Genomic DNA, 186,815 nt, shown 5'->3' with positions numbered 1-186,815 from the left:
TTACGTCCAATGGACTTATGTAAAATCAATGTAATGTGAGTGCCCACACAAATTGCATGATAACTAATTGTTAAAGAACAACTTCTTAAAAAGAAGTCAGAAGTTAAATCTCATTCGTTTAACTTCGTTGCTGTAGGCCTTGCCCGAAGCGAGATGCGCATTCTACGCACCTGAGTGTTAATGTCAACATTTTATTTAAAGAATTTTCATTTTTTTCAAAAGAAAGTTTTTAAACGTTATGTTCAAGGTTTCACTATCAATACGGATAACTAAACCACTTAAAACTCGCTTCTCAGGTCTCCCTTAAGAAGTGGAGCGCATTTTAGGGATTTATCTCAAACGATCAAGTCTTTTTTTCGATCTTTTGTTTGTTCGATTAAAAATTGAACTTTATAACTAAGTTTTGTACTAATACATAGTTAACATAACTATTTTCTGTATAAATGATCAGGAGATATACAATGTTTTTTCACTTATATTGATTTTCTAAAAACAATAATATCTGCATGAATTTAGCAATATTTGCTGATTTAGAAAGATATCGAGACGTAACAATGAACAAATTAATTGTTTTGTTGTTAGTTTGCGGTTTAAGTACCGGTGCATTTGCAAAGGATTTTGCTCAATATAAACAAGAACGTTTAATCACTAAATTATTAAAACAACAAGTTAACCAACAAATATCATTAAAAAATAGTATTAGTTCTATTTTAACGATTTATCCAGAACAAGTTGATGTGGTACTAAAGGTAGCTTTAGATGAATATCCCTCTAAATATAAAGATATCATGTTAGGTGCAATGGAAGCCGAGCCTGTTTTAGCATGTGAAGTGATAGAAATTGTGCTAAATGCTAATGTAGCAAACGCCAGTGAAGTCGTATCTATTGCTGTACAAGCCGAACCTGCATACGCACAAGAAATTGTCAATGTAGCGGCTTTAAATAGTCCTGCTGATATAGAGAATATTGTTAGAGTTGCAATATTAACTGAACCTGTTGTTTCACAAGCAGTAGTAACGAATACAGCTAACTCTTTTCCTGATCAAGTGTTGTCGGTATTACTAGGTGCGATTAAAGCAGTGCCTGAAAAGGTTAGTACCTTTGTTAAACACACCATTGCACTCTTTCCAACTGATAGTGAAGCAATAGTGACACATGCTGTTAATTCGAGCGATAAAAAACATGCAAGTAAAATTGTTGATAGTGCTATTCAAGCTGGGTTGAACGAACAAGATGCCATTAATGCAGCTATTGCCGGTGGAGCAAAAGCGGAAAGGTTCGCTCAAAATAAATAACGATTATCTTAGATAATAAAAAACCAGCAAAATTGCTGGTTTTTTTAACTGTAATTTATTTCACATGTTATTGAATAAAATGTTTTGTCACATTATCCAATTTTTTCATGTTTTCAAAAAAATCGTCTCGCCCTGAATTTTCTGCAGAAAAAATCTGTTTAAACAAGTTAGCAAATTGCTTGTCTTGCTTTTCTAAAAGGCTGTCGCTTTGATGTTGTAATAGTTGTAGTTGTTTCACAAAGTCAAGTAAAGGTCTTAATGCTTTATCCTGACTAGGAGATTCGCCTGGTTCGGAGTTGGCCACTTCGTTATATGTTTGGGTCACTCTTGTGGTCTTACTTTGATATAGCTCCATCGAGAATTCTGATATTTGGCTCGTATCAAAGCCTAAATTGACTGCATGATTAAACGCTTTTTCTATGTCGCCTTTGAAGAAGTCTTTCTGCAAGGCATTCACATCTTTAATTAACTCAGCAATTGCTTTTTGTTCATCTTCGCTAATATCACCTTCAATGGTATAACTAAAATTACTCGCACGATATGCTGAATTTGAAGATGCAAACATCTCACCTTGTTCATTATCACGAAGGTATTTTTCGTTTTGCGCAACTTGCTGGATATCACTAAAGGAAATACTGACTTTATCGCCATCGAGCGTTGTGATCATAATATCACTCGTTCTTGAAGATGCCGCATAAAGCTCAGTAGTCATTGATGAAACTGAATTTTTGTTATTTAACGCGTTATCATCAGATTCTGTTGTGGTGTTTTCGCCTGGAAAATAGGACTGTTCTAAGTCATCTATCCCTTGAAATATAAGATCTCGACTTTTATCAATTCCGTCTGTTAATTCATCATCAAGCACGGCTAATTCTTCTAATTCACCCATTGCTTGTTCAAACCCTTGAGTCACACCACTTCGTGCTTGAGCAAACATATTTCCTAATTCTTCATCAGAACTACCTTCTTCTTTCGCTAAACGAATTCTTCCACCAATAAAGTTCAAGACATTTTCCGCGACTTTTGTAAAATCAAAGAGAGATTTGTTTTTCTCTTCTATTTCTTCAACGTCTTCGTCTGTTATGACTTGGCGGCTATTTGAAGAAAATTGCAGAGATATTGAGTGCTGAACCACTTTCATCGCTAACTTGCCATTTCCAGTTAATGCAACATTATCTAAAATTTCTTGGCGGTATGCTTCCAAAGGGTTAGATCTTTGCTGCTCATGACTTTTATGCACATGATTTCTATGAGGTATTTTCGACTCAACTACATTATCTACTTTGTTCATCATCATAATCTCAGGAAAGAGTTGTGTTTTGTTATCGGCAAAAAAAGAAAAAACTTAATGAAAGTTACTCACTTGCTATATTTATACTAGACAAAATTTTGATGAACGCTAAACTCTGCGCTCTTTATTCACCGTACTGTTAATAACAAACCTAAGGTAATTTCATGTTTAGTCATATAGATCCAAACAATTACGAAAATCAATTGCATAAAAAGCAAGAAGATATGACAAAATTATTCAGTGAATTCAACTTTCAAGGGTTTGATATATTTACTTCTGAGCCGATAAATTATCGTCAAAGAGCAGAATTTAGAGTATGGCATGATGGTGATGACTTGTACTACATCATGTTTGATCAAGTGACGAAAAAGAAATTTAAAGTAGAGAGTTTTCCTGTTGCCTGTACTTTGATCAACAAATTGATGTCAGCTTTATTAACGATAGTTCGTGACAAGCCAATGTTAAGAGAGCGACTATTTCAAGTAGACTTTTTAGCGACATTAAGCGGCGAAGCGGTTATTAGTTTACTTTATCATAAGCAATTAAGTGATGAATGGCAGCAACAAGCACTCTGGTTAAGATCACAATTAGCAAATATTTGTCCGATAAATATTATCGGTAGAGCAAAAAAGCAAAAAATCATTATCGAACAAGATTTTGTCACTGAGAAGCTAAATGTTGCAGGGCAAGAGTTGATTTATCAACAAGTTGAGAATAGCTTTACCCAACCCAATGCTAAAGTAAATGAAAAAATGTTAGCGTGGGCTCAAGAGGCAACTAAAGATAAAGGTGGCGATTTAGTTGAGTTATATTGTGGCAACGGTAATTTTAGCATCGCCCTTGCGGCAAATTTTGATCGAGTAATTGGCACTGAAATATCTAAAACGTCGGTCAAGTCAGCACAAATTAATATTGCTCAAAATAACATCTCAAATATTGATATTATTAGAATGTCGAGTGAAGAATTTAGCCAAGCAATGAATGGCGAAAGAAAATTTCGTCGTTTAGAAGGCTTTGATTTAACAAGCTACAACTACGACAGTGTTTTGGTGGATCCACCAAGAGCGGGCTTAGACCCAGACAGTATTGAGTTAGTCAGTCGATTCAACCACGTTATTTATATTTCATGTAATCCAGAAACATTAAAAGACAATTTAACCGAATTAGTTAAAACGCATAAAATAGAAAAAATGGCGTTATTTGATCAGTTTCCTTACACACATCATATTGAAACAGGTGTGATCTTAACAAAACGATAAAGCAACATTGTTATTGAACATCAAAAAACAAATCACTTAAGGTTTAGGCGTTTCAATCCGTTGCGCGAGTTCCATCGCACCTCGTGCAATAAAACGTAATTGTTGAATGGTGCGATAAGCGAGTTGTTCTCTGTCTTTTTTATCGGCATCTAATGCATCAGAACCTGCACTAAAAACAATAGTAACAGCCGCATTTGCTTGTAACGCCGCCACTTCAGCATCTAATTTGTTAGCTTGCTGCAAATAATCACAAAGTTCTAAAGTAAAATAACTGATTTCTCGGTTAACCGCGGCACGAAATGCCGGTGATGTACCTGAGCGTTCGCGTAAAAGTAAACGAAAAATATTACCGTTACTCTCGATAAATTCCATGAAAATACGCACAGAAATTTGTATGACTGAACCCCCTTTTTCAATACGTTGGCGTGCTTGGCGCATTAATTGGCGCAGTGTTAATCCTGCTTCATCTACTAAAGTAAGACCTAGCTCGTCCATATCTGAAAAATGACGATAAAATGATGTCGGCGCTAATCCGGCTTCTTTCGCGACCTCTCGTAAACTCAAACTAGAAAAACTACGGTCAGCACTTAACTGGCCTAATGCGGCATCAATTAATTGTCGACGTGTTTTTTCTTTTTGCTGCGCTCGAATTCCGCTCATGACTCTACCTTGGCTTATTTTTACCTTTAATATGATACTGAAATTAAAGCGTATTACTAGCAATTAAACGTTGGTTAAAAACGATGAATTATTCAAACTTCATTAAAGAGTCGAATTAATACTTGACTCATCTGGTATGACAACTAAAATAGCGTACACGTGTACACTGAAAGTTTTATGTAAAAATTATCCGGAATATTCATGAAAAAACCTAAACTCATTTGGTTGAATGTCGCTGTTTTCGTCATCACCTTCTTATTTGCAGCAATAGCTGTACCTTATAGAGCTATTACCCACGGTTTTGATAGCGCAGAAATAATTATGGCATTGTTGTGCTTCATCTACTGCGGCATGTCAATTACAGCTGGCTATCATCGTTTATGGTCTCATAAAACTTATCAAGCACATTGGTCATTACGTATTATCTACGCCTTAGGTGGTGCTTTTGCATTACAAAACAGTATATTGCATTGGTCTTCTGATCATCGAGTTCACCATAAACATGTAGATAACAATGATGTTGACCCGTATTCAGCAAAAAGAGGATTCTGGTATTCGCATATTGGTTGGATGTTAAGAGAATACCAAGCCCATAGATACACCAATTACGAAAATGTCCGAGATTTACAAAAAGATCCAATTGTTATGTGGCAGCATAAGCACTATTTATTACTCACTATATCTCTTAATTTTGGTATTCCGCTGCTGTTTGGTTTATGGCACGGCGATGTGATCAGCAGTTTATTATTAGTCGGTTTTTTACGGTTAGTATTAAGTCACCATACAACTTTTTTTATCAACTCTCTTGCTCATATTTGGGGTAAACAAACGTACACTGAAAAAAATACCGCACGTGATAACGGATTTTTAGCTTTTCTTACCTTTGGCGAGGGCTATCATAACTTTCATCATATCTTTGAAAACGATTACCGTAACGGCATTCGTTGGTGGCAATTTGACCCGACAAAATGGTTAATTAAAAGCTGTGAATATGTTGGCTTAACCTATAAGTTACGTAAAAGTCCTGAAGATAAGATTGAGAAAGCTCGGTTATCTATGATACTTAAACGTAGTCAACAAAAGCTTAGTGAACATCCTGACGCAGAACAGTTGCTTGAACGTTTGCAGCATGAGTACGATGCATTAATTAATAAACTTAATGCTTACTATGATATTAAAAAAACCTTAATCGCAAACAAGCGTGACAAACTCATTGCAGATGTTGAATGCTCGGAACTTGTCGCACAATATAAAGAATTAAAACAACGATTAATTGATCAACAACAAAGTTGGCAATTTTTTATCGAAAAACTCGCTTAAAAAACAATTTATTAGTTACCTAATCCCCATTTCCTGCTAAAATTTTTATATCCGTAGGAACTGGGGTTACAGTCTTGACTAAGCAAACATCTTCAACAAGTAAAAAAAGTAAAAAACAATCATTCGATTTTGATGCAATCATTATAGGTACCGGCCCAGGCGGCGAAGGTACGGCGATGGAGCTTTCAAAAAGAAATAAGAAAGTCGCAATTGTTGAACGTTACAAAGATGTTGGTGGCGGTTGTACACATTGGGGCACTATTCCTTCAAAAGCCTTACGCCAAAGTGTAAGACGACTAATTGAATACAATTCAAATCCATTATTTCGTCAACATGAGAAAGCCAAACATTTAACCTTTCCTGACATTTTACAACATGCTGCCGCAGTGATCAGAAAACAAGTACAATTGCGCAGTGGTTTCTACGATAGAAATAGGGTGGAACACATAGTAGGTGAAGCGTCATTTATTGATAAAAACACCTTACAAATACTCAAAAGTGATGGCTCGGTTGAACAAATAACTGCGGCACAAATTGTTATCGCCACCGGTTCACGTCCTTACCGTCCTGATGATATTAATTTTAAGCATTCTCGTGTTTACGACTCAGATACCATTTTAACTCTCACTCATGACCCTCGTTCTATTATTATTTATGGTGCTGGTGTTATTGGTAGTGAATATGCATCAATCTTTAGAGGCCTAGGCGTTAAAGTAGACTTAATTAATACGCGTGATCGTTTACTTTCATTTTTAGATGATGAAATGTCTGATTCTTTAAGTTATCACCTCTGGAACAATGGTGTTGTTATCCGCCATGGTGAACAAATTAAACGTGTTGAAGAAACAGAAGAAGCCGTGGTAGTTCATTTAGAATCGGGTAAAAAAATGCGTGCAGATTGTATGCTTTTTGCCAATGGTAGAACTGGCAATACCGCGGATTTAAAAGTTGAAAACGCCGGCTTAAAAGCTGATGGTAGAGGACAGCTGAAAGTTAACGATCACTATCAAACGGAAGTTGAAAATATTTATGCTGTGGGCGATGTTATTGGTTACCCAAGTTTAGCTAGTGCAGCTTACGATCAAGGTCGATTAGCGGCTGATGCGATGATAGATCAACAAAGTACAGCAAAATTAATTGCTGATATCCCAACAGGTATTTACACCATCCCAGAAATTAGCTCCGTTGGTAAAACAGAGCAAGAATTAACCGAAGCCAAAATTCCTTACGAAGTTGGCCGAGCACAGTTTAAACACCTTGCTCGAGCGCAAATAGCGAATAGCTTAGTAGGTTCATTGAAAATATTGTTTCATCGAGATACCAAAGAAATTTTAGGTATTCATTGTTTTGGTGAAAATGCCGCTGAAATCATTCACATTGGTCAGGCAATTATGCAACAAAAAGGTGAAGGCAATACCATTGAGTACTTTGTTAATACTACCTTTAACTATCCAACCATGGCTGAAGCCTTTAGGGTAGCTGCATTAAATGGACTTAACCGTTTATTTTAATTGAACGGTAAGCTATTAAAATTGGAAAACATTAAGGAAAACTCATGAAATTGATTACTTTTGCGTTATTAGGTTTAATGAGTTTTCTTTTGCTTACTGTTCAAGCTAAAGCCAATAAAAATAGTAGTGAACCTCAATTTACAGTGTATTTGGTAAGACATGCAGAAAAAGTATTAACGCAAAAAAATCCTCCTTTAACGCCTTGTGGAATTAAGCGTGCAGAGCAACTTTCAGTGATGCTTGAACAAGCAAACATAGCAACGATATACAGCACTGAATTTGTTAGAACAGAACAAACGGCTGCTCCACTAGCTCAAAAACTGAATATTCCAGTGCAAAGTTATTCACCAAAAGACTTAGCCGGTTTTGCTAAGCAGGTGAAACAAGAGAAAAAAAACACCGTGATTGTTGGCCATAGTAATACCACGCCACAGTTAACTTCATTTATTGCCAACACCTTAGTAAATGAAATAACAGAACAAGAATACCAAATGTTATATCAAGTACAATTTACCGGTGACAAAGCTCAATTAACGCTATTAAAACAACCATTAAGCTGCGAACAAGATTAATTAAAACAAGATAATCCCATCCATAAATAGTTTTGCTCAATAAGTAAAAGTTTTATTGATTAACCGGTACTTTTACTCGGCCGGCTTTTATTAATTTAATATTGGTGATTTTAAATGGTTTGCCCCATTGCTGAATTGTCATCATATTTTCCATTTTTTCACCCTGAATATTCACCACCGCACCATCTTGTTTAAAAGCTTTGTCTAAATTTAACGGTAGGAGTTTATCACCACTATGTGTGATCAAGCCGTAAAAACCGCCTTCAACATTCACATATTTTATTTTTGCCTGCTGCCATTTTGAAGTTTCATATTTCACATCACCGGTGTTTTCATCCTTCATTAATGTATCTTCACTTTTTTCAATCACGGCTTGAGTGGTGTTTTCAAGAGACTTTTCAGTTGATTGTTTTTGAGTTGCTTGGCTACAGCCCATGAAAAATAAAGCTAATAAAACCAGACTTACTGTTATTTTCATCATAATACCTTCCTTTCGAATACTGCTTATTACTTCGTTTATTTATCATTATTAAGCGACGATTGCTTGCCTAAGTGTACACGTCATTTAACTGACTCACATAAAAAAGGAGCCTATAAGCTCCTTTAATAAATTTATGTTTGAATTTTTTACTTATGGTAAGGCTTACTTTGTTCGTGTACCGCTTTGATAAAGTGCCCTGCATGCTCTGGATTAACATCAGGATGAATACCATGTCCTAAATTAAAGACATGGCCTGTACCGCCTTCTCCGAAGCCTTTAAGAATAGTAGCCACTTCTTCTTCAATACGCGCTTTCGGTGCATATAACATGGAAGGATCCATATTCCCTTGCAAGGCAACTTTATCGCCAATACGCGCTTTGGCATCAGCAATATTAATCGTCCAATCAAGACCAACGCCATCACAGCCTGTTGCGGCAATGCTTTCTAACCACATACCACCATTTTTAGTAAACAAAGTTACGGGCACTTTTCTGCCATCATTTTCACGGGTTAAACCGTCAACGATTTTCGCCATATATTGCAATGAAAAATCTTTATAATCACGTGGTGACAAAACGCCACCCCATGTATCAAATACCATTACAGACTGAGCACCCGCGGCTATTTGAGCATTCAAATAAGAAATCACTGAATCTGCTAATTTATCTAATAGTAAATGTAGCGTTTGAGGCTCTGCAAACATCATTTTTTTAATTTTCGTGAATGCTTTAGAACTACCGCCTTCAATCATATATGTCGCTAACGTCCATGGGCTACCTGAAAAACCAATTAATGGCACTTGCCCTTTTAATTCTTTACGAATTGAGCGAACAGCATTCATCACATATTGTAATTCACCTTCAGGATCTGGATGGCCAATTTTATCTACGTCAGCTTTACAGGTTATAGGACGCTCAAACTTAGGCCCTTCACCCGTTTCAAAATATAAACCTAATCCCATCGCATCAGGAATCGTTAAAATATCACTAAATAAAATAGCGGCATCTAATGGAAAGCGACGAAGTGGCTGAATAGTTACTTCGGTGGCAAGCTCAGTATTACGGCACAACGCCATAAAATCACCTGCATCTTTACGCACTTCTTTATATTCAGGTAAATAACGACCTGCTTGTCTCATCATCCATACAGGAGTGTAATCTACAGGCTGACGCAATAATGCGCGTAAATAAGTATCGTTTTTTAATTCAGTCATGAATGGTTTCCATTAAATCAAGTGCGCGCATTCTACCATTGTGAATTTTTTTGATCTATGTTCTAAATCAAAACATCTAAAATAACGCGTTAACAATTAGAAATTAATCAAATAACTTCTTTACCAATCATGAACTTAGTTTTAACAAAAATATAACGTTTGTTTTTTGACCAGAAATACGAACAAACTCGTGGTATAAATGCTCTAATAAAGTTGTTGCAAGCGCAAAATCCGTTTGCTATAAATTGTCCCGCGCTAACGGAAAAGAATAATAATAAAAAGATAAAACTAAGAAGAAGCTAGTAAAACTAGACCACACAGCGAGCATTTCAAGCCTTACTTTTGTAAGGCTTTTTTATTGCCTGAATTATAAAAAGTGCGCTATTAATTCAACGTTACAATTCACCAGAAATAACGATTAATAAACAAAAAATAAAACTTTAAACATTTTATTTTAAATTAATTTGAACTTATTCAGAAAACGCTGCTCTTACTATGCAGAAGTGTTATCTCCCATAGTATTTCATGTTTTTATAATGCATTTGTTTGAATTCAAGCAAATGCTTTTTTTTGTCCAAAATTTAACAAAACTTTCCCATAAAAAAACTCGTATTTTCAAGCATTGATAACGGCTAAAAATACGAGCTTATTTTTACGCGTTAACGTTTAACTTAGTGTTAACGTTTAACTTAGTGTTAACGTTTAACTTAGTGTTAACGTTTAACTTAGTGTTAACGTTTATTTTTCGAAGTAAAATTTATGACGCTTATTATCATAATTTCCTTCTTCGTTCATGGTTTCGCTGTTATATAACCGACCGTTCACCATGGTATATATCACGCGATCTGATAAGCGAATATCTTGGGTAATATCACCATCAACCACAATAATGTCAGCTAATTTACCCACTTTAAGTGAACCAATTTGGCTATCTAAGCCTAAGGTTTTAGCCGGATTAATGGTAGAGGTTCCTAATGCTTGCAGCGGTGTCATACCGCCTTGTGCCATCATCCACATTTCCCAGTGCATGGCTAAGCCTTCACGTTGTCCATGACCACCTGCGTTAATCGTTACCCCTAAGTCTTGTAACTCAGTAGCAACCGTGGCGACATTGATATGGTTATAATGATGATGCGGCGCTTTTGGACGACGCATTGAACGAGGGTCTAAAATTTCACTCGGTACATATTTACTTAAACGTGGATGCTTCCATACATCTGTTGTGTCATACCAGTAATTTTCGCCAGCAATGCCACCAAACGCTACTCCCATAGTCGGGGTATAAGCCATTGCCGATTGCGACCATAGTTGCTTAACATCATCATATATTGCGGCCGTAGGAATAGAGTGTTCTAACGTAGTATGGCCATCAATAAGCATGGTTAAGTCATGTTGCAGTAATGAACCGCCTTCTGGCACCACCATCATTTCTGCTTCACGTGCCGCTTGTATAAATTGTTGACGTTGATTTCTACGTGGTTGGTTGTAACTTTTAACGCTAAATGCGCCTACTTTCTTTAAACGTTCGACATGAAATTTAGCGTCATCTAGTTTATCAACATGTGCGGTATAACCTGCGACCGTTGCACCATATAAAATAGTACCGGTTGAAAACAAACGTGGCGCAACAATTTGACCCGTTTTTTGCATTTCACTTGCCGCGAAAAATTCAGTGGTATCATTAGATGGATCATGAATCGTTGTCACTCCTAAGGCTAATCCAGCATAATTTTCCCAGTTTTGCTCTGGAATAATTTCGCTACTGCCTTGCGAGCCATGTGCATGAGCATCGATAATACCAGGCATGATAGATTTACCCGTAATATCTACTATGTTGGCATTGCTTGGAATATCGACATTACCTTTCGTGCCTATTGCAGAAATTTTATTGCCGTTAACCACTACAACGCCATTTTCGATAATATTTTCGCCTTCCATAGTGATCACTTTTCCACCAACAAACGCCACTACACCGGCTGGTTTATCAGCTTTTTTCTTAAACCCTAAGTGAGTAACCACAGGCTCAGACTGTTGCTTTTCAGATTCAGCTTTTGCGTTAAAATCAAATAAACCATCAACAGAGGCTTGATATAAGTCAGCACCTAAGCTCCAATACAACTCATCAGAGTTACCATTCCAGTTTATGCCCTCGCCAGCTCTCACTGAAAGTTGCACAACAGGTAAATTTTTAGCGCTTGGACCAGTATCAATCACATCACCACGTTCAATAAACGGCGTAACAAATACTTTAAAGCGCTCAGCAAATGCTAAGTGTTTTCCGTCTGGAGATACTTGGTACTCTGTGGCAAATTTACCTTGATATAAAGCTTGTTCTTTTTTATCGGTTAAATTCACTTTTACTAGTTGTGTATTTTTACCTTGTTTGATCAAGTAAATATGATCGTTATTCGCACCGAAATGTGGTTTAACACCAGATTCAGTAATTAAACGTGCTTCGCCGCCTTTTGTTGATACCGTATATACGCCGGAATTTAATCCCCATTTAGGATCTAAAATAGCGCCACCGGATACTTTACGATATACCACAGTTTTACCGTCTGGCGAAAAACTAGGTTCAACATATTTTCCTGGTTCATCCGTGATCACTTTGCCTTTACCACCACGCGTTGATATCACACGCAATGAGCCAAGTTTATTATCATCCCAAGTAGCAAACACTACGTTTCTACCATCACGAGAAAAGCTCGGATTTAATTCAAAATGCTCTTTCTGTCTTGTTAAACGTTTTGCTTTACCTGTTGTTTTGCCATTGGCAATACTCTGAATATAAATGTGACCTAACGACTCAAAAACCACTTTTCTGCCGTCAGGAGAAACCTCAACATCGCGCAACATTTTTATATCAACATTATCTTGGTCAATGTCTTGCTGAAAACGTAAATTAGTTTGAATTTTCTTTGCCGTTTTCACATGAAAAGGGATCACAGCACTTTTACCGGTGTTAATATTCAACTTATTGATATGACCACCTGCCCAAAACACCATACCGTCGCTTTCAGGTAACCATGCCATGTTGGGATAAACTCCGTGAATTGCCCAAGTTTCTTGCATATCGCGGTCTAAACCGGTGAAAATTTTTCGCTCTTCACCACTTTTTAAATCATATAAATATAAATTGGACTGAAAATCGTCACGGCTAACATAGGCAAGATATTTACCATCGGGTGATGGTACCGGACGAATCGCGCCACCTTTACCCGAAATAATGACATCAATCTCGCCAGTCGCTAACTCAAGACGTTTAATTTTATAAATGCCTTTTTCAGAGTCTTTACTGTAATGAAACGTTTTGCCTGGTGTTGCATCTTGAGAAAAATAGACATATTTTCCATCATGAGAAAAAGCCGGCTCACCTAAATCTTTTTGCTCATTCGGCCGTTTAGTTAACATTACGCCACTGCCGCCGGTTTTATGGTAAAGCCATACTTCGCCCGCTCCTAACGATCGCGAACCGGTATAATGCTTTCGACCCACAAGGTAATTACCATCAGGTGACCAAGCAGGGCTATTTAATAAACGAAAGGTTTCTGAGCTAACGGCTTTGCCTTCACTACCATCCGCTTTCATTATCCATAAGTTATCGCCACCGTCTTCATCGGAAGTAAAAGCAATGTGTTTGCCATCTGGACTAAAACGAGGTTGCATCTGCCAAGCAATATCCGTCATTAATGCTTTAGCTTCTCCGCCGGTGATCGGCATTGTATAAATATCGCCTAATAAATCAAAAACGATATTTTTACCATCGGGACTAATATCTACATTCATCCACGTACCTTGGGTGACGTCAATATTAGCGGTTTTAAAAACACCTTGTGGATCATTTACTGACCATTTTTCTGACTTGTTTTCGTCTTCAAAAAAAGCAGAACTTGACGATGAAAACGCTAAAGCCATTGATATAGCAATGCTTTTAATGGGTGTTGTTTTTATATTAAAAAAATGAGGCATGCTTGTTGTACCTAATAGTTTGAAAAATAATGTCATTAAACGTTGTGATAGTTATGTTTAAGGTATGCAATTATCGTTATTATTTTATCTATTCAATAATTGTATACAATTTTGATTATGATAATAAAACACACTTTTAACAGAGAATAAAGTGTGTTTCGATAAATAACTTTTTTTCGGGGGTAGATGGAGATTTATCTAAAGAAGATAAAGCAATAATCGGTAAAACTTAACCAATCAATCATAGTTTATAATGCTTAAATTGCGGAAATTAGATTATTTTTGGTAACCCCAACGCGGCATAATTTTTTGTTCAACATTCAGGTGATCTAATATTCTGCCAACCATAAAATCAATTAAATCATTGATAGATTCAGGGTTGTGATAAAAACCGGGTGCAGCTGGCATAATAGTCACGCCCATTTGCGATAAACTCAGCATATTTTGTAAATGAATAGTCGAAAAAGGCGTTTCACGAGGCACTAAAATGAGCTGTCCTCTTTCTTTAATCACCACATCGGCCGCGCGTTCTATTAAATTATCACTCATCCCTTGACTGATCGCCGCTAAGGTACCTGTAGAGCATGGACACACCACCATTTTTTTGGGTGCCGCAGATCCCGAAGCAACCGGTGAAAACCATTGTTCTTTGCCAAAAAAGGTAATTTGACCGTCTTTTGCTTTAAATTTATCCGTTAATACTTTACTGGCGGCATCTGGCGAGCTCGGTAGCTTCAAGCCCACCTCTGTATCAAACACCACACGCGCAGCACTTGAGCAAAGAATATATAGTTGAAATTCAGCCGCCACTAAGCACTCGATTAACCGTAATGCATATAAAGAGCCTGAAGCTCCTGTTATCGCAATCGTTATTTTTTCTTTAAAATCATTCATGCTCAATTCCTACTTTAACTTGCTAATCCAGTTAGTAATTTATCGTGAATACCACCAAAACCGCCATTGCTCATCACCACAATGGTATCACCTGCTTGAGAGTCACGGATGATTTGCTCAATAAATTCATCAAAATTATCGCTTACATAACAAGGTTGCTGACAATCGGCAATTAATGCTTCAACCGACCATTGCACTTTATCTCCTTGAAAAACATAGACAGCATCCGCTTCATTTAAAGACGACGCGAGCGTATCTTTATGAACGCCAGATTTCATGGTGTTTGAACGTGGCTCTAATACAGCAATGATTCGACGAACTTCTTCAGCATTTGCTGAGCTTTGCTCGATATTCTTTACACCAACATTTGCGCGTAAGCCTGCTAAGGTTTTCCGAATGGCGGTAGGATGATGCGCAAAATCATCAAAAACACGAATTCCCTTCACCTCACCTCGTAATTCTAATCGTCGTTTTGTGTTAACAAATTCGGCAAGGGCATCAATAGCAACATGAGCAGGAACGCCGGCGTTACGTGCCGCAGCGATAGCCATTAAACCGTTATCAACATTAAAGTCACCAATTAAAGACCATTTAACTGTACCTTGTACTTCACCTTTAAAGCGAACGATAAATTCACTGCCATCAGCAATTAATTTTTCAGCATGCCAACCTTGAGCTAAATTTTCTTGCGTTAAGTTATTTTGCTCCGTACTCACTTCAACAGGTGTCCAGCATCCTTGTGCTAACGTGTCAGTAACCGCTTGCTCACTTTGTGGGTAAATCACCAAACCATTGCTTGGCACCATTCTGATTAAATGATGAAATTGTCGTTGGATATCACTCAGATCATTAAAAATATCCGCGTGATCAAATTCCATATTATTGATCACTAACGTACGTGGCCGGTAATGAACAAACTTAGAGCGTTTATCAAAAAACGCCGTGTCGTACTCGTCCGCTTCAATCACGAAAAACGGAGCATCCCCTAATCGTGCCGAAAAATCAAAGTTTTGAGGAACACCACCAATTAAAAAGCCTGGCTTCATGTGTGCATATTCTAAGATCCAAGTAAGCATTGAACTTGTGGTTGTTTTGCCATGCGTGCCAGAAACTGCTAACACCCAACGGTCTTTTAAGACATTTTCAAGCAACCATTGTGGTCCAGAAATATAAGGAATATTTCGGTCTAACACATGTTCAACCATCACATTGCCACGCGCCATGGCATTGCCAACTATCACTAAATCTGGCTCATCATCTAAATGCTCAACTAAGTAGCCTTGCTTTAATTCAATGCCTAATTGCTCTAGTTGGGTACTCATTGGTGGGTACACATTCGCATCACAACCAGAAACACGATGCCCTAATTGTTTTGCAATGGCAGCAATTCCGCCCATAAATGTGCCACAAATACCTAAAATATGAAGATGCATAACTTTCCTAAAACACTTTTTCGCTCAATTTCTTGGTACAAAAATTAAGGATGTACCTTTATCTCGCTAATATACCCAAATCACATTGAAAAAACACAATTGTTGCCATAAGTTAATCATTTAAAATGCTAAAATCAGCTTTTGCGTGAATTCTTCCCTGTTTTTTAAGCATTCATTTATGCTAGGTTATTCATTCAACGCTTTACTGTAAGGAAACTTGTGACTTCTCCCATTGTACAATCGCTTCATATTTATCCGATAAAATCTACCGCAGAAATCGCGTTATCAAAAAGTTGGATTGATGACTTTGGTCTTAGTTTTGATCGACGTTTTGTTGTCACTGATCTTAACGGGCAATTTATCACGGCACGCACTCAACCTAAACTGTGTTTAATCCAAAGTTATTTAACTCCTAAAGGATTAGTATTAACCGCACCTAACATGCCAGAGCTAGAAGTTACCTTCGCGAACTTTAGCGAACAATATCATGTTGTTACTGTATGGAAAGATGATATTAATGCTTTATATTGCCATCAACATTATGACAAATGGTTTAGTCAATATTTGAATTTGCCCTGCCAATTACATTTTTTTGCTGATAAATCATCTCGCAAAGTTAACAATAGTGACAAGCAAGTTGGCTTTGCCGATGGCTATCCTTTGCTATTGATTTCACAAGCGTCGTTAAATGATTTGAATAACCGATTAACCACGCGCTATGGCGATAACGCTAGTGTCTCTATGACACAATTTAGACCCAATATTGTCGTTAACGACACAATGGCCTTTGCCGAAGATGGCTGGCAACGCATTCGTATTGGTGACATTGAATTTGAGGTAGTTAAACCTTGTAGCCGCTGTGTTTTCACTACTATAGATCCAAACAATGCTGAAAAACACCCAAACCAAGAGCCTTTATCAACCCTTAAGTCTTATCGTCAGGTTGCAAAAGGCGATGTTATGTTTGGGCAAAATATCATTCCCTTAAGTAAAGGACAAATCAAGCAAGGCGATAACGTCACCATATTAAGTCACCAAGCTCCACTTCACTTTATTCCGAATCAGAAAATATACAGTGAAGAGAGTAAAGAAGACAATAAGCCAGAAAATAAACAAGAGAATAAACAAGTGAACGAAACCGCAATTTCAGAAACTATCATCCCTAAGAAAGTGAATATAAGTTTTGATTCTTGGAATAAAAATCATAAGGGAAACACCCAAGAGCCTATTTTAGATCAAGGGGAAGCAGCAGGATTAATTTTGCCCTACTCATGCCGCGGTGGCATGTGTGGCCGTTGCAAAATAAAGTTAAATGCCGGTACAGTTAAACAACTGGCGGATGATGGCTTAACCGATGACGAAAAAGCGCAAGGCTATATCTTAGCGTGTAGCAGTATTCCGCAGTCTGATTTAGTCGTCAGCTCAAATTAATCATTTAGTTAATCTTTAAGCTGAAAATAAAAGTGGCATCTTCATGTTAAAGTTAAATTGTGATTTAGGTGAATTAACCGGCGTCGAAAATAATGACGCGTTAATTATGCCATTGATAGATCAAGCCAATATTGCGTGTGGTGGACATGCTGGCGATTATCAAAGTATGGTCACTACTGTAAAGCTAGCCAAAAAATATCGTGTCATGATTGGCGCTCATCCGAGTTATCCAGATCGAGAAAACTTTGGTCGTCTGTCGATGGCAATTGAAGCAGCCGAATTGCAATCGAGTTTAACACAGCAAATCAATAACCTAAGTGAAATATGTAACCAACACAATACCCAATTAAGTTATATAAAGCCCCATGGCGCTTTATATAATGACATGATGCAAAAGTTCTCTATCTTTGAAACCGTCTGTCATACTCTTTCACAAAGTGCAGAAAAACTCCCTTTAATGATCCAAGCTTTACCCGATACTAAGCATTATCAAAAAATAGCTAAGAAATATGGTATTTCTCTAATATTTGAAGCGTTTGCCGATAGAGCTTATCAAGCCAATGGCTTATTAGTACCACGTTCACAAGCCGGCGCAGTTTTGCATCATCAATATTCAGTGATTGCTCAAATAACACAATTGATAAAACATCAACAGTTAACCAGTATAGATGGCAGAAAACTAAACTTACATGTCGATAGCTTATGCGTGCACGGTGACAATGACGCGGCACTTGCCCTAATTAGTGCGCTAAGAAACTTGCTCAATGAATAATATTATTATTCACCCTAGTAGTGAAAATAGTGTGTTGATCACGTGGCCAGAAAAAATTTGTCCTAATCAACATCAGCAAATTTTAAAAACTTTATCCCTGTTAAACACTGAATTGAATAACGTTAGCGACCCTGTCGTATTTGAGTCAATTGCTAGCTACAACTCGATCATGATTTATTATTACTTTAATAAAATCAGTTTTCAGCAATTAAAAAAACGCATTAGCGATTGTATTGAACTTGTTATCAATACCAACAAAGCAGTACAAGAAAAATCTTTAACTATTGAAATACCGGTTTATTATGGTGAAGAGGCAGGGTGGGATTTATCTAACGTCGCTAAACAGTGTCAACTTTCCTTAAAGGAAATTATCACACTACACAGTCAACAAGTATATCGATCTTACGCATTAGGTTTCACGCCCGGTTTTTGCTATTTGGGAACCTTAAATGAACAACTCGTGTTACCCAGAAAAGCAACGCCAAGGTTACAAGTCCCTAAAGGTGCAGTCGCCATTGCCGAACAACAAACAGCGGTTTACCCTAATTCAAGTCCCGGTGGCTGGCATATTATTGGCCAAACGCCTGTAGATCTTTATCAACAAAACAAGGAGGCATTTACTCCTTTAATTCAAGTTGGCCAACAGGTGAAATTTACCGAAATTGATAAAGCAACCTACCTTGAGTTAGCAGGAAAACCTCCTTTTACTGAGGAAAAGCATTAATGCCATCACTCACTATTAGTCGATTAAAGGGCAATGCTACTTTTCAAGATTTAGGGAGAAATACTGCCCAACATCTTGGCTTTAGTGGCAGTGGCGCAGCAGATGAATATAGTTATTTATTAGCGAATATGCTTATTGGCAATACATTAACTAAAGATAAATCACTCAATAACATGCCCTCTTCAACAGCTTTAGAAATAACATTAGGGCAATGTTCTTTAGTCGCTAATGCCAGCTGTCAATTAGTGATTACCGGCGCTGATTGCCAAGCGCAGGTTTCACTCAAAAATGGCGAGCAGTTTGTCGTTAAAAACAATCAAGTTTTTACTTTATCGCAAGGTGATGAGCTGCATTTAGGATTACCGAAAACACAACTGCATAGTTACCTAGCGATTAAAGGAGGCTTTTATGCTAAAAAATGGCTTAACAGTGTTTCTCAAACAGGCAATGAGCAATCGTTAGGCTTTACCGAAGCATCATTAAAAGCAGGTAGTGAGCTTTCTTTTCAGCCTCATGAAACGACCTGCAGTGAAAGTTTACTAACAAAAAGCCTTCTCAATGATAATTTTCATCAATTAGAGCAACTTACCTTACGCTTTTTGCCAAGCCAGCTTTGGCACTTGTTAAATACAGATGTTACCCAACAATTTCTTGCGCAAGATTATGTCATTACACCTGTGAGTAATCGTATGGGTTATCGTTTAACTGGTGATGCACTTAAGTTAGATAACGTTGCAACCACTCTGTCAAAACCGATAAATTATGGCACCATACAATTACCACATGATGGACAGCCCATAGTATTAATGAAAGAACGACAAACCATTGGTGGCTATCCAACGTTAGGCACAGTAATACAAACCGATTTATTTCGATTAAGTCAAAAACGCCCAGGTGAAAAAGTCAGATTTATGCCGGCTACTTTATCGCAAGCCCAAGCTCAGTTACATGCTTTTCACTTGAAGTTTCAACAGTCAAAATAACGTTTTTAATAAAATTTACCGGCAAGAAAAACAACAGGGATGACCATTACATAAAATAAAACGTGAATTGTTGATAATCAGCGATTAGAATAGCCGCGTTTTCCACAGCATTCTGCAATAGGTTCTTTTGTGTTATTAATGATCGACAACTATGACTCGTTCACTTTTAATTTAGTGCATTATTTTCGAGCGCTCGGACAACAGGTTGAAGTACACCGTAATGATAAAATTACTTTAGATGCTATTGAAAAATTAGCGCCTAAAATGATTGTAATTTCACCGGGTCCTGGGGATCCTGATCATGCCGGCATTTCGTTACAAATCATCCAAAAGTTTGCTGGCGATATACCTATTTTAGGTGTTTGTTTAGGCCATCAATGTATTGCACAACACTTTGGCGCTAAAATAAAAAAAGCTCGAAAAGTTATGCATGGTAAAATCAGCCAAATTGTTCATAATGGACAAGGTTTATTTACCAAGTTAGATAATCCATTAACCGTTACCCGTTATCATTCTTTAATTGTCGATCAGCAACATTTTCCAAATGAGTTAACCATTACCGCTTGGACTGAAAATAAGCATAAAGAAATAGACGAAATAATGGCGATAGAGCATAAAAAACTTGCCATAGCGAGTGTTCAGTTTCATCCAGAATCAGTATTAACTGAACAAGGCAGCCAATTATTAAAAAATTTTATTTGTCGGTATGCTAATGTAATATCAAGATAATTAATGAATAAGTTTTTTTTGCCGATACTTTCTATGACGTTAACTTTTACTAACCATTCTTAAGAGCCAATGCAAATATTTGACGATAACGACACAGTTTCACCAATTTATCACCGTGCAATTTGTCTCACACTTGGGAAAGAGTTTGCAGAGAATAAAGATAATCCTACTTCAGTCATTGCCAAGCAAAACAGTGAGCAAGAAAATCGTCGTCGAGAACTTTTAGACGTTGAAGAACAAGCAAATGAAGCGCGTATTATTAAAGAACACGGCAAGTCACATTTTAAAACGCAAATGATGGCAAAGTTTTTCGCTCAAGTAACCGCAAAAGTGAATAACGAATTTGATAATAAAGAAAACCTTTACGCAAATATTCTGCACATTGAAGATGCCGCTCCAGATATTATGGAAATTTTATCGGTAAGAGCTGCCTCAATAAAACGTATTTCTCCTTTAGTAAAATCGCTTCCGTGGCTCGCAGACGAATTAATAACCTTAGTTAACAAACCACAATATCGTAAACGTGCTGATGTGCAAGTGAACGATCCTAATCTTGCGTTAACCTATGTCGGGCTTGAAAATTTAAAGTTAGTGATGCCAACGTTTATGTTAAAACATTGGCTACCGCCCAGCACAGCGCCCTTTGCGTTAATGAAAAGAAAATTATGGAATGACGCTTTATCTATCGCTTTAGCTTCACAAAAATTAGCTGAACAACAAGAGATAGATCCATTCACTGCGTTTTCTGCTGGAATGCTCAGTAACATAGGTTTATTAGCCGTCACTCGTTGCTTTATGCAAACTTACAATGATTTATATAAGCAAGAGCTAAAGGCAGCCTACGATGCTCGTGATAAACGTTTACATGATGTGTTAGTTGAATTTGAAATATCGCCGCAGCTTTTACTTGATCAATTGATCACAAGAAATACTCAAATTGCCGCCGACTTAGTTGAATTAATGCGTTTTGATCGCTTAGCGATTACCGAACCTTTATTTGATTTAGCCTATACTGCAGATTTTGACAAAATGTCACCTGTTGCCCAAATTGTAGTAAAAGCCAAAGCCTATGTAGCCTTTAGAAGTTTAGCGAAGGAAGGCTTAATTGAAAATGATGAAGCAAAAGCGCTACTCAGTGCAGCCAATGTCACGACAAAAGAAGTCGCAATTTTAAAGAAAGCAGATATTGATCACATAAAACTCAACTTTAAATAGGTTTTACTCATAATATTTACAATTTATTTTTGAGTATTTATGAATTTTCGAAAAGTCGCTATTATTGTTCAAGCAAGCTGCTTTCCTACGTGATGGAATAAATTAATCGCAATTCTTAATAAATTATAGTTATGCACTATAATTGAATAAAACCCTCCAACCCCTTATTTTACAAGGGCTTTGAGCAATTTCAAGCAAGACAAGTCTAATTTTATCTGTCATAATGCGCTGCAAATAATCAGCTACAATAATATTTCATTCAGCATTATATACAGCAAAATGAACGTGATGATTAACATACATAGATAAACGGCTAACAATAAAAGTAACGTCCGTTTAAAATAAGAGGAGTAGACAATGAGCAACCAAAATACGGTAAACCGTGAACTATTTGATGAAGTAATGGTACCAAACTATTCACCTTCGGCAGTGATTCCTGTGCGCGGTGAAGGTTCACGTGTTTGGGATCAGGAAGGTCGTGAATATATCGATTTTGCTGGTGGTATTGCCGTTAATTGTTTAGGCCATTGTCACCCTGCTTTAGTTAACGCGTTAAAAGATCAAGCGGACAAAATTTGGCATCTATCAAACGTAATGACAAACGAGCCGGCATTACGTTTAGCAAAAAATATTACCGATAACACCTTTGCTGATAAAGTTTATTTTGCTAACTCTGGTGCTGAATCAAACGAAGCGGCATTAAAGCTTGCTCGTCGTTGGGCACTTGATGTTCATGGTGCTGATAAAACACAAATCATCGCTTTCAAACAAGGTTTCCACGGCCGTACATTCTTTACCGTTACGGTAGGTGGCCAAGCAGCTTATTCCGATGGTTTTGGTCCTAAGCCAGGCGATATCTTTCATGCTGAGTACAATAATTTAGAAAGCGTTAAAGCGCTTATCTCAGATAAAACATGTGCAGTTGTAATGGAACCATTACAAGGTGAAGGCGGTATTGTTTCACCAACAGATGAATTTGTTCAAGGTGTACGTGAATTATGTAACGAACACAATGCTTTATTAGTATTTGATGAAGTACAAACAGGTGTTGGCCGTACCGGTGATTTATACGCCTATATGGGGTTAGGTATTACACCTGATATTTTAACCACAGCTAAAGCATTAGGCGGCGGCTTCCCTATCGGTGCAATGATCACAACAACTGAAATTGCTAAACACTTAAAAATTGGCACTCATGGCAGCACCTACGGTGGTAATCCATTAGCTTGTGCGGTTGCAGAAGCAGCCTTTAATACCGTCAATGACCCACAAGTATTAAATGGCGTGAAAGAAAAAGCCAAACTTTACGTAGATGGCTTAAATGCGATTAACGCTAAATATAATGTATTTAGCGAAATTCGTGGTAAAGGCTTATTAATTGGTGCGGTATTAAACGAACAATATCAGGGTAAAGCGAAAGACTTCTTAAATGCCGCTATGTCGGAAGGATTAATGACTTTAGTAGCGGGTGCAAGCATTGTTCGCTTCGCTCCATCTCTGGTTATTCCAAATAAAGATATCGCTGAAGGTTTAGCTCGATTTGAGCAAGCCGTTGCAAAAATTGTTAACGCCTAGTTTTCAATAAGTAGTATTCCTGTAACGCTCAAGTGAAATGATTCTTGAGCGTCATTTATCATCATTGAGATACTTTTTATGGTTATTATACGCCCTATTCAACTTAGCGATTACGATGCTTTACACCGTATTGCAATAGAATCAGGACACGGTTTTACATCACTACCGGTCAATGAAGAATTATTAACACAACGCATTCAACGTGCAGAAGAATCTTTCAATAAAGACGTAAAAGCGCCTGGCAATGAGGGCTACCTTTTCGTCATGGAAGATACAGAAACCGGTGAAGTTGTCGGTACCAGTGGTATTGAAGCGGCAGTAGGATTAGATGATGCATTTTACCATTATCATTTAGGTAAAGTCGTACATAGCTCTCGCGAATTAAATATTTATAACACGGTAGAAACTCTCTCTTTATGTAATGACTATACGGGCGCCTCTGAAATTTGCACCTTGTTCTTGTCGCAGAGTCATCGTAAAAATAATAATGGTCGATTCTTATCTCGAATGCGATTTTTATTTATTGCCGAGCATTTAGCACGCTTTTCACAAACCGTGATTGCTGAAATGCGCGGCGTGTCAGACGAAAACGGCCGTTCACCTTTTTGGAATTGGCTTGAAGAACATTTCTTCTCCATGGACTTTCCTACAGCGGATTACTTGACCGGAATAGGAAAAAAAGTGTTCATCGCAGAATTAATGCCAAAACATCCTATTTACGTCAATTTACTCAGTAAAGACGCGCAACAAGTGATCAACAAAGTTCATGAAAAAACAGTACCTGCATTACGTTTATTAGAGGCTGAAGGTTTTTGTCGACGAGGATATGTTGATATTTTTGACGGTGGACCAACCGTTGAAGCAAACGTTAATTCGATAAAATCAGTGAGTGAAAGTCATAAGTGCCAAGTACTTATCGGCGAAGTTAACTCTGATGATAATTACATTATTTGTAACACAGAAGTTGCTAATTTCAGGGCGGTTCAAGCGTCATTATTACTGAGAGAAACGGCAAATCAAGCCGTTATTAGCTTAGCAACAGCAAATGCGCTTAATGTCACCGAAGGTGATTGGATTCGCTTAATAAAAAATTAAATAATTAACTCTTTTATTTATCAATATAAACATAGATTTATAACATTATTTAAGAGTAATGAGGAAAAGAATATGACGCACCCTATACAATTTATTAATAACGAATGGCTCAATGGTCAAGGCGATGAGGTTTCATCGGTAAACCCAGCAAAAAACGAGGTTATTTGGCAAGGTAAAAGCGCGACTGCTGAACAAGTTGATGCCGCCGTAAAAAGTGCTCGTACTGCATTTGAAATCTGGTCACAAACTCCCGTAGAAGAAAGAATCGCTTTAACTGAAAAGTTTGCTGAATTGTTAGCTGAAAATAAAGAAAGCTTAGCTAAAACTATTGCATTAGAAACTGGTAAGCCTTTATGGGAAACCCGTACCGAAGTGGGCGCTATGGTAGGCAAAATTGCCATTTCAATTAAAGCGTATAATGAGCGAACTGGCACTGTTGAAAATCCTATGCCGGGTGCGAAAGCTTTTATTCGACATAAACCACATGGCGTAGTTGCCGTATTCGGCCCATACAATTTCCCAGGTCATTTACCAAATGGTCACATTGTCCCTGCTTTAATTGCCGGTAACACACTCGTATTCAAGCCTAGTGAATTAACGCCGTTAGTTGCGCAAGAAACGTTAAAATTGTGGCAGCAAGCTGGCTTACCTGCCGGTGTAATTAATATGGTGCAAGGTGAAGTTGCCACAGGTAAAGCGCTTGCTAATCATCAACAAATTGATGGCTTATTTTTTACCGGTAGTTCAACCACAGGTAAATTTTTGCACGAACAATTTGGTGGGCAACCGGGTAAAATTCTCGCCTTAGAAATGGGTGGCAATAACCCATTAATCGTTAAAGGTGTTACTGATATTGATACGGTTGTTCACGACATTATTCAATCTGCTTTTATTACCACAGGGCAGCGTTGTACATGCGCTAGACGATTATTTATTGAAGCAGGCGAACAAGGTGATGCTATTTTAGCGAAACTTGTTGCTTCCACTCAGGCGATTAAAATTGGATATTTTGATGACGAAGAGCAACCATTTATTGGCTCGATGATTTCAGAAAAAGCAGCATTAGGTTTAGTACATGCACAAAAGCAATTAATTGAGCTTGGTGGTAAAGCATTATTAGCGCTGGAGCATAAAGAAGCAGGCACAGGTTTTGTTTCTCCTGGTATTATTGACGTTACTAACATTGCTGAAATGCCTGATGAAGAACATTTTGGGCCATTGTTAAAAGTTTATCGTTATACGGATTTTGATCAAGCGATTGATGAAGGTAACAACACCTCATTTGGATTATCAGCAGGTTTGTTAGCTGATGATGAAGCAGATTATCAACATTTCTTTAAACGCATTAGAGCCGGCATTGTTAATTGGAATAAACCAATAACAGGTGCTAGCAGTGCAGCACCATTTGGTGGTATTGGTGATAGTGGTAACCATAGAGCAAGTGCTTATTATGCCGCAGATTATTGTGCATACCCTGTTGCTTCCGTTGAAGCTGACAAAATGGTGATGCCTGCCACGTTATCGCCAGGTTTAACCATCAAATAATATGTATAAGCTAAGAAAACTTAAGGTAGCTGGTATTAAACCCAGCTTCTTTAAAAGCATAGATCAAATATAACCATTGCTTGCAGTGGTTAGTCCTCGTTGTTTCTCATTAAGTAAATAGCTCGCACTCATCATTGCTTGAAATAAACTCAATAAATTATTTATTTTTTTGTCGTAGGAACAATCAATGAAAACTCAAGTAATCGAACTTTTTAAAAACATTTGGCAAAACTACCTTGAAGTTACGCCATCAGCTGAGAAAATCCATCAACTACTTGGTACTGGTAGCGATTTAATCAATGATCACGTTGCTTATCGTACCTTTAATATTGAAAAAGTGGGTATCGCCAAACTGGCACAACACTTAATTGCATTAGGTTATAAAGAATGTGGTGAATATCATTTTGAAGCGAAAAAGCTTTACGCCAAACATTTTGAACATAGTGATAGCACTTTACCTAAAGTATTTATCAGCGAATTATTAGTAGAAGAATTTTCGCCAGAAGTACAAAAGATTATTCATCATTTAGTCGACTCGCTTGATGAATCGGTAATAGCTGATCCAAGCTTTTTATTTTCAGGTAAAAAGTGGCCATTAAGTTACGTTGACTATCAAACTTTACTTGCTGAAAGCGAATATGCAGCATGGCTTGCTGCATGGGGTTATCGCGCTAATCACTTTACTGTTAGCATTAACCATTTAGCGAATTATGACCACCTTGAAGACATTAATATTACCTTAAAATCTGCGGGGTTCACCTTAAACAGCACTGGCGGCGAGATAAAAGGAAATAGCGAAGTTAAGTTAGAACAATCTTCAACGATTGCCGACAAAGCCACGGTTGAATTTTCAGATGAAACTGTTGCTATACCTTCATGTTTCTATGAGTTTGCTAAACGATATCCGGCAGAAAATGGTGAGTTATACTCAGGTTTTGTTGCCGCTTCTGCAGACAAAATATTTGAAAGTACTAACGTAGCAGCTTAATCATTTACGCAATATATCGCAGTAGTTTCCCGTTAACAGAATACGTATTGCCTGTTAACGGGCTTATTCCACGTTGCACGCATGAAGGATATTGAAAATAAATCTACCTGTTCATTCACTCTAAATACTACTCTCTATTGTTTTAAGGTGTTTTTCGCTATATCGGTTATCGAAACCTCATGCGTGGCTCTATCTAAAACTTTCAACATATTTTGAGATTTTTTACCGTGTTGTTCTACGAAGGCTAAAATATTCTCACCATTACAATTGATATGTTTCGCAATAAATTGAAGCGACTTACCTGACGCTTTAATTTGATTCGCCATTGCTGCACGATTTCCTGAAGCTGCAGTTAAGCACAAATCTGTCGCTATCGATTGATCTGCTGCCACTAAGTCTGATGCTTTTGCTTGAACTGAAAAACCTGTAATCACTAATGCTGCTATCACAATTTTTTTAATATTCATGCTTACTCTCCTAAAATTAAAATCTTAAATATGACAAACAACCGCTGTTGTTATATTTAATAGTGACGTTAATTTTAAAAAAAGTTGTATTAAAAACGCATGTGAATGTAATAAGTCATGTCGATATGCATTGGCATTACAAGCTTTAATTCATCATTAATTACCTGCAAGCAATGATTATTTATAGCTTTTTATTTTATCTACACTAGTTATCCGAAAACGTACTTGTTTACATTCAGTCACCCTGAGAAACAATACCGGTCATTAATCGCAACGATAAATAACCATTGAAACATCAATAGCACCTCATTTTCCGCATAAAGTCTCTTCATTCAAAAACTCATTAACTCAATTGTATGCGGAAAATGGCACAATTTTTATTAGCTTGCCGCTTTAGGTGGATATCTACTGTAGTCTATCGAAAGTTCTGCCTGCTTGATTTCAGGAGAATTTTTTAATGAAAGGTAAAAACGGTATAAATCTTCTGAATCATCAGGAATTAATCGAAAAGTATTTGCTGCTATTTCAGAGATTGAACTTATCTTATAGGTTGCGGTTAATTGCTCAATATCAAAGGTTGATGTCACGACAACAATGCTTCCTTTAACAATTCCTACTTGTTGAATTGATGGGCTAAACACTTTTGTACCTTTTTCAAGAACCAAGCCGTGAACAATAAATTTTTCGCCATTAATTAATAATGTTTTTTTTGAGGTTTTATCAGTAAGTTCTTTATCCGCATTAAAGCTTTTATTTTTCAAATTCACTTTATGATTTTGTACTGATTTATCGGCTGATTTTTCTATTTCCGTACTAAGAGTTTGCTCTTCTTTTACTATAGGTTTATTGACTTCCTGACTATCTTCTCTTTGATTATTACACGCTAATAGTAAGCAACAGGTAGAAGCGAAAATAGCAGTTAATTTTAAATTCATAATTTTCTCCAGAAAATAAAAAGGCTGGTTAAATCAACCAGCCTTATTAAAACTTAGCAATTATTTATTTACGACGACGTAACATTGCTAATGGTAGTAACAATAAGCTTAACCAACCTGTTGAACCACCGCCGGTATTACCCGTTACTGGCCCGGCGTTTACAACGGTAGTGTCTTTCACATTAACTGTGACGGTTTCACTAACACTGTCAGTTCCATCATTGATAGTTGCTGTAAACTCTAATGATTGATTTCCAGTTACTTCAGGTGCGGTAAATGACATATCTGCCATATCTGCGCCAGTTATAGTAACTTCAATACCACCAGTTTGTGACCAGCTGTAAGTTAACGCATCACCATTAGGATCGCTACCTTCAACTGATAAATTAACTGCACCACCTTCATTAACCGCAATGGTATCACTGATACTTACTAGGTTTGGAGCACGGTTATCACAAGCAAAGGTATCACCTGCTACAACTGTAGAGAAAATACTATTTTGTGTATTCGTGAAGGTCATATCATCGATATACCAACCTGCATTAAATCCAGAAAATGCAGGTGGTATAAATGCGCCATCAGTTGATTGACGGAAACGTAATTGTACTTGGTTACCGTTTAGAGTTTCACCAAAACTAAGCGTTTCCCAGCCGTAATTAATACCTGAGAAAACATTACGATCAGCTAAAGCTGACGTTGTGTAATCTAACAAGGTATTTGTATAGCCATCACCTAAAAACTGACCGCCCATTTCAGTAACATCTACCCAATCACCACCGTTAACACTTATTTCAACAGCAGCACCATCCCAATCAGCTTCTAAGTTATATAAATGCCACCATTGAATAGTGAACTCACCATCAAAGCCAATATTAATAGTACGGGTTTGGTAAGCAACATCAGATTCAAAAGCGTGTGCTGAAGACGCGATCATGCCATCAGTTTGACCAGCATCCCACCAATTGACACCAAAGGTATCTTTTGCGAACGCGCCACCAACCATGACTGTTTCAGTAAAGTCATGCAATGTCGCTAATGTATCAAACGAATTAACTTGAGTTGAATTAGTAAATTCAATTTCTTCAAAATCAATGTTTACAATCATGCCCAAGTTATAATCATTCGCTAGAGCGCCATCTTCAAGATCAGGGAAAGTCACTTTAAGCTCTAAATCATCACCAGTTCCGGCATCATTCAAAGTAAACTCAATTGGTGCGCTTGTTGCTGAGTCTAAAATAGCAACATCACCAAATGTGACAACACCATCATTAGCAAAAGTCACATCATGACCACTCACTACTTCAATAACACCTGTCACACCAGATAAAGCCTTGCTACCAGTATTACGTACTGTAAATGAAGCCGTCCCAGTTTCGCCTTTATCTAAAATACCATCTAATGAACAGTAACCTGTCATCATACCTTCATAATCTAGGTTTAAGCTATGAGAGGTAACATTGAAAACAGATAAATCAGTTTCAAATGATTCAACAACACCCGTATTATCAACTGAAGAACGATCTGGTGAAATAGCTCCAATACCCATACCACGCTTAGCAAATGCAGCTAAAATTAATTTATAATCGGCTACGTCATTTGCATAGGCTGCCGCTAAGATAGCATCACGTGCTTCAGTATAAGTAGGCGCCATAGGCGTCATCTTATAACCGGCAACTAAGTAATCCTTCATTAAGTTCTTAGCTTCAACAAAACTATGGCTATCGTCATTAGCTAAAGCAACAAAAGCATCCCAAAGTGTCGCTGCCCAAACTTCACCAGCAGCATGTGGAGAAGCCACATTTGTTCCTGGTAAACCAACATCAGCACCCATGCCTGACTCAATATGTCTAAATGACAATGGATTGATTTCCATGTTAGTAGAATAAGGAGCACGACGAATGCCTGAAGTAAATGGTGCTACATAAGACGTCGATGAATAAGCGCCATCGTAGTTTTCGTTACCTAGAACGGCTGTATCTTTTTCTTCAGATAGCAATAATAACGCGTGGAAATCACCCCAGCCTTCACCCATTGCACGACCCTGGAAGTTACTTAAACCAGAACTATTACCTACTAAACGGTTACTGATATAGTGACCCCATTCGTGTGCAACAATGCCGTTATCCCAAGTACTTGCTTTAAACGTACGAGTTAAGTCATTTTTGAACATTGAAATTGAAACAGTTTCATTTGCATCAAGTAACTCATAGAAAGCAGCACCTTCGCTAAAGTTAATCCCCATACTTGGAATAGTTACAGTATCATCAGCGCCGCCCATAGGTGCAGGAGTACCGTCATCTGTATTATTGGCAATTAATACTGCGATTGCTCCAACGTCTTGAGCGTTTTTAACTTTCTGAGTAAAGTTACAAGCTCCGCGATCAATAATCGCAATTTTACCCGCAATTTCAGCGCCATTTACCGCTGCTTCACAACCATCTCTAATTGGATCCGTACCATCTTCAATACGAACCAGATCGCCTGACACTTCAAATACATCCGGGCCAAAGCTGGCAAATTGGATAATATCCAACACACCTAACTCAGGATGTGATGACACAGTAACACCAAAATCAACGCCATTAACGGCTTGAGTTGTTTCCCATAGGTACATTTGCATGCGCGGTGAACTACCATCAGCAGGCGTACTCATATTGGCATTATCAAAACCAGAATTATCTTGAACTTCAGCTCTTAACGCATCACCTTCTTCACCGCCACGACCATAGTTATCGTTTTGAGCATTACCTGAAGCTTCGTCAAAACCATGGTCGTAATAATCATCATGAAGGTAATTATTTAAGTAAAATAAATTTACAATCGCGGCTTTTCTGTTATCTAATGAATATTCAGCTTGTTCTTTGTCATAACTATAATCAAACGTGAAATCACTGGTCGTTTCAGCAGTATAATCACCATTAGTTAAACCATCTGGTGCGATAGCATCAACATAGGCAGAAACGTTATTACCTTGCGTTGTAGTGGCATCATCAGCTAACCAAGCATCTCCTGTACTAATAGGGCCAGAACTTAAACTGACCATCGGCGCCATTAGGTACTCAGCACTTAAATATGCATTGTATTCAGCACCTTCAGCTTGGGGAATATTGTTGCCATGAGGGCTATCCCAAGGACGACCACCTTCTTCAGCGTATACACGATAATTAAAGTCTTCAGCATGACTGGTTAAATTTTTCTTGAATAAAATTTCGCCAGTTTTAGCAGAAACAATATAGCTATAATAATCAGCTTCAACGGTATCAACATTACCCGTTTTAAGTTCTACATAATGTGCAGGAATTAAATTTCCTTTCAATTCAAAGAATACTTTTTTAGCTCTTGGTGATCCTATTAATTGTTTACCGTTTGCTAAGTTATCAGCAGTAAATTTCTCATAACTTCCTATTGTTTCCTGCTTAACTAATTTTATTGTTTTAGCATCACCACCCATTTCAGCAAAAGCAGCATTTACTGCGTTTGATGAATCGCCAAATGCATTAGGTAGGTCTTTAATTACTGAAGATACATGCTGACTTGCACTATCTGCGAGGTAACCAGAAGAAGCAACTAAATTAAACTGTGGATCCATCATGACATTAAATTCACGATTAAAAACTTCTATGCCAGCAACTTCTTGCTTGTATTTCGCAATTTTAGCACCGCGACCTGTATCATGTTGATTAGCTAGAAACGTTTGAACCACCGAGTTTTTTACTGATGATTGACCGATTAATTTATTGAGGTAGAAGTCTGCAGCAACCGCTAATTGTTGTTCTGCAGCAATAGCGCCTAAATCAGGCTTGCTTTGATTTACCTGAGCCCATTGAAACGTTGCTTTTCCTAATTGAGCATCAAATTGATTTTGCATGCCGCTTACTGTTGCTACATTTGAACGATTTGCTTGTTTTTTCGTAAGCACATTATCAAAAGATTTATACATTGGCATATTATGAGTGTCAGCAGCAACAGCATTAAGCGCCACTGAACTAATAGCTGCACCAACAAAAGTGGCAACTATCGATTTATTAAAATTCATACAAGTCCCTATTATCATTATTAGATTAGAATAAAATTTATTATTAGATGATATTTGCTCAATTTATTTTGAGCATTACTTAAATATACACATTTATGTAAAGAAAATACAAACGATAACAGAGATAAAGTTTACATGGCATTAACAACTGTCACGTTTTGTTAACAGTTATATTTATTAATTATGATAGACGTGATTTACCAACTAAATAAGAATAAAAAAGGCATGGTGTTTATCCATGCCTTTATAAAAAATAATTGAGTGTACAGTGGATATTAGCAACTAAAAATGCACAACAGCGCCAACAAACGCTCCTTTAAATTCAAGATCTGAATATAAATTACTTAAATCTTCTAGCGCTAACTTAACTGATCGATAACCTAACGTTATATTGACATCAATGGCAAGGTTATCAACTAGCTCATAACTTAAACCTGCTTGGTAATCATAAAGCGTATGATCATCAATTGACAAAAAGTTACCCTCAGCAAATATATTGAACCCCGTAAAAGGTAAACCAACAATCGTTGAAGCATAAAGCATAGGCACAATTTCATCGGTTTTGATTATCCCTTCTGGCGTATAAGTGCCGTCTGGTGATGGGCAAATATCGCCTTGAGGCGTTTCAGGACAGTCATCTTCATTATCAACAGAAATTGTTGGTCCGGTAACGGTAACATCGCCATTAAAATCTCGGCCGGTTAAACCTATATCAAATGAAAAAAGCCCGTTATCAAATAATTCATAATATAAAGTGTAATCAACATAACTAACATTAAAACCCGCATCAACCACGCTACCTTCAATAAAAGTATTATCATCAAAGGTTATTTCTCTATCAAGAGTAGTGTTACCTTGAGTTTCGAGAGAAGTTTTCGCAATTTTAGCATTGGGAATAAAAGGAATTGGATGCTCAACGGCAATAAAGTAGCTTCCTTGTTGTTTGTCTGACAAATTAAAATTAACTTGATTATTGCTCTCACCAAAAATACCCGTTGCTTCAGTATCCCAAACTTGTCCACCAATATATAAACCAGCAAGTGTATCTGCTTGTGCAATACCACTTAATAAAGTGAACACACTGGCGGTAAGTAAAGCTTTTTTCATTTGTTTATCCTTGACTTAATAAGTCGTTTAAATCGATTAATGCGGCATTAGCGCGTGAAATATAATTAGCCATGACTAAAGAATGGTTGGCAAGTAAACCGAAACCACTACCATTTAATACTATTGGACTCCAAATGGCTTCTTGGCTGGCTTCAAGTTCTCTGATAATTTGCTGAACACTGACTTTGGCATTTTTCTTGGCCAACACATCATTAAAGTCTATTTCAATGGCACGCAAAAAGTGTAACAGCGCCCAACATGCCCCGCGAGCCTCATAAAACTCATTGTCTATTTTCCACCAACTCGTTTTCAGCTGCAGATTTGCCGAGGAATACGTTGATTGCTGAGCAACATTATCGCCAGCTAAATCTACGTTCAATTGTTCTCTGCCAACACTTGCACTTAACCTTTGCGAATAACTTCCTAAGCGTTTAGTTACTTCCTGTAACCAATCTCTTAAATTATCTGCACGCGCATAAAACTGCGCTGATTGGCTGTTCACATCAGTGAGTGCTTTACGATAAGCATATAAAGCATCAACCGCTTTTTGATATTCACTTTCTGCGCTTGGCATTGCCCAGGAAGTATGATCAATATTGAATTGCGGTTGTGCAACTTTTAAATGTGAATTTTCAAGAGACTGCGATTGTGAACGACTAAATTCTTGTCGCATTACAAGTGCCATATCTCGTACCATTTCTAGGGCGCCAAACTCCCATGAAGGAATATTATCTAGAAATACTGAAGGTGGTAATGCATCATTTGCTAAATATCCGCCGGGTTTATTTAATAAGGTTTCACTGACTAAAATCAGCGCTGTCGTTGTGGTATATCCAACAACAGGTGTCACATTTTCCGCTGTTGCGGCTTTGGTGACTTCACTGTGAATATCAAATTCATCAGGTTCAAATCCCCAATAAACACCTAATAAATATAATGCTAAGAAGATACCGATAACTACTGAGCTAACGGACTTCATGGTAAAATTCGTCTTCATAATATGCTCCTAATGATGGTGATGATGAGCTGTTTCTTTTTGCTTTTTACGTTTAATGCTTTGTACAGGTAATGAAATACTGATGTCTCTTTTATTTGAAAATTGTAGCGTTAACTCAACATTATCATTCACTTTTAATGGCTCTGCTAAATTAAATATCATTAAATGATAACCAGATGGCTGAAGAACCACTTGATCGTTAGCGGCAATAGTTAGAGCTTCTCGCTGTTGCATACGCATCATTTCACCGCTCATCACATGTTCATGAATTTCAATACGGTCACTTACTTTACTGGTTGCGCCAATGAGTACTATATCTTCATTAGTTGTATTTTTTATTTCCATATAGGCAGAAGAAACATTTGTGCCTGGTATAGTTGCGCGAATATAGCCTTGTTCGATAGTCACGTCAGCCGCAAAAGCCGTAAAACTAAATAGTAAACTACCAATTAAGGAAAGCAGTGACGTGCGTTTTTTTATTTGATAAGTTAATTTTTTCATTCGGTGCTATACATCCATATTTATCCATATTATTGTTACCTTGGTATTGTAACTAAGCTAAAAACAAATGGATAACTTAATTCTCTCAGAAATAGAAAATAATGTTTTAACGATCACTTTAAATCGTTTTGATAAAAAAAATGCTTTGAATACAGTGATGTATCAAACATTATGCGAAACCTTTAATCATGCAGAAACAAACGCCTCTGTTCATTGCGTGTTGATACAAGGTAACGAGCACTGTTTTTGTGCTGGTAATGACCTTGCCGATTTTCTTGAGCATGCCGACAGCCAAGAAGAACTAGCCGCATTTGCTTTTGTTAAGACATTAGCTAAATTTACCAAGCCAATTGTCGCAGCAGTCGCAGGCCCAGCCGTAGGTATTGGTACAACCATGTTATTACATTGCGATATGGTATTTACAACAGAAGACGCAAAATTTAAATTGCCCTTCTCTCAACTGGGTTTATGCCCAGAAGCAGCATCCAGTGTGTTATTACCTTTTCGCATTGGCCACAATAAAGCCTTTGAACTATTAGTTTTAGGTAACTTATTTACTGGTCAACAAGCGCAAAATTACGGTATTGCAAATGCCATTTGTCCTGCAGATGAACTATTGTCAACAGCCAAAGCAACCGCTAATAACATTGCTAGCTTACCTGCTGATGCAACACAAACAAGTAGAGCTTTAATGAAAGAAGCAATGCAAATCAAAGTATTATCAGCTATTGAAAAAGAAGGTGTCGAATTTGCCCGATTAGTAAAAACAGATACCTGTAAAAAAATTCTTGCATCTTTCTTCAATTAATTGTTTTCAACTCGCGTATTTCAAAACATTAGCAATCATTGGCTAACATTTAAAATAGAAGCAAGCTAGGCTGGCTTCTATTTTTTAGTTTGCTTAACTCGTTAATTTTTTCAGTTTCTTTTTCAACTTTTTAACTTTGCTTTTCAAATCGTCATCTTCACTGGTATTGATCATAGACAATGTATCTTTGGCTTTCGTAAAGTTTTTATTTTGAATATATAACTGCGTTAATCGGTATTCTATCCAAGGTTTATATGCTTTCTCTGCCAAAGGCAATGCTTGCGATAATGCACGAATACCTAACTCAATTTCTTCACCAGATTCCGCAGAAGTTTTACCTTGTTGATATAAGGCTCTGCTTTTATCTTTATCGTTTGACGCATATTTAATCGCTAAATTTAAATCGTCTCGTGCTTTACCCCAAGCTTTATTCTTCATATAAGATGTTGCACGGGTAAAATATAATGATGCGCTTTCAGGAAATTTTTCAAGCCCCTTTTGTAATGTTTGTTCAGCGAGTGCTGCTTTTTCTGTTTGCCAGTAAACATTGGCTAATTGTTCTATACCTTGTTCGGCGTCAACTTTTTTCAACTGATTTGCATACGTTAAGGCTTTTTCGGTATCTCCGCCTGCAATACTCGGCGCGGCCAAATGAAAACCTATTAACGTATTAAGTGCGTCAATGTGATCAGGTTGCAAAGCAATTGTTTTTTCCATGGCTTCAAGAAAGACCTCGGCATATCCAAGTTTTGAAAAAATACTCGCTTTTTGCGCCATAATCACAGCGCTTAAACCAAGATAATAATTCACCTCAACATTTTCTCTGTGATCATCACGCAGCGCTTCGAAATGTTCAAATGCCTCTTCACTTTCACCATTATCCAACATTATGCGGCCAGCCAATACTTGCCCTTGCACACTTGCTTTGTCTTTTTTCGAAAGCTGTGTAAATACTTGTTCCGCAGCAACAGGGTCGCCAGCTTCTAAAGCGTCATTAACAACGGAGAAATCAGCATAACTGGCAAAGCTTAATGTCATGGCAAAACTAAGGGCAATTATTTTTCTATTCATTTTACTTCCTGTATTTATTATTCTTTAAATATGATGGTTTATTGATATTGCACTGATTTCTTATCTCTAGCAATTAACCAAATAATTCCTGCAATTAAGAAAATGGGCCAAAAAACACCTATCATCAACATCGCAAACCCACCTAAAATTAACATAGCGATAAAAATCAAAGAGCCAAAAACACTCAAGACAATAGCTAATGCTAATAAGACTAAGATCACTACCACTACAGCTGAGATACTAATTGCTTTTAAAGGTTCAATTAACTCATTGTCCATATAGACATCGATATCTAACATTTCGATAAAGCTAGTACCTAAAACATAGGTTAAAAATAGGGTCGCGAATATTGCTAAAATTAACGATTTAAAAAATGACATACTCGCTCCTTAATAAACAAAATAAAAAAAGATGTGTTACTTTTACTTGCGGGTTGGCAACAGCATAGCTGCAACTATATATGCAACACCTGTTACAACAGGAAAAGAAAACAACGCGACTACTGCCGCAATTCTTACCCCTAATCGCGGTAATTCATAATGATTGGCTATACCACCACAAACACCTGATAATTTTTTATGTATTACATCTTTTGTTAATGTTTTATGTACTGAATAATGACGTTCATAACTCATGATCAACTTCCTCATTTCTATTGGTAAACCATGCTGTTGCATGTTTGTAAATTGAGATAACTCCAGCAGCGACAAACATAATAATTGCTGGAGCTATACACATGGCGATAACTCCGAACCAAGTTAAGATTGCCATGTTAAACCTCCATAGCAATTAGCCATTCACAACTTGTTTTTTCATTTCTGCAAGCTCTTTTTCAATAGTTTCATCAGCTTCTAATGCATTAATTTGACTGGTTAAATCTTGATTACTAGTCATATCATAAGCTTCTACTTGCGCTTCAACTTCATCAATTTTCTGTTGGTAACGTTCAAACTTATTGATAGCTTCTTCAATGTTATAAACCGCAGCTTTTTCTCTCACTTTTAAACGTACTTGTGCTGATTGTTGACGCAGTATATAAGCATCTTGACGACGTTTCGCTTCAGCCAGTTTATCTTGTAGATTTTGGCCATCATTCTGTACTGATGCTAAAAACTCTTCTAATTCAGTCAATTCAGTTAATAAAGCCTCTATTTGCGTTTGACATTTATGCTTTTCAACTAAAGCTGATTTAGCTAGATCGTCACGTCCTTTAGCAAGTGCGGTTTCTGCTTTGTTTTGCCAATTCGCAACATTTTTTTCCGCACTTTTAATTTGACGAGATAAGGTTTTTTTCTCAGCAATATGTTTTGCTGCGGTAGAGCGAACTTCTACTAATGTTTCTTCCATTTCCTGAATAATCAATTTGATCATTTTTTCAGGATCTTCTGCCTTATCTAACATACTATTTAAATTAGCATTAACGATATCTGTAAAACGTGAAAACATACCCATAATAAAACCCCTACTCTTCTTCTGTTGTGGTGTTAACGTTAACCATACTTGTTGTATGAGTTAACTGACTTTTGTTTACTAATTGCTTATTCGTAATTTTTACTGCTGCAATATCACGATTAATGATTGGTAAAGCGTTTAAAACTATTTTATTTAATTCAACGTTAATAGTGTGTTGTAACTGTTGAGTTAAACGTTCATTTACTTGTTGGCTTTGTTTAACAATTACTTGCTGTAATGAATCTTCAATACGACTATTATTTGCAGATGCACTGGCATTTGTTCCTAACCCTAGAACGATTGTTATCATGACAAAGACTCGGTTAATGGTTTTCATCAAATTCTCCTTTTAAGCTCAGTTCAGTTGAAAACAAATTAATCTTTACGACTACAATGTCTATATCAACCTTTGTGCCAATAGATATAAAACCTTTAATAACAAATGATTACGATAAAATTTAATAATAAACACAACGCAAGACATAATATGTCACACTAATATTTGGCTGAATAAACCTATTGATTGGTTAAATTAACCACTTAAAATAAACAGCCTAATAATCTAAAAAACGAGTCTTGGTATCATGCATAAAATTTATAAACGTTTAAAAAAATCCCCATGAAACTAGATATAGTTAACAATTGATCATTGATAGCATAAGCATATAAACGCTTACTAAGTGAGTACTAAACAATAAGAGGTTCGTGAAGAGGTGTTGGTAGAAAATTAGTTACTTAACTAATACGATAATTGCTGAATAAATAACAGGTTACTTACCCTTACAATACCGTTGATGAATCCAAGGTATTAACGTTTAAAAAGTAAAACCATGCTTACTTTTTAAACGTGTTTCCTTCAAACGCACTGACAAGCATTGAACAAGCTAATATTGTGACAGCCGGTAACATCATTAAAGTAGATATGGTTAATAAGTTAATCATTAGCACTTCCCGTACATAGTTATTAATAATAAAGACGCACTAACTACTACAAAGGTTGTGCCAATGAGTGACAAAAAACATAACCAATTGAAAAATAAGTAAATTTAATTTTTACAAAATAAAACTATTTACATTGTTTATTAATGTTGAAGTGTAAGTTGGTGTAATTCACCACTATCTAGTAAAAAATGTATAATTTTTTCTTTATTAGCGCTGACATTATTCCCAAAATCGGGAAAGAGTATCCCGAAATCAAGACAACTGATGGTAAACAATAGAAAGATTAGCTACCCACTTTCGCAAAAGCTTCTCTTAATATTTGACTATTAGCACCTTCTCTTCCCGAGTTTTCACTTAAATAACGACGAAATTGTTTCGCGCCAGGTAAACCGTTACACATTCCCAACATATGACGAACCACATGCCAAGAACGCCCACCCGTGGCAACATATTCGTCAATGTACTCACACATTTCATCGATAATTTCTTGGCGAGTTTTAATAACGGTATTATCTCCCCACAATTGGTTGTCTGCTTCGGTTAACATATAAGGATTTTGATATATTTCACGGCCTATCATGACGCCATCAATATGCTGTAAATGTTCGCGACTTTCTTCATACGTTTTTATGCCGCCATTTATCGAAATCTCTAATTTTGGGAAGTCTTTTTTAATTTGATATACACGACCGTAATCTAAAGGAGGCACTTCTCTGTTTTGTTTAGGGCTTAAGCCACTTAACCAAGCTTTGCGGGCATGAATAATAAAATGCTCACAACCTGCGGGTTTTACCGTATCAATAAAAGTATGCAAAAATTCGTAGCTGTCTTGATCATCAACCCCAATACGAGATTTAACCGTAATAGGAATATTCACCGCATTAGTCATACTACTTACACAATCAGCAACTAGCGTAGGCTCCGCCATTAAACATGCGCCGAACATCCCATTTTGTACTCTGTCTGACGGGCAACCAACGTTAATATTGATTTCATCATAACCTTTCTGTTCGGCTAGTTTTGCGCACTCAGTCATCGCTTTAACATCACTACCACCAAGCTGTAATACCACAGGGTGTTCAGGTTCGTTAAACGCTAAATAATCCCACTTACCAAAAAGTATCGCGCCGGTAGTCACCATTTCGGTATATAACACCGTACGTTTAGACATCACGCGATAAAAATATCGACAATGACGATCAGTCCAATCCAACATGGGCGCAACGCTAAGCTTATGGTCGTACATATATTACTATCTCTTAGTTTTCAAAGGTGTTGAATAGAACAATAAACCTACAGAGTAAAAATCTAGCCATTCATTGATTCAGCAACCCCATAAATGGCGGCGCATTATACAATAATGAATGAACATTCACCAAACAAGAGACAGAGAAAACAAAAGAGCAATTAATTTTTACCAAAAGGAGTGGCGCGTGTTGGGTGCTATTCCCTATAATTCATGAAGTATAATCCATGGATTTCAACTCATAAGTAACTGTTTAGGTGTTGAAGATTTAAGGTATCATGATTTAAGGCGAGAAGGAGCAAGCCAATTATTTGAACAAGGATACACTATTGAAGAAGTAGCTCAAATTACAGGTCGCAGAAATCTTAATGTTTTATGGCTGGTTTATACTTAATTATTTCCGAATAAATTGCATGATAAATACAAATGAATAGAGGATCAAATATGTTTATAATGTTAAAGTTATTAAAACTAATTAGCTCTTTATTAAAATAAGTTCAATATTAAATTGAGATACGTTCAGGTATCATTTCCTTTGGTATATCTAAAGCTTTCCAATCAATTACCCCCTCTTTATTATTATAAATACCTATATGTTCTTGTACTCTGCCATATAATCCAAAACCTAAATAATCATGAATTTTAAAGGACATGAAACCTGAAAAATCGAAGTGAGAATCAAATGATTTCGGTTTGATAGCCAAATTAATTCCTCCCCTGTGAGCTACGCTAGGATAAACAAATCCATCTACGGCACCCTTTTTCTCTTTAGCAGGAAGATCAAAAATTAAATTAGAAAGAGCACATGTAAAAAAATAATCTTTTTGATTGTTATTTGGCAATGAAAACATTTCAGCACAAAATGCATCAATTAGATAAATTTTTGATTGTTCATTAGGAAGGAAATCTTTAAAAATTTTTTCTACATACATATTAGGTTGACCGAGCAAAGATCTTTCATAACGTCTTATATGATCAACTTCACCAAGTACTGCAATTTCAAAAGAGGAACCTTGCTTCAATTGAGCAACGCCTACTTGGACTATATCTCCAATTTCAGGTTTTAATTCAGAAAGAACTGTATCTAAATTATTAGAACCATAAAAAACTGTATTATCTGGCGAATTACATCGACCAAATTCAGTTATTTTTTCTTCAGGACAATAAGAGAAATCTGATTTATTTTTTAAAAGCTGGCCATCACTAATAATGCGACCTCGATATAAAGTTAAACCTGGGGAAGGAGTTCTATTTAAAAAAACCATGCCGTAAATTAGGGCTTTTACTATATCTTGAACTTCTTCATAAGAAGATCTAGAGATTCTTCCACCTTTAATCTGTTCAATCATAGATAAAGCATTACGTAGACTTTTTAAATCTTCTATTAAATCTATTTTCTTTTGATCTTGTTCCGATACGTTATCCATTAATATCCCTTTTTTAATTAATATCATTCCGTTTAAAAATTATAAATCAAACTGTTTAACTAATTTATATGACTATTTAATATTAATTACTAGTGGTAAAAAAATATAGATATTTAAAAATTACTTTACCCCCGTATTACTAGGCGGGGGTCGCTTCGCTTAAAAGAAAGTTCCAAATGCTTCAATGGTTATTTTGTAAAGTAAAATGGCGGTTTCCCACTGCGTGTGACCCTCCGCAATTTTCATTGACTAAATAACTCATTGCACATATTTGTTTATCATCAAATTAAGTATATCCCTCTATGTTGCTACGCAACGGGAATACTCAAATTGAAGATATAACGAACTATAAAAATAGAAAAAATATTCTATTTGCTATGGGTGTTGTAAATTAAATATATTAAGCTCTAATTAGATGGCCAAATTAACTATGCCACTACAGCAGCCCTATTTAAAGACATCTAGCCATTCTTTAAAAGTTGAGTAAATATTGCAATAACTTTTCAAAACTTTGTGTGCCTGGATGAATCCAATCAAAATGTCCTGTGCCTTCTACTATTTCAAACGGTAAACCCGAATTTCTGGCTTGGGTTGTGTCAACAATAGGATCGATTTCACCGACAAATAAGTATGCTTTATCGACTATTTGATTCAATTTTGGATTTGCTAATGCGTATTGTTCAGGAACATCATCAGGGGAACCATTCATAAAGCTAATAGCTAGAGAATTACAGCCTCCGCTTTCGCTTGCATATGTAACCAATTGGGTAATCGCAGCTAACCCGATAGCTTTAGAGTCACTATCAAAGTTTGAGGCCGCTAACAAAGCCAAATGTCCACCAGCTGAATGACCAAGTACAACTTGTTTTCGTTCAGAGTAATAAGTATCTTCGACAGTAGAAATAAATGCTAATGCCTGCTCAATGTCATTGTAGGTACCAGGCCAACCGCCACCTTGATCACCCGTAGCTCGGTATTCAACAGACCAAACATGAAAACCATTTAATGCTAATGCCGTTGAAATGGGATAACTTTGGTTAATACGGTATGCATTTGACCAACAACCGCCATGAATAAAGATTAATACAGGTAAATCATTGTCTGATTCATTATCTGTTGGAGACCAACGCTCAACATATTGTAGTTCGGAGTCACCATAGAACAACTTCTCTGTAGAAGGTTCATAAGCAAGCGATATGACATCAGAAAAAGATACGGGCTGTTCAGCTTGTGAATAAAAGTTAGTATGTTCGACAGCTGATGGTTGAGCGTTGTTTATCTCATTTGTAGATAGCTTACTTCCACAACCTAAAAATAATAAAGAAAGAAATAGTACAATAACAAATTTCATATTGGTTACCTAAGGTGATATTTTTCGCTGTAAACCTAGCCTAACTCTTTATAAAGTATTTAGCCCTATTTTAAGCATAAAATAATTTTAAAGGACTATGCACTTCCTTTTTCCATGAATCAATTTTGACACATTCAACGATGATGCATTCAACCAGCCCTTTTCATCGCAGTATTTATCAGAGACGTTCTCAGATCATTTATTTTTTGATCATATTTAACCTAAGTAAAGCAGTTTATATAATACAAAAAAATTCATGTTAAAATATTCCCCCCTCCTTGGTATGACATTACTTTTAAGCTACTTTAATAGTAGTTGTTTATTAAATTTATAGGGATATGGACATTTTGAAATTTATTGCTAGTTTTATCTCACTTTTTATTTTTTTTGCTCATGCAGATAAAATAAGAGTAGGTGCTGACGCTTGGGCTGATGTAACAGAACATGATGGCAGTGGTATTTATTTCAAAGTGTTGAAAGAAATATATGGTGCTGAAAATATTGAGATAAACATAGAAAGTTATCATCGCGGTCTCAAGTCTTTCAACGATCAAAAGTTAGACATATTAGTAGGTATATTTAGAGAAGATGTTAAACATGCCATTTTACCTAAATGGTACATAGATACAGACGACCCTATCATTGTTTTTTATCGCGCTGAAGATGAAAAAACAGCACATATCAATAATCTATCCAATTTAACTAACTCGTGGGTTAGAGGTTTCCACTTTGAACGTTTTATCTCTGAAACTCCCAACCCATATCTAGTAAATTCTGCTCAAGAAGGCTTTACCTTATTAGCCAATAAACGTATTGATACCTTTATTGATTATCTTAGTAACGTTCCTTTATCGCTTGCTCGAAAATTTAAGCATTTTGAGTTATTACCCTCTAGACATCTGTATGTTGCATTTCAAAAAAATCAATATGGTCAAAAATTAGCAAATACTTATGATAAGAAAATGTCTGAATTGCGTAGCTCTGGAAAACTTAAAACATTATATGCAGGGTTATACGAAAAATCAGAACTTGATTCCTTCCAAGAAAACAAAGAAAAAATGATAATTTTAACCGATGAAGTCAATTTACTTAGAGGTCAAAAAAGTCAAATACAGAAAGTTAATCAAACGCTTAGCAATAATATCAATTTACTCTTTGATCAGCTAAATGAGTACGATTTTGAATTTAAAATGGTACATGATTACTCAAATATAGAGCAAAGCGCAAATCAAGATAACCTATGCTATTGCGACATGCTTAAAACGGAAGAACGTGAAAAACACTTCCAGTTTAGTGATCCTTTTGCCATATATTTAGGCTTGCAGTTATACTCAAAAACACCCTTACCAACAAATACCAATAATCAAGTTAATCTTCGTCAACTTTTCGTAGATAATCCAGAACATAAAATAGGGCTGGTTTTAGGGCGAAGTTTCGGAGAAAAAATAGATCAACAATTAGCCGATTTAAAACGCAAACAAGTGATAGAAATCCCTGCAAAATTAAACAGTATTCTTGCCATTTTCAATCATGACCGTTTTGACTATTTAATTGAATATCCACAATATGTGAATCTTCATTGGCCAAATATTAGTAATCAAAAGCTTTATTCATACACTATTGAAGGAGGTAAGCCTTATTCGGTTGGTTATATGATGTGTACAAAAACTAAAACTAACGACATATTTATCAATCGCTTTAATCAAAGTATTGAAAATTTAGGAAGAAGTGGCACTTTATTTAACGTACTTTCCAGTGAAATAAACCAGGATAAACGCGCTGAGTTCAAACGCTACTTTCGTGAAATATTTTCATATGAAGAGCCTTATCATTAAATTTTTAACGCTCATAAAATCAGAAACTATATTGATATTATTGACTATGTTAGACTAAAGAAAATCGACAAAATTTAGAATCATGAACGAAGACAAACTACTCGAAAAAGCAAAAAATTATTGTCTTAAACGCGGGGTAAGATTTACCACAACGAGAGAGCAGGTATTTAAGCTGTTATCTCAACATACCAATGCTATAGGTGCTTATGATTTACTCGATGAGTTAAAAATTACCGATCCTTCTGCTAAACCCGCCACTATATATCGAGCATTAGATTTTTTAAGTCAGCAAGGCTTTGTTCATAAAATAGAGTCAATTAATGCCTTTGTAATGTGCCATCATTTTGGTGATTGTAATCACCCCGTACAATTACTCATTTGCGATGATTGTGGCCATGTTGAAGAAATTCAATCGAATGATTTTGATATCGCTTTAAAAGAAATGGCGACGCAAAAAGGCTTTACTATCAGTCATCAAATAATAGAAGCTCACGGTGCTTGTCAAACCTGCCAAGCCTCCCTCTAAACTCTTAGTCTTATTTTTTATACCATTCATCGCAGTTATTGAACATGTACTCTAAACACAATTTTAAAAAAATGATATAAAGAAACGTTCCTCAAATTATACAATATAAAAAACCTTACTAGGAAAAATATGAAAGCCTCAATAAAACTAGCTTTATTGTGCTTAGCAGTTGCCGCTTCGGGTAATGTGTTTGCTAAAAGCTCAATAAGTGATGATAAATTTCGTCAATTAGAAGAGAATCTACCAACACCGAACACTTACAGAACAGCCTCAGGTGCTCCAGGTCATCAATACTGGCAACAAAAGGTGGATTACAACATCGATATTGCGATCGATGATAAAACTCAACGACTTACTGGCTCAGAAAGTATCAAGTATACAAACAACTCTCCTGATACGTTACGTTATATATGGATTCAACTTGATCAAAATCGTCTTAAAAGAAACTCTAACACTAACTTAACTCGCACTGCGCCAAATAGTAAAACTACTTACCGTGGTATGCGTAATGTTGTTGAGTCAGATGCATTTGATGGCGGTTATAATATCACCAAAGTTACGGCTTCAAATGGAAAGCCAATGGCTCACACTATCAATAATACGATGATGCGTGTCGACTTATCTACACCACTAAAACACGGCGATACTGTTGAAATCAATATCGATTGGGATTACCAATTACACGAACAAAAAGTTCTTGGTGGTCGCTCAGGTTATGAATACTTTGAAAAAGATGACAATTATCTGTATGAAATTGCGCAATGGTTTCCTCGCGCCGCGGCATATTACGATGCAATGGGTTGGCAAAATAAGCAGTTTTTAGGTAATGGAGAATTCGCACTTGAATTCGGTGATTATGATGTTGAAATAACCGTTCCTGCTGATCATATTGTTGCAGCAACAGGTGTTTTGCAAAATTCAAAAAAAGTATTAACAAAAACACAGCGCAAACGTTTAGATAAAGCTGAAACGGCAAATAAGCCAGTCATGATTGTTACGCCCGAAGAAGCGCTAGAAAACGAAAAGTCACGTTCAAATAAAACGAAAACATGGCACTTCAAAGCAAAAAATGTACGTGATTTTGCCTTTGCATCAAGCCGTAAATTTATCTGGGATGCTCAGGGCTATAAAGCAGGTGGCACAGATACTATGGCAATGTCTTTTTACCCTAATGAAGGTAATCCATTATGGGGTCGCTACTCGACTGAAGCTGTGATCCACACAATGGAGCAATACAGTAAATATACTTTTGATTATCCGTACCCTGTGTCTATTTCAGTACATGGACCAATTGGTGGTATGGAATATCCAATGATCACCTTTAATGGCTATCGCCCTACTTTAAATGAAGAAACTGGTGAGAAAACCTATTCTCGTCGCACAAAATACGGCTTAATTGGCGTTATCATTCATGAAGTAGGACATAACTATTTCCCTATGATTGTAAACTCTGACGAGCGTCAATGGACATGGATGGATGAAGGTTTAAATACTTTTCTACAATTTTTAGCTGAACAAGCGTGGGAAGAAAACTATCCTTCACGCCGTGGTCATGCTGCAAATATTACTAGCTATATGAAAAGTGATAATCAAGTCCCAATTATGACCAACTCTGAATCAATTTTACAGTTTGGTAATAATGCATACGGTAAACCAGCAACGGCCCTTAATATCTTGCGTGAAACTATTATGGGTCGTGAGTTATTCGACTTTGCATTTAAAGAATATGCACAGCGATGGAAATTTAAACGCCCTACTCCTGCAGACTTTTTTCGCACCATGGAAGATGCATCAGCGATTGATTTAGACTGGTATTGGCGTGGTTGGTTCTACACAACTGATCATGTTGATCTTGCACTTGGCGATATACATTTATACAGACCAAATAGCCAAAATCCTGACGTTGAAGAAGCTTGGGAACGCGCATTAGAGAATGAAAAACCTACTTTCATATCTGATTTACGTAACAAAGGTCATGATTTACGTGTAAATGGCCGACCTGAGTTATTAGATTTCTATAATGAACACGATAAGTTCACCGCTACCAATGCGAAACGAAATAGCTATAACACTAGTCAGAAAAAACTGAAAGAATGGGAAAAAGAGCTGCTTGTTGACGATCGCAACTTCTATATTGTTGATTTCAAAAATAAAGGCGGGCTTGTAATGCCTATTTTATTAGATATCACTTATGCAGACGGTGAAATAGAACATGTCCGCATTCCTGCCGAAATATGGCGCAAGAATTCAGAAAAGGTATCTAAACTATTTATTCGTGATAAAGAAATTACGGCAATCGCTTTAGATCCAAATTGGGAAACAGCTGATGTAAACGTAAACAATAATTATTGGCCAGCTCGTCCAATAAAATCTCGATTCGAATTATACAAACGCAAGCAACAAGATATGATGCGCGATTATAATGTTGAACTAAAAACAGAAAAAAATGCTAAAAAAGAAGATAAGTAAAAATGTTTAAAACAACATATCAAACTTTCTTGGTTTTGATGTTAATTGGGTATGGGACATTCTCCTTTGCCCATAAATACTTTTTTGGGTTAACAGAGCTTTCTGTTAACTCAAAAAATCAAACAATAGAAATTATTCACCAATTTACAGCTCATGATCTAGAAAATGCCATTGCGGAACAAAAGCAAGAACATTTTTCTCCTGAGCACCCAAAGTACGACTTATATATAAAAAACTACTTCGATAATCACTTCCAACTCAATGTTAATCAAAAGAAAATTGAATTAACTTGGTTAGGATTAGAGCTAATTAAAGGCAAGGTTATTATCTACCAAGAGGCGCCATTTAAAAATAAATTAGCCGGAATAGTGGTAAAAAATGATTTACTCGTCGATACTTACATCAAACAAGTAAATACTGTGAATTATCAAGACTCTGTATTAAAAGGTAGTTTAACTTTTACAGAATCAAACAACGTTGCTATTATCGAAAAACAATAATTAGTATTCATTGATTTACATTTTGCTATTTAGCGTGCAAAATCAGGATACTAGTATAAAAAAAGGCTTTGAGAATCTTCATGAATGTAGAGTTTATTAACCCGTTTTTATCTTCAATGCTGAATGTCATGTCAACCATGGCACAAATGGAATTAACACCAGAAAAGCCAAAATTGAAGAAAGATGAAGTGGCTATGGGTGATGTTTCTGGCCTCATAGGCATGGTTAGCGAACAAACCAAAGGCTCATTATCCATTACTTTTGATGCCCCTCTAGCAATAGCAACCATGAAAGGAATGGTCGGCGAAGGTCCTGATGAAGTAAACGAGGAAATTACCGACTTGGTTGGTGAAATAACTAATATGGTAACCGGTGGTGCTAAACGAATGCTTAGTGAAAAAGGCATTGAATTTGATATGGCTACTCCTATGGTAGTGTCAGGCTCAAACCATACGATTAAGCATAAAGCCGATGGACCTATTGTTATTATTCCGCTGAATTCTCCTCATGGTAAAGCCTATATTGAATTTAGTTTCGATAAATAACGGTTTCTGATATACACACAAAGCCTCTTTATGAGGCTTTTTTATTGTCTGGATTTTTGCCCTAATAAAAAAGAGAAAATTTTATATGTGGTTACAAAAAGAATTGAGCTTAACAGCTCCAAGTCGGGGATTTCATTTAGTTACAGATAAAATATTAGCTAACTTACCCGAGATAAAAGCCTTAAATATTGGCATATTACACTTATTTATTAAGCATTCATCTGCTTCACTGACCATAAACGAAAATGCCGATCCAACTGTACGCAGTGATATGGAATCTCATTTTAATCATTATGTTCCTGAAAACGCACCATATTATCAGCATACCTATGAAGGGCCTGACGATATGCCTGCCCATATCAAATCAAGTATTTTAGGAAGCCATTTATCAATGCCTATCAGCCAAGGCAAATTAAATTTAGGGATCTGGCAAGGCATTTACTTAGGAGAACATAGAAATCATCCAAGCAAAAGAACCATAGTCGCCACCATTAATGGTGAGTAATGGGGACGTTATTTTACCGTTACTTGAACACGACGGCTAATATTACATAATAGCTCATAAGGAATTGTCGTTGCACACTGTGCAACTTTTTCTACCGGTAGACCTTTACCCCATAATGTCGCAATATCACCAATATTATCTTGAGCATTCTTCCCTAGATCCACAGAGATCATGTCCATAGATACTCGGCCAATCAAAGGCACAATACGACCATTTATTAAAACGGGCGTACCATTTTCCGCATGTCTTGGATAACCATCACCATAGCCAATAGCAATCACGCCAATAGTAGTATCATGCGTAGCTTGCCAAGCCCCTCCGTAACCAACCTTCTCTCCTTTAGCAATGTTTCTTATCGAAATAAGACTTGATTGCAGCGTCATCACAGGTTGTAGTGCAGGCTGATTGGCTAACCGTGGTTCTTGTATCGGAGAAACGCCATATAACATTAAACCTGGACGTATCCATTGAAAGTGACTTTCTGGCCATAAACAAATACCGGCAGAGTTAGCCATACTTTTACTATTATACAAACCGTTTGTTACTTTATTAAATAAAGCGATTTGATTGGGTGTTGATTGACTCTCAGCATTATCCGCACAACTAAGATGACTCATTAAAATAATATCAGTGTCAACGTTTTTACTTTGATTTAACTGAGTATAAAAAGTGTTTAAATCCTCAGGCGCTATCCCTAAACGATGCATCCCCGTATCGATTTTCAACCAAACTTGGATGGGTTTCGCTACATTTGCCGAGCATAATATTGAGAGTTGTTCTTGGTTATGAATAATCGTTTGCAGATCATATTCAGCAATAACATCAAGGTCGGTATGCTCAAAAAAGCCTTCGAGTAAAACAATCGGCTTTGTGATACCAGCATTTCTTAATGCTAACGCTTCATCAAGACGTGCAACGCCAAAAGCATCTGCTTGATATGTTGACGCTGACAATGCGCTGGCAATACGAGCCAAGCCATGACCATAGGCATTTGCCTTTAACACAGCTAAAACTTTACCTTGTGGTGATTTTTTTTTGATGTAACAAAAATTACTGATTAATGCTTGTAAATCAATAACTGCCGTTGCCGTTCTTAGAGTCATTTGCGTTTAATCTTCGTCTAATACGTGAGACCCAGCATAATTGTCAAAACGAGAAAATTGGCCTTGGAATGTCAAAGGTACTCTACCTATAGGACCGTTACGTTGTTTACCTATGATGATTTCTGCCATACCTTTAAACTCAGAGTCGTCGTGATAAACTTCATCACGATAAATGAACATAATTAAATCAGCATCTTGCTCTATTGAACCTGATTCACGTAAATCTGAGTTAATGGGTCTTTTATCAGAACGTTGCTCAAGGCCACGGTTTAGCTGTGAAAGTGCAATAACGGGTACTTGCAATTCTTTAGCAAGCGCTTTTAATGAACGCGAAATTTCGGCAATTTCTAAAGTACGGTTGTCTGAAAACTGAGGAGCTCTCATTAATTGCAAATAATCGATCATGATCATACTAATTCCACCATGATCACGGTGAATTCTTCGGCACCGAGAACGAACTTCAGTCGGTGTTAAGCCCGCCGCATCATCGATATACATTTTGCCTTTATCAATTAAAAGTCCCATGGTAGATGAAAGCCTTGCCCAATCTTCATCACCTAATTGACCTGTACGTATTTTCGTTTGATCAATGCGGCCTAATGACGCTAGCATCCTCATCATAATTTGCTCTGACGGCATCTCTAAACTAAAGATTACCGCAGGATACTCTTCGGTCATCGCTGCATATTCAGCTAAGTTCATTGCAAAGGTAGTTTTACCCATTGAAGGACGAGCGGCGACAATAATTAAATCTGACTTTTGAAATCCTGCCGTCATTTTATCTAAATCAGCAAAACCACTCGATACGCCAGTAACACCGCTTGAAGGTGTCGCACAGAGCTTTTCAATGCGATCTACCGTTTTTTCGAGAACAGAATTAAGGTTTTCAGGACCTTCTGATTTATTGGCTCTTTGCTCGGCAATGGCAAACACTTTGGTTTCTGCTAAATCAAGTAATTCAGCACTACTTCGTCCTTGTGTATCAAAGCCCGCTTCAGCAATTTCATTCGCGACACTGATCATTTCACGCGTTACCGCACGCTCTCGAACAATATCAGCGTAGGCAGTGATATTGGCAGCACTTGGCGTGTTTTTCATCATTTCAGCTAAATAAACAAAACCACCGGCATCTTCTAATTTTTGGTCGTTTTCTAACGCTTCCGACAAAGTAATTAAATCAACAGGTTCACCTAGTTCGATTAATGCTCCAATCGTCTCGTAAACAATACGATGTGAACGACTATAAAAATCTTGCGCGACAACTTTTTCGCCAACACGATCCCAGGCTTCATTATCAAGGAGCAACCCTCCTAAAACAGATTGTTCTGCTTCAAGAGAATGAGGCGGAACTTTTAACTCTTCAACTTGCGCATCATGAGTAAAGCTTTTTTTATCTTTTGAAAAATTGAAGGGCTTACGGTCGGCCATTTTAATACCTGTTTACCAAATCAAACTAACGGATACACCGCAATATTCTAAGGATTATGAAAGTGCTTATTATGTATTAGTAATGAAGGTTAAGTAAAGCTGGTTTGGTGAATATTGCTAAATGGTTAAACATTCAGGCTAGCCATTGTTTGCTAGTCTGAATGTTAAAATAAATTAAGTTATAAGACTATTTTTTAAAGACTTTAAGGCGGCCGCTTACGGTGCTTGCTTTTACTGACGCTTTGCCATTTCCTGTTGAAAAATACAGCTTCGAACTAGGGCCATACTTAGCGTGTTTGGCTTTATCATTGGTAATTTTATTCACTAAATCACCACCTGCATTCGATTTCATTCTAAAACTGGCCTGTACGTCATTAGTAAAACCTAAACTGATATCGCCACTAACACTCGACATTTTAATCAATCCATTGTCATTTAATGATAATTCGCCTTCAACATCACCGCTAACGGTTGAAATAAGCAATTCATCAACTTTATCCAAGTTCATGTCTATATCTCCAGACACTGTATTTACAAAAACTTCAGTCGCTTGAGTACTTGTTTTTAAATGACCGCTTACCGCTTTTAAGGAGATTCGACCCGCCGACTTTTCATCATCAATATCGCCACTAACTGATGAAAGGTTTATTTTTCCTGATAAATGTTTACTTGTGATATCGCCGCTTACTGAAGAAACTTCAATCAACTCTGACAAAGCGTCTAATTCGATATTCCCACTAACCGTTTTTACTTCAGTACTTTTAGCCAATCCTTCAACAATGACATCCGTTGAAACTCCCTGAAAGTCTAAACGTAGTTTTGTTGGAACATTAATCACTAAGTTAGAGCCTTTTTCATGCCAACTACTTTTCATATGATGCGGCATCACCACTTTGACTTTAATAAAGGCACCATCTTTTTCAAAAATAAAGCGTTCTGCTTTGTCGTCTATTTCACCCACAACAGCAACTTCATCTTTATTCCAACCGACAATTTTTACTTTTCCTCTTAGGTTTTCAACACTAATATTTGTTGCACCGTCCACAGCAAGGCTTTTATCGACTTGTTCCCCTGCGATAGTTTGTAACGAAAAGGCGGTTAACGCGATAGCACACATGTTTATAATATTTCGCATAATTTTTTCCTACTACTAGATAGTTTGCCATTGGGGGCTATATAGCTGTTTGATCAGCTCTAACTCTTGTTTTTGTGTCCAACGTAATAAGTTTAATAACTCACTATTGTTAGGATCATTTTCTAATGCTTTATCAATTGCTCCTCTGGCAGCTGAAAGCTCTTCAAGTTGCAGTTGCATTTCTGGAGACAATTTTGTTAATTCCGGTTGACCAAAACTCGTCAGCATTAATTTTTTTTGTTGTTCAAAATTTTTCTTCATCACACTCGCTACATTAATATTACTTAGCGATGGTTCCATTTGAGGAGCAAAAGAAAACCAGGTCAATAACACAGCAGCTACTACTGAAGCAGCCCAAGCTAAGTGAACACTTTTAGTTTTCGACGGGTATGTATCATTCGATAGTTGAGGTGAAACAGCTATCGCTTTTTCAATACCAAGCCAAAGATCACGCTTGGGCGACATTTCTTTAGGTAATTGTTCCACTTGTTCGTCAAGTGTTGCATCTGAAATATTCTTTCTCATACTAATGACTCACTTAATGATTCTCTTAATAAATTTCTTGCTCGATGATATTGTGACTTACTAGAGCCCACTGCCATATTTAGCATTTTGGCAATTTCTTCATGTCGATATCCTTCAACAGCAAATAACACAAAAACTAATCGCGCTCGTTCAGGCAATTGTTGAATCTTTACATCCAACGCTGAGGAAATGGTATCGTCAATTAACTCAACGCTGGCTTCTACTACCGTTTGCTCTTCAATGCTAAAAATACGTTGTAACCAATTTTTTTGTTTCCGTAAGTGCCCTAAAACAATATTTGTAGCAACACTATGTAGCCATGTCGCAAATTTGCTCTCACCACGAAAATGACTTATTTTTTGCCAAAGTTGTACAAATACTTCTTGGCAAACATCTTCAGCACTATCTTTATCAGCGAGCATACGCCAACACAACGCAAATATGCGACGGTGATAAATTTCATATAATTGATGAAAAGCTTGCTGATCACCTTGTTGAGCACGAGTGATTATTTCATTCTCATGATCAGCAACGAACAACTCTTTGGCATCGATGACTTTAGACTTATCCAAACAATGATTTCTCAAAAATATTGATAACTATTAACTTAGATGCAGTATGCAGGTTTAGGGTTTAAATAGATGTAAATATTTTTTAGTAGGTGAATTTATAAAAAATAATACCCTGCTTTTTCGTACATTCAAAATAACGCACGCATAAAAAAACCGAAAGCGATTAAACTTTCGGTTTTCGTATTTTGAGTTTAGAACTTACTCGTAAGGACGTTCTAACCACATAAGTTGAATTTTTAGATCATCTATTTCTTTCTGTGCGGCAAGTAACTGCTGCTCTATTGACGACTCTTCAGTTTTATTTTCTTCAATGACTTCTGGCATCTTAGTTTCTCCACTATGCATCATACTGCTCCCGAAAAATGTAACCACAACTGAATTATTACACAATAACTTTCACAATGAAAGAACATCGAAAGATTTATGTTGCGAAAAGAAAACAAAAGTTTCATTTCTAGCAGTGGGGAGATAGCTAAAATATTTTAAAAATCAAAAACTTACTCCATACATTGCTATATGGAGTATCGATGAAAATTCTCTAAAAAATAAATAAAATATCGTTACTTTTTATTAGATAGACTGATTAATTTTGGTAAGAAGGTGTGACTTTCTTGAGCAAGTTCGCTCTGTTCAATCAAAATATCCTCTAAAATATCTTTCGATGTTAAAGGATTTGCAAGAACTACGCGAAATACTAATGTTTTTCGTCCGCGATACTTTTGTACTTCAATACGAGTACGAGATACAAAAGATTTACCATTTTCACGTTGGCGCTTTTGAATAAATTTGGTGAGCATATCCAATAAACTATTCACTGCATCTTGACTTTCATCATCTGCTTGCGATAGAAATTCTTGAACCACTTTAGGGTTATATCGATAAGTTAGTAAACATAACTCTGGTTTTGTGATCAATTCAAAGTCAGGATGTTGTTCAATTATGCCAGCAAAATAATTAGCTTTATCAATACTTTGGTTAATTAATAGCTCATAACCAGGGCGACTGATAACGTGTAAGCTAGCATAAACTAACATTGCCATTCCTGGTCGAGAACCTTCTAAGGTATGAGAGCCTAAATCTTTTGAACCTTTACGTAAAATATATTCCGCATGATGTTCAATTGAGGCAACTGATGCCGGATTTTTAAAAACCACTAATCCCGCTCCCATAGGAACGTACATTTGTTTATGCGCATCAATAGTGACAGAATCAGCCAGTTCAATGCCTTGTAATAAAGGACGATACTTTTCTGAAAGTAACGTAGCCCCACCCCACGCTGCATCAACATGGAAATGGCAGTCATACTGTTGAGCAATTTGCGCCATTTCAGTTAACGGGTCAATGTTTCCTGTTTCAGTAGTGCCTGCAACACCAACAATACTTAGCACCCGTATATTTTTAGCGGCAAGTTCTTCACACTTATCTTTAAGTTTTTGACAATTAATTTTATTGTTTGAGTCGGTAGGTATCGCAATGACGCTGTCTTGACCTAAGCCTAAGATATCTGCTGATTTCTTTAAGGAATAATGACCACGGCTTGACACTAAAATAGCAAGGCCATCATATTGATAATGTTTGAGTGCCTGAAAGATTCCTTCTCGAGCAACACCTTTAAATTTTCCATCCGGTTTTAGTAAGTTATTACGAGCTACCCAAAGTGCAGTTATGTTAGCGACCGTGCCGCCAGAACAAAATGCACCTAACGAATGGTTGGCGCTGTGCATCCAAGTATCATAAAATTTATCATCATTTTGATACACTAAACGGTGCAACATACCTAGCACTTGACGCTCTAATGGCGTAAAAGCTTTCGAGGTTTCAATTTTAACAAGGTTTTGATTTAAGCCGACCATTAGCTTTGATAACGGGAGAATAAAGTAAGGTAAGGCTGAGGTCATATGACCAATAAAACTTGGACTGGAAGTATGAACAGATTGCGACACCAATTTATCTAATAAGTGGTGCATGTGATCAGACACAAACGTTGGTTGTTCTGGAATTTTAGAGCAATCGAAATCTTTTTCTATTTCAGACAACGCTTGTTCTTTCGCTGCGATATGATTACCAAGAAAACCCGCTAAGTTTTGTGAGATCTCTTTTTCTATACGCCCTAATGTAGAATTTGGCGCTTCTGGTATGGTAAAAATTCGATGCAAAGACTCTTGAGTTGCCTGAGCTTTTCTTTTGCTACCCGTCATACTTATTCACTGTTCACAGCTTGAACTAATGCAAGCGATAATAATGTTATAAGTGCGGCACTTTAATAAAATTTACGTCAAATGTCTTGTATTTTCATCGATGCATTTGGCTTTTATGGTAATTAAGCAACCAATGTCGCTAAATAAACAAAACCTAACTCAACGATTGCTAAACTACTTAAGGCCATCATTAATACATTTTTTTTAATATTGTAAGTCATTTTGAATCTTCCTTTAATTAAACTTACCAAGCACTATTCAAGTAACAAGCCAAAATCATAATCCATTGTTTTAACTTGGTTTTTAATTTATCCTTAGCAATCCCAAGAATAAACAGTTGAAATTTATTACTACTTTTTAGTGAAAATAACCACTAATTATTAGCATTTTTCGCAAGAAATTATTGAGTGAATTAAAGAAAGCAAAATTCATTCTTGCAAGGTTATTACAGGCATGCACAAATGTGGAAAACCAGCTGTTAAGCCGTTTATTTAATCGTTAACTGCCAACACACTTGCCCACTTAATTGATATTTAGCCTCAAACGGGGTTAAAGGTTGATTATCCTTTACTTGACTGATGATGCCAGATCTTCCAGAAATTTCAGCTGAAAACTGAAATTCTTCTAAATATAACCGCCAATTACTTCTTAAAACGATTTCTTTACCTATGGCTATAATTTCAGGAAAAACCGCACTGCCATGCCATCGTCGTTGTATATGTTTAGCTTTCGGCCAAGGATTAGGATAAAGAATATAATGTTGAGATACCGGCCACTTCGCCTGTTTAACTAATCGATAAAAATCATTTAGATCAGCGCGAACTAACATAAAATTATCAATGCCATGTGTGTTTGTTGTAGCCGTTAATTCTTCGTCATTACGCTCAATTCGGTGTGCGGATTTATCAACACCAATAACTAACGCTTGCGGATTTTGTTTCGCCAACAATCGTGTACTTTGTCCAACGCCACAACAAGAATCTAAAATCACTTCACCTTGGTGTGCTAACACTCGGCTATTAGCTAGCTCAAACGCTTCTAAAGTATGCGCCTGAAAAGGCTTTTTCGAAGGGTGTGTAAGATGTTTTTGTACTATTTCAGCTAGCTTTTCATGTATGCCTGGCTGATTAGTTACAATTGCTTTTGAGTCACCTAATGGCTTGTTGTTATCTGTCACAATATATTCTTAAATGATTAAAGTAATTAACTTCGTAAACCAATACCCTTTGTTATTAACGTCATAGCTATAACAAAAAGAGTAATAATAAAACCGGTTAGCACAGAAAAAGCAGCCACTAAACTAACATCTGAAATACCAAGAAAACCATACCTGAATGCATTTACCATATAAACAATGGGGTTGGCTTGAGAAACACCTTGCCAAAAATCAGGTAACAGCGTAATTGAATAAAACACACCACCTAAATAGGTGAGCGGCGTTAATATAAACGTAGGAATAATCGATATATCATCAAAACTACCGGCAAAAATAGCGTTAATTAAACCACCTAAGGCAAAAGTCGCTGACGTTAGCGCAACGGTCACAATAATGATCCAAATATTATGCACTTGAATTTCCGTAAATAATAATGAAATCAGCGTGACAATACAGCCCACTAGAATGCCACGGCACATGCCTCCGCCAACATAACCCGCAACAATCACCCAGTTTGGGACAGGTGCAACAAGCATTTCTTCGACATTTCGTTGCCATTTAGCACTAAAAAACGAAGAAGCAACATTGGAATAAGAGTTAGTGATCACACTCATCATGATCAAACCTGGAACAATAAACGACATATAATCAAAGCCGCCCATTTGACCAATGCGAGAACCAATTAACTCACCAAAAATCACAAAATACAAACTGATCGTGATTGCCGGCGGCACTAAGGTTTGCACCCAAATCCGCATAAAGCGGTGAACTTCTTTATGTAAGATACTCTTTAGCGCGATCATATTTCTTGCCGAGGACATATTATTGCGCTCCTTGTGTTTGTTTTTCGCTACTAGCGCCCGTACCTATGATACTGACAAATAATTCTTCAAGGCGATTACTTTTGTTACGTAAACTTAATACATTGATATTTTGCTCAGTTAACTGGCTAAATACATCATTAATTCGCTGCGATTTTTTAATATCGACCTCAATGGTATGATCATCAATAATTCGATAACAAAAATCGTTTAATTTGGGCTCTGCGCCGCCAATACTTAAATCAAGCACAATGGTTTCTACGTCTAGTTTTGCTAATAACGATTTCATATCGGTGTTTTCAACAATAATACCAGAATCAATTATCGCGATATTACGACAAAGCATTTCTGCTTCTTCTAAGTAATGCGTGGTTAATATTATGGTAATTCCTTGGCTGTTGAGCTCACGTAAAAAATCCCACATCGAGCGACGCAGCTCAATATCAACCCCGGCAGTCGGTTCGTCAAGAATGAGCATTTTAGGCTCATGCATTAATGCTCGGGCGATCATTAACCGACGTTTCATTCCACCAGATAGCATTCTGGCTGCATCATTACGCTTATCCCAAAGATCTAATTGTTTTAAATATTTTTCCGCTCTTTCATGAGCAACACTACGTTCAACGCCATAATAACCGGCTTGATTCACCAAGATTCTCATTAAAGATTCAAATTGATTAAAATTGAATTCTTGAGGAACTAAACCAATAAAACTTTTAGCGTCTTCAAGTTCGTGATCAATATCATGACCATACACCTTCACTTGACCTGCAGTTTTATTCACTAACGAGGTGATAACACCGATAGTTGTAGATTTACCTGCACCATTGGGACCTAACAACGCAAAGAAGTCCCCCTGTTTCACGGTTAAATCAATTCCTTTTAAGGCTTGAAAACCGCCTTTATATACTTTTTTCAACCCAGAAATATCTAACGCATTTTGCATATCAATAACCATTAAACCATGTGAGCCAATTAATCTTCATTTAATGGGGGGGATAATTCAAAAATTCAATGTCTTGTGCCAATATTAATCCAATTATATTTAAGGCAATAATTAATCTTTTGCGACAAAAAGCATTGCCAACATATTGTATACAATTTAAAGTGTCGTCCTTCAAAAAAGGAAAACACTATGCAACGCACAACAATAAAACTGTGGTTTGTTGGAACCGTAATGTTTACAGCATTAACCGCCTGTCAAAGCACACATACAAATAACAACGAAAATACTGCTTTAACTAATCCGTTAACACTTGAACGTATTTATAAAGATAGAGAATTTAGCTCAGAAAGCATTGGTAGAATTCGTTGGTTAGCTGATGGTAGTGGCTATACTGCCATAGAAAAATCAGCAACCACAAAAGCTGATGATAATGGCAAAGAGCAAAGTATTGGCAAAGATATTGTCGTTTATGATCCTGAAACATTGGCTCGAAAAGTATTAGTGAGTGCTGAACAATTAACGCCAGAAGGTGCAGAAAAACCGTTATCGATTGACAACTACATTTGGTCAGACGATCGTAAACAATTGCTCATCTATACGAATAGCAAAAAAGTATGGCGCTCTAACAGCCGTGGTGATTACTGGGTTTTAAATTTAGCTAATCACACTTTAAAACAATTAGGCGGTGAAAGCGTTAAAGCAAGTTCATTGATGTTTGCAAAGTTTTCTCCTGGTGCCACAAAAGTTGCTTATGTGGTAGACAATAACATTTATCTCGAAAATTTAGCCTCAACAAAAATCACTCAATTAACTCATGATGCAGGTAACGGTATCATTAACGGACTATTTGATTGGGTTTATGAAGAAGAATTTGGCATTCGTGACGGTTTCCGTTGGAGTCCTAACGGTGAAAAAATTGCTTATTGGCAGTTAGATACCAGTGGCAGTAAAGACTTTCACATGATCAACAATACCGACGAGTTATACCCAACTTTAGTGACATTTCCATACCCTAAAGTAGGCGAAACAAATGCATTAGCTAAAATTGGCGTGGTTGACTTATCCACACAAAAAACAACCTGGGCTGATCTGCCAAACAATTCACGTGAAATGTATATTCCACGCATGAACTGGTCTGGTAATAGTGAAGAAATACTTATTCAGCACCTTAACCGCAAGCAAGACAGAAATGCACTTTATTTAGCAAATGCTTCAACGGGTAAAGTGAATAAAATTTACACTGAAAAAGATGAGCATTTCTTAGATGGCATTACTGACGCGAAATGGATAAACAACGGCGATAATTTTATTTGGACCAGCGAAACGTCAGGTTGGAGACACTTTTATAGTATTTCTCGCGATGGTAAAACAAAACTAGATTTAACGCCTGGTGAGTTCGATACCGTTAGCTTGCAAGCAGTCGATGAAAAAGGCGGCTGGTTATATTACATTGCCTCTCCACAAGATATTGGTCAACGTTATTTATTCAGAAGTAAATTAGATGCATCAGTTGTTAATCAACAAATAACTCCAGAAAGCTTTGCCGGAAATAACAGTTATCAAATGTCTGATGATGGTCAATGGGCGATCCATTCTCATTCTACCTTTACGCAACCAACACAAAAACGCTTAGTAAAACTTGAAGGCCATCAAGAAAAACATATGATGATGGACAACAAACAGCTGATTGATAAACTCGCCACTTTAGCCCAACCTCAACATGAGTTTTTTCAAGTTGAAGCACAAGACGGATTAGTGCTTGATGGCTATATTATGCGCCCAGCGAACTTCGATGCGAGTAAGAAATATCCTATTATCTTCTACGTTTATGGTGAAGCGTGGGGACAAACAGTACAAGACAAATGGCGTGGCAGCTCATATTTATGGGATCAAATGTTGACGGAGCAAGGCTATATCGTTGCGTCAATCGATAATCGCGGTACTCGCGCACCAAAAGGTAGAGAGTGGCGTAAACAAGTATATGGCGCAGTTGGCGTATTATCATCACGTGATCAATCCGACGCATTAAAGGCCATGGCGCAACGTTGGAAGTATATTGATACCGACAGAGTCGGAATTTGGGGACATTCAGGTGGTGGGTCGATGACCTTAAATATGATGTTCCGTTACCCAGAACAATATCATGTTGGTATTGCATTAGCGCCAGTACCTGATCAGCGCTTATACGATACTATTTATCAAGAACGATACTCTGGTATTTTAGCGGATAATGAAGAAGGCTATAAGCAAGGCTCACCAATTACCCATGCTAAAAACTTACAAGGCAACTTATTATTAATTCATGGTACCGGTGACGATAATGTGCATTATCAAGGCTCAGAAAGATTGATCAATGAACTTGTGAAGCACAATAAGCAATTTCAATTTATGTCATACCCAAATCGTTCTCACAGTTTACGGGAAGGCAAAGGTACTACCCTTCATTTACAAGGCATGAAAACCGAATACTTTGATCGCTATTTAAAAAATAGAAAAACTCAATAACTTTTGTTTTTATATGATTGTTATCGAAAGCCTGCATTTGCAGGCTTTTTTATGGATAACCGTTTAAGCTCAGTCTGCAGTTATCGGATAGTTTCATCAACAAACAATAAATAAATGGTCAAATGTACTGAGAATTAGTTTATTTAACATCGCTTGATGAACAGGAAAAACATAATCTATTGAAAATTAGAAAGAAAATAAATGGTTTTGTTTTTGCACTGTATTTATTAAACGAAAAAATATGCAAAGAGGTAACAATGCGAGATATAAATTCCACGACAACTAAAAACTGGAAAAACACGAGTGTATGGATGCGCGGTATATTTATGATTTTATTCGGATTTATTGGCGGTTTTGCACGTTTTATCATCACACTTATCGCAATATTCCAATTTTTCTCGTTGCTATTAACAAGAAAACCAAATTCAGGATTAAAATTACTAGGTAAAAACTTAAACAATTACATCTACCAAATTAACGAGTTTTTAACCGCTAACTCAGACACTTACCCTTTCCCTTTAAGCGGTTGGCCAGAAGATAAATCTGTGTATAAATATTCCTCAAGAAGTTAAATAGACTTAAAACAAAAAAGCTCACTATTGAGTGAGCTTTTCAAAAAATATCATTAAGCACTTTTACGCAGTAAAAATATTTCAGAACAAGGCATTGTAATCGACGCATAGTGTTTCTTATGCGAGTGCAACAAAAACGAAGTTATCAAAGCTTTTAACCAGTAAAAATATTATTTACTCGCGCGTGAAACGTAGTCACCCGTACGTGTATCTACTTTTACTACTTCACCAATTTGAACAAATAATGGAACTCGAATAACCGCACCTGTAGCCAAAGTAGCTGGTTTGCCACCTGTACCAGCCGTGTCACCTTTAAGGCCAGGATCTGTTTCAGTGATTTCAATTTCAACAAAATTAGGTGGATCTACCGAAATAGGATTACCATTCCAGAAGGTAATCGTACAAAGATCTCCTTCAACTAACCATTTTGCATTATCACCAATCGCTTTTTCGTCAGCTGCCACTTGCTCAAAAGTGTCATTATTCATAAAATGCCAAAACTCGCCATCGGCATATAAATAACCAAGTTCAGAATCCATCACATCGGCGCCTTCACATGAATCGCCCGATTTAAATGTTTTTTCAAGCACTTTGCCTGAAATAAGTTTACGGATTTTTACACGGTTAAACGCTTGGCCTTTACCCGGTTTTACAATTTCGTTATCTAAAATGTTACATGGTTCGCCATCGATCATAAGTTTAAGACCGTTTTTGAACTGATTAGTACTGTAGTTCGCCATAAGAGTGTTCTCTTTTTATTAACGCAGAGAGTTAAATGTTGAAAATAGAAATGCCGCAAATAATACCTCAAATTCACGATAATTTGCACACTTCTTGGCAAAAAGAATTATCAAATGTGGTTACTGATCCAGAAAAGCTACTGGAAGCTGTCAATATATGCCCAGAAAATTACCGCGCGCACTTTAATGCCCGAAAATTATTTCCGGTTAGAGTGCCTCAACCATTTATCGCACGCATGAAAAAAGGCGATATTAATGATCCTTTGTTAAAACAAGTCATGCCATTATCTAATGAGTTTATTACTACTGACGGTTTTACTCATGATCCCTTAGAAGAGCATGACTCTGTCGCTGAAGGTTTATTACATAAATACAAGCACCGAGTATTAATGATCGTAAAAGCGGGATGTGCTATTAATTGCCGTTACTGTTTTCGTCGTCATTTTCCTTATCAAGATAACAGCCCAAACAAACAACGTTGGCAGGAAGCGTTAACTTATATTGAGCAACATCATGAAATTAATGAAGTCATTTTTAGTGGTGGCGACCCATTAATGGCCAGTGATGAACATTTAACATGGCTAATACAGAAACTTGAAAAAATTCCTCACATTACACGATTACGCATTCATACTCGTATGGCGATAGTTATCCCTCAGCGAATAACTCAAGGTTTAGTGAGGTTACTTAGTGAAACCCGCTTAAAGCCAACTGTTGTTTTTCATATCAACCATAAAAATGAAATTGATCAACAGGTAATAAAAGCGATTGAGCCACTTCGCGCCGCTCGTATTCCTTTATTGAATCAAAGCGTTTTACTTAAAACGGTAAACGATAATGCAAAAGATTTATGCCAACTAAGCGAAACATTATTTGATAACGGCATCATACCTTACTATTTACATTTATTTGATAAGGTTCAAGGTGTTGCACATTTTGATACGGATGACATCTCAGCAAAAATCATCATTAAAGAAATGATGGCAACCTTACCCGGTTTTTTAATGCCAAAAGTTGTCAGAGAAATTGCAGGTGAAGCTAACAAAACACCGTTCAATTTGGCATAATAGCGCGATTAAAAATATCAGTTAATATTTTAGGTAAGATTGAAAATTATGAGTGCTACAGTAAGTCAACAATTGGTAGAAAATGTTTCTATCATCTTAAAAAAATCATTAGCCGCCGATGCGACATTAAGTGATTTACGTGAGAAGAACCAAGCCGGTTTTGAAGCTATTTTTACAAAAGATGCTGGCTTTACTTGCTCAGCCAACACCTTTCAACCATACGTTGAAGAAGTGGCAAACGATTTAGTGTTTTGGCAAAAAACCTCAGATCAAGCGACCTTAATTGCCATGGTGAAAAAAATTGAACAGCTTTTTACTGTTTTAGGAAATTTTGAACAAAGTTATACGGCTTAAAACGACAAAATTTCACAGCTTTGATAAAAAAAGCCGAAACTATTTTCGGCTTTTAATGGCTATATTGATGACTCAAACTCAGTCGAGCAATACTGGCTTATTGTAAGAATGTTTTTTCAAACCAACCATCTAACATTCTTTTTTCATAACCTAAACTATCTTGATTATAACGAAGATTTGAGCCCATCATAAAACTCATATCTTTTAGGTTAACATCGCCTGAAGACAGCTCGTTTTTACCACTATCAACCACTTTATACGAAAACTTAATACGCGGGAAAAATATATCTTTAATAACACGGATTCTTCGCATGTTTTGATGTACATCACCGGCTAAGTCAACATCTTGAACATCAATGAATAATGTTTGTCCTTCAGGTAGCTTTTGGGCTAACGAAGTAAAGTGCTCTTCAAAGTTAGCAAAAACATGCGCTTTAAATTTTGCGCGGTGGCCATTGCCCGCATCAACATCTCGGTATTTATCAGGATTCGACCACGTCACTTCACTGGTTGCTGCTGACGATATAAAAGTTAAAAACAATGAACTTACTGCGATCAAGATCACACTCAAATTTTTCATCTTATTCTCCTTTTAATGACTTTTCTAAAGTACTAATCTAGTAGACCGAATATCTCTCTAAAAGGTCCATTTAATTGTACACCATTTAATACTCTGAAAAATATACCTTACGCAATTGGCTTGAATAATTTAATTACACTCTATTGTTCAGACTTAAATTTTCAATTTACGATTAATCATTTAAGTTTCTATTAATACCAATAATCGCCTAATACTTAATGATACTGCAGTTGATAAAATGAATTAAAAACGCATTTGTTAAATGCTGATATAAAAGTTACCTAAAGCTCTACAATGTTGACGTATTCATTATCGATAACCTGGTATTATTACCAATGCCACCCTATCAAAACGTCTCACCTTGTTTTCAGGAAATCTAGATATTGCATAATTTTCTCTTTAATTTGGAAGTTTTATTCGTTGCTTTCATAGCGATTTAATTACTTTTTGAGTGAAAAAATCTCTTGGCTAGCAGTGAAAAAACACCCTAAACCTTTAATTATCAATAGAGTGTATTTGATATAAGGTTAATTTAAACGATCTGATTTTATCTACTTATGAACTTACATTCGATTATAGGTAAACAATAAACAGCAATGCATAGCAATCCGTCCTTCAAAACACTGAACCGTTCATTTTTAACAACAAACCCATGAATACAATTCATAGCTAGATGAATTAATACCATTTTTATTCATAAAATTAATCAAGTATAAAATACCTACACCTGAACGCTAGACAAGATCACCACTCCCCCTTAGAGGAATTGTTAGCGTGAAATCAATAGGACCCTAATAGAAGTTTAATTAGAGAAATAGATTTGAGCTTTTTATACAAAATTGGATAACGGATCACCATGAAAAATATTACATTTACTATTAAGAACATGCTTCTTAATGAAAACTATCAACCTTCAGAAAGTACGCGTATTACCACCAACTTTGCTAATTTAGCCAGAGGTGAATGCCGACAACAAAACTTAAGTAACGCTTTAAAGATGATCGACAATAGCTTTAATGCGTTAGCGTATTGGGATAACCCCAAAGGCGATCGTTATCGTGTTGAACTTGAAATTATTTCAGTTGATATGGATATTGTGGGGAGTGGTCATGCTTTCCCATCAATTGAAGTATTGAAAACCAATATTGTTGATCACCAAACAAACGAACGCATTGAAGGCATTGTCGGCAATAATTTTTCATCGTATGTCCGAGATTATGATTTTAGTGTATTACTTAGTGAATATAACAAAGGGCAATCCAAGTTTAGCATTCCAGATAATTTTGGCGTGCTTCATGGAAAGCTTTTTAAACATTTTGTTTATTCAGATACTTATAAACAGCATTTTAAAAAACCACCGGTGATCTGTTTAAGTGTTTCAGATAACAAGACTTATTATAGAACTCAAAACCAACATCCTGTATTAGGCGTTGAATATCAACCTAACGAATCTTCTTTAACAGAAAAATATTTCAAAAGAATGGGCTTAGAGGTTCGTTATTTTATGCCGCTGAATAGCGTTGCGCCTTTGGCTTTCTTTTACTTCGGCGACTTACTGAATGATTACAGTAACCTTGAGTTGATAAGTACTATCAGCACGATGGAAACGTTTCAAAAAATTTACCGACCTGAAATTTATAATGCAAATGCGGTTGCAGGAAATTGCTATCAACCCAGTTTAAAAAACCAAGATCACTCAATAACTCAAATTGTGTATGACCGAGAAGAGCGTAACAAGTTGTCGATTAAACAAGGAAGATTTGCTGAAAAGCACTTCATCAAGCCATATCAAACAGTGCTTGAGCAGTGGTCTGCTCATTACGCACTTTAATTAACACTAAGGGAAAGCAGTATTTACCATGAACACACCTATTATAAACACACTATTACCTACTTCAACGGCAGGCAGTTTACCTAAGCCTTCGTGGCTTGCAAAACCAGAAACCCTTTGGTCGCCTTGGAAACTGCAAGGGGAAGAATTAATAGAAGGCAAACAAGATGCGCTACTGCTGTCATTACATGAACAACATCAAGCGGGAATCGATATTGTCAGTGACGGTGAACAAACACGCCAACACTTTGTTACTACCTTTATTGAACACCTAACTGGCGTTGATTTTGAAAATCGAAAAACCGTTAAAATTCGTGACCGATATAATGCAAGTGTGCCTACTGTGGTTGGTGCAGTTTCTCGACCCAAACCTGTTTTTGTTGAGGAGGCAAAATTTTTACGTCAACACACCAATAAACCAATTAAATGGACGTTACCGGGTCCAATGACAATGATAGATACTCTCTATGATGACCATTTTAAAAGTCGTAAAAAGCTAGCATGGGAATTTGCTAAAATACTCAATCAAGAAGCTAAAGAATTAGCGTCAGTGGGGGTTAATATTATCCAATTTGATGAACCTGCATTTAACGTGTTTTTTGATGAGGTTAATGACTGGGGCATTGCTTGTTTAGAGAGAGCCATTGAGGGGCTTAAATGTGAAACGGCTGTCCATATTTGCTATGGCTATGGCATAAAAGCCAATACAGATTGGAAAAAAACGCTGGGCGCTGAATGGCGACAATATGAAGAAATTTTGCCAAAGCTACAAAAGTCGACTATCGATAGGATTTCGCTTGAGTGTCATAATTCGCACGTTCCAATTGAACTACTTGAACTTGTTCGAGGTAAAAAAGTGATGGTTGGAGCGATTGATGTAGCAACCAATAATATTGAAACCCCAGCGGAAGTTGCCAATACGTTACGAAAAGCGCTTAAGTATGTTGATGCGGATAAACTCTACCCGTGCACCAACTGTGGCATGGCTCCATTACCTCGTCAGGTTGCCAATGGTAAATTAAATGCGTTAAGTGCTGGCGCAGAGATAATCCGAAAAGAACTATCGGCGTCGTCATAGACGCCAAAAACTAACAGACGTAAACTTATAAAAAAAGCTGCATCAACATTCTTAGCCCCGTAAATAACAATACAAGCGCAAAGATTTTTTTCAGTTTAACCGAGTCTAATTTTGCTGCCAAAAAGACTCCTAAAGGTGCAAATAATACCGTTAGTGGCACAATACAAATGAAAGCGATTAAGTTAACCAAGCCAAATGTACCCGCAGGAGCATCAACGGGTGTGCTGCCAAATGCTAACAGGGTTAGCGCCCCTGGTAAGGAAATGATTAATCCTATAGCTGCAGCTGTACCAACGGCCTTATGCGTGGGGTAATTATATAAAGTAAGCAGTGGTACAGAAATAGTGCCGCCGCCTATCCCTACCATTGAACTGAAAAAACCAATGGATGTCGCCATAACAATTTGTCCTGCTGGTACAGGCAATTGTTGATATAACGCCGATTGACCATTTTTAAATAGCATATTAAGCGCTGATAAACTGGCAATAATACCAAATAACGTAGTAAGCATAGTGCCTTCAATACGAGTCACTAACCAACTGCCAACCAATACACCGATAAGAATAAATACCGCCCAACGCTTAAGGAGGTCAAAATCAACATTTCCTTTTTGATTGTGCGAACGAATAGAACTAATAGAGGTAGGTACGATGATGGCTAGCGAGGTTGCGGTAGCAATTAGCATTGCAGAATCTGGTGAAACACCAAAGGTCTGGAAGACAAAAAATAGTACAGGGACGATTACAATACCGCCTCCTACTCCTAACAAGCCGGCTAAAATTCCTGCAAATATTCCTGTGGCAACCATCGCCAAAAAGGATGATAAATTATTTATGATAAATTCTATGATATTCATTACTACTTTTGTTTTAATCATCGACAAAGTCCGCTTGTCTCTAGTACTCAAGAATTTGCAACTCAGTTGTTCTCTCTTTTAAAAGAGTGGCAACGTCATTGTTACCTGCAAACAATTTTTGCCATACCTAATGGGAAATTATTTTCATGATTTTTCGTTACTATTTAGTTCATTATAAATACACTTAATCAATGAATAAAAATGATATAACTTCATCAATTAATGATTAGAATTCATCAATAAAAATTAAACAGGAGATTACTGGTGTTAGAAAGGATTCATTTAGAAATATTCACGGCAATTAAAGAGCATGGCACCCTAACTAAAGCGGCTAATTCGTTACACTTATCTCAATCAGCGTTAAGTCACAGTATTAAAAAACTAGAAGGGCAATTGTCTACTCAGTTATGGAAAAAAGATGGTCGAAGCTTACGTCTCACAACAGCAGGTGAACGTATACAAACACTTGCTGACAGAGTGTTGCCGCAGTTTTCACACACGGAATTATTATTAAATCAAATTTCGAAAGGAGAGATGGGAGCATTACGAATAGGCATGGAGTGTCATCCATGTTATCAATGGCTACTCAGAGTAATACAGCCTTATTTAGCGCACTGGCCTGACATTGATATGGATGTGAAGCAAGAGTTTCAGTTTGGCGCTTTAGGGGCATTACTTAGTTACGAAATAGACGTACTTATTACACCTGACCCACTTTTTGTTCCTAAAGTAGATTACATCCCCGTTTTTGAATATGAGCATAGGCTCGTCGTTTCTCAATCTCACAAACTAGCACAACTAGACTTTATCTTACCGGAGCAACTTAGCGATGAAAGTCTATTTAGCTATCCTGTAGAACCACTTAGACTTGATATTTTTAGCCAATTTCTTAACCCAGCAAAGTGTTCAGTCAAGAAACATAAATATATTGAAACAACGGAAATCATGCTACAGATGGTCGCCGCTGGCAGGGGTATTTGTGCTCTGCCCGGCTGGCTAGTAGATGAATACTCTAAATCAATGCCTATCAAAAGTATTCGCTTTGGAGAGCAAGGAATTAATAAACAAATATTCATCGGTATACGTAAAGACGAACAAAAACTTGATTATTTAAGTGATTTTATTGCCCAAGCTAAAAAAACAAAATGATCAAAAAATAACGAATTTTAATGTTTCTTAAACAAGTCATGAAGAAACGCAGTATTTAACGATTTAGACTAGATAATCTCTTACATATTCTTGCTCTCTTAATAACAAAAAAACCTGCCGAAGCAGGTTTTTATCGTTAAGCGTTAAGTAGCTAATACTATTTATGCGCCGAATAAATCATGTTAGAACAAGGTACTTCACAACGACGTCTAGTGTTTCTTAAACGAGTTGTGAAGAAACGCAGTATTTAACGATTTACAGCAGATGATCACTTACATATTCTTGCCCTCTTAATAACAAAAAAACCTGCCGAAGCAGGTTTTTATCGTTAAGCGTTAAGTAGCTAATATTATTTATGCGCCGAATAAATCATGTTAGAACAAGGCACTTCACAACGACGTTTAGTGTTTCTTAAACGAGTTGTGAAGTAACGAAGTTATCACTGATTTAGACAAGCATGAATTACATCATGCTGCCCATATACAATCTAAACAACTGATAAAGCATTAAAAAATATAAAACAAAGAATGGGATACCCCATTTTATACCCCCTATCAATTAAGGTGCTTAGTTAAATATCTGAAACTTAATGATATAACATGCTTATTAAAAGTAGGTATCTTTGTTCACCATTATTCCAGTACAGAACCTAAATTGGTTGCGAATGACTACCTTCTTAGCCACTAAGGCAGTCATTAAGGTGAATTGTAATACAAATAATTGCTTCAAGATTGAAATATTTGTCATATTCAGTAGTAAGGAAAACCCGATTCCCGCTTGAAGACAAGCACTATTGGTACTGTTAAGCAGGTAAATGTCAAAATTCCTATAAAGATAACTGACAATCTATTTTTTAATAAGCAATTTCATTGTTAGTGGCATAACGACATAGGAAATTATCGGCACGATAACCGCCACAACAATGCATACTTCTAGTAGCTTGTTAGTTGGTAGGTAAGGTTGCAACCATGCAGGTATAAAATAGACTAGCGGAACCAAGGCCAAGTAATTGATTAATGCTAATAAGTGTTTGTTTGGTACTTTCATTAATTGTTCCTCATTAGGTACCATGCAAAGCTAGTGCCTTACATGGTAGATATTTTCTAGCTCTGTGGTTGATTAGCTTGCAAAAAACTATTATATACCCAGCGGTAAGAAGTGTGCTGTCCTAAAACACCACCAAGTTCCATGCCTTTTTCACTGCGCCAATCGTCCATGACTTCTGCTAATACCGATGCCCAAGTAGCGACTTTCACGCCTGCTTGCGTCATTCGATGAATAGCTGCGTCAGCAACAGATTTATTCCAAGTACCAGAAGCATCAACAACAGCGTAAACATCATACCCTTCCGCCACGGCTGAAATTGCAGGGAACATCAAACAAACATCGGTCACAATCCCTGCCATAATTATTTTTTTACGACCCGTTGCTTCAATTGCTTTTTTGAATTCAGGGCTTTTCCACGCATTTATTTCACCAGCGCGTTCAATAATGTCGTCGCCTAATATCTCTGTAATTTCAGGCATTATTGGACCATTAGGGCCATCTGGCATACTTGCTGTTATAATTGTTGGCATACCAACAGTTTTTGCCAGAAAACATAAACCTTTGATATTTTCAGTCATCAAATGTGGATCTTGATCACGGCAACTTACTAGCAATCCTGTTTGATGATCAATCATTGCTAATACTGCATTGTCAGTTGTTAACGTTTCTGTGAATTTATTCATGTTACATATCCTCTTTTACTTGGTTAATTTATGATACTTCGCTTACAACAACGATTTCGGCATCGCTATTAGTAGATATTTCAGTTTTATAGCTGCGTATTAAGTCGCCACCTTCAACGTTAAATGTATTATTTTCGTCAGAAAATTCAGCTTTTCCTTGGCTAACATAGGCAAGTATTTCGTGATCAAACTTGATGCTTTGACCTGCTGATAACCTGACTACATCTATAAGTGTTTTACTATCAAACGTTTCACTCTGATTTTTGTGACCACCGTAAATACGAGTAACGCCATTAGCTTTTAGAGTGTAATGTTTGTAATTTGCCGGTTGACCAGTCTCATCAGGTAATACCCATAGCTGCAACATGCGATTTTTGGTGTTGTCTGGGTTAATTTCATTATGCGAGAACCCTTCACTACCCGCCCTTTGAACCTGAACTTCACCAGCTTTTAAACTTTGTCCGTGTTCTAAAGATCCTTCATGACTTACCTGACCTTTCATCATGATTGATATAACATCTATTTCTTTATGCGGATGCATATGGGTTTCACCTTTCGGATTAAACTGCGCATCAGCAAGGTATACAAAGTTACCAATGCCATCGAATGTATTAGGTGCTTTTCTACTACCAAACACACGACGATCACTCACTAAACGGTGCTCTGTTAGCCCTGCAAAACCGCTCAACGGTAAAGACTTTTTACTTAGTACATTCATACCTTTCTCCGACTATTAAAAATTGTTCATTGCTTTATGCAAACAATGATAGTCCTGAGTTACTGTTCAATAAATACCTAAAAAGTGATAAGATAATTTCATTTTTAACAACAGTGGTTGTTTCTGTGGAACATGATTTAAATGATATGATGGTTTTTTTAGCTGTTGTAGAAATGGGTAGCTTTACCCTTGCTGCTGAAAGATTGGGCATACCTAAAGCGAATGTAAGCCGTAAAGTATCACGCTTAGAGCAAAAGCTAGATATTACCTTGCTCGAACGCTCCACACGGTCTCAACATTTAACAGAAGCAGGAAAACGTTATTTAATTCATTGTAAACGTGTACATGAAGAGCTAGATCTAGCGACAGCTTGTGTTTCTGAGTTGCAGCATAGCTATAAAGGCAATTTAAAAGTTGGGGCTTCAGTTGCGACAGGGCAACACATTTTAAGACCTTCTTTGGCTAAATTTATGCTTCAATACCCGGACATAACGATACAACTTAATTTGATTAATAAGCGAATAGACTTCATTGAAGAAGGATTTGATGTGGTGATTCGTATTGGAAAGTTGCATGATTCTCTATTGATTGCTAAAAAATTAGGCACCGTTACACGAAGATTATTCGCAAGCCCTGAATATATTGCTAAACATGGAAAACCTTTAACAATCGAACTGTTAACTCAACACCAATTGCTCATAATGAATCCAGTTAATAATGATGCGAAGTTAACACTAGTTTCTACGAAAAATGAAGAGCACACGATAAACTGTAAACCACGTTTATTAGTAAATGATTTTCCAGTGCTTAAACAAACAATAATTGATGGAGTTGGTATAGGCGTGTTACCTGAATATCTAGCTCGAGACGAAGTTGCGTCAGGACAGCTAGTCATACTTTTACCTGATTGGAGCATGATGAATATAGATATTTATGCTTTATACCCTCGAAATCGAGCCAAGATACCAAAAGTTAAAGCCTTCTTGGAATTCGTAACCAAACTTTATGACGATGCATTGAAGTAAGTAACAAGACTAATTCAATGCTGAAGCAATGCGCTTGCTTATTTCTATTTTGAGTGTAACGGAGAGAGCAATTTTCGTAATAAGCTTATTCAGCCATCTTTGCATAGTAAAAACAATTACATTTTATCGTTACTTCATATGAATAATCTAATTAGTCCATTTAATACCTAGTTTAGGCTAATGGTTAACGTACATCGAATAGTAACGATTATCATAAACTTAAAGATGGGTGTTAAGCTTGGCTAGAAGAGAGATATCGTTTTGTCCGAATTAATACATAATAGCAATGTTATTAGATATTGATAAGGAGTAATAAAAAAGCCTGAACATCACTATTCAGGCTTTCGTTTAAATGGTTAGAGCTACAGTAATAGATTTAAAACCCACTACATCATGCCACCCATACCGCCCATACCACCCATGCCGCCCATATCAGGCATTGCAGGTGCTGCTGAGTCAGGAGCTGGTGCGTCTGTGATCATCGCTTCAGTTGTTAACATTAAGCCTGCTACCGATGCAGCAAATTGTAATGCCGAGCGAGTTACTTTAGTTGGGTCTAAGATACCCATATCTAACATATCGCCATAAGTGCTATTGCCAGCATTGTAACCGTAGTTACCTGTACCGCCATTACGAACTTCGTTTAATACTACAGAAGCTTCGTCACCTGAGTTAGTCGCGATTTGACGTAAAGGTGCAGACATTGCACGAATTGCTACATTAATACCGTGTGTTTGATCTTCATTATCGCCTTCAAGATCTTTAATCGCGTCAGCTGCGCGAACTAATGCAACACCACCACCGGCAACAACACCTTCTTCAACGGCTGCGCGAGTTGCATGCAATGCATCTTCAACACGTGCTTTTTTCTCTTTCATTTCAACTTCAGTAGCTGCACCAATTTTAATTACGGCAACACCGCCAGCTAATTTAGCCAGACGCTCTTGTAATTTTTCTTTGTCGTAATCTGAAGAAGACTCTTCGATTTGGCCACGAATTTGTGCAACACGCGCTTGAATGTCAGCTTCTTCACCAATGCCGTCGATAATCGTAGTATTGTCTTTAGAAATAACAACACGTTTTGCTTGACCTAAATCTTCTAACGTTGCTTTTTCTAATTCCATACCGATTTCTTCAGAAATCACAGTACCAGCCGTTAATGTTGCGATGTCTTGTAACATGGCTTTACGACGGTCACCAAAACCAGGTGCTTTAACAGCGGCAACTTTCACAATACCACGCATGTTGTTTACGACTAATGTTGCAAGTGCTTCACCTTCAACGTCTTCAGCAATAATTAATAGTGGCTTACCCGCTTTAGCAACACCTTCAAGCGTTGTTAATAGTTCACGGATATTTGATACTTTTTTATCTACTAATAAAATGAATGGGTTTTCTAATTCAACACTGCCACTTTCTTGATTGTTGATGAAATATGGTGATAAGTACCCACGGTCAAATTGCATACCTTCAACCACGTCTAATTCGTCAGTTAACGCTTGACCTTCTTCAACAGTAATAACACCTTCAGTGCCTACTTTATCCATAGCTGTTGCAATGATTTTACCAACGGTTTGATCAGAGTTAGCAGAAATAGTACCTACTTGTTCGATGGCTTTATTATCTGCACATTCTTGTGATGCACCTTTAAGCGCTTCAACAGCAGCGATTACTGCTTTGTCGATACCACGCTTAAGATCCATTGGATTCATACCCGCAGCAATTGATTTTAAGCCTTCATTAACAATTGCTTGTGCTAAAACAGTTGCCGTTGTAGTACCGTCACCGGCTTCATCATTGGCTTTAGAAGCAACTTCTTTCACCATTTGAGCGCCCATGTTTTCGAATTTATCTTCTAATTCGATTTCTTTCGCAACAGAAACACCATCTTTAGTGATCGTTGGACCACCAAATGATTTGTCTAATACTACATTACGGCCTTTAGGGCCTAAGGTTACTTTTACTGCATCAGCTAATACGTTAACGCCTTTCAGCATTTTTACGCGTGCGTCATTACCAAATAATACGTCTTTTGCCATTGTCTTAAATTCCTATATTCAAAATATTTATGAATTCTTTGCTTTAAGCTAGTTAGCTAGAGAGCAAAGAAAAAGCGCTGAGCTTACGATAGTAAGTGAGCACTTTTGTCGCTATAAAGCTTAAATAGCGACAAACTAAGTGATTAATTATTCTACGATAGCTAAAATATCTGCTTCGCTAAGAATCAATACTTCTTCACCGTCAATTTTTTCTGTTTTAACGCCGTATCCTTCATTGAAGATTACTTGATCGCCAACTTTAACGTCTAATGCACGTACTTCGCCGTTTTCTAAAATACGGCCGTTACCTACAGCTACAACTTCACCGCGCGTTGATTTTTCTGCAGCACTACCTGTTAATACAATACCGCCAGCAGACTTTGACTCTACTTCTTTACGCTTAATGATTACGCGATCATGTAATGGACGAATGCTCATTTATTTTCTCTCCGAGATGTTACTTAACTTAAAGGTTAAAATTAGGGTTATTAAAATATTGGGTTGTAAAAATACCTGTGAAAATAAGATGGGGCTTATTTAATACTTCACAAGCCCTAAATCGTATTTTTTTAATCTTTACGTTCAAACTCACCGTCTAAAGTGTGACCTTGATGTTTTTGTTCATCTAAATCATTCGTTTCATTGGTAAAAGGGTTTTGTTGATAAGATTGCGCATGAAAACCAAAACCTTGACCTGAAGCTACTGAAGCTGTTGTTATATGCTGTTGAACAGATTTGATTAATGCTTTTCGTATCTGTGGTACAAGTAAAGATAGTCCGAAAAAATCAGTGACAAAACCTGGCGTTACCAATAACACACCAGCTATCAATAATAAAAGGCCCGCCACTATTTCATCAGAAGGCATTTCACCTTGGGCCATTTTAGTTTGCACCGATTGTAATGTTGCTATGCCTTGCTGTTTGACATTTTTAGCACCTAGCCAAGCCGTAAAAATAACTATGCCAATGGTTGGCCACGCGCCTAATATGGCGCCAACATTCATCAGCACCATAATTTCAATGATAGGAACAATAATAAAAAGTAAAAATAAAACTCTAAACATAAAATTTCTCTTTCGATAGATGAAACAAATATGGGGTTGTTCAGGTCTTTTTCAAGCATGAAGCTTCAGCAGGGTCATTGCAATTTAAACTGCTTGTTGATTCAATAGCAAAAATGGCGTGTTTAGTTAGCTGTTTAGCTTAAATTAAGGAAATAACTTTCATGTATCAAATTGTGCTTTGTACTTGCCCAACGATGGGGTCTGCTAAAGAAATAGCGACACATTTAGTGCAACATAAATTGGCCGCTTGTATCAATATAGTTCCCAATGTAATGTCTATTTATCGTTGGCAAGACGTTATTGAACAAAGCGAAGAAATACAGTTATTGATAAAAACCGAGAGTGTTAAATTTGACATTGTGAGTAGTGAAATCAAACGCTTACATCCTTATGATACGCCTGAAGTTATCGCGCTGAACATCCAGCAGGGCGATACGCATTATTTAAACTGGATCAAAGAATCATTGAATTAACATTATGAATCAATTATCACGTGCCCTATTCGTGTTCGCGCTTTTATTTTTCACTCAGATGAGCTTTACAGCTGTTGCACAACAATCAATTTTTGACACTTCCTCATCTCTTTTTAGCAATGAAGATGAATTTTTAAAACCAGAACAAGCCTTTGTTTTTAATTTTGACCAAAAAGATAATCAAGTTGTTGTAACGTTCGACATTGCCGAAGGTTACTATTTATACAAAAAACAATTTAAATTCACCGCTGAAAATAGCGAAATTGCTGAAGTTAAATTGCCAATTGGTATTGACCATGAAGATGAGTTTTTTGGCAAACAACAAATATATAAAGGTGAGTTAGCTTTTACCGTACCTTTAACCTCAGTTTCGTCAAATGGACAGTTACATATTCGTTATCAAGGTTGTGCCGAGAAAGGCTTGTGTTTTCCACCGAACAGCCAAACGATCAGCTTAAGTAGCATCAATTCCAATAATTCCACGGTATTTTCTGCGCTTTCCCAATCAACAGAGAACTCGTCTAACTCGACTGTTGCTACTAACGCTGATACTGATGTCAGTGAACAACATGAGCTAGCGGCTATGTTAGCTGGCAACAATGTTTGGCTTACATTAATAGCCTTTTTTGTCGGCGGATTATTGTTGTCTTTTACGCCCTGCGTATTTCCAATGTACCCAATTTTAACGGGGATTATTGTCGGTCAAAAAGGCAAATTATCTACCAAAAAAGCTTTTAGCCTATCCTTCTTTTATGTGCAAGGTATGGCACTTACGTATACAGCATTAGGGATTGTCGTTGCCCTTGCTGGTGCAAAATTTCAAGCCATGTTTCAACACCCTTATGTATTAATAGCGTTAAGCATATTGTTCATCTTTTTAGCGCTTTCAATGTTTGGCTTATTTAACTTAGCGCTGCCAAGTAGCTGGCAAAACAAACTCAACAATATCAGCAATGGTCAAAAAGGCGGTTCATATTGGGGAGTGTTAATGATGGGCGCCATTTCAGGTTTAGTTGCCTCGCCTTGTACAACTGCGCCACTGACTGGGGCTTTGTTATACATTTCACAATCTGGCGACATCGCCTTAGGTGCTTCTGCGTTATATGCTTTGAGCCTAGGTATGGGGTTACCGTTATTAATTTTAGGCAGTTCAGGCGGGAAAATTTTACCTAAAGCAGGTAGTTGGATGAACGTCATCAAAAATATCTTTGGTTTACTGTTATTAGCCGTGCCTATTTTCTTATTAGAGCGTTTTATTCCTGCGATATTAACGCAAATATTATGGATAAATTTGTTATTAGCAAGTGCCACTTATTTTTATGTGGTAAATAAGGAAACCAAAACCAACTTTGCTTTTGGGGTGAGAAGTTTAATCATTTTCCTAATGATGTTCTATGGTGCTCAAAAAGCTTACCATTTAGTTCATCCTCAAACATCAAACACAGCCGTTGAACACTCAGAAAACACGTTTATTAAAGTTGCGTCTTTATCTGAATTGCAAGAGCAAATAAGCTTAGCAAATAGTCTCGGAAAAACCGTCATGGTTGACCTTTATGCTGACTGGTGTATTGCTTGTAAAGAGTTTGAAGAATACACCTTCCCTGATGCTGCAGTGCAACAGGCATTGTTGAACACCGTAATGATTCAAATAGATTTAACCGATATGGGCACAGATGAAAACGTCGAGTTTATGGGGCACTTTGAAGTATTTGGCTTGCCATCAATTTTATTCTTTGATTTGCAAGGAAATGAATTAACAACACAGCGTGTTACAGGCTTTATGTCTGCGGAGCCATTTGCCGCACATTTAAATGCTATTTTTTAGCCAGAAAAGTTTTTCAACTTCAAATTTACAAGTGTTAAATAATAAGGCTCAAGTTATCTTTAATCAAAGATAACTTGAGCCGTTGTTTTCCAATAACCATCCGCTATTTGATTGGCGATAAAATCAAATAGCTCCGCTTCAGGTATTGGTTTAGAAAAATAATATCCCTGAATAATATCACAATCATTCTCTGCCAAACTTCTTAGTTGAGCCCCCGTCTCCACCCCTTCGGCAACAACTTTCAAGCCCAAATTTTTAACCATAGCAATGGTCGAGATAATGATCTGATAATCAGCATGATTTTCTAACATACCAAAAATAAAACTTTTATCTATTTTAATAACATCAACCGGCATTTTTTTAATGTAAGCGAGTGATGAATACCCCGTACCAAAATCATCAATAGCAAAACTGAAACCAATGTCTTTTAATGAATCCATCATTTCAATAGCGCGATCGATATCTTTCACTAATGTTTGTTCGGTCAGCTCTAATTCAAAACATTTAGCAGGTAGGTTAAATTCCTCTAACAATGAACGTAAGAAACTAGGTAAATTAACATCGATAAATTGACCTGCTGATAAATTTATTGCAATACGAACATCTTGCAAACCTAAGCTTCTTAGCTGATGACAATGCTCAAAACAACGACGGATGATCCAATAGCCCAATTCAACCATGTGTTCAGAGTTTTCAAGAATTGGAATGAAATCATCCGGAGATATCATGCCTTTTTCAGGGTGTTTCCATCTTAACAATGCCTCAAACCCATAAAGCTTCTTACTTTTCGCGACAATTTGTGGCTGTAAACTTAAACTGAATTGACCTTTAGCTAATGCTTGACGTACCTCAGACTCCATCATGACTCGGTGTGCAACACGCTGATACATGTCTTGATGATAAATATGATATTGATCACCACCATTATCTTTAGCTTCATACATGGCAATATCAGCATGACTAACCAGTTGTTCCGCCTTAACGGTTTCATCATCACTAAAAGCGATACCGATACTGGTAGAAACATAAAAGATACTAGAATTAATTTTTATTGGCTTTTTAAAACGATCTAAAATCTCTTGGGCAACTGGTTTTGCCTCTTCAGCAGATTTAACATTATTTAAAACAATAACAAATTCATCACCACCAAAACGGCAAGCCAAATCAACATTTCGAATACTTAAACGGACGCGGTTTGCAGCTTCAATGAGTAATTTATCACCTTCTCCATGCCCATGACTGTCATTTACCTTTTTAAAGTCATCAAGATCAAGAAACAAGATAGCTACACCTTGTCTGTACCGAGAAATATTCGCCACTGCTTTTCTAATTTGATAGTTCAGCATGTTACGATTGGGTAAACCGGTCAGTAAATCATACATCGCGATATTTTCGAGCTCTTTCGTTTTTTGCTCTACCTCAATGTTAAGTTGCTCAAGTTCATAGCTTAATTCTGTAGCAGAGTCGGCAACAATATCTAACTCATCCGCTAATAATCGACGTCTTTTTAAGCGTATTTTACGAAACTGTTCAAATTCTTTTTTCGCTAAAAGAGGTAAGGCATTTGATAAGGTTAATATTCGATTAGTAAAAGGGTTAGCAACGAGATAAACCAAAATAGCGAGGGTGATAAAAATCAATGAAGTAGAAAGTAAAAATTTAAATCGATACTGTTTATATTCGTCTTTTATTGAAGTAACGTCATCAACTAAAGATAAATAAAATTGCTTATTATTGGCTTCCGCTAAAGGAATTAAATTCATCAAGTAGCTGTTACTATGAATATCAATTTGTAAACCAAGCTCTTTCACTTCATCAACTAATATATTCTTGCCAATATTATCGAAAAGACCTTGCATCAAGCCAACGTTAGACGTAGATAAAAATTCCGCATCTGATACAAAAACCTGATGATTTTTATCAAAGCTAACCACAGCTATTTCACTATTTAAGGCTTGATTAATTGAATAAATCACATCGACAAGCGACATCGTCATCACAATAACCGCTAAATCACCTTGGCTACTTAATATTGGTACTGCAATGAGTTGCTCACAAAACTTATCACAATACAATTGATGAAATGGCTCTTGTTCAGAGAGAACGTTATTTGCGGTGTTTTCAATATACTTGGTTAATTGAGTCGTTTTAAAAAGCACTTGATTATTATTATCAATAAACCAAACATGCTCAACATTATGATTAAGTTGTAATGCATCAATTTGTCGAGCTAACGCCTTGGAAAGATTAGTTAAGTTATTATTGTTATTGGTTTGTACAACATCAGTAAATGACTCAACCCATAAGCTTAATTTTTCACGTGCAATCCCTGTGTGTAATGCTAGCTGACTTTTACTTTGATCGACTTTTTCAACTTGAAACTGCTTAAACTCATTATTCAAGCGAGAAATTGACAACAGTGAAATACCAGCGCTGAGCAACAACAAAGCACTTACTACCAAAATCAATAATTTGGCAGGAACACTAACAAATATTTTTTTCATCAATTAAAACCAATACATAAACTGAACGGCCCACATACTCCACCTTCGCTGGTTATTTAACTCCTTGTTAGGAGAAATTACCGGCGTTAATCGTGACGTACCTTCAACCCAATGGTGTTCTATATCAACTCTCATATTATCTGCAAGCATGAATGAACTTCCGACCGTGATATCATTTTGATAGCCGAAATAACTGGGCACAGCCCCCCCAGTATTTTTTTCTAATTGACTACCATTTTTATCTTTTTCATCCGCATAAAACTTTTCAACTCTTGCTAATAATGACAATTGATTATTATATTGAAATCTCGATTGAACATATGCGCCTAAACCTGTAGTTCCTCTGCTATACTCCTCAAAATAAAAACCATTTTGAGTAAATTTTGATTGAGTAATTTCACCACTAAACTCCCATTTTTCTCCTTCATAAAGAAAACTACTGCTTAGCTGCTGAAAACTAAAAAGCCCATCGGCATATAGGTCAGAATTAGCTCGTTCATAATAAAAGTCAGAATCAAGTAATGAAACACCCAATTGCCAAGGTGAGAAGAGCGGCTGCCAATATAAACTCGCTTGTGCATCGAATCGCTGTTTACCTTTACCTTTAACTAAATCACCTAATAATAATTTTACATCTTCAGTTTCTAAAGAAGATGAGCCATAGCTAAAGTAAAAATCAAAGTCGCCATAATTCTCAGAGCTATAAACAACTTTGGCTGAGATACCATCACTACCCATAGCGATATCTCTAAAGCCGTCAAAATATTTTGACTGTGGTAAAATAATACTCGGACGTGCATGAGGTACATCTCGAGTACTCGAATAAAGCCAATTATTATTTTTAAATCGACCTAAATATAAATTCACTAACCATTTATCATCTTGAAAGACACCAAAATCTAATAAAGCGTAATCAATTCTTGCCCCTTCCACATAACGATTTCCACCATCTAAATAGACAGCTTGGCCTGTAATTCTAACGTAATCATTCAATTGATATGAGCCATTAATGCCAATCTCAGTTAGCTCTGCCGATAAGGCACCGTCATTATTAACAAAACTACTGCCGTCAACATCAATTAATCCTTGAGCAACAAAACCATGCACTTGCCATGCTTCATTATTGCTTTCTTGCCCGTTCACTTGGCCGATAAAAAGCATAGCAACGAATGCAAAAGCATAACGAATCCTTATCATATAATTGACGTTATATTGAAATATTAAGAACATTAACATCCACTTCCTTATTTAAATCATCAACATACCCGATAGCTCCAGGAGTACTACTAACAGCTTTAAGCATTTCTTCTTGAGATTGAACAATCGTTGGGGCAACACCTAAACCAGAAAAAGTTAACTTGTTCCAAACTCGATCAAGCTTATACGGAAAAATATTTAAAGTATTTTTTGCAAAATTTTTATGAATAGTGTGTTGACTCGGTAAAACAAAAACAGTGATAGGTGTGCTACTTGCCCAACGCGTTTGACGTATTGAATAAATTCGCCGCAATTGAGCAGGAGTTATTGATTCTATTTTTACCGAGGCATGGGTAATGACATGCATAGCCTTAATAGGCGATGCAACCACCATAAAAAATAGTATCAAACAAAAATAAAGAAAACGATTGATGACAATGTCCCTATCAATTAATCCAAAACAATCACTAGCAGTATGGTGTAATATTCAATACTGCGTTTATGCTAAGTCTCTAAAAATCCTACAAATAGAAACGAAACAACCAACTATAAGTCTAGCCAAAACTAATGAAATAACAAAACTTTATCTGAATAACTTTTACGATATTTTTTCAGGCAAAGAGATTAGACCAGTATTTTGCTGCTAAATTCGTCGAAAACACTATAATAATCGGAAAATTGATTTAATTTATATAATTTGTCATAAACAATTCCATCATAACGCTTTTTATGTGATGATATTATTTATAACGACTTTTATTAGGTGTTTCTCAGAAAATGGCAGCAAAGTTTAAAGTTTTAGTGCTAAATGGACCGAATTTAAATATGTTGGGTAAACGTGAACCTGAGATTTACGGTTCATTATCCCTTGATGACATAATAAATGATCTAACACTGCGTGCTAATGATCTTGAAATTGAACTTTCTCATTTTCAAACCAATGCTGAATCTGAATTAATAAATGAAATACATCAAGCATTTCAAGCGATTGATTTTATAATAATTAATCCTGCAGCATTAACGCATACCAGCGTTGCATTGAGAGATGCATTATTATCAGTAAATATCCCATTTATTGAAGTACATTTATCTAATGTACATGCCAGAGAAAATTTTAGAAAACATTCATATTTATCGGATGTTTCACAAGGCGTAATTTGTGGCTTAGGCCCTATTGGATATGGCTACGCATTAACGAGCGCTCATCAGTACTTAACAAAGAATTTGTCATAATTGATGTAAATAAATCAATTATAAACTTACATAATATAAACAGTTAAAAGGTAATCTCATGGATATTCGTAAAATAAAAAAATTAATTGAACTGGTTGAAGAGTCAGGAATCAATGAATTAGAAATTTCAGAAGGTGAAGAGTCTGTAAGAATTAGCCGCGGCGGTTCAGTAATGCAAGCCGCACCAATGGTTCAACAAGCGGCACCCGTTGCTGCTCCAGCTCCAGTAGCTCCAACAGCTGAGCCTGCGGCTCCAGCTGCGATATCAGGCCATGTAGTTCGCTCTCCAATGGTTGGTACTTTCTATGCATCAGCTTCACCTGACGCTCCTGCATTTGTTGAAGTTGGTCAACATGTTAATGCTGGCGATACTTTATGTATTCTAGAAGCAATGAAAATGATGAATCAAATTGAAGCGGATAAATCTGGCGTAATTAAAGAGATATTAGCCAATAACGAAGATGCTATTGAATTCGACCAACCGCTATTCATCATTGAATAAGCCCACTAAAATAAGGGTAATTCCATGTTAGATAAAGTACTTATCGCCAATAGAGGCGAAATTGCATTGAGAATACTGCGTGCTTGTAAAGAGCTAGGTATTAAAACTGTTGCGATACATTCCACAGCAGATAAAAACCTCAAGCACGTATTATTAGCAGATGAAACTATTTGTATAGGTAAAGCGCCGGCACCTGATAGTTACTTAAATATACCAGCCATTATTACAGCAGCAGAAGTTACTAACTCTGTTGCCATTCATCCTGGTTATGGTTTTTTAGCTGAAAATGCTGATTTTGCTGAGCAAGTAGAAAAATCAGGCTTTGCTTTTATCGGCCCTAAAGCAGAAAGCATCCGTATTATGGGGGATAAAGTTGCAGCAATTAAGGCCATGAAAGAAGCTGGTGTTCCTTGTGTTCCTGGTTCTGATGGACCATTAACAGACGATGATGCACTCAATATCGCTCACGGTAAGCGTATTGGTTATCCAGTAATTGTTAAAGCAGCTGGTGGCGGCGGTGGTCGAGGTATGCGTGTTGTTCGCACTGAAGAAGAATTACTCGAAGCGATCGCACTCACAAAAAGAGAAGCAGGGACAATTTTCAAAAATGATATGGTGTACATGGAGAAATTCCTTGAAAACCCACGTCATGTTGAAATTCAAATTATTGCTGATGGGCAAGGTGGCGCTATTCACTTAGGTGAGCGTGATTGTTCTATGCAACGTCGTCATCAAAAAGTAGTTGAAGAAGCTCCAGCGCCAGGTATTACACCTGAAATGCGCGCTAAGATTGGCGAAAGATGTTGTAAAGCTTGTATCGACATTAACTACCGTGGCGCAGGAACGTTTGAGTTTTTGTATGAAAACGGAGAGTTCTATTTCATTGAAATGAACACCCGTATTCAAGTGGAACATCCTGTGACTGAAATGATCACTGGCGTTGATTTAATTAAAGAGCAATTACGAGTGGCCGCTGGTCAGCCTTTATCTTATACCCAAGAAGATATAAAAATTGCAGGCCATTCAATTGAGTGTCGTATTAATGCTGAAGATCCACGAACTTTTATCCCTTCACCGGGTAAAATAACCCGCTTCCATCCTCCTGGTGGTATGGGTGTGCGTTGGGATTCTCATATTTATGCTGATTATTCAGTGCCACCACATTATGATTCGATGATCGGTAAGCTAATTACTTACGGTGATAACCGTGATGTAGCTATTGCTCGTATGCGCAATGCTTTAAATGAATTAGTCATAGATGGGATTAAAACCAACATTGCCTTACACAAAGATATTTTAAATGATCAAGGTTTTGTCAATGGCGGAGCAAATATCCATTATTTAGAAAAGAAACTTTCTGAAAACGAATAATCATTATTCTCGTCGATAAAAAGCCTGCTTATGCAGGCTTTTTTGTTTACACTACCCGTGAATTAATTACAGGTAACCACGCCATGAAAAAACTAATAACTACAATATTTATTGCTCTTATTTCCTTAAACGCCTTGGCCGATGCGCCCTTAGTGTCGATTGATAGTCATGAACAATTTTTCAATAACATCAAGCAGCATTGTGGTAAAGCATTTACAGGAACCGTTACCGTAGATAATGCCAAAAGTGATGGATTTGCTAACAAAGAATTAATTATGCATGTGAGAAGTTGTAGTGATAGCACTCTGCATATTCCGTTTCATGTTGGTGAAGATGCATCAAGAACATGGATAATTACTAAAACCGGCTCTGGTTTATCGTTAAAGCATGATCATCGCCACAAAGACGGCAGTAATGATGAATTAACTATGTATGGTGGGCATACCGTTGACGCAGGCTGGCCACAAGTACAATCTTTTCCTGCAGATCAATACTCAAAAGAAACATTTGTTCAAGGCGGTATTCCTCAATCGATAGGCAATACTTGGCAAATGTATATTTACCCTGAAAAATTTACTTATCGATTGATCAGACAAGGCAGAGAATTTCGCGTAGATTTTGATTTAACAAAACCAGTGAAAACACCTGCTGCTCCTTGGGGATATCAAGATTAATCTAAGGCACTTTACAAACGTTAGTAGAAAAATTATTAGAGCAAATTCATCCTATGTCTGAATTATTAGAAAAACCACAACCGCCCGCAGATGGAGAATGTTGCGATAGAGCCTGTACACCTTGTGTATGGGATCTTTACTATGCAGAGCGTAAAAAGTGGCGTTTACAGCAAGTTGAATTGCAAGAAAAAGCAGCCAATCAAAAAGATGACGATTAGTTTAATCTGATCATGACTAAACCAATTATAATTTCACCCTTATCGACTAAACCCGTGCCGCCTGCCGATGATGATTGTTGTGGCGGCGGTGCTTGCTCTCCTTGTGTATGGGACCAACATTATGCTGACTTAAAAAAGTGGCAACAACAAACTGAAAGCCCAGAAAACCCTGAAATCATAGTCGAATCTACTCAAAATCCATTACAAAAAATAGATACTACATACCGATAAACTGGTATTTAACTTTTCGCGCTGTTTCTCACCCAATGTGACAATTGGCATAGTAAAACTACAATAACCGAACCCCACATTAACATCGCAAAAGGTAATGCGCTGCCATCATAAAAATACGCAAGAATTGGCCCTGCCAGTGAACCAATACCAAAACGTAATGTTCCTATAACAGCCGTTGCAGTACCTGACTCTCGATTAAACTCTAACAAAATTAAGGCGTCAGTGTTTACAGCAATCATTGAAATACTGCCCATCAAAGGTAAAAGCGCCACGACCGTATAAATAAGCGAAAACTGAAAATACTGCACTACGACTAACCCGCTGGAAGCTAATATTGCAACCACTAAGCCGTAAGACTGCATAGTTCTAGAGCCCTTTCTTGTCACTAAACGAGTATTGATAAAATGGGCGGTTATTAACGTAAGTACATTAATGCCAAAGAGGAAACTGAAAGTAAATTCAGACACTTTAAAAACCGTTAAGTAAACAAAGGGAATAGCGGTAATAAACGCAAAAAAAGCTAATGAAATAACCATAGAACTTAAGAGATCTAATCGTGACTTTCTATGACCCAATACCACTTTATATCGCGCTAAAAAGTTAACGCTTCCTACCTCGACAGCTTGTTTCTTTTCAGGTAAAAAGCGATAAGCGAGAGTCAAAATGAATAGGCTATACACTCCTAATACCGTAAATATCGCCTGCCAACTATGTAGCAATAAAACACTACCGATACTTGGTGCAATCATTGGTGCAACCATCATAATCATTGAAACATAAGAAAAACCTTTCGCGGTATTATTGCCATAACGTTCTTTGATTGTCCCAGGGACAACCACTGTTGCAGCACTACTGATAAACGCTTGTGCAAATCGCAAGATTAAAAATTGTTCAATTGACGTTGTAAATGGAATAGCTAGACTCACCAAGGTAAAGCCCGAAATGCCAATCATGACTAATGTTCTTCGGCGATATTTATCTGCCAATGGTCCAAAAAATAATAACCCTAATGCATAACCTAACAAATAAATGCTGAGACTATTTTGAACAGATGACATATTGGTAGAAAGTTGCTCGGCGATAATTGGCATGGCAGGTAAATACATGTCAATCGCTAAAGGAGAAAGTGCAATGATTGAAGCTAATAAGGGCAATAAGAGCTTTAACGAGACTTGATGAGTAGTTTGATCAGAATTTGTCATTATTTTTTCGAATACTCATAAACAAGTTTACCTAACGTTGCCAAAGCATGATCGATTTTTTCACTCCATTTAATTCCAAAACTTAAACGCATATAATTTTTGTATTGTCCTGAAGGTGAAAAAATTTCTCCTGGAGCAAAACTTACTCCTTGCTCAATCGCTTTTAAGAAAATTTTACTAGTATCAACATGAGAGCGACAGCGTATCCAAAGCACGCTACCTCCTTGTGGTTTTGAAATACAAACTTCATGAGGAAAATGTTCCGCAACGAGTTCTCTCATTCGCTCAAGGTTATAACGTAAAGTTTTCCTCAGTACTTGTAAATGACGATCATATTCACCACTTAATAAATAATCCGTTAATGTCCATTGCTGAAGCATAGCGGTAGAACAAGATTGAGCACGTTTAATTCTTTTCGCCGTTTCTTCAAATTTACCGGGAATTAACCAGCCTATTCGATATCCAGGTGCAGCAGTTTTTGAAAAAGATGAACACGTCATCACTAAGCCTTTTTCAGAATATAGCTGCGCTGGCACAGGTCTATTTTCAGTAAAATAAATATCGCTATAAACATCGTCTTCAATAAGAGGAATATCACGAGACTCTAGCAACTTAACTAAGGCTTGACGTTGTTCGTTCGTCATCAAAGAGCCAAGCGGATTATTAATTGCCGTTGAAAATAAACAGGCTGATACCTTATGTTGATCGAGAACCTTAGCTAATTCGCTGACACACACGCCTTCTTCAGTACAAGTGTATACTTCCAGCGCTTTCATCCCTAAACTTTCAATCAGTTCAATTAAGCCAAAAAAACAGGGGGACTCAACAGCAATTATATCACCTCGTTTTGCCACACATTGTAAGGCGATAGATAGCGCTTCTTGAGCACCGCTCGTGATCACCATGTCTTGATGGTTCACATCAATCCCTAATTCTTGATAGCGTAACGCTAAGGTTAATCGTAATTTAGCATCACCATTGATAGGCCCATAACTCACCGCTTTTTCAGCGACTCGACTTAACACAGATCGCATTAAACGCGCTAAAGCTTTATCTGGCGGATGAGCATTTACCGGATTAGATATCCCTAATGCAACAGTATCAGGTAAATGAACGGCATCGTACACTTGTTCGATTAAACTTCGACACGAAACTTCTACTGGTTGACAGCAAGCCCATTTAGCCCGCATCGGTAATAACGTTCTCGCTTGCTTTGCTTTAAGATAATAGCCAGATTGAGGGCGAGCAGAAATACAGCCTTGTCGTTCAAGTTCAATATAAGCTTGCTTTACCGTTGGCACGCTGATATCAAATTGGCGGCTGAGCTTTCGTAAACTCGGCAGTTTATCTCCTGCTCGCAATACGCCACTTTCAACTTGACGATCGATAAAATCGATCACTTGTTGATAGAGAAATTCTGAAGATGATTTATCGAGTAATCGCATAATAACGTTATGTCCATTTACCTAATCTTTAATCGCAAAACTGTATAGGTTTCATTTCTATTTTTTTGTGTATGTTATTACATCAAATTTTCCGTAAACTGTCTATCAATCATTCATATCTCATCACTTTTATGAGATCAAAACTAAGGAGTTTATATGCGTTTAATCAAATCAAACTATTCATTGTTCAGTCAATGGTTCAGTGCAGGTTTTAAAAGTAATTTTTTTGAAAGTTTGGCCACTATTGAAGCACCATTAAACTCGGTTCGTATAGCGAAAATAGTTAAAGATCAAACTGAAAAGTGTTGTGAAAACTAACGATATTAACAGTCTTAAAAATCACACGCGTTAAGACTTTTGAATTTTTGCAACCCACTTATTTATCATTAAGTGATATTGCACTTCGGCTTGTCGATTCCTTCCTCTTCAAGCCGTTTTTTATACAAAAAAGAACCGTTAGCTTAACGGTTCATTTTTTAACGTTTTAAACAGATAGACTGAACTAATATTCACTCCCAATTGGCGAGCCCGGTGGCATTTTAATCGTTGATTTAGGCGTCATTAATTTCCCCTGCCCTAAGCTATATTCAATCTGATTTTCAAGTAATGAAAACTGTGCAGTCATGGCTTTATATTTTCTCGATTTTTTATTTTCTGCCAACCAATGTTTCAGTTGAGTTAAGCAATAAAACACTTCAGATCTCACTTCGCTCACTAAGTCATTTTGATGCCATAGCACTAATAAATGTTCCACTACTTGCTGATTAACACGCTGCTGGGTCAATACGTGCAAACCTTTTTCAGGCTTACTTTTAATCGTGGCTTTCAGTAATTTATCTAGCAGGTCTTCGATTGAGAAAATATCTTCATTTAACATTGTTTGTTGTTGTAATCGTGCTAAACGTCCCGCGTTTAATAATAAAGTAAGTGTATGTTTTGCACTAGCTTGTGCAGCAGAGACAGGATCAAAAGTTAAACCGGTATTACTGATAAAACTTTCACGATCACGATAATAACCATAAGCTTTTGGTGGAATTAACTTAATGATATGTTCAGGTAACGTTAACACCTCGGGTGAAAGCGTTTTTAGTAAAGCTTCAAATGCTGCGGTTTGCGTTTTACCATCAACAGCAGACAATTCAACGTTTTGATGTTCTTCACGCACTTGATAACGATAATCCACGCCAGCAATTAATTTAGCCGTCGCTTCAACCTGAAAACGATGAAAATTATATATTGGCACTAACACTGGCTCAATTTCAGATAGAGGTGTACCAACCGGAATACTATTGATACCAAAGTCAGCAAGCGCTTTTTCTCTTACCGCCAGCATTCTTAATAATTCTTGGCTAGCATTTTTACCATTGTCCCATAAATGTCCGGTGTTATGAGCTCCTGAATGAGGACGAGCATCAGCATCAGACACATACAACAAGCCTTTTTCTTGAGCAGATTTAATGGTATTGGCTAAAAACGTCGGCTCATCTTCTGCGGTTACATCACTATAACCATAGGCAATAACATGTTTATCCCAAACACCAATCTTATCGTCGTAAGCCTTTGATAAATCAATTTCACCATCGTTAAGCGTAATAAACGGATGTGGGTAATCCATGACTGAGGCTCGATCGTTAGTGCTAGCGGCAAAGTTATGCGCGATACCTAGTGTATGCCCAACTTCATGTGCTGATAATTGGCGAATTCGAGCTAATGCCATTTCTTTCATTGCGGAAGTGTCAGTGTTTGTCGTTTCAAAAGGAGAGGTTAAACCAAGAGCAATTAAATAATCTTGTCTTACTCTTAATGAGCCTAGAGTTACATGGCCTTTCATTATTTCACCGGTACGTGGATCAATAACCGACGAACCGTATGACCAACCTCTTGTTGCTCTATGTACCCATTGAATAACGTTGTAACGTACATCCATTGGGTCGGCATCAGCAGGTAGCATTTTCACTTGAAAAGCGTCTTTATACCCTATCGCTTCATACGCTTGATTCCACCAACGAGCACCGTCTAACAAAGCACTTTTAACCGGCTCTGGCACGCCGGCATCTAAATAATAAATAATGGGTTCAACGGCTTCGCTGACTTTCGCCGATGGATTTTTTTTCGCTAAACGATGGCGAGGGATCACGCGCTTAATTAATGGCTGATCGATAGCACTTGCATAATCAGCATACGATTGTGACCAAAAGCCACTGTACGGATGAAAAGCACGGGTTTGATAGTTATCATCTGGTAATTTAATCAATGAATGATGAAGATTCACAGTCATCGCACTATTGTCAGGCGTGACTGAACGTAAGTATTTCCCTGCACCGCTGCCTTTATAAGTCACAATTGCTTCTAATTCGGTATTGTTTGGAAATGCTTTTGTTCGTTTTGTATATAAGCCGCTGCGGCTAGTGTCTATGTTAAAATTACCTTCTTTTCGTTTTTTCAATCTATCTGAAATATTATGAATGTCTGAAAGTAAAAATGGGGTGTAATCAATTAAAACAACCGCTTTATCTTCAGAAGTAGATTCAACGTTAAAACCCCAAATAATAGAACTGGCAAACGCTTCATCAACGGCTTTTTTTTCTAAAACATTGTCACTGTTTGCTCGATAATAACTATTCTTTTGACGAAGAAATACTTTATTGCCGACTCGTTCAAATTGCACTAAACGCGTATCGCCTAATTGGCCACGATCAAGTCCAATGTCATTTGAACCAATACCATGTGGCATAGAGCTTTGAAAAAGAAATTCTTGATCAAATTTATCAATAGCTAAGTACACTTTGCCCGCGTCATCATCTAAATAAAAAGAAAAGTAGCCTTCTTGTAAGGTTTTTCCTTTTATAAAGTCACCAAAGCTCGTTGACGCGTGCAGTGAAAAAATACTACAGGTGAGTAATAAAAGAATATTTTTAAGCAATTTCATATATTTTCCTTGTCTATTGCGCGATACAGAGAAATTTTTCACCGGTAAATAGAGAAAATGGCTACTGATTAACCGGCAATTTATTGTTATAATTAAGATGAACGTCAAAATGAAAATAGTTAATTTTCAGTTATATGCTATTCAAGAGAAATAGAATTTTCACACCTGACGATTTAACGCACCCGCTTTATTTGAACAGCTAAGGTTCAATAAAGCCAAATAAATATAATATACAATTTACTCAATAACGAGTAAAAATCTTAAAATTAGGTAAAACAATGCAACGACTTGCCCCAGCTTTACGTGAAGATAATGTCTCATTAGATTTAATTTCCCTAATAAAAACCATATTAGCGGCAACAAAAGAAATTTCCTTTCGTGTAAGTCAAGCGCACTTAGGCGGATTATTAGGTTCAACCTTAGATGAAAATATTCAAGGTGAAGTGCAAAAGAAACTCGACGTTGTCGCCAATGAATTAATTAAAGACATTTTATTAGAATCAGGCTTTGTTAAAGCGATTTCGTCTGAAGAAGAAGATGATTCCGTTGCCGGTGATGAAAATGGCAAATTTTTAGTTTCGTTTGACCCACTTGATGGTAGTTCAAATATTGATATTAATTCATTGATCGGTACTATTTTCTCGATTCACGAAGCAATACCAGGCATGGCTGCTGATGATCCAGCGCAATTTAAACAAGCCGGTCACAAACAAGTTTGCGCAGGTTATGTATTATACGGCCCATCAACCATGTTAGTGATGACCACAGGTAAAGGCACGCACTTTTACGTGTTAGATAGAACCCATGGTGGTTTCTTGTTAGTTGAACGCAATGTACAAGTTCCTCAAGACACTAAAGAATTTGCCGTGAATATGTCAAATCAACGCTTTTGGCAAGCGCCTATGCAAAACTATATTAACGATTTATTGGCAGGTGATACCGGTCCGCGCGGTAAAAACTTTAACATGCGCTGGATTGCCGCTATGGTGGGTGATATTCATCGTGTTTTACAACGTGGTGGCATTTTTACTTATCCTGCTGATAGCAAAAATCCAGAGCAGCCTTATAAATTACGTTTAATGTATGAAGCCAATCCAATGAGTTACCTTATTGAACAAGCGGGTGGTTTAGCCATGACTTCTAAGGAACGTATTATGGATATTGAACCTGACAGTATTCATCAACGTGTAGAAGTGATCATGGGCTCTAAGAATGAAGTAGAAGCCTGCTTAGCTTATTACCAATAAATTATTATTCAATCAAGTTCAGCCTGTCTGCACACTGTATTACTAATTGTGCAGGCAGGTTTTATTATAATATAACCTTCAAAAAACCTAATAGCATCATGAAAAATCGTGCTTAAGGTGCCAATCAAAACACACATTTTCTCATAAAAAACTTTTTATTAATTGACATAAATCAATAAAGGTTTACAATTTTCAGAAATTACTGAAAATTCAAAAATAACTAAAACTTATTTTTGGGAGATAGCTATGATCATCACACCAATGCAACAATCACTTATTTCCCATTTTGGTGAAATGGGTTCTCGCTGGGGCTTAAATCGTACTTTAGGTCAAATGTACGCCCTTATTGTATTAACTGAGCAACCACTCAATGCCGATCAAATTAGCGATGCGCTTTTAATTTCTCGCTCTAATGTCAGCATGGGGATTAAAGAATTAAAGTCTTGGAATTTAATTAAGCTTCAACATATTCCGGGTGATCGCAAAGAATATTTTTCAGCACCTAAAGATATTTGGGAAATTGCCCGCACCTTGATTATTGAACGAAGAAAGCGTGAACTAGACCCAACACTATCAACCTTCAGAGATGCACTTTTACAAGACCCTGCCAATGAAGCAGATAAATACACCCAACAACGTGTGCAAGACATGCATGACTTAATGGAAATGGTCACGATTTGGAGCACAGAATTGCAAAACATGTCTTCTGATAAATTATCTACGCTACTTAAGCTAGGTTCAGGAGTAGGTAAAATTTTAGATGCCAAAGACAGATTTTTAAGTAAATAACGGAGTTGTACCGTCATGCTAGATATTGCTGCGGATCCAAATGAACTAAGCTTTATGCTGTCTCGCATTCAGTTTGCATTGAACATTAGTTTTCATATTCTTTTTCCCACTATCAACATCGCCCTTTGTTGGATGTTGTTATTTTTCAAAGTGCGCTTTAACCAAACACAAGATGAAACATGGCAACGTATTTATCGATTTTGGGTGCGTATTTTTGCACTTACCTTTGCTATTGGTGTGGTTACCGGTATCGCGATGTCGTTTCAATTTGGCACAAATTGGCCTGGTTATATGGAAACGGTTGGCAATGTTGCCGGCCCTCTCCTGGGTTATGAGGTATTAACGGCCTTCTTTTTAGAAGCTTCTTTTTTATCCATTATGCTATTTGGCAGTGAGCGAGTTTCGGCTCGCGTTCATACCATTGCGACTTTATTAGTTGCCATTGGTACAACGATGTCAGCCTTTTGGATTATCGCACTCGATTCCTGGATGCAAACACCTCAGGGCTATGAAATGATCGATGGCGTTGCTTATGTCACAAGCTGGACGGAGGTAATATTTAACCCTTCTATGCCTTATCGTGTCACACATATGTTACTCGCTTCAGGACTAACGGCGGCCTTTTTTGTTGCTGGAATTTCTGCCTATCGTATTTATCAAGGAGATAATAAATCTTCGGCGAAAGTCGCCCTTAAATTTGCCATGGCCGTGGCGGCGATCACCATTCCCATTCAAATTTTTGTTGGTGATTTACACGGTTTAAATACCCTAAAACATCAACCAGCAAAAATAGCGGCAATGGAAGGAGCTTGGCAAACAGAAAAAGGCTTACCTCTATTGCTATTTGCCATTCCAGATGAAAAAGCTCGTGAAAATCATGTTGAAATTGCCATACCTAATTTAGCGAGTTTGATTTTAACTCATGATATTAATGGCGAGGTTAAAGGTTTAAATGAGTTTATAGGAGAGCATCCACCTGTTGCACCGGTATTTTTCAGCTTTCGTATTATGATTGCTGTTGGACTATTAATGCTACTTGCTTCGTGGCTAGGTTGTTACTTTTTTATCTATAAAAAGCAATTCCCTACTTGGTTATTAAAAAGCACCATAGTAATGACCTTTTCAGGTTGGGTTGCCACGATTGCCGGTTGGTATGTCACTGAAATTGGTCGACAACCTTATCTGGTGAGCGGATTACTAAGAACCCGTGATGCAGTAACCGATACGCCACCCGAAAATATTATGATCACCTTAACCATATACGCCATCGTGTATGCTTTTGTGCTTTTTGCCTATATCAGCACCTTATTTGTTATGGCGCATAGAGCGATTAATTTAGAACAAAAAGAGTTAACACTGTCAGATATGCAAAACGAAAAACTACTCGAAGATCCCAATAACGCTTCAACAGGGAGTGCCTTATGATAATGCCAGAAAATGATTGGTTACCTGCGGTATTTCTGGGCCTAATGGCGCTCTCTTTTTTAGTGTATGCCATTTTAGACGGTTACGATTTAGGTGTTGGTGTGTTGTTACCCCTTGATACCAACGAGCATAATTATCAGACACAACGCGATACCATGATATATTCTATCGGGCCGTTTTGGGACGCAAATGAAACTTGGTTAGTTATGGCGATAGGACTGTTATTAATTGCGTTTCCCAGTGCCCACTCCATTATTTTACAAACGTTATATTTACCCACATCACTTATGTTAGTTGGCTTGATTTTACGCGGTATTTCTTTTGACTTTAGAACTAAAGCACCGAGTAAAAATAAGACCAAATGGGACTTCACTTTCAAAGCTGGGTCATTACTCGCCACGTTAAGCCAAGGATATATGTTGGGGCGTTATGTTACCGGTTTTGAAGATACGCTTTTTGGCTATAGTTTCTCGATGCTCGCCAGTATTTGTGTCACAGCCGGTTATTGTTTTATCGGCGCCGCTTGGTTAGTTATGCGCACCGAGGGTGAGTTGCAAATCAAAGCCGCGGCGTGGGCAAAAAAATGTAATCTATTAATGGCCATTGGTATTTTCGCGGTATGTGTCACTAACCTAACTTTTAACCAAGCGATAATGGATAAATGGTTAACCTTCCCACAAATATTAATCATGGTGCCCATTACCGTGCTATTTGCTTGTTTATTTGGCACCGTACATTTGTACTTAACGAAAGTGCCGATGAAAAATGATGTCGGTTGTTGGTATCCTTTTTTCTGTGCCACGTTAATCTTTATTTTATGTTTTATTGGCTTAGCCTATAGTTTTTATCCTTATATCGTGTGGCAAAAAATAACGATTTGGGAAGCGGCAAGTGCCCGTAATTCATTGATGTTTATCTTTGTTGGTGCCGTTATTGTGTTACCGACTATCATTGCTTACACCATTTTTTCTTATCGGGTATTTTGGGGGAAAACCACTAAGTTAAATTATTAAATGGGTTTACTGAGCTTAATTACCTCGTGAAGTTTCGTATCAGGAATAAGCAGTTTATAAATTAAACGAAAAAAGCATAAAAACACAGGGTAAATTTTTACCTTCTCGATGAGTTTTTGCTAGAATAGCGCCAAATTACGAAAGAGAGATTTACCATGCCTAATTATGTTGTCGGACACAAAATTCCTGACTCAGATTCTATTTGTTCAGCTATTGCCCTTTCATACCTAAAAACAACCTTAGGTGAAGAAACAGTACCTGCACGTTTAGGTGAACTTTCACCTGAAACATTATTTATTTTGGATAAGTTTGGTTTTGAACAGCCGGAACTAAAAATGAGCTATGCCGGTGAAAGCTTATATATAGTTGATCACTCAGAACGTACCCAAGGTCCTGATGATATTGATGACGCAACCATTTTAGGTATTATTGATCATCATAAATTAGGTGATATTACAACTTCTACGCCGTTAGAAATCTGGGTTCGCCCAGTGGGTTGTACTAACACCATTATTAAAATGATGTATGACTTTCATAACGTTGAAATTCCTAAAAACATTGCCGGTGCGATGATGTGTGCGATTTTATCTGACACGGTTGTCTTTAAATCGCCAACTTGTACTACTGCCGATATTAAATGTGTGGAAGCGTTAGCTGAAATTGCAGGTATTGAAGATCCACAAGCATTAGGCATGGAAATGTTTAAAGTGAAATCAGCTGTTGAAGGAACACCAGTTCGTGACTTAGTATTGCGTGATTTTAAAGATTTCGACATGAACGGTAAACTTGTCGGGATCGGTCAACTTGAAGTGATCGATTTAGCTATTTTTGACGACATGAAAGCAGATCTTGAAGCTGATATTGCGGCATTAAAAGCTGAAGGTAATCGTCACAGCGTTATCTTATTGTTAACTGACATCATGAAAGAAGGTTCAGAAATGTTAGTAGTAAGTGACAACGCCGATTTAACCGAAAAAGCCTATGGTAAAGCAACGGTAGATGGCAAAGTGTGGTTAGACGGGGTACTTTCACGTAAGAAGCAAGTTGTGCCACCTTTACAAGAGTCTTTGGCATAAACGCTCCTACGTTATTCTTTAACTTGAAAGAAGTATAGATAAAGCTCTGTGACAAAAAATGTTACAGAGCTTTTTATGTTCAGGATGAACGGTATGTCGTGATGCCATGGATGGCAAGGAGCGAGGATGTTCAGGCCTTTTTTAGGCATCCTGCCTTTCTAGGCATTAGTGCATCCATGCACGTCGATGTACGGTATGTCGAAATTGCTGGAGCATAATTTCGTGTATGTACAGGGTTTAAGCTTTAGACTATAAAGTCTTGTAAATTGGGGAATGTTAAAATGATTAAAATTGAAAACTCTGCTCGATTAACTTACCGATTAATGGACAAAAACGACGGTGAACTTCTCTTCCAGCTTGATCAAGATCCCGAAGTAATGAAATACATTAGTAACGGTGAAGTATCATCTCGAGAAAAAATTAACGACGTATTTATTCCCCGTATGCAGGCATATCGCGATGCGGAAAAAGGCTTCGGCTTATGGCAAGTTTCCCTAAAAGGAAGCAATGAATATATTGGCTGGGTGCTTGTCAGGCCAATGTATTTCTTTTCAGATAATCCTGAATTTGACAACCTTGAACTCGGTTGGCGATTTTTTCAATCGTCATGGGGCAAAGGCTACGCCAGTGAAGCCGCTCAACAAATCAAAGACGCTTTCGCGGGTAATAAAAATTATCGGGCTTTTAGTGCAATTGCTGACGAGGAAAATTTAGGATCAATTGGCGTGATGAAAAACATCGGTATGACATATTTAAAAACCTACCGTCATATTGACCCGTTATTTGAATGTGATGTTGCGTACTATCAAATAGCTAACAACTAGCGAGCCATCTTTTCAAGTACTAAAAAGCCAGCAAACGCTGGCTTGATTAATTAACTAAATATTACTTATCAACGTAACGGTGCCGCATGTGCCGCCGATCTAAAGATAGTATTTAAGAGCATAACATTTAAACCATCAAGATAAGCTCTTGTGGTAGGCTCTTGAGTAAAACTGATAACCATACCTTTAGCCATAGGTTGGTGAATCAAATAAGGTTTATACGCTAATTGCTTTTTATTTTCTTCCCAAAGATAGCCACTCGCTAGCACATTTTCTGGCCCACTAAACCAAGCGACATTCTTGCCCGAGGCGAGCTTTATCGGGGTATAAATGTCATTTCCGTATGCAATTGCGGCTAACTGTTGATTCACGCCAGCAGTCAACCAATGCTCTTGATCGACTTCTATATTGGCTAATACCCCCGCAACAAAATCAGGCTTTTCCTTAATATTTTCACTCGCCTTGATTAAGCTTTCTTTTGAGGTAAATAATTGTCCATCTACTTCAGACTCTTTTTCAGACTCTTTGGTAGGTTTCTTTTCATCTGATTCATCTTTGAATGCTCTTTCCCTTTTCACATCCAATAAACCAATGGTTTGATCTGCGGCAAACTTCGTGGCTTGACCAAACGTAATTAACACCCCACCACGTTTTATCCATTGCTTAATATTATCTGCGCCCGTTTCACCTAGCGCATCCATATAATTGCCAGAAGGTAAAATAAGCACGTGGTAATGCGATAAATCAGCCCTTTTAAGCATAGGCGTACGAATAGCGGTAACCGGGTAGTTAAATTGTCGTTCAATGACAAACCTTGAATTTCCTGCACTAAGCGAACTTACCGGTTCATCCCACGCCATTGCTATTTTAGGCGCTACCATTTTGACGGAATTATCACTACCAAAACTAGGTCCTTCGGTAACCCAGCTAGTATTTACTCCGGTGACAATTGCCCCAGTTTGGGTAGCAATTTTTGCTATTTCACTTGCTAAGTTTTCGTCATTAGCACGTTTTTCAATAATTAACGAACCTGCTGAAAATTGATGTTTATTGTCTAAAACAAAAGCTTTATCAGCACTTTTCACGGCGATGCCTTTTAATAAGGCTGCCGTTAAAAAACGACCGGCTGCCATATCTCCCCAATTAACAACATAACCAACAGTGGCGTCAATATTACTGACATCACCGATGAGCTGATCATCAGCGTTTACTCGTTCGGTTGCTATTGATATCGGCTTACTACAATGTTCTACATCAACATCAAACATTAATGGTAATGACCAGCCGGTTGTGTCGTATATTTCATCATGAAGTTTTCGACTACGGCGACGTTCTTGTTCTTTGATGAACTTACTGTCCATATCGACTTGTTTACTGAAGGTTGTGGTGACAAATCGCCCTTTTGGTTGGGCTGAATCGATAAAGTAAGTTCCTGCTTGGTATTTTTTCCCGCAACTTTTAAAGGCTTCTTTTGCTCGGTGTACATCAATATCATGTTGTGCCATTAATGTAGCTAGTCGATGAGTACCCGCTTTATTTAGCTGATTAGGTAAGATATAAACACGCTCTTTTTTATCTTCGCCAGCCGAAATAGCGTTCACTTGATACTGATAATAATCATTCAATAATTTTTTATGATTATCTGAGACCGCTTCAGCGGTAGAAACAGACGCAACAAAATGACGATGCACGGTATTAAAATACGTTAAAATTTCACCAGTAGCTTTTTTAAATATCTCACCTCTTGATGAAGAAACTTCATAAGTTGAAGCCGACGCACCATAAAACGTTGGCCAACTATCACCATAGCCTGGATAAAAAGCATCAAAAATTTCACGGGTGAAAAAGTCAAAACCTAAACGGTCAAAGTGTTTACCGTTATTTCTTCCTACAATCGCAATATTATCTATTTGCGTTTTGGTCATATGCGGATTAAACGGTTGAGCAGAAGGCGAAAAGTAATAACTTTGATCACCTCCCATTTCATGTAAATCAATCACCACTAAAGGACGATAATGATTGATTGTTTTAATTCTACCGGCCGTTTCAGGTTGCGTTATAGCTAACCAGTCTCTGTTCATATCAAATAGGTAATGATTAGAGCGACCACTTGGCCAAGGTTCATTGTGCTCGGCACTTAAACGATCGTCACTGTGCTCCATACCAACCGTTGAATAATAACGACTGGTAAACCGGGTACGGCCATCAGGGTTTTGCAGTGGATCGATAAATACTATGGTGTTGGCTAAAATCTTTTGATTGGTCGGTTCATCTGGGGCGGCTAATAAATGATAAGCCATCATCATTGCCGCATCTGTACTACTGATTTCATTACCATGAACACCATAACCGAGCCAAACCGAAACGGGTAATTGAGCGATTAATTTTTTAGCGGTTTGTTTATCGGTTTTTCTCGGATCAGACAACTGCTGCATTTTATTAGCAAAGCCCTCGAGATCGGCAATATTGTCAGCACTCCCAATAGCTACATATATTAGCTTTCGCCCTTCCCACGTTCGGCCATATTCAAACAGTTTTATTTTGTCTGGTTCAGCACTTTCTAATGCTTCAAAATAACGCAGCATATCATGGTGATTTGTAATACGATCACCAACCTCGTACCCCAATACTTGCTCAAAAGTAGGGATAGCATCGCGATATTGGCTACCTGGCCACATTTTGCTTGTCGCTGAGTTAGCAAACGAATTGACAGAAATAAGCAAAGTAATCAAGAGTGAGCAAATAAATGATAAATATTTGAATATCATGTGATAAACAGTCCGAAGAAAAAACAGATACCACTAACCTATCGTTAAGTTTGTCTCTTATCAACTTTAAAAATCACTAACAAGTAAAGTCGTTAAAAGTGAAAACTCATTTGCCATAAAGATTAACCAAGCAACTGGATATATAGACAGTATTAAATTACACTATGCTTATTTCACTATACTTAAATAATTCATGAAGCTTTATCTTGCTGAAAAACCCAGTTTAGGTCGTGCCATTGCTGATGCTTTACCCAAACCACATAAAAAGCAGCAGGGATTTATTGAGGTGGGAAATGGCGATGTCGTTTCATGGTGTATTGGCCATATCTTAGAACAAGCAGATCCTGACAGTTATGATGATAAGTATAAAAAGTGGCAATTAGACCACCTCCCGATTATTCCCGAAAAGTGGCAACTGAAGCCTAAATATAAAACCAAAAGTCAGCTTAGCGTCATCCGAAAGTTAGTCAAACAAGCCGAGCAAATAATTCATGCCGGAGACCCTGATCGCGAAGGGCAATTATTAATTGATGAAGTTATCGATTACCTTAACGTTGATGAGCATAAAAAAAAGCACACTCAACGCTTATTAATCAGTGACTTAAATCGTTCAGCTGTTCAACGTGCGCTAAAAAAATTGCAATCGAACAACGCGTTCATGCCTTTATCTGTTTCTGCTTTAGCCAGAAGTAGAGCCGATTGGTTATACGGTATTAATTTAACCCGAGCGTACACTATCCAAGGCGGAAAAGTAGGGTATCAGGGCGTATTATCTGTCGGTCGGGTACAAACTCCAGTTTTAGGATTAGTGGTCAACAGAGACGATGAAATTAAGCATTTTGTTGCCAAGCCTTTCTATCAAGTAACGGCAAATATTCTCACTAACAATAACGAAAACTTTGCCGCGAAATGGCAACCAAGTGATGCTTGCCAACCATATATGGACGATGAAGGTCGCGTGCTCGTCAAAAGCCTCGCAGAAAATGTTATCCAACGTATTACCAATCAACCCGCGACGGTTAGTAATGTAAAAAAAGAGCAAAAGCAGCAACAGCCCCCCTTGCCTTTTAACCTTTCCGCCTTACAAATTGCAGCTGCAAATCAATATTCAATGAATGCTAAGTTGGTGTTAGACGTTTGCCAAACGCTTTATGAAAAACATAAATTAATCACTTACCCTAGATCTGATTGCCGATATTTACCGGCAGAACAGCATCAACAAGCAACTCCAATTTTAAAACATTTATCGCAAATAGATGGCCCTTTAAGAGAAGCGGCGAATAAGGCCAATTCATCATTAAAAAGTAAGGCGTGGAATAGTAAGAAAATAACCGCTCACCACGCGATTATCCCTACAGAAAAATCATCACAAAACATTACGTTAAACAGTTTTGAAAAGAATATTTATCAATTAATAGCACGACAATACATTGCTCAATTCTATCCGGCTTATTTATATGATCATACTAAAATTGACCTTGATATAGCCGGCGGTTTATTTACCGCAAGCGCAAATATTCCAACTCAAATCGGCTGGAAGAGTTTGTATAAACAGGAAAATAAAAACTCAGATGTTGATACCGTACAATACTTACCAGAGGTAAAAAAAGGGGACGTTTTACAGTGTCAACAAGGTAATTTACTGGAAAAAATGACCCAAGCACCTAAGGCCTTCACTGATGCCACATTATTAGCGGCAATGACCGGCATCAGCCGTTTTGTAAACGATAAACAACTTAAATCAATACTAAAGGAAACCGATGGTTTAGGCACGGAAGCTACGCGAGCAAATATTATCGAGTTATTATTTAAGCGAGGGTTTTTAAAGCGACAAGGAAAATTAATTCATGCTACAGATGCTGGCAAAGGGTTAATTAATGCCTTACCTCAACAATGTACGACTCCCGATATGACCGCACAATGGGAAGCGATGCTAAATAACATCAGTGAAAAAAAATCTAATTATCAGAACTTTATGCAACCATTAACCAGCACATTAACCGAGCTAATAAATCTGGCAAGCCAACAATTACCCACGTCATTAAAAGGAATAAAATCAACGCAAAAGCCAGCCTATAAAAAGCGTCGAAGATCCTCGAAAAAAACGGCTTAGCATTTCAGTTCAATTAAAATATCGCCTGTCGGTTCCCACGTAATTTCACGCATGAAAGCAAAACCATATTTGTTATAAAACGACCTGCCTAAATGATTTTCTTTTAATACTTTAACGGTTAATGGTCCGTATTTATCTACAGCAAAATCGACAAGCGCTTTACCTAGTTTTTGTCCATGATAGTTTGGATCTACAAACAACCCACCTATTTCACAATTTTTGACACCTGAATTTTCGCCTTCAATAAGCGCAATAAAACCGACTACAACTCCGTCGACGGTGATCACTTGAGTATCCGTATTCGGAATATATATGTTAGGAATATTATCTCGTTCTTGTTCAAAAAATGAATTTGCCATAAAAGGGTGCGCAAGCCTTGACGATTTTTCCCAAACAATCAGTAATCCTTTCAGGTCATGGGTTTGATACTTTCTAATATTAATTGTCATTCTCTTCTCATTTACTTAAAGCATTTTAGTGTTAAGTATTTGCTGATGTTGATGAAAATAATATCGTTAATTTCTCTGCATAGATTGTAAAAATACGACACATTTTTTATGTTTTCTAACGTATTCATTAGAAGCTATGACTTTTCAGTTTTAATTGCTGGGGTGTTGAAAAGCTGAAACAAGTAAAAGTATAGAATGAGTGGTTATATTGAAAGCGCTAAATTCCCTAAGTTTTACTTTCAAAATCTCCATAAATATCAATAGTAATATCTCTTTTCTTGAGGTATTCATTAGGTGTTTTACCAATGATGTTTTTAATATAATTAATCAAATGAGGTTGATCACTAAAGCCAAATTCATCGACAATATCTAGCCAGTTAACCGGCTGATTTTCTAATTGATATAACCGACTTAAAACCTCTTCAAAACGATTCATTGATTGGCATTGCTTTAATGTTAACCCCGTAACCCGAGAAAAGTTACGCTCTATAGTCCGCTGCGAGCAATTAAGTTGACTTCCTATGTTTGAAACTGGGGTAGTTGATAATAGTGGAATTGCTTTTCTCACGAGTTCACTTTGTTTATCTAGCTTGCTATTTTTAACCCAGGAGAGTATTAGCTCATCCATTAATTCTATGCACAATTGCTCATTATTTTTAGACAAGTCTAATATGTTTGATTGCACAATATTGTCGTTATTGAATAGAGACATAAAATTAACTTCTTCTACTAAATCTAGTTTTGGTGTTGCTGGCTTTTTATGGAGCGAATACAGCGCCCCCACGTGAAATTTTATTCCTATAATGTGAAACGGCTTGGAGTGATCGAGTTGTAATGATTGGCTATTTGGAAAGAGCCAATGACAACCCACCCCAGAAAAAATTTGATGACTATTTTGGTAACAATAGTGTTGTTCATCTGGCGCAATGATTAAAGTAGCGGAAGGATCAGGATTTAAAATAGGATTATCAAGTGTAATATCTGAGCTTTCTTTTTCTATACACCAATAACAATTGATAAATTTAGCAACCGTTTGATCTATAGGTTGAAACTTCCACGTTCTCATTAATGGCAATCTTTGATTGAATTTATTGGTAGGTTATACGCATTTAGCCAAGTATTAAACTATTGAAACTAGTTAGGTTGATAATATGGAAACACAAAAGCTCACCGAAGTGAGCTTTTTACTGCGCGAGAAATACAACTACACGCGTTCAATTACCGTTGCAATACCTTGGCCTAAACCAATACACATAGTCGCAAGGCCAATATTTACATCTTGCCCTTCCATCAAGTTCAATAATGTTCCAGTAATACGAGAGCCAGAACAACCTAATGGGTGTCCTAATGCGATAGCACCACCGTTCAGGTTGATCATATCATCCGCTCTTTCTTCTAAACCTAAGGCGCGAATACAAGATAATGCTTGCGCAGCAAAAGCTTCATTAAACTCGGCAAGCTCAATATCAGCAAGGGTTAAGCCTGCTCGCTTCAAGGCTTTTTTCGTGGCAGGCACTGGACCAAACCCCATCGTAGAAGGATCACAACCTGCAACCCCCATACCACGGATTTTCGCACGCGGCGTTAACCCTAATTCTTTCGCTCTATCTGCTGACATCACTAACATCGCAGAAGCACCATCAGAAAGTGCAGAAGAGGTACCTGCTGTCACCGTACCGTTAACCGGATCAAATACCGGACGTAAACCCGCTAACGTTTCAACGGTTGTTTCAGGACGGATCACTTCATCATGCTCAACTAACGTTAAAGCGCCCATAGCATCATGACCTTGAGTGGCGACAATTTCATTTGCCCAACGTCCATCAAGTGTCGCTTGGTGCGCACGTTGATGTGATCGAGCAGCAAAGGCATCTTGCTGTTCACGAGTAATACCATGTTGTTTACCCAGTAATTCAGCCGTTAAGCCCATGTTTCCCGCGGCACGTGAGATGTATTTGCTTAGAGCTGGATCAAAATCTACATCGTACATCATAGGAACATGCCCCATGTGCTCAACACCACCAACAATAAATACATCGCCTTGACCAGCCATAATATTGGTTGTGGCATCATGTAATGCTTGCATCGATGAGCCACATAAACGGTTCACAGTTACTGCGCCGACAGATTTTGGAATGCTTGTTAATAATTGCGCATTACGGGCAATGTTAAACCCTTGCTCTTTAGTTTGCTTAACGTTACCCCAAATAATATCTTCAATTAATGCAGGATCTAAATTAGGATTTCTCACCAACAGTTGTTGCATTAAATGTGCAGATAACCCTTCAGCACGAACGTTACGAAAAACACCCGCTTTAGAGCGCCCCATTGGTGTACGAATACAATCGACAATTACGACTTCTTTCATGATGGTCTCCTAAGCTGTTTTAACGTCAGTGTTGAAGTAAGATTTACCTGAGGCTGCCATGTCACGCATACCATCAGTTACTTGATAAATTTCACCTAAGTGAGCAAATTTATCTGCCATTTCGATAAAGTTAGTTAAACCAACTGTTTCTAAATAACGAATTGGGCCGCCTCTAAATGGAGGGAAACCTAAACCGTAAATTAAGCCCATATCTGCTTCTGCGGCGGTATCAACAACACCTTCCTCTAAACAACGGACAACTTCATTCACCATAGGAATCATTAGGCGTGCGATGATTTCATCAGCTTCAAAAGCTTTCGTATCAACATTTAGTAAATCATAAGCTGCTTGCGCAGCAACTTTAGTCGGTTTACCACGTTTATCTTTACCGTAATCGAAAAAGCCACCACCGTTTTTCTGACCTAAACGGTTAGCATTATAAAGTGCGCTAACAGGGTCATTAGCAATTTTAGCCATACGAGTTGGGAAACCTGCCGACATCACACCAGTACAATGATCTGCGGTATCAATACCAACAACATCAAGTAGGTATGCAGGTCCCATTGGCCAACCAAATTGTTTTTCCATGACTTTATCAACGGCTGTAAAGTCAGCACCTTCAAGCACTAATTGACTGAAGCCTGCGAAATAAGGAAATAGCACTCGATTGATATAAAAACCTGGACAATCATTAACAACAATAGGTGATTTACCCATTTTAGCCGCATAAGCAACCACAGTTGCGATAGTTTCATCAGAGGTTTCTTTACCACGAATAATTTCAACTAGGGGCATTTTATTTACTGGGTTGAAAAAGTGCATACCACAAAATTTGTCTTTGCGTTTAACGCTTTGAGCAAGTAAATCGATTGAAATAGTTGAAGTGTTTGAAGTAATAATTGCATCTTCATCAACATAAGTTTCAACTTCAGCTAACACTGCCGCTTTTACTTTCGGGTTTTCAACAACCGCTTCAACCACAATATCAACGTCTTTGACGCTATCGTAACTTAACGTTGGTGTAATATTATTTAGGACTCCGGCCATTTTCTTAGCATCGATTCTGCCTCGATCAGCAAGCTTTGATAAAATACCTGCTGCTGTGGTTAAACCTAAATCAAGCGCTTGATTGTTAATGTCTTTCATGACAATCGGTGTGCCTTTATAAGCTGACTGGTAAGCAATACCGCCACCCATAATACCTGCACCTAACACAGCTGCACGTTCAACTGATTTAGTGGCTAATTTCCCAGCTTTTTTAGCTTTACCTTTCACTACTTGGTCGGCCATAAACAAACCAATTTGTGCAGTTGCGGCATCAGTTTTAGCAAGCAAGGCAAAACCTTTATTTTCAAGTGCCATTGCGCCTTCTCGACCTAAGCCAGCAGCAGCTTCAATAGTTTTCACTGTCGCCATTGGCGCAGGATAATGTTTACCCGCTTTGGCTGCTATCATCCCCTTACAGGTAGTAAATGTCATGATACTTTCAGTAGGTGATAAATTTAATGGTTCAAGTTTTGGTTGACGTTTTGCTCGCCAATCTAATTTGCCATCAATCGCTTGTTGTAACGTTGTTAACGCAGCTTCACGTAAATGCTCAGGAGCGACAACAGCATCTAATACACCGACAGCTAACGCCTGTTCTGCTTTATGAGCTTTACCAGTCGACATCCATTCAATCGCATTATCAGCACCAATTACGCGTGGCAAACGTACGGTTCCGCCAAAGCCTGGCATTAAGCCTAATTTCACTTCAGGTAAACCAATAGAACATGTGGTATCGGCAATTCGATATTCACACGCTAAACTAAATTCACAGCCGCCACCTAACGCAAAGCCATTAAGCGCAACAACCTTTGGCAGTTCAATATCTTCAAAGGCATCAAAAACATCTGAGCCTTGCTTGATCCAAGGAATAAGTTCATCTTCTGGCTTTTTAAATATTTCTAAAAACTCGGTAATATCTGCACCAACAATAAAGTTAGCTTTACCTGAGGTAATTAATACCCCTTTTGCTTCATTGCAGTTATTAATTGCTGCAATAACTGCTTTATATTCTTCAAATGTAGCCTGATCGAATTTGTTTACTGAACCTTCGGCGTCAAATTTAAATTCAACAATGCCATTTTCCAGTAACTCGGCAGAAAGGCTTTTGCCTTGAAATAACATGCCTAGTCTCCTCACTTTTCATTAACTTAAATTAGGGGTTAATCGTTGTGCTTTTAATAATAGTCGATTGAGTGTGCCTTGAAAGAAAACTAAAAGCAATAAATTTAAACAAGCGTTTTAAATATACGTATGAAAAAATACATTTGGATAAGCATTAAAATAAACACAAACAACCCAACTATCTGATTTGTTGATTAAAAAACGATGTTCAAATTAAATATGGTGAAATTTAAGTATGAATAAACAGCAATATAAATAGGTAATACGTGTTAATTACCGTAAAATATATTTTATTTTTCTCAAAATATTAATATGAATTTATCCAAAATCACTCAAAGACCTGAAAACCTGCTCCTTGCCATGGCATTTATTATGCCGCTGGTTTTTTCGGTATGGATGGCACTACTTAATAATTTTGTCATAGAAAAAGCACATTTTACTGGCAAAGAAATTGGTATTTTACAAAGTTTACGTGAAATACCCGGCTTTTTGGCTTTTACCGTTATTTATCTTTTACTGTTTGTAAAAGAGCAAAAATTGGCAATTATCTCTTTGTTTATTACCGCCTTTGGCGTCGCAGCAACAGGTTATTTTCCGAGTGTTTACGGCTTATATATTACCACGGTTATTATGTCGGTAGGATTTCACTACTTTGAAACGGTGAACCAATCCCTAACTCTGCAATGGATTAATAAAGACAATACCGCACATTTCATGGGAAAAATGTTATCAGCAAAATCAGCAGCCTCTTTATTGGCCTTTAGTAGTATTTGGCTATTAATGGAGAAATTTACTTGGTCTTATCTAGCTACCTACACTTTATTTGGCGGTATCGCGATAATATTTACCTTATTCTTAGCCATGACTTTTAAACAGTTTCCCGTTCATGTTGAACAAGATAAAAAACTGATCCTGAGAAAACGATACTGGTTATTTTACGCGTTAACATTTTTCAGTGGTGCTCGCAGACAAATATTTGTCGTGTTCGCCGGCTTTTTAATGGTTGAAAAATTTGGTTATAGTGTCGCTGATATTAGTGCTCTATTTTTAATAAACTACATTTTCAATTGGTTATTTGCCGCTCGCATTGGCAAATTAATCGGGATTATTGGTGAACGAAGAATTTTAAAATTTGAGTACATAGGTTTGATCACGCTCTTTATCGCTTATGGCTTAGTCGAAAACTCAACCGTCGCAGCAGCGCTTTATGTGATTGATCATTTATTTTTCGCATTAGCGATAGCAATAAAAACCTATTTTCAAAAAATTGCTAAGCCTGAAGATATAGCGTCCAGTGCTGGCGTGAGCTTTTCAATTAATCATATTGCCGCAGTCGTTATCCCTGCATTATTGGGTATAGTGTGGATTATTAATTCATCGTGGGTGTTTTATGTTGGCGCTGGTTTTGCCTTTTGTTCGTTATGCTTAGCGCATTTAATACCAACAAACCCAAAACAAGGTATTGAGCTCAAGTTTCAAGAAAGTTAGCTGCCAACAATAAAAAAGGTTGAGTCATATGCAATTCATATGACACAACCTTTGTGTTAAATAGTTAGAGAAAGTTAAGAGTTATTCTGTAAAAACGCCAAAAACTCATCTGCGGGCATCGGTTTAGCATAAAAGAAACCTTGAACTTCATCGCAGGCTTGAGATTTCAAATGGGCTTCCTGGTCTTTATCTTCTATCCCTTCTGCAATGACTTTTAGATCCATTTGTTTACCTAAATTAATAATGGTATCAGCAATAATTGATTGACCAGGCTTGGCAATATCAATCACAAAGGAGCGATCTACTTTTAAGCGGTCTAACGGAAGCTTTTGTAAATAACTTAATGAAGAGTAACCCGTACCAAAGTCATCTAAAGCGATACTAATGCCTTCAGCTTTCACTTGGTTTAACGCATCAATAACAATTTGAGGTTCATCCATCAAAATGTTTTCAGTAATTTCGAGCTCTAATTTACTTGGGTTGACCTGATAATGCTTAATGGCATCAATAATACTACTAACAAAGTTTTCACGTTTAAATTGAGGGATAGAAACGTTTACCGAAATACTTACATCAGAAAACGATTGTTCTTCTAAACTTTTAATTTGTTTACACGCTTGCTTGATAACCCAATCACCGATTTCAATAATAAGGCCAGAATATTCAGCTAAAGGAATAAAAACGGCAGGTGAAATAAACTGACCATCAGCAGTACGCCAACGTAATAACGCTTCCGCACCAATAACTTTGCCAGTATTTAAGTTTAATTGTGGTTGATACCAAAGTTCTAAACGATTTTCAGCAAAGTCTGTCCGCAATTGGCGGATCATTCCTAAACGCCATAACGTTTTATCTTCCATTTCTTGCTTATAGTAAACAAAGTGCTCTTGATTACTTTTCTTTGCAAGATTTAAAGCAATGTTAATTTGATTTAAAACCTTTACGCCACGTGAGCCTGCATCATTTTTATGGCATAAACCAAAACTAGCGTTTATAGGTAAGTATTGTTCGCCCGCTGAGAATGCTTTTTTGAATAAATTATTTAAGTTTTCAGGCGTAAGATGATCTGAAGGTCCGACAATTCCAAAAACATCAGCACCAACACGGGCAAATTTACAATTCCCCCCCATAGCTTTCATTCGTGCTGTTACAGCTAACAGTAATTGATTACCTAAATCTTGACCTAAACCGTCATTAATATCGCTAAAGTGATTAATATCAATTAAACCAGCAACAAGATTTTTGTCGTCACTTTGAGCAAAATCGTCGAGTAAATTAACAAACTCTAAACGATTAGGCAGTTCTGTTAGCCAATCTTTATATGCAGCGTCTCTCAATTTCTGAAAAAGGTGAACATTCTCATAACCAATCGAAATATTAGTCAGAAAAACTTCAATCAATTGCTTTTCTATATCATTGATTGGGCTATTTAATTCAATATAAATAACGGCTCTAAAACCACCACTCGCAAGATATAAACTAACACTGTCGTCGGTAAACAAGTGCTGTTTTTGTTGGAAGCAACTAGTGATTTGTTTCTGTACAAGATTATTATTTAACGATTCTAGCTTTTGGTTTTGTTTGCCTATAGACAATCCCTGCTGACCTAAGATATACAAACTTAAATCATCAGCACCATCAACAATTCCCTGACCTCGCGCACAAAAAACGCTGTAAGCACTATCACTCAATAATTGTAATTGTGATAACACACCATCAGCATATTCATTCACTGAATGTAATTCGAGTAGTTCAGCGGCAGCGCCAATAATTTTTTCTAAACCGATACGGTTTTGCGTGACGGTTTCAATTTGTTGGTAGGAACGAATAGCGGCATAAACAGTAGTGACTAATTTTCGGCGGGTTAATTCAGTCTTTGTTTTGTAGTCATTGATATCATAATCTTTAATGACACTTTCTTCGGGAGCATAACCCGGCTGACCAGTACGTAAAACAATACGAATATCTTGACGAGATAAATTTTCACGAATGTGTTTCACGACATTTAAACCGGCATCATCGGTTTCCATAACAACATCTAATAACACTAAAACAATATCGCTATGCTGCTCAATAAGTTGACAAGCATCTTTACCTGAATAGGCGTGAATATATTCTAAACGTTGGCCTAGTACGACTAGGTCTGATAAGGCAAGCTGAGTCACCGAATGTATTTCGGGGTCGTCATCAACAATTAATACCTTCCAGGCATTACCAGTTGAACTTTCTAGTATTTCATCTTCATCACTATCATCGATAAACAAAAAATCGTCGTTAGTTTCCTCAGAAGCCTGCATATAATCCTCAAGAAATGGCAATTAAACCATTTTAAATTCAGTGACTTTTAACTAGTTTTTTATTGTTGGTTTTAAAACCCATATTAACATAATAAAAGTGAGTGACAGAATATTCAACAAATCATTCATAATTAATGATTAATTTTTTATTGATTGCCATTAACAAGTAAATATTAGGTGAATTATCAATAATTGCCTATTAAAATTTTAGTGATAGACAAATTTAATTATCGCAGTGATACTAAAATAACAATCTCACTATTGGTACATCGTAGGACGGTAGAATGAAAATTAGCAAAACTTCCAATACAAGCTCAAGCATTTTGCCAGTTGAAAATGATAATACCGTCATTGCGTCATCAGAAAAGAATACGGGTAAAAGTAACACTCAAAGTGCTGCTAATCCTTCTACACAAATGCAACTGATGGGTTTAGCTAAACAATTTGTCATTGATGGCGCTTTGCTCCCGCTTGAGAAACAACCCCCTATCGAAGAAAGGTCAAAAAAGCGTGAACGCATCACGCATTTAAGAAAACAACAAAACCTCGAGCATATTATTCAACGAGCGATTCGGTATTGCTCGGATGATGAAGTCGCTGATAGAGCAGATCAAGATTGGTTTAATAATTTTATTAATTTAGCTGAAGATGTCAGTAATAAAACCATGCAAGATTTATGGGCGAAGATCCTAGCGGGCGAAATATCATCCCCCGGTAGTTTTTCTTTAAAGTCATTACAAGCATTCAAAACTCTGAGTATTAATGAAGCTAAACTTCTCGCTAAAGCTTGTGCTATCGCGATAAAAGATCAATCAAAAAAAAGTATGCGAATTATTTCTGGTGCTTCACAGACTCCAGGATTATTTAACTTTTTTAGCAAAAATAGAGAGCACCGAATAAACTTAAGCCCTTTTGGACTATCCTATGCTGAATTACTAACGTTAGCAGACAACCACTTAATTTTTATTCAAGAAACAGAAACACCTCCTATTGCTTCTGGAGAGAATATTACATTTAGTTTCAATGGCATCAACTTATCTTTGACGGCAAGTAAAAATAGCAGTTTACTCACTTTTTATAAATTCACACCAATCGGTACTGAATTAGCACAATTGATCGCCGATAATCCCGAGAAGAAATACCTCCATCTTTTAAAACAAGAAATCACTGGTTTATTTAACGTTAACTATTGAACCACGCAAAAAAAATCCGATACGTTAGCATCGGATTTTAGGATTAACTATTTCGCAATAAAACAATATTAACTTTGCTCACGTGCTATTGCTCGATATGCAATGTCTGTTCTAAACTGCACGTCTTCCCAACTAATTTCATGTAATAATTCATATGCAGCTTTTTGTGCATCAGTAACACTTTGCCCTAATGCTGTAGCACACAGAACTCGACCACCTGCTGTCACAATGTCACCATTATTATTGGCCGTGCCCGCATGGAAGGTTTTTCTATCTGATTTTGAATTAGTGTCTAAACCACTGATCACTTTACCTTTTGCATAGCTACCTGGATACCCACCTGCAGCTAATACAACACCAACAGCTGGACGAGGATCAAAGTCGATTGTCGCTTGATCAAGTTCACCTTTACAAGCAGATAAACAAAGTTCAACGATGTCTGAATTTAATCGCATCATAATTGGCTGTGTTTCTGGATCGCCAAATCGACAATTATATTCGATAACTTTTGGCGTACCATCGGCATCAATCATTAAACCGGCATATAAAAAGCCCGTATAAGGAGCATCTTCTTTTGCCATGCCTTCAACAGTAGGATAAATAACTTCATCCATAATTCGTTGATGAATTTCAGGAGTAACCACTGGCGCTGGAGAATAGGCTCCCATACCACCTGTATTTGGACCTTCATCATTATCGAAAGCACGTTTATGATCTTGACTCGTCGCCATAGCCAGAACATTTTTACCGTCAACCATCACGATAAAGCTTGCTTCTTCACCAGCTAAAAACTCTTCAATAACAACACGATGTCCAGCATCACCAAAAGCGTTGCCCGCTAACATATCTTTAATCGCATCTTCAGCTTCAGTTAAAGTCATGGCGACAATAACGCCTTTCCCTGCCGCTAAACCATCAGCCTTAATCACAATAGGAGCGCCCTTTTCACGGACATATGCTAACGCAGGTTCTATTTCGGTGAAATTTTGATACCAACCCGTAGGAATATTATTTCGTGCAAGAAAATCTTTTGTGAATGCTTTTGAACCTTCAAGTTGAGCAGCTTTAGCACTAGGACCAAAAATAGTTAACCCTTGCGCTTGAAACGCATCAACAACACCATCTACTAATGGTTGTTCTGGACCGACAATGGTTAAAGTAATGTTTTGTGTTTTAGCAAAATCAACTAATGCTGCAATATCACCAACAGCGATGGCAACATTCTCTAATTTATCTTCAGTCGCAGTGCCCGCATTTCCTGGTGCAACAAACACTTTATCTACTTGAGACGATTGTGCTGCTTTCCATGCTAATGCATGTTCACGACCACCACTACCAATTACCAAAACATTCATTTAACTATTTTCCTAAAATTGATGTAAAAAACTGGCTCAACATTTTATTCGCTTAAAACATTGAGCCATTATTGATTAGCGCGGCAATATAATCGCGCTATTATTTGTAAAAAAGTTATTTAGCACTTTTAACAAATTTTAAAGTCATTCGGTCACTTTCACCGATGGCTAAATACTTCTCTTTATCTTTATCACCTAATGCAAGACGTGGCGGTAAAGTCCACACACCTTTTTCATAGCTAGCTTTATCTTTTGCATTAGCATTGACTTCACTTGAACCAACAAGTTTAAAACCCGCTGCTTTTGCTTGAGCGACAGTTTTATCCACAGAAACATAACCGCGATTCATGTCGTTTTCTTCAACGCCTTTAGGTAGACGATGTTCAACAACACCTAGGATGCCACCAGATTTTAAAGCATTATGCGCATCCATAAATACTTGCTGAACGCCTTCATCTCCCCAGTTATGCAAATTACGGAAGGTTAACACCATATCTGCTGTGCCTGCTGGAGCTAATTCACTGGCTTTTTTCGGCACAAAGTTCGACAGTTCTACTTCACTGAAAACATCATTTCCAGCAAGTTTTTTTTCTAATCGTTTACGGGAGTTACTATAATAATTATCTTCACCCGTATCAGGATAGTGAGCACCAATTAACTTACCCGATCCTTTTAATGCGGGAGCTAAAATTTCAGTGTACCAACCACCGCCAGGAGTAATTTCAACCACCGTCATGTTTGACTTAAACCCTAAAAATTCTAGCGTTTCCTTAGGGTGACGATATTGATCACGTGCTTTGTTTTCTGCAGAACGATGATCTCCGGCTATTGCTTGTGTCAGTTGATCACTGCCTGCTTGAACATAACTAACTGATGCCATTGATAAACTAACAAGTGAAGCTGCGATAAGGGTTTTTATTGTTTTCATGTGATCTTCCATAAATGATTAATGTGAATATATAACTAAACTATTTATAACAGATTATGAGACCAAGAACAGAATGATATTCATTCACCCACCGACAAAAATAACGTCTTCATCGCAAACAAAGTGTGTACTTTTATTTTGCTAAGCTTAGCTTTCATTTCAATATTATTAATTTATTAACTGTTTAAGTTAAATGAACTAATGTCATGGCGGAAGCGCAGAGCCTAGTTTTCTTCGTCATTAATGTTTGTTAAAGGCGATTGAAGCAATTTCTAGGAAACAGCACGCAATGTATAAATATACTTGAGTACTGTTGATAACGAAATTGCAAGAATCGCCAAAAACAAAGGTTAATTAGTGACGGAAATGACGCATTCCGGTGAACACCATGGCAATGTTGTGCTCATCAGCAGCGGCAATAACTTCGTCATCACGCATAGAACCGCCCGGTTGAATAACCGCGGTAATGCCTGCTTCAGCTGCGGCATCTAAACCATCGCGGAACGGGAAGAATGCATCAGAAGCCATAACCGAACCTTTTACTTCAAGGCTTTCATCGGCAGCTTTAATACCTGCTACTTTAGCAGAATAAACCCGACTCATTTGCCCGGCACCAACACCAATGGTCATGCTATTTTTCACATAAACAATCGCGTTTGATTTAACATATTTTGCTACTTTCCAGCAAAATTGTAAGTCGCGCATTTCATCTTCTGTCGGTTGACGCTTAGTAACCACTTTTAAATCACTTGCTGCAACTTTTCCTTGATCTCTATCTTGAACCAATAAGCCGCCATTCACGCGTTTATAGTCTAAGCCTGTTGTTTGTGTTGTCCATTGACCACATTCTAACAAGCGCACATTTGGCTTAGCAGCAACAATTTGTGCCGCCGCTTCAGAAATGCTTGGCGCAATAATCACTTCAACAAATTGACGAGAAACGATAGCTTCAGCGGTATCTGCGTCTAATTCACGGTTAAACGCAATAATGCCACCGAAAGCAGAAGTTGGGTCAGTTTTAAAGGCTTGTTCGTATGCCGCTAAAATGTTGTCGCCAATAGCTACACCACAAGGATTAGCATGTTTTACGATAACACAGGCTGCTTCATCAAATTCTTTAACACACTCTAATGCCGCGTCAGTATCAGCGATGTTGTTATAAGAAAGTGCTTTACCTTGTATTTGTTTAGCCGTGGACACTGATGCTTCTTCAGGGTTGGCTTCAACATAAAACGCCGCATCTTGGTGAGAGTTTTCACCGTAGCGTAAATCTTGTGATTTAATAAACTGGCTATTAAAGGTACGTGGAAATTTATTTTTTTCTTCAAAATTAACTTCACTCGCTTCTTCGCCATGCGCCGATAACATTTGACCAAAATAGTTAGCAATCATGCCGTCATATGAAGCAGTATGCTCGTAAGCTGCAATCGCTAAATCAAAACGAGTCTTATAAGTTAATGAATCATCATTGCTGTTCATTTCAGCGATTACACGATCATAATCTGTAGCATTAACGATAATAGTCACATCTTTATGGTTTTTTGCCGCAGCACGCACCATTGTAGGACCACCAATATCGATGTTTTCAACCGCATCTTCTAATGAACAACCTGCTTTTGCTACCGTATTCGCAAATGGGTATAAGTTGACAACCACCATATCAATGGCATCAATGTTGTTTTCATTCATCACTGCTTCATCAGTACCACGACGCGCTAAAATACCACCATGAATTTTTGGATGTAATGTTTTTACACGACCATCCATAATTTCTGGGTGACCAGTGTGCTCTGAAACTTCAGTCACTTTAATACCGTTATCTGCTAATAATTTAGCGGTGCCACCGGTTGATAAAATATCAACACCTTTTTGAGCAAGATGACGTGCGAAATCTACAATACCAGTTTTGTCAGATACACTTAAAAGTGCACGTTTGATTGGGCGTGGAGTATCCATTGCTGTTTTCATTAACCTTTAAATAAGAGTTGGTCTGGCCTTTGACATATGTCCTTGGCATTTATACCTTAATAGGTATTTCATCCGTGATTGTTTGTGTACAGTTTAGTGAAAGTTTTCTTATGCGCTAACATAATCAACCTTTATTAACTAAAAAAGCACCCTAAGGTGCTTTTTCAATGCAGGCTAACCTGCGAGTTTTTAGTTCATACCGTATTTTTTAAGCTTCTTGCGTAAAGTACCACGGTTAATACCTAATAAATTAGCGGCGCGAGTTTGATTACCGCGAGTATACTTCATCACTTCTTCAAGCATTGGCGCTTCAATTTCTGAAAGTACAAGGTCATACATATCGTCAACATCATTACCGTTTAATTGAGATAAGTAGTTGCTAATAGCAATTTTGGCTTGGCTGCGTAATGGTGATGCTTCTGCTTGAGTTTGCATGTTACCGGTAACGAATGGAGATGAAATATTTTGTTCAAACATAAAGTTCAGACTCTTTCTTAAATTAAATTATCAAAATATCTAGTTAATGCTTCGAGTTGTTCTTGTTCAGACTCTAAAGCATTAAAAATAGAACGAAACTGTTTTTCTGGGTCAAGCGTTTGCATGTACCAAGAAACGTGCTTACGGGCAAATCTTACACCCATAAAGTCACCATAAAACGTGTGTAATCCTTTTACATGCTCAATCATGATTGAGCGTACCTCTTCCAATGAGGGTGGTGCTAATTGTTGGCCTGTTGCAAAGAAATGATTAATTTCTCTGAAAATCCATGGACGCCCTTGAGCACCTCGACCAACCATAATGGCATCGGCTCCTGTGTAATCAAGCACTTGCGATGCTTTTATAGCACTGGTGATATCACCATTTGCTACCACAGGAATTGAAACAGCTTTTTTAATTGCTTTAATGGTTTCGTATTCAGCTTCACCTTTATAAAAGTCGTTGCGAGTACGACCATGAACAGCTAACGATTGAATACCATTATGTTCAGCAATTTTTGCTATTTCGATACCATTGCGGGTATTTTCACACCATCCAGTGCGAATTTTTAACGTGACTGGCACAGCTACTTTATCAACAACAGATTTAATAATCTGTTCAACCAAAGTTGGCTCTTTCAGTAACGCCGAACCCGCTAATTTCTTATTTACCTTTTTTGCTGGACAACCCATGTTGATATCAATGATTTGAGCACCATTATCAACATTAACTTGTGCAGCAAGAGCTAACTCATCAGGATCAGAACCAGCAATTTGTACAGAACAAATACCTGCTTCATTACCATGAATTAAACGTCGTTTTGATTTTTCAGTTTTCCAAACTTTAGGATTGGCAGATACCATTTCTGATACTGCAAGCCCTGCCCCCATTTGACAACATAATTGTCGAAACGGTTGGTCAGTAATTCCTGCCATGGGTGCGAGCATTGTATTACTCGCTAAAGAATATGAACCTATCTTCACGCTGTTGTTTTTTTGAGCTACCTTTCAAAAGGGCGCTAAGTTTACGCGTTTTTTTTCAGATTGAAAAGCATATAAATTGAACAAAAATGACTTTTTTTCGTCATTTTAATATTGACATTTTGCAAACCATTGATGTGTGCAGATTTTGTACAAATAGTTAACAAAATCTGCACACGTTTTACAAAAAATAAACGGAGGATATTGGCGTTACTTTCTTCTTCCAGAAAGTCTTACCCACTCTTCTTGAATCGCAACAGGATCCATTTGACACCATTGCCCATAAATTCGCTGTAATTCTTGTGCTTGTTCTTCTAATACCCCTGACAGCGCTAAAAGCCCTTTTTCACCAACAAACTCAATAATGATTGGTGCTAATTCACGTAACGGTCCAGCTAAAATATTCGCGACAACAACATCTGCTTTATATAAAGGCTGATCTTCAGGTAAATATAACTCGAGCCTATCTTCCACTTTATTTCGTTTGGCGTTTTCTCGGCTCGCTTGAAGCGCTTGTGGGTCGATATCAATACCAATTACTTTTTTAGCACCAAGTTTTAATGCTGCTAATGATAAAATGCCTGAGCCACAACCAAAATCAACCACGATTTTATCGGTAAGATCTAAACCATCTAGCCAGGTTAAACATAATGCGGTAGTCGGGTGTGTACCCGTACCAAAAGCTAAGCCGGGATCTAACATCACGTTAATTGCATCGGGCTCTGGCACATCACGCCAGCTTGGACAAATCCATAAACGTTGACCAAATTTCATTGGATGAAAATTATCCATCCATTCACGTTCCCAGTCTTTATCTTCTAATTGTTCAAGTTTATAACGCATGGCTTGTTTATCAGGATGAATCTCTTGTAAATAAGCAATGGCTTTATCCATATCAGCACTGGCATCATATAACCCCATGACGACCGTATTTGACCAATAAACTACTTCGTCGCCCGGTAAAGGTTCATAAATAGGGGTATCTTTCGCATCAATAAAAGTGACCGCTTGTGCGCCACATGCCATTAACCAATCACTGTATTTCTCAGCTGTTTCTTCATCTGCACTTAATCGAAGCTGTATCCAAGGCATTTCTTTACTCTATTCATTAATATTAGTAACAGTTTATCACTTATCGTTATAAAAATTGATTGCTATTTGATTTATCGCAAGACAATATAAAAGGATTGAATTTCATCGACGAAGGAAAACAATACGGTGCTATCACGATTGTTAACTCTCATAGGTTCTTTAGCCATTGTTTCCTTAACTTTTCATTGTCTTGCGGATGAAAACCTTGCGGATGAAAGACTCGCTAATGAAAACCACAAAAGTATAAAAATTCAATTTGTTACCGAAGATCTCCCTCCTTTACAAATTGATGCCGCCAACCAGCCCCCGTCAGGAGCTCTAATTGAGCTAGTAAACTTAATAATTGAAGACTCTGGCATTGATGCAAAAATTTCGATTTTTCCATGGGCTAGAAGTTACGAGTTGGCAATAAAAAAACCAAATACCTTTATTTTTTCAATGCTGAGAAGCGAAGAAAGAGAAGCAAAGTTTATCTGGCTTGGAAAATTATTTACCATACAATCATATTTTGCAGCTTTAAGGAGCAATGCAAATATTCACTTAGATAGCATCGAACAAGCCAAGCAATATGCTGTTGGGGCAATCAGACACGATTTAGCAGAAAATTACCTTTTAAACAAAGGCTTTACCCACAAAAAAAACCTTTATGTAAGCAATAAATACCCCGCACTTTGGAACCAACTCTTTACGGGTAAAACAGATTTAGTCTTTACTAATAGTATTATTTGGCGACATGAAATAATGAAAGCATCTTTTGATCCTGACGAAGTAGAACTTGTTTATGAAATTAACGATTTTGCTTCGGATCTTTATCTAGCTGCAAATTTAGCCACCGACAAAGCCATTATTGAAAAAGTAAAAAACAGTTTTGAAGTGATAAAAGCTGATGGTCGATATCAGCAAATTATGACAAAATGGCAATTAACGCCTCCGCATTCATAATGAGCCACAAGTCAATCAAACTCATTGCAAATACAAACATTAACAAATTAAAAGTTTACCGCTTAGTATGAATTATTTTCCTATTTTTTTAACCTCAGATAAAATCAAGGCTATCATTATTGGCGGCGGGGATGTCGCTGCTCGTAAAATAGAATTATTGTTAAAAACTACTAGCAACATTACCGTGATGAGCGAGCAGGTTAATGCAAGTGTTGAACGATTAGTTAACGACAATAACCTGCAATGGATAAGGCATAATTATCAACAGGGTGAACTTTCTTGCTTTAATTTAGTAATTGCAGCAACTGATGATGCCTTAGTTAATCAAGCGATATCTCAAGAAGCCGAAGCTCTTAAAATACTCGTTAATGTGGTTGATCAGCCAGCACTTTGTAGTTATATAACCCCCGCCATTATTGATCGTTCACCGATATTAATAGCAATGTCGAGTTCAGGAAGTGCACCCATTTTACTCAGAATGTTGCGCGAACAGATTGAAAAAACATTACCTGCTGGCTACGGTAAACTTGCCGATTTTTCGCTAAAGTTTAGAGATCACGTAAAAGCAAGAATAAAAGGTCTACGAAATCGTCGTTCATTTTGGGAAGCAACCTTGCGTGGTGCTATTGGCAATGCTATTTTGCAAGGTAACGACCAACAAGCAGAACAACAACTAATCCTCAGTTTGAATGAAGAAGTACCGCCACCTCAAGGTGAAATTACCTTTATTCATACCTTAGATGGCGATCCAGATCACTTAACTTTAGCAGCCCACCGAGATATGCAATTTGCGGATGCTGTTTTTTATGATGAAAAAGTTAATCTTGATTTAATAGAATATATTCGCCGTGATGCAGACAAGTTTCCACAAAGTATTCCTTCAACAATGTTAATAAATTATCAACATGCGATAGAACTGGCTGAGGCGGGAAATAAAGTCATCTACCTATTAGCAGAGCACCATGTATTGCCTCATAACTCGGCACTAACATTAAGTCAGATCAGCACAAAAGAGTTAATCAGCGGCAAATAAATACTCATTAAAATAAAAAACCATCGAACATAAATGAACGATGGTTTAAGTCATAATACCTAGGGACTGTTGAACTTTCGAGATTGTTTTTGCCGCATTTTGTTGGGTATTTATATAAGGCAGAGCCTTTGTAATAGGGTTGTTCCACATACAAAGGCGATAAAGACTTTATGCTCCTGCAAAGTCACCTTACCCCACATCCTTGTGGGGCAACGCCATAAAAATGACCAACAAACGCTGTCCGAAGGATTCGGCTAAAATCGTTTTACGCTTTGTTGAGTAGTATTTACTTAGAATGACTAGGTTACACACTACTCGCCGCGATTAAAACGATTTTATCTCGAACAAAATTTAACCGCGAAAGATCAACAGCCCCTAATAATTTATTTGGTTAACCTGAGTATTTAATCAAGTTGATAAGCTTGTTTTAATTCTGCAGCACGTTTAATTGACACCGAATTTTTAAACGTTTTTTGCGTTATTTTTCTTTGCGCCAGCACTTTATTATTATTCAATAACAAGGCTTCAACGTAATTTAAATATATTTCTTCATTATCACCATTTTCAGTAACGGCCTTAGTTAAGTACTTAACCGCAGGTTCATATTCTTTTTTCGCTAAATGAATACGGCCAACCGTGTCTAATACATCAGCCATATTTGGTTTTAACGCCAGCGCTTTTTCTGCATGCTGTTGAGCTTTATCTAATTGATTACGTTCTAAATAAAAGTAAGCTAAATTATTCAAGGCGATAAAATTATCATCAGTAATTGTCAGTACACGTTCATAACTTTTAATTGCAGCTTCGGTATCTTTAGTAATTTGTAGTTGCGCTAAATGCATCAAACTTGCTACATCATTTTCATTGTTAGTCACATGCTGTTGTAAAAAATCATAGCCTTGCTCTTTTTGACCCGAATTAATTAAACAGAAATAAACTAAATTTACATTTCGAGAGGTTGGCTGCGCATTATAGGCTGCCGTTAAATTAACTAATGCTTGACTATATTGCTTTTTATTTAGTTGTAGTTGCCCGATTAACCCTTTAGTAAATGGCAAACCTTTCGCTTGTTCAGGAATTAACGTTAATTGTGTATCCGCTGTGGCAAAATCTCCTGAAATTAATAGAAAATGAATATGTAGCAATGCTATCTCAACATCATTTGGAAAATTAGCAATATATTGAGCACTCAGCGTTAACGCTTGTTCGTACTTACGTTGATTATCTAATAATAATAAATTACTCAAGATCGCATCACGATCTGCCGGCTCTTTTTCTAACCAACGCTGATAATGGTTTTGAACTTTTTGAAAGTCTTTCATCTTGAAATAAGCTTGGCCTAAAGACTGCCAATAAATTTTTGGCGCATTTTTATCATCAAAATCACCTAATAATTCAGCGGTTTTTTCCGGTTTGTTTTCTTGTAAATATACTTTGGCTAACAATAACCGCATGGCTTGATTATCAGGAGACTCTTTGAAATGCTGTTCGATGACGTTAACCGCTTTATCAGACTCCCCTTGATTAGATTGATATTGATAAAGCTTCACTAAAGCAGCAACATTTGACGGTTCTATTGCTAATAAAGCATCAATTTCTCGCTTTGCTGTTGGGTAATCTTTTTCTCGTGCAGCTAAATCAACCAATGCGAGTCTTGCACCTATATGCTCTGGATTAAACGATAATATCTGTTGATATTCAGCTTTTGCACGGTCAAATTTTTCTTGTTGAAAATAAACACTCGCTGTTAATAAATACGCTTGTTCATCTTCGTTGTCGGCTGACTTCCACCGTTGAGCCAATTTCATTGCTTTATCAAATTGCTGTGTTGTTAAATAAGCGGTGGCTAAAGTATGGCGCGTAATTTCTTGGTCGGGTTTTTTATCTAAGGCTGTTTCTAGATTAGCGATACCTTCAACATCATTTAATGAAAGTTTCAATAATCCTAAACGCGTAAGATCTTCTGCTGTTTCAGCTCCTATTTCGGTAGATTTACTTAGTATATTTCTAGCTTGTTTTACTTCACCACTATTAACAAGTGCCAGACCAACACTGGAAACTAACGAGTTGTCTTTTTCTGACAACTCGCCAAGAGAGTTAACTGTTTCGCCAGCTTCTTTAGTAAAACCTAAATGTAATTGACTCGCTGCCAATAACCTCAATGCTTCATGATTTGGTGGCAATTGTTCAGCAATAATTGATAAATGTTGGTGAGTGACTTCGTAATTTTTTAAACGATAGGCGCTATAAGCAGCTAACAACCTTAATGCTGGGTCTGATGGCATTGCAGTAATCGCTTTTTCTGTATGGAACAATGCTTTTTCATTATCTTTTTCGTTAAATCTTGCAATGCCTTTTAATTGATTTAACAAGCCATTATCTTCATTAATTGCCAATAATTTATCTATGATAGGTTCAGCTTCTTTTGTGCGATTCAATTCTACGAGCAAACGAGCATTAATAAACGCTATCTCTAAATCATTAGGGTAGTACGATAAATAAGCCCCATAGGTATCTGCAGCTAATGTTTGGTCACCTCTTTTTAAAGCAATTAATGCTTGTAATTTCAAAGCGTCGGCTTGTTTTGGCTCACTTTTGATAATAGCTTCTAATTGCATTTGCGCTGCTTCAATTTTCTCATCAATCAGTAGCGAATAAACTAAGGCTAAGGTTTTAAAAACCGAGTCTGTATCAGTTTTTTGTACTTCATCAATAAGCGCTTGTGCTTTTTCTGATTGATCTAAACGAAACATGGCTTGAATTTTATAAAAGGCAATCTCTGCTCTTTCATTTGGTGTTAGACCATCTTCTTGATGAGAAAGACCGATTAACGCGACATCAGAACGTGTTTTTTGATAAGCTTGAGATAATAACGGCAGTACTTCGTTAACAGGATAATTTAACTCTAACGCTTTATTTAATTCTTTTTCAGCACTTTGATAATCTTGATTTTTTAAATGCATCTTACCCAGTAAAAATCGTGCTTCAGCTAATGTCGGCGAAGCTTTAATGGCATTTTTTAGTTCAATAGTCGCTGCGTTGTAATCTTCGGATGCGATACTTTTTTTCGCCGCTGCAATGTGATCTTCACTAGATTGTTTGCTACATGAAAATAGCAAGCCAACCATTAATAGATAAATAAAATGTTTCATAAGTTCCTTTTTCATTGCCAAATTTAAACAAGCAAACCGTAATTTACACATAAGTACTATCAACTTTACCATAATTATGGATACATGTAATACTCTGTAATTCTTCATCAAATACTTGTTACCAGCACAATATATTTTCAGTCCTGAAATTTAACTAACCACTGGTTTTCGTTGAAGTTTTCGTTGTAACGTTCGTCGATGCATACCTAATTGACGAGCCGTTTCAGAGACATTGCCATTATTACTACTTAATACTTGATTAATATGTTCCCACTCTAAGCGTTCAGGCGACATGGGTTTGTTTTCATTTAATGTCGAATCTAAGGTGCTCACCTCTTTACTTTCATGCCCATTTAGCGCCTTTAACAGCATTTTGGTATCAACCGGTTTGGCTAAATAATCGTCAGCGCCCATTTGAATTGCCTCAACCGCAGTGGCGATACTGGCAAAACCAGTTAATAAAACGATACGAATATTCGGCAGCAACGCACGAATTGGCTTAATCAGTAATAAACCGTTTTCTTTAGCAAGCTTCATATCTAAAATTAAATATTCTGGTCGAAATAAATGGCAAACATGTAACGCTTCATCAGCCTGATGAGTCACTTGACACTCAAAACCTTGCTTAGTTAATCGCCTTAATAGCGTCGCGGCAAACGCCTCATCATCTTCTATTATTAATAACTTCATCTATTGATTATTTTCTCTGTACTAACGTTAATTTAACATGAGCAACACAGCCTTTTTCTGAATGATTCGCTAACTTCAAACTGCCTTGCAAACGATTTATTGTCGTATTTGATAATAATATTGCCATTCCTAAGCCATTACTACTTTCAACTAGCTTTTCACCTAATAAATCTGCCTGATCTTTATTGAGATTTGCTTCAATGCCGGCACCAAAATCTCTGATCACTAAATGCAAAGCACTTTTACTTGTATAAACCGTTAAGGTTATTTTACTTTCATTTTGTTCTTTATTTGCGCGAATAGCATTTTGAATTAAATTCAGTAATGCAGATATCAACATATCGTCAGATTGAACATATGCGTTTATTTCTTCATCTTGAATAATATCAACTACTTGCTCAGGAAAATGTAAGTGCAAACTATCATTGAACTGACAAAGTAATTCAGTAACACTGATTATTTCGGTGTTCTCTTCTCGAATCGATGCCGCTAAATTACGAAAATACCCTAATTGCTCGCGACATTGCTCTAAGGGATGACGCATTGATTGCACAGCAAGGTGTTCAGGATGATCTTCTAATAATTCATCAAACAACAACTGAATATTAGCAAGTGGCGTAGCAAGTTGATGAGTCACCTGAGCTGATGCAACCCCTAACGACAGTAATTGCTCACTTTTTAATTGTTCTTCTCGTTGTTTAGCAATCGCTTGTTCTCTATTAGTAATAATTCGAGCCATAGCTCCTACAACAATAGTCACCACAACAACGGATAATAAAAAGTTAGCCCACATAGCAAAAAAATGATTACTCATGTCCATTTGATGCATGGTATGTTCAGGCATTCTAAATAATAGAATGCTGTAAGAACTGATGGCAGACAATGAAATGATAGACAAATAACGGGATGGCAAACTGACCGCTGCAATAATAATCGGCAATAATAATAAAGAGACAAACGCATTAGTAGCGCCGCCACTTAATGAAAGTAAAATACTGAGAAAAAAGATATCCGCTAATAATTGACAAACGATTGCCCAATTGCCCGCTTGCCGATTTCTAAAAACATAGATGCTAATAAAATGAAACAGACTTTCAATGGCAATAACACTCAATAAAGACATGAGTGATATTTGCAAAGACATTACAAAATACACAATCAATACCGTCGTCAACTGTATTACTATAGCTAAGCTGCGAAGTAAAAATAGCCGTTGAATGACCGCCATTGATTTAAAGTTAAATAAGTTCATAAGCATTACTGTGAAAGAGAGTGCCAATTATCATACCGATATTTGAATATCTTGCTACTCGAGTAAAGTATCTTTGTAAGTGATTAAATCAATTTTTTGCCATTTAAATAGATTGACGTAGCCTGTGATATCAACTTATATAGATGTATTCACCAAACATAATTTTTGTAATAGCTAAAAGGGATCAAAATGAGTAATAAAGTTTCAGGAAGCTGTTTATGCGGCAAAGTTAAAAGTACGGTTGAAGGGCCTTTTCAAAAATTCTACCAATGCTATTGTGATCGCTGTCAAAAGAAAACAGGCTCGGCCTTTGCATCACTTATTTTTACCGCACCTGATAAAATTGAATGGCACCAAGGCCAAGCGCTGATCAAACGCTTTGATCTCCCCAATGCGGTTAGGTTTAGTAATTGCTTTTGTACTGAATGTGGCTCACAAGTTCCTTATTTAAGTCGAGATGGCAGTGCATTAGTCATACCTGCTGGTTATCTTGAAGGAGATCCAAAAATTACTCCTCAAGCAAACATTTTCTGTGAAGAAAAACCTGTATGGTTTGAAGCCGGCCAAGCTGCGGCACAATTTGATCAATACCCGACTTAAAATATTTAAATAATTCAAACAATTAATAAAAGTTATTTACTATTGTTTATGTCATGACCAAAGCAAGATAGTTATTTGGTCATGACAATTATTAACAAAACCCTCCCCTTATAACCACGTTACCCCCTATATCCCCAAGAAAAACGCACCAAAATAGTGCAAAATATAATTCATTGTGCAAATTAACACTATTAACTAAACCATTGCTTTTTCTCTTCTAAAATAATTAATTACAATAAAAACAATGAGATAAACAATAAATTACAACTCTTAATAAAATGGCACAATAGTTGAAATCATAAAACTAAATCATACTAATTGATGTGGGAATTATGCTAACGACTTTTATAAAGCAACACCGTTTACCCGAAGAATTCGAACAAACTGTTGAAGAATATTACCAACCACTCGCAGATAGTATCTTTAAGCAATTTAAAGCAAGCGATGGCGCCTACTTTGTTGGTATTAATGGTTGCCAAGGTAGTGGAAAATCAACGTTTACTGACTACATTGCAGAGTATTTAGCAACCACCTATAAACTTAATGTTATCGTGATGTCGTTAGATGATTTTTATCTAACTCGTCAAAAACGTAAAACACTTGCAGATAACGTACATCCTTTGTTGGCAACACGCGGCGTGCCAGGCACTCATGACATTACGGCATTAAAACAAGTAATAAGTCAGTTAAGTGAGCAAAAAACAGGCTTTAAAATTCCTCGATTTAATAAAGCAACAGACGAACCTTATCCTGAAACGAAATGGCAGCACATAGACAAGCCCGTAGATATTATCTTATTAGAAGGTTGGTGTTGGGGCGTAGAATCTCAAACTGATGAGCAATTAAAATCTCCGATCAATGAACTTGAATTACAACATGACACCAATGGTATTTGGCGAAATTACGTCAATCAGCAACTAAAAACCACCTATGAACCTTTGTATGAAAAGATGGATTTTTGGTTGTCTTTACAAGCGCCATCTTTTGATTGTGTATATAAATGGCGTTTAGAACAAGAGGAAAAATTAAAGGCGAGACATGAAAACTTAACCGATTCAAAAATTATGTCTCCAGAAGAGATATTAAATTTCACGCAATATTTTCAAAGACTTAGTGTACAAGCCTGCAATACAATTTCTAAGTCAGCCGATGCCATTTTTTACCTAGAGAACAATCGACATATTCGTCAATTGAGTCTTAAGGAGCAATAATGCGCACTGATAAAGTTCTGATATTTAGTGATTTAGATGGCACGTTACTTGACCATTATACGTATCAAGCAAACGATGCCTACGACACTATCAGCAAACTAAAAGAAGCTGATATCCCAATTATTTTAAATACCAGTAAAACAAGGGCTGAATTAGCGAATATTCAAACAGAATTAGCACTAGATACACCATTTATTATAGAAAATGGTGCGGCTGTTTATATGCCTAAAACGACCTTTGCGATACAACCCGCTGACACAACCGAAGTTGATAATTACTGGGTGAAGTCTTTTGCTTCATCAAGAAAGTATTGGTTAGAGTTACTTGAAACGGTTTGTGCCGACTTTAAACATTTATATCAGGGCTTTTCAACATTAACCGTTGAGCAACTAACGGAACTAACTGGGCTTACACCAGAAAAAGCAGCACAAGCAAAACAGCGTCAATATGGCGAACCCATTCACTGGCTTGGTGACGAAAAAAGTAAACAGTTATTTATTGAGCAGTTAGTCGATTACGGCGCCAACGTTGTTCAAGGCGGACGGTTTTTACATATAAATGGCTATTGCGACAAAGGCCAAGCGCTGATTTGGTTAACTGAACAATATCGTGAACATTATCCTCAAGAAACTGTTTACACCATTGCGCTAGGCGATGGTGAAAATGACATAGCAATGTTAGAGGCAGCAGAAATCGCGGTACAAATTCGATCGCCGGTACATGATTTTCCAACATTGTATCGACAAAACAGACACACCATTCAAACAGAGTTATGTGGTCCATCTGGCTGGGCTGAAGCAATACAAGCACTGCTCTTTTCATCATCAACTTCTCAACAAACCCAAAAGGGGTAAATCATGGCTGATTTCTATCAAAATGGTACGGTAACCACATTACATAATTTAGCGCAACGCGAGCCGGCAGACATGGCCGATGAATTATTAACCTTCTCTAAAACTCGCTCATTAGGCCTTATTTTACCTTCGTTATTTTCCGAGCTAGAAGGCAAAGCATTACCTGACATTATTAACAAAATAAAAGAAGTAAAATACTTATCTGAAATTGTTATTGGTTTAGATCGAGCTGATCTTGAACAATACAAACACGCCCTATCCTTTTTTGGTCAACTACCACAACATCACCGCGTGTTATGGAATGATGGCCCCAGACTGCAAGCTATCGATAAAAAACTACAAGCGCTAGGTTTAGCGCCAAAAGAATTAGGCAAAGGCCGCAATGTTTGGTATTGCATGGGCTATATTTTGGCTTCAGGCAAAGCAGAATCTATCGCCCTTCATGATTGCGATATTTTAACGTATGAGCGTGAATTACTGGATAGGTTGTTATATCCCGTTGCAAATCCAATGTTTAATTATGAGTTTTCAAAAGGTTTTTATGCCCGTGTCGCCGGCGGAAAAATTAATGGCCGCGTATCGCGATTACTGGTTACCCCGTTAATTAAAGCGTTAAAGAAAACCGTTGGTCATTGTGATTACCTTGAATATATGGACAGTTTTTTATACCCATTAGCAGGTGAATTTTCGTTTAGGCGTGACGTATTAAGCGATATTCGTATTCCGAGTGATTGGGGTTTAGAAATTGGCGTATTATCTGAGATGTATCGTAATTACTCGCCAAATAGATTATGCCAAGTAGATATTGCTTCAACATACGATCATAAACATCAAGATTTATCATTAGAAAATACCGCAGGCGGTTTATCTAAAATGTCGATAGATATTAGCAAGGCCTTTATTCGTAAGCTTGCTACTCAAGGCGAAACGTTTACGCCAGAAAAATTTAGAACGTTAAAAGCAACCTACTTCCGTATCGCCTTAGATTATGTAGAAACTTACCGTAACGATGCCATGATGAATGGTCTTAGTCTCGACATTCATACCGAAGAAAAAGCGGTAGAAATGTTTGCTGAAAATATTTTAACCGCTGGTAATACTTTCTTAGAACAGCCAATGGAAACGCCTTTTATTCCATCATGGAACCGCGTAGTCAGTGCAATTCCCGATATATTAACGCAGCTAAAAGAAGCCGTTGAATTGGATAATCAAGAATTTAACCAAACCAATCTTTAACCGTTAAATATAAATGAAGTAAAAGGAAAATATTGATGATACAAGAGCCGGTTAATTCACTTGAGCAAAAGTTAATTCAGCAGCTTAGTTTTATTTATAAAGAGATAACTCTCGAACAACCATTTGACGAAATTGCGCGTTCATTGATCGCCATAATGCGATTAAAAAGTGACTTTACTATTGCTGAGCCTTTTACCAATCATTGGTCAGAAAAAGACGTTATTTTAATTACTTACGGCGATAGTGTTATCGAAAATGGCAAAGCTCCATTAAAAACGTTAAAAACTTTTTTAGATGACACGATTAGTAAAACGATAAATAGCGTGCACATTTTGCCTTTTTTTCCATACAGCTCTGATGATGGTTTTGCTGTTATTGACTATTCTTCAGTCAACGAATCACTTGGCTCATGGCAAGATATTCAAGCCATTAGTAATGACTACCATTTAATGTCTGACTTAGTGATCAATCACTGTTCTAGTCGCAGCGTGTGGTTTGATAACTTTATTAAAGGTGAAGGTATAGGCCACGATTTTTTCTTTACCGCGATGCCCGATGAAGATTTATCTGCCGTTGTACGGCCTCGCACTTCACCTCTATTAAAAGAAGTAGAAACCGGCAAAGGAAAGAAATATGTTTGGTGTACTTTCAGTCACGACCAAGTTGATTTTGACTTCCGTAATCCTGAGGTTTTAATCGCTTTTATCACTATTATCAGACAATATTTAGATATGGGCGTTAAAATATTTCGTTTTGATGCCATTGCTTTTCTCTGGAAAGTGAGCGGAAGTACCAGCATTAACTTGCCACAAACCCATGAAATCGTACGATTATTACGCAGTTTAATCGAATCGGCTGAGCCAAATGCCATTATCATCACCGAAACCAATATACCTAATACGCAAAACTTAACGTATTTTGGTAATGCCAACGAAGCGCATGGCATATATAACTTTTCATTGCCGCCATTATTATTAAATACTTTACTCACCGGAAATTGCTTGTATTTAAAACGTTGGCTAATGAGCATGCCACCGTCGCAAGATGGCACTATGTATTTCAACTTCCTTGCTTCACACGACGGCATTGGTTTAAGGCCTGCTGAGGGCTTATTAAACGAAGACGAATTAGGCACCCTGGTGCAAACAATAGAAGGATTTGGCGGAAAAATATCGTGGCGAACATCGGACAATGGCGAGCAAAAAGCCTACGAGATGAATATTTCGCTATATGATGCCATGCAAGGTACCACTGAGGGGAAAGACGAGTGGAATTTTGCGCGTTTTATCTGTGCTCACGCCATTATGTTTGCACTTGAGGGCATCCCGGGAGTGTATATTCATAGCATGTTAGGCACACAAAATGACTATAAAAAACTAGAACATACCCATCATAATCGCTCTATCAATCGCCACAGATGGGATAAAGATTTACTCAGCCAAGCACTTGCAGACAATAACCTACATCATAATAAAGTGTTGTCATCGTTAAGTTCATTATTAGAAATCAGAATCAATCAACCCGCTTTTCACCCCAATGCCACCCAATTCACATTACATTTGGGTTTACAATTGTTTGGTTTTTGGCGACAAAGTCTTAACAGAAAACAAAGTATTTTTTGCATCAGCAATATTTCAAATCAACCCATGGTATTACCGTTAAGTGAGCTAAATTTGGTGATCACGGAATCTTGGACAGAATTAATTAGCGGAGCTGAAATTACGGATTTAACCGAAGAGCTACTTCTTGAACCGTATCAAACGGTATGGATCTCAAATAAGCAAAACTGATTTTAACATTCATATTTCACTAAATTCTCAACCTACCAGCATTTGAATATTACTGAGCACGCTCAGTAATATTCAAACCAAATAACATATTCTGTACACCTTCACTTTTAATAAATTGAATTTTATTACTTTTCTGGTAATTTAAGTGGTAGTAAGTAGGCGAACATTAATGAGATGTCTACATATTAAGTTATTAAGCATCTATCAAGTTTGGAGTTAAATTGTTTAATCTATTTATAAAATATGTTATGAAAGTTGGACTACAAGCCTTGTTGAAATCAGTAAAGATGGGTTTCTCGGCTACACAAGTTCAGATAAAATAAATGAGCTTAGGAATGTTGGGTATGATGTTGCTATCGATGCCTAACAAACTGAGAAAAAGGACAATAAACTGTTAGTTTGCTCCTTCATCGCTAATTTTAGCCAACAATTTTTTGCCTCTTAACGAGGAATTATGTTTAAGGGAAATATGAGTCCAAACGAAGGCTTTGTGATGAGCTCGATCGTAGAAAAGTTTGGCGGGAGATTCACAGAAGGTGAAAATCCACCAGATTCATATTTTCATTTAGGCAATAAAAAAATTGCGGTCGAGGTAACTCGATTGGTTCAGCAGGTTCAAAACGATAAAGGTGTGATGATTTCTAGACTTGCTCACGACCAACCAGCTATGACGCTATCTGATCATTTAGATAACCTATTGAAACATGATATTCCAGATGATAAATATGTTTTTCTTATTTTAGGGGCTCCAATAAATAATATAAGAAAAACGAAAAGCGAACTTAAAAAAGAAATCATAAGCCAGCTAAATTCTGGATTAGTCAAGCAAGATCTAATCATTGAAAAGAATAAAATTTCAATTTGCATCCATGATGGTACTAGAAAAACTGGGAAAAAGGTTATTAGCGCTATTGCCAATAGATATTCTGATGCTAATTTACTTAGTAATATCGTGAATCTACTTAGTGATCGTATAACTTCTAAATTAAAAAAGTGTAAAGCTAAGGCATATGACGGTGATTATTGGCTAGCTTTATATAACGATTATTGGGTAGCCGATATAGAATCATACAGGTTTGCATATAGCAAATTGAATATTCAGCATGATTTTAACAAAATTCTAATCATAGATAGTTATGGGCAAGTTGAGTGTATTTAAAACATAACAAGCCATTACAGTAATGGGACTGCTAACAGCTTGCTCGTTTTCATTTCGTTCCACACTCTAACAAACTAAACACTCCCCCCTTATTTAGCCGTTATGTGTTTTAATCTCTTGACTTACATTTATACTTGATTAATACTTGAGTAATCAACAATTACTCAAGAAATAATTATGGACTCAAAAAACTTGGCATCTTTGATGTTAGAACAAGCTTACATAAGCACTTTACTCAATAAAAAAATGGATTCTTGTCTGAGTGTACATGGATTAAGTTTCACAGAATTCGTCATAATTCATAAACTATATAACTCTGAAGGTGGCTCACAAAGCCGTATAGCTCTAGCCGATTCTGTTGGTTTAACTGCGTCAGGCGTTACACGTTTATTAGCTCCTATGACCAAAAACAATATAACGGTTAAAATTGTAAACCCAAAGGATGCTCGCCAAAGTCTAGTTGGCCTTACAAGTGCAGGCAAAGAGCTATATGTGAATGCTTTAAACTCTTTTGAGCATAGTTGTAATTCAGCTTTTTCATTATTAGAAGAACATGAAGTATTACAACTATTAAAATTACTCAATAAAATAAAGTGCTAACAACACACATCACAATAAGATTAAGTGGGACTGCTAACGATTTTCTCGGTTCCGCTTCGCTTCACAATTTTAGTAAACTACACATTTTCCCTTATTGGGGCGTTAGGTTTATTGTCTATAATATGTATGATTATCAACTGGAGAAATTACAATGGATGCAGATTCAAAAGTTAATAAAAATAAAAACATTCCAATCTTAATGCTAAGTTGGGGTATATCGGTAGGCACAGGGCTAGGGATCTCACTTGGCGTAGCTTTTAATAATATCCCTGTTGGCATCTCTATTGGCGCAGGCGCAGGTATATCAATTGGGGTGGTTTTATATCAATATTTCAACTCTAGGGCTTGTAGCAACAAAAAACCATAGGTTAATGTATGTATAATTTTAGCGCTTTAATATTAGTGTTTTTACTGATATTCGCGCCCAATGTTCAATCTAACGAACAAACGCCTGATAACGTTAATACAGTCGAGCAGTTTGTTGCTGCTTTTAATGCACAAGATAGTGACGCGATGGCAAGTCTAGTTGTTGATGATATTGAGTGGTTAAGTATTGTTGGTAATAAAGTGATCGTAGAGGTTAAAGGTAAAAATAATTTAATTGAGAGCATGAACAATTACTTTCAGTCTTGTTTAACCTGTAAGTCAAAACTTTCTAAAATTGTCTCTACCAAAAGCAGAGTAAGTGCTGTTGAGGTTGCTAGTTGGCAAGGTAAAAGCGGCCCAATGTCACAAAGTGCTGTTTCTGTTTACGAATTTTCAGAAGGATTAATAACTCGCGTTTATTACTTTCAAGCAGAAAAATAAGAAGAGTTATAACTGAGCATTCAACACGGTCTAATATGTACACTTATAAAAAAGCAACCATTGACGAATCTGATTTACTCACCTCTTTAATGAGAAGAGCTAAAGCCCATTGGGGTTACCCACAAGAATGGTTGGATGAATGGAAAGAGGAATTAACCATCTCGCCAAGTTACATTGCTTCAAACATCGTGGTAATTCTAGAGTCCGACAAAAAGGCGATTGGCTTTTTTGGCCTAGAACTCAAAGACAACTTTGCATACCTAGACCATTTGTGGGTGGAACCGCTTCATATTGGCAGCGGGTTCGGGAAACTATTATTAGCAAAGGCATACAAAGAAGCCCTTAACCGCGGCTACTCAACAATAGAACTGCTCGCAGATCCAAATGCAGAGAATTTTTATAGACATTATGGCGCAACCAAGATCGACGAAGTTCACGGCGACATTTTCGGAACACCAAGAGTTTTACCTAGAATGCGGTTAGTTTTAGAAAGTACCCACAAATTACTCAAAAAACAGCACTGAAAAGCGCCTGTCATAACTAAGTCATAGCTAAGTCATAACTAAGCCAGAGTTAAGTCATAACTAAATCTTAGCAAAGCCTAAGTACGTATAAGATTTACATGTATTTCATTCGCGGGTTTAGTTTACCAATGATATGTCTGCCTTTATATAATTTCCTCATAACCTTAATCATTACCGTCATTTTCGCGAATAACCATTCATTATACTATCCTCTATAGAATGGATCTTGTGTACATCTAAATGTACCAAAATATAAATTCACATTTATATTTTAGGAGAAAGTTATGATGCGATGGATATGCTTATTGGGTTTATGTTTTTACTCAACGATAAGCTTGGCAAATAAAATTAGAATTTTATCGGTTGATGAACCACCGGCTAATTATCTTAATGAAAAGAATGAACCGGAAGGTTATGCCGTTGATATTATTAACGCCTTAAAAAAGGAAGTTGGCTCTACAACTGAGATTGAGTTTACTCCAGAAGCAAGAGCTATCAATTTAATCAGAACGCAACCTAATATCTTACTGTTTAGTATTTCTAGAACACCTTTTCGAGAGAAAGATTATCGCTGGATAGGTCCTGTTTTTACGAAAAAATGGGAAGTGTATACGCTAAAAACGTCCAACTTTAAGGTTAACGACGTTGAAGACCTCAAAACATTACCTGTTATTGGCTTAGTGAGAGGTGATGTAAGAGAGGAATGGTTAATCAATAAAAAATTAACTAACTTACATTCAGTGACCCATCACCAGCAAAATTTTCAACGCCTATTAATGGGAAGAGTATCGGCAATTGTTTACGAAAAATCGGGACTAACGCAATTAATGAATGAAATGGAAATTGATAGCTCAATGATCGAATCTATTTTCACCATTAATGAAGCTCCTGTTTACATAGCAGTCTCTAAAAAAACGTCTTTAAAAACATTTAAAACGTGGCAACGAGCTTTTGAAAAAATTAAAAAAAATGGCAAATTGAAACAAATATCTACACTTTGGCAAACCAAACTTATGGATGATTTTAATATAGAAAGCAAAATCTCAAATCAACTGCTAACCTTTTAAGTAAGGTTATATTTAGGAAATATTAAATGAACATACATACTATTCGAGTCCGTTATACGGCATTATTTTGCACGTTAGGCATATGTTTTACTATTTTAGTATTGATGAATAACAGCCTAGTTTCTACAACTGAAGCCAGTTTAGTACGATTTGGTAGTAATTTTAATCCCGCTATTTCCTCTGTTATTAATGCCGATAGAGACTTATATCAAGCTAAGGTTGCTGAACTGAAAGTTTTTGATCAAGGTATATCATCTGCACAAATAGATGACCATTTCGCTGATTATCAAGAAAACGCTAAACAAGCATTTGATCGATTTGTTGCCTATAAACAATTAATGTCTGATTACCCCGACGTAATCAATAAATTAAAAGGCTTTGATCAAAGCTATAACCTTTGGTTGGCTGAATCGACAAAAGTATTTACCTTGATAAGAAACAATCAAATTACTGAAGCTAAGAATCATTCTAATGGTGTATCAGATGCAACATTTAATGAACTACGCGAATTCTATAACCTTGCCGGTGAACTAGCCGATATAAAAAGTACTTCTGTCAGTAAAGAGACTATTTCGACAGTAGATAATCGAATTGTTATCTTGTCGATTGTCAGTGGTATTATCGTCATTTTAACCTTTGCCGTTGGTATTGCAGCCCCTAAAGCTATGGCTGACGCACTACATAATTTATCTGATAAATTAAGAGCTATTAATAGTGGCGATGGTGATTTAACCCGAAGAATTCATTCTAAAAGAAAAGATGAAATTGGCCAAGTAGCCAATGATTTAGACGACTTTATTGATTCCCTAGCAAATTTAATTAAATCAATCGTCGATCAGTCTTCTCAAGTGATCACTGGGGTTGGCGAATTAGATTCTGGCGCAAAAGAAATAAAAGAAACAAGTGAACAACAATTATTATCGGTAGAAATGATCGTCACCGCTGTCAACGAAATGTCCTATGCCATTGCCGAAGTTGCAAAAAATGCTCAATTAACTTCAACAGAAATCATGGAAGTAAATAATTTAGCGAACGAAGGCACAGACATTACTAATGAAGCAGTTAATGAAATTCAAGGTTTGTCTGTAACGGTGGAAGAAGCAACCGCCGTTATATTAAAATTATCTGAAAATTCACAAAATATTGCGTCAGTGTTAGATGTTATTCGAGGCATCGCCGAACAAACAAATTTATTAGCATTAAATGCTGCAATTGAAGCGGCAAGGGCTGGCGAACAAGGCAGAGGTTTTGCGGTTGTTGCCGACGAAGTACGTACTTTAGCCAGTAGAACCCAGCAATCAACAGAAGATATTCAAGTGATGATAGAAGCGTTAAAAACAGGGGTTGATAATGCTGTTACCGCAATCGGTAAAGGAAATGCCGCGACAAAAACCAGTGTAGAATTATCGCAAAAAACATTAGAAGCCCTTGAGAAAATATCAGAAGCATCTCATAGAGTATCCGATGTAGCGGCACAAACCGCCACTGCCACAGAAGAGCAAAGCCAAGTATCTGATGACGTGAGTAAAAACTTAACCGTGATGTCAGATCAAACCAAAGTGAATCATGACGTGGCTGATAAAAATAGTCACTCTTCAGAAACTACCATGCAACTAGCAACGGCATTAAGTAATTCTGTGACTCGGTTCAAGCTTGAGTAACAGTTAACTTTAACAATAAATAACAATTGTCTAAGGCGATTAACTAAAAATGAACTTAACATTCACCTGATAGGCAGTTATGAGTGAGGAGCTGTCATCAGGGTAAACGGCTTTATCATAGCTTATCCGCTAGTGTCCATCGTTTAGATTTATGAGGAAGTCTGACTTTAACTAAATAAGTTACATGAATTGCTCATATTCATTTACTATCTGCAATTTCAACATCACGTCTTCGCACTTAGAATACTTTCAATAGTCTTAATGATTTCTTTAGATTTTTGTATGTTCATTCCATCAGGATGCGGTGATGAAAAGCCGCCTTTATCATTATCAAAATATTGACCAGAGTATTTATGTACACCGTCTTCAATAGACAATCGTACCAGTATATCCGCACCAATGTTTAAATCATTTCCTGCAATACCAAAGCCTTCTTTGACCATTTTACTCGCAAGTAATGAACCAGGATTTATCGCGAGATAAGTCAGCGCATTATTAGTCTTTGCTATACCTAAAGTCCACTGGGTGATGGCTAATTTACTTTGCGAATAAGCAGCCATATCGTTAAGCTGCTTTTTGCCTAAAAGAGCATCGATATCCACTGGCGCTTGAGCCGCAGACGAAAGGTTCAGCACTCTGCCAAAACCACTGAGTTTAGAGGTGAGCGCTTTGGTTAAAATATATGGAGCAATGGTATTAACACTAAAACGGACATCTAAATTATCTGTTGTCATGGCTTGAGATACTTTCAAAACACCGGCATTGTTGATGAGCACATCTATGTGCTCAAAGCTAGATCCTTCTTTTACTTGCTTAGCTAAAGCGATGGCCTCAGATAATTTCGATAAATCAGCTAAATAACTCTCAACTTTACCATTGGTAGATAATGCTGATAATTGCGCCGCAACTGTTTTCAATTTTTCAGGGTTACGCCCATGAATTAACAAGTGATGACCTTGTGAAGCAAATTTAATAGCCGAGGCTAAACCTATACCGTCGGTAGCGCCTGTGATCATAATTGTTTTTTTCATGGGTTTTCCTACTTTTGTTCTTAATAAACTAATGCAATTAGCAAGTTGCTCAATACTAAGCAATAAACAACTTCCTTGGATAAATCACTGTAAATTAAACATCTACAACAACTTTGCCCATTGCTGCGCCACTTGATAAACGTTGATGTGCTTTACCTATCTCTGCTAATGAAAAGTGCTGCTCATCTAAAACTGGCGTTAAGCCACCGGCTTCTACAATTTTGGTGAGTTCAGTTAATATATGAGCATGTTGTTCTCGTTTTTGATTGTGAAGCATTGGGATCAGCATAAATACTACATGCAGCGATAAGCCTTTAAAGTGTGCAACGGATAAATCAATGTTTACCATTGCAACCGTTGAAGCAACTTGACCATTTAATGCAGCCGCTTCAAATGAACTCACCATATTTTCACCACCGACAGAATCAAAAACTATATCAAAGCCTTTGCCATTAGTATGTTTAGCGACATAATCGGCGACGGTTTCAGTTTTATAATTAATGCCATGTGCACCTAACTGCTCAATTAAGGCAAGTTGTTTATCCCCACCGCCAGTAGAATAAACCTCAGCGCCAAAATATTTAGCAAGTTGTAAAGCAACATGACCGACACCACCAGAACCGCCGTGAACTAATACCTTTTTAGCGTCTTCTGTTTTCTCAGTAATTCCTGCTCTCATTAAGCCTTCATAAGCAGTAATGGCAACTAAAGGTAATGCAGCAGCTTCTCTCATTGATAAATTTTTGGGCTTGAAGGCGACCAACTTAGCGTCAGCGACAATGTATTCAGTTAATGTTCCTTGAAGATCGGCTAAGCCACCTGCACAGCCATATACCTCATCACCCACATTATAATGAGTAACACCTTCGCCAATGGCTTCGATAGTGCCAGCAAAATCCATCCCTAATACTGCAGGTAATGCTGGCGAAAGCGGTAAATCTTCTCCCATTGAGCGAATCATGGTATCCACTGTATTTACGCTTGTTGCTGCAATTTTAATTAATATATGGCCGGGCTTAACGTTTGGTTTCGCTATCTCGGCAGCTTCAAATACATCTTCGTTACCGTAACGGTTTACTATCATTGCTTTCATTGTAATTTCTCTCCAGTAGTTGATGGAAGAAAGTATATTACCCTGTAATAGTTTTGATAATAGGGTAAAATGATGAATCACTTTATAGTTTTTGTTGATAATAATGAATATTGAGCACTTACAGTTGTTTATTAGAATTGCGGCAACCCATAACATAAGTATGGCAGGACAATCGTTAGGCTTGTCGCCGGCGGTTGCGAGTTCACATATTAATAAGTTAGAAAGTGGTTTGGGTGTGCGCCTAATTCATCGCACTACGCGTAAAGTTTCGTTAACTGAAGAAGGCATAGGTTTTTTACCTCATGCTGAGGATGTTATTGCGAGTGTTGAAGCTGCACGAGCATCCGTGGGAGCAGGAAGTTCTTCGCCAAGGGGAACACTACGCGTTGCTGCACCAGCCTCTTTTGGCCGAATGCATTTACTACCTGCACTGAATGAATTTTTCACACTTTATCCAGAATTAACTGTTGATTTAAAACTTTCAGATAGCATTATTGATTTAGTCGAAGGTGGGTTTGATATAGCAATACGTAATTCTGAACTTAAAGATTCAAGTTTAATTGCCCGAAAATTAGCTCAAGATAAGCGACTTGTATGTGCATCGCCTGATTATTTAGCAAAATACGGAGAACCTAAATCTCCAGAAGATTTAAAAAGTCACCAATGTATTACCCTTATGGGGCTTGATAATTGGGTATTTAAAACAAAAAACGGTCAGCAAAACATTAAAGTGAAAGGAGTACTGAGCACAGATAATGGTGAAGCCGTTCGTGATGCTTGTATTAATGGCTTAGGCATAACCATTAATTCTAGATGGAGTGCTTATCAACATATTAACAATGGCGAATTAGTTCAGGTTCTCAAAGATTATCCCTTAATATCAAATACCGCAATTTGGGCGGTATACCCAAGTTCTAGGCAGCTTGCGCCTAAAGTGAGAGCTTTCATTGATTATTTTTCAGAGAAATTCGGTGATATGCCAGATTGGCGAGAGTAACTCTCGCTAAATTTATTGTTTTCTCAATTTAAGGCGCAAAAAACTTAATAAGTCCGCGCCTTAATTATTATCCTGACCTAATTAAAAGTTATTTAAAAAACTAGCGAAACTCCTCGGCTAAATTCGCCTTGTTCAGAGGCCGCACTCAGTTTACCGTCATTCTTAATAATCATTTGGACATCACCAAACACATCTTCTTTGGTTATATAACCCATCTTTTGTAATGACGTTAACACCGACTCGTCGATGCCAGGGTAATACCAAATTTCATTTTTAGGCAGTAACTGATGATGAAATCTTGGCGAATTCGCGGCCTCTTTTGCCGACATATTAAATGCTATCGCATTGAGTATCGATTGATAAACAGATGAGATGATTGTTGTGCCGCCAGGTGAACCTGTTACTAATTTCACTTCATTATTTTTTATTAAAATAGTAGGAGACATTGAAGAAAGCATCCGTTTATTCGGCTGAATTTCATTGGCAACACCGCCGACAGCTCCAAAAATATTGGCAACTCCGGGTTTGGCACTAAAGTCGTCCATTTCATCATTTAAAATAAAGCCGGCGCCTTCAACAACGACGCCACTGCCAAAGGTATAATTAATAGTCGTCGTGTTTGAAATGGCATTTCCCCATTGGTCAACAATAGAAAAATGCGTCGTATCTCTACTTTCAATCAAACCAGGCGCAATATCTTCAGTCGTCGAGATCTTGGTTAGTGAAATTCCATTTGCACGTTTGGTTAAGTATTGATTCGTTAATAGTTGATCAACCGGCACTTGGTAAAAATCAGGATCCCCTAAATACTCTGCCCTATCAGCAAACACTCGCTTACCAATTTCAGACAAAATATGCATATAATCCTTTGAATTATGTGAAATTTTTTCATCTTTATTCACTAAATCAAACATCGTTAGCCATTGAAGAATAGCGATCCCCCCTGAGCTTGGTGGTGGCGCTGTCACTACATCGTACCCTCGCCACTGCTTTTGTAATGGTGTTCGCCATTTTGATTGATAACTTGCTAAATCTTTTTCGGTAATAATACCGCCATTTTTTGCCATGAAATCACTGATTAATTTCGCTGTTTTACCTTTATAAAAACCGTCTTTACCCTGTGTAGAGATACGTTTCAGTGTTTCGGCAAGTTCGGGTTGTTTAAAAGTATCACCGGCCTTTAGACCACCAAAGTAGTTTGAAAAGTTGACCTTAATATTCTTGTCATTAAAGCTTTTCACACGCCAATCGATTGAATTTGCCAAAGTGGGATGGACAATAAAGCCTTTGGAAGCCAATTTAATCGCAGGCGCAAGTAATGTTTTCCAAGGCTTTGAACCATACTTTTGATGCGCTTGCCACATACCTTCAACGGTACCGGGTACGCCTGTAGATAAAATACTAAAGGTAGACAAATGAGGAATAACATTTTTATCACTATCGAGATACATATCACGATGGGCAGCTATAGGTGCAACTTCTCGATAATCTAAAAAATCCGTTTTACCATCTTTATAAATGGTCATAAAACCACCTCCGCCAACATTACCAGCTTCAGGTAAAGTAACGGCTAAAACAAACTGCGCAGCAATTGCTGCATCAATCGCATTACCACCGCTAAGTAGCACGTCTTTTGCCACTTGAGCACTGTAGTTATCAGGCATGGCAACTGCCGAGTCTGCCTTAACAAGTTGCACATTAAATAGAGAGATGAAAACAATAAAGCCAGCGAGGAATTTCTGCACAGGGATGTCCTTTAATTATTTCTGTGATTGAATTTAACATTATTATCATAGAAAACCAGTGTTTTCTTTTGTTAAAAAACATCAGAAATTCTCATAAAATGAATAGCGAAAAATGGAAATTTTACGATAAAAACTTAACTAGTTTGCTTAAGCCCTTTCCTTTATTAGCGATTTTCCACGCCATCAATAAATCTTGTTCGGCAGGCTTTATTAATGTGTCAAGAACCAACATTTCGCCTGAATCAATATAGGTTTGTATCAAGTCTTGCGGTAAATAACCAATACCAATACCTGCTTTTATCGCGGCTATTTTTTGCGTAATGGTACTGACATAAAACTGCTGACTACCTTCTATCATATTAATTGTCCAAGGAATTTCATGTTGAGATGAGTCATGAACGACAACATTACGAAATCGAGCTAACTCACTGGGTTGGATCGGTTGGCCAACGCTGAGTAATTCATTAACGAGTTTATGTGCGTTTCCTATCAATAAAACACTATTCATAGATGCAATTTTAATTGCGCGGATCCCTTTCTGATTTGGTACAGGAGCAGGAGCGCCAATCACTAAATCAACCTGATCATTTACCAGAGCTTCCCATGTACCATTCATCACTTCTTCACTGATATCTATTTCAATATTTTCATGCTCCAACAAAAAGCCTTGAATACTGTCAAAGATTGGGTTGATATCCATAATGGCATCACAGGCAATTCTAATTTTAGGCTCCCAACCATTAGCGATAGTTTGCGTTTGCTCTGATAATGAGTTCATGGCATGTAACATTTTACGACCTTCATGCAATAAATGCTTACCCGCGGGTGTAAGCACAGCTCGACGACCTTGCCGTTGAAATATCGTCACGTTCAATTGTTCTTCTAACTTTTGCACGATATAAGATAACGCTGATGGCACTTTATTCAATTGCTCAGCAGCAGCGGCATAACTCCCTCGATGTTCAATCGCATCTAATACTAATAACGCTTCAATGGTGATCGCTGGAGAGTTCATTTTTAATGGCTGCCTTAAATGTTCAATATTTTTGAATAAACTAAACAAATTTTAGTACTTATTCATCCGCTAATCAAAATATAGAATAGCTTCATCTTAAACATCTAAATTAATTAAGGCATTTAACATGACAATTATCGATACATTTAAAAACATCATTAAAACTGAACAAACTCTATCAGCATTACCGTTACGATTAATAGCTGGCATAATTTTTACGGCTCATGGCGCACAAAAACTTTTTGCTTGGTTTGGTGGTTATGGCTTAGATGGCACAGGCCAATGGATGGAGTCTATCGGTCTTACCCCAGGTTACTTAATGGCTTTAATGGCAGGCGGTGTCGAGTTTTTTGGTGGTTTACTGCTCATCGTAGGTTTACTTACTAGACCAACAAGCTTAGCGCTAGCAGTTACCATGGTTGTAGCTATTTTTAGCGTTCATTTCCAAAATGGGTTATTTATGAGTAATAACGGCTACGAATTTGGCTTAACACTATTAGCGATATCACTAGCTTTATTGATTCAAGGTGGTGGAAAATATTCATTGGATAATCAATTATTCAAGAAGAAACTTTCCAATACCACCAGCTAATTTTTACTCATGGTCGCGGTTCACTCTTCACCAAGATTGACTCTTCACCGATATTGAAAAGTAAGGAAAAATTATGATTAAACATTATCCCTATAACCAATTAGGTAGTGCAAACCATGGTTGGCTAAAATCTAAATTTCATTTTAGTTTTGCTCACTATTACAATCCAGCACGAATGAACTTTGGCAAGTTACGAGTGATCAATGACGATTGGATAGCCCCTGAAACGGGCTTTCCACTGCACCCACATAAGAATATGGAAATTATCAGTATTCTTAGAACCGGCGCAATTACCCATCAAGATAATGTTGGTAATAAAGGAGTTACAAAAGCTGGAGAGGTTCAAGTAATGAGCGCAGGCTCAGGTATTTCCCATTCGGAATATAACCTCACTAAACAACCATTAACCTTGTTTCAGATTTGGATTGAGTCTAATAAGCTTAATATTAAACCGCGCTGGGAAACGAAAAAATTTCCGTCCCAGCTGGCATCAGAGCTGACCTTGTTGGCATCGGGTTATCCTGAAGATAACAAGGATGCACTTTTCATTAATCAAGAAGCGCGAATCTATGGTGGAAAATTAGCAAAAGGTACGATAATTGAACATGACATCAGTCACCAAGCTTATGTTTTAGCGTCAGAAGGCATGTTTAAGCTTGAAGGCATAAACATGAATTTAACAATGAATAAAGGCGATGGCGCAGAAATCACCGATGAAAATTCGGTACGAATTCGAGCAACAACAGACTGTGAAATTATTATTATTGATACGATTTAGTCTTATTCTAATTCATACAGTTTTCTACTCTTAAGTTACCCTCATTAAAACGATGCTTTGTACCAAAATGGTGCAAAGCATTCGATTTTCTATAAACAACCAAAAGCTATTTAACTGATATAAAAGAATTTTTTAAATGGTGTATATATTGCTTATTTTTACTTAAAGTAAATATTTAAGAGAAATAGAATGGCAAGTGTTGAAGTAAATTTTGATGGTTTAGTTGGACCAACCCATAATTATGCTGGATTATCGGAAGGAAATGTTGCTTCATTATCTAATGCGAATGAAAGCTCGAATCCTAAAAACGCAGCATTACAAGGCTTGAAAAAAATGAAAGCTTTGCATGATATGGGATTAACGCAAGGGGTCTTTGCCCCCCAAGAACGACCAGATATTTACACGCTCAAACGTTTAGGGTTTCAAGGCTCAGACGCTCAAATTTTAAATGCTGCTTATAAAACATCACCCACTTTACTTGCCTCATGTTGCTCGGCATCAACTATGTGGACAGCCAATGCGGCAACTGTCTCACCTTCAGCAGATACTAATAATCAAAAAGTACATTTTACTGCCGCAAATTTAGCGAATAAATTTCATCGCTCATTAGAGCCTGAAACGACAACTAATATCCTTAAGTCAATTTTCAATAACGACCATTATTTTCAACATCATCAGCATTTAAATGATAACGAACACTTTGGCGATGAAGGTGCAGCTAATCATACCCGCTTATGCGAAAAATATGGCAATAAAGGACTTGAAATATTCACTTATGGTCGAGTCGCATTTAATCGTAGTACACCAAAACCGATGAAATATCCTGCTCGACAAACGTTAGAAGCTAGTCAAGCCATAGCAAGGTTACACGGTTTATCTACTGAAAATTCCATTTTTGTTCAACAAAACCCGAATGTTATCGATCAAGGTGTTTTTCATAATGACGTTATCGCTGTCGGCAATCAAAATGTCTTGCTGTATCATGAGCAAGCTTACTTAAACACAGGTGCCTTTAAAGAAGAAGTAAGGCGTAAATTTTCAAGTGAAGACATACACTTAATTGAAGTTTCAACCGAACAAGTATCTATTGAAGAGGCCGTTAATACTTATTTGTTTAATACCCAAATAATTACCCTTACCGATAATTCTATGGCGATAATTGCGCCAATGCATTGTCGTGAAAATTCGAACGTGTATGAATATTTACAATCATTACTTGCGGGTAAGAATCCTATCAATCATGTTGAGTTTTTTGATGTGAATGAAAGTATGAAAAATGGCGGAGGTCCCGCATGTTTACGATTAAGAGTTGCTTTAACAGAACAAGAATTAGCTGCGGTTAACCCTGATTGCTTATTAACAGATTCGTTATATTTACAATTAGTTGCATGGGTAAATAAGCATTACCGCGATACATTAACCCTTAAAGATTTGAGCGATCCGCAATTATTGTTGGAATCGCGAACCGCCTTAGATGAATTAACGCAACTATTATCATTAGGCTCTGTTTATCAATTTCAACATTAGCATCAATAATAATAGCATCACATAATGATGCTATTTATCCATGATTAACATTGCTAATCACTTTTCACCGCTTTGAAAAACCTGTGTTTTTCGTTAATGTGTTCGTGTGTATTTAAATCGGCAACCTAATCATCATGAAATATATTAACTTTTTACTCATCATCGCTTTATTTTTACCAACATTTTCTCATGCCAAAGAGGCATCATTAGTTGGTTTAAAAAACTACCAAGTGAACACCCCTTCAATGATCAGCTCGGGACTGCCAACAAAACTTCACTTCGCAACATTAAAAGGTATGGGAGTAACCCACGTTATTGACTTAATCCCTGGAGATAGAAGCGAAGAAGACCATTTGATGGATGAATTAGCGTTACATTATCATAATATTCAAGTGGAATGGAAAAACCCCACGGTTGATAACTTCAATGAATATGCATCGAAAATGAATGAATTTACCCAAGAAAAAGGGAAAGTGCTCACACATTGCCGTTTAAATTGGCGCGGAGCCGTATTTACTTACCTTTATCGTGTTACTCATTTAAATGAAGATGAAGTAATTGCGAAAGCAGACATGCTAACGATTTGGCAACCCGATGAAACGTGGCAAAAGTTTATTAACAAGGTACTCCAACAAGCTCAATAAACTTGGTTCAGGCTATACACACCATAGCTTTTACGATTGCAAATGTTTATCAATACTTTCATTCTCTCAATATATAACGTTATAAAAACATGGCTTTATAAAAATAGTTGTTTAGTATTATTGATAGCAATGACTTACTAGAGGCTAGCTTAGGCTAATGTATCACCATGAATAACGAACTGATAAAAATAAAAATTGGCGTTAGTAGCTGCTTATTAGGAGAGAATGTTCGTTTTGATTCCGGACATAAAAAAAATAATTATTTAGTGAATGTGCTGAGTCATTATTTTGAATTTTCACCTTTTTGTCCCGAAGTCGCCATAGGTTTAGGTATTCCACGAGAGCCTATTCGATTAGTCAATGACAACGATGTGATCAAGTGCGTAGGGACCAAAAATGCTGAAATTGATGTCACAGAACAATTGGCCGATGTTGCCGACGAACAACAACATTGGCAACAAGCGTTATCGGGCTATATCTTAAAAAAAGACTCCCCTAGCTGTGGAATGGAAAGAGTAAAAGTGTATAAGTCTTCGATGCCTGAAAGAAACGGCGTCGGGATTTACGCACGACAATTAATGACTAATTTTCCCAATTTACCGGTTGAAGAAGAAGGCCGTTTAAATGATTTAATTATCAGAGAAAACTTTATTCAACGGGTCTATATTTACCATCGTTGGCAACAACTGACTGCATCAACTATTAGCATGGCGGATATTCAAAAATTTCATGCACAACACAAATACATCTATATGAGCCATGACCAGCTCGGCTTAAAAGCGTTAGGTAGGTTACTGGCCGAGCAACACAGTGATATTGATTTATTGGCCAACGAGTATCTTACTCAAGTGATGCTGCTCTTAAAAAATAAAGCCACTAAGCAAAATCATTCAAATACTTTGCAGCATATTCAAGGCTACCTAAAAAACTTTATCAGTGCTGATGATAAGCAAGAGCTTAACGAAACCATTGCGCAATATCGCAAAGGTTTTTTACCGCTTATTGTACCTATTACCTTATTACGTCATCATTTTAGAAAGTACCCTAATGATTATATCGGGGATTCATTTTACTTAAGCCCACATCCGGGCGAACTCATGTTACTAAATAGCTTATGACCATTATTCAAGTAAACGATAAAATGCAGCAGAATTATTCGTATGAGTTAGCTGAAAAAGAAGGTGAAAATTTTCATCATTTGTTTATGCCGCAACTCACGCCAAAGGAAATGCTAAACCTAGGTGTTTTTGGGGGGAAATACTTAACAGATTGCCAAAATGAGTTTCCTGCCGATTGGTTTATCGACGCGAAATTAAGCCCGTTTAAAAAAGACATCAATTTGAATTATTTTTCTGTCGATGCGTCACAAAGTTTGTCGCAATGGCAAGCAAATGGCTGGATACACCCTCAAGATCCTCGAGGCTGGTTTCAATGGTATTGCCGATATTATTTAGGTCGCAGAACCGAAGAAGAAGATCTTAGGCAAATTAAACGCTGGCGAGCCTTTAAGAGACACTATAGTGCGGTGGCTAAGTTTTGTGAGCTTTATGACTTTAGTTGCCGTAAAAAGCAACGTCAAGCCTTATTACATTGGAGTTATGATTCAAGAAATATCTAACTTTGCACTTCCCTGACTAGCAAAATACCTTTCTTATAAAATTAAAGCCATATTCTCAGAATATGGCTTTATCATTAATTTACCTGTCGGTTCCTTTACTTCTCGCTTGTTCGATATTTTTCAAACCATGCTAAGGTATGTTCTATCTTAGTGATCATACGTGAGGGTCTTGCTGCAATACCATGGTATGACTCAGGAACTTTTACCAACACAGTATCAATTTTTCGTAGTTTCAACGCTTGGTAAAATTGTTCAGTTTGCGCCATTGGCGTTCGTAGATCTTTTTCTCCGGTAATTAACATGGTTGGTGTTGTTACATTACCTACTAACGACATCGGCGAACGTTGCCAATAATGCTCTACGTGATCCCACGGCATGCCAGGAAACTGGGTTGGTATTTGTCCTAAACCACTATCTGCTGTTAACACTTTACTTAACCAATTAATGACAGGTTTTGCAACAACCGCCGCAGAGAAGCGATCAGTTAAGCCAATTGCGTACGCAGTTGCTATACCACCAGCAGAGCCACCAGCGATAAATAAATTGTTCTCATCCACAAAACCTAAATCAATCATCGCATTAACACCAGAGTCATGATCAGCGAAGTCTTCTGTCGAACTATATTTATACTTCAATAACATCGCAAAACGTTCACCGTAAGAGCTACTACCACGATGATTATTATAAAATACAACATACCCTTGCGCGGCAAAACGCTGTAATTCTGCTGAAAAATTAGGACCATACGCTAAGTGTGGGCCACCATGAATTTCTAAAATAAGGGGATACTTTTTCTTCGGATCAAAGTTTGGCGGCGTAATATACCAACCTTGAATATTTTCGCCGTCAAATGAAGACTTGTAATTTACTTCATGAACCTTGCCTAAGGTTTTGTGTGCCAGTAGATCTGCATTTAATGACGTTAACACCGATGATTTTTTCGACGTGGTGATCACAGCGACATCAGAAGGGCTTGCAGTATTTCCATGGGTATAAGCCATTTTACCACTGGTAGAAGCGGTAAAACTGCCGCTAATGTAAGGACGACCTAATGTTGTGCCAGAAAGCGTATCGGTTAAATCTTCGATTTTACCTTTCGTCGTAATAGTTGCCAGCTTTCGCTTACCAAAATCATCATAACTAAAGGCTAAACGAGAATTAGATAACCACTGCTGATCACGAATCGAGCGATCAAAATCTTGAGCTATGGTAGAAACCTTTTTCGACTTCCAGTCCATAATATTCAGTTTGGCATTTCGATAAGGGTTTAACGCATTTGAACCAGATAAAAACGCTAATTTCTTACCATTTTCAGAAAATACCGGGTTGTACTCTTTGCCTGGAGACGAGGTAAGTTCAACTAATTCCCCACTAGCAACGTCTACTTGATATAAATTTCCTTCTAACCTTTTATATTCCCAGTCTTTCAATCTATTCGCTGAAAAAACGATAGAATTATTATCTTTACTCCATGCTAATGTACCTCGATGATGGAAGCTATCATGCGTTAATTGACGAGGGGTGCCACCTTCACTTGGCAGTACAAATATTTGCTGAAAACCCGGCTTAATTAACCCACTACCATCGGCTTGATAATAAGCTTTATCAATCACAATAACAGGTTTATTCCATTTTGCGCCCTTTGGTTTTTTCGGCATTTTAGCGATAACCGTTGGGGCTTCTTGTACTTTTTGGGTAAATGCTAGCCACTTACCATTTGGCGACCAAGTTAAGTTTGACACTCTTGACTGTAATTGGCTGACTAAAGCAGTTTTATTTTCTTCAAGATAATGAACATGAATTTGGTAACTACCCGTTATGTTACTGATAAAAGCAATTTTTTTACCATCAGCAGACCAACGAGGTTGCGAATATTTTTTGTCATCAGAAAACAAGGGGATCTGCTGTTGAGATTTAACATCAATCAACCACAAATTGGTGTTTTTACCGTCGGTCATAATGTCATGTGAATTTCTAATATAGACAACTTGACTACCATCCGGTGATATTTGTGGATCACTCGCATATTCCAATGAAAAAATATCTTCGGCAGTAAATAATTCATTCGCTGAAACAGCAATTGATGAACTCAATAAAGCTAAGAGCAAAATAAAACGTGATATTAAATACATAGTAAACCTTTAAAAAGTAAGTTTTAGTGCTCTCACATTTACATATAAATGGAGAATATCAATAATTGTATAGAAGACAGGTAAAGATGACACCTATCTGAGAGTACTTCTACCTTGAAAATAAGTGGTTTAATCGAAAAAGTTAATCATAATCATATACTTTTACTGAGACTTAATGGTGAAATCTGCACGCTTTAACATTCAAAAATGGCGCATAATTAATTGCTGAATTTACCTAGTCATTTTCTGAGCACTAACATATATAAATTGTCAATCACCCGCTCAATTTCATCTTGTGAGATTGAGCCAGCTAAAATTACCGTATTCTACTTCGCATTGTTCAGGTAATCGTTAGTACTACTATGATGAATTCCCTCAAGTAAAAAATTCAAACAATTACGTTATACTAATTTCACTTAAAAAATAAATGGAAATTATTCAATGCTTACCTCTAGTATATTTAAAAAGATAAAACATCAGAACTGGGGGGCTGCATTTATAGATTTCCTTGTAGTTGTGTTAGGCATATTTGTCGCGATTCAGGTCAATGGCTGGAATGAAGAAAGAATAAATAACCAGAAAGAAAAAGTTATTCTTAACCAACTCTACAATGAAGTATCAAGCAATATTGAGCACATAAAACTACTCGTGAATGCACATAAAAAACGAGTAGCGGGACTTGATTATGTCGTTAAAGGAATAATTGACGGTACAATTGAACCGAGTTCAAGTAAGGCTAAAGACCCAATAATTACTATGTTTCAGTTGCCACCTCTTAGAATTTCAATGAGCACTTATCATTCTTTAGTAGCAACAGGGGATATCGCACTCATTAATGACCCAGAATTAAAGGCACTTCTATTCTCCGTCGAAGCGGCGGTTGAAGCTGAAAAAAGCTATATCGACTATTTTCGTCAAATAAACATTAGCGACCTTGATTATTCGAGGGGATTAATAACATTAAAACCTAAAATAGATAAAACTGGCACAACTGTTCATGTCGATTTCGAGCGTTTATTGAAAGATGGCAGCCTATTAATCATACTGACTAATAGTCAACATACTCATTCGTTGTTTTCTCAAGTACGAGAAGATCTCGCTATACGATTTGAAAAGGTTAAAACCTACATAGATAATACGCCTAATAAAATTAAAATATAAAGCTTGGTAATATAGTTTATAAATGAATCAAGATTGATTTTTGATCTTTCTTAGTCATTTTACTGACTACCAACATATAGGAATTATCAATCATCCGCTCAATTTCACCTTGTGGGATTGAGCCATCTAAAATTATCGTGTTCCATTGCGCTTTATTCATATCTACTCTTTTGAGATACTTTTTTGATACCTATCACCCCTAAACGTTGAAAACGTTTAGGGGTGATAGCAATACTACTTTTTAATAGCAGGTGTTGAGAATTTAGGTGGTTGAATTGCTCTTACGGGTTTACCTTCGAGCTCAATCAATAATTCTACAACGGCTCGTTCTAGTTGAGGGTCTTTGCCAACATCTAACGATTTAGCATCTTGATACACTTCAATATCAGGTACAACACCTTTGTTTTCAGCAACCCATTCATTGGCGATGGGATCAAAAACGGCGTTATCTGGAGCAGTTAATGCCCCCCCATCAACAAGCCTATAATGCACCGATGATTTAACTAACCCACCCCATGTTGTGGTACCGATTAACTTGCCGAGCTTTTGTTGGCGAAATGCCCATGGGAAAAAGTCGCCACCTGAGCCAGAAAGTTCATTAATTAATAATACTTTAGGACCTTTTATACCAGCAGGTAATTGCAAAGGCTGACCGTTAGGCACTTCATTGGTCAGTGCAGCACGTAATTTCCTCCCAATTAAATCAACCATATAATCATCGAGTAAACCGCCGCCATTAAATCGCTCATCAATCACAGCACCTAATTTATCTTGCTGTGCAAAATAATAACGATTAAATGACACGAAACCTTGAGTTGATGTATTAGGCACCCAAACATAGGCGAGCTTACCATCCGATAGTTTGTCTACCAACGCACGGTTATCTTCTACCCATGCGCGTTGACGCAAAGAATTTTCACTAGCAATTGGCTCTACAGTAACTTGCCATGCCCCTTTGAATGTCTCTTTATTATTGATATGTAAAACGGTTTGCTGAGACACAGTGCCATCAAGGTATTGATAAATATTCTCTTGTTGAGTTATTTCTTGACCATTAATACCAACTAAATAATTGCCTTCCTCGACTTTCAAACCTGGTTGGTCAAGTGGGCCTTTTAATTTGGGGTTCCAACTTTCCGTCGTAAAAATCCGCTCAATTTGCCAATGCGTGTTGCCTTGTTTTAAATCGGCGCCTAATAAGCCAGCTGATGAGGTTTCAACCTCTGGATAATCGCCACCAAAAACGAAGCTATGCCCTACAGAAAGTTCACCATTTACTTGATCTAATACATAGGTTAAATCAGTGCGATGCTTGATATATGCAACAAGTGGCTCGTATCGTTTAAATACCTCCAGCCAGTCTCGACCATGCATATTGGGATCATAGAAATAGTCACGTTGATAACGCCATGCTTCGACAAACATTTGGCGCCATTCAGCGACTCTATCAAGCTTCATTTTTAAGCTAACATTTAAAGGCTTAGCGAGTTTTTCTTCTTCTTTACTCGCATCGAGTACATGCCAGTTATCTTTTGCCTGCACGAGCAATTTTTTATTGTCGGCTGAAATTACGGCTGAATTAACACCGCTAATATAGGGTTTGCTTTCACGACTTTTTAACGTGAATTTATGAAGTTCCATCGTTTTAGCATTAGGTTTACGCTGCGCAATAAAAACTTCTCCTGCGGCGCCATGAAGGGTAAAGCGATAATCTGCCGCAGGCATTGGCAATGCCACGATACGCCTTTCTATATTGTCAAAATCAATTACGACAGGTTTTTCATCATCTTTTTTATCTTTGTCTTTAGCCTTGTCATCAGATTTTTCATCCCTCTTTTTCTCATCAGGTGATTTTTCATCTGTTGAAGCCGCTTCTTCTTCATCACTTCGCGGGGTGAATGGTGAGTCTTCTTCTTTCGTTAAATTGACTATATAAGGCACATACTCTGAACTTGCTGACATTGAGCTTGTATTTGCCCAACTACTTTGTAGTCCGAAATCAGTACTCGCAAGAAAGTAAATATATTTACCGTTTTGATCCCAAGAGGGTGAATTTGAATCAGCAAACTTATTCGTTAACGGCTTTACACTGTTGTCATGTGCTGACCAAATCATAATTTGTCGAAAACTATTCGATGCTGTTTTTGAATAGGCCAACCATTTTGAATCAGGCGACCAGACCAAGCCACTATCACCACGTTCAAGGTTATTACCGCCTACATCAATCGTCGTTATTTTTTCTGAACGTAAATCAAGCAAGCGAAAACGCACATCATCATCAACAAAGGCAATAAATTTCCCATCGGGCGACCAAGTGGGTTCCCACGCCATTTTCGACTCACCGATTGAAATAGCTTTTGCTGGCGTTAAACCGTCTTGGTTTTGCAACATCAAGCGGTAGCCTTTTTCGTCTTTATCTGAAAACCATGCGATTTGATCACCTTTTGGCGACCATATGGGCGCGCGGTCGGCAGCGTTAGAACTTCGCGTAATATTGCGCGTAGAGCCATGTTCAACAGGCACAGTAAATACTTCACCGCGCGATGAAAATAACGCTCTTTTGCCAGACGGAGATAATGAGCCTGAGCCGGCTGATTTACTGACATCTTGCCAAACAGTTTCTGCCCAAGGAAAATCACCATATACAGCTATATTTAATTGCTTTGGCTCTTTCTTACTAACGTCAAAGGTATGGATATAACCATTTTGTTCAAAAGCTAATAATTTGCCGTTAGAAGAGAGTTGCTTAACATCGTTTTGCTTAAAATGCGTGATTTGCTTCAGTTGTTTACTTTTTGGCGAGTAAGACCAAATATTAGAGATCCAGTCTCGGTCTGATAAAAAATATACGGTATCGCCTAACCATACAGGCTCAATATCTATGGTTGATTCATTTGGAATATTAGTTTCTGCCTTACTTTTTACATCAAGCAAGACTAATGACGTATTTTGTCCACCTCGATAGTTTCGCCATTCGACATCCCAGCGTGACATACGGTCAATCACTAATGTTTTACCGTCATTCGAAAAAGCGCCATTATATGCCCATTGTTTGCTTACAAGCTTTGAGACTCCCCCCTCATGTGGAATTCTCCACAAGCGTAAGTAGCTTTTAGGTGCCGTTTCCCTTGAGGAAGCATATAGCACTGATTCTCCATCAGGTGTCCACCCTCGAACATAAGCTGAACTAGCATGCCAGGTTAACCGTTTAAGATTTTCACCTAGAAGCGAAACTGTATAAACCGACGCAGTACCAGAGCGATTTGAAGTAAACGCGATGGTTTTACCGTCAGGCGAAAAATGAGGATCACTTTCAACAGCTGGCGTGCTGGTAATACGTCGCACATCTTGGCCATTCAAATTTGACGTCCAAATGTCTCCACCATAAACAAAAGCGATGTTTTTATCACTAATATCAGGTTGCCGTAATAATCGAGTATCTTTTGCAAAAGAAAATGCAGGAATAAACAGTGACAAAACGAGCAAATAATTGAGCAATTTTTTCATAATGGATTTCTTTTTATTGTTAATAGGATGACGACAACACCAAGCTTACTATAGATTAGTTTTTAGCCAATGTAATCAATAACAATTATCCATAGAAAAAATATTTACCTCAGACTTACTTTATACATGCAATAAGATCGATGCTTGATCCTTCTTGGTCATTTTACTAACCACTAACATATAGGAATTATCAATCATCCGCTCAACTTCACCTTCTGGGATTGAACCATCTAAAATTATCGTGTTCCATTGCGCTTTATTCATATGATAACCGGGGATTACTGATGGAAAGATATCACGCAACATAATCGCTTCATCTGGATCACATTTTAAATTGATACAATAATGACCTGCCATTTTCCCGTTAGTACCTTTTTCTTTTCCGGTACCAAGGGCTAACGTCGCGAACATTTTTTCTTTCACACGAAAGACTTTCACGCCATCTCCAAACGGATAATACATGGAGGTTTCGGGTTTTGATAGTAAGTACTTTTCAGCAATTTGCTCAACCATTAGCCTTCCTTATTGTTAAGAATTTATCCAATCGTTTAAAGTATAAGCTAAGGTTTGTCTTGGCAAGGAAAACCAATTTTAGCGACAAAAAAAGCAGAACTAAGTCCTGCTTTTTTTGTAGTTGCTAGCATCTATTTAAATTAATGATAAGACACTTGTGTCGGTATGGTTAAAATATTTTTTCCGAAGCGTTTTAGCCAACTATAAATTGCCACAAAAACACTAATCACCATAAGTAAAATGGTACCTGCAATAAGTGGAGCTTCAGTAAAAGTAGCAAGCTGATATACAAAAGTAGCCACTAAATAAGCTAAGGTAATACTCCATAAAGCAGCAAAACTTGCCCAGCGTGTACCCACTTCACTTTTAATCGCGCCCATTGCCGCGGCACACGGTGTATAAAGTAGAATAAACAATAAATAACTAAAGGCACCAATTTTTCCAACAAATGCTGCTTGCATCACAGTAAAAGTAGTTTCATCTACTCCTTGTTCCTCTGCGGCAATTTCAATCGTTGAAACATCACCAATATCAGTGCCTAAAGGATCATCCGCTTCAATGCCTAACAAGTTTTCTTTAATAGAACCTGTCGCAGCTGACCATAAATCACTCAATGAAGATAACGCTTCTTCTTCTTGTGATGGTACGGCATATAAACTATTAAACGTTGCCACTAACGCTTCTTTGGCAAAAATACCGGTGATAATCCCAACACTCGCTTGCCAGTTATCTTCTTTAATGCCCATAGGCGCTAAAAGCGGAGTAACCACTTGCGCACTTTGACTTAATAAGGAGTCTTGAGAGTCATGATGCCCAAACTTGCCATCAGTGCCCAACGAGTTAAAAAAGTTTAAAACACACACCACAATAACGATTGTTTTTCCGGCACCAACAATAAACGAGCGTGTTCGTTGTGTCACTCGTTGAATTAAATAAGAAAGCTTAGGTATTTCATATAAAGGTAATTCCATAATATTAACGGAGTTAGTGCCCATTAATACGGTATGTTTAAGTAGAAGTCCGGTAAATAACGCTGCTGCGATACCAATTAAATAAAGCAAAAATACTAAATTTTGACCTGACTCAGGAAAAAAAGCGGCGGCAAAGAGCGCATAAACCGGTAACCTTGCTCCACAAGACATAAAAGGAGACATCATAATCGTAGTAATGCGTTCTCGTTCACTATCGAGAATACGCGCCGACATAACGGCTGGCACAGTACAACCAAAACCAACAATTAATGGCACAAACGCTTTACCAGGCAAGCCAATTCTTTGCATGGCAGAATCAACAACAAATGCCGCCCGTGCTAAATAACCACTACTTTCTAATATCGATAAACCAATAAACAAACAGGCAATTACCGGAATAAAAGTGGCGACTGTTTGCAAGCCCAAGCCCGCGCCTTCGATAATGGTTAATATCCATTGTGGTGTACCAAGTTCTGCTAGCCATTGCTGTGGATAATCAACAAATATCGCGCCCGCTAAAATATCAAAAAAATCGATAAAGGCACTACCTACGTTGATGGCAAACATAAACAATAAATACATCATGCCAAGAAATACCGGTACACCAAGCCAAGGGTGTAAAATAACCTGATCTAATTTATCGCTAAAACGAGTCGTACTTTCGCTAGGATTTTGCACCTGAGTTAATAACTGTTGAATAAATTCATAACGTGCCTGCATGATCGCAAGCGCATTATCATTTTTTGCATTACAGCCTGCAGAGTTACAATCACCCTGCTCTAATTGATGTAAGTGAACATTGTCTGCTTTTTGCGAAACGATAACATCTTCAGGTAAATTAAGAGCTTTTATTTGTGTCGATTTAGTAGGGGTAGATTGCAATACCTCCGCAACTTTTTCCGTAATATTTCGCTTTAAGCTATTGCCGATAATCACAGGACAACCAAGCGCTTTTGACATCAATGCCGTATCAACATTTGCAGCTTCTTTTCTGTCAATTTTATTAAGTACGACTAAAACGGGTAAACCTAACTCCAACAATTGAGTGGTTAGGTACAGCTGACGTTTTAATTGAGTTGCGTCGACAATATTAATTAAGCAATCAATTTTTTCTTCTTTGAGAAAATTTTGCGTTATAGATAAATCTTTTCCTTGATTGGTGCGTGCTGATAATGAACTAATACCTGGTAAATCAGTTAACAAGGTTTCTTGACCATTGAATAAAAACGTCTGCTGCTTTGTCGCAACCGTTACACCCGACCAATTTCCTGTTTTTTGTTTTGCACCACTTAAGGCATTAAAGAAAGTACTTTTTCCTGAATTAGCAAAGCCAACTAAAGCAATATGTAATTGATGAGACATTAGACGATTTCGATCCCTATTTGCTGGGCAACACTCGGGGCAATGCAAATTTTGGTACCGTGAAGATTATAGGCAATCGGGCCATTAAATGGGGCTTTATGTGCAAGCGTCACTTCCGTTTTAAGGGCAAAACCTTGCTCTATCAACTTAGTTGTTAAGTCAAAGTTTTCAGGAAGTTTACGAATGACAGCACGTTGAGCGCGTGCTAATTGTGAAAGCGTCATATCAGCCTAACATATTAATAATAATGATTATCATTCATATTACTTGAAAATAAAAAGTTGAGCAATAAAAGATCGTTTTTGCTTAATTAAAATCAGGGGCGTCGACGTAATTTTTAATATGGTTAACCCTAAAAATGCTTGCGATGTTAGTGTCAGCATCGCAAGCAAGTAAACTGAGCAACAAGCGGCTAGTTAAAAAGTATAGGTCAACTCAGCCCAACCACTTATTCCTTCAGACGGAAGTCTGTCCATTACAGAAATATCCGTTCCTTTAACCCGATTGTAACCACCTAAATGATTCCGATATTCTTTGTCAAAGACATTATCTACGCCTGCTCTTAAGGTGATTTGATTATTAACATAATACTGTAAGTCAACATTAATTAACCCGTAGCCAGCACTCGTTTGTTCATCATTTGTCACAGAAACATTATCCGTAGAGTCAGCAAAGACAAATGCAAGATTCGTTGACCAGTTTTCATTTGAAAAGCTCGCATTCACTTGACCGTTTAACGGTGCAATACGGTACAAGTTATCACTAATATCACGACGTTCGCCCCTTACATAGCTTACAATCGCCGAAATACGAAAATGCTCATCAACTTGAACATACCCATCTAGATCGACACCGTATAATTTGGCATCAACGTTATTAAACTGTAGCGGGTTGTCATCGCCAGACATCATATTCGCCATCATACTTGCCGACATATCATTCATCCCTAAAGGGATACCTTGAATGTAATCATCAATTTTTTGATAGAAAATATGTGGGGCAAAACGAGCACTTTTTGATTGATAGGTTAAACCTAAATCTAATTGTTGGGCCGTTTCAGATTTAAGATTAATATTACCAATATAAGTATTACCGTCAGCCAGACCTCCGGTAGCTTCCATTGGAGTCCATAAATATCTTTCTTGATAAGAAGGTGCTCTATTTTTTAAACCTAAGCCAATGTACAGTGACAACATGTCACTTAATTGGGTATCGATACTTAAAGCAATATCAACATTGTTGTCAGTAACACTTCTATCGGCATGATTAAATCCATCACGTAAATCAATTGCAAGTTCTGACATAGTCGGCATTGGCATAGCGCCATCCATATCCATACCATCATTTATGTCCATGTTGTCATCCATGCCCATACCACTATCCATGTCCATGTCATTACCCATGCCCATATCCATATCCATATCGTTTGGCATCTGCATCATCATTGCCATTGAAGTAGCAACTTCGTCAGCATTGGCTTCGGCACGTTTATAACGAAGTCCTAATTGAACTTGGGTAGCATCATATTGTTGGTGCCACTCAATGAAAGCCCCAAAACGATTGTCTTCAACACCATTAAAGTTAACGACCTCGAACATCATATTATTGGGATTTGTGATCACTGAATCATGCTCAGCTAAGTATCCATCAACACCGATACGTAAATCGCCATATGAAAACGTTTGTTCAAGCGTTAACTTAAAATCGGTTGTTGTTGCACTGGCGTTATTGCGTCGGTATTTCGTAGGGTCATCATTGGTTCGCATCAAAAAGTTTGTCATGCCATGATCAGCATCAATGTAACCTAATAACCAATTAGCTTGCCAAGCCCCTAGCATCAACTGACCATCTAAGTTCAAGCGATGACTAAAAATATATTCAATATCCATGGGCAAAGCTGGCGTGCCTGAATCTTGAGTATCGGTATAGTGGTAAGTAAATCCCGCTTCACTTGCGTTGCCAAAAAAGCGTAAGTCGGTGCCAAATTGGCGTTTTTCAAAATCTGTTGGCGATATTTCATCTCCTTTGCCACTTTCCATACTATCGCCTGCTTGCCAATTGCCATAAAACAAACCAGCAAAATCTCCCTTAGCAAGATTGACGACAGAAGATAACGTGCCCGCGTTATTATTGCTTCGAATACCGGTTTGAATATCGCCCGTGGTTTGCCAATTATGGTTATGAGTTGCCTCTGCTTTGCGCATTGTAATATCAATAGCGCCACCTAAGGTGTTCATTCCTACGGAAACAGGTGCAATACCTCGATATACAGTCATAGCATCAACAATTAATGGCGTTGAATAACTTAACGGAGTATCCATGGCATTTGGACCTGCACCGATTATCGTATGCCCATTTAAAGTTGCAGATATTCTATCGCCATAAAGACCACGATATTGAGCAATCCCCGTGACCGGCCCATTCGAATTTACATTAGCTCCCGGCACAGAGGTTAACCAATTAGCTAAATCAGGCTCCGTAGTTTTACCTTGGGCGTAACTTTCGTTATTTTCTAATCCAAGATGATGACGTTGATTGGTTATAGTGATCACTTCGATATTTTTTAGTTTCTCTTTTTCAATAACTTTAAGTTCTTCAGCCCAACTTTGGTTAGAAAAAATAGACGCGGTAAGCAATACCGTTTTAACGGCAAATGCACTTGCTTTAATTCGGAAAAATTTTTGGGGATATTTCATCAATAAATCACTTAGCTGTTTTAATTAGGGTTATTTTGTAAGTAAATAAATATGAAAACAAAGAGAACATGAGAAAGTGCGACATAATGTCGCAGATAATCAACTACAAACTTGATATACATCAAACCCGCTGATTTATAAAAGATTAATAGCCTATAAAATTGTTACATATAAGTGTGAATCTAGATTAAATTTAACACCTATTTATGAGAATATAACCCCACTTTTTATCAGCTAACACTAGGGCGTGTTGACCTTTCGAGGTTAAATTTTGTTCAAAATAAAAGCCATTTATTCAAGGCGTGAGTTAAGTAGCATGGTTGTTCCATGTAAATAGCGAACAACGAATAAAAAATGGCTTTTAATTGAACCCTTCGGGCAACGTTTGTTTGTCATTTCTACTGCATTTTTGCTCATTGAGGTGGAATAACCACATATCATTCGCAATGCTTTGTATAAATACCAAACAAACAGTTGCAAAAATCATCGCGAAAGATCAACACGCCCTAGTAAACATTAATCATTTTTGTACTAATGTACTTTGTTATACTATTTCATCGACTAATTTGTGCCGATAATTAATGACAATTACTGCAACAATGGCACAATAGTCTTGTGGTAAATAAAAAGGATAGTAAATGAAAGGCTTAATAGGTTTGTTTCTAATACTGGTCAGCCAGATCAGTGTTGCTGTTGAACAAGCAGAAACCATTTTCAAACAACTTGCGCCATCGCTTTATCAAATAAGGTTAATTGATAAAGCCAGTGGAGAAAAATCGTCCATTGGTTCAGGTTTTCAAATTAGCAGTGATGGATTAATTGCGACGAATTATCATGTTATTTCTAGCTTTGCTCGACATCCTGAAAAATACCGTATTGAGTATTTAGATAATAAAGGTAATAAAGCACTGCTTACGTTAAAAAGCATTGATGTTATCAATGACTTAGCACTAGTTAAACGAGAAGTAGATGGTGAAATGCCGTTTTTTGAAATCTCGCAAAGTATTCCCGTAAAAGGTGAAGAACTTTATTCGTTAGGAAATCCTCATGATCTAGGCATGATAGTCGTTCCGGGTACTTATAACGGACTTAAAAAAGAATCTTTTAACGACCGCATCCATTTTACTGGCTCGGTCAACTCAGGCATGAGTGGTGGCCCTGTTGTCAACAAAGATACTCAAGTAGTAGGTGTCAATGTTGCCACATCAGGCAATCAAATCGGCTTCTTAGTTCCTCATGACAAATTATTAGCATTAATTTCTCAATATCAGCAAGGAGACTTGTTAACCATCGATGAACAAATGGAGAGCCAACTGCTTGCCAATCAAAAAGAATTGGTTGAAACCTTATTAAAAAGTGACTGGCAATTGAAAAAGCTGGGTGAAGGTTTGATACCTACTATTGATGTACCTTTTATTCGTTGCTGGGGAGAATCAAACGCTGATAAAGATGACGCGCTTATTATGCTTGCAGTCGCCAACTGTTCGTTAGATGAAAACACTTATATCGCTAGTAATTTTTTCACTGGTTCTTTAGAAATGGAATACCGTTTCATGCAAGCGAAAAAGTTAACAGACACTAAGTTTTATCAATTATTTCAACGCCAGATTGCCCGTGTAATGCCAGGCAATAAAGCTGGCAAAGATGATGTTTCAGAGTTTGAATGTCAACATGACATTATCATGCCCGAGCACCAAAAAATTAATAATAAAGCCGTTTTTTGTACACGAGCCTATAAAGGCTTTTCCGACTTATACGATGTTATTTATCTAGGAGTTTCAATAGACAGACATGACCAAGCTCTGTTAAGTCACTTCACCTTCGCAGGTATTTCACAAAAAAGTGCGCAAGCGTTTACTAAGAAATTTATGGAGTCTGTCTCATGGAAATAATTATCGAAGAGATCAGCCGAGGTCAAAAATTATTAGGCCGTCATAAATTCAATAAGAATAGCATTAGCATTGGTCGTGGCTATCATAGCGATATTATTTTATCCGACCCCCATGTTTGTGCTGAGCACTTATCAATAGAATTTGACGGTGAAAATTGGCGAGTGGTTGATTTAAATAGTATAAATGGCTGTTTTTTGGGGGAAGGAAAAAAACCCGCCAATGGCCATATTATTCATTCTGGTGATGTTGTCACCATAGGTAAAAGCCAGATCCGAATTGTTTTCCCTCATCATCCTGTTGTTGACAGTATCACGCTGAGTCCATTTGAAAACTTAATCAACTTAACTAAACAGCCACTAGTGTTGACTATTAACGTCGTGATATTTGCACTGTTAACCGGTTGGATGTTCTTTTTAAATAACCCTAAAGAAGTAAACTTTACCCAATTATTTGTACCGGCGGTCGGTATAACTTTAATGTTTGCCATTTGGCCAGCAGCCGTTGCCTTAGTGTCGCATTTAACCAAGCATGACGCGCGAGTTTTTACGCAATTAGGTATTTGTTTTGTTTTTTATAATTTAAGTTGGGTAATTGATTTTCTTGAAGCATTGGTAAATTTCAATACATCAAGCCAATCTTTCATGCCTCATTTGATCATCGTACTGCCTATAGCTTTAGCTTTTTGTTTATTTTGGCTAAATTGCCATATAGGTTTCCATATGAGTAAAGTGAGAAGAGTAGTCGTTGCAGCTTCTCTAACAACGTTATTATTTGGCGGTACCTTCCTGATCCAACTGAGTAAAAAGCCTGAGTTTAGTGTCAGACCACAATTTAATTCAACCTTGTTAACGCCAAACTTTATGTTAGCGCCAAGCAATAATGTCGATGAATTTATTGAAAACAGTAATGACCTGTTTAAACACGTGCAAGCGACAAAAAATAAAGATGAATAAATCAATTTAATCATCTTTTAAGTATGATTCAAGCTCAAATATTTAGCAGATATTTGAGCTTTTTTATTGGCACAATAACGCTAATTGCTCTAATTTTCATGATAAAAAATACGATAAAATCTCAATGAGATACGCATAGAATGTACTCATAGATTGGGGTATTTAACTAAGGGGTTTTGACAAACTTTTCTTTTAAATAACGCTGTAATTTAATTAAGTCCTGCTCTGGAAACCATTTTTTATGGGCTAAATAGTAATCTTCACCGCGATACATTTTATCTAAAATATCATTTATGGCATTAATAGCTGCAGCCCCTTCCTGACTTTTTGAGCAACTAATATGAGCAATCAAATACGGTGGCGCGCCCGCTATGGCATGTTGTTCTAATAAAGCTTTTTGAGCTTGATTAGGCTTCATATCAATAGGCAATGCCAATAAATAATCTACTCGGTTAGCATATAGCATAGCTTCAAGTGCGGTAACTCGGTTTACTCCACCGCGAAAATAAATATTTTTCTTTGCTAATTTACCCACTTCAATATCTAGAAATGGTCCAAAAGAAACCCCGCTAGCAAGTCCTATAATTTCATTAGGTGTGTAATCAAATACTGCTTTAAGGCTGGTGATTTCTCCATCAGCATTAAATAGTTGTTCATCGAGTGGCGTGCGCTGGTTATAACGAAAAAGTTTATGGGTTAAATAAAATGCTTGTGGTGTTGAAAATAAAGAATACTTTTGACGCGATTCAAGTTTTGCTCGGTTTGCCACACATGCATTCGGTGTGGTTTGAAGGACTTGCTCAATACGCTTTATCGACATGCGTTGAACAACAATATCATATTGCTTTAATTGGCCGATAACACGACTTTCGATATAGGTAGCAACTGACGTCGTTGGCGCACTCATAGTGAGCAGGTTAAGATTTTCTTTTTTGTCTTCCACTAACCAAATAAGCGGTTTTTTGTCATTGTTTTGAACCGCTTGTTCAAATGCTCTGGCAAATACGTCAGATCCAATCGATAAGGATAAAATATAGAAAACAGACATTACATGATAACGGTTTAGTGTTTTCAATACTTTATCCTTTTATTTGCTATATGCAGAAATACCTATTAAGTATAGACGTTTATCGCAAACGTTAAGGTTTAGCAATAAAACCAACGGCATCATAAACTGAGGTCAAAATTTTACTGGCACGCACAGAGGCTTTTTCAGCGCCGTTACGCATGACTTGTTCCATTAATGCTTGGTCATTACGATACTGATGATACTTTTCTTGTATAGGCTCTAGCATTGCTACAACCGCGTCTGCTACATCACCTTTTAAATGACCATACATTTTATCTTCGTATTGTGGCAGCAATTGCTCAACACTTTGTCCTGTAGCACAGGATAAAAGCGATAATAAATTAGATACACCTGGTTTTTCTTCAATATCAAAATAGATACGGGCTTGCTCATCGGAATCAGTTACTGCTCGTTTAATCTTTTTAGCGATTTTCTTTGGATCTTCTAACAAGCCAATAAAATTACCTGGGTTGGTATCCGACTTTGACATTTTCTTAGTCGGCTCAAGTAAACTCATCACACGAGCCCCATGCTCAGGGATATATGGGTCAGGCACCACAAAAACATCACCATATATATTGTTAAAACGGGTAGCAATATCACGCGCTAACTCTAAATGTTGCTTTTGATCATCGCCAACAGGCACACGATCCGCACGATATAATAATATATCCGCTGCCATTAATACCGGATAAGTGAACAATCCCGAATTCATATTCGCTTCAGATTTTTGTGACTTATCTTTATATTGAGTCATTCGATTTAACTCACCCATTTGGGTGTAACAACTTAAAACCCAACTCAGTTGAGCATGCTCAGGCACATGAGACTGTATAAATATTGTGCTTTTCTCAGGATCAACCCCACATGCTAAGTATAAAGCTAAACCATCAAGCGTTGCTTTGCGTAGGGCAGCAGGATCAGGGCGAACAGTAATAGCATGTTGATTTACTAACATGTAATAACAATGATGCGAATCTTGCATATTTACCCACTGCTTAAGTGCACCTAAATAATTACCAATAGTTAATTCGCCCGATGGCTGACAGCCACTTAATACAACAGGTTTGCTCATGAGATTTCTATACCTAAATAACGATTTTTGATAAAAATTGATTTACTTGATCAATTTTAGATTATTTTTTCACTGTCGCGAGTTGAGCTCGCATTTCATCAATTGCCTGTTGGTAATTGGGTTTTGAAAATATAGCCGAACCAGCAACAAACATATCCGCACCCGCGGCGGCTATTTCAGCAATATTATCAGCTTTAACACCACCATCTACTTCTAATCGAATATCTCGACCACTAGCAGTAATTTTTTCGCGAACTAACTTTATTTTCTCTAAAGTTGTCGGAATAAAAGACTGTCCGCCAAAGCCTGGGTTCACAGACATTAATAAAATGACGTCGAGCTTATCCATGACGAAATCTAAACAATGCAAAGGGGTCGCAGGGTTTAATACTAAGCCGGCTTTACAGCCATGATCTTTAATTAATTGTAATGTCCTATCGATATGATCACTGCCTTCAGGATGAAAAGTAATAATATCAGCTCCTGCTTTTGCAAAACCAGGAATAAGACTATCTACAGGTTTAACCATCAAATGCACATCAATTGGAGCTGTAATGCCATAGTCTCGTAAAGACTGACAGATCATTGGACCAAAAGTTAAATTAGGGACAAAGTGGTTATCCATGACATCAAAATGTACAACATCAGCCCCCGCTGCAAGAACATTTGCCACATCCTCGCCTAAACGAGCGAAATCAGCTGAAAGTATGGATGGCGCAATTAAATATGAAGACATTATTTTCCCCTTTAAAAAACAGCGCTACTTTACCTAAAACACGACTAAAAATGAAGCATAAAGACAATTTTGGCTATTTTATTTTTGCAGGCTATACATTTACCCTTAATGATAAAAATGCTTGCTCTTGCTTGTTTAAACTCAATATTTTAAGTCATTTTTTCACATTTCATCTTTAACGTATTTCTTGAATAATTTAACGAAAAGATAAAAGTTATCCTATGATTAGTCATCAATAATAATGCACCTTTTTTGAGCATTGTTGAAACACGCGCACTATTATTGATCATCGCAAATTAGTCATTTTTTATAAAAAACACTTAATTAATTGATTTTTATATGAAATATATTTTTTGTTATTCAGGCACTCTCTTTGCAATCTTAAAGTAACAAAAATAAACTAAATGAGAATCACATGAAAAAAACACTATTAAATATCGCACTCTCTTCAACTCTTTTAACAGCTTCAATCGCTTCATTTAACGCTAGTGCCGAAGAAGGCCTTGGTGGTATTGAAGGATTAAGTGGCAACGTTGGCGTTGTATCACAATACTTTTTCCGTGGTATTGCACAAACCACTACAGCTTCAGCAAGCGGTGGCTTAGACCTTGAAAAAGGTGGCTTTTACGCTGGAACTTGGGCTGCAGATGTACAAGACGGCATCGAAATTGATTTTTATGCGGGTTACGGAATAGAAACAGATAGCGGTATTAGCTTAAGTGCTGGTTTCACTACGTATCAATACACAGGTGATTTTGATTCAGCGTATAACGAAATTAACTTAAGCGCTGCTTATGGTATGTTTTCACTTTCATACAATGTTGGTACTCACGAAGAAGACAAAGACTTAGGTATTGATGAATCTGACTACGATTTTGTTTCATTAACTGTAGAAGGTGAGTCAGGTTTATACGCAACGCTTGGTTCATGGGGTAAAGATTTTGACGGTGAATACGTAGAGCTTGGTTACGGCACGTCAATTTCTGGTTTTGATATTGGTGTTGCATTAATTTCTAATTCAGAAGAGTTAGATGTTGAAACAGGCAAAGGCGAAGAATCATTAGTATTAAGTATCGGCGCCTCTTTCTAAGAAAATATTTTTAACGTATTTCGACGCTAAATATTAAAAAACGCATAGGGGCTGTTGCTCTTTCGAGGTTAAATTTTGTTCGAGATAAAATCGTTTTAATCGCGGCGAGTTGTGTGTAGCCTAGTCATTCTAAGCAAATACTACTCAACAAAGAGTAAAACGATTTTAGCCGAATCCTTCGGACAGCGTTTGTTGGTCATTTTTACGGCGTTGCCCCACAAGGATGTGAGGTAAGGTGACTTTGCAGGAGCATAAAGTCTTTATCGCCTTTTTATGTGGAATAACCATATTACAAAAGCTCTGCCTTGTATAAATACCCAACAAAATGCTGCAAAAACAATATCGAAAGATCAACAGCCCCTAATATTAACTATGCGTTTTTTATTGAGCTATTGCATATAGATACTTTTTCAAAGTACAAATTTAATCAAGGTTATCAATGCCATAACACCTAAAGTAAAAGGCCAAAAGCACAGCTTAGGCAATAAATTATCTTCCACCATTATCCATTTTGACGTAACCGCTTTTCCTTGTGAAAAGAAATAAGTATTAATAATTAGCATCACCATTAAGAAGTACATCAATAAAAAGAAATATTCGATATAGACGATGCCATCTTCAGAAAATTGCTCGCGTAATTGAATATGCGAAATTAATACGACAAAAAACAACGCAGAAACAATTGAAATAACACCGGTAAAATTAAACCCTAACGACTCTCTTTTTTTAGGCTCTGCTGTTACCGTCATTAATAAAGCAAATAACAAGGTTGCTACCGTTAATAAAGGTACTAAGTTAATAATAAAGGCATTTAAGAATTTTCTTTTCATTACTACATTAAAGTAAAGTTCTGGGTATTCATATTTTTGCAAATTAAAACTTGTCCCAAAATCGGTATCATAATGAATCGTTTTAAAGTCGAAAAAAGTCTCATCAACTTGCCAATCACCCAACACTAAATCTTGTTCAATGCCAAATGATTGACCCAATTGGGTTGATTTATAGTTATCTAACGCTGGCGTAAAAATCAAATTCCGTTCTGAAATTTTAGGAGAAATTCTGATCCACACTGTCTTATGATCTAATGGATAATCTAAATAGTTAAAGTTTTGTCTTAACACAACATTGAAAAACCAGCCATAAACCGTGCCACCCTCAACTGTTTGCTGATATTTCAACTCCAATTCAGAACCTGCTACTTGTTCAGGAAATATAAAACTGGGTTGCAACGTTTGACTATTGTTATCTTCAGTTGGCAGTGTTTGCCATACATAACCTGTTACGTTAACGTCATTTGAACTTTTGAACGCGAGAGATTGAATAAAAAAACCGGTAGGAATGAAGGTCACCTCTTGTTTACTAAACCCAGGTGTATTTTGTAATTTATCAGTAAGACTCTTTTGAGCAGCTTCTGTGGATATAAGCTGATCGATATTCGGCTGATAATGGTTATCGACATGCAGCCAAGTTAGCACAATAACTACTAGAAAAATCAGCGATAAAACATGAGAAACTCGCCACATTATTTTTCTAAAATTATTCGGCTTATTTATCAATGTCATTGAAAATCCTTTTAATAAGTATTTTTAGTGGCTGAATATACACAAATTTTCTACATAACCATAGTACGAGCTAACAAATAAAAAGTGTTTAAATACTTGCATTTAGATTACGTCTTTAGTTTACTATCAAAGTGATGCATAACAGTATTAGGGAAAAGAATGACTCAGAAGATACGAAACACCATTAAAAGTGTTGCTTCAGCATTTTTAGGCGTCCAAAGTGATAAAAACAGGGAAAAAGATTTTACTGAAGGCAAGTTCAGCCACTTTGTTATTATTGGATTGCTTGGCGTAATTATCTTTATAGGTGCTTTGATCAGCATAGTTTCTATCGTGCTAAACTAAGCAATTTTTCAGCTTATTGTCATTATTTTTTAGCATTATAAAGTACCATTAACTCAGCCACTTTTTTTCGTCCTCCCCCCTTTTGACTAATGGTTCTCGCCACTTGAATCGATTTCTTTTTATTGGCGCCCTGATAAATCTTGCGAGTCCATATTGTGTCATGATTACTAATTAACACACTAACATCTTTATTTTCGACGATTTCTTCTGCCGCATTCGCTAAGTCTGCTTGCTCATCTAAACCAAAACCATTTCCTGCATAACTGGTAAAACTGGCAGTTTTACTTAACGGCACATAGGGTGGATCACAATAAATAACATCGCCATTTTCAGCTCTCGCAAATGTTTGTCGATAGCTCTCACAAATAAAGATGGCATTTTGAGCTTTTTCAGCAAAAAACCACAATTCATCTTCCGGAAAGTAGGGTTTCTTATATTTTCCAAAAGGGACATTGTAACCTCCAGATTTATTATATCGACATAAGCCGTTATAACCATGGCGGTTCATATATAAAAAAAGTAGCGAACGATAATATTTATCAACCGTCGCGTTAAACTCGGTCCGTAAATGATAATAAGCTTCGGCTTGATTATTTTCTGGACAGAAAATCTTTTTAGCGTCCTCAATAAATTGCTGAGGTTTACTTTGAATGATCTGATATAAGTTAATCAAATCTTTATTGATATCGTTTAAGATATAACTTTGATGATCGCTATTTAAAAAAACTGAGCCAGCACCGACAAAAGGCTCAATTAGCCTATCTCCCGGTGGTAGCATTTTATTAATAACATCGCTAAGACTGTATTTTCCACCAGCCCACTTTAAAAACGCTCGATGTTTTTTTACCATTTAGCTCAACACCCTAATACGACAGATTAGCCTTCAAAGGCTAAGATGCGGGAATTGTAACTTGATTCTCTACTGATTGGGAGCGTTGAAAGCGATTGATTTCATCATTAATCGTGGTTATAGCTTTGATCCATGGCGATCTATCTTTGATCGTTTGTGGAAGCTGAGTAATTGCTAGTTCTGCTTGTTGGCGGTCTTGAAAATATTGACTCGTCACTATGGTCATCGTCTCATCATTAACTAAACGTTGGTATTGATAAAAGGACAAGCCTTGATATTCCGCCAAAAATTCATTCAAAACATTTTGTTGGGTAAATCCTGCTATTTGAATCACAAAACCTTGCTCCTGACCTTGGTATTGACCATTGATCTTCGCAGGTTCTGTTATGGGTAAGTGTTGATTTTCGCCAATTTGATCATTAGTCAGAGGTTCCACAGAAGCTTCGATATTCTCAACACTAATTTCAGCCATTAATTTTGGTTGTTTTTCTACCTCTGTAACAACATCTTTATTTGGTGCTATTGATGCTTGCGTGATTTCATTATTCTCATCACGGGTTAATACAGCTTCATTTGTAATTTTTTCATCAAGGTTTTGATGATAAGCTTCAATCGCATTAATAATATCAACGGGTTGAGCGGCTTGAGGGATCTTTTCCCCGATAATAGCATTTACGGATGGTTGCTCCATTAAAGAGCTAAAAATATCCGATGCTGTAGCTTGTGAAGGAGCCGATATAACAACCTTATCCGTCACTTGAACAAATGTATCCTTAGTTTGTCCCGCTTCACTTTTCGTGATGTTTTCCGTTCCCGTTAAATGAGCAATTGTGGTACTAAAACCAAAAACGTCTCGTTTAAATAATACATAAACACTTCCTGCTGCGATTAAAGACAATACAACAAAAAATGCTAACCACTTTTTCATTGGAGTGATGGCTAAATAATTTTTAGGTGGTTTAAACTGTTTAGCATTATGTGAAATCAACTGGCCTGTTTGAGCCGAAATTATCGCTAATTTTTTATGGAATAAAGATTGGTTCTCACAAATTTTTAATCCACCTTGCGGCGTTGATAACATTAAAATACTAATGTGATGATCTGATTTTTTGGCAATTTCTGCCAATTGACACAATTCATGAGTTAATTGTAATGACAATAAATGGGCATTATCAATAACTATACTCACTGGCTGCTGATGCTTTTTAACAAGATTAATTAAGCTTACAGCAACCGATTGCTCTGGATCAAAAAGGGTATTACCAAATAGTTGTTCAATGATACGGCAACGTACTTGTAGGTTATTTAATTTTGCCGACATAGTAATATATGCGGCATTATGATCTGGCGAAAGGTTACTGAGAAATTGGCTACCAACACTTGAACAAAGAGCTATTTGTTCATCCACCACCATAACGGCTTGTTTTGAAAATCGTAAAATATAATCAACACGTGCGGTTGCACTAATAGTTGTGACGCTTTCTGGTTGTGTTGGAGTTTCAAGAGCTTGCGCTAACGAAGACATATTTCACCTATCTGTAAATTTTTACAGAATTTGCTGAAGCATGTCCTCGTTGATATCGTCACGCATGACTGATTTACCAATTGCAGTTGGGATAATTAAACGTAATTTACCACCAATGTTTTTCTTATCGCGGCGCATATGTTTAATAAATTCATTAAAGCCCATGTTTTCTGGCGCTATTAATGGCAATTCAAAATCTGTTAATAGTTTTTCAATACGACGAAGTTCTGACACTTCTAGCAAATTCATTGCTACTGAAAGCTTTGCAGCAAGTACCATGCCAGTGGCTACAGCTTCACCATGCAACCAGTTTCCGTAACCTTGTTCAGCTTCAATCGCATGACCAAAAGTATGCCCTAAATTCAGTAATGCTCGAACGCCTGCTTCAGTTTCATCAGCCGAAACAATATCGGCCTTACACTGACAACATTTTTCAATCATTTGAATTAAAACAGGTTGTTCACCGGCTTTAATCGCCTCGGTATTAGCTTCTAACCAAGCAAAAAATTCACCGTCACCTAAAATGCCATACTTGATCACTTCAGCCATTCCTGCTGAAAACTCTCTTTTAGGTAAGGTTGTTAAACTATCAATATCAATTATCACGGCTTTCGGTTGATAGAAAGCCCCGATCATATTTTTTCCTAAAGGATGATTAACCGCGGTTTTCCCACCAACTGAAGAATCTACCTGAGATAATAATGTAGTTGGAATTTGAATAAAGTCGATACCGCGTTGATAACAAGCTGCAGCAAAGCCAGTGATATCACCGATAACACCACCGCCTAATGCAATCAAGGTAGAATCTCTACCATGAGTATTCGCTAATAAGTGCGACATTATCTTGTCGAAATTGGCTAAATTTTTCTCTGCTTCACCATCATCAAGGATCACTTCGTCAACTTGATAGTCAAGTAATTTAGCTTTGAGAGTTTCAAGATAAAGTGGTGCTACAACAGTATTCGTGACAATACACACCCGCTTTGCGCGAATATGTTGAGAGAGTAAATTATCTTGGTTAAATAAATTACTCTCTATATAGATTGGATAACTGCGCTCACCTAAGTCAAGCTTTAGGGTTGCCATAGTTTAGAAATCTAGTCGCTCAACAATTTTATTAGCAACAACTTTAGCGCTTTGGTCATCGGTTTGAACGATAACATCAGCAATTTCTTCATAAAGAGGATTGCGTTCAACTGCTAAGTTTTCTAATACGGTACGAGGGTCTTCTGACGTTTGTAATAACGGACGTCGACGATCACGCTGAGTTCTAGCCACTTGCTTATCAATAGTGGTTTCAAGATAAACCACAATACCACGTGCTGATAAGCGATTACGAACGATATCGCTTATCACTGAGCCACCACCCGTAGCCAAGACAATGCCTTGCATTTCTGATAAATCATCAATCACGGTTTCTTCTCTTTTACGGAAACCTTCTTCGCCTTCAAGATCAAAAACCCAAGCGATGTCTGCACCAGTACGGCGCTCTATTTCCTGATCAGAGTCAAAAAATTCTAAATGAAGCTTATCAGCTAATTCTCTACCTATTGTGCTTTTGCCTGCACCCATAGGTCCTACTAGGAAAATGTTACGTTTTTCTGCCATGAGACTAACTTAATACTCGTTTAAATTGCGTTTACAGGTAAGAGGGAACCTCCCTCGAAAATTTTAAGGGCGTAATTATCGCAATTGTTGGGTATGAATTGCAAGTAAGCAATGTACAAAAGTACAGCTTACTTGCAAATAATTTAAAATCTTTCAGTAACTATGCGTGGTGTAACAAAAATAAGTAGTTCTTTTTTCTCATTAAAGTTATTACTATTTCTAAACATCCAGCCAAAATATGGAATATCACCTAATACAGGTACTTTTGAAACGCTGCTGATGATTGATTGTTGATAAATACCACCGAGCACTATAGTTTCGCCATTGTTGACTAATACTTGTGTCCCTATTCTTTGAGTATCTATCGCAGGGGCCGAACCACTTTGCACGTCTGAAACGGTATCTTGTGTAACCACTAAATCAAGAATAATTCTATCATCAGGCGTGATATGTGGGGTAACCGTTAAACTAAGCACTGCTTTCTTAAATTGCGTTGCGGTAGCGCCACTTGATGCTGCTTCTTGATAAGGAATTTCAACCCCTTGCTCAATATACGCTTCTTTTTGATTTGCCGTAGTAATACGCGGGCTAGCAATGATTTCACCTTTGTTTTCTTTTTCCATGGCACTTAATTCAAGATCTAAGATAGTACCATCGGCAAGTCGCGCTACTTGGAAAGCAATACTACCCGCAGGATTAGCAACCGGTAAATTAACATTCAACCTATCAGCAAGTGCTGGTACAACGCCACCATTTGCAGAGTCGGCACCACCTATTCCTCCGGAAGAAGCAAACTCTCCATCAGTATCAGTAACTCCCCAACGAATACCCAACTCTTCATTGATGTTATCTTTAACTGTCACCATTCTTGATTCAATAACCACTTGGCGTACAGGTATATCTAACACACTAACCATACGTTTAATGTCTTCGATACTCTTTGCTGTATCACGAATAAGTAAGGTATTGGTTCTTTCATCAACACTGACACTACCACGAGGAGATAAAATTGAATTGTCTTCACTTTTAATCAAGGCCGCAAACTCAATCGCTTTCGCATAATTGACTTGGACATATTCAGAATATAATGGCGCTAATTCCGCCACTTGTTGTTTAGCTTGCAATTCCCTAGCTTCTCGCGCAGCCAATTCATCACTTGGGGCAACCATTAAAATGTTGCCCTGCATACGTTTATCTAAACCTTTTACTTTTAAGATAATATCTAACGCTTGATCCCAAGGAACACCGTCTAGTCGTAATGTTATATTGCCATTTACCGTATCACTAGTGACTAAATTGAATCCATTATAGTCAGCAATAATTTGAAGTACGGTTCGAACAGGAATGTCTTGGAAATTTAAAGAAATTGCGCGGCCAGAGAAATCTTCAGAGTCACCTAAATAACCAGGTACTTTCACTTTCTCTGTGACTGTTAAAGAAAACACATTATTTAACTGCTGATGCTTAAAAGTAAAGTTATCTGCAATATCAACCACTAAACGTGCATTTTTACCTTCTCTAAACGTTTCAATACCTTTTACTAACGTACCGAAATCGGTAACATCTAAGGTATAAAGCAAGTCATCTAAAATTTTCGTGTTATGAAATTCAACATACACTTTACCTAAACGATCACTTACATCAACAGCAACCATGCTGTCGTCTAAGTACACAAGTAACTGACCTTCATTTCCTTGACCACGTTTAAAATCTATTGACGCAATATTATTAATAAATTCTGATTTGACTGGTGTTAAATTACCTAACGATGCGACATTGCCTTTATTTAATAATAAATTAAATTGATTCTCACTTTGACTGACATCAAAGATAGATAATTGATCTAAATGAACAGAAGCGACAATCTTTCCAGATAATTTTTGAATGGTGACTTCTTTAACACCGGCATGAGCCACAATAGTCTTTGCTAATTGTTCGTCATAACTGTCTGCCTCAAATGTAATATCAATACGTGCAGGGTTTACTGACGTTTTAATAGTAGGTTGCGAAACAATGTTTTCTGATAAAATAAACACTAATTCTATTTCATCATTTTGCATTGTGTTATAGCTAACACCAGTAATTTCAGCAGCTATCGCGGTATATGAAAAAAGAGTAAGTGCCAACGTAGTGGCAATTTTTTTAAACATAGTTATCTTTAATTTTCTAATTATTCTAATAAATTGCAACATCACTTCCTTTGCCCCTCTGAACCTGACTCAACCATAGCGACAACAGTTTCGCGTTCAACCCAACACCCTGCACCATCTGGAATTAATTCGATCACTTTAACATTATTTTGACTGACTTCGGTAATTTTACCATGGTATAAACCAAGATAATTACCTACCGCAACACGATGCAAGGTCGCATCTGATGCTTCAACTAATGCCCAGGTTATTCCTAATTCACCTAAGGTTCCACGCATCGTCAAATCGCTTAAAGAAAACTTTTCTAAGGGTTGTTTTCTTCGACGAGGATCAGGACTTAAACACCCTGACATTTGTTGAATTTTTTCTTGAATAGCTTCAGGCCTAGGTATATCAAATGGACTACGAAGCGAACTCACTGAATAATCGAAATGATGAAAAACCGGTACAGACGGCATAGGATCAATTTGTTTAGGTGTATTCGCTTGAACCTCTGCAATATGCGCTTTTAAATCACTTGTATCATCAAAACACCCAGCAATAAAAAATAGAGGGATTAAAATGGCTAATTTTTTCATTCTACTTTAGCCTCCGAATAACGATAAGTTTTGGCTTGTAATTTTAAATTCAATTGTCCGTTTGCTTCTTTATTAATATCAATATCAAAATCATGAAGAGTTACAATTCTTGGTAAACCCGCTATTTTACTAACGAAGCTGCCAAACTCATGGTAAGTACCAATAACTTCAATATCTATTGGTAATTCGATATATATTTCTTGAGTGATCTCTGGTTGCCAATTTAATTTAACAAAATTAAGACCACTCGTAGTACCTACAAAAGTAATATCATCAAGTAAACCAGGAGTTTCATGACTTTCCGGTAAACTTTTCAATTGTGTTGCAAAAAGCTCTTCGGCTTCTATCATTTGCTGTTTAAAGAGTTCTAAATTAGCTGAAATATGATACTTAGCCTGATACTGCTGCTTTAATGTTGTTTCTTCGGCAACCACTCGATTCAAGGTATCAATTTTATCGCTGATCAAAAACATGTAACCTAAACCAAGCACGACAATAGCAATAAAGACAGAAAAGACGCCTTTTGCCAAAGGTGGCCACTGGGCAAGGTTGTCTAATTCAAGGTTATCGAATTGTGAAAAATCTATATTCACTTGCTTGCTCCTTGAGTGTTAGCAACATCTGTTAACCCTTTAATTCGAACCCGCATTTTAAAATCACTTAATAATTTACTTTGCGCATCGTTAGCAGTTATCGATTCTAAAACCGCGTCCGTGAATAAATCTGAACTTTCAATTTTTCTAATCATATTCGCTAAATGGTTATTCGATTCACTCTTACCGATTAATTGTAAGCTACTTCCTTGTTTTTCCATTTTAATCAGATATATTCCCGTCGGTACAACTTTCGCTATTTCATCAAGCACTTGTGTACCAACGTTACGACTGCGTTGAAGTTGTTCAACAACCGCAGTGCGCTTTTGCAATTCATTTTTCTTTTCATTTAACGTTTTAATTTGGCTGATACGAGCGTCTAAAACTGCAATCTCATTTTTTATAAATTGATTACGACTATTTTGCCCATCAATACGCATTTGATAAACTTGACTGACTAAAAAAACAACGGCGAACGCCCCTAAAGCAATAGCAGTTAATATCGTAAAAAATTCTCGTTGCTTCGCTTTTTCGGCTTCTTCTCGCCATGGTAATAAATTTATATGTGCCATGTAGAAAAACTCCTTAAAGCTAAACCCGCGGCCACCATATACTGTGATGCAGTTTGATTTAATTCTTGTTCATTAATTGATGAAGAAAGCGCCATATGAGAAAACGGATTAGCGATAACCGTATGTATACCTAATTCTTCATTCAGTAATTCATGAATGCCTTCTACTTGAGCACATCCACCAGATATCACTAAATAGTCGATTTTATTTTTGCCACTTGAAGTTAAAAACATTTGAATAGCACGTCGTATCTGTTGCACCAAAACCGTATGAAAAGGTGCCAATACTTCAAAAGTGTAATTAGGTGGCAAATCATTGCTGACTTTAGCCGCTTCAGCATCTTCAAAGGATTTATTATAATAAGAGACGATGGAGCGAGTATATTGTTCACCTCCAAACATTTGATCGCGACTATATAAGTGCTCACCCGCATGAGACACTGAAAAAAGTGTCATCATTGCGCCAATATCAACAATGGCAACGGTTTTATCGATCGCGTCATCAGGGAGTAAAGGTAAAATCAAATCATACGATCGACTTACCGCGTATGATTCAACATCAACAACTTTCGTAGTGAAACCACCGGCTTCTAAAGCTGACACTCTTGCTTCAACCGACTCAGTTCGAGCGGCACTCAATAAAACATTTATTTTGGTAGGATCAGATTCATTCACATCTAATGGTTCAAAATCTAAACTAACTTCATCAAGTGGGTATGGAATTAAACTGTCGGCTTCAATTTCTATTTGACTCGCTAATTCTTGCTCATTGAGCGAGACATCCATATAAATAACTTTAGTGATAACGGTTTGACCAGAAACAGCGGCGGCTGCTTGGGTAGCAGAAGCAGTAATTTTGCTTCGTAGTTTTGCGATAACGTTGCCAACGGCTTCAATATCTTGAATTTCTCTGTCGATAATAGCACCTCTGGGCATTAGCTCAGTTGCTATTGCTTCTAACACATATCCCTCGGCGCCCTGATTGATTAATACCGCTTTCGCAGAATGAGATCCAATATCTATCCCTACAACCAAAGAAGTTTTCTTTTTCCAAAGATTTTTCAGCATAACTTCCTACTAGATCATTTTATTGTAATAATATAGCTATATTTTCCAGATAAATACATTTATTACATGCTTTTAAAGGATATACTAGTAGTAATCAGCAATTTTTTTAAATTTTATTGAGCACTTAATTTTGTTTTCATTCAAAAAACTCCTAAAAATTGGTCTATTTTTATCACTTTTCGGCCTTGTAGCCCTAGTTATTACGTACTTTTCTCTTAGAAGTGATTTACCCAGCGTTGAGTCTTTAAAAAACCTACAATGGCAAACACCAATGAAAATATATAGTGCTGATGGCAAACTAATGAATCAGTTTGGTGAGAAAAAAAGGATCCCTTTAACGCTTGATGAAATGCCAAAACAACTCATCAATGCCATTTTAGCCACAGAAGATGATCGCTTTTATTTACATTTTGGTGTTGATCCAATAGGTATGACCCGAGCTGTAATTGGTCAACTTATTGGTCAAAATAAAGGAGGCGCAAGTACAATCACCATGCAAGTGGCGCGTAACTTCTTTTTAACCCGAGAACAAACCTATATCCGTAAAATCCGTGAAATATTCACCGCATTTCATATCGAGTACCTATTAACCAAAGATGAAATTTTAGCGTTATATATGAATAAAATACCTTTGGGTCATCGTTCTTTTGGTTTCGGGGCAGCAGCACAAGTGTATTATAATAAAGACGTTAAAGACTTAACGCTCGCACAAATAGCTGTTTTGGCAGGTCTCCCTAAAGCACCTTCCACTTTAAATCCTATTAGTAGACCAGATAGAGCTTTATCTAGACGTGCCGTTGTTTTACAACGTATGTTAGTGACTAATTACATCACTAGAGATGAATTTGAACAAGCGATCAATGCACCAATCACGGCAGAAAAGCATGGTGCTATTATTGAATTAAATGCGCCTTACGCCGCAGAAATGGCGCATCAAGAAATGATTGACCGATATGGTAAGGAACAGGCCTATACTGGCGGTTATAAAGTTTTCACTACGGTAACTTCAAAGTTGCAAAAATCCGCGGAGCATGCGGTGATTTCAAATTTGCTTAATTACGATTTACGTCATGGCTATAGAGGCGCTATTAAGTCTCTTCGTCCTCAAGCAAATAGAAATGATGATATTAAAATAGCAGAAATTGATCCTTTAAACGTGAATGAAATTAATGCAGCGTTAACAGCCATAGAAAGCTATCCTCCTCTTATTCCTGCTGTTGTTACTAAAGTTCTTGAGCAATCAATAGAAGTAACACTTGTGAATAATCAAACAATTATTATCGATTGGCAGGGCTTATCATGGGCACGAGAATATATAAATGACGATAAACAAGGGCCTGCACCTAAACTTGCTAACGAAATTGTTCAATATGCTGATGTCGTGTATATCAGAGAAAATAATGAAGAATTCGCGTTAAGTCAGTTTCCTTCTGCAAGCTCTGCTTTAGTTTCCTTATCACCAGATAATGGCGCAATAAAAGCGGTAGTAGGTGGTTTCAACTATAAACAATCACAATTTAATCGTGTTACACAGGCTAAACGCCAAGTAGGCTCTAATATTAAGCCATTTGTTTATTCTGCTGCATTGGACAATGGTTTTACACTTGCTTCATTAGTTAATGATGCCCCGATAAATCAATCTAATGATATTACGGGGGTAGTTTGGCGCCCAAAAAATTCTCCGCCAGTTTACTCAGGAGAGATCAGAGTAAAAAGAGCGTTAGCTGAATCTAAAAACGTGGTTGCAGTCAGACTATTTCGAGAAGTAGGTTTGAATAAAATCATTCCTCACTTAGCTTCCTTTGGCTTTGCTCCTGACGAGTTACCACGAGACGAGTCACTATCGCTAGGCTCTGCTTCTTTAACCCCATTAGAAGTTGCTACTGGGTTTGCAACATTTGCCAATAACGGTTTTTTAATTGAACCATATATTATCGAACGCATTGAAGATTCTTTTGGCAATATTGTTTATCAAGCTAACCCTGCTATTGCGTGCGATGATTGCAGTCAATTTGAAAATAATACGCAATTAGCGGCTGAATTAGACCCAAGTTCCGAATCATTTGCAAATACTGAGACGTTACAACAACAAACAATTACTAAAGAGCATCCATTGGTAAAAGCAGAGCGTGTTATTTCGCCACAAAATGCTTTTTTAATTACTCAGGCATTAAATGAAGCCATATGGGGTGCGGATTGGTCTTTAAATCCAGGTTGGCAAGGCACAGGCTTTAGAGGGCGCAAACTAAACAGACGAGACATTGCTGGCAAAACAGGTACAACCAACGAAGCTAAAGATGCATGGTTCTCAGGTTTTAGTCGCAGAATTGTCACAACTTCTTGGATTGGCTTTGATGATCCTTCTCGTAATCTTGGCAGTTCCTCGTATAACAATAACCTTGATAAAAACCAAATTACCGGTAAAGAGTTTGGCGCTAAATCAGCCCAACCTGCTTGGATCTCATTTATGCAGACCGCATTAGAAGATTTACCAGTTGAACCTTTTATGCAACCCGAAGGGATAGTGTCTGTACGTATAGATAAACAAACCGGTAAATTAACTCAACGTACCGATAAAAGCAGTATCTTCGAATATTTTAAAGTCGGTAGTGCGCCAACTGAATATGTGACCAAAGATAACAGTCATGATATTTTTGACAATAAAGTAGAATCTGAAGAAATTTTCTAACTAATTGGTCAAGTTTTATTTGATGAAAACTTCTTTCGTTTCGAATGTATTTATCCCTAAAAAAGCGGAATATGTAAAATATATTCCGCTTTTTTGTGTATATTCCTACATTTTTGAATAAATACTCTTATTTCCCTCTCACTCCATTTTTTCTAGCCTGCCTTAATGCCTTATTAATAATGTGCAGATAACCTCATTAAATTTTCGCTATAAATGTAACTTATAATGAAAACTTTCACATCGAAACAAATTTTTCTTTCGTTTTAATTAAAAATCACCTAAAATTGCGCCCTCAACATTACCTTGAACTTAAAAATTCACAATATCGTCATACTTTAGGAGCTTATTTGTTATGACTGCTTTGCCAAAAACTATCGATTTATCTCAATACGGCATTAATAATGCGACCGAGGTTGTTTACAACCCGTCTTATGATTTGTTGTTTGCTGAAGAAACTAAATCTGATCTTGAGGGCTATGAAAAAGGCGTAGTCACTGAGCTTGGAGCAGTCAATGTTGATACTGGTATTTTTACTGGCCGCTCTCCTAAAGACAAATACATCGTGCGTGACGATACTTCACGAGACACTGTGTGGTGGTCTGATCAAGGTAAAAATGATAATAAACCAATGACTCAAGAAACGTGGGATCATTTAAAATCATTAGTAACAACACAACTTTCAGATCAACGTTTATTCGTAGTTGATACTTATTGTGGCGCCAATGAAGATACTCGTTTGAAAGTACGTTTTATTACCCAAGTTGCATGGCAAGCACACTTTGTTAAAAACATGTTTATTCGCCCTTCGGATGAAGAGCTGAAAGATTACGAACCAGATTTCGTGGTAATGAATGGTGCTAAAACCACCAATGACAAATGGCAAGAACAAGGCTTGAACTCAGAAAACTTTGTTGCTTTCAATTTAACAGAAAAAATTCAATTAATCGGTGGTACCTGGTACGGCGGCGAAATGAAAAAAGGTATGTTCTCAATGATGAACTACCTATTACCTTTAAAAGGTATTGCGTCTATGCACTGTAGTGCCAACGTAGGTAAAGCAGGTGATGTGGCAATATTTTTTGGCTTATCAGGTACAGGTAAAACAACGCTTTCTACTGATCCAAAACGTGAATTAATTGGTGATGATGAGCACGGTTGGGATGACAATGGCGTATTTAACTTTGAAGGTGGTTGTTATGCTAAAACCATCAATTTAAGCAAAGAAAATGAACCTGACATTTACAATGCGATTCGTCGTGATGCCTTATTAGAAAATGTCACTGTTGATGCCAACGGTAAAGTTGATTTCGATGATAATTCAAAAACTGAAAACACCCGTGTTTCTTACCCAATTCATCATATCGATAACATTGTTAAACCAGTTTCTCGCGCAGGTCATGCTAAAAAGGTTATTTTCTTAACCGCTGATGCTTTTGGTGTGTTACCACCGGTTTCAAAGTTGACGCCGGCACAAACTGAATATTACTTTTTATCAGGATTTACTGCTAAATTAGCAGGAACCGAACGTGGTATTACTGAGCCAACGCCAACATTTTCAAGTTGTTTTGGTGCGGCCTTCTTAAGTTTACACCCTACCCAATATGCTGAAGTTTTACGTAAACGAATGCAAGCGGTTGGCGCTGAAGCTTATTTAGTAAATACTGGCTGGAATGGCACAGGCAAACGTATTTCAATTAAAGATACTCGCGCCATCATTGACTCTATCTTAGATGGTTCAATCGATAGTGCTGATACTCGTACGTTACCGCTGTTCAATCTGAATGTACCTACGGCATTACCGGGTGTGAATACCGATATTCTTGATCCACGTGATACTTATGCAAATGCCGCAGAATGGCAATCAAAAGCACAAGATTTAGCCACCCGTTTTGTTAATAACTTTGAAAAGTTCACTGACACCGACAACGGTAAAGCGCTAGTAAAGGCTGGTCCTGAACTTTAACCATCCATCAAGTTAAAAATAAAAAGCCCTAATAAATAATATTATTAGGGCTTTTTTAGCTGCAAACTTTAGCTTGACTGTTGGTTCTTATGAACACGAATAAAATGAATTACCGACTATAAAGCATCAGCCGCGAATAATATTACGCAATATTTTTGCTATAAATTTTCGATTTACGCTGAAAGTTATACATTTGTTTTTTACCTTCAGGAAGTTTTTCAATAGGCTGCTCTGTGAACCCTTGTTCTAAAAACCAATGTCCACTCACCGTAGTTAAGACAAAAACAGAATCAAACCCTTGTTTCTTGGCATTTTCTTCCACTGCCGCCATTAATCGTTCTCCACGATTACCTTTTCGATAATCAGGATGAATAACCACACAAGCGATTTCTCCTGTATTTGCTTCGGTATAAGGATACAATGCAATACAAGCGATGATAACATCTTCTTTCTTAAGTACGGTAAAACGGTCAATTTCTACTTCAAGTAATTCTCTCGATCGCTTTACTAAGACCCCCTCTTCTTCAAGAGGCTGAATGAGCTCTAAAATACCAGCAACATCATCGATTGTAGCCGTTGATAATTCTTCTTTATGATCTTTTGCAATTAAGGTTCCGGCACCATCTCGTGTAAATAATTCTTGTAATAACGCGGTATCACTTTGATAACTGACACAATGACAACGTTCAACACCATTTTCACCACATTGAATAATAGAACGCAGCAGCAATTGACGCACATGACAATCTTTATCATCCAGTAAGGTTTTAACGGTACGAACACTACAACTGCGGATCAGTTTACCTGATTGATCAATTAGGCCTTCATCATCGGTTAAAGCAATTAACTTATCAGCTTTAAGCGCAATTGCTGTTTGCGTAGCAACATCTTCTAAAGCCAAATTAAACACTTCACCTGTTGGCGAATATCCAATTGGCGAAAGAAGTACGATTGAGCCGTAGTCGAGCTGCATATTAATGCCATCAGAATCAATTCTACGTACCGAGCCTGTATACTTATAATCAATACCTTCACGAACGCCCATAGGCTTAGCAATAACAAAATTACCGGTACTAACCCTAATTTGTGAGCCGTGCATAGGAGAATTAACCAAACCAGTACTTAATAATGCTTCAATATGTAGGCGCAATGAACCTGTAGCATCTTTTACCGCTACAAGTGTTTCAGCGTCTGTCACTCGAACATTATTTTCAATATTACGTTCAATGCCGCGTTGCTTAATACTGTTTTCAATTTGTGGTCTAGCACCATGCACAACCACAAGTTTCACCCCTAAACTTCTTAATAATGAAATATCATGAATAATGTTAGCAAAATTAGGGTGAGACACTGCCTCACCTCCGAACATCAACACCACAGTTTTACCGCGATGTGCATTAATATAGGGAGCAGCGTTTCTAAACCATTTTACGTAATTTTGATCGCTATTATTCATATCATCCATTCGTTAACATCTACTTTTTATTACTTACTTTGACCAACAATATATTGCATTGCGACTTCGTCAGCAGGGTCTTTATGAGGGCTAGGTTCACTGTCTTCGATGATATTGTCAGCCAGTGTCGATTTATCTATGGTAGTAAAGCCTAATTGACTGAAATACTGTGGAATATAAGTCAGTACAATAATTTGCTCTAATTCCATTTGATGAGCAAATTCCAATAAATATTGCACTAATGCTTCACCTTGCCCTTGTTTCTGGGCACTTTCAGCCACAACAACGGAACGAATTTCTGCCAATCCTGTTTGATAAATATATAACGAGGCACAACCAACCACATTGCCATCTAATTCAGCCACCACGAAATTTTGGATATCGTGAA

The 186,815-nt window shown here is 37.2% G+C and carries 162 protein-coding genes and 3 pseudogenes (1 of these 165 running past the window's edge); 78 read left to right on the top strand and 87 right to left on the bottom strand.

Annotation, left to right across the window (positions count from 1 at the left end; translation table 11 throughout):
• The first annotated feature begins 554 nt into the window (after positions 1–554).
• Positions 555–1,295 (top strand): hypothetical protein, encoded by a 741-nt coding sequence (locus Q4493_RS05425; RefSeq protein WP_303449971.1) that lies wholly within the window; start codon positions 555–557, stop codon positions 1,293–1,295.
• 67 nt (positions 1,296–1,362) lie between these two features.
• On the opposite strand, the gene Q4493_RS05420 is transcribed toward Q4493_RS05425, so the two are convergent.
• Positions 1,363–2,589, bottom strand: coding sequence for a DUF5610 domain-containing protein (locus Q4493_RS05420; protein WP_303449969.1), 1,227 nt, complete (start codon positions 2,587–2,589; stop codon positions 1,363–1,365).
• Between the two features lie 161 nt (positions 2,590–2,750).
• Between Q4493_RS05420 and trmA the strand changes: the two genes are divergently transcribed.
• Entirely contained in the window at positions 2,751–3,845 is a 1,095-nt protein-coding gene (gene trmA, locus Q4493_RS05415) for a tRNA (uridine(54)-C5)-methyltransferase TrmA (protein ID WP_303449967.1), read from the top strand.
• 36 nt (positions 3,846–3,881) lie between these two features.
• On the opposite strand, the gene fabR is transcribed toward trmA, so the two are convergent.
• On the bottom strand, positions 3,882–4,505 hold the full coding sequence (gene fabR / locus Q4493_RS05410; RefSeq protein ID WP_303449966.1) for an HTH-type transcriptional repressor FabR: 624 nt from the start codon (positions 4,503–4,505) through the stop codon (positions 3,882–3,884).
• A gap of 201 nt (positions 4,506–4,706) precedes the next feature.
• On the opposite strand from fabR, the gene Q4493_RS05405 reads away from it, so the two are divergent.
• The 3 genes from Q4493_RS05405 to Q4493_RS05395 all read left to right on the top strand — a co-directional run bounded on the left by Q4493_RS05405 (position 4,707) and on the right by Q4493_RS05395 (position 7,908).
• Positions 4,707–5,825: a fatty acid desaturase gene (locus Q4493_RS05405; protein ID WP_303449963.1), complete on the top strand. Its 1,119-nt coding sequence runs from the start codon at positions 4,707–4,709 to the stop codon at positions 5,823–5,825.
• A gap of 74 nt (positions 5,826–5,899) precedes the next feature.
• A complete protein-coding gene (gene sthA / locus Q4493_RS05400; protein WP_303449960.1) occupies positions 5,900–7,336 on the top strand; it encodes a Si-specific NAD(P)(+) transhydrogenase in 1,437 nt (478 codons plus the stop codon).
• Between the two features lie 44 nt (positions 7,337–7,380).
• Positions 7,381–7,908, top strand: a complete 528-nt coding sequence (locus Q4493_RS05395; RefSeq protein WP_303449957.1) for a histidine phosphatase family protein — start codon at positions 7,381–7,383, stop codon at positions 7,906–7,908.
• Between the two features lie 52 nt (positions 7,909–7,960).
• Here Q4493_RS05395 and Q4493_RS05390 read toward each other — a convergent pair whose 3' ends face one another.
• From Q4493_RS05390 to mpl, 5 genes are all read right to left on the bottom strand, one after another.
• Entirely contained in the window at positions 7,961–8,389 is a 429-nt protein-coding gene (locus tag Q4493_RS05390; RefSeq protein ID WP_303449955.1) for a hypothetical protein, read from the bottom strand.
• 146 nt (positions 8,390–8,535) lie between these two features.
• Positions 8,536–9,603: a uroporphyrinogen decarboxylase gene (gene hemE, locus Q4493_RS05385; protein WP_303449952.1), complete on the bottom strand. Its 1,068-nt coding sequence runs from the start codon at positions 9,601–9,603 to the stop codon at positions 8,536–8,538.
• A 738-nt stretch (positions 9,604–10,341) separates the two neighbouring features.
• Entirely contained in the window at positions 10,342–13,572 is a 3,231-nt protein-coding gene (locus Q4493_RS05380; RefSeq protein WP_303449950.1) for an amidohydrolase family protein, read from the bottom strand.
• A 276-nt stretch (positions 13,573–13,848) separates the two neighbouring features.
• On the bottom strand, positions 13,849–14,466 hold the full coding sequence (locus Q4493_RS05375) for a flavin prenyltransferase UbiX (protein ID WP_303449948.1): 618 nt from the start codon (positions 14,464–14,466) through the stop codon (positions 13,849–13,851).
• A 14-nt stretch (positions 14,467–14,480) separates the two neighbouring features.
• Positions 14,481–15,899 (bottom strand): UDP-N-acetylmuramate:L-alanyl-gamma-D-glutamyl-meso-diaminopimelate ligase, encoded by a 1,419-nt coding sequence (mpl, locus tag Q4493_RS05370; RefSeq protein WP_303449946.1) that lies wholly within the window; start codon positions 15,897–15,899, stop codon positions 14,481–14,483.
• 219 nt (positions 15,900–16,118) lie between these two features.
• Here mpl and Q4493_RS05365 point away from each other — a divergent pair, with 219 nt between their 5' ends.
• The 10 genes from Q4493_RS05365 to Q4493_RS05320 all read left to right on the top strand — a co-directional run bounded on the left by Q4493_RS05365 (position 16,119) and on the right by Q4493_RS05320 (position 26,956).
• A complete protein-coding gene (locus Q4493_RS05365) occupies positions 16,119–17,330 on the top strand; it encodes a YcbX family protein (RefSeq protein WP_303449944.1) in 1,212 nt (403 codons plus the stop codon).
• 43 nt (positions 17,331–17,373) lie between these two features.
• Positions 17,374–18,102: a 5-oxoprolinase subunit PxpA gene (locus Q4493_RS05360; RefSeq protein WP_303449941.1), complete on the top strand. Its 729-nt coding sequence runs from the start codon at positions 17,374–17,376 to the stop codon at positions 18,100–18,102.
• Positions 18,095–18,826 (top strand): 5-oxoprolinase subunit PxpB, encoded by a 732-nt coding sequence (pxpB, locus tag Q4493_RS05355; RefSeq protein ID WP_303449939.1) that lies wholly within the window; start codon positions 18,095–18,097, stop codon positions 18,824–18,826. Before Q4493_RS05360 ends, pxpB begins: the two co-directional genes overlap by 8 nt.
• On the top strand, positions 18,826–19,809 hold the full coding sequence (locus Q4493_RS05350; RefSeq protein WP_303449937.1) for a biotin-dependent carboxyltransferase family protein: 984 nt from the start codon (positions 18,826–18,828) through the stop codon (positions 19,807–19,809). The genes pxpB and Q4493_RS05350 overlap by 1 nt, the downstream gene beginning before the upstream one ends.
• A gap of 129 nt (positions 19,810–19,938) precedes the next feature.
• A complete protein-coding gene (locus Q4493_RS05345; RefSeq protein ID WP_303449934.1) occupies positions 19,939–20,538 on the top strand; it encodes an aminodeoxychorismate/anthranilate synthase component II in 600 nt (199 codons plus the stop codon).
• A gap of 69 nt (positions 20,539–20,607) precedes the next feature.
• Positions 20,608–21,753, top strand: coding sequence for an HDOD domain-containing protein (locus Q4493_RS05340; RefSeq protein WP_303449932.1), 1,146 nt, complete (start codon positions 20,608–20,610; stop codon positions 21,751–21,753).
• A 357-nt stretch (positions 21,754–22,110) separates the two neighbouring features.
• On the top strand, positions 22,111–23,328 hold the full coding sequence (locus Q4493_RS05335; protein ID WP_303449930.1) for an aspartate aminotransferase family protein: 1,218 nt from the start codon (positions 22,111–22,113) through the stop codon (positions 23,326–23,328).
• A 78-nt stretch (positions 23,329–23,406) separates the two neighbouring features.
• Positions 23,407–24,423, top strand: coding sequence for an arginine N-succinyltransferase (gene astA / locus Q4493_RS05330; RefSeq protein WP_303449928.1), 1,017 nt, complete (start codon positions 23,407–23,409; stop codon positions 24,421–24,423).
• Positions 24,424–24,495: 72 nt separating this feature from the next.
• Complete coding sequence (gene astD / locus Q4493_RS05325; protein WP_303449926.1) at positions 24,496–25,968, top strand: succinylglutamate-semialdehyde dehydrogenase; 1,473 nt, start codon at positions 24,496–24,498, stop codon at positions 25,966–25,968.
• Between the two features lie 187 nt (positions 25,969–26,155).
• A complete protein-coding gene (locus Q4493_RS05320) occupies positions 26,156–26,956 on the top strand; it encodes a DUF1338 domain-containing protein (RefSeq protein ID WP_303449923.1) in 801 nt (266 codons plus the stop codon).
• Between the two features lie 134 nt (positions 26,957–27,090).
• Here the strand turns inward: Q4493_RS05320 and Q4493_RS05315 are convergent, their stop codons facing one another.
• The 6 genes from Q4493_RS05315 to Q4493_RS05290 all read right to left on the bottom strand — a co-directional run bounded on the left by Q4493_RS05315 (position 27,091) and on the right by Q4493_RS05290 (position 34,999).
• Positions 27,091–27,423, bottom strand: a complete 333-nt coding sequence (locus Q4493_RS05315) for a DUF3718 domain-containing protein (RefSeq protein WP_303449921.1) — start codon at positions 27,421–27,423, stop codon at positions 27,091–27,093.
• A 380-nt stretch (positions 27,424–27,803) separates the two neighbouring features.
• Complete coding sequence (locus Q4493_RS05310) at positions 27,804–28,358, bottom strand: hypothetical protein (RefSeq protein WP_303449919.1); 555 nt, start codon at positions 28,356–28,358, stop codon at positions 27,804–27,806.
• Positions 28,359–28,422: 64 nt separating this feature from the next.
• Complete coding sequence (locus Q4493_RS05305) at positions 28,423–32,394, bottom strand: rhombosortase-dependent M36 family metallopeptidase (protein WP_303449917.1); 3,972 nt, start codon at positions 32,392–32,394, stop codon at positions 28,423–28,425.
• A 282-nt stretch (positions 32,395–32,676) separates the two neighbouring features.
• Positions 32,677–33,501: a TIGR04219 family outer membrane beta-barrel protein gene (locus Q4493_RS05300; RefSeq protein WP_303449914.1), complete on the bottom strand. Its 825-nt coding sequence runs from the start codon at positions 33,499–33,501 to the stop codon at positions 32,677–32,679.
• A 4-nt stretch (positions 33,502–33,505) separates the two neighbouring features.
• Positions 33,506–34,498: a DUF2333 family protein gene (locus Q4493_RS05295; RefSeq protein WP_303449911.1), complete on the bottom strand. Its 993-nt coding sequence runs from the start codon at positions 34,496–34,498 to the stop codon at positions 33,506–33,508.
• 9 nt (positions 34,499–34,507) lie between these two features.
• Positions 34,508–34,999, bottom strand: a complete 492-nt coding sequence (locus Q4493_RS05290) for a copper chaperone PCu(A)C (RefSeq protein WP_303449909.1) — start codon at positions 34,997–34,999, stop codon at positions 34,508–34,510.
• Between the two features lie 67 nt (positions 35,000–35,066).
• On the opposite strand from Q4493_RS05290, the gene Q4493_RS05285 reads away from it, so the two are divergent.
• The gene (locus tag Q4493_RS05285) at positions 35,067–35,807 is read left to right on the top strand and encodes an enoyl-CoA hydratase-related protein (protein ID WP_303449908.1); all 741 of its coding nucleotides are present in this window, start codon (positions 35,067–35,069) and stop codon (positions 35,805–35,807) included.
• Between the two features lie 93 nt (positions 35,808–35,900).
• Here Q4493_RS05285 and Q4493_RS05280 read toward each other — a convergent pair whose 3' ends face one another.
• The 7 genes from Q4493_RS05280 to dusA form a co-directional block, all read right to left on the bottom strand.
• Entirely contained in the window at positions 35,901–36,878 is a 978-nt protein-coding gene (locus Q4493_RS05280) for a lipopolysaccharide assembly protein LapB (protein ID WP_303449906.1), read from the bottom strand.
• 38 nt (positions 36,879–36,916) lie between these two features.
• Positions 36,917–37,258: a hypothetical protein gene (locus Q4493_RS05275; RefSeq protein ID WP_303449905.1), complete on the bottom strand. Its 342-nt coding sequence runs from the start codon at positions 37,256–37,258 to the stop codon at positions 36,917–36,919.
• A 42-nt stretch (positions 37,259–37,300) separates the two neighbouring features.
• Positions 37,301–37,513 (bottom strand): PspC domain-containing protein, encoded by a 213-nt coding sequence (locus Q4493_RS05270; protein ID WP_303449903.1) that lies wholly within the window; start codon positions 37,511–37,513, stop codon positions 37,301–37,303.
• Positions 37,503–37,649 (bottom strand): hypothetical protein, encoded by a 147-nt coding sequence (locus tag Q4493_RS05265; protein ID WP_303449902.1) that lies wholly within the window; start codon positions 37,647–37,649, stop codon positions 37,503–37,505. Before Q4493_RS05265 ends, Q4493_RS05270 begins: the two co-directional genes overlap by 11 nt.
• Before the next feature lie 18 nt (positions 37,650–37,667).
• On the bottom strand, positions 37,668–38,330 hold the full coding sequence (gene pspA / locus Q4493_RS05260) for a phage shock protein PspA (RefSeq protein ID WP_303449900.1): 663 nt from the start codon (positions 38,328–38,330) through the stop codon (positions 37,668–37,670).
• A 10-nt stretch (positions 38,331–38,340) separates the two neighbouring features.
• On the bottom strand, positions 38,341–38,667 hold the full coding sequence (locus Q4493_RS05255; RefSeq protein ID WP_303449899.1) for a hypothetical protein: 327 nt from the start codon (positions 38,665–38,667) through the stop codon (positions 38,341–38,343).
• 888 nt (positions 38,668–39,555) lie between these two features.
• On the bottom strand, positions 39,556–40,518 hold the full coding sequence (gene dusA, locus Q4493_RS05250) for a tRNA dihydrouridine(20/20a) synthase DusA (protein ID WP_303449897.1): 963 nt from the start codon (positions 40,516–40,518) through the stop codon (positions 39,556–39,558).
• 202 nt (positions 40,519–40,720) lie between these two features.
• Here dusA and Q4493_RS05245 point away from each other — a divergent pair.
• Positions 40,721–40,912, top strand: a pseudogene (locus Q4493_RS05245) (site-specific integrase); the annotation flags it as partial.
• 109 nt (positions 40,913–41,021) lie between these two features.
• Here the strand turns inward: Q4493_RS05245 and Q4493_RS05240 are convergent.
• Positions 41,022–41,945 carry an RES domain-containing protein gene (locus Q4493_RS05240; protein WP_303449895.1) on the bottom strand — a complete coding sequence of 308 codons (924 nt, stop codon included), beginning with the start codon at positions 41,943–41,945 and terminating at the stop codon, positions 41,022–41,024.
• 472 nt (positions 41,946–42,417) lie between these two features.
• Positions 42,418–43,296, bottom strand: a complete 879-nt coding sequence (locus tag Q4493_RS05235; RefSeq protein ID WP_303449894.1) for an alpha/beta hydrolase — start codon at positions 43,294–43,296, stop codon at positions 42,418–42,420.
• A gap of 338 nt (positions 43,297–43,634) precedes the next feature.
• Here Q4493_RS05235 and Q4493_RS05230 point away from each other — a divergent pair, with 338 nt between their 5' ends.
• The 6 genes from Q4493_RS05230 (at position 43,635) to Q4493_RS05205 (ending at position 49,676) form a co-directional block, all read left to right on the top strand.
• The gene (locus Q4493_RS05230) at positions 43,635–45,131 is read left to right on the top strand and encodes a transporter substrate-binding domain-containing protein (RefSeq protein WP_303449892.1); all 1,497 of its coding nucleotides are present in this window, start codon (positions 43,635–43,637) and stop codon (positions 45,129–45,131) included.
• Positions 45,132–45,213: 82 nt separating this feature from the next.
• Positions 45,214–45,657 (top strand): zinc uptake transcriptional repressor Zur, encoded by a 444-nt coding sequence (gene zur, locus Q4493_RS05225; protein ID WP_303449890.1) that lies wholly within the window; start codon positions 45,214–45,216, stop codon positions 45,655–45,657.
• Positions 45,658–45,786: 129 nt separating this feature from the next.
• Positions 45,787–48,126 carry a M1 family metallopeptidase gene (locus tag Q4493_RS05220; RefSeq protein WP_303449888.1) on the top strand — a complete coding sequence of 780 codons (2,340 nt, stop codon included), beginning with the start codon at positions 45,787–45,789 and terminating at the stop codon, positions 48,124–48,126.
• Positions 48,127–48,128: 2 nt separating this feature from the next.
• On the top strand, positions 48,129–48,626 hold the full coding sequence (locus Q4493_RS05215) for a DUF6702 family protein (RefSeq protein WP_303449887.1): 498 nt from the start codon (positions 48,129–48,131) through the stop codon (positions 48,624–48,626).
• Between the two features lie 80 nt (positions 48,627–48,706).
• Complete coding sequence (locus tag Q4493_RS05210; RefSeq protein WP_303449886.1) at positions 48,707–49,171, top strand: chemotaxis protein CheX; 465 nt, start codon at positions 48,707–48,709, stop codon at positions 49,169–49,171.
• Between the two features lie 85 nt (positions 49,172–49,256).
• Positions 49,257–49,676 carry a secondary thiamine-phosphate synthase enzyme YjbQ gene (locus Q4493_RS05205; RefSeq protein WP_303449885.1) on the top strand — a complete coding sequence of 140 codons (420 nt, stop codon included), beginning with the start codon at positions 49,257–49,259 and terminating at the stop codon, positions 49,674–49,676.
• 8 nt (positions 49,677–49,684) lie between these two features.
• Here the strand turns inward: Q4493_RS05205 and alr are convergent, their stop codons facing one another.
• The 10 genes from alr to Q4493_RS05155 all read right to left on the bottom strand — a co-directional run bounded on the left by alr (position 49,685) and on the right by Q4493_RS05155 (position 59,560).
• Positions 49,685–50,779 carry an alanine racemase gene (gene alr / locus Q4493_RS05200; RefSeq protein ID WP_303449883.1) on the bottom strand — a complete coding sequence of 365 codons (1,095 nt, stop codon included), beginning with the start codon at positions 50,777–50,779 and terminating at the stop codon, positions 49,685–49,687.
• A gap of 6 nt (positions 50,780–50,785) precedes the next feature.
• Positions 50,786–52,207, bottom strand: coding sequence for a replicative DNA helicase (gene dnaB, locus Q4493_RS05195; RefSeq protein ID WP_303449881.1), 1,422 nt, complete (start codon positions 52,205–52,207; stop codon positions 50,786–50,788).
• A gap of 187 nt (positions 52,208–52,394) precedes the next feature.
• Positions 52,395–53,342, bottom strand: a complete 948-nt coding sequence (locus Q4493_RS05190; protein ID WP_303449880.1) for a DUF4097 family beta strand repeat-containing protein — start codon at positions 53,340–53,342, stop codon at positions 52,395–52,397.
• A 15-nt stretch (positions 53,343–53,357) separates the two neighbouring features.
• Positions 53,358–53,867, bottom strand: coding sequence for a hypothetical protein (locus Q4493_RS05185; protein ID WP_303449879.1), 510 nt, complete (start codon positions 53,865–53,867; stop codon positions 53,358–53,360).
• A complete protein-coding gene (locus Q4493_RS05180) occupies positions 53,864–54,439 on the bottom strand; it encodes an RNA polymerase sigma factor (protein WP_303449878.1) in 576 nt (191 codons plus the stop codon). The genes Q4493_RS05185 and Q4493_RS05180 overlap by 4 nt, the downstream gene beginning before the upstream one ends.
• A 198-nt stretch (positions 54,440–54,637) precedes the next feature.
• A complete protein-coding gene (locus Q4493_RS05175; protein ID WP_303449877.1) occupies positions 54,638–54,787 on the bottom strand; it encodes a hypothetical protein in 150 nt (49 codons plus the stop codon).
• Positions 54,788–54,999: 212 nt separating this feature from the next.
• Positions 55,000–56,637, bottom strand: coding sequence for a pyridoxal-dependent aspartate 1-decarboxylase PanP (panP, locus tag Q4493_RS05170; protein ID WP_303449875.1), 1,638 nt, complete (start codon positions 56,635–56,637; stop codon positions 55,000–55,002).
• 487 nt (positions 56,638–57,124) lie between these two features.
• Entirely contained in the window at positions 57,125–57,814 is a 690-nt protein-coding gene (locus Q4493_RS05165) for a tRNA (guanosine(46)-N(7))-methyltransferase TrmB (protein ID WP_303449873.1), read from the bottom strand.
• Positions 57,815–57,840: 26 nt separating this feature from the next.
• Entirely contained in the window at positions 57,841–58,614 is a 774-nt protein-coding gene (locus Q4493_RS05160) for an ABC transporter permease (protein ID WP_303449871.1), read from the bottom strand.
• A 1-nt stretch (position 58,615) separates the two neighbouring features.
• On the bottom strand, positions 58,616–59,560 hold the full coding sequence (locus Q4493_RS05155; protein ID WP_303449870.1) for an ABC transporter ATP-binding protein: 945 nt from the start codon (positions 59,558–59,560) through the stop codon (positions 58,616–58,618).
• Between the two features lie 189 nt (positions 59,561–59,749).
• Between Q4493_RS05155 and Q4493_RS05150 the strand changes: the two genes are divergently transcribed.
• Together Q4493_RS05150 and Q4493_RS05145 are read left to right on the top strand one after the other, a co-directional pair.
• Complete coding sequence (locus Q4493_RS05150; protein WP_303449869.1) at positions 59,750–62,065, top strand: DPP IV N-terminal domain-containing protein; 2,316 nt, start codon at positions 59,750–59,752, stop codon at positions 62,063–62,065.
• Positions 62,066–62,322: 257 nt separating this feature from the next.
• Positions 62,323–62,637 carry a DUF4389 domain-containing protein gene (locus tag Q4493_RS05145; RefSeq protein WP_303449868.1) on the top strand — a complete coding sequence of 105 codons (315 nt, stop codon included), beginning with the start codon at positions 62,323–62,325 and terminating at the stop codon, positions 62,635–62,637.
• A gap of 170 nt (positions 62,638–62,807) precedes the next feature.
• Here the strand turns inward: Q4493_RS05145 and efp are convergent, their stop codons facing one another.
• Positions 62,808–63,377, bottom strand: coding sequence for an elongation factor P (gene efp, locus Q4493_RS05140; RefSeq protein WP_303449867.1), 570 nt, complete (start codon positions 63,375–63,377; stop codon positions 62,808–62,810).
• Between the two features lie 50 nt (positions 63,378–63,427).
• On the opposite strand from efp, the gene epmB reads away from it, so the two are divergent.
• Entirely contained in the window at positions 63,428–64,444 is a 1,017-nt protein-coding gene (epmB, locus tag Q4493_RS05135; protein WP_303450002.1) for an EF-P beta-lysylation protein EpmB, read from the top strand.
• Between the two features lie 48 nt (positions 64,445–64,492).
• Positions 64,493–64,798: a hypothetical protein gene (locus Q4493_RS05130; RefSeq protein ID WP_303449866.1), complete on the top strand. Its 306-nt coding sequence runs from the start codon at positions 64,493–64,495 to the stop codon at positions 64,796–64,798.
• Between the two features lie 97 nt (positions 64,799–64,895).
• Here Q4493_RS05130 and Q4493_RS05125 read toward each other — a convergent pair whose 3' ends face one another.
• Positions 64,896–65,378 carry a DUF3016 domain-containing protein gene (locus tag Q4493_RS05125; protein ID WP_303449865.1) on the bottom strand — a complete coding sequence of 161 codons (483 nt, stop codon included), beginning with the start codon at positions 65,376–65,378 and terminating at the stop codon, positions 64,896–64,898.
• 856 nt (positions 65,379–66,234) lie between these two features.
• Here Q4493_RS05125 and Q4493_RS05120 point away from each other — a divergent pair.
• Both Q4493_RS05120 and Q4493_RS05115 read left to right on the top strand, forming a co-directional pair.
• Positions 66,235–67,209 (top strand): DUF1852 domain-containing protein, encoded by a 975-nt coding sequence (locus Q4493_RS05120; RefSeq protein ID WP_303449863.1) that lies wholly within the window; start codon positions 66,235–66,237, stop codon positions 67,207–67,209.
• A gap of 43 nt (positions 67,210–67,252) precedes the next feature.
• On the top strand, positions 67,253–68,287 hold the full coding sequence (locus Q4493_RS05115) for a methionine synthase (RefSeq protein WP_303449999.1): 1,035 nt from the start codon (positions 67,253–67,255) through the stop codon (positions 68,285–68,287).
• Between the two features lie 25 nt (positions 68,288–68,312).
• Here Q4493_RS05115 and Q4493_RS05110 read toward each other — a convergent pair whose 3' ends face one another.
• Positions 68,313–69,143, bottom strand: coding sequence for a sulfite exporter TauE/SafE family protein (locus tag Q4493_RS05110; protein WP_303449996.1), 831 nt, complete (start codon positions 69,141–69,143; stop codon positions 68,313–68,315).
• A 264-nt stretch (positions 69,144–69,407) separates the two neighbouring features.
• Between Q4493_RS05110 and Q4493_RS05105 the strand changes: the two genes are divergently transcribed.
• Entirely contained in the window at positions 69,408–70,292 is an 885-nt protein-coding gene (locus tag Q4493_RS05105; protein WP_303449862.1) for a LysR family transcriptional regulator, read from the top strand.
• A 1,103-nt stretch (positions 70,293–71,395) separates the two neighbouring features.
• On the opposite strand, the gene Q4493_RS05100 is transcribed toward Q4493_RS05105, so the two are convergent.
• Positions 71,396–72,022: an isochorismatase family protein gene (locus Q4493_RS05100; RefSeq protein WP_303449861.1), complete on the bottom strand. Its 627-nt coding sequence runs from the start codon at positions 72,020–72,022 to the stop codon at positions 71,396–71,398.
• 28 nt (positions 72,023–72,050) lie between these two features.
• Positions 72,051–72,740, bottom strand: coding sequence for a pirin family protein (locus Q4493_RS05095; RefSeq protein ID WP_303449858.1), 690 nt, complete (start codon positions 72,738–72,740; stop codon positions 72,051–72,053).
• 125 nt (positions 72,741–72,865) lie between these two features.
• On the opposite strand from Q4493_RS05095, the gene Q4493_RS05090 reads away from it, so the two are divergent.
• Positions 72,866–73,765 carry a LysR family transcriptional regulator gene (locus Q4493_RS05090; protein WP_303449857.1) on the top strand — a complete coding sequence of 300 codons (900 nt, stop codon included), beginning with the start codon at positions 72,866–72,868 and terminating at the stop codon, positions 73,763–73,765.
• A 386-nt stretch (positions 73,766–74,151) separates the two neighbouring features.
• Here the strand turns inward: Q4493_RS05090 and groL are convergent, their stop codons facing one another.
• The 3 genes from groL to Q4493_RS05075 form a co-directional block, all read right to left on the bottom strand.
• Positions 74,152–75,804 (bottom strand): chaperonin GroEL, encoded by a 1,653-nt coding sequence (groL, locus tag Q4493_RS05085; RefSeq protein ID WP_303449856.1) that lies wholly within the window; start codon positions 75,802–75,804, stop codon positions 74,152–74,154.
• A 147-nt stretch (positions 75,805–75,951) separates the two neighbouring features.
• Positions 75,952–76,242 carry a co-chaperone GroES gene (locus Q4493_RS05080; RefSeq protein WP_169075117.1) on the bottom strand — a complete coding sequence of 97 codons (291 nt, stop codon included), beginning with the start codon at positions 76,240–76,242 and terminating at the stop codon, positions 75,952–75,954.
• Between the two features lie 131 nt (positions 76,243–76,373).
• Positions 76,374–76,868, bottom strand: coding sequence for an FxsA family protein (locus Q4493_RS05075; RefSeq protein WP_303449854.1), 495 nt, complete (start codon positions 76,866–76,868; stop codon positions 76,374–76,376).
• 161 nt (positions 76,869–77,029) lie between these two features.
• Here Q4493_RS05075 and cutA point away from each other — a divergent pair, with 161 nt between their 5' ends.
• Positions 77,030–77,341 (top strand): divalent-cation tolerance protein CutA, encoded by a 312-nt coding sequence (gene cutA / locus Q4493_RS05070; protein WP_303449852.1) that lies wholly within the window; start codon positions 77,030–77,032, stop codon positions 77,339–77,341.
• 4 nt (positions 77,342–77,345) lie between these two features.
• Positions 77,346–79,166: a protein-disulfide reductase DsbD gene (locus Q4493_RS05065; RefSeq protein ID WP_303449851.1), complete on the top strand. Its 1,821-nt coding sequence runs from the start codon at positions 77,346–77,348 to the stop codon at positions 79,164–79,166.
• Between the two features lie 59 nt (positions 79,167–79,225).
• On the opposite strand, the gene Q4493_RS05060 is transcribed toward Q4493_RS05065, so the two are convergent.
• Genes Q4493_RS05060 through Q4493_RS05050 form a run of 3 tightly spaced genes read right to left on the bottom strand, consistent with a single transcriptional unit; the run spans position 79,226 to position 83,261 of the window.
• On the bottom strand, positions 79,226–81,670 hold the full coding sequence (locus tag Q4493_RS05060; protein WP_303449850.1) for an EAL domain-containing protein: 2,445 nt from the start codon (positions 81,668–81,670) through the stop codon (positions 79,226–79,228).
• Between the two features lie 3 nt (positions 81,671–81,673).
• On the bottom strand, positions 81,674–82,867 hold the full coding sequence (locus Q4493_RS05055; protein ID WP_303449849.1) for a hypothetical protein: 1,194 nt from the start codon (positions 82,865–82,867) through the stop codon (positions 81,674–81,676).
• Between the two features lie 10 nt (positions 82,868–82,877).
• Complete coding sequence (locus tag Q4493_RS05050; protein ID WP_303449848.1) at positions 82,878–83,261, bottom strand: substrate-binding domain-containing protein; 384 nt, start codon at positions 83,259–83,261, stop codon at positions 82,878–82,880.
• A gap of 383 nt (positions 83,262–83,644) precedes the next feature.
• Between Q4493_RS05050 and aroQ the strand changes: the two genes are divergently transcribed.
• The 6 genes from aroQ to Q4493_RS05020 all read left to right on the top strand — a co-directional run bounded on the left by aroQ (position 83,645) and on the right by Q4493_RS05020 (position 87,096).
• Positions 83,645–84,100, top strand: a complete 456-nt coding sequence (gene aroQ / locus Q4493_RS05045; RefSeq protein ID WP_303449847.1) for a type II 3-dehydroquinate dehydratase — start codon at positions 83,645–83,647, stop codon at positions 84,098–84,100.
• Positions 84,101–84,158: 58 nt separating this feature from the next.
• Positions 84,159–84,602: an acetyl-CoA carboxylase biotin carboxyl carrier protein gene (gene accB, locus Q4493_RS05040; RefSeq protein WP_303449846.1), complete on the top strand. Its 444-nt coding sequence runs from the start codon at positions 84,159–84,161 to the stop codon at positions 84,600–84,602.
• 24 nt (positions 84,603–84,626) lie between these two features.
• Positions 84,627–85,973 (top strand): acetyl-CoA carboxylase biotin carboxylase subunit, encoded by a 1,347-nt coding sequence (accC, locus tag Q4493_RS05035; RefSeq protein WP_303449844.1) that lies wholly within the window; start codon positions 84,627–84,629, stop codon positions 85,971–85,973.
• Between the two features lie 83 nt (positions 85,974–86,056).
• Positions 86,057–86,647: a hypothetical protein gene (locus tag Q4493_RS05030; protein WP_303449842.1), complete on the top strand. Its 591-nt coding sequence runs from the start codon at positions 86,057–86,059 to the stop codon at positions 86,645–86,647.
• A gap of 53 nt (positions 86,648–86,700) precedes the next feature.
• Positions 86,701–86,865: an oxidoreductase-like domain-containing protein gene (locus tag Q4493_RS05025; RefSeq protein ID WP_303449841.1), complete on the top strand. Its 165-nt coding sequence runs from the start codon at positions 86,701–86,703 to the stop codon at positions 86,863–86,865.
• A 12-nt stretch (positions 86,866–86,877) separates the two neighbouring features.
• The gene (locus Q4493_RS05020; protein ID WP_303449839.1) at positions 86,878–87,096 is read left to right on the top strand and encodes an oxidoreductase-like domain-containing protein; all 219 of its coding nucleotides are present in this window, start codon (positions 86,878–86,880) and stop codon (positions 87,094–87,096) included.
• 8 nt (positions 87,097–87,104) lie between these two features.
• Here the strand turns inward: Q4493_RS05020 and Q4493_RS05015 are convergent, their stop codons facing one another.
• Together Q4493_RS05015 and Q4493_RS05010 are read right to left on the bottom strand one after the other, a co-directional pair.
• Entirely contained in the window at positions 87,105–88,301 is a 1,197-nt protein-coding gene (locus tag Q4493_RS05015; protein ID WP_303449837.1) for a multidrug effflux MFS transporter, read from the bottom strand.
• The gene (locus Q4493_RS05010; RefSeq protein ID WP_303449836.1) at positions 88,301–89,746 is read right to left on the bottom strand and encodes a PLP-dependent aminotransferase family protein; all 1,446 of its coding nucleotides are present in this window, start codon (positions 89,744–89,746) and stop codon (positions 88,301–88,303) included. Before Q4493_RS05010 ends, Q4493_RS05015 begins: the two co-directional genes overlap by 1 nt.
• A gap of 156 nt (positions 89,747–89,902) precedes the next feature.
• Here Q4493_RS05010 and Q4493_RS05005 point away from each other — a divergent pair, with 156 nt between their 5' ends.
• Positions 89,903–90,064 carry a hypothetical protein gene (locus Q4493_RS05005; protein ID WP_303449834.1) on the top strand — a complete coding sequence of 54 codons (162 nt, stop codon included), beginning with the start codon at positions 89,903–89,905 and terminating at the stop codon, positions 90,062–90,064.
• Between the two features lie 184 nt (positions 90,065–90,248).
• Here the strand turns inward: Q4493_RS05005 and Q4493_RS05000 are convergent, their stop codons facing one another.
• Positions 90,249–92,675 carry a zinc-dependent metalloprotease gene (locus Q4493_RS05000; RefSeq protein WP_303449832.1) on the bottom strand — a complete coding sequence of 809 codons (2,427 nt, stop codon included), beginning with the start codon at positions 92,673–92,675 and terminating at the stop codon, positions 90,249–90,251.
• 278 nt (positions 92,676–92,953) lie between these two features.
• Between Q4493_RS05000 and Q4493_RS04995 the strand changes: the two genes are divergently transcribed.
• From Q4493_RS04995 to Q4493_RS04970, 6 genes are all read left to right on the top strand, one after another.
• Positions 92,954–93,922, top strand: coding sequence for a class 1 fructose-bisphosphatase (locus tag Q4493_RS04995; RefSeq protein WP_303449831.1), 969 nt, complete (start codon positions 92,954–92,956; stop codon positions 93,920–93,922).
• Between the two features lie 246 nt (positions 93,923–94,168).
• The gene (locus Q4493_RS04990) at positions 94,169–94,711 is read left to right on the top strand and encodes a GbsR/MarR family transcriptional regulator (RefSeq protein WP_303449829.1); all 543 of its coding nucleotides are present in this window, start codon (positions 94,169–94,171) and stop codon (positions 94,709–94,711) included.
• 15 nt (positions 94,712–94,726) lie between these two features.
• Positions 94,727–96,136, top strand: coding sequence for a cytochrome ubiquinol oxidase subunit I (locus Q4493_RS04985; RefSeq protein WP_303449827.1), 1,410 nt, complete (start codon positions 94,727–94,729; stop codon positions 96,134–96,136).
• Positions 96,133–97,149 (top strand): cytochrome d ubiquinol oxidase subunit II, encoded by a 1,017-nt coding sequence (gene cydB / locus Q4493_RS04980; protein ID WP_303449825.1) that lies wholly within the window; start codon positions 96,133–96,135, stop codon positions 97,147–97,149. The genes Q4493_RS04985 and cydB overlap by 4 nt, the downstream gene beginning before the upstream one ends.
• A 155-nt stretch (positions 97,150–97,304) precedes the next feature.
• Positions 97,305–98,225 (top strand): manganese-dependent inorganic pyrophosphatase, encoded by a 921-nt coding sequence (locus Q4493_RS04975; RefSeq protein ID WP_303449823.1) that lies wholly within the window; start codon positions 97,305–97,307, stop codon positions 98,223–98,225.
• Positions 98,226–98,506: 281 nt separating this feature from the next.
• Positions 98,507–99,049, top strand: coding sequence for a GNAT family N-acetyltransferase (locus Q4493_RS04970; RefSeq protein ID WP_368506779.1), 543 nt, complete (start codon positions 98,507–98,509; stop codon positions 99,047–99,049).
• A 68-nt stretch (positions 99,050–99,117) separates the two neighbouring features.
• Here Q4493_RS04970 and Q4493_RS04965 read toward each other — a convergent pair whose 3' ends face one another.
• Positions 99,118–101,817 (bottom strand): M14 family zinc carboxypeptidase, encoded by a 2,700-nt coding sequence (locus Q4493_RS04965; RefSeq protein WP_303449822.1) that lies wholly within the window; start codon positions 101,815–101,817, stop codon positions 99,118–99,120.
• 193 nt (positions 101,818–102,010) lie between these two features.
• Between Q4493_RS04965 and Q4493_RS04960 the strand changes: the two genes are divergently transcribed.
• Positions 102,011–103,930, top strand: a complete 1,920-nt coding sequence (locus Q4493_RS04960) for a DNA topoisomerase III (protein ID WP_303449821.1) — start codon at positions 102,011–102,013, stop codon at positions 103,928–103,930.
• Here Q4493_RS04960 and Q4493_RS04955 read toward each other — a convergent pair.
• The 4 genes from Q4493_RS04955 to fadB all read right to left on the bottom strand — a co-directional run bounded on the left by Q4493_RS04955 (position 103,927) and on the right by fadB (position 108,916).
• Positions 103,927–104,379 carry a GNAT family N-acetyltransferase gene (locus Q4493_RS04955; RefSeq protein WP_303449819.1) on the bottom strand — a complete coding sequence of 151 codons (453 nt, stop codon included), beginning with the start codon at positions 104,377–104,379 and terminating at the stop codon, positions 103,927–103,929. The genes Q4493_RS04960 and Q4493_RS04955 overlap by 4 nt on opposite strands.
• Before the next feature lie 226 nt (positions 104,380–104,605).
• Positions 104,606–105,445, bottom strand: coding sequence for a helix-turn-helix domain-containing protein (locus Q4493_RS04950; RefSeq protein ID WP_303449818.1), 840 nt, complete (start codon positions 105,443–105,445; stop codon positions 104,606–104,608).
• 138 nt (positions 105,446–105,583) lie between these two features.
• Positions 105,584–106,747, bottom strand: coding sequence for an acetyl-CoA C-acyltransferase FadA (gene fadA / locus Q4493_RS04945; protein WP_303449816.1), 1,164 nt, complete (start codon positions 106,745–106,747; stop codon positions 105,584–105,586).
• Between the two features lie 9 nt (positions 106,748–106,756).
• Entirely contained in the window at positions 106,757–108,916 is a 2,160-nt protein-coding gene (fadB, locus tag Q4493_RS04940; RefSeq protein ID WP_303449814.1) for a fatty acid oxidation complex subunit alpha FadB, read from the bottom strand.
• Between the two features lie 312 nt (positions 108,917–109,228).
• Between fadB and Q4493_RS04935 the strand changes: the two genes are divergently transcribed.
• Positions 109,229–110,404 (top strand): MFS transporter, encoded by a 1,176-nt coding sequence (locus tag Q4493_RS04935; protein ID WP_303449812.1) that lies wholly within the window; start codon positions 109,229–109,231, stop codon positions 110,402–110,404.
• Between the two features lie 74 nt (positions 110,405–110,478).
• Here Q4493_RS04935 and Q4493_RS04930 read toward each other — a convergent pair whose 3' ends face one another.
• Positions 110,479–112,701 (bottom strand): EAL domain-containing protein, encoded by a 2,223-nt coding sequence (locus Q4493_RS04930; RefSeq protein ID WP_303449811.1) that lies wholly within the window; start codon positions 112,699–112,701, stop codon positions 110,479–110,481.
• Positions 112,702–112,985: 284 nt separating this feature from the next.
• On the opposite strand from Q4493_RS04930, the gene Q4493_RS04925 reads away from it, so the two are divergent.
• Positions 112,986–113,894, top strand: a complete 909-nt coding sequence (locus tag Q4493_RS04925) for a TIGR03899 family protein (RefSeq protein WP_303449810.1) — start codon at positions 112,986–112,988, stop codon at positions 113,892–113,894.
• A 68-nt stretch (positions 113,895–113,962) separates the two neighbouring features.
• Here the strand turns inward: Q4493_RS04925 and purD are convergent, their stop codons facing one another.
• The 6 genes from purD to prmA form a co-directional block, all read right to left on the bottom strand.
• Positions 113,963–115,249, bottom strand: coding sequence for a phosphoribosylamine--glycine ligase (gene purD / locus Q4493_RS04920; RefSeq protein ID WP_303449809.1), 1,287 nt, complete (start codon positions 115,247–115,249; stop codon positions 113,963–113,965).
• 115 nt (positions 115,250–115,364) lie between these two features.
• Positions 115,365–116,177, bottom strand: coding sequence for a class I SAM-dependent methyltransferase (locus tag Q4493_RS04915; RefSeq protein WP_303449808.1), 813 nt, complete (start codon positions 116,175–116,177; stop codon positions 115,365–115,367).
• A gap of 354 nt (positions 116,178–116,531) precedes the next feature.
• Complete coding sequence (purH, locus tag Q4493_RS04910) at positions 116,532–118,133, bottom strand: bifunctional phosphoribosylaminoimidazolecarboxamide formyltransferase/IMP cyclohydrolase (RefSeq protein ID WP_303449806.1); 1,602 nt, start codon at positions 118,131–118,133, stop codon at positions 116,532–116,534.
• A gap of 201 nt (positions 118,134–118,334) precedes the next feature.
• A complete protein-coding gene (gene fis / locus Q4493_RS04905) occupies positions 118,335–118,622 on the bottom strand; it encodes a DNA-binding transcriptional regulator Fis (RefSeq protein ID WP_303449805.1) in 288 nt (95 codons plus the stop codon).
• Between the two features lie 17 nt (positions 118,623–118,639).
• On the bottom strand, positions 118,640–119,605 hold the full coding sequence (gene dusB / locus Q4493_RS04900; protein ID WP_303449803.1) for a tRNA dihydrouridine synthase DusB: 966 nt from the start codon (positions 119,603–119,605) through the stop codon (positions 118,640–118,642).
• Between the two features lie 207 nt (positions 119,606–119,812).
• A complete protein-coding gene (gene prmA / locus Q4493_RS04895; RefSeq protein ID WP_303449801.1) occupies positions 119,813–120,694 on the bottom strand; it encodes a 50S ribosomal protein L11 methyltransferase in 882 nt (293 codons plus the stop codon).
• Positions 120,695–120,832: 138 nt separating this feature from the next.
• On the opposite strand from prmA, the gene Q4493_RS04890 reads away from it, so the two are divergent.
• Together Q4493_RS04890 and Q4493_RS04885 are read left to right on the top strand one after the other, a co-directional pair.
• On the top strand, positions 120,833–121,636 hold the full coding sequence (locus tag Q4493_RS04890; protein ID WP_303449799.1) for an ABC transporter substrate-binding protein: 804 nt from the start codon (positions 120,833–120,835) through the stop codon (positions 121,634–121,636).
• A gap of 67 nt (positions 121,637–121,703) precedes the next feature.
• Entirely contained in the window at positions 121,704–122,669 is a 966-nt protein-coding gene (locus tag Q4493_RS04885; RefSeq protein WP_303449798.1) for a siroheme synthase, read from the top strand.
• Positions 122,670–123,073: 404 nt separating this feature from the next.
• Here Q4493_RS04885 and prsT read toward each other — a convergent pair whose 3' ends face one another.
• The 3 genes from prsT to Q4493_RS04865 form a co-directional block, all read right to left on the bottom strand.
• Complete coding sequence (prsT, locus tag Q4493_RS04875) at positions 123,074–125,821, bottom strand: XrtA/PEP-CTERM system TPR-repeat protein PrsT (protein ID WP_303449796.1); 2,748 nt, start codon at positions 125,819–125,821, stop codon at positions 123,074–123,076.
• 150 nt (positions 125,822–125,971) lie between these two features.
• The gene (locus tag Q4493_RS04870) at positions 125,972–126,511 is read right to left on the bottom strand and encodes a response regulator transcription factor (RefSeq protein WP_303449794.1); all 540 of its coding nucleotides are present in this window, start codon (positions 126,509–126,511) and stop codon (positions 125,972–125,974) included.
• A gap of 7 nt (positions 126,512–126,518) precedes the next feature.
• Positions 126,519–127,763, bottom strand: coding sequence for an ATP-binding protein (locus tag Q4493_RS04865; RefSeq protein ID WP_303449793.1), 1,245 nt, complete (start codon positions 127,761–127,763; stop codon positions 126,519–126,521).
• Positions 127,764–127,952: 189 nt separating this feature from the next.
• Here Q4493_RS04865 and Q4493_RS04860 point away from each other — a divergent pair, with 189 nt between their 5' ends.
• From Q4493_RS04860 to Q4493_RS04805, 12 genes are all read left to right on the top strand, one after another.
• Complete coding sequence (locus Q4493_RS04860; RefSeq protein WP_303449792.1) at positions 127,953–128,363, top strand: GFA family protein; 411 nt, start codon at positions 127,953–127,955, stop codon at positions 128,361–128,363.
• A gap of 332 nt (positions 128,364–128,695) precedes the next feature.
• Positions 128,696–129,574: a kinase gene (locus tag Q4493_RS04855; protein ID WP_303449790.1), complete on the top strand. Its 879-nt coding sequence runs from the start codon at positions 128,696–128,698 to the stop codon at positions 129,572–129,574.
• A complete protein-coding gene (locus tag Q4493_RS04850; RefSeq protein ID WP_303449789.1) occupies positions 129,574–130,428 on the top strand; it encodes a mannosyl-3-phosphoglycerate phosphatase in 855 nt (284 codons plus the stop codon). The genes Q4493_RS04855 and Q4493_RS04850 overlap by 1 nt, the downstream gene beginning before the upstream one ends.
• A 3-nt stretch (positions 130,429–130,431) precedes the next feature.
• Positions 130,432–131,664, top strand: coding sequence for a glycosyl transferase (locus tag Q4493_RS04845; RefSeq protein WP_303449788.1), 1,233 nt, complete (start codon positions 130,432–130,434; stop codon positions 131,662–131,664).
• Positions 131,665–131,699: 35 nt separating this feature from the next.
• On the top strand, positions 131,700–133,454 hold the full coding sequence (locus Q4493_RS04840) for a sugar phosphorylase (RefSeq protein WP_303449991.1): 1,755 nt from the start codon (positions 131,700–131,702) through the stop codon (positions 133,452–133,454).
• A gap of 469 nt (positions 133,455–133,923) precedes the next feature.
• Positions 133,924–134,613, top strand: a complete 690-nt coding sequence (locus Q4493_RS04835) for a hypothetical protein (protein ID WP_303449787.1) — start codon at positions 133,924–133,926, stop codon at positions 134,611–134,613.
• Between the two features lie 177 nt (positions 134,614–134,790).
• Positions 134,791–135,213, top strand: a complete 423-nt coding sequence (locus Q4493_RS04830) for a MarR family winged helix-turn-helix transcriptional regulator (protein ID WP_303449786.1) — start codon at positions 134,791–134,793, stop codon at positions 135,211–135,213.
• Between the two features lie 151 nt (positions 135,214–135,364).
• Positions 135,365–135,580 (top strand): hypothetical protein, encoded by a 216-nt coding sequence (locus Q4493_RS04825; protein ID WP_303449785.1) that lies wholly within the window; start codon positions 135,365–135,367, stop codon positions 135,578–135,580.
• 8 nt (positions 135,581–135,588) lie between these two features.
• Positions 135,589–136,020, top strand: a complete 432-nt coding sequence (locus tag Q4493_RS04820) for a nuclear transport factor 2 family protein (RefSeq protein ID WP_303449784.1) — start codon at positions 135,589–135,591, stop codon at positions 136,018–136,020.
• Between the two features lie 35 nt (positions 136,021–136,055).
• Positions 136,056–136,544: a GNAT family N-acetyltransferase gene (locus Q4493_RS04815; protein ID WP_303449783.1), complete on the top strand. Its 489-nt coding sequence runs from the start codon at positions 136,056–136,058 to the stop codon at positions 136,542–136,544.
• Between the two features lie 284 nt (positions 136,545–136,828).
• Positions 136,829–137,611, top strand: coding sequence for an ABC transporter substrate-binding protein (locus Q4493_RS04810; RefSeq protein WP_303449782.1), 783 nt, complete (start codon positions 136,829–136,831; stop codon positions 137,609–137,611).
• Between the two features lie 26 nt (positions 137,612–137,637).
• On the top strand, positions 137,638–139,272 hold the full coding sequence (locus Q4493_RS04805) for a methyl-accepting chemotaxis protein (RefSeq protein ID WP_303449780.1): 1,635 nt from the start codon (positions 137,638–137,640) through the stop codon (positions 139,270–139,272).
• Between the two features lie 224 nt (positions 139,273–139,496).
• On the opposite strand, the gene Q4493_RS04800 is transcribed toward Q4493_RS04805, so the two are convergent.
• Positions 139,497–140,303: an SDR family NAD(P)-dependent oxidoreductase gene (locus tag Q4493_RS04800; RefSeq protein ID WP_303449779.1), complete on the bottom strand. Its 807-nt coding sequence runs from the start codon at positions 140,301–140,303 to the stop codon at positions 139,497–139,499.
• A gap of 94 nt (positions 140,304–140,397) precedes the next feature.
• Complete coding sequence (locus tag Q4493_RS04795) at positions 140,398–141,396, bottom strand: zinc-dependent alcohol dehydrogenase family protein (RefSeq protein WP_303449778.1); 999 nt, start codon at positions 141,394–141,396, stop codon at positions 140,398–140,400.
• Between the two features lie 103 nt (positions 141,397–141,499).
• On the opposite strand from Q4493_RS04795, the gene Q4493_RS04790 reads away from it, so the two are divergent.
• On the top strand, positions 141,500–142,393 hold the full coding sequence (locus Q4493_RS04790; RefSeq protein WP_303449776.1) for a LysR family transcriptional regulator: 894 nt from the start codon (positions 141,500–141,502) through the stop codon (positions 142,391–142,393).
• Between the two features lie 92 nt (positions 142,394–142,485).
• Here the strand turns inward: Q4493_RS04790 and ggt are convergent, their stop codons facing one another.
• Complete coding sequence (gene ggt / locus Q4493_RS04785; RefSeq protein ID WP_303449990.1) at positions 142,486–144,114, bottom strand: gamma-glutamyltransferase; 1,629 nt, start codon at positions 144,112–144,114, stop codon at positions 142,486–142,488.
• Positions 144,115–144,259: 145 nt separating this feature from the next.
• Entirely contained in the window at positions 144,260–145,153 is an 894-nt protein-coding gene (locus tag Q4493_RS04780) for a LysR substrate-binding domain-containing protein (RefSeq protein ID WP_303449775.1), read from the bottom strand.
• A gap of 127 nt (positions 145,154–145,280) precedes the next feature.
• On the opposite strand from Q4493_RS04780, the gene Q4493_RS04775 reads away from it, so the two are divergent.
• The 6 genes from Q4493_RS04775 (at position 145,281) to Q4493_RS04750 (ending at position 150,312) form a co-directional block, all read left to right on the top strand.
• Positions 145,281–145,745 (top strand): DoxX family protein, encoded by a 465-nt coding sequence (locus Q4493_RS04775; RefSeq protein ID WP_303449772.1) that lies wholly within the window; start codon positions 145,281–145,283, stop codon positions 145,743–145,745.
• 73 nt (positions 145,746–145,818) lie between these two features.
• Positions 145,819–146,523, top strand: a complete 705-nt coding sequence (locus Q4493_RS04770; protein ID WP_303449771.1) for a pirin family protein — start codon at positions 145,819–145,821, stop codon at positions 146,521–146,523.
• A gap of 189 nt (positions 146,524–146,712) precedes the next feature.
• The gene (gene astB, locus Q4493_RS04765) at positions 146,713–148,050 is read left to right on the top strand and encodes an N-succinylarginine dihydrolase (protein WP_303449770.1); all 1,338 of its coding nucleotides are present in this window, start codon (positions 146,713–146,715) and stop codon (positions 148,048–148,050) included.
• 134 nt (positions 148,051–148,184) lie between these two features.
• Entirely contained in the window at positions 148,185–148,694 is a 510-nt protein-coding gene (locus Q4493_RS04760; RefSeq protein WP_303449769.1) for a protein tyrosine phosphatase family protein, read from the top strand.
• A 167-nt stretch (positions 148,695–148,861) separates the two neighbouring features.
• On the top strand, positions 148,862–149,812 hold the full coding sequence (locus tag Q4493_RS04755; RefSeq protein ID WP_303449768.1) for a DUF523 and DUF1722 domain-containing protein: 951 nt from the start codon (positions 148,862–148,864) through the stop codon (positions 149,810–149,812).
• Entirely contained in the window at positions 149,809–150,312 is a 504-nt protein-coding gene (locus Q4493_RS04750) for a hypothetical protein (protein ID WP_303449767.1), read from the top strand. The genes Q4493_RS04755 and Q4493_RS04750 overlap by 4 nt, the downstream gene beginning before the upstream one ends.
• Before the next feature lie 95 nt (positions 150,313–150,407).
• On the opposite strand, the gene Q4493_RS04745 is transcribed toward Q4493_RS04750, so the two are convergent.
• Complete coding sequence (locus Q4493_RS04745; protein ID WP_303449766.1) at positions 150,408–152,444, bottom strand: S9 family peptidase; 2,037 nt, start codon at positions 152,442–152,444, stop codon at positions 150,408–150,410.
• Between the two features lie 441 nt (positions 152,445–152,885).
• On the opposite strand from Q4493_RS04745, the gene Q4493_RS04740 reads away from it, so the two are divergent.
• Positions 152,886–153,605: a DUF6090 family protein gene (locus tag Q4493_RS04740; RefSeq protein WP_303449764.1), complete on the top strand. Its 720-nt coding sequence runs from the start codon at positions 152,886–152,888 to the stop codon at positions 153,603–153,605.
• Positions 153,606–153,621: 16 nt separating this feature from the next.
• Here the strand turns inward: Q4493_RS04740 and Q4493_RS04735 are convergent.
• The 6 genes and pseudogenes from Q4493_RS04735 to Q4493_RS04710 form a co-directional block, all read right to left on the bottom strand.
• Positions 153,622–153,765 (bottom strand): annotated as a pseudogene (locus tag Q4493_RS04735) (MmcQ/YjbR family DNA-binding protein); the annotation flags it as partial.
• 74 nt (positions 153,766–153,839) lie between these two features.
• Complete coding sequence (locus tag Q4493_RS04730) at positions 153,840–157,112, bottom strand: S41 family peptidase (protein ID WP_303449762.1); 3,273 nt, start codon at positions 157,110–157,112, stop codon at positions 153,840–153,842.
• Positions 157,113–157,232: 120 nt separating this feature from the next.
• Positions 157,233–157,625 carry an MmcQ/YjbR family DNA-binding protein gene (locus tag Q4493_RS04725; protein WP_303449760.1) on the bottom strand — a complete coding sequence of 131 codons (393 nt, stop codon included), beginning with the start codon at positions 157,623–157,625 and terminating at the stop codon, positions 157,233–157,235.
• Between the two features lie 140 nt (positions 157,626–157,765).
• Positions 157,766–159,958: a ferrous iron transport protein B gene (feoB, locus tag Q4493_RS04720; RefSeq protein ID WP_303449759.1), complete on the bottom strand. Its 2,193-nt coding sequence runs from the start codon at positions 159,956–159,958 to the stop codon at positions 157,766–157,768.
• Positions 159,958–160,182 (bottom strand): FeoA family protein, encoded by a 225-nt coding sequence (locus Q4493_RS04715; RefSeq protein ID WP_303449757.1) that lies wholly within the window; start codon positions 160,180–160,182, stop codon positions 159,958–159,960. Before Q4493_RS04715 ends, feoB begins: the two co-directional genes overlap by 1 nt.
• Positions 160,183–160,374: 192 nt before the next feature.
• The gene (locus Q4493_RS04710) at positions 160,375–162,654 is read right to left on the bottom strand and encodes a TonB-dependent receptor (RefSeq protein WP_303449756.1); all 2,280 of its coding nucleotides are present in this window, start codon (positions 162,652–162,654) and stop codon (positions 160,375–160,377) included.
• 638 nt (positions 162,655–163,292) lie between these two features.
• On the opposite strand from Q4493_RS04710, the gene Q4493_RS04705 reads away from it, so the two are divergent.
• Together Q4493_RS04705 and Q4493_RS04700 are read left to right on the top strand one after the other, a co-directional pair.
• Entirely contained in the window at positions 163,293–164,546 is a 1,254-nt protein-coding gene (locus tag Q4493_RS04705) for a serine protease (protein WP_303449755.1), read from the top strand.
• On the top strand, positions 164,537–165,499 hold the full coding sequence (locus tag Q4493_RS04700) for an FHA domain-containing protein (RefSeq protein ID WP_303449754.1): 963 nt from the start codon (positions 164,537–164,539) through the stop codon (positions 165,497–165,499). Before Q4493_RS04705 ends, Q4493_RS04700 begins: the two co-directional genes overlap by 10 nt.
• A 166-nt stretch (positions 165,500–165,665) precedes the next feature.
• On the opposite strand, the gene Q4493_RS04695 is transcribed toward Q4493_RS04700, so the two are convergent.
• The 3 genes from Q4493_RS04695 to rpe form a co-directional block, all read right to left on the bottom strand.
• Positions 165,666–166,574 carry a hypothetical protein gene (locus Q4493_RS04695; protein ID WP_303449753.1) on the bottom strand — a complete coding sequence of 303 codons (909 nt, stop codon included), beginning with the start codon at positions 166,572–166,574 and terminating at the stop codon, positions 165,666–165,668.
• A gap of 64 nt (positions 166,575–166,638) precedes the next feature.
• Positions 166,639–167,643 carry a tryptophan--tRNA ligase gene (gene trpS, locus Q4493_RS04690; protein ID WP_303449751.1) on the bottom strand — a complete coding sequence of 335 codons (1,005 nt, stop codon included), beginning with the start codon at positions 167,641–167,643 and terminating at the stop codon, positions 166,639–166,641.
• A 61-nt stretch (positions 167,644–167,704) separates the two neighbouring features.
• The gene (gene rpe, locus Q4493_RS04685; protein ID WP_303449749.1) at positions 167,705–168,379 is read right to left on the bottom strand and encodes a ribulose-phosphate 3-epimerase; all 675 of its coding nucleotides are present in this window, start codon (positions 168,377–168,379) and stop codon (positions 167,705–167,707) included.
• Between the two features lie 415 nt (positions 168,380–168,794).
• Here rpe and Q4493_RS04680 point away from each other — a divergent pair, with 415 nt between their 5' ends.
• Together Q4493_RS04680 and Q4493_RS04675 are read left to right on the top strand one after the other, a co-directional pair.
• Complete coding sequence (locus Q4493_RS04680; protein WP_303449748.1) at positions 168,795–169,469, top strand: TorF family putative porin; 675 nt, start codon at positions 168,795–168,797, stop codon at positions 169,467–169,469.
• 111 nt (positions 169,470–169,580) lie between these two features.
• A pseudogene (locus tag Q4493_RS04675) lies at positions 169,581–169,840 on the top strand (hypothetical protein); the annotation flags it as partial.
• Between the two features lie 39 nt (positions 169,841–169,879).
• On the opposite strand, the gene Q4493_RS04670 reads toward Q4493_RS04675, so the two are convergent.
• Positions 169,880–171,031 carry a hypothetical protein gene (locus Q4493_RS04670; protein WP_303449747.1) on the bottom strand — a complete coding sequence of 384 codons (1,152 nt, stop codon included), beginning with the start codon at positions 171,029–171,031 and terminating at the stop codon, positions 169,880–169,882.
• 159 nt (positions 171,032–171,190) lie between these two features.
• Between Q4493_RS04670 and Q4493_RS04665 the strand changes: the two genes are divergently transcribed.
• Positions 171,191–171,376, top strand: coding sequence for a DUF2970 domain-containing protein (locus tag Q4493_RS04665; RefSeq protein WP_303449746.1), 186 nt, complete (start codon positions 171,191–171,193; stop codon positions 171,374–171,376).
• A gap of 22 nt (positions 171,377–171,398) precedes the next feature.
• On the opposite strand, the gene Q4493_RS04660 is transcribed toward Q4493_RS04665, so the two are convergent.
• The 9 genes from Q4493_RS04660 to Q4493_RS04620 form a co-directional block, all read right to left on the bottom strand.
• A complete protein-coding gene (locus Q4493_RS04660; protein ID WP_303449745.1) occupies positions 171,399–172,226 on the bottom strand; it encodes a Dam family site-specific DNA-(adenine-N6)-methyltransferase in 828 nt (275 codons plus the stop codon).
• A 40-nt stretch (positions 172,227–172,266) separates the two neighbouring features.
• Positions 172,267–173,751, bottom strand: a complete 1,485-nt coding sequence (locus tag Q4493_RS04655) for an SPOR domain-containing protein (protein WP_303449744.1) — start codon at positions 173,749–173,751, stop codon at positions 172,267–172,269.
• Positions 173,752–173,772: 21 nt separating this feature from the next.
• On the bottom strand, positions 173,773–174,837 hold the full coding sequence (gene aroB, locus Q4493_RS04650; protein WP_303449743.1) for a 3-dehydroquinate synthase: 1,065 nt from the start codon (positions 174,835–174,837) through the stop codon (positions 173,773–173,775).
• Positions 174,838–174,840: 3 nt separating this feature from the next.
• Positions 174,841–175,359 (bottom strand): shikimate kinase AroK, encoded by a 519-nt coding sequence (aroK, locus tag Q4493_RS04645; RefSeq protein WP_303449742.1) that lies wholly within the window; start codon positions 175,357–175,359, stop codon positions 174,841–174,843.
• 143 nt (positions 175,360–175,502) lie between these two features.
• Positions 175,503–177,509: a type IV pilus secretin PilQ gene (locus Q4493_RS04640; RefSeq protein ID WP_303449740.1), complete on the bottom strand. Its 2,007-nt coding sequence runs from the start codon at positions 177,507–177,509 to the stop codon at positions 175,503–175,505.
• Positions 177,510–177,550: 41 nt separating this feature from the next.
• Positions 177,551–178,087 carry a pilus assembly protein PilP gene (locus Q4493_RS04635; RefSeq protein ID WP_303449738.1) on the bottom strand — a complete coding sequence of 179 codons (537 nt, stop codon included), beginning with the start codon at positions 178,085–178,087 and terminating at the stop codon, positions 177,551–177,553.
• Positions 178,084–178,680, bottom strand: a complete 597-nt coding sequence (locus Q4493_RS04630) for a type 4a pilus biogenesis protein PilO (protein WP_303449737.1) — start codon at positions 178,678–178,680, stop codon at positions 178,084–178,086. The genes Q4493_RS04635 and Q4493_RS04630 overlap by 4 nt, the downstream gene beginning before the upstream one ends.
• On the bottom strand, positions 178,677–179,252 hold the full coding sequence (locus Q4493_RS04625; RefSeq protein WP_303449736.1) for a PilN domain-containing protein: 576 nt from the start codon (positions 179,250–179,252) through the stop codon (positions 178,677–178,679). The genes Q4493_RS04630 and Q4493_RS04625 overlap by 4 nt, the downstream gene beginning before the upstream one ends.
• On the bottom strand, positions 179,240–180,319 hold the full coding sequence (locus Q4493_RS04620) for a pilus assembly protein PilM (RefSeq protein WP_303449735.1): 1,080 nt from the start codon (positions 180,317–180,319) through the stop codon (positions 179,240–179,242). Before Q4493_RS04620 ends, Q4493_RS04625 begins: the two co-directional genes overlap by 13 nt.
• Before the next feature lie 271 nt (positions 180,320–180,590).
• On the opposite strand from Q4493_RS04620, the gene Q4493_RS04615 reads away from it, so the two are divergent.
• A complete protein-coding gene (locus Q4493_RS04615) occupies positions 180,591–183,008 on the top strand; it encodes a penicillin-binding protein 1A (RefSeq protein WP_368506778.1) in 2,418 nt (805 codons plus the stop codon).
• A gap of 361 nt (positions 183,009–183,369) precedes the next feature.
• Positions 183,370–184,971, top strand: coding sequence for a phosphoenolpyruvate carboxykinase (ATP) (gene pckA, locus Q4493_RS04610; protein ID WP_303449988.1), 1,602 nt, complete (start codon positions 183,370–183,372; stop codon positions 184,969–184,971).
• Positions 184,972–185,113: 142 nt separating this feature from the next.
• Here the strand turns inward: pckA and argA are convergent, their stop codons facing one another.
• Both argA and argH read right to left on the bottom strand, forming a co-directional pair.
• On the bottom strand, positions 185,114–186,427 hold the full coding sequence (argA, locus tag Q4493_RS04605; RefSeq protein ID WP_303449986.1) for an amino-acid N-acetyltransferase: 1,314 nt from the start codon (positions 186,425–186,427) through the stop codon (positions 185,114–185,116).
• Positions 186,428–186,456: 29 nt separating this feature from the next.
• On the bottom strand, positions 186,457–186,815 hold the end of the coding sequence (gene argH / locus Q4493_RS04600) for an argininosuccinate lyase (RefSeq protein ID WP_303449732.1). It continues 1,570 nt past the right edge of the window; only the last 359 of its 1,929 coding nucleotides appear in the window; its start codon lies beyond the right edge, outside the window — the gene reads right to left on this strand; its stop codon occupies positions 186,457–186,459.

It is taken from the genome of Colwellia sp. 1_MG-2023, assembly GCF_030546755.1.
In the GTDB taxonomy this organism is placed as follows: Bacteria; Pseudomonadota; Gammaproteobacteria; order Enterobacterales; family Alteromonadaceae; genus Thalassotalea_H.
Note: the sequence above shows the minus strand (reverse complement) of the source record. Positions and strands in the feature narration are given on the sequence as shown.

Coding starts and splice junctions, on each gene's coding strand:
- Q4493_RS04915 (WP_303449808.1), bottom strand. CDS start 116,177: ATGAAAACAATAAAAACCCTTATCGCAGCTTCACTTGTTAGTTTATCA.
- Q4493_RS04660 (WP_303449745.1), bottom strand. CDS start 172,226: ATGGTAAAAAAACATCGAGCGTTTTTAAAGTGGGCTGGTGGAAAATAC.
- Q4493_RS05125 (WP_303449865.1), bottom strand. CDS start 65,378: ATGAAAAATTTGAGTGTGATCTTGATCGCAGTAAGTTCATTGTTTTTA.
- Q4493_RS04960 (WP_303449821.1), top strand. CDS start 102,011: ATGAAGCTTTATCTTGCTGAAAAACCCAGTTTAGGTCGTGCCATTGCT.
- accB (WP_303449846.1), top strand. CDS start 84,159: ATGGATATTCGTAAAATAAAAAAATTAATTGAACTGGTTGAAGAGTCA.
- Q4493_RS04820 (WP_303449784.1), top strand. CDS start 135,589: ATGTATAATTTTAGCGCTTTAATATTAGTGTTTTTACTGATATTCGCG.
- cutA (WP_303449852.1), top strand. CDS start 77,030: ATGTATCAAATTGTGCTTTGTACTTGCCCAACGATGGGGTCTGCTAAA.
- Q4493_RS05295 (WP_303449911.1), bottom strand. CDS start 34,498: ATGAAGACGAATTTTACCATGAAGTCCGTTAGCTCAGTAGTTATCGGT.
- Q4493_RS04640 (WP_303449740.1), bottom strand. CDS start 177,509: ATGTTTAAAAAAATTGCCACTACGTTGGCACTTACTCTTTTTTCATAT.
- Q4493_RS05390 (WP_303449955.1), bottom strand. CDS start 8,389: ATGATGAAAATAACAGTAAGTCTGGTTTTATTAGCTTTATTTTTCATG.
- cydB (WP_303449825.1), top strand. CDS start 96,133: ATGATAATGCCAGAAAATGATTGGTTACCTGCGGTATTTCTGGGCCTA.
- Q4493_RS04845 (WP_303449788.1), top strand. CDS start 130,432: ATGGCTGATTTCTATCAAAATGGTACGGTAACCACATTACATAATTTA.
- Q4493_RS05405 (WP_303449963.1), top strand. CDS start 4,707: ATGAAAAAACCTAAACTCATTTGGTTGAATGTCGCTGTTTTCGTCATC.
- Q4493_RS04990 (WP_303449829.1), top strand. CDS start 94,169: ATGATCATCACACCAATGCAACAATCACTTATTTCCCATTTTGGTGAA.
- Q4493_RS05020 (WP_303449839.1), top strand. CDS start 86,878: ATGACTAAACCAATTATAATTTCACCCTTATCGACTAAACCCGTGCCG.
- astD (WP_303449926.1), top strand. CDS start 24,496: ATGACGCACCCTATACAATTTATTAATAACGAATGGCTCAATGGTCAA.
- Q4493_RS05340 (WP_303449932.1), top strand. CDS start 20,608: ATGCAAATATTTGACGATAACGACACAGTTTCACCAATTTATCACCGT.
- Q4493_RS05230 (WP_303449892.1), top strand. CDS start 43,635: ATGGACATTTTGAAATTTATTGCTAGTTTTATCTCACTTTTTATTTTT.
- Q4493_RS05025 (WP_303449841.1), top strand. CDS start 86,701: ATGTCTGAATTATTAGAAAAACCACAACCGCCCGCAGATGGAGAATGT.
- Q4493_RS05205 (WP_303449885.1), top strand. CDS start 49,257: ATGTGGTTACAAAAAGAATTGAGCTTAACAGCTCCAAGTCGGGGATTT.
- Q4493_RS05015 (WP_303449837.1), bottom strand. CDS start 88,301: ATGACAAATTCTGATCAAACTACTCATCAAGTCTCGTTAAAGCTCTTA.
- Q4493_RS04970 (WP_368506779.1), top strand. CDS start 98,507: ATGATTAAAATTGAAAACTCTGCTCGATTAACTTACCGATTAATGGAC.
- Q4493_RS05305 (WP_303449917.1), bottom strand. CDS start 32,394: ATGAATTTTAATAAATCGATAGTTGCCACTTTTGTTGGTGCAGCTATT.
- Q4493_RS05190 (WP_303449880.1), bottom strand. CDS start 53,342: ATGCGAAATATTATAAACATGTGTGCTATCGCGTTAACCGCCTTTTCG.
- Q4493_RS04700 (WP_303449754.1), top strand. CDS start 164,537: ATGGAAATAATTATCGAAGAGATCAGCCGAGGTCAAAAATTATTAGGC.
- Q4493_RS05030 (WP_303449842.1), top strand. CDS start 86,057: ATGAAAAAACTAATAACTACAATATTTATTGCTCTTATTTCCTTAAAC.
- Q4493_RS04760 (WP_303449769.1), top strand. CDS start 148,185: ATGAAATATATTAACTTTTTACTCATCATCGCTTTATTTTTACCAACA.
- fadB (WP_303449814.1), bottom strand. CDS start 108,916: ATGTTATTTCAAGGCAAAAGCCTTTCTGCCGAGTTACTGGAAAATGGC.
- Q4493_RS04750 (WP_303449767.1), top strand. CDS start 149,809: ATGACCATTATTCAAGTAAACGATAAAATGCAGCAGAATTATTCGTAT.
- Q4493_RS04870 (WP_303449794.1), bottom strand. CDS start 126,511: ATGAAGTTATTAATAATAGAAGATGATGAGGCGTTTGCCGCGACGCTA.
- Q4493_RS05010 (WP_303449836.1), bottom strand. CDS start 89,746: ATGCGATTACTCGATAAATCATCTTCAGAATTTCTCTATCAACAAGTG.
- Q4493_RS04680 (WP_303449748.1), top strand. CDS start 168,795: ATGAAAAAAACACTATTAAATATCGCACTCTCTTCAACTCTTTTAACA.
- accC (WP_303449844.1), top strand. CDS start 84,627: ATGTTAGATAAAGTACTTATCGCCAATAGAGGCGAAATTGCATTGAGA.
- Q4493_RS04770 (WP_303449771.1), top strand. CDS start 145,819: ATGATTAAACATTATCCCTATAACCAATTAGGTAGTGCAAACCATGGT.
- Q4493_RS05380 (WP_303449950.1), bottom strand. CDS start 13,572: ATGCCTCATTTTTTTAATATAAAAACAACACCCATTAAAAGCATTGCT.
- Q4493_RS04730 (WP_303449762.1), bottom strand. CDS start 157,112: ATGAAAAAATTGCTCAATTATTTGCTCGTTTTGTCACTGTTTATTCCT.
- astB (WP_303449770.1), top strand. CDS start 146,713: ATGGCAAGTGTTGAAGTAAATTTTGATGGTTTAGTTGGACCAACCCAT.
- Q4493_RS05075 (WP_303449854.1), bottom strand. CDS start 76,868: ATGTTTAGAGTTTTATTTTTACTTTTTATTATTGTTCCTATCATTGAA.
- Q4493_RS05100 (WP_303449861.1), bottom strand. CDS start 72,022: ATGAATAAATTCACAGAAACGTTAACAACTGACAATGCAGTATTAGCA.
- Q4493_RS05350 (WP_303449937.1), top strand. CDS start 18,826: ATGCCATCACTCACTATTAGTCGATTAAAGGGCAATGCTACTTTTCAA.
- Q4493_RS05175 (WP_303449877.1), bottom strand. CDS start 54,787: ATGATGCATAGTGGAGAAACTAAGATGCCAGAAGTCATTGAAGAAAAT.
- trmA (WP_303449967.1), top strand. CDS start 2,751: ATGTTTAGTCATATAGATCCAAACAATTACGAAAATCAATTGCATAAA.
- Q4493_RS05080 (WP_169075117.1), bottom strand. CDS start 76,242: ATGAGCATTCGTCCATTACATGATCGCGTAATCATTAAGCGTAAAGAA.
- Q4493_RS05360 (WP_303449941.1), top strand. CDS start 17,374: ATGTTAAAGTTAAATTGTGATTTAGGTGAATTAACCGGCGTCGAAAAT.
- Q4493_RS04855 (WP_303449790.1), top strand. CDS start 128,696: ATGCTAACGACTTTTATAAAGCAACACCGTTTACCCGAAGAATTCGAA.
- Q4493_RS05120 (WP_303449863.1), top strand. CDS start 66,235: ATGAAAAATATTACATTTACTATTAAGAACATGCTTCTTAATGAAAAC.
- Q4493_RS05420 (WP_303449969.1), bottom strand. CDS start 2,589: ATGATGAACAAAGTAGATAATGTAGTTGAGTCGAAAATACCTCATAGA.
- Q4493_RS05425 (WP_303449971.1), top strand. CDS start 555: ATGAACAAATTAATTGTTTTGTTGTTAGTTTGCGGTTTAAGTACCGGT.
- Q4493_RS04740 (WP_303449764.1), top strand. CDS start 152,886: ATGCTTACCTCTAGTATATTTAAAAAGATAAAACATCAGAACTGGGGG.
- Q4493_RS05155 (WP_303449870.1), bottom strand. CDS start 59,560: ATGCAAAATGCGTTAGATATTTCTGGGTTGAAAAAAGTATATAAAGGC.
- aroB (WP_303449743.1), bottom strand. CDS start 174,837: ATGGCAACCCTAAAGCTTGACTTAGGTGAGCGCAGTTATCCAATCTAT.
- Q4493_RS05235 (WP_303449894.1), bottom strand. CDS start 43,296: ATGAAATTTGTTATTGTACTATTTCTTTCTTTATTATTTTTAGGTTGT.
- fadA (WP_303449816.1), bottom strand. CDS start 106,747: ATGAAAGAAGTCGTAATTGTCGATTGTATTCGTACACCAATGGGGCGC.
- dusA (WP_303449897.1), bottom strand. CDS start 40,518: ATGTACGACCATAAGCTTAGCGTTGCGCCCATGTTGGATTGGACTGAT.
- Q4493_RS05265 (WP_303449902.1), bottom strand. CDS start 37,649: ATGGCAATCTTAACTTGGTTCGGAGTTATCGCCATGTGTATAGCTCCA.
- Q4493_RS05275 (WP_303449905.1), bottom strand. CDS start 37,258: ATGTCATTTTTTAAATCGTTAATTTTAGCAATATTCGCGACCCTATTT.
- Q4493_RS05005 (WP_303449834.1), top strand. CDS start 89,903: ATGCGTTTAATCAAATCAAACTATTCATTGTTCAGTCAATGGTTCAGT.
- Q4493_RS05065 (WP_303449851.1), top strand. CDS start 77,346: ATGAATCAATTATCACGTGCCCTATTCGTGTTCGCGCTTTTATTTTTC.
- pxpB (WP_303449939.1), top strand. CDS start 18,095: ATGAATAATATTATTATTCACCCTAGTAGTGAAAATAGTGTGTTGATC.
- Q4493_RS04615 (WP_368506778.1), top strand. CDS start 180,591: ATGAAAATATATAGTGCTGATGGCAAACTAATGAATCAGTTTGGTGAG.
- Q4493_RS05000 (WP_303449832.1), bottom strand. CDS start 92,675: ATGAAATTGCTTAAAAATATTCTTTTATTACTCACCTGTAGTATTTTT.
- Q4493_RS05290 (WP_303449909.1), bottom strand. CDS start 34,999: ATGAAAAAATTAACTTATCAAATAAAAAAACGCACGTCACTGCTTTCC.
- rpe (WP_303449749.1), bottom strand. CDS start 168,379: ATGTCTTCATATTTAATTGCGCCATCCATACTTTCAGCTGATTTCGCT.
- Q4493_RS05060 (WP_303449850.1), bottom strand. CDS start 81,670: ATGAAAAAAATATTTGTTAGTGTTCCTGCCAAATTATTGATTTTGGTA.
- Q4493_RS04865 (WP_303449793.1), bottom strand. CDS start 127,763: ATGAACTTATTTAACTTTAAATCAATGGCGGTCATTCAACGGCTATTT.
- alr (WP_303449883.1), bottom strand. CDS start 50,779: ATGACTCTAAGAACGGCAACGGCAGTTATTGATTTACAAGCATTAATC.
- efp (WP_303449867.1), bottom strand. CDS start 63,377: ATGGCGAACTACAGTACTAATCAGTTCAAAAACGGTCTTAAACTTATG.
- zur (WP_303449890.1), top strand. CDS start 45,214: ATGAACGAAGACAAACTACTCGAAAAAGCAAAAAATTATTGTCTTAAA.
- Q4493_RS04965 (WP_303449822.1), bottom strand. CDS start 101,817: ATGATATTCAAATATTTATCATTTATTTGCTCACTCTTGATTACTTTG.
- Q4493_RS05395 (WP_303449957.1), top strand. CDS start 7,381: ATGAAATTGATTACTTTTGCGTTATTAGGTTTAATGAGTTTTCTTTTG.
- prmA (WP_303449801.1), bottom strand. CDS start 120,694: ATGCCTTGGATACAGCTTCGATTAAGTGCAGATGAAGAAACAGCTGAG.
- Q4493_RS05240 (WP_303449895.1), bottom strand. CDS start 41,945: ATGGATAACGTATCGGAACAAGATCAAAAGAAAATAGATTTAATAGAA.
- Q4493_RS05130 (WP_303449866.1), top strand. CDS start 64,493: ATGAGTGCTACAGTAAGTCAACAATTGGTAGAAAATGTTTCTATCATC.
- Q4493_RS04825 (WP_303449785.1), top strand. CDS start 135,365: ATGGATGCAGATTCAAAAGTTAATAAAAATAAAAACATTCCAATCTTA.
- prsT (WP_303449796.1), bottom strand. CDS start 125,821: ATGAAACATTTTATTTATCTATTAATGGTTGGCTTGCTATTTTCATGT.
- Q4493_RS05145 (WP_303449868.1), top strand. CDS start 62,323: ATGCGAGATATAAATTCCACGACAACTAAAAACTGGAAAAACACGAGT.
- Q4493_RS04995 (WP_303449831.1), top strand. CDS start 92,954: ATGCAACGACTTGCCCCAGCTTTACGTGAAGATAATGTCTCATTAGAT.
- aroQ (WP_303449847.1), top strand. CDS start 83,645: ATGGCAGCAAAGTTTAAAGTTTTAGTGCTAAATGGACCGAATTTAAAT.
- Q4493_RS05215 (WP_303449887.1), top strand. CDS start 48,129: ATGTTTAAAACAACATATCAAACTTTCTTGGTTTTGATGTTAATTGGG.
- Q4493_RS04930 (WP_303449811.1), bottom strand. CDS start 112,701: ATGCAGGCTTCTGAGGAAACTAACGACGATTTTTTGTTTATCGATGAT.
- Q4493_RS04860 (WP_303449792.1), top strand. CDS start 127,953: ATGAGTAATAAAGTTTCAGGAAGCTGTTTATGCGGCAAAGTTAAAAGT.
- Q4493_RS05210 (WP_303449886.1), top strand. CDS start 48,707: ATGAATGTAGAGTTTATTAACCCGTTTTTATCTTCAATGCTGAATGTC.
- Q4493_RS04625 (WP_303449736.1), bottom strand. CDS start 179,252: ATGGCACATATAAATTTATTACCATGGCGAGAAGAAGCCGAAAAAGCG.
- Q4493_RS04635 (WP_303449738.1), bottom strand. CDS start 178,087: ATGAAAAAATTAGCCATTTTAATCCCTCTATTTTTTATTGCTGGGTGT.
- Q4493_RS05255 (WP_303449899.1), bottom strand. CDS start 38,667: ATGAAAACCATTAACCGAGTCTTTGTCATGATAACAATCGTTCTAGGG.
- Q4493_RS04710 (WP_303449756.1), bottom strand. CDS start 162,654: ATGAAATATCCCCAAAAATTTTTCCGAATTAAAGCAAGTGCATTTGCC.
- Q4493_RS04790 (WP_303449776.1), top strand. CDS start 141,500: ATGAATATTGAGCACTTACAGTTGTTTATTAGAATTGCGGCAACCCAT.
- purD (WP_303449809.1), bottom strand. CDS start 115,249: ATGAATGTTTTGGTAATTGGTAGTGGTGGTCGTGAACATGCATTAGCA.
- mpl (WP_303449946.1), bottom strand. CDS start 15,899: ATGCATCTTCATATTTTAGGTATTTGTGGCACATTTATGGGCGGAATT.
- Q4493_RS05050 (WP_303449848.1), bottom strand. CDS start 83,261: ATGGTGGTTGCATCGCCTATTAAGGCTATGCATGTCATTACCCATGCC.
- Q4493_RS04850 (WP_303449789.1), top strand. CDS start 129,574: ATGCGCACTGATAAAGTTCTGATATTTAGTGATTTAGATGGCACGTTA.
- fis (WP_303449805.1), bottom strand. CDS start 118,622: ATGTTTGAACAAAATATTTCATCTCCATTCGTTACCGGTAACATGCAA.
- Q4493_RS04725 (WP_303449760.1), bottom strand. CDS start 157,625: ATGGTTGAGCAAATTGCTGAAAAGTACTTACTATCAAAACCCGAAACC.
- Q4493_RS04955 (WP_303449819.1), bottom strand. CDS start 104,379: ATGACAATTAATATTAGAAAGTATCAAACCCATGACCTGAAAGGATTA.
- Q4493_RS05270 (WP_303449903.1), bottom strand. CDS start 37,513: ATGAGTTATGAACGTCATTATTCAGTACATAAAACATTAACAAAAGAT.
- feoB (WP_303449759.1), bottom strand. CDS start 159,958: ATGTCTCATCAATTACATATTGCTTTAGTTGGCTTTGCTAATTCAGGA.
- Q4493_RS04715 (WP_303449757.1), bottom strand. CDS start 160,182: ATGACGCTTTCACAATTAGCACGCGCTCAACGTGCTGTCATTCGTAAA.
- Q4493_RS05310 (WP_303449919.1), bottom strand. CDS start 28,358: ATGAATTTAAAATTAACTGCTATTTTCGCTTCTACCTGTTGCTTACTA.
- pspA (WP_303449900.1), bottom strand. CDS start 38,330: ATGGGTATGTTTTCACGTTTTACAGATATCGTTAATGCTAATTTAAAT.
- dnaB (WP_303449881.1), bottom strand. CDS start 52,207: ATGGCCGACCGTAAGCCCTTCAATTTTTCAAAAGATAAAAAAAGCTTT.
- argA (WP_303449986.1), bottom strand. CDS start 186,427: ATGAATAATAGCGATCAAAATTACGTAAAATGGTTTAGAAACGCTGCT.
- Q4493_RS05185 (WP_303449879.1), bottom strand. CDS start 53,867: ATGAGAAAGAATATTTCAGATGCAACACTTGACGAACAAGTGGAACAA.
- trpS (WP_303449751.1), bottom strand. CDS start 167,643: ATGAGCAAACCTGTTGTATTAAGTGGCTGTCAGCCATCGGGCGAATTA.
- purH (WP_303449806.1), bottom strand. CDS start 118,133: ATGGATACTCCACGCCCAATCAAACGTGCACTTTTAAGTGTATCTGAC.
- Q4493_RS04755 (WP_303449768.1), top strand. CDS start 148,862: ATGAATAACGAACTGATAAAAATAAAAATTGGCGTTAGTAGCTGCTTA.
- Q4493_RS04665 (WP_303449746.1), top strand. CDS start 171,191: ATGACTCAGAAGATACGAAACACCATTAAAAGTGTTGCTTCAGCATTT.
- Q4493_RS04840 (WP_303449991.1), top strand. CDS start 131,700: ATGATACAAGAGCCGGTTAATTCACTTGAGCAAAAGTTAATTCAGCAG.
- Q4493_RS05055 (WP_303449849.1), bottom strand. CDS start 82,867: ATGATAAGGATTCGTTATGCTTTTGCATTCGTTGCTATGCTTTTTATC.
- Q4493_RS04745 (WP_303449766.1), bottom strand. CDS start 152,444: ATGTATTTAATATCACGTTTTATTTTGCTCTTAGCTTTATTGAGTTCA.
- Q4493_RS04830 (WP_303449786.1), top strand. CDS start 134,791: ATGGACTCAAAAAACTTGGCATCTTTGATGTTAGAACAAGCTTACATA.
- Q4493_RS04705 (WP_303449755.1), top strand. CDS start 163,293: ATGAAAGGCTTAATAGGTTTGTTTCTAATACTGGTCAGCCAGATCAGT.
- Q4493_RS04835 (WP_303449787.1), top strand. CDS start 133,924: ATGAGTCCAAACGAAGGCTTTGTGATGAGCTCGATCGTAGAAAAGTTT.
- Q4493_RS04780 (WP_303449775.1), bottom strand. CDS start 145,153: ATGAACTCTCCAGCGATCACCATTGAAGCGTTATTAGTATTAGATGCG.
- Q4493_RS05150 (WP_303449869.1), top strand. CDS start 59,750: ATGCAACGCACAACAATAAAACTGTGGTTTGTTGGAACCGTAATGTTT.
- groL (WP_303449856.1), bottom strand. CDS start 75,804: ATGGCAAAAGACGTATTATTTGGTAATGACGCACGCGTAAAAATGCTG.
- Q4493_RS04935 (WP_303449812.1), top strand. CDS start 109,229: ATGAATTTATCCAAAATCACTCAAAGACCTGAAAACCTGCTCCTTGCC.
- Q4493_RS04810 (WP_303449782.1), top strand. CDS start 136,829: ATGATGCGATGGATATGCTTATTGGGTTTATGTTTTTACTCAACGATA.
- Q4493_RS05110 (WP_303449996.1), bottom strand. CDS start 69,143: ATGAATATCATAGAATTTATCATAAATAATTTATCATCCTTTTTGGCG.
- hemE (WP_303449952.1), bottom strand. CDS start 9,603: ATGACTGAATTAAAAAACGATACTTATTTACGCGCATTATTGCGTCAG.
- Q4493_RS05095 (WP_303449858.1), bottom strand. CDS start 72,740: ATGAATGTACTAAGTAAAAAGTCTTTACCGTTGAGCGGTTTTGCAGGG.
- Q4493_RS04795 (WP_303449778.1), bottom strand. CDS start 141,396: ATGAAAGCAATGATAGTAAACCGTTACGGTAACGAAGATGTATTTGAA.
- Q4493_RS04620 (WP_303449735.1), bottom strand. CDS start 180,319: ATGCTGAAAAATCTTTGGAAAAAGAAAACTTCTTTGGTTGTAGGGATA.
- Q4493_RS04950 (WP_303449818.1), bottom strand. CDS start 105,445: ATGAGAACGTGGAAGTTTCAACCTATAGATCAAACGGTTGCTAAATTT.
- Q4493_RS04985 (WP_303449827.1), top strand. CDS start 94,727: ATGCTAGATATTGCTGCGGATCCAAATGAACTAAGCTTTATGCTGTCT.
- Q4493_RS05285 (WP_303449908.1), top strand. CDS start 35,067: ATGGATAACTTAATTCTCTCAGAAATAGAAAATAATGTTTTAACGATC.
- Q4493_RS05375 (WP_303449948.1), bottom strand. CDS start 14,466: ATGAATGATTTTAAAGAAAAAATAACGATTGCGATAACAGGAGCTTCA.
- Q4493_RS04775 (WP_303449772.1), top strand. CDS start 145,281: ATGACAATTATCGATACATTTAAAAACATCATTAAAACTGAACAAACT.
- Q4493_RS05315 (WP_303449921.1), bottom strand. CDS start 27,423: ATGAATATTAAAAAAATTGTGATAGCAGCATTAGTGATTACAGGTTTT.
- Q4493_RS05300 (WP_303449914.1), bottom strand. CDS start 33,501: ATGAAAAAAGCTTTACTTACCGCCAGTGTGTTCACTTTATTAAGTGGT.
- Q4493_RS04975 (WP_303449823.1), top strand. CDS start 97,305: ATGCCTAATTATGTTGTCGGACACAAAATTCCTGACTCAGATTCTATT.
- fabR (WP_303449966.1), bottom strand. CDS start 4,505: ATGAGCGGAATTCGAGCGCAGCAAAAAGAAAAAACACGTCGACAATTA.
- Q4493_RS04655 (WP_303449744.1), bottom strand. CDS start 173,751: ATGTCTTCGTTAGCGCAAGCTCTTGAAACTCCAACACAACCAGAAAGC.
- Q4493_RS05160 (WP_303449871.1), bottom strand. CDS start 58,614: ATGTCCTCGGCAAGAAATATGATCGCGCTAAAGAGTATCTTACATAAA.
- Q4493_RS05320 (WP_303449923.1), top strand. CDS start 26,156: ATGAAAACTCAAGTAATCGAACTTTTTAAAAACATTTGGCAAAACTAC.
- Q4493_RS04800 (WP_303449779.1), bottom strand. CDS start 140,303: ATGAAAAAAACAATTATGATCACAGGCGCTACCGACGGTATAGGTTTA.
- Q4493_RS05220 (WP_303449888.1), top strand. CDS start 45,787: ATGAAAGCCTCAATAAAACTAGCTTTATTGTGCTTAGCAGTTGCCGCT.
- astA (WP_303449928.1), top strand. CDS start 23,407: ATGGTTATTATACGCCCTATTCAACTTAGCGATTACGATGCTTTACAC.
- epmB (WP_303450002.1), top strand. CDS start 63,428: ATGCCGCAAATAATACCTCAAATTCACGATAATTTGCACACTTCTTGG.
- Q4493_RS04805 (WP_303449780.1), top strand. CDS start 137,638: ATGAACATACATACTATTCGAGTCCGTTATACGGCATTATTTTGCACG.
- Q4493_RS04885 (WP_303449798.1), top strand. CDS start 121,704: ATGAATTATTTTCCTATTTTTTTAACCTCAGATAAAATCAAGGCTATC.
- Q4493_RS04815 (WP_303449783.1), top strand. CDS start 136,056: ATGTACACTTATAAAAAAGCAACCATTGACGAATCTGATTTACTCACC.
- Q4493_RS04925 (WP_303449810.1), top strand. CDS start 112,986: ATGAAAATTAGCAAAACTTCCAATACAAGCTCAAGCATTTTGCCAGTT.
- Q4493_RS05335 (WP_303449930.1), top strand. CDS start 22,111: ATGAGCAACCAAAATACGGTAAACCGTGAACTATTTGATGAAGTAATG.
- panP (WP_303449875.1), bottom strand. CDS start 56,637: ATGACGGGTAGCAAAAGAAAAGCTCAGGCAACTCAAGAGTCTTTGCAT.
- aroK (WP_303449742.1), bottom strand. CDS start 175,359: ATGGCAGAAAAACGTAACATTTTCCTAGTAGGACCTATGGGTGCAGGC.
- Q4493_RS04670 (WP_303449747.1), bottom strand. CDS start 171,031: ATGACATTGATAAATAAGCCGAATAATTTTAGAAAAATAATGTGGCGA.
- Q4493_RS05280 (WP_303449906.1), bottom strand. CDS start 36,878: ATGAATAGAAAAATAATTGCCCTTAGTTTTGCCATGACATTAAGCTTT.